The sequence below is a fragment of the Streptococcus oralis genome, from assembly GCF_023109315.1.
Lineage (GTDB): Bacteria > Bacillota > Bacilli > Lactobacillales > Streptococcaceae > Streptococcus > Streptococcus oralis_BS.
Genome location: NZ_JALDUF010000003.1, coordinates 1 through 230686, shown reverse-complemented (window position 1 = coordinate 230686; position 230686 = coordinate 1). Strand labels below are relative to the sequence as shown.

224 protein-coding genes, 2 tRNA genes, 6 pseudogenes and 1 riboswitch (1 of these 233 cut by a window edge) are annotated in these 230686 nt (G+C 39.9%); of the genes and pseudogenes, 137 read left to right on the top strand and 95 right to left on the bottom strand.

Annotated features, from left to right (window positions below):
• The 10 genes from M1F74_RS05745 to M1F74_RS05700 all read left to right on the top strand — a co-directional run.
• Window positions 1-563, top strand: the 3' end of a protein-coding gene (locus tag M1F74_RS05745; protein ID WP_000169103.1) for a peptidase U32 family protein. 724 nt of this gene lie to the left of the window's left edge; only the last 563 of its 1287 coding nucleotides appear in the window; its start codon lies beyond the left edge, outside the window; its stop codon occupies window positions 561-563.
• A gap of 14 nt (window positions 564-577) precedes the next feature.
• Entirely contained in the window at window positions 578-889 is a 312-nt protein-coding gene (locus M1F74_RS05740; RefSeq protein ID WP_080585612.1) for a CHY zinc finger protein, read from the top strand.
• 231 nt (window positions 890-1120) lie between these two features.
• Complete coding sequence (locus M1F74_RS05735) at window positions 1121-1321, top strand: F0F1 ATP synthase subunit C (RefSeq protein ID WP_001054552.1); 201 nt, start codon at window positions 1121-1123, stop codon at window positions 1319-1321.
• Between the two features lie 34 nt (window positions 1322-1355).
• Entirely contained in the window at window positions 1356-2069 is a 714-nt protein-coding gene (gene atpB, locus M1F74_RS05730) for a F0F1 ATP synthase subunit A (RefSeq protein WP_000392856.1), read from the top strand.
• 13 nt (window positions 2070-2082) lie between these two features.
• Window positions 2083-2577 carry a F0F1 ATP synthase subunit B gene (gene atpF, locus M1F74_RS05725; protein WP_000558551.1) on the top strand — a complete coding sequence of 165 codons (495 nt, stop codon included), beginning with the start codon at window positions 2083-2085 and terminating at the stop codon, window positions 2575-2577.
• Window positions 2577-3113: a F0F1 ATP synthase subunit delta gene (locus M1F74_RS05720; protein WP_084940216.1), complete on the top strand. Its 537-nt coding sequence runs from the start codon at window positions 2577-2579 to the stop codon at window positions 3111-3113. Before atpF ends, M1F74_RS05720 begins: the two co-directional genes overlap by 1 nt.
• A 14-nt stretch (window positions 3114-3127) precedes the next feature.
• Window positions 3128-4633: a F0F1 ATP synthase subunit alpha gene (gene atpA, locus M1F74_RS05715; RefSeq protein WP_084854135.1), complete on the top strand. Its 1506-nt coding sequence runs from the start codon at window positions 3128-3130 to the stop codon at window positions 4631-4633.
• 15 nt (window positions 4634-4648) lie between these two features.
• Window positions 4649-5527 carry a F0F1 ATP synthase subunit gamma gene (locus M1F74_RS05710; protein WP_247946553.1) on the top strand — a complete coding sequence of 293 codons (879 nt, stop codon included), beginning with the start codon at window positions 4649-4651 and terminating at the stop codon, window positions 5525-5527.
• 85 nt (window positions 5528-5612) lie between these two features.
• Window positions 5613-7019: a F0F1 ATP synthase subunit beta gene (gene atpD / locus M1F74_RS05705; protein WP_000094371.1), complete on the top strand. Its 1407-nt coding sequence runs from the start codon at window positions 5613-5615 to the stop codon at window positions 7017-7019.
• A 10-nt stretch (window positions 7020-7029) separates the two neighbouring features.
• A complete protein-coding gene (locus M1F74_RS05700; RefSeq protein WP_000940837.1) occupies window positions 7030-7449 on the top strand; it encodes a F0F1 ATP synthase subunit epsilon in 420 nt (139 codons plus the stop codon).
• A gap of 43 nt (window positions 7450-7492) precedes the next feature.
• Here M1F74_RS05700 and M1F74_RS05695 read toward each other — a convergent pair whose 3' ends face one another.
• Window positions 7493-8506 (bottom strand): lactonase family protein, encoded by a 1014-nt coding sequence (locus M1F74_RS05695; protein WP_247946552.1) that lies wholly within the window; start codon window positions 8504-8506, stop codon window positions 7493-7495.
• A 176-nt stretch (window positions 8507-8682) separates the two neighbouring features.
• Between M1F74_RS05695 and M1F74_RS05690 the strand changes: the two genes are divergently transcribed.
• The 6 genes from M1F74_RS05690 to M1F74_RS05665 all read left to right on the top strand — a co-directional run bounded on the left by M1F74_RS05690 (window position 8683) and on the right by M1F74_RS05665 (window position 15485).
• A complete protein-coding gene (locus M1F74_RS05690) occupies window positions 8683-10659 on the top strand; it encodes a peptide ABC transporter substrate-binding protein (protein WP_247946551.1) in 1977 nt (658 codons plus the stop codon).
• A 173-nt stretch (window positions 10660-10832) separates the two neighbouring features.
• Window positions 10833-11999, top strand: coding sequence for an AI-2E family transporter (locus tag M1F74_RS05685; protein ID WP_000400294.1), 1167 nt, complete (start codon window positions 10833-10835; stop codon window positions 11997-11999).
• A complete protein-coding gene (locus M1F74_RS05680; RefSeq protein WP_247946550.1) occupies window positions 11989-13218 on the top strand; it encodes a tetratricopeptide repeat protein in 1230 nt (409 codons plus the stop codon). Before M1F74_RS05685 ends, M1F74_RS05680 begins: the two co-directional genes overlap by 11 nt.
• 136 nt (window positions 13219-13354) lie before the next feature.
• A complete protein-coding gene (locus tag M1F74_RS05675) occupies window positions 13355-13996 on the top strand; it encodes an amino acid ABC transporter permease (protein WP_000121159.1) in 642 nt (213 codons plus the stop codon).
• Between the two features lie 10 nt (window positions 13997-14006).
• On the top strand, window positions 14007-14636 hold the full coding sequence (locus M1F74_RS05670; protein WP_057489050.1) for an amino acid ABC transporter ATP-binding protein: 630 nt from the start codon (window positions 14007-14009) through the stop codon (window positions 14634-14636).
• A gap of 9 nt (window positions 14637-14645) precedes the next feature.
• Window positions 14646-15485 carry an amino acid ABC transporter substrate-binding protein gene (locus M1F74_RS05665; protein ID WP_247946549.1) on the top strand — a complete coding sequence of 280 codons (840 nt, stop codon included), beginning with the start codon at window positions 14646-14648 and terminating at the stop codon, window positions 15483-15485.
• A gap of 100 nt (window positions 15486-15585) precedes the next feature.
• Here the strand turns inward: M1F74_RS05665 and lysS are convergent, their stop codons facing one another.
• The 5 genes from lysS to M1F74_RS05640 all read right to left on the bottom strand — a co-directional run bounded on the left by lysS (window position 15586) and on the right by M1F74_RS05640 (window position 20066).
• Complete coding sequence (gene lysS, locus M1F74_RS05660; RefSeq protein ID WP_070535214.1) at window positions 15586-17076, bottom strand: lysine--tRNA ligase; 1491 nt, start codon at window positions 17074-17076, stop codon at window positions 15586-15588.
• Between the two features lie 137 nt (window positions 17077-17213).
• The gene (locus M1F74_RS05655) at window positions 17214-17837 is read right to left on the bottom strand and encodes a histidine phosphatase family protein (protein ID WP_247946548.1); all 624 of its coding nucleotides are present in this window, start codon (window positions 17835-17837) and stop codon (window positions 17214-17216) included.
• A complete protein-coding gene (locus M1F74_RS05650; RefSeq protein WP_247946547.1) occupies window positions 17837-18319 on the bottom strand; it encodes an aminoacyl-tRNA deacylase in 483 nt (160 codons plus the stop codon). Before M1F74_RS05650 ends, M1F74_RS05655 begins: the two co-directional genes overlap by 1 nt.
• Window positions 18319-19161, bottom strand: a complete 843-nt coding sequence (locus M1F74_RS05645; RefSeq protein ID WP_000493299.1) for a DUF368 domain-containing protein — start codon at window positions 19159-19161, stop codon at window positions 18319-18321. The genes M1F74_RS05650 and M1F74_RS05645 overlap by 1 nt, the downstream gene beginning before the upstream one ends.
• Before the next feature lie 104 nt (window positions 19162-19265).
• Complete coding sequence (locus M1F74_RS05640) at window positions 19266-20066, bottom strand: glycoside hydrolase family 25 protein (RefSeq protein WP_247946546.1); 801 nt, start codon at window positions 20064-20066, stop codon at window positions 19266-19268.
• A gap of 155 nt (window positions 20067-20221) precedes the next feature.
• Between M1F74_RS05640 and glmU the strand changes: the two genes are divergently transcribed.
• The 7 genes from glmU to M1F74_RS05605 all read left to right on the top strand — a co-directional run bounded on the left by glmU (window position 20222) and on the right by M1F74_RS05605 (window position 26206).
• On the top strand, window positions 20222-21601 hold the full coding sequence (gene glmU / locus M1F74_RS05635; protein WP_247946545.1) for a bifunctional UDP-N-acetylglucosamine diphosphorylase/glucosamine-1-phosphate N-acetyltransferase GlmU: 1380 nt from the start codon (window positions 20222-20224) through the stop codon (window positions 21599-21601).
• A 9-nt stretch (window positions 21602-21610) separates the two neighbouring features.
• Complete coding sequence (locus tag M1F74_RS05630) at window positions 21611-22156, top strand: NUDIX hydrolase (protein WP_000393798.1); 546 nt, start codon at window positions 21611-21613, stop codon at window positions 22154-22156.
• Between the two features lie 11 nt (window positions 22157-22167).
• Window positions 22168-22479, top strand: coding sequence for a cell wall synthase accessory phosphoprotein MacP (macP, locus tag M1F74_RS05625; RefSeq protein WP_000517856.1), 312 nt, complete (start codon window positions 22168-22170; stop codon window positions 22477-22479).
• Window positions 22480-22495: 16 nt separating this feature from the next.
• The gene (locus M1F74_RS05620; protein WP_247946544.1) at window positions 22496-23188 is read left to right on the top strand and encodes a 5'-methylthioadenosine/adenosylhomocysteine nucleosidase; all 693 of its coding nucleotides are present in this window, start codon (window positions 22496-22498) and stop codon (window positions 23186-23188) included.
• Between the two features lie 76 nt (window positions 23189-23264).
• Window positions 23265-23759, top strand: a complete 495-nt coding sequence (gene rocS, locus M1F74_RS05615; protein WP_000021250.1) for a chromosome segregation protein RocS — start codon at window positions 23265-23267, stop codon at window positions 23757-23759.
• Window positions 23760-23840: 81 nt separating this feature from the next.
• Window positions 23841-24434: a 3'-5' exonuclease gene (locus M1F74_RS05610; protein ID WP_247946543.1), complete on the top strand. Its 594-nt coding sequence runs from the start codon at window positions 23841-23843 to the stop codon at window positions 24432-24434.
• Between the two features lie 8 nt (window positions 24435-24442).
• On the top strand, window positions 24443-26206 hold the full coding sequence (locus M1F74_RS05605) for a glycerophosphoryl diester phosphodiesterase membrane domain-containing protein (protein WP_247946542.1): 1764 nt from the start codon (window positions 24443-24445) through the stop codon (window positions 26204-26206).
• Window positions 26207-26244: 38 nt separating this feature from the next.
• Here the strand turns inward: M1F74_RS05605 and M1F74_RS05600 are convergent, their stop codons facing one another.
• On the bottom strand, window positions 26245-26544 hold the full coding sequence (locus M1F74_RS05600; protein WP_000981516.1) for a YbaB/EbfC family nucleoid-associated protein: 300 nt from the start codon (window positions 26542-26544) through the stop codon (window positions 26245-26247).
• Between the two features lie 425 nt (window positions 26545-26969).
• On the opposite strand from M1F74_RS05600, the gene M1F74_RS05595 reads away from it, so the two are divergent.
• From M1F74_RS05595 to lacG, 17 genes are all read left to right on the top strand, one after another.
• Entirely contained in the window at window positions 26970-27677 is a 708-nt protein-coding gene (locus tag M1F74_RS05595) for an IspD/TarI family cytidylyltransferase (RefSeq protein ID WP_084867179.1), read from the top strand.
• Between the two features lie 4 nt (window positions 27678-27681).
• Window positions 27682-28704: a ribitol-5-phosphate dehydrogenase gene (locus tag M1F74_RS05590; protein ID WP_247946541.1), complete on the top strand. Its 1023-nt coding sequence runs from the start codon at window positions 27682-27684 to the stop codon at window positions 28702-28704.
• A 16-nt stretch (window positions 28705-28720) separates the two neighbouring features.
• Window positions 28721-29578 (top strand): phosphotransferase, encoded by an 858-nt coding sequence (locus M1F74_RS05585; RefSeq protein ID WP_247946540.1) that lies wholly within the window; start codon window positions 28721-28723, stop codon window positions 29576-29578.
• A gap of 1 nt (window position 29579) precedes the next feature.
• A complete protein-coding gene (locus M1F74_RS05580) occupies window positions 29580-30458 on the top strand; it encodes a DMT family transporter (protein WP_096422316.1) in 879 nt (292 codons plus the stop codon).
• An 11-nt stretch (window positions 30459-30469) separates the two neighbouring features.
• Window positions 30470-31159 carry a sugar phosphate nucleotidyltransferase gene (locus M1F74_RS05575; protein ID WP_000643949.1) on the top strand — a complete coding sequence of 230 codons (690 nt, stop codon included), beginning with the start codon at window positions 30470-30472 and terminating at the stop codon, window positions 31157-31159.
• Window positions 31160-31350: 191 nt separating this feature from the next.
• A complete protein-coding gene (locus M1F74_RS05570; protein ID WP_000521983.1) occupies window positions 31351-31827 on the top strand; it encodes a PTS sugar transporter subunit IIA in 477 nt (158 codons plus the stop codon).
• Window positions 31828-31864: 37 nt separating this feature from the next.
• Entirely contained in the window at window positions 31865-32170 is a 306-nt protein-coding gene (locus M1F74_RS05565) for a PTS sugar transporter subunit IIB (protein ID WP_000590551.1), read from the top strand.
• A 55-nt stretch (window positions 32171-32225) separates the two neighbouring features.
• Window positions 32226-33701: a PTS galactitol transporter subunit IIC gene (locus M1F74_RS05560; RefSeq protein WP_096422314.1), complete on the top strand. Its 1476-nt coding sequence runs from the start codon at window positions 32226-32228 to the stop codon at window positions 33699-33701.
• Between the two features lie 102 nt (window positions 33702-33803).
• Window positions 33804-34700, top strand: coding sequence for an aldose 1-epimerase family protein (locus M1F74_RS05555; protein ID WP_096422312.1), 897 nt, complete (start codon window positions 33804-33806; stop codon window positions 34698-34700).
• A gap of 290 nt (window positions 34701-34990) precedes the next feature.
• Window positions 34991-35416: a galactose-6-phosphate isomerase subunit LacA gene (gene lacA / locus M1F74_RS05550; protein WP_000029281.1), complete on the top strand. Its 426-nt coding sequence runs from the start codon at window positions 34991-34993 to the stop codon at window positions 35414-35416.
• A 30-nt stretch (window positions 35417-35446) separates the two neighbouring features.
• Window positions 35447-35962: a galactose-6-phosphate isomerase subunit LacB gene (lacB, locus tag M1F74_RS05545; RefSeq protein WP_001216920.1), complete on the top strand. Its 516-nt coding sequence runs from the start codon at window positions 35447-35449 to the stop codon at window positions 35960-35962.
• Between the two features lie 10 nt (window positions 35963-35972).
• The gene (locus M1F74_RS05540; protein ID WP_096422310.1) at window positions 35973-36902 is read left to right on the top strand and encodes a tagatose-6-phosphate kinase; all 930 of its coding nucleotides are present in this window, start codon (window positions 35973-35975) and stop codon (window positions 36900-36902) included.
• A gap of 1 nt (window position 36903) precedes the next feature.
• On the top strand, window positions 36904-37884 hold the full coding sequence (lacD, locus tag M1F74_RS05535; protein ID WP_096422308.1) for a tagatose-bisphosphate aldolase: 981 nt from the start codon (window positions 36904-36906) through the stop codon (window positions 37882-37884).
• Between the two features lie 236 nt (window positions 37885-38120).
• Entirely contained in the window at window positions 38121-38957 is an 837-nt protein-coding gene (locus M1F74_RS05530; RefSeq protein ID WP_096422305.1) for a PRD domain-containing protein, read from the top strand.
• A 35-nt stretch (window positions 38958-38992) separates the two neighbouring features.
• Window positions 38993-39310 carry a PTS lactose/cellobiose transporter subunit IIA gene (locus tag M1F74_RS05525; protein WP_001078319.1) on the top strand — a complete coding sequence of 106 codons (318 nt, stop codon included), beginning with the start codon at window positions 38993-38995 and terminating at the stop codon, window positions 39308-39310.
• Complete coding sequence (locus M1F74_RS05520; RefSeq protein WP_096422303.1) at window positions 39310-41004, top strand: lactose-specific PTS transporter subunit EIIC; 1695 nt, start codon at window positions 39310-39312, stop codon at window positions 41002-41004. The genes M1F74_RS05525 and M1F74_RS05520 overlap by 1 nt, the downstream gene beginning before the upstream one ends.
• 84 nt (window positions 41005-41088) lie before the next feature.
• Window positions 41089-42495, top strand: a complete 1407-nt coding sequence (gene lacG, locus M1F74_RS05515) for a 6-phospho-beta-galactosidase (RefSeq protein ID WP_247946539.1) — start codon at window positions 41089-41091, stop codon at window positions 42493-42495.
• 39 nt (window positions 42496-42534) lie between these two features.
• Here lacG and M1F74_RS05510 read toward each other — a convergent pair whose 3' ends face one another.
• The 4 genes from M1F74_RS05510 to nrdH form a co-directional block, all read right to left on the bottom strand.
• Window positions 42535-43302, bottom strand: coding sequence for a DeoR/GlpR family DNA-binding transcription regulator (locus tag M1F74_RS05510; protein WP_247946538.1), 768 nt, complete (start codon window positions 43300-43302; stop codon window positions 42535-42537).
• Between the two features lie 139 nt (window positions 43303-43441).
• Window positions 43442-44404 carry a class 1b ribonucleoside-diphosphate reductase subunit beta gene (gene nrdF / locus M1F74_RS05505; protein ID WP_061409265.1) on the bottom strand — a complete coding sequence of 321 codons (963 nt, stop codon included), beginning with the start codon at window positions 44402-44404 and terminating at the stop codon, window positions 43442-43444.
• A 195-nt stretch (window positions 44405-44599) separates the two neighbouring features.
• A complete protein-coding gene (gene nrdE, locus M1F74_RS05500) occupies window positions 44600-46759 on the bottom strand; it encodes a class 1b ribonucleoside-diphosphate reductase subunit alpha (RefSeq protein WP_247946537.1) in 2160 nt (719 codons plus the stop codon).
• 85 nt (window positions 46760-46844) lie between these two features.
• Window positions 46845-47063 carry a glutaredoxin-like protein NrdH gene (gene nrdH, locus M1F74_RS05495; RefSeq protein WP_000259238.1) on the bottom strand — a complete coding sequence of 73 codons (219 nt, stop codon included), beginning with the start codon at window positions 47061-47063 and terminating at the stop codon, window positions 46845-46847.
• Window positions 47064-47714: 651 nt separating this feature from the next.
• Between nrdH and M1F74_RS05490 the strand changes: the two genes are divergently transcribed.
• The 6 genes from M1F74_RS05490 (at window position 47715) to M1F74_RS05465 (ending at window position 58155) form a co-directional block, all read left to right on the top strand.
• The gene (locus M1F74_RS05490) at window positions 47715-48935 is read left to right on the top strand and encodes an alpha/beta hydrolase family protein (protein ID WP_247946536.1); all 1221 of its coding nucleotides are present in this window, start codon (window positions 47715-47717) and stop codon (window positions 48933-48935) included.
• A 267-nt stretch (window positions 48936-49202) separates the two neighbouring features.
• A complete protein-coding gene (locus M1F74_RS05485) occupies window positions 49203-49466 on the top strand; it encodes a phosphocarrier protein HPr (protein ID WP_000146948.1) in 264 nt (87 codons plus the stop codon).
• A 5-nt stretch (window positions 49467-49471) separates the two neighbouring features.
• Window positions 49472-51205 (top strand): phosphoenolpyruvate--protein phosphotransferase, encoded by a 1734-nt coding sequence (ptsP, locus tag M1F74_RS05480; protein ID WP_025171716.1) that lies wholly within the window; start codon window positions 49472-49474, stop codon window positions 51203-51205.
• Window positions 51206-51462: 257 nt separating this feature from the next.
• Complete coding sequence (locus M1F74_RS05475; protein ID WP_247946535.1) at window positions 51463-53997, top strand: pneumococcal-type histidine triad protein; 2535 nt, start codon at window positions 51463-51465, stop codon at window positions 53995-53997.
• 188 nt (window positions 53998-54185) lie between these two features.
• Window positions 54186-55103 (top strand): metal ABC transporter solute-binding protein, Zn/Mn family, encoded by a 918-nt coding sequence (locus M1F74_RS05470; protein WP_247946534.1) that lies wholly within the window; start codon window positions 54186-54188, stop codon window positions 55101-55103.
• A 13-nt stretch (window positions 55104-55116) separates the two neighbouring features.
• Entirely contained in the window at window positions 55117-58155 is a 3039-nt protein-coding gene (locus M1F74_RS05465) for a pneumococcal-type histidine triad protein (RefSeq protein ID WP_282184746.1), read from the top strand.
• A 45-nt stretch (window positions 58156-58200) separates the two neighbouring features.
• Here the strand turns inward: M1F74_RS05465 and pepT are convergent, their stop codons facing one another.
• Window positions 58201-59424, bottom strand: a complete 1224-nt coding sequence (gene pepT, locus M1F74_RS05460) for a peptidase T (protein ID WP_247946532.1) — start codon at window positions 59422-59424, stop codon at window positions 58201-58203.
• Window positions 59425-59577: 153 nt separating this feature from the next.
• Between pepT and hemH the strand changes: the two genes are divergently transcribed.
• Window positions 59578-60672 (top strand): ferrochelatase, encoded by a 1095-nt coding sequence (gene hemH / locus M1F74_RS05455; RefSeq protein WP_009730111.1) that lies wholly within the window; start codon window positions 59578-59580, stop codon window positions 60670-60672.
• Window positions 60673-60712: 40 nt separating this feature from the next.
• Here the strand turns inward: hemH and mscL are convergent, their stop codons facing one another.
• Both mscL and M1F74_RS05445 read right to left on the bottom strand, forming a co-directional pair.
• On the bottom strand, window positions 60713-61090 hold the full coding sequence (mscL, locus tag M1F74_RS05450; protein WP_009730112.1) for a large conductance mechanosensitive channel protein MscL: 378 nt from the start codon (window positions 61088-61090) through the stop codon (window positions 60713-60715).
• A gap of 63 nt (window positions 61091-61153) precedes the next feature.
• Window positions 61154-61606, bottom strand: coding sequence for a GtrA family protein (locus M1F74_RS05445; RefSeq protein ID WP_009730113.1), 453 nt, complete (start codon window positions 61604-61606; stop codon window positions 61154-61156).
• Window positions 61607-61634: 28 nt separating this feature from the next.
• Window positions 61635-61731: riboswitch (PreQ1 riboswitch) on the top strand.
• Between M1F74_RS05445 and M1F74_RS05440 the strand changes: the two genes are divergently transcribed.
• The 4 genes from M1F74_RS05440 to dapA all read left to right on the top strand — a co-directional run bounded on the left by M1F74_RS05440 (window position 61729) and on the right by dapA (window position 64824).
• Window positions 61729-62238 carry a QueT transporter family protein gene (locus M1F74_RS05440; protein ID WP_000793849.1) on the top strand — a complete coding sequence of 170 codons (510 nt, stop codon included), beginning with the start codon at window positions 61729-61731 and terminating at the stop codon, window positions 62236-62238. (Overlaps the previous riboswitch by 3 nt.)
• 105 nt (window positions 62239-62343) lie before the next feature.
• Window positions 62344-62416 (top strand) — tRNA-Thr (locus tag M1F74_RS05435).
• 339 nt (window positions 62417-62755) lie between these two features.
• Complete coding sequence (locus M1F74_RS05430) at window positions 62756-63832, top strand: aspartate-semialdehyde dehydrogenase (protein WP_009730114.1); 1077 nt, start codon at window positions 62756-62758, stop codon at window positions 63830-63832.
• A 56-nt stretch (window positions 63833-63888) separates the two neighbouring features.
• Window positions 63889-64824, top strand: coding sequence for a 4-hydroxy-tetrahydrodipicolinate synthase (gene dapA / locus M1F74_RS05425; RefSeq protein ID WP_000121604.1), 936 nt, complete (start codon window positions 63889-63891; stop codon window positions 64822-64824).
• 46 nt (window positions 64825-64870) lie between these two features.
• On the opposite strand, the gene mnmE is transcribed toward dapA, so the two are convergent.
• Together mnmE and M1F74_RS05415 are read right to left on the bottom strand one after the other, a co-directional pair.
• Window positions 64871-66244, bottom strand: coding sequence for a tRNA uridine-5-carboxymethylaminomethyl(34) synthesis GTPase MnmE (gene mnmE, locus M1F74_RS05420; protein WP_247946531.1), 1374 nt, complete (start codon window positions 66242-66244; stop codon window positions 64871-64873).
• A gap of 134 nt (window positions 66245-66378) precedes the next feature.
• Entirely contained in the window at window positions 66379-66561 is a 183-nt protein-coding gene (locus M1F74_RS05415) for a 4-oxalocrotonate tautomerase (protein WP_001117394.1), read from the bottom strand.
• A 122-nt stretch (window positions 66562-66683) separates the two neighbouring features.
• On the opposite strand from M1F74_RS05415, the gene M1F74_RS05410 reads away from it, so the two are divergent.
• From M1F74_RS05410 to M1F74_RS05265, 31 genes and pseudogenes are all read left to right on the top strand, one after another.
• Window positions 66684-67274: a thymidine kinase gene (locus M1F74_RS05410; RefSeq protein ID WP_084875245.1), complete on the top strand. Its 591-nt coding sequence runs from the start codon at window positions 66684-66686 to the stop codon at window positions 67272-67274.
• Window positions 67271-68350 (top strand): peptide chain release factor 1, encoded by a 1080-nt coding sequence (prfA, locus tag M1F74_RS05405; protein WP_001028815.1) that lies wholly within the window; start codon window positions 67271-67273, stop codon window positions 68348-68350. The genes M1F74_RS05410 and prfA overlap by 4 nt, the downstream gene beginning before the upstream one ends.
• On the top strand, window positions 68350-69186 hold the full coding sequence (prmC, locus tag M1F74_RS05400; RefSeq protein WP_247946530.1) for a peptide chain release factor N(5)-glutamine methyltransferase: 837 nt from the start codon (window positions 68350-68352) through the stop codon (window positions 69184-69186). Before prfA ends, prmC begins: the two co-directional genes overlap by 1 nt.
• Window positions 69170-69772 carry an L-threonylcarbamoyladenylate synthase gene (locus tag M1F74_RS05395; RefSeq protein ID WP_084873038.1) on the top strand — a complete coding sequence of 201 codons (603 nt, stop codon included), beginning with the start codon at window positions 69170-69172 and terminating at the stop codon, window positions 69770-69772. The genes prmC and M1F74_RS05395 overlap by 17 nt, the downstream gene beginning before the upstream one ends.
• 1 nt (window position 69773) lies before the next feature.
• Window positions 69774-70205 carry a GNAT family N-acetyltransferase gene (locus M1F74_RS05390; protein ID WP_247946529.1) on the top strand — a complete coding sequence of 144 codons (432 nt, stop codon included), beginning with the start codon at window positions 69774-69776 and terminating at the stop codon, window positions 70203-70205.
• 58 nt (window positions 70206-70263) lie between these two features.
• Complete coding sequence (glyA, locus tag M1F74_RS05385; protein ID WP_247946528.1) at window positions 70264-71520, top strand: serine hydroxymethyltransferase; 1257 nt, start codon at window positions 70264-70266, stop codon at window positions 71518-71520.
• Between the two features lie 7 nt (window positions 71521-71527).
• Window positions 71528-72502, top strand: a complete 975-nt coding sequence (locus tag M1F74_RS05380) for a nucleoid-associated protein (protein ID WP_247946527.1) — start codon at window positions 71528-71530, stop codon at window positions 72500-72502.
• Complete coding sequence (locus tag M1F74_RS05375) at window positions 72502-73116, top strand: lysozyme family protein (RefSeq protein WP_247946526.1); 615 nt, start codon at window positions 72502-72504, stop codon at window positions 73114-73116. Before M1F74_RS05380 ends, M1F74_RS05375 begins: the two co-directional genes overlap by 1 nt.
• 74 nt (window positions 73117-73190) lie before the next feature.
• Complete coding sequence (locus M1F74_RS05370) at window positions 73191-74165, top strand: DUF1002 domain-containing protein (protein ID WP_247946525.1); 975 nt, start codon at window positions 73191-73193, stop codon at window positions 74163-74165.
• A 74-nt stretch (window positions 74166-74239) separates the two neighbouring features.
• Entirely contained in the window at window positions 74240-75598 is a 1359-nt protein-coding gene (gene rlmD, locus M1F74_RS05365; RefSeq protein ID WP_247946524.1) for a 23S rRNA (uracil(1939)-C(5))-methyltransferase RlmD, read from the top strand.
• Between the two features lie 320 nt (window positions 75599-75918).
• Entirely contained in the window at window positions 75919-76008 is a 90-nt protein-coding gene (locus M1F74_RS10160) for a recombinase zinc beta ribbon domain-containing protein (protein WP_432654177.1), read from the top strand.
• A gap of 51 nt (window positions 76009-76059) precedes the next feature.
• Window positions 76060-76311, top strand: a complete 252-nt coding sequence (locus M1F74_RS10155; protein ID WP_432654176.1) for a site-specific recombinase resolvase — start codon at window positions 76060-76062, stop codon at window positions 76309-76311.
• Between the two features lie 102 nt (window positions 76312-76413).
• Window positions 76414-77625, top strand: a complete 1212-nt coding sequence (locus M1F74_RS05355) for a hypothetical protein (protein ID WP_247946523.1) — start codon at window positions 76414-76416, stop codon at window positions 77623-77625.
• 165 nt (window positions 77626-77790) lie between these two features.
• Window positions 77791-77979 (top strand): hypothetical protein, encoded by a 189-nt coding sequence (locus tag M1F74_RS05350; protein WP_000179769.1) that lies wholly within the window; start codon window positions 77791-77793, stop codon window positions 77977-77979.
• Window positions 77980-78041: 62 nt separating this feature from the next.
• Window positions 78042-78806, top strand: coding sequence for an ATP-grasp domain-containing protein (locus M1F74_RS05345; RefSeq protein WP_247946522.1), 765 nt, complete (start codon window positions 78042-78044; stop codon window positions 78804-78806).
• Window positions 78807-78938: 132 nt separating this feature from the next.
• A complete protein-coding gene (locus tag M1F74_RS05340; protein ID WP_247946521.1) occupies window positions 78939-79619 on the top strand; it encodes a hypothetical protein in 681 nt (226 codons plus the stop codon).
• Window positions 79620-80290: 671 nt separating this feature from the next.
• Window positions 80291-80677, top strand: a complete 387-nt coding sequence (locus tag M1F74_RS05335; RefSeq protein ID WP_247946520.1) for a hypothetical protein — start codon at window positions 80291-80293, stop codon at window positions 80675-80677.
• Window positions 80667-80999 carry a hypothetical protein gene (locus M1F74_RS05330; protein WP_247946519.1) on the top strand — a complete coding sequence of 111 codons (333 nt, stop codon included), beginning with the start codon at window positions 80667-80669 and terminating at the stop codon, window positions 80997-80999. Before M1F74_RS05335 ends, M1F74_RS05330 begins: the two co-directional genes overlap by 11 nt.
• Window positions 81000-81319: 320 nt before the next feature.
• Window positions 81320-82126: an alpha/beta fold hydrolase gene (locus tag M1F74_RS05325; protein ID WP_247946518.1), complete on the top strand. Its 807-nt coding sequence runs from the start codon at window positions 81320-81322 to the stop codon at window positions 82124-82126.
• An 11-nt stretch (window positions 82127-82137) separates the two neighbouring features.
• Window positions 82138-82266, top strand: a complete 129-nt coding sequence (locus M1F74_RS05320) for an ADP-ribosylglycohydrolase (RefSeq protein ID WP_096407254.1) — start codon at window positions 82138-82140, stop codon at window positions 82264-82266.
• Window positions 82267-82370: 104 nt separating this feature from the next.
• Complete coding sequence (locus tag M1F74_RS05315; RefSeq protein ID WP_247946517.1) at window positions 82371-82988, top strand: SAP domain-containing protein; 618 nt, start codon at window positions 82371-82373, stop codon at window positions 82986-82988.
• A gap of 40 nt (window positions 82989-83028) precedes the next feature.
• Window positions 83029-83883 carry an ADP-ribosylglycohydrolase family protein gene (locus M1F74_RS05310; RefSeq protein WP_109290007.1) on the top strand — a complete coding sequence of 285 codons (855 nt, stop codon included), beginning with the start codon at window positions 83029-83031 and terminating at the stop codon, window positions 83881-83883.
• 603 nt (window positions 83884-84486) lie between these two features.
• Window positions 84487-85053: a hypothetical protein gene (locus tag M1F74_RS05305; RefSeq protein ID WP_247946556.1), complete on the top strand. Its 567-nt coding sequence runs from the start codon at window positions 84487-84489 to the stop codon at window positions 85051-85053.
• A gap of 105 nt (window positions 85054-85158) precedes the next feature.
• On the top strand, window positions 85159-85401 hold the full coding sequence (locus tag M1F74_RS05300) for a hypothetical protein (protein WP_000781504.1): 243 nt from the start codon (window positions 85159-85161) through the stop codon (window positions 85399-85401).
• Between the two features lie 262 nt (window positions 85402-85663).
• Window positions 85664-86050 (top strand): hypothetical protein, encoded by a 387-nt coding sequence (locus M1F74_RS05295; protein WP_247946516.1) that lies wholly within the window; start codon window positions 85664-85666, stop codon window positions 86048-86050.
• A gap of 45 nt (window positions 86051-86095) precedes the next feature.
• Window positions 86096-86977: a diacylglycerol/lipid kinase family protein gene (locus tag M1F74_RS05290; protein WP_247946515.1), complete on the top strand. Its 882-nt coding sequence runs from the start codon at window positions 86096-86098 to the stop codon at window positions 86975-86977.
• Window positions 86978-87016: 39 nt separating this feature from the next.
• A pseudogene (locus M1F74_RS05285) lies at window positions 87017-87537 on the top strand (RDD family protein).
• Window positions 87538-87713: 176 nt separating this feature from the next.
• Window positions 87714-88576 (top strand): annotated as a pseudogene (locus M1F74_RS05280) (DUF4300 family protein).
• 93 nt (window positions 88577-88669) lie between these two features.
• On the top strand, window positions 88670-88990 hold the full coding sequence (locus tag M1F74_RS05275; protein ID WP_084911079.1) for a hypothetical protein: 321 nt from the start codon (window positions 88670-88672) through the stop codon (window positions 88988-88990).
• A 38-nt stretch (window positions 88991-89028) separates the two neighbouring features.
• On the top strand, window positions 89029-89340 hold the full coding sequence (locus M1F74_RS05270) for a hypothetical protein (RefSeq protein WP_000351658.1): 312 nt from the start codon (window positions 89029-89031) through the stop codon (window positions 89338-89340).
• A gap of 48 nt (window positions 89341-89388) precedes the next feature.
• A complete protein-coding gene (locus M1F74_RS05265; protein WP_247946514.1) occupies window positions 89389-90192 on the top strand; it encodes a hypothetical protein in 804 nt (267 codons plus the stop codon).
• Between the two features lie 30 nt (window positions 90193-90222).
• Here M1F74_RS05265 and M1F74_RS05260 read toward each other — a convergent pair whose 3' ends face one another.
• Window positions 90223-91242, bottom strand: a complete 1020-nt coding sequence (locus M1F74_RS05260; RefSeq protein WP_247946513.1) for a hypothetical protein — start codon at window positions 91240-91242, stop codon at window positions 90223-90225.
• Window positions 91243-91361: 119 nt separating this feature from the next.
• On the opposite strand from M1F74_RS05260, the gene M1F74_RS05255 reads away from it, so the two are divergent.
• The 19 genes from M1F74_RS05255 to M1F74_RS05165 all read left to right on the top strand — a co-directional run bounded on the left by M1F74_RS05255 (window position 91362) and on the right by M1F74_RS05165 (window position 107077).
• Window positions 91362-91868 (top strand): YfbM family protein, encoded by a 507-nt coding sequence (locus tag M1F74_RS05255; protein WP_000525326.1) that lies wholly within the window; start codon window positions 91362-91364, stop codon window positions 91866-91868.
• A gap of 48 nt (window positions 91869-91916) precedes the next feature.
• On the top strand, window positions 91917-92321 hold the full coding sequence (locus M1F74_RS05250) for a hypothetical protein (protein ID WP_001030857.1): 405 nt from the start codon (window positions 91917-91919) through the stop codon (window positions 92319-92321).
• A 132-nt stretch (window positions 92322-92453) separates the two neighbouring features.
• Entirely contained in the window at window positions 92454-93305 is an 852-nt protein-coding gene (locus tag M1F74_RS05245; RefSeq protein ID WP_084911082.1) for a CbrC family protein, read from the top strand.
• 18 nt (window positions 93306-93323) lie between these two features.
• Window positions 93324-93797, top strand: coding sequence for a hypothetical protein (locus M1F74_RS05240; RefSeq protein WP_193431810.1), 474 nt, complete (start codon window positions 93324-93326; stop codon window positions 93795-93797).
• A gap of 26 nt (window positions 93798-93823) precedes the next feature.
• The gene (locus M1F74_RS05235) at window positions 93824-94378 is read left to right on the top strand and encodes a hypothetical protein (RefSeq protein ID WP_247946512.1); all 555 of its coding nucleotides are present in this window, start codon (window positions 93824-93826) and stop codon (window positions 94376-94378) included.
• A 10-nt stretch (window positions 94379-94388) separates the two neighbouring features.
• Window positions 94389-94886, top strand: coding sequence for a hypothetical protein (locus M1F74_RS05230; protein ID WP_247946511.1), 498 nt, complete (start codon window positions 94389-94391; stop codon window positions 94884-94886).
• Window positions 94887-94934: 48 nt separating this feature from the next.
• On the top strand, window positions 94935-95195 hold the full coding sequence (locus M1F74_RS10150; protein WP_247946510.1) for a hypothetical protein: 261 nt from the start codon (window positions 94935-94937) through the stop codon (window positions 95193-95195).
• A gap of 186 nt (window positions 95196-95381) precedes the next feature.
• Window positions 95382-95729: a DUF4261 domain-containing protein gene (locus tag M1F74_RS10145; protein WP_247946509.1), complete on the top strand. Its 348-nt coding sequence runs from the start codon at window positions 95382-95384 to the stop codon at window positions 95727-95729.
• Window positions 95730-95772: 43 nt separating this feature from the next.
• A complete protein-coding gene (locus M1F74_RS05215) occupies window positions 95773-96240 on the top strand; it encodes a hypothetical protein (protein WP_000817463.1) in 468 nt (155 codons plus the stop codon).
• Window positions 96233-97249, top strand: coding sequence for a hypothetical protein (locus M1F74_RS05210; RefSeq protein WP_000533840.1), 1017 nt, complete (start codon window positions 96233-96235; stop codon window positions 97247-97249). The genes M1F74_RS05215 and M1F74_RS05210 overlap by 8 nt, the downstream gene beginning before the upstream one ends.
• Window positions 97250-97840: 591 nt before the next feature.
• A complete protein-coding gene (locus M1F74_RS05205; RefSeq protein WP_247946508.1) occupies window positions 97841-99301 on the top strand; it encodes an aminotransferase class I/II-fold pyridoxal phosphate-dependent enzyme in 1461 nt (486 codons plus the stop codon).
• A complete protein-coding gene (gene speE, locus M1F74_RS05200; RefSeq protein ID WP_000366733.1) occupies window positions 99302-100162 on the top strand; it encodes a polyamine aminopropyltransferase in 861 nt (286 codons plus the stop codon). It begins immediately after the preceding gene.
• On the top strand, window positions 100159-101418 hold the full coding sequence (locus tag M1F74_RS05195; RefSeq protein WP_247946507.1) for a saccharopine dehydrogenase family protein: 1260 nt from the start codon (window positions 100159-100161) through the stop codon (window positions 101416-101418). The genes speE and M1F74_RS05195 overlap by 4 nt, the downstream gene beginning before the upstream one ends.
• Window positions 101418-102545 carry a carboxynorspermidine decarboxylase gene (gene nspC / locus M1F74_RS05190; RefSeq protein ID WP_009730146.1) on the top strand — a complete coding sequence of 376 codons (1128 nt, stop codon included), beginning with the start codon at window positions 101418-101420 and terminating at the stop codon, window positions 102543-102545. The genes M1F74_RS05195 and nspC overlap by 1 nt, the downstream gene beginning before the upstream one ends.
• The gene (gene aguA, locus M1F74_RS05185; protein WP_247946506.1) at window positions 102542-103627 is read left to right on the top strand and encodes an agmatine deiminase; all 1086 of its coding nucleotides are present in this window, start codon (window positions 102542-102544) and stop codon (window positions 103625-103627) included. The genes nspC and aguA overlap by 4 nt, the downstream gene beginning before the upstream one ends.
• 9 nt (window positions 103628-103636) lie before the next feature.
• Window positions 103637-104512, top strand: coding sequence for an N-carbamoylputrescine amidase (aguB, locus tag M1F74_RS05180; RefSeq protein WP_247946505.1), 876 nt, complete (start codon window positions 103637-103639; stop codon window positions 104510-104512).
• 144 nt (window positions 104513-104656) lie between these two features.
• Window positions 104657-105394, top strand: a complete 738-nt coding sequence (locus M1F74_RS05175) for a TraX family protein (RefSeq protein ID WP_247946504.1) — start codon at window positions 104657-104659, stop codon at window positions 105392-105394.
• Window positions 105395-105500: 106 nt separating this feature from the next.
• Window positions 105501-106199, top strand: a complete 699-nt coding sequence (locus M1F74_RS05170) for a response regulator transcription factor (RefSeq protein ID WP_247946503.1) — start codon at window positions 105501-105503, stop codon at window positions 106197-106199.
• Window positions 106199-107077 carry a sensor histidine kinase gene (locus M1F74_RS05165; RefSeq protein ID WP_009730151.1) on the top strand — a complete coding sequence of 293 codons (879 nt, stop codon included), beginning with the start codon at window positions 106199-106201 and terminating at the stop codon, window positions 107075-107077. Before M1F74_RS05170 ends, M1F74_RS05165 begins: the two co-directional genes overlap by 1 nt.
• Before the next feature lie 39 nt (window positions 107078-107116).
• On the opposite strand, the gene M1F74_RS05160 is transcribed toward M1F74_RS05165, so the two are convergent.
• The 3 genes from M1F74_RS05160 to M1F74_RS05150 all read right to left on the bottom strand — a co-directional run bounded on the left by M1F74_RS05160 (window position 107117) and on the right by M1F74_RS05150 (window position 109740).
• Window positions 107117-107869, bottom strand: a complete 753-nt coding sequence (locus M1F74_RS05160) for an ABC transporter permease (RefSeq protein WP_247946502.1) — start codon at window positions 107867-107869, stop codon at window positions 107117-107119.
• 10 nt (window positions 107870-107879) lie between these two features.
• A complete protein-coding gene (locus tag M1F74_RS05155) occupies window positions 107880-108788 on the bottom strand; it encodes an ATP-binding cassette domain-containing protein (RefSeq protein WP_247946501.1) in 909 nt (302 codons plus the stop codon).
• A gap of 142 nt (window positions 108789-108930) precedes the next feature.
• Entirely contained in the window at window positions 108931-109740 is an 810-nt protein-coding gene (locus M1F74_RS05150; RefSeq protein ID WP_247946500.1) for a Cof-type HAD-IIB family hydrolase, read from the bottom strand.
• Between the two features lie 146 nt (window positions 109741-109886).
• Between M1F74_RS05150 and M1F74_RS05145 the strand changes: the two genes are divergently transcribed.
• The 5 genes from M1F74_RS05145 to M1F74_RS05125 all read left to right on the top strand — a co-directional run bounded on the left by M1F74_RS05145 (window position 109887) and on the right by M1F74_RS05125 (window position 118985).
• A complete protein-coding gene (locus M1F74_RS05145; RefSeq protein ID WP_000049665.1) occupies window positions 109887-110348 on the top strand; it encodes a MarR family winged helix-turn-helix transcriptional regulator in 462 nt (153 codons plus the stop codon).
• Entirely contained in the window at window positions 110341-110769 is a 429-nt protein-coding gene (locus tag M1F74_RS05140; RefSeq protein WP_247946499.1) for an EVE domain-containing protein, read from the top strand. Before M1F74_RS05145 ends, M1F74_RS05140 begins: the two co-directional genes overlap by 8 nt.
• Before the next feature lie 94 nt (window positions 110770-110863).
• Window positions 110864-114139, top strand: coding sequence for an ATP-dependent nuclease subunit B (rexB, locus tag M1F74_RS05135; RefSeq protein WP_247946498.1), 3276 nt, complete (start codon window positions 110864-110866; stop codon window positions 114137-114139).
• Window positions 114136-117789, top strand: coding sequence for a helicase-exonuclease AddAB subunit AddA (gene addA, locus M1F74_RS05130; protein ID WP_247946497.1), 3654 nt, complete (start codon window positions 114136-114138; stop codon window positions 117787-117789). The genes rexB and addA overlap by 4 nt, the downstream gene beginning before the upstream one ends.
• A gap of 17 nt (window positions 117790-117806) precedes the next feature.
• Window positions 117807-118985 (top strand): hypothetical protein, encoded by a 1179-nt coding sequence (locus M1F74_RS05125; protein WP_247946496.1) that lies wholly within the window; start codon window positions 117807-117809, stop codon window positions 118983-118985.
• A 32-nt stretch (window positions 118986-119017) separates the two neighbouring features.
• Here M1F74_RS05125 and M1F74_RS05120 read toward each other — a convergent pair whose 3' ends face one another.
• Together M1F74_RS05120 and mazE are read right to left on the bottom strand one after the other, a co-directional pair.
• A complete protein-coding gene (locus tag M1F74_RS05120) occupies window positions 119018-119374 on the bottom strand; it encodes a type II toxin-antitoxin system PemK/MazF family toxin (RefSeq protein ID WP_000560798.1) in 357 nt (118 codons plus the stop codon).
• The gene (mazE, locus tag M1F74_RS05115) at window positions 119358-119573 is read right to left on the bottom strand and encodes a type II toxin-antitoxin system PemI/MazE family antitoxin (protein WP_084854267.1); all 216 of its coding nucleotides are present in this window, start codon (window positions 119571-119573) and stop codon (window positions 119358-119360) included. The genes M1F74_RS05120 and mazE overlap by 17 nt, the downstream gene beginning before the upstream one ends.
• Before the next feature lie 215 nt (window positions 119574-119788).
• Here mazE and ylqF point away from each other — a divergent pair, with 215 nt between their 5' ends.
• From ylqF to M1F74_RS05100, 3 genes are read left to right on the top strand one after another with little or no spacing between them, the layout of a single operon-like run.
• Window positions 119789-120640 carry a ribosome biogenesis GTPase YlqF gene (gene ylqF, locus M1F74_RS05110; protein ID WP_084854269.1) on the top strand — a complete coding sequence of 284 codons (852 nt, stop codon included), beginning with the start codon at window positions 119789-119791 and terminating at the stop codon, window positions 120638-120640.
• Entirely contained in the window at window positions 120627-121406 is a 780-nt protein-coding gene (locus M1F74_RS05105) for a ribonuclease HII (protein ID WP_084854270.1), read from the top strand. The genes ylqF and M1F74_RS05105 overlap by 14 nt, the downstream gene beginning before the upstream one ends.
• Before the next feature lie 12 nt (window positions 121407-121418).
• Window positions 121419-122969 carry a ClC family H(+)/Cl(-) exchange transporter gene (locus M1F74_RS05100; protein ID WP_084854272.1) on the top strand — a complete coding sequence of 517 codons (1551 nt, stop codon included), beginning with the start codon at window positions 121419-121421 and terminating at the stop codon, window positions 122967-122969.
• Between the two features lie 739 nt (window positions 122970-123708).
• Here M1F74_RS05100 and M1F74_RS05095 read toward each other — a convergent pair.
• Window positions 123709-124168, bottom strand: a pseudogene (locus M1F74_RS05095) (IS982 family transposase); the annotation flags it as partial.
• A 485-nt stretch (window positions 124169-124653) separates the two neighbouring features.
• Window positions 124654-125676 carry a hypothetical protein gene (locus M1F74_RS05090; RefSeq protein ID WP_084854274.1) on the bottom strand — a complete coding sequence of 341 codons (1023 nt, stop codon included), beginning with the start codon at window positions 125674-125676 and terminating at the stop codon, window positions 124654-124656.
• 253 nt (window positions 125677-125929) lie between these two features.
• On the opposite strand from M1F74_RS05090, the gene M1F74_RS05085 reads away from it, so the two are divergent.
• From M1F74_RS05085 to xerS, 4 genes and pseudogenes are all read left to right on the top strand, one after another.
• Entirely contained in the window at window positions 125930-126427 is a 498-nt protein-coding gene (locus M1F74_RS05085; RefSeq protein ID WP_080619133.1) for a restriction endonuclease subunit S, read from the top strand.
• A 112-nt stretch (window positions 126428-126539) separates the two neighbouring features.
• A pseudogene (locus tag M1F74_RS10120) lies at window positions 126540-126659 on the top strand (zinc-ribbon domain-containing protein); the annotation flags it as partial.
• Complete coding sequence (locus tag M1F74_RS05080) at window positions 126639-126947, top strand: zinc-ribbon domain-containing protein (protein WP_007521954.1); 309 nt, start codon at window positions 126639-126641, stop codon at window positions 126945-126947. The pseudogene M1F74_RS10120 and the gene M1F74_RS05080, both read left to right, overlap by 21 nt.
• 280 nt (window positions 126948-127227) lie before the next feature.
• Window positions 127228-128298 carry a tyrosine recombinase XerS gene (gene xerS / locus M1F74_RS05075; RefSeq protein ID WP_247946495.1) on the top strand — a complete coding sequence of 357 codons (1071 nt, stop codon included), beginning with the start codon at window positions 127228-127230 and terminating at the stop codon, window positions 128296-128298.
• A gap of 65 nt (window positions 128299-128363) precedes the next feature.
• Here xerS and M1F74_RS05070 read toward each other — a convergent pair.
• The 18 genes and pseudogenes from M1F74_RS05070 to eno all read right to left on the bottom strand — a co-directional run bounded on the left by M1F74_RS05070 (window position 128364) and on the right by eno (window position 146334).
• A pseudogene (locus M1F74_RS05070) lies at window positions 128364-129005 on the bottom strand (hypothetical protein).
• A 103-nt stretch (window positions 129006-129108) separates the two neighbouring features.
• Window positions 129109-130098, bottom strand: coding sequence for a lipoate--protein ligase (locus M1F74_RS05065; protein WP_247946494.1), 990 nt, complete (start codon window positions 130096-130098; stop codon window positions 129109-129111).
• Between the two features lie 58 nt (window positions 130099-130156).
• Window positions 130157-131860: a dihydrolipoyl dehydrogenase gene (gene lpdA / locus M1F74_RS05060; protein WP_247946493.1), complete on the bottom strand. Its 1704-nt coding sequence runs from the start codon at window positions 131858-131860 to the stop codon at window positions 130157-130159.
• A gap of 45 nt (window positions 131861-131905) precedes the next feature.
• Window positions 131906-132949, bottom strand: coding sequence for a dihydrolipoamide acetyltransferase (locus M1F74_RS05055; protein WP_247946492.1), 1044 nt, complete (start codon window positions 132947-132949; stop codon window positions 131906-131908).
• Between the two features lie 447 nt (window positions 132950-133396).
• Window positions 133397-134389 (bottom strand): alpha-ketoacid dehydrogenase subunit beta, encoded by a 993-nt coding sequence (locus M1F74_RS05050; RefSeq protein ID WP_000448714.1) that lies wholly within the window; start codon window positions 134387-134389, stop codon window positions 133397-133399.
• 15 nt (window positions 134390-134404) lie between these two features.
• Window positions 134405-135373, bottom strand: a complete 969-nt coding sequence (locus M1F74_RS05045) for a thiamine pyrophosphate-dependent dehydrogenase E1 component subunit alpha (RefSeq protein ID WP_000105343.1) — start codon at window positions 135371-135373, stop codon at window positions 134405-134407.
• A gap of 178 nt (window positions 135374-135551) precedes the next feature.
• Window positions 135552-136892, bottom strand: a complete 1341-nt coding sequence (locus M1F74_RS05040) for an MATE family efflux transporter (RefSeq protein ID WP_247946491.1) — start codon at window positions 136890-136892, stop codon at window positions 135552-135554.
• Window positions 136893-136933: 41 nt separating this feature from the next.
• Complete coding sequence (locus tag M1F74_RS05035; protein ID WP_000924514.1) at window positions 136934-138202, bottom strand: dihydroorotase; 1269 nt, start codon at window positions 138200-138202, stop codon at window positions 136934-136936.
• A 12-nt stretch (window positions 138203-138214) separates the two neighbouring features.
• Window positions 138215-138679 (bottom strand): NUDIX hydrolase, encoded by a 465-nt coding sequence (locus tag M1F74_RS05030; RefSeq protein WP_001135762.1) that lies wholly within the window; start codon window positions 138677-138679, stop codon window positions 138215-138217.
• A 9-nt stretch (window positions 138680-138688) separates the two neighbouring features.
• Window positions 138689-139342 (bottom strand): uracil-DNA glycosylase, encoded by a 654-nt coding sequence (locus M1F74_RS05025; protein WP_001164845.1) that lies wholly within the window; start codon window positions 139340-139342, stop codon window positions 138689-138691.
• A gap of 61 nt (window positions 139343-139403) precedes the next feature.
• Complete coding sequence (locus M1F74_RS05020) at window positions 139404-140096, bottom strand: YjjG family noncanonical pyrimidine nucleotidase (RefSeq protein WP_001146412.1); 693 nt, start codon at window positions 140094-140096, stop codon at window positions 139404-139406.
• Window positions 140097-140126: 30 nt separating this feature from the next.
• Window positions 140127-140680: pseudogene (locus M1F74_RS10115) on the bottom strand (hypothetical protein).
• Window positions 140681-140768: 88 nt separating this feature from the next.
• Window positions 140769-141272, bottom strand: coding sequence for a hypothetical protein (locus M1F74_RS05010; RefSeq protein ID WP_247946489.1), 504 nt, complete (start codon window positions 141270-141272; stop codon window positions 140769-140771).
• Between the two features lie 284 nt (window positions 141273-141556).
• Window positions 141557-142099, bottom strand: coding sequence for a ClbS/DfsB family four-helix bundle protein (locus M1F74_RS05005; protein WP_247946488.1), 543 nt, complete (start codon window positions 142097-142099; stop codon window positions 141557-141559).
• 125 nt (window positions 142100-142224) lie between these two features.
• Window positions 142225-143139, bottom strand: coding sequence for a C39 family peptidase (locus M1F74_RS05000; protein ID WP_247946487.1), 915 nt, complete (start codon window positions 143137-143139; stop codon window positions 142225-142227).
• Between the two features lie 183 nt (window positions 143140-143322).
• Complete coding sequence (locus M1F74_RS04995; protein WP_247946486.1) at window positions 143323-144159, bottom strand: AraC family transcriptional regulator; 837 nt, start codon at window positions 144157-144159, stop codon at window positions 143323-143325.
• 201 nt (window positions 144160-144360) lie between these two features.
• Window positions 144361-144855: a YkgJ family cysteine cluster protein gene (locus tag M1F74_RS04990; RefSeq protein WP_247946485.1), complete on the bottom strand. Its 495-nt coding sequence runs from the start codon at window positions 144853-144855 to the stop codon at window positions 144361-144363.
• Window positions 144856-145029: 174 nt separating this feature from the next.
• Window positions 145030-146334: a surface-displayed alpha-enolase gene (eno, locus tag M1F74_RS04985; RefSeq protein ID WP_000022823.1), complete on the bottom strand. Its 1305-nt coding sequence runs from the start codon at window positions 146332-146334 to the stop codon at window positions 145030-145032.
• A 162-nt stretch (window positions 146335-146496) separates the two neighbouring features.
• Here eno and M1F74_RS04980 point away from each other — a divergent pair, with 162 nt between their 5' ends.
• A complete protein-coding gene (locus tag M1F74_RS04980) occupies window positions 146497-146943 on the top strand; it encodes a DUF1694 domain-containing protein (RefSeq protein WP_247946484.1) in 447 nt (148 codons plus the stop codon).
• On the opposite strand, the gene M1F74_RS04975 is transcribed toward M1F74_RS04980, so the two are convergent.
• From M1F74_RS04975 to M1F74_RS04920, 12 genes are all read right to left on the bottom strand, one after another.
• Window positions 146940-148055 (bottom strand): glycerate kinase, encoded by a 1116-nt coding sequence (locus tag M1F74_RS04975; protein WP_247946483.1) that lies wholly within the window; start codon window positions 148053-148055, stop codon window positions 146940-146942. The two genes, M1F74_RS04980 and M1F74_RS04975, sit on opposite strands and share 4 nt — an antisense overlap.
• Window positions 148056-148064: 9 nt before the next feature.
• A complete protein-coding gene (serB, locus tag M1F74_RS04970) occupies window positions 148065-148709 on the bottom strand; it encodes a phosphoserine phosphatase SerB (RefSeq protein ID WP_247946482.1) in 645 nt (214 codons plus the stop codon).
• Between the two features lie 58 nt (window positions 148710-148767).
• A complete protein-coding gene (gene glgA / locus M1F74_RS04965; RefSeq protein WP_007521986.1) occupies window positions 148768-150201 on the bottom strand; it encodes a glycogen synthase GlgA in 1434 nt (477 codons plus the stop codon).
• Entirely contained in the window at window positions 150198-151337 is a 1140-nt protein-coding gene (gene glgD, locus M1F74_RS04960; RefSeq protein ID WP_247946481.1) for a glucose-1-phosphate adenylyltransferase subunit GlgD, read from the bottom strand. Before glgD ends, glgA begins: the two co-directional genes overlap by 4 nt.
• Entirely contained in the window at window positions 151327-152469 is a 1143-nt protein-coding gene (locus tag M1F74_RS04955) for a glucose-1-phosphate adenylyltransferase (RefSeq protein ID WP_000787255.1), read from the bottom strand. Before M1F74_RS04955 ends, glgD begins: the two co-directional genes overlap by 11 nt.
• On the bottom strand, window positions 152459-154387 hold the full coding sequence (gene glgB, locus M1F74_RS04950) for a 1,4-alpha-glucan branching protein GlgB (RefSeq protein WP_247946480.1): 1929 nt from the start codon (window positions 154385-154387) through the stop codon (window positions 152459-152461). Before glgB ends, M1F74_RS04955 begins: the two co-directional genes overlap by 11 nt.
• Window positions 154388-154658: 271 nt before the next feature.
• Entirely contained in the window at window positions 154659-156083 is a 1425-nt protein-coding gene (locus M1F74_RS04945; RefSeq protein WP_000199365.1) for an NADP-dependent glyceraldehyde-3-phosphate dehydrogenase, read from the bottom strand.
• A gap of 197 nt (window positions 156084-156280) precedes the next feature.
• A complete protein-coding gene (pulA, locus tag M1F74_RS04940; RefSeq protein ID WP_247946479.1) occupies window positions 156281-158566 on the bottom strand; it encodes a type I pullulanase in 2286 nt (761 codons plus the stop codon).
• 158 nt (window positions 158567-158724) lie between these two features.
• A complete protein-coding gene (gene ligA / locus M1F74_RS04935; RefSeq protein ID WP_247946478.1) occupies window positions 158725-160683 on the bottom strand; it encodes an NAD-dependent DNA ligase LigA in 1959 nt (652 codons plus the stop codon).
• A gap of 90 nt (window positions 160684-160773) precedes the next feature.
• Window positions 160774-161952 carry an MFS transporter gene (locus M1F74_RS04930; protein WP_247946477.1) on the bottom strand — a complete coding sequence of 393 codons (1179 nt, stop codon included), beginning with the start codon at window positions 161950-161952 and terminating at the stop codon, window positions 160774-160776.
• Window positions 161953-162031: 79 nt separating this feature from the next.
• Window positions 162032-162895 carry a MutR family transcriptional regulator gene (locus M1F74_RS04925; protein ID WP_247946476.1) on the bottom strand — a complete coding sequence of 288 codons (864 nt, stop codon included), beginning with the start codon at window positions 162893-162895 and terminating at the stop codon, window positions 162032-162034.
• Between the two features lie 3 nt (window positions 162896-162898).
• Window positions 162899-164800, bottom strand: a complete 1902-nt coding sequence (locus M1F74_RS04920) for an ABC-F family ATP-binding cassette domain-containing protein (RefSeq protein ID WP_247946475.1) — start codon at window positions 164798-164800, stop codon at window positions 162899-162901.
• A gap of 228 nt (window positions 164801-165028) precedes the next feature.
• Between M1F74_RS04920 and M1F74_RS04915 the strand changes: the two genes are divergently transcribed.
• Together M1F74_RS04915 and M1F74_RS04910 are read left to right on the top strand one after the other, a co-directional pair.
• On the top strand, window positions 165029-166747 hold the full coding sequence (locus tag M1F74_RS04915) for a phospho-sugar mutase (RefSeq protein ID WP_247946474.1): 1719 nt from the start codon (window positions 165029-165031) through the stop codon (window positions 166745-166747).
• Between the two features lie 111 nt (window positions 166748-166858).
• Window positions 166859-167206: a GxGYxYP domain-containing protein gene (locus M1F74_RS04910; protein WP_247946473.1), complete on the top strand. Its 348-nt coding sequence runs from the start codon at window positions 166859-166861 to the stop codon at window positions 167204-167206.
• Between the two features lie 32 nt (window positions 167207-167238).
• Here the strand turns inward: M1F74_RS04910 and M1F74_RS04905 are convergent, their stop codons facing one another.
• From M1F74_RS04905 to M1F74_RS04870, 8 genes are all read right to left on the bottom strand, one after another.
• A complete protein-coding gene (locus M1F74_RS04905) occupies window positions 167239-168048 on the bottom strand; it encodes an MBL fold metallo-hydrolase (RefSeq protein ID WP_247946472.1) in 810 nt (269 codons plus the stop codon).
• 1 nt (window position 168049) lies between these two features.
• The gene (gene vicK / locus M1F74_RS04900; protein WP_247946471.1) at window positions 168050-169399 is read right to left on the bottom strand and encodes a cell wall metabolism sensor histidine kinase VicK; all 1350 of its coding nucleotides are present in this window, start codon (window positions 169397-169399) and stop codon (window positions 168050-168052) included.
• Complete coding sequence (gene yycF / locus M1F74_RS04895; RefSeq protein WP_000722062.1) at window positions 169392-170099, bottom strand: response regulator YycF; 708 nt, start codon at window positions 170097-170099, stop codon at window positions 169392-169394. Before yycF ends, vicK begins: the two co-directional genes overlap by 8 nt.
• Before the next feature lie 56 nt (window positions 170100-170155).
• Complete coding sequence (gene mutY / locus M1F74_RS04890; RefSeq protein ID WP_247946470.1) at window positions 170156-171334, bottom strand: A/G-specific adenine glycosylase; 1179 nt, start codon at window positions 171332-171334, stop codon at window positions 170156-170158.
• A gap of 82 nt (window positions 171335-171416) precedes the next feature.
• Window positions 171417-172391 (bottom strand): phosphate acetyltransferase, encoded by a 975-nt coding sequence (gene pta, locus M1F74_RS04885; RefSeq protein WP_000451563.1) that lies wholly within the window; start codon window positions 172389-172391, stop codon window positions 171417-171419.
• A 43-nt stretch (window positions 172392-172434) separates the two neighbouring features.
• On the bottom strand, window positions 172435-173331 hold the full coding sequence (locus M1F74_RS04880; RefSeq protein WP_247946469.1) for an RluA family pseudouridine synthase: 897 nt from the start codon (window positions 173329-173331) through the stop codon (window positions 172435-172437).
• Window positions 173328-174146 (bottom strand): NAD kinase, encoded by an 819-nt coding sequence (locus M1F74_RS04875; RefSeq protein WP_247946468.1) that lies wholly within the window; start codon window positions 174144-174146, stop codon window positions 173328-173330. Before M1F74_RS04875 ends, M1F74_RS04880 begins: the two co-directional genes overlap by 4 nt.
• Entirely contained in the window at window positions 174130-174801 is a 672-nt protein-coding gene (locus tag M1F74_RS04870; RefSeq protein ID WP_125840830.1) for a GTP pyrophosphokinase, read from the bottom strand. The genes M1F74_RS04875 and M1F74_RS04870 overlap by 17 nt, the downstream gene beginning before the upstream one ends.
• A gap of 128 nt (window positions 174802-174929) precedes the next feature.
• On the opposite strand from M1F74_RS04870, the gene M1F74_RS04865 reads away from it, so the two are divergent.
• The 7 genes from M1F74_RS04865 (at window position 174930) to M1F74_RS04835 (ending at window position 179701) form a co-directional block, all read left to right on the top strand.
• Window positions 174930-175499: a CYTH domain-containing protein gene (locus tag M1F74_RS04865; RefSeq protein WP_247946467.1), complete on the top strand. Its 570-nt coding sequence runs from the start codon at window positions 174930-174932 to the stop codon at window positions 175497-175499.
• A 111-nt stretch (window positions 175500-175610) separates the two neighbouring features.
• Entirely contained in the window at window positions 175611-176570 is a 960-nt protein-coding gene (locus M1F74_RS04860) for a ribose-phosphate diphosphokinase (RefSeq protein ID WP_001283846.1), read from the top strand.
• A gap of 9 nt (window positions 176571-176579) precedes the next feature.
• The gene (locus tag M1F74_RS04855; RefSeq protein ID WP_247946466.1) at window positions 176580-177695 is read left to right on the top strand and encodes a cysteine desulfurase family protein; all 1116 of its coding nucleotides are present in this window, start codon (window positions 176580-176582) and stop codon (window positions 177693-177695) included.
• A 4-nt stretch (window positions 177696-177699) separates the two neighbouring features.
• The gene (locus tag M1F74_RS04850) at window positions 177700-178047 is read left to right on the top strand and encodes a DUF1831 domain-containing protein (RefSeq protein WP_247946465.1); all 348 of its coding nucleotides are present in this window, start codon (window positions 177700-177702) and stop codon (window positions 178045-178047) included.
• A gap of 6 nt (window positions 178048-178053) precedes the next feature.
• Window positions 178054-178269: a DUF4649 family protein gene (locus M1F74_RS04845; protein WP_247946464.1), complete on the top strand. Its 216-nt coding sequence runs from the start codon at window positions 178054-178056 to the stop codon at window positions 178267-178269.
• Between the two features lie 82 nt (window positions 178270-178351).
• Window positions 178352-178996 (top strand): redox-sensing transcriptional repressor Rex, encoded by a 645-nt coding sequence (locus M1F74_RS04840; protein WP_247946463.1) that lies wholly within the window; start codon window positions 178352-178354, stop codon window positions 178994-178996.
• 15 nt (window positions 178997-179011) lie between these two features.
• Window positions 179012-179701 carry a gamma-glutamyl-gamma-aminobutyrate hydrolase family protein gene (locus M1F74_RS04835; protein ID WP_247946462.1) on the top strand — a complete coding sequence of 230 codons (690 nt, stop codon included), beginning with the start codon at window positions 179012-179014 and terminating at the stop codon, window positions 179699-179701.
• Here M1F74_RS04835 and radC read toward each other — a convergent pair.
• The 3 genes from radC to M1F74_RS04820 form a co-directional block, all read right to left on the bottom strand.
• A complete protein-coding gene (gene radC, locus M1F74_RS04830; RefSeq protein WP_138100359.1) occupies window positions 179698-180378 on the bottom strand; it encodes a RadC family protein in 681 nt (226 codons plus the stop codon). The two genes, M1F74_RS04835 and radC, sit on opposite strands and share 4 nt — an antisense overlap.
• Before the next feature lie 42 nt (window positions 180379-180420).
• Window positions 180421-182712, bottom strand: a complete 2292-nt coding sequence (pcrA, locus tag M1F74_RS04825; RefSeq protein WP_247946461.1) for a DNA helicase PcrA — start codon at window positions 182710-182712, stop codon at window positions 180421-180423.
• A 183-nt stretch (window positions 182713-182895) separates the two neighbouring features.
• On the bottom strand, window positions 182896-184566 hold the full coding sequence (locus tag M1F74_RS04820) for a formate--tetrahydrofolate ligase (RefSeq protein WP_247946460.1): 1671 nt from the start codon (window positions 184564-184566) through the stop codon (window positions 182896-182898).
• 231 nt (window positions 184567-184797) lie between these two features.
• Between M1F74_RS04820 and coaB the strand changes: the two genes are divergently transcribed.
• The 5 genes from coaB to M1F74_RS04795 all read left to right on the top strand — a co-directional run bounded on the left by coaB (window position 184798) and on the right by M1F74_RS04795 (window position 187830).
• Window positions 184798-185487, top strand: a complete 690-nt coding sequence (coaB, locus tag M1F74_RS04815; protein ID WP_247946459.1) for a phosphopantothenate--cysteine ligase — start codon at window positions 184798-184800, stop codon at window positions 185485-185487.
• Between the two features lie 11 nt (window positions 185488-185498).
• On the top strand, window positions 185499-186050 hold the full coding sequence (gene coaC, locus M1F74_RS04810) for a phosphopantothenoylcysteine decarboxylase (RefSeq protein ID WP_247946458.1): 552 nt from the start codon (window positions 185499-185501) through the stop codon (window positions 186048-186050).
• Window positions 186034-186597 (top strand): ECF transporter S component, encoded by a 564-nt coding sequence (locus tag M1F74_RS04805; protein WP_247946457.1) that lies wholly within the window; start codon window positions 186034-186036, stop codon window positions 186595-186597. Before coaC ends, M1F74_RS04805 begins: the two co-directional genes overlap by 17 nt.
• A 178-nt stretch (window positions 186598-186775) precedes the next feature.
• The gene (locus M1F74_RS04800) at window positions 186776-187303 is read left to right on the top strand and encodes a hypothetical protein (RefSeq protein ID WP_247946456.1); all 528 of its coding nucleotides are present in this window, start codon (window positions 186776-186778) and stop codon (window positions 187301-187303) included.
• 11 nt (window positions 187304-187314) lie between these two features.
• On the top strand, window positions 187315-187830 hold the full coding sequence (locus M1F74_RS04795) for a transcription repressor NadR (RefSeq protein WP_000205861.1): 516 nt from the start codon (window positions 187315-187317) through the stop codon (window positions 187828-187830).
• On the opposite strand, the gene M1F74_RS04790 is transcribed toward M1F74_RS04795, so the two are convergent.
• The 4 genes from M1F74_RS04790 to M1F74_RS04775 form a co-directional block, all read right to left on the bottom strand.
• Window positions 187827-188294: an 8-oxo-dGTP diphosphatase gene (locus tag M1F74_RS04790; protein ID WP_247946455.1), complete on the bottom strand. Its 468-nt coding sequence runs from the start codon at window positions 188292-188294 to the stop codon at window positions 187827-187829. The two genes, M1F74_RS04795 and M1F74_RS04790, sit on opposite strands and share 4 nt — an antisense overlap.
• 19 nt (window positions 188295-188313) lie before the next feature.
• Window positions 188314-188748, bottom strand: a complete 435-nt coding sequence (locus M1F74_RS04785; RefSeq protein WP_247946454.1) for a hypothetical protein — start codon at window positions 188746-188748, stop codon at window positions 188314-188316.
• Window positions 188749-189325: 577 nt separating this feature from the next.
• Window positions 189326-191314, bottom strand: coding sequence for an excinuclease ABC subunit UvrB (gene uvrB, locus M1F74_RS04780; protein WP_247946453.1), 1989 nt, complete (start codon window positions 191312-191314; stop codon window positions 189326-189328).
• A gap of 76 nt (window positions 191315-191390) precedes the next feature.
• On the bottom strand, window positions 191391-192344 hold the full coding sequence (locus tag M1F74_RS04775; protein ID WP_247946452.1) for a CPBP family intramembrane glutamic endopeptidase: 954 nt from the start codon (window positions 192342-192344) through the stop codon (window positions 191391-191393).
• A 170-nt stretch (window positions 192345-192514) separates the two neighbouring features.
• On the opposite strand from M1F74_RS04775, the gene M1F74_RS04770 reads away from it, so the two are divergent.
• From M1F74_RS04770 to zwf, 3 genes are all read left to right on the top strand, one after another.
• Window positions 192515-194680, top strand: coding sequence for an ABC transporter substrate-binding protein/permease (locus tag M1F74_RS04770; RefSeq protein WP_247946451.1), 2166 nt, complete (start codon window positions 192515-192517; stop codon window positions 194678-194680).
• Window positions 194680-195420 (top strand): amino acid ABC transporter ATP-binding protein, encoded by a 741-nt coding sequence (locus M1F74_RS04765; RefSeq protein ID WP_007516801.1) that lies wholly within the window; start codon window positions 194680-194682, stop codon window positions 195418-195420. Before M1F74_RS04770 ends, M1F74_RS04765 begins: the two co-directional genes overlap by 1 nt.
• A gap of 148 nt (window positions 195421-195568) precedes the next feature.
• The gene (zwf, locus tag M1F74_RS04760; RefSeq protein WP_247946450.1) at window positions 195569-197056 is read left to right on the top strand and encodes a glucose-6-phosphate dehydrogenase; all 1488 of its coding nucleotides are present in this window, start codon (window positions 195569-195571) and stop codon (window positions 197054-197056) included.
• 44 nt (window positions 197057-197100) lie between these two features.
• On the opposite strand, the gene ftsY is transcribed toward zwf, so the two are convergent.
• The 3 genes from ftsY to M1F74_RS04745 are packed head-to-tail and all read right to left on the bottom strand — an operon-like array spanning window position 197101 to window position 200021.
• Window positions 197101-198408 carry a signal recognition particle-docking protein FtsY gene (gene ftsY / locus M1F74_RS04755; protein ID WP_084911135.1) on the bottom strand — a complete coding sequence of 436 codons (1308 nt, stop codon included), beginning with the start codon at window positions 198406-198408 and terminating at the stop codon, window positions 197101-197103.
• Between the two features lie 3 nt (window positions 198409-198411).
• Window positions 198412-199230, bottom strand: a complete 819-nt coding sequence (locus tag M1F74_RS04750; RefSeq protein WP_247946449.1) for a Cof-type HAD-IIB family hydrolase — start codon at window positions 199228-199230, stop codon at window positions 198412-198414.
• A complete protein-coding gene (locus M1F74_RS04745) occupies window positions 199230-200021 on the bottom strand; it encodes a Cof-type HAD-IIB family hydrolase (protein WP_247946448.1) in 792 nt (263 codons plus the stop codon). The genes M1F74_RS04750 and M1F74_RS04745 overlap by 1 nt, the downstream gene beginning before the upstream one ends.
• 205 nt (window positions 200022-200226) lie before the next feature.
• Here M1F74_RS04745 and M1F74_RS04740 point away from each other — a divergent pair, with 205 nt between their 5' ends.
• A complete protein-coding gene (locus M1F74_RS04740) occupies window positions 200227-200922 on the top strand; it encodes a VIT1/CCC1 transporter family protein (RefSeq protein ID WP_000136040.1) in 696 nt (231 codons plus the stop codon).
• A gap of 40 nt (window positions 200923-200962) precedes the next feature.
• Here M1F74_RS04740 and M1F74_RS04735 read toward each other — a convergent pair whose 3' ends face one another.
• A complete protein-coding gene (locus M1F74_RS04735; protein ID WP_247946447.1) occupies window positions 200963-202951 on the bottom strand; it encodes an FtsX-like permease family protein in 1989 nt (662 codons plus the stop codon).
• A gap of 1 nt (window position 202952) precedes the next feature.
• Window positions 202953-203711: an ABC transporter ATP-binding protein gene (locus M1F74_RS04730; RefSeq protein WP_247946446.1), complete on the bottom strand. Its 759-nt coding sequence runs from the start codon at window positions 203709-203711 to the stop codon at window positions 202953-202955.
• 443 nt (window positions 203712-204154) lie between these two features.
• Between M1F74_RS04730 and M1F74_RS04725 the strand changes: the two genes are divergently transcribed.
• Both M1F74_RS04725 and M1F74_RS04720 read left to right on the top strand, forming a co-directional pair.
• Window positions 204155-206149, top strand: coding sequence for a DUF1430 domain-containing protein (locus M1F74_RS04725; protein ID WP_247946445.1), 1995 nt, complete (start codon window positions 204155-204157; stop codon window positions 206147-206149).
• A gap of 1 nt (window position 206150) precedes the next feature.
• A complete protein-coding gene (locus M1F74_RS04720) occupies window positions 206151-206801 on the top strand; it encodes an ABC transporter ATP-binding protein (RefSeq protein WP_247946444.1) in 651 nt (216 codons plus the stop codon).
• A 104-nt stretch (window positions 206802-206905) separates the two neighbouring features.
• Here M1F74_RS04720 and M1F74_RS04715 read toward each other — a convergent pair whose 3' ends face one another.
• Genes M1F74_RS04715 through M1F74_RS04705 form a run of 3 tightly spaced genes read right to left on the bottom strand, consistent with a single transcriptional unit; the run spans window position 206906 to window position 209803 of the window.
• Window positions 206906-207178: a PspC domain-containing protein gene (locus M1F74_RS04715; RefSeq protein ID WP_247946443.1), complete on the bottom strand. Its 273-nt coding sequence runs from the start codon at window positions 207176-207178 to the stop codon at window positions 206906-206908.
• Between the two features lie 59 nt (window positions 207179-207237).
• Window positions 207238-207687, bottom strand: coding sequence for a SprT family protein (locus M1F74_RS04710; protein ID WP_247946555.1), 450 nt, complete (start codon window positions 207685-207687; stop codon window positions 207238-207240).
• Complete coding sequence (locus tag M1F74_RS04705) at window positions 207674-209803, bottom strand: Tex family protein (RefSeq protein WP_247946442.1); 2130 nt, start codon at window positions 209801-209803, stop codon at window positions 207674-207676. Before M1F74_RS04705 ends, M1F74_RS04710 begins: the two co-directional genes overlap by 14 nt.
• Window positions 209804-209939: 136 nt before the next feature.
• Between M1F74_RS04705 and M1F74_RS10080 the strand changes: the two genes are divergently transcribed.
• From M1F74_RS10080 to M1F74_RS04695, 3 genes are read left to right on the top strand one after another with little or no spacing between them, the layout of a single operon-like run.
• Window positions 209940-210071: an SPJ_0845 family protein gene (locus M1F74_RS10080; protein ID WP_000268696.1), complete on the top strand. Its 132-nt coding sequence runs from the start codon at window positions 209940-209942 to the stop codon at window positions 210069-210071.
• A complete protein-coding gene (locus M1F74_RS04700) occupies window positions 210072-210977 on the top strand; it encodes a permease (protein ID WP_247946441.1) in 906 nt (301 codons plus the stop codon).
• Window positions 210974-211789, top strand: coding sequence for a TIGR03943 family putative permease subunit (locus tag M1F74_RS04695; protein WP_084920744.1), 816 nt, complete (start codon window positions 210974-210976; stop codon window positions 211787-211789). Before M1F74_RS04700 ends, M1F74_RS04695 begins: the two co-directional genes overlap by 4 nt.
• A gap of 91 nt (window positions 211790-211880) precedes the next feature.
• Here the strand turns inward: M1F74_RS04695 and M1F74_RS04690 are convergent, their stop codons facing one another.
• From M1F74_RS04690 to M1F74_RS04605, 18 genes are all read right to left on the bottom strand, one after another.
• Window positions 211881-212294, bottom strand: coding sequence for a type II toxin-antitoxin system death-on-curing family toxin (locus M1F74_RS04690; protein WP_000219494.1), 414 nt, complete (start codon window positions 212292-212294; stop codon window positions 211881-211883).
• Window positions 212291-212527, bottom strand: coding sequence for an AbrB family transcriptional regulator (locus M1F74_RS04685; protein WP_000260599.1), 237 nt, complete (start codon window positions 212525-212527; stop codon window positions 212291-212293). Before M1F74_RS04685 ends, M1F74_RS04690 begins: the two co-directional genes overlap by 4 nt.
• 357 nt (window positions 212528-212884) lie before the next feature.
• Window positions 212885-213811, bottom strand: a complete 927-nt coding sequence (locus M1F74_RS04680) for a bifunctional riboflavin kinase/FAD synthetase (protein ID WP_247946440.1) — start codon at window positions 213809-213811, stop codon at window positions 212885-212887.
• Window positions 213812-213954: 143 nt separating this feature from the next.
• Complete coding sequence (gene smc / locus M1F74_RS04675) at window positions 213955-217494, bottom strand: chromosome segregation protein SMC (protein ID WP_247946439.1); 3540 nt, start codon at window positions 217492-217494, stop codon at window positions 213955-213957.
• A complete protein-coding gene (gene rnc, locus M1F74_RS04670; protein ID WP_247946438.1) occupies window positions 217485-218183 on the bottom strand; it encodes a ribonuclease III in 699 nt (232 codons plus the stop codon). Before rnc ends, smc begins: the two co-directional genes overlap by 10 nt.
• 182 nt (window positions 218184-218365) lie before the next feature.
• Window positions 218366-218437, bottom strand: a tRNA-Arg gene (locus M1F74_RS04665).
• A 67-nt stretch (window positions 218438-218504) separates the two neighbouring features.
• Entirely contained in the window at window positions 218505-219491 is a 987-nt protein-coding gene (locus tag M1F74_RS04660; RefSeq protein WP_000931191.1) for a GMP reductase, read from the bottom strand.
• A 175-nt stretch (window positions 219492-219666) separates the two neighbouring features.
• On the bottom strand, window positions 219667-220986 hold the full coding sequence (locus tag M1F74_RS04655; protein WP_247946437.1) for an McrC family protein: 1320 nt from the start codon (window positions 220984-220986) through the stop codon (window positions 219667-219669).
• A complete protein-coding gene (locus M1F74_RS04650) occupies window positions 220970-222598 on the bottom strand; it encodes an AAA family ATPase (protein WP_033606326.1) in 1629 nt (542 codons plus the stop codon). Before M1F74_RS04650 ends, M1F74_RS04655 begins: the two co-directional genes overlap by 17 nt.
• Window positions 222599-222759: 161 nt before the next feature.
• A complete protein-coding gene (locus tag M1F74_RS04645; RefSeq protein WP_000160503.1) occupies window positions 222760-223539 on the bottom strand; it encodes an L-threonylcarbamoyladenylate synthase in 780 nt (259 codons plus the stop codon).
• 25 nt (window positions 223540-223564) lie between these two features.
• Entirely contained in the window at window positions 223565-224158 is a 594-nt protein-coding gene (leuD, locus tag M1F74_RS04640; RefSeq protein ID WP_000410623.1) for a 3-isopropylmalate dehydratase small subunit, read from the bottom strand.
• A 9-nt stretch (window positions 224159-224167) separates the two neighbouring features.
• On the bottom strand, window positions 224168-225550 hold the full coding sequence (gene leuC / locus M1F74_RS04635; RefSeq protein ID WP_247946436.1) for a 3-isopropylmalate dehydratase large subunit: 1383 nt from the start codon (window positions 225548-225550) through the stop codon (window positions 224168-224170).
• A gap of 3 nt (window positions 225551-225553) precedes the next feature.
• Window positions 225554-225823: a DUF1294 domain-containing protein gene (locus M1F74_RS04630; protein ID WP_000762442.1), complete on the bottom strand. Its 270-nt coding sequence runs from the start codon at window positions 225821-225823 to the stop codon at window positions 225554-225556.
• Window positions 225820-226857, bottom strand: coding sequence for a 3-isopropylmalate dehydrogenase (gene leuB / locus M1F74_RS04625; protein ID WP_247946435.1), 1038 nt, complete (start codon window positions 226855-226857; stop codon window positions 225820-225822). The genes M1F74_RS04630 and leuB overlap by 4 nt, the downstream gene beginning before the upstream one ends.
• A gap of 11 nt (window positions 226858-226868) precedes the next feature.
• A complete protein-coding gene (locus M1F74_RS04620) occupies window positions 226869-228431 on the bottom strand; it encodes a 2-isopropylmalate synthase (protein WP_247946434.1) in 1563 nt (520 codons plus the stop codon).
• Between the two features lie 313 nt (window positions 228432-228744).
• Entirely contained in the window at window positions 228745-229401 is a 657-nt protein-coding gene (locus M1F74_RS04615) for an MmcQ/YjbR family DNA-binding protein (RefSeq protein WP_247946433.1), read from the bottom strand.
• Between the two features lie 43 nt (window positions 229402-229444).
• On the bottom strand, window positions 229445-230077 hold the full coding sequence (locus M1F74_RS04610; RefSeq protein ID WP_247946432.1) for a copper homeostasis protein CutC: 633 nt from the start codon (window positions 230075-230077) through the stop codon (window positions 229445-229447).
• A 92-nt stretch (window positions 230078-230169) separates the two neighbouring features.
• Complete coding sequence (locus M1F74_RS04605; protein WP_247946431.1) at window positions 230170-230529, bottom strand: YbaN family protein; 360 nt, start codon at window positions 230527-230529, stop codon at window positions 230170-230172.
• Between the last annotated feature and the right edge of the window lie 157 nt (window positions 230530-230686).

Here is a 230686-nt window from a genome sequence, read left to right as displayed (position 1 = left end):
TGATTGAAAATGGTGTAGATAGTCTCAAGATTGAAGGTCGAATGAAGTCTATTCACTATGTTTCAACAGTAACAAACTGCTACAAGGCGGCTGTGGATGCTTACCTTGAAAGCCCAGAAAAATTTGAAGCTATTAAACAAGACCTGGTAGATGAGATGTGGAAAGTTGCCCAGCGTGAATTGGCAACAGGTTTCTACTATAGCACACCTACAGAAAATGAACAGTTGTTTGGTGCACGTCGTAAAATCCCTGAATACAAGTTTGTCGCTGAGGTGGTTTCTTATGATGATGCAACCCAGACAGCAACCATTCGTCAACGGAATGTTATCAATGAAGGAGATCAAGTTGAGTTTTATGGACCAGGTTTCCGTCATTTTGAAACCTATATCGAAAATCTTCACGATTCTAAAGGCAATAAAATCGACCGTGCTCCAAATCCAATGGAACTCTTGACCATTAAGGTTCCTCAACCTGTGCAAGCTGGGGATATGGTTCGAGCTCTCAAAGAAGGTCTTATCAATCTCTATAAGGAAGACGGGACAAGTGTCACAGTTCGTGCCTAGATAAGGAAAAGTGAATGATTCAAGTGCAAGGATTGTTGGTAGATAATGAAGGCAGATGTATTCATTACCATGGCGAAAAGGACATCGTTTCCCTCCAGTGTTATGAGTGTAAAAAATACTATGCTTGCTATCAGTGCCACGATGCTATAGAAACGCATTTGTTTTCACCTTACCCCTTGACGCTTACCGAGGATCGACCGATTTTATGTGGGGCTTGTAAGAGGACAATAACATTTCAAGAATACCAAAAACAAATAGCCTGCCCTTATTGCAAATCTCCATTTAATCCAGGGTGTAAACAACACTATTCCTACTATTTCAAATAAAATGAATCTATCCAAGTTCTAAACTTGGATTTTTCAATTTATTTCAGAAAATATAGAAAAAGTGGAAACACATTTCATCATAAAATGATAAACTTATCTATACAGTGGTATAAAAATAGCAAAAATAGAAATAAATCATCTGAAACGCTTCCAACGTAAGTAAAAAGTTGACAAAAACAAATTTTAGGACTAAACTAAGTAAGTAAATTTTAAATAAAAGGAGAATTCATCATGAATTTAACATTTTTCGGTCTATGTCTTGCCTGTATGGGTGTATCTCTTGCAGAAGGATTTTTGATGAACGGTTTGTTCAAGTCTGCAGCACGCCAACCAGATATCATCCCACAATTGCGTAGTTTGATGATCATGGGGATTGCGTTTATCGAAGGAACATTCTTTGTAACTCTCGTATTTTCATTTATCATCAAATAAAGAGAAGTATAAAATGGAAAAGGGAGGATTCTAGATGGAAGAAAGTATCAATCCAACCATCAATATTGGTCCTGTTACCTTTGATTTAACCTTGACAGCATTGACTTTGTTGTCTGTGGCACTGATTTTTGGCTTTATCTATTGGGCAAGTCGTAATATGACTGTGAAACCCAAAGGAAAGCAAAATGTACTAGAGTATCTCTATGACTTTGTAGTCGGATTTACAGAACCCAACGTAGGTTCTCGGTACATGAAAGATTACTCACTCTTTTACTTGTGTTTATTTCTTTTTATGGTTATCGCAAACAATCTTGGTTTGATGGCGAAACTTCAAACTACAGATGGGACAAACCTTTGGACATCGCCAACTGCAAATCTCCAGTTTGACTTGGCTTTGTCATTTGGAATTATCCTGATGACCCATATAGAAGGAATTCGTCGCCGTGGTGTTAAAAAGTATCTGAAAGGCTTTGTTACCCCAGGTTTTATGACACCGATGAATCTCCTTGAAGAAGTCACGAATTTCCTATCACTTGCTTTGCGGGTGTTCGGGAATATCTTTGCCGGAGAAGTGATGGCAAGCTTGCTTATTACTCTTTCTCATCAGGCTCTTTATTGGTATCCAGTCGCATTTGTTACCAATCTTGTCTGGACGGCATTCTCTGTGTTTATTTCCTGTGTTCAGGCCTATGTATTCACAGTCTTGTCTTCAATGTATCTAGGAAATAAAATTAATGATGAAGAGTAGAAAGGAGTAAATGATGCACGTAACAGTAGGTGAATTGATTGGTAACTTTATTTTAATCGCTGGCTCTTTTATCCTTTTGGTCGTCTTAGTCAAAAAATACGCGTGGTCAAACTTGACAAGTATCTTTGAAGAACGAGCTGAAAAGATTGCTGCTGATATTGATGGCGCTGAACAAGCTCGTCAAAAAGCAGAGACTCTTGCTCAAAAGCGCGAAGATGAATTAGCAGGTAGTCGTAGTGAAGCTAAAACTATCATTGAAAATGCTAAAGAGACAGCTGAAAAGAGTAAATCAGATATTTTGGCTGAAGCTAAGCTAGAAGCTGGTCGCTTGAAAGAAAAAGCTAACCAAGAAATTGCGCAAAACAAAGCTGAGGCTTTACAAAGTGTTAAGGGCGAGGTGGCAGATTTGACAGTTAGTCTAGCTGGAAAAATCATCTCACAAAACCTTGACAGTCATGCCCATAAGGAACTCATTGATCAGTATATCGATCAGCTAGGAGAAGCCTAATGGACAAGAAAACAGCAAAGGTAATTGAAAAATACAGCATGCCTTTTGTCCAATTAGTGATTGAAAAAGGAGAAGAGGACCGGATTTTTTCAGACTTGGATCAAATCAAGCAAGTCGCAGAAGAAACGGGCTTACCTTCTTTTTTAGCTCAGGTGGCAGTTGATGAGTCAGATAAGGAAAAAACAGTTCGTTTCTTTCAAGACTCTGTGTCACCTTTAATGCAAAACTTTATTCAGGTTCTGGTTTACAATCACAGAGCAAATCTTTTTTATGATATCATTGTTGATTGTTTGAATCGCCTTGAAAAAGAGACCAATCGTTTTGTAGTCACGATTTCTTCAGCCCATCCTTTAACAGATGAACAGAAGGAACGTCTGCTCCCATTGATAGAGAAAAAAATGTCTCTGAAAGTGCGGAGCGTCAAAGAACAAATTGATGAAGGACTCATTGGTGGTTTTGTCATTTTTGCTAATCACAAGACAATTGATGTGAGTATTAAACAACAACTTCGAGTTGTTAAAGAAAATTTGAAATAGAAAGTGGTGTTCTTTTGGCAATTAACGCACAAGAAATCAGCGCTTTAATTAAGCAACAAATTGAAAATTTCAAACCCAATTTTGATGTATCGGAAACAGGTGTTGTAACCTATATCGGGGACGGAATTGCGCGTGCTCACGGACTTGAAAATGCCATGAGTGGAGAGCTGTTGATTTTTGAAAATGGCTCTTATGGGATGGCGCAAAACTTGGAGTCTACAGACGTAGGGATTATCATCCTAGGTGACTTTACAGATATCCGTGAAGGCGATACAATCCGTCGTACAGGTAAAATCATGGAAGTTCCTGTTGGTGAGGGCCTTATTGGACGTGTTGTGGATCCACTTGGTCGTCCAGTTGACGGTCTTGGAGAAATCCATACTGATAAGTCTCGTCCAGTAGAAGCGCCGGCTCCTGGCGTTATGCAACGTAAGTCTGTATCAGAACCATTGCAAACAGGTTTGAAAGCTATTGATGCCCTTGTTCCGATTGGTCGTGGTCAACGTGAGTTGATTATCGGTGACCGTCAGACAGGGAAAACAACCATCGCTATTGATGCTATTTTGAACCAAAAAGGTCAAGATATGATCTGTATCTATGTAGCGATTGGACAAAAAGAGTCAACTGTTCGTACGCAAGTTGAAACACTTCGTCAGTACGGTGCCTTGGACTACACAATCGTTGTGACAGCTTCTGCTTCACAACCTTCTCCATTGCTCTTCCTAGCTCCTTATGCTGGGGTTGCTATGGCAGAAGAGTTTATGTACCAAGGGAAGCATGTTTTGATCGTTTATGATGATCTTTCAAAACAAGCGGTCGCTTATCGTGAACTTTCCCTCTTGCTTCGTCGTCCACCAGGTCGTGAAGCCTTCCCTGGGGATGTTTTCTACCTTCATAGCCGTTTGCTTGAGCGTTCAGCTAAGGTTTCTGATGAACTTGGTGGTGGCTCAATCACAGCTCTACCATTTATCGAGACACAAGCAGGAGATATCTCTGCTTATATCGCAACTAACGTGATTTCAATCACAGATGGTCAAATCTTCCTTGGTGATGGTCTCTTCAATGCGGGTATTCGTCCAGCTATCGATGCGGGTTCATCTGTATCTCGTGTAGGTGGTTCTGCACAAATCAAAGCTATGAAGAAGGTTGCTGGTACACTTCGTATCGACCTTGCTTCATATCGTGAGTTGGAAGCCTTCACTAAGTTTGGTTCTGATCTGGATGCGGCTACTCAAGCTAAGTTAAATCGTGGACGTCGTACCGTTGAAGTTCTGAAACAACCAGTTCACAAACCATTGCCTGTTGAGAAACAAGTAACCATTCTCTATGCTTTGACACATGGTTTCTTGGATACGATTCCTGTAGATGACATTGTTCGTTTTGAGGAAGAGTTTCATGATTTCTTTGATGCACAACATCCAGAGATTTTGGAAACTATTCGTGAAACAAAAGACTTGCCAGAAGAAGCAGTCTTGGATGCTGCGATTACAGAGTTTCTCAAACAATCCAGCTTCCAATAAGAATAGAGGTGTCAGATGGCAGTATCTCTAAATGATATTAAAACAAAAATCGCCTCAACAAAAAATACTAGTCAAATCACTAATGCCATGCAAATGGTATCGGCTGCTAAACTAGGTCGCTCTGAAGAAGCAGCGCGCAACTTCCAAGTTTACGCCCAGAAAGTTCGTAAGCTTTTGACGGATATTCTGCATGGTAACGGATCTGGTGGTTCTACCAATCCGATGCTCATTAGTCGTCCAGTTAAGAAAACAGGCTATATCGTTATCACTTCAGACCGTGGCTTGGTTGGAGGTTATAATGCTTCCATCCTTAAAGCTGTTATGGAGTTGAAAGAAGAATACCATCCAGATGGTAAAGGTTTTGAGATCATTTGTATCGGTGGGATGGGAGCTGATTTCTTTAAGGCTCGTGGTATTCAGCCACTCTATGAACTACGTGGCTTGGCAGATCAACCTAGTTTTGATGAAGTTCGTAAAATTATTTCAAAAACGATTGAGATGTACCAAAACGAACTTTTTGATGAATTATACGTCTGCTACAATCATCATGTCAATACTCTCACAAGTCAAATGCGTGTAGAACAAATGCTCCCAATCGTTGACTTAGATCCAAATGAAGCAGATGAAGAGTATAGCTTGACCTTTGAGTTGGAAACGAGTCGTGATGAGATTCTAGAGCAGTTGTTACCTCAGTTTGCAGAAAGTATGATATACGGGGCTATCATCGATGCCAAGACAGCTGAGAATGCTGCAGGTATGACAGCCATGCAAACGGCGACTGATAATGCCAAGAAAGTCATCAATGATTTGACAATCCAGTATAACCGTGCCAGACAGGCGGCGATTACACAAGAAATTACAGAAATTGTAGCGGGGGCTAGTGCCTTAGAATAAGGCTTTGCCTCCCTCGTATCAAAATGAACTTAGGACCTAGGTGAACTAGGAACCGACAGTATCTTATATAGAATAGGAGAAGGAGATGAGTTCAGGTAAAATTGCTCAGGTTATTGGACCCGTTGTCGACGTCTTGTTCGCAGCAGGTGAAACACTTCCTGAGATTAATAATGCACTTGTCGTCTACAAAAATGACGAAAGAAAAACAAAAATCGTCCTTGAAGTAGCCTTGGAGTTGGGTGATGGTATGGTTCGTACTATCGCCATGGAATCAACAGATGGTTTGACTCGTGGAATGGAAGTTTTGGACACGGGCCGTCCAATCTCTGTGCCAGTAGGTAAAGAAACTTTGGGACGTGTCTTCAACGTTTTGGGAGATACCATTGACTTGGATGCTCCTTTCGCTGAAGACGCTGAGCGTCAGCCAATTCATAAGAAAGCTCCAACTTTTGATGAATTGTCTACCTCATCTGAAATCTTGGAAACAGGGATCAAGGTTATCGACCTTCTTGCCCCTTACCTTAAAGGTGGGAAAGTTGGACTCTTCGGTGGTGCCGGAGTTGGTAAAACTGTCTTGATCCAAGAATTGATTCACAACATTGCCCAAGAACACGGTGGTATTTCAGTATTTACTGGTGTTGGGGAACGTACTCGTGAAGGGAACGACCTTTACTGGGAAATGAAAGAATCAGGCGTTATCGAGAAAACAGCCATGGTATTTGGTCAGATGAATGAACCACCTGGAGCACGTATGCGTGTTGCCCTTACTGGTTTGACAATTGCTGAATACTTCCGTGATGTAGAAGGCCAAGATGTGCTTCTCTTTATCGATAATATCTTCCGTTTCACTCAAGCTGGTTCAGAAGTATCTGCCCTTTTGGGTCGTATGCCTTCAGCCGTTGGTTACCAACCAACACTTGCTACGGAAATGGGTCAATTGCAAGAACGTATCACATCAACCAAGAAGGGATCTGTAACCTCTATCCAGGCTATCTATGTGCCAGCGGATGACTATACTGACCCTGCGCCAGCAACAGCCTTCGCTCACTTGGATTCAACAACAAACTTGGAACGTAAGTTGGTACAGTTGGGTATCTACCCAGCCGTTGATCCACTGGCTTCAAGCTCTCGTGCCTTGGCACCTGAGATTGTTGGTGAGGAGCACTATGCAGTTGCTGCTGAGGTCAAACGTGTCCTTCAACGTTACCATGAATTGCAAGATATCATTGCTATCCTTGGTATGGATGAACTCTCTGATGAAGAAAAGACTTTGGTTGCTCGTGCCCGTCGTATCCAGTTCTTCTTGTCTCAAAACTTTAACGTTGCCGAACAATTTACTGGCCAACCTGGTTCTTATGTACCAGTGGCGGAAACAGTTCGCGGCTTTAAGGAAATCCTTGAAGGAAAACATGACCATCTACCAGAAGATGCCTTCCGTGGTGTCGGTTCAATCGAAGATGTGATTGCAAAAGCTGAGAAAATGGGATTTTAAGAGGTGATCTATGGCTCATTTAACTGTCCAGATCGTGACACCAGATGGCCTCGTCTATGATCACCATGCCAGCTTTGTATCGGTACGAACTCTGGATGGTGAGATGGGGATCTTGCCACGACATGAAAATATGATTGCGGTTTTAGCGGTTGATGAAGTAAAGGTAAAACGAATCGATGACGATACTCATGTGAACTGGATTGCAGTGAACGGAGGAATTATCGAGATTGCCAATGACATCATTACTATTGTAGCAGACTCAGCAGAACGTGCTCGTGATATCGATATCAGCCGTGCCCAACGTGCTAAACTTCGTGCTGAACGTGAGATTGAAGAAGCACAAGATAAACACTTGATTGACCAAGAACGGCGAGCTAAGGTTGCTTTACAACGTGCCATTAACCGTATCAATGTCGGAAATAAACTGTAAAATAAAAATGAACTTGCTTAAGCAAGTTCATTTTTATTTTACATTAATGTTTAAATGTGATGCAAACGGCTTCGGGAACTCGGAAATCGTTAGAAAGCTCAGCTAATCGACCAGTTTCGGGATTACGTTTAAAGACGGTTGCATTATCTGAATCTTGGTGAACAGCAATGAGAAATTCTTGGTCAGGAGTAAGATTGAAATCGCGCGGATTTTGTCCATGGCTGGGCACAATTTCTAATAATTCCAGACTACCATCAGCTAGGATGCTAAATACAGCAATGGAATCATGACCTCGGTTTGATGCATAGAGATATTTGCCGTCTTTTGAAAGACGAATGGCGGCAGTAGCATTAAATCCCTCATATCCATCTGGCAAAGTCGAAATGACTTGCATGCGTTCAAATTCACCAACACCATCGTAAATCAAGACTTCAATGGTACTGTTGAGTTCACAGATGAGGTAGGCAATCTTATAATGATGATGGAAAACGATGTGGCGAGCCCCTGCTCCAGCTTGGCTATGATAAGTATAGAGTTTACTTAGTTTTCCTTCTGGGCTAACATCGTAGGTCGTTACTTCATCCGTTCCTAGATCACATGTGACGAGATACTGGTCAGGTGTTAGATCTGTAAAGTGGACATGAGGAGAAATTTGATTTTCATGAGGGCCTTGTCCACTATGCTGATCCAGATCCGTTTGGATGAGGCTACCATCCGTTTGACGTTTATAAACCAGAACTTGACCCTTATGATAGTTGGCTCCATAAACGAGACCACGCTTTTCATCCACTGCCACATAACAATGGGGAGCGCCTTCTTCCACCACATGATTTAGCAAAGCGCCATCTGTCTTGTAAGCAGCGATTCCACCTAAACCATCCTGGCTCCCTACGGTGTATAAATGTTGCTGTTGGTCAAAGGCAAGGTAGGTCGGACTTGGTTCAGCAGCAAAGAGTTCAAGATTTGCAAGCTGGCCTGTTTCTGTATTAAAATCTGCCTTGTAAATCCCTTTAGATAAGCGACGAGTGTAAGTTCCAAAATAAACAGTTTCTTTCATGTCCATACCTCTTAATAATGATAAATTTATTATACCACAAAATGAAATTCTTAACTGACTTTCATCATTTTTTGAAAATTACAGAAAACATCTTAGGGAGATTTATTTAGTTTTTACCTTGCTTTCAAAAATCAAAGTGATATAATAATCATATATTGGATTTAAAGGAGTGTTTTATGAAAAAACGTATTTTTCTAACGGCTGCAGTAGCAGTGTTGTCATCAGCACTACTAGCAGCTTGTTCGTCTGGTGGTAAAAATGCCAACCAACCTGTGACTTATACTTATGTCTTCTCATCGGATCCCGCAACTTTGGACTACACAGTTTCTGGAAATTCCAGTACTAAACAGGTGACTGGGAATGTCATCGATGGTTTGCTTGAGAATGACCAATATGGAAATCTTGTACCGTCTGTAGCAGAGGACTGGAGTGTTTCTAAAGATGGTTTGACTTACACCTATAAAATCCGGAAAGGGATTAAGTGGTACACTAATGAAGGCGAAGAATATGGTGAAGTAAAGGCTCAGGATTTCGTGACAGGTTTGAAACATGCTGTCGCTAAGAAATCACAAGCCCTCTATCTCGTACAGGATTCAATCAAAGGGTTGGATGATTATATTAACGGGAAAACAAATGATTTTTCTACTGTTGGAATTAAGGCGACAGATGATTATACACTCGTTTATACGCTTAATAATCCTGAATCTTTCTGGAATTCCAAGACAACGATGGGTGTTTTAGCACCAATCAATGAAGACTTTTTAGCCTCTAAAGGGGATGATTTTGGTAAACCTACTGATGTTACAAGTATTCTATACAATGGTCCTTACCTTCTGAAAGGTCTCACATCGAAATCTTCAATTGAGATGACAAAAAACCAAAACTATTGGGATAAAGGAAATGTCTTCATTGATGATATAAAATTGACCTTCTTTGATGGTCAAGATGCAGACTCTCTTGGTCGTGGTTTTGATGAAGGTCACTACCCAGCAGCTCCCCTCTTTAAGAATTCTGCAAACTATGAGCGATTCAAAGAAAAATACAAAGACAACATTGTGTATGGTCAACAAAGAGGAGGTAGCTACTACATTTCAACTAATATTGACCGTGTAGCCTATAACCATACTTCTAAAACAACGGACGAAGAAAAGACATCTACTAAGAAAGCTTTGTTGAACAAAGATTTCCGCCAAGCCTTGGCTTTTGGAGCAGATCGTAAGGCTGCTGTCTCTCAAGTATTTGGTGATGAAGTTGCCCCTCGTAAATTACGTACTAGCTTTACACCTCCAACGTTTGTTCAAATTGGAGATCAATCTTTTGGTCAAGTAACAAAAGCAGAACTTGACAAGTTGGATACTGCTTGGAGCGATGTTAGCTTGGATGATGCACAAGATTCACTTCATAATGTAGATAAAGCTAAAACTAAACTTGAAGCGGCTAAGAAAACTCTTCAAGCCGACGGTGTTCAGTTCCCTATTCATTTGGACTTGCCAGTATCCTCTACTCAAACGGATTTTGTACGTCAAGCTCAATCGTATAAACAATCAATAGAGGAAGCTCTTGGAGCTGAAAATGTAGTGGTTGATATCCAACAAGTTTCTGATGATGAATTGGGAAGTATGACCGTTCTTGCAACTTCAAAAGACAATATCGACTGGGATATCAATCCAAACAGTGGATGGAGCCCAGACTATGCAGATCCATCAACCTATCTTGATGCATTTGATCCAACATCTGGACCAACTCTTCTTGGAGCACTTGGTATTGCACCAGGATCAGATAGTTCAGCCATTAAGGCAGTAGGATTGGATAAATACAAAGAATTACTTGATGATGCTAACAGTGAGAAAACAGATCTCGAAAAACGCTATTCAAAATATGCTAAAGCTCAAGCATGGTTGACAGACAGTGCTTTGATCATCCCTGTTAACTCTGATGGTGCCCAAATGCTTGTTACAAAGAAAGTTCCAGGAACAGGAGCAGATGGTTGGGTCGGCGATAAAACAGGCGAAAACAGTTATAAATATCTGAAGATTCAAGATAAGATTGTGACAAGTAAAGAAATGGAAGAATTCCGCAAGAAATTTGCTGAAGAAAAAGCAAAATCAAACGAAGAATACCAAAAACAACTATCAAGTCATATTAAAGATTAAATAAATCTCCTCAATTTGATTTGCACCCTAAAAGTTAGACAGAAAAATCTAACTTTTGGGGTGCAGTTCAATAGAGGAGATTTTTCTTTTTGTCTATTCATGTAAGCACTTTAAAAAAGAGTTATTTTAGTCTAAAAATGGTATAATGAGAGGATGACAGAAAGGATGTATTTATGGAACATAAAGAGAAACATTTTAGCCTATCTTGGTTCTTCAAGTGGTTTTTGGATAATAAAGCCATCACTGTATTTTTAGTAACCTTGTTACTGGGGCTAAACATTTTTATTCTAAGTAAGATTAGTTTTATCTTTTTACCAGTTTTGGATTTTCTAGGAGTTGTCATGTTGCCAGTTATTTTATCTGGTTTACTTTATTACCTCCTCAATCCGATTGTGGACTGGATGGAGAAGCACAAGATCAATCGTGTCCTTGCCATTAGTATTGTTTTTGTTATTATTGGACTCTTTATCATTTGGGGGCTGGCAGTCGCAATTCCTAATCTGCAACGTCAAGTCTTAAATTTTGCGAAGAATGTGCCGACATACCTGGAAGATGCTGATAAGGTGATCAATGACCTTGTAACCAAACGCTTGCCAGATGATTTTAGACCACAGTTGGAGCAGGTTCTTTCCAATGTTTCTAGTGAGGCGACCATGTGGGCCAGCAAAATCTCTTCTCAAGCTGTTAACTGGGTTAGCGCCTTTATCAGTAGCGTTTCCCAGGTCATTGTTGCGGTTATTATCGTACCCTTCATGCTCTTTTATCTTTTGAGAGATGGGAAAGGCTTGCGAGATTACCTGACTAAATTCATCCCAAACAAGTTAAAAGAACCTGTCGGACAAGTTTTGTCAGATGTTAATAAACAGTTGTCAAACTATGTTAGAGGGCAGGTTACAGTTGCTATTATCGTGGCAATTATGTTTATTATCTTCTTTAAGATTATTGGTCTCAGATATGCTGTGACTCTAGGGATCACGGCTGGTATCCTTAATCTAGTACCTTATCTAGGTAGTTTTCTAGCGATGTTGCCTGCTTTGGTTTTGGGCTTGATAGCAGGACCTGTGATGCTTTTGAAAGTAATTATTGTCTTTATTGTTGAACAAACGATTGAAGGTCGCTTCGTTTCTCCGCTTATTTTAGGTAGTCAGTTAAACATCCATCCGATAAATGTCCTATTTGTTCTCCTAACTTCAGGTTCTATGTTTGGTATTTGGGGAGTCTTGCTGGGAATTCCTGTCTATGCTTCTGCCAAGGTCGTTATCTCAGCTATCTTTAACTGGTATAAAAAAGTCAGCGGTCTGTATGAAGAAGAAGGGGAGGAAATCAAGAGTGAACAATAGTCAACGCATGCTCCAGGCTTTGGATGAACAGGATTTAACCAAAGCGGATCAGTATTTTCACAAAGCCCTCGAAACAGATTCAAGTGAAGTTCTCTATGAACTAGCAAGCTATCTAGAGGGAATTGGCTTTTATCCTCAAGCAAAAGAAATTTACCAACATATCGTTTCAGAATTTCCAGAAGTGAATCTGAATTTAGCAAGCATTACTAGTGAGGATGGCAATGTTGAGGAAGCCTTTGCTTACCTTGAGGAAATCACACCCGAAAGTGACTGGTACGTGTCGGCTTTGGCCTTGAAGGCTGACCTCTATCAGTTGGAAGGATTGACAGATGTAGCGCGTGAAAAGTTACTGGAAGCCTTAAATTACTCAGATGATGCCTTATTAGTTTTTGGTTTGGCTGAGTTGGATAGCGAGTTAGGGAATTATCAGGAAGCTATTCAGGGCTATGCTCAATTAGACAATCGCTCCATCTATGAGCAAACGGGTGTCTCAACCTATCAACGAATTGGTTACGCTTATGCCCAGTTAGGCAAGTTTGAAGCCGCAACTGAATTCTTAGAAAAAGCTTTAGAATTGGAATACGATGACCAAACTGCCTTTGAACTGGCTAGCCTTTACTTTGACCAAGAAGAGTATCAAAAATCTGTTCTTTACTTTAAGCAGATTGATACCATTTCACCTGATTTTGAAGGATATGAATATGGTTATAGTCAAGCATTGCACAAGGAACATCAGGTGGAAGAGGCCCTTCGTATCGTTAAACAAGGTTTGGAGAAAAATCCATTTGAAACTCGGCTCTTACTGGCTGCTTCTCAGTTTTCGTATGAATTGCATGATCCTAGTGGTGCTGAGCAGTTTCTCCTTACTGCTAAAGAAGATGCAGAGGATACAGAAGAAATTTTTCTTCGCCTCGCAACCATTTATATGGAACAAGAGCGGTATGAAGATATCATCGCTCTCCAAAGTCAAGAACCTGAAAATCTTTTGACCAAGTGGATGATTGCACGCTCTTACCAGGAAATCGAGGATTTAGATAAGGCCCATGAGCTCTATCAGGAACTATCGCCTGACCTCAAGGATAATCCCGAGTTTTTGGAGCAGTATACTTATCTTTTGCGTGAATTGGGATATTTTGAAGAAGCAAAGGTACAAGCTGAAGCCTATTTAAAACTCGTTCCAGATGATGTTCAGATACAAGAACTCTTAGAAACACTTTAAAAGTTATCTCTCTAAAAATGTATCCGTCAATTTGGCAGATACGTTTTTTTGGAAGAAATAGAATTTTTTTTCAATTACTCTTGCTAAATTGTTTATTTATGCTATAATAGGAACAATTATTTTTAGGAGGTGCAGTATGTCTTATATGTTTGAGATATTACCAAGTTTGTTAAACGGTGCAAGTATGACACTTCAGGTCTTTGCTCTGGTTTTAATTTTTTCAATTCCCTTAGGTATTGTCGTTGCCTTTGCTTTACAAGTCCGCTGGAAACCCCTCCATTATCTCATTGACCTTTATATTTGGGTAATGCGAGGGACTCCTTTGCTCTTGCAATTAATCTTTATTTACTATGTTCTTCCTAGCATTGGGATACGTTTAGATCGTTTGCCTGCTGCTGTGATCGCTTTTGTATTGAACTATGCAGCCTACTTTGCAGAAATCTTTCGTGGTGGGATTGAAACCATTCCCAAAGGGCAGTATGAAGCCGCAAAAGTGTTAAAATTTAGCTCCTTTGATACAGTTCGCTATATCATCCTTCCTCAGGTTACAAAGATTGTCTTACCGAGTGTCTTTAATGAAATTATGAGTTTGGTCAAAGATACTTCTTTGGTCTATGCTTTGGGGATTTCAGATTTGATTTTGGCTAGTAGGACTGCAGCCAATCGAGATGCTAGTCTTGTTCCTATGTTTTTAGCTGGAGCGATTTATTTGATCATGATTGGTCTTGTAACCATTGTAGCGAAAAAACTTGAGAAGAAGTACAGTTATTACAGATAGGAGGATTGCTATGTTAGAATTACGAAACATCAACAAGGCCTTTGGTGGCAAACAAATCTTAACCAATTTCAGCCTATCAATTCCTGAAAAGCAAATCCTCGCAATCGTAGGTCCATCAGGAGGCGGAAAGACAACCCTATTACGTATGCTAGCTGGACTGGAAACCATCGATTCTGGGGAAATCTACTATAACGGCGAATCGCTAGCTATAGACGAACTAGAAAAGCGCAACCTACTAGGATTTGTCTTCCAAGATTTTCAACTCTTTCCGCATTTGTCAGTTTTAGATAACTTAACTCTGTCGCCTATAAAAACAATGAATATGGAGAAGGAAATTGCTGAGAAGAAGGCGCGTGGTTTGTTAGAACAACTTGGATTAGCTGGGCATGCAGATGCCTTCCCTTTCTCACTTTCAGGTGGGCAAAAACAACGGGTGGCCTTAGCACGCGCCATGATGATAAACCCAGAAATTATTGGATATGATGAGCCTACATCAGCCTTAGACCCAGAATTGCGATTAGAAGTAGAAAAACTCATCCTTCAAAATAAAGAGCGTGGGATGACTCAGATTGTTGTTACCCACGACCTTCAGTTTGCAGAAAACATTGCTGATCAGATCCTTAAGGTTGATCCAAAGTAGGAGGTGCCTATGAAGAGAAAGAAAATTGCCCTTGTACTTGCTCTGTTCTTTAGCTTCTTCCTGACAGCTTGTACTCAGAAGGCAAGTGATCCAAATCAGGATAATTGGGCCAAATATCAAAAACAGGGTAGCATTACCATTGGCTTTGACAATACCTTTGTTCCCATGGGATTTGAGGAAAAGAATGGCCAGTACGCGGGCTTTGATATTGACCTAGCCCAAGCTGCCTCTGAAAAGCTAGGAATTCAGATTAAATTTCAACCCATCGACTGGGATATGAAAGAAACTGAATTACAAAATGGTACTATTGATGCCATCTGGAATGGCTATACAGCTACAGATGAACGGAAAGAGAAGGTCGCTTTTACCATTCCTTACATGGAAAATCAACAAGTTTTGGTCTCTAAAAAGTCTAAAAATATCCACTCAATTCAGGATATGACAGACAAAGTTTTAGGGGCTCAGGCTGGATCTTCTGGTTATTTGGATTTTGAAGCCCAGCCAGACTTATTGAAAAATCGTGTCAAAGACCAGAAGGCCAACCAATACCAAAGTTTTAATGAAGCCTTGATTGATTTGAAAAATGACCGAATTGAAGCCTTGTTGATTGACCGGGTATATGCCAATTATTATCTCCAGTCTGAAGGAATATTAAATGACTACAATGTCTTTTCAGCTGGATTTGAAAGTGAAGCTTTTGCTGTGGGTGTTAGACCTGCTGATAAAATCTTGCTAGCTGCTCTGAATCAAGCCTTTGTATCACTATACCAAGAAGGAAAATTCCAGGAAATCAGCCAGAAATGGTTTGGGGAAGATGTAGCCACCAGTCAAGTTAAAAATCAAGAATAAGAAAAGAGATTGAGTTTTTCCTCAGTCTCTTTTTGTATCGATAAATCCTCTGGCAAGTACCAGAGGATAAGAGCTTATACTCAATGAAAATCAAAGAGTATTATTTCATTGTTGGGAAGAGCAATACATCACGAATAGTGGTTGTATCAGTGAGGAGCATGCAAAGACGGTCGATACCGATACCCAAACCACCAGTTGGTGGCATACCGTATTCAAGAGCCTCGATGTAGTCGTAGTCGATACCTGTTGCTTCATCATCACCAAGTTCTTTAGCTTTTGCTTGGGCTTCAAAGCGACTAAGTTGGTCGATTGGGTCATTCAACTCAGTAAAGGCATTACCGTATTCCTTAGTCATGATAAAGAGCTCGAAACGGTCAGTAAAGCGTTCATCTTCAGGATTTTTCTTAGCGAGTGGAGAGACAGCTACTGGATGACCGTAGACAAAGGTTGGTTGAATCAAGGTTTCTTCGACAAATTCTTCAAAGAAAGCATTGATAATGTGACCAACTTCAGTGTAGTGTTTCTCAACTGGAACTTTCTTCTCAGCAGCGATAGCTTTGGCTTCCTCGAAAGTCATATCTTGCCAGAAATCTACACCAGTAATTTCTTTGATAGCATCCACCATGTGAACACGTTTAAATGGTTCGTTGATTTTGATTTCAGTTCCTTGGTAGTTGACTGGGCCGTCTCCTTTAACAGCTTTAGCAGCATGTTGGATAATGCCTTCAGTCAAGTCCATGATGTCTTGGAAGTCTGCATAAGCTTGGTAAACTTCGATAGAAGTGAACTCAGGGTTATGTGTAGCATCCATTCCTTCGTTACGGAAGATACGGCCAATTTCATAAACACGTTCCATACCACCAACAATAAGGCGTTTCAAGTGAAGCTCAGTCGCGATACGAAGGACCATATCAATATTTTGGGCATTATGGTGAGTGATAAATGGACGGGCAGCAGCACCACCGGCTTCATTATGAAGAACAGGTGTTTCCACTTCAAGGAAACCTTTTTGGTCAAGGTAACGACGGATTTCAGAAATGATTTTTGAACGAGTGACAAAACGTTCGAAGCTTTCACGGTTAGAAATCAAGTCAAGGTAACGTTTACGGTAAATTGTTTCAACGTCAGTCAAACCGTGGAATTTCTCTGGAAGTGGGCGAAGTGCTTTAGACAAGTGTGTAATGTGAGTTGCCTTGATAGAGAGCTCTCCCATATCTGTACGCATGACTTCACCTTCGACACCGAGGAAGTCTCCTAGGTCAGCCTTCTTAAAGATTTCATAGTTTTCTTCACCAACAGCATCTTTACGAACGTAGATTTGGATTTGACCTTCTCGGTCTTGAAGATGGGCGAAGCCGACTTTTCCTTTACCACGTTTACTAACTAAACGTCCAGCGATAGTAGCAGTTTCGTTTAATTCATGTAATTGTTCTTTATCGAGTTCTGCAAATTTGTCTTTTAGTTCTTGAGAGTTAGCAGTACGTTCAAAACGTTTTCCGAAAGGATCAATTCCTTGTTCACGGAGCGCAGCCATTTTTTCACGGCGAACGATCTGCTGGTCATTTAGTTCTTCCATATGTTCTGTAGACATGAAATCCTCCTAATTTTACTCAAAATTTGATACGATGAGTCTTTTTTGCGGTACTCTCATTTTATCATAAATAGTCAAGAAATTCACGGATATTCTTTGAAAACTAAAAAGAACTTGACCATTAAGATCAAGTTCCATTATTTTCCCTGATAGGAAGTGTCATTCCACCTTTCCAGAGTGAAGGTTTCAAAATCCTCGGTTTCTAAAATTGTTAGACTAGCATTTGCTAAACCACCATCTTTTCGAAGAAGGGGCTCTTTATAACCTAGAAGGGTACGAAGACTAGCAGTGAGATTTGCACCATGACCAACGATTAGAACTCTCTTAGCCTGACTCCCCTTCAGAGATTTGATAAATTGAATGGTGCGTTGAGTTGTAGAGTAGAGGGATTCCGCTTCAAACATTCTTGTATCGAACTTAGCTAAGTTTGTACGAAAAGCCTTGATTTGTTGTGGGTAGATGGCCTCTAATGTTGCAATTTTTAATCCCTCTAGTTTTCCGAGATGCCATTCACGCAGGTCAGGAATAGCCTTTAAAGGACATTGTATCTGGAGTTGACTTTGGATAATTTCAGCAGATTTGATCGCCCTTGGTAAATCACTTGAATAAATCTCATCGAAAGGGATATTGCTGAGATATTGACCGAGCGCCTTTAAGGTATCAATAGACTCAGGAAGAAGAGGTGAGTCCCCTCCAGCACCTTGGAAACGTCCTTCAAGATTCCAGATAGTTCGGCCGTGACGCACAAAATAGAGTTTCATCAGTTGTTTTCCTCCAAGATATCTGCAAAATCTGCTTTCACAAAGCTAGCCAAGTCTTGTGGAGCAATAATGATACTATGCCCGACTTCCCCAGCAGAGACGATTATTTTGTCTAAATCTAGAGCTGTTTTATCAATAAAAATAGGATAGTTGTGTTTTTGGCGAATGCCGACGGGATTATTTGCCCCATGAATATAGCCTGTCGTTTTTTCTAGGTCTTTTTGTGGAATCATACTCACCTTTTTATTATCAGAAACCTTTGCTAGTTTTTTCTCAGCGAGGTGTTCTGTTATGGGGACGATTCCGATAATTGGGCCTGTCTTGTCCCCCAGCAGAGCCAAGGTTTTAAAGATATGTGTTCGATCATATTCCGAAGGAAGTTCACCCTCAAGCGCATTGATTTGAATCCCTGTGTGCTCAATTCCTGCCTTGGTCAAGATTTGTTCGACCAAGGTTTTCTTAATCTTAACTTTCTTTGCCATTATTTATACTTATCCTCCAATTGACTCATCCAGATACCAAGCCAAATGCCAAGTGCAAAGAAGAAGGCGATGAGAACATAGCTTACGATGGAAAGTCCAGTGTATTGGATACTTTCAGCACTTCCAGCATTTGGAATCAAAATCAAGAGGGTGCTTGATAGCACAATTCCAATAATAAAGTGATAAACACGGGAGTGGTAGTTGTTCAAGGCATGGTCCATTAATTTTGAAAAGATAATAAGAGTTGCTCCTGCACCAATCCCGATAGGAAGGAAGGTACCAAATAAATCGAAGGTCTTAAAGCCAGTTAGCATTGGAGCGTACAGTCCTAAAATCAAGAGTAGATTTGATGGACTTAAACCAGGTACCAAGACACCTAGAGCTAAAAGAACACCTGCCAAGATGAAACTAGCGAAACTGGCGCTGAGAGAACCAACAACAAAGTTTAGCGCGTAGAGCCCTAGTCCTGAAAGGATAAAGGTAGTCCAGAACCAGACTAGATCAATCTTATCACGATCAGATTCTCGAGTAGATTCTTTAAGGAGACTAGGAACTGTACCGATGATAGCTCCGGCAAAGCTCCACAAAACATAGACTTGGTAATTTTCTAGCAAATACTCGATCGGATAGGAAAACAAACCAATGCCTAGCAGCATCCCGATAGCTACTGGGATAAAGTAAAGGACATTCTCTTTAAAATCCTTAAAGGGATGAGCAAGAAAGCCAATCATTCGCTCGTAGATCCCCAAAATCGCTGCTAGAACACCACCAGAAATTCCAGGTAGGATAAATCCTAAGGCGATGACGATTCCTTTAATAACTCTTGCAATCCATGAAAACATATTAGACTCCTCAATTTCATAAATTATTTCTCTGTCTTATCAATTATAACACAGACGGCAAAAAAATGAAAAAGCAAGTGAAAAAGTTGCGATTTTCACTTGCTTTATGGTCTTAAAAATAGCTTTCGGAAGGTTTCTTCTTTTTCCTTATCAGTAGAAATGAGATTGATGTCTAGGTGATGTTCAAATCCTGCAATTTTTCCTTTGGAAGTATACTGATGGAGGTCATAGTCTAAATCAGTATTGGGTGTGGACTCAAAGTAGCCTGAGTCTGTCCCATAAGAAGGAATCCAAACAGCGGAGAAATTTTCCGTATTGATGCTATGTTCTTGCATGAAATAAACCCCAACGTAGATCCCGATGTTTTTAGCGCCCAGCGATTCAAGCTTAGCTCGAAAAGCTTCGACTCCGTCATTCATATCTTCCATTGTTTTTTTCTCAACGTCAAGCCAGTAATAACTAGGGTTGTATGGAGAAGCAGAATTGTAGAAAACTTCAGCCGCTTTTTCCATTTCTTCTTTGTTCGTACCAGCTAGATAAGCATAGACGGCTACGGGAACATTGCGCTTTTGAAATTCTAAAATGTGATTTTTATAGGCTTTATCGACTCCGTTGATAAAGGCTGCATCATTTGCTTCCGTGTGTTGAGTACCACTGTGTACGCGAACAATAGCTCCAGAAATATTTTGAGATAAAATATCGTAGTTTATCTCCTCTGGTCTTTGCCAACCAGAAATGTCAATAATGGGTTTATCAAGATTATGCAAGGCCTGATTTTCAACTTGGACAGTGTTGCTTTTTGACTTGACCGAATGGTCTTCATAAGCTGGTTTATTAAAGATTAAAATAGCTATAACAATGGTGAATAGACTAAAAATAATAGCTGGATGAATCTCTTTTCTCATATCTAATTAGTTTAACGTAAATAGATAAAAAAATCAAAGAAAACGTTGAAAAGATGAATGAACTAGCATGTTTTCCCCTATTTCTCTGTTTGTTTACTCCTAAGGAAGTAAATTATGGTATAATATAAGGGAATTTTTACAGAAAAGAGAATAGTATGTCAAATTATGCCATTATCTTAGCAGCGGGTAAAGGTACTCGCATGAAATCAGATCTTCCAAAGGTACTTCATAAAGTAGCAGGAATTTCGATGTTGGAGCATGTTTTTCGTAGTGTTGATGCTATTCAACCTGAAAAAACAGTCACTGTTGTGGGACACAAGGCGGAGTTAGTTGAGCAAGTATTGGCTGGTCAGACAGACTTTGTCACTCAATCGGAACAACTAGGAACTGGGCATGCCGTTATGATGGCAGAGCCCATTCTCCAAAATCGCTCTGGGCACACCTTGGTTATCGCTGGAGATACTCCTCTGATTACAGGTGAAAGCTTGAAAAATCTCTTGGATTTCCATATCAATCACAAAAATGTGGCGACTATTTTAACGGCTGAAGCAGCAGATCCTTTTGGGTATGGTCGTATCGTCCGTAACGATAATGCTGAAGTTCTTCGCATTGTGGAGCAGAAAGATGCCACAGACTTTGAAAAGCAAATTAAGGAAATCAATACGGGAACGTATGTATTTGACAATGAACGTCTTTTTGAGGCCCTTAAAAACATCAACACCAACAATGCCCAAGGTGAATACTATATTACTGATGTGATTGGTATTTTCCGTAATGCAGGTGAGAAGGTTGGCGCCTATACTCTCAAGGATTTTGATGAAAGTCTTGGGGTAAACGACCGTGTGGCTCTTGCCACTGCGGAAGCAGTGATGCGCCGCCGTATCAACCAAAAGCACATGGTTAATGGTGTTAGCTTTGTCAATCCAGAAGCAACTTATATTGACGTTGATGTCGAGATTGCACCTGAAGTTCAAATCGAAGCCAACGTTACCTTGAAAGGTCAAACGAAGATTGGGGCGGAAACTGTTTTAACAAATGGAACTTATATCGTGGATAGCGCTATCGGAGCTGGAGCTGTGATTACGAATTCAATGATTGAGGAAAGTACAGTTGCAGATGGTGTGACAGTCGGTCCGTATGCTCATATTCGTCCAGGCTCAAGTCTAGCTTCCCAAGTTCACATTGGAAACTTTGTTGAAGTAAAAGGATCTTCAATCGGTGAAAATACCAAGGCAGGTCATTTGACCTATATCGGAAACTGTGAGGTAGGTAGCCATGTTAACTTTGGCGCAGGTACGATTACAGTTAACTACGACGGGAAGAATAAGTACAAGACTGTCATTGGCAATAATGTCTTTGTTGGATCAAACTCAACCATCATTGCTCCAGTGGAACTTGGTGATAATTCACTAGTTGGAGCTGGTTCAACGATTACAAAAGATGTTCCAGCTGACGCCATTGCTATTGGACGTGGACGTCAAGTTAATAAAGATGAATATGCACTACGTTTGCCTCATCATCCTAAGAATCAGTAGGAGTCTATAATGGAATTTGAAGAAAAAACGATTAGCCGGAAGGAAATCTACCAAGGTCCTATTTTTAAGCTAGTGCAAGATCAGGTGGAACTACCAGAAGGGAAGGGAACTGCCCAACGTGATCTGATTTTTCACAATGGAGGCGTATGTGTTCTAGCTGTAACAGCTGAGGACAAAATCGTCCTTGTTAAGCAATACAGAAAAGCTATTGAAGCTATCTCTTATGAAATTCCTGCTGGTAAACTGGAAATTGGTGAAAATGCAGATCCCATGTCGGCGGCCCTTCGTGAATTGGAGGAGGAGGTTGCCTATACAGGTAAGTTAGAACTTCTATATGATTTCTACTCTGCTATTGGTTTTTGTAACGAAAAATTAAAACTCTACCTCGCAAGAGATTTAACTAAGGTGGAAAATCCTCGTCCGCAAGATGATGATGAAACCTTGGAAGTTCTAGAGGTCAGCCTTGAAGAAGCAAAAAACTTAATTCAGTCTGGCCATATCTGTGATGCCAAGACGATTATGGCAATCCAGTACTGGGAATTGCAAAAGAAATAGAGGAGTAGCCCATGGGAAAACCTTTGTTAACAGATGAAATAATCGAACGTGCCAATCGTGGGGAGAAAATCTCTGGGCCACCTCTTCAAGATGACGAGGAAACTAAAATTTTATCAACTTCTTCACAAAACTTTGGTTATTCACGTTCTAGAGACTATAATTCTATTCAAGATACTTTAACAATCGAAGTAGAGCCAACGATTCATAAGAGCCGTCGCATTGAGAATACCAAGAGAAATGTTTTTAACTCAAAATTAAACAGAATCTTATTTACAGTCATCCTACTCTTGATTTTACTTGTGTTGGCGATGAAACTTTTGTAATAGAAAAGGAAATAAAATGAAAATTGGAATCATTGCAGCAATGCCAGAAGAGCTCGTACACTTGACTCAGAATTTAGATCGAGCACAAGAAGTCCAAGTCCTCGGAAATACTTACTATACTGGCACTGTTGGCAAGACAGAAGTTGTTCTAGTTCAGAGTGGGATTGGAAAGGTCATGTCAGCTATGAGTGTAGCGGTGTTAGCTGACCATTTCCAAGTAGATGCCGTTATCAATACAGGATCGGCAGGTGCAGTTGCAGAAGGTATTGCTGTTGGAGATGTTGTGATTGCGGATAAATTGGCTTACCATGATGTGGATGTAACTGCTTTTGGCTATGCTTATGGCCAAATGGCTGGTCAACCTCTTTACTTTGAATCCGATAAGAAGTTCATCGCTAGGATTAAAGAAAACTTATCTCAATTAGAGCAGATATGGCACCTAGGCTTGATTGCTACAGGGGACAGTTTTATAGCTGGGGAGGATAAGATTGCTAGTATTAAGTCCCACTTCCCAGAAGTTTTAGCAGTTGAAATGGAAGGGGCAGCAATTGCACAGGCGGCTCAGGCTCTTGGCCTACCTTTCTTGGTCATTCGTGCCATGAGCGACAATGCTAATCACGAAGCTTCTATCTCTTTTGATGAGTTTATCATTGAAGCTGGACGTCGTTCTGCTCAAGTTTTACTGGCCTTTTTAAAGGCTATGGATTAAGCGGAAATTTGACAGTTTATCTAGCTTATGATAAGATTTAAGTAAAGAAAAGCTAGAAAACGTTTCAGAGGATATTATGAGTATTGAAATGACCGTCAGTGAGATTGCAGAGGTCTTAGGACTTTCTCGTCAAGCAATCAACAATCGTGTCAAAGAACTTCCTGAAGAGGACACGAAAAAAAATGACAAAGGTGTAACTGTAGTTACTCGAAGTGGCTTGATTAAGCTAGAAGAAATCTACAAAAAAACGATTTTTGAAGATGAACCAGTCAGTGATGATGTCAAACAACGCGAACTGATGGAAATCTTGGTCGATGAGAAGAATGCTGAAATTCTTCGATTGTACGAGCAACTCAAGGCCAAGGACCAGCAGTTGACAGAAAAAGATGAGCAGATGCGCATCAAAGACCGCCAGATTGCTGAAAAGGACAAACAGTTGGACCAACAGCAACAATTAACTCTTCAAGCCATGAAGGATCAAGAAACCTTGAAACTAGAGTTGGACCAAGCAAAAGAAGAAGTTCAAGCTACCAAAAAAGGCTTTTTTGCTCGCTTATTTGGAGGAAAATAAAGAAGCTGTTTGGGTTATTCACTAACCTGATAGCTTCTTTTATTATTTATGGTTTAAATCGAGTCGGAACTGAGGTAAAAAATGGAAAAATTAAGAGATTATATTGCCTTTGATTTGGAGTTCAATCAATACGAAGGGGTTACCCATTTAATTCAAGTATCAGCAGTTCGCTTTCAAAATGGTCAAGAAATAAGTGCCTTTGATTCTTATGTTCATACTACAGCACCTTTGAAGAGTTTTATCAATGGCTTAACTGGAATCACAGCTGAAACCTTGAAAGATGCGCCAATGGTGGAACAAGTTTTAAGAGATTTTCAGACCTTTGCTGGTAATTTACCTATGGTTGGTTACAATGCGACCAAGAGTGATTTGCCCATTCTCTTGGAGCACGGTATCGATTATCGTGACCAGTATAAGGTTGATCTATATGATGAGGCTTTTGAACGGCGTAGTTCTGACCTACACGGCATAGCAAATCTCAAATTGCAAACTGTCGCGAATTTTTTAGGTTTTCACGGGAGGTCTCATAACAGTTTAGAGGATGCCCGCATGACGGCGCGTGTTTACGAAGCCTTTTTAGAATCGGATGAAGGAAAGCTATTAATAGAAGACCAGAGTAGTTTTTCTCTGAATAATCCTTTCGGTGGCTTAGATTTATCTCAATTTTTAGACTAGGAGTGCCTATGAAACCTGAAAAACCTAAAAAGCTAGGTTTTAGGAAGATATACTATAACCTAGATAAAATACTATTTCTATTTTTCTTGATTTTCATGATGGTAGAGTTTGTTTGGTTGCCATTGAATTCATGGATAGCTGGCATACTTCTAAGACAAACAGGTTACTTGTTTATCTCCTACAATAACTTTTGGGCGATTATACAAGGCTCGCCTTTTGTCAGTTTAGCCTTTCTCATTTTAATAGTAATCAATCTTTTAGTGGCTTATTTTCAAATCTGTCTTTTGTTCATTGGGGCGCGTCACCTTCTCTACCATGAAAAGAGAACCCTGATTGAATATAGTCGAAAAGTCTTTCACCAGAGTTTTCTATTTGTCAAACGATTGAGCTTTTGTAAGATGGCCTTTGTCTTCTTTTATGTAGCTCTGCTTTTTCCTTTTATTAGGAAAATTTTAAAAATCTACTATCTCAATAAGATTATTATCCCTGATTTTATCGTTACATACCTAGAAGATAAGAACTGGCTGGTAGGGCTGTTGATCATAGCATCCGCTTGGATCTTTCTCTACATTTCTGTTCGCTTCATGTTTGCCCTTCCTAAGATTCTCTTTGAAAGAAAGACAGTAAGAGAAAGTGTGAAATATAGTCTCCAAAAGACGAAGAAAAACGTCCTTTTCTTCTCTTGGCATCTTCTACTCATTATCATTAAAACCTATCTCTTCTTCTTTGTTTTGTTAATTCCCTTGCTCTTTGCTCAGGCGGTAATGGATAATTTTACTCAAAAAGAATCCTTGATTCTTGGTGTGATTAATTTTATCTTGATTAAAAACCTCCATTACATGACTCTGACTTATTTCCTAGTGAAGTTTGTTTCCTTCCTGACGGGAGAAGAGTTGGAGATCATGCCAAGGCGAAAGAAAGACCATTTGATGAGGTGGGGAGTCATGGGGTGTGCAAGTATCTTCTTTGCTTTAGAAGGTTACATCTATTTGGAGTCTCCGGATACCAATACACCTTTAGTGATTTCGCACAGAGGAGTAAGTAATAAAAATGGTGTTCAAAATACTGTGCAGTCTTTGGAAAAAACAGCTCAACTAAAACCAGATCTCATTGAAATAGATGTTCAGGAAACGAAAGACGGTCAGTTCGTGATGATGCACGATGCTAACCTTAAATCGCTAGCAAGAATTAATGCTACACCGCAAGACTTAACTCTGGATGAATTAACAAATACAGATATTTACGAGAATGGTTATCAAACAAAGATTTCAAGTTTTGATGCCTATTTAGAGCGAGCAAATGCTTTAAACCAAAAATTGTTGATTGAGATTAAAACCAGTAAAAAAGATAGCCCACAAATGATGGACCATTTCCTTGAAAAGTATGGAACGACGATCAAGAAATATGGCCACCAGATGCAGTCACTAGACTATCATGTGATTGATAAGGTCTTGGCTTACGATCCTGAAATTCCAGTGTACTTCATCCTGCCATATAATAGTGTGTTTCCGAGAACCAAGGCGACTGGTTATACCATGGAATATTCAACTTTGGATGAATACTTTGTCAATAAACTTTGGACAACAGATCAGAAACTATATGTTTGGACTGTGAATAGTTCTGAGTCCTTTGATAAGGCAGTCAGACTTGGAGCAGATGGCATGATAACGGATGATCTTGAAATGGTCCAGTCACAAGTCACAATGGCTCAAGATGATCCGGAATACACGGAATTACTCTTAAAGAAAGCAATGGAATTCTTTGATTTCTAAGAAAAAAAGAGAAACAGATGTTTCTCTTTTTTTGTGGATTAGAAAGGCAATTTTCCAGCGAAAGCACCTAGTTTTTTCTTAGTCGTTTCATCAATTTGTTCAAGAGCAGCGTTAATCGCTTGAACAGTCATGTCAGAAAGGGTTTCGAGATCTTCTGGATCTACAACTGCTGGGTTAAAGTCAATGCTGACCACTTTCTTATCACCAGTTAGAGTTGCTTGGACAAGGTCTTGAGCCGATTTTCCAACAAATTCCATGGCAGCGAGTTCTGCTTGACTTTGTTCCATTTGTTTTTGAAGTTTTTGTGCTTGGCGCATCATGTTCTGCATGTTCATCATAGCGGTTTATAGTTTCCTTTTTCTATTATTTTCTTTTTTATTTTACCAATTTTAGGAGCAAAAGTCTAACAATAGTTTAAAACATCGTAGAGATTGCTTTCTTAAATTTACAAAAATGGATGCCATAATTTTCCTAGCTTTTTCTTGTATTTCTAAAAATATGTTTAAGTTTTCTTTAAGGTTTCTATTATATTCTAAAGAACTCTATATTAACCGAACGTTAAATGGATAATATAGAAGATAACCTAATTTTATTTCTTAATTTGTTATGGTCTTTCCAGATTTAGTAAGACATTGTTCACTTTTCACATTAAATGGTGTGTTGATTAGACTAAATGATGCTCTGTCTTTTCTTCATGATGGGGGCAGATTGTGATATAATAGATGGTAATGAGTTTTTTAGAATAAACTAAAGGAGAATATAAATGATCTATGCAGGAATCCTAGCCGGAGGAACTGGCACACGCATGGGAATCAGTAATTTACCAAAACAATTCTTGGAGTTGGGTGATCGACCTATTTTGATCCACACAATTGAAAAATTTGTTTTGGAACCAAGTATTGAAAAAATTGTAGTTGGAGTCCATGGAGATTGGGTATCACACGCTGAGGACTTGGTTGACAAGTATCTTTCTCTTCACAAGGATCGTATCATCATTACTAAGGGTGGTGCTGATCGCAATACCAGTATAGAGAAGATTATAGAAGCTATTGATGCCTATCGTCCAATCACTCCAGAAGATATCGTGATTACCCACGACTCTGTTCGTCCCTTTATCACACTTCGCATGATCCAGGACAACATCAAACTGGCTCAAGATCATGATGCAGTTGACACAGTAGTAGAAGCGGTTGATACCATTGTTGAAAGTACCAATGGTCAGTTTATCACGGATATTCCAAATCGTGCTCACCTCTATCAAGGTCAAACGCCTCAGACTTTCCGTTGCAAGGATTTCATGGATTTGTATGGTTCCCTATCTGATCAAGAAAAGGAAATCCTGACGGATGCATGTAAGATTTTTGTTATCAAAGGTAAAGATGTTGCTCTAGCTAAAGGCGAATATTCAAACCTTAAAATCACAACTGTAACAGATTTGAAAATCGCGAAAAGCATGATTGAGAAAGACTAAGGATATGATTAATCAAATTTATCAACTGACAAAACCAAAGTTTATCAATGTAAAATACCAAGAAGAGGACATTGATCAGGAGAATCATATCCTTATTCGTCCAAATTATATGGCGGTTTGTCATGCATATCAACGTTATTATCAAGGGAAACGCGATCCAAATATATTGGCTAAAAAGCTTCCTATGGCTATGATTCACGAGTCTTGTGGAACTGTTATTTCAGATCCAACTGGGACTTATGAAGTCGGTCAAAAGGTAGTTATGATTCCAAATCAACCGCCTATGCAGAGTGACAAGGAATTCTACGAGAACTACATGACAGGGACCTACTTCCTATCTAGTGGTTATGATGGCTTTATGCGAGAATTTGTCTCTCTTCCCAAAGACCGAGTTGTTTCTTATAATGACATTGAGGACACAGTTGCAGCCATTACCGAGTTTGTAAGTGTTGGTATGCATGCTATGGATCGTTTCTTGCATCTCGCTCATAGCAAGCGAGAACGCATCGCTGTTATCGGAGATGGTAGTTTGGCCTTTGTGGTTGCAAATATTATCAATTATACTTTGCCAGAAGCAGAGATTATTGTCATTGGTCGCCATTGGGAAAAATTGGAGCTTTTCTCTTTTGCAAAAGAGTGCTATATCACGGATAATATCCCAGAGGATTTGACCTTTGATCATGGATTTGAGTGTTGTGGTGGTGATGGTACAGGTCCAGCTATCAATGACTTGATTCGCTATATTCGTCCACAGGGAACGATTCTCATGATGGGAGTGAGTGAATACAAGGTTAATATCAATACACGAGATGCTTTGGAAAAAGGATTGTTATTAGTAGGTTCATCTCGCTCAGGACGCGTCGATTTTGAGAAGGCCATTCAAATGATGGAAGTTAAAAAGTTTGCAAATCGACTGAAGAATATCCTTTATGTTGAAGAACCTGTGAGAGAAATCAAGGACATTCACCGTGTCTTTGCTACAGACCTGAATACTGCTTTTAAAACAGTATTCAAGTGGGAAGTGTAGAAGATGGAGGTTAATTGTGAAGAAACTCATCAAAGAAAAAATTTCTTCTTTACTATCTAATGAAGAGGAAGTACTCAGTGTTGAACAGCTGGGAGGCATGACCAACCAAAACTATTTGGTTAAAACAACCAACAAACAGTATATTGTGAAATTTTTTGGTAAAGGGACTGAAAAACTCATCAATCGTCAAAATGAAAAGTACAATCTTGAACTTTTAGAGGATTTAGATTTAGATGTCAAAAATTATCTCTTTGATATTGAGTCAGGGATCAAAGTAAATGAGTACATCGAATCAGCAGTAACTCTTGATTTAACATCAATCAAGTCCAAGTTTGAAAAGATTGCACCAATTTTACAAACCATCCACGCTTCAGGGAAAGAATTAAGAGGAGAATTTGCTCCTTTTGAGGAAATCAGCAAATATGAATCCTTGATTGAGGGACCTATCCCTTATGAAAACTATGAAACTGTAAGAAAAGATGTATTTTCACTAGAAAAGAGATTGGCTGATTTGGGTGTTGATAGAAAGTCCTGTCACATCGATTTGGTACCAGAAAACTTTATCGAGTCACCACAAGGTCGTTTGTATTTGATTGACTGGGAATACTCTTCTATGAATGACCCGATGTGGGATTTGGCAGCTCTTTTCTTAGAGTCTGAATTTACAAAGCAAGAGGAAGATGATTTCCTTTCCTACTATGAAAGTGATAAAACGCCTGTATCACGTGAGAAGATTCGTATCTATAAAATCTTACAAGATACTATCTGGAGTTTGTGGACAGTGTATAAAGAAGCTCAAGGAGCTGATTTTGGAGATTATGGTATCAACCGTTACCAAAGAGCTGTCGAAGGTTTGACTTATTATGGAGGTTAGGATGAAGAATAAAAATGGTGTTTCCTTTGGTCTGCTCTCTGGTATCTTCTGGGGATTAGGTCTAACGATTAGTGCTTATATCTTTTCAATTTTTACAAATCTTTCGCCTTTTGTGGTGGCTGCTGCTCATGATTTCTTGAGTATCTTTATCTTGTTAGCTTTTCTTTTGGTAAAAGAAGGAAAAGTTCGCTTCTCGATTTTCTTAAATATTCGAAATGTAAGTGTAATTATCGGAGCTTTACTAGCAGGACCAATAGGCATGCAGGCCAATCTTTATGCGGTTAAATATATCGGTAGTTCTCTAGCTTCATCTGTATCGGCTATTTACCCAGCAATTTCAGTTTTGCTCGCCTTCTTCATTTTGAAACACAAGGTTTCAAAGAATACAGTATTCGGTGTTTTCTTGATTATTGCAGCGATCATTGCTCAGACTTACAAGGTTGAACAAGTAAACTCGTTTTACATTGGGATTCTTTGTGCCCTTATCTGTGCCATTGCCTGGGGGAGTGAAAGTGTTCTTAGTTCCTACGCCATGGAAAGTGAATTAAGTGAAATTGAAGCCTTGTTAATCCGACAAGTAACCTCATTCTTGTCCTATCTTGTGATTGTGCTCTTTTCTCACCATTCATTTGCAGAAGTGGCAGATGGGCAATTATTCGGCCTCTTGATTGTCTTTGCGGCCTTTGATATGATTTCCTACTTAGCTTATTATATCGCTATTAATCGTTTGCAACCTGCGAAAGCGACAGGTTTGAATGTGAGCTATGTAGTTTGGACTGTCTTATTTGCAGCTATTTTCTTAGGTGCACCGCTAGATATGCTGACAATTATCACTTCACTTATTGTTATGGCTGGTGTTTATATTATTATTAAAGAATAAAGGAGATTCATGTGAAAGCGATTATTTTAGCAGCGGGATTAGGAACTCGTCTGCGCCCTATGACTGAAAATACCCCAAAAGCTTTGGTTAAGGTTAATCAAAAACCTTTGGTAGAATACCAAATCGAGTTTTTGAAAGAGAGAGGAATTGATGAGATTATCATAGTTGTCGGTTACCTAAAAGAACAATTTGACTACCTAAAAGAGAAATATGGTGTCCGTTTAGTCTTTAACGACAAGTATGCTGATTACAATAACTTTTACTCACTTTATCTAGTAAAAGAAGATTTGGCTAACAGCTACGTCATCGATGCAGATAACTATCTTTTCAAAAATATGTTTAGAAACGATCTCAAACGTTCTACCTATTTCAGCGTTTATCGTGAAGACTGTACGAACGAGTGGTTCTTGGTTTATGGTGATGACTATAAGGTTCAAGACATCATTGTTGACAGCAAAGCTGGTCGAATTTTGAGTGGGGTTTCATTCTGGGATGCTCCAACTGCAGAGAAGATTGTTGGCTTTATTGACAAAGCATATGCAAGTGGTGAATTTGTAGATCTCTACTGGGACAACATGGTTAAGGATAATATCAAAGAATTAGATGTGTATGTTGAAGAATTAGAAGACAATAGCATTTATGAAATTGATAGTGTAAAAGATTACCATAAGTTAGAAGAGATTTTATCTACTATTGAGTAAGGAAAGAGAAGAAGGCTTGAGCCTTCTTTTTTTGTAGATTTTAAAATAGAAATGTTTGATATTGATTATATTCTTGAAACAAAACAAAAATTACAAAAAAATGAACAAAATGAAACAAAAAAATATTGACAACGATTTCATATAGTGTTATACTTATACCATAAAAGATAATTGAAAGAAGGGAAAAGGTTATGGGGTTAGATCATTTCTTTGACAAAAACCTAGTGTTTTGCTTAGAAGCGGATAATCAAGAACAACTTTTTAATCAGGTGGCAACCTTATTGGAAGAACGAGAAATCGTTACTCCAACTTATCGTGAAGCCTTGATCGCGCGTGAGAAGTCATTTCCAACTGGCTTAGATATGGAATTTCTAGGAAAGGATTTGCCAAATGTAGCGATTCCTCATACAGATATTGTTCATAATCTAGCTGAGAAAGTAGTGGTTGTTCGATTAGAAAAACCAGTAACTTTTCACAATATGATTGCTCCTGATAGAGAGGTTGAAGTTTCACTGCTCTTCTTTATCATTAACAATTCAAGTTCAAGTCAAACGAATATTCTGGCTCAGTTGATGGATTTCTTTACAGGGAAGGATCATCTAGAAGATCTATCAAAAATTTCTGAACCAGAAAAACTTTATGCTTATATTGCTGAAGCAACAGCTTAATCTTGTCTATTAAAATCTAAAATCGGAGGAAATCCAAATGATTAAAATCCTTGCTGCCTGCGGTGCAGGTGTTAACTCAAGTCACCAAATTAAAAGTGCTCTAGAAGAAGAACTATCAAATCGTGGTTATGACGTTCACTGTGATGCAGTCATGGTGAAAGATGTAAACGAAGACCTTATCAAGGGATACGATATCTTCACGCCAATCGCTGCAACTGACCTTGGTTTTGAACCAGGAATTCCAGTAATTGAAGCTGGACCAATCTTGTTCCGTATTCCAGCGATGAGTGCTCCAGTATTTGACAATATTGAAGCAGCTATCAAAGAACATGGACTAAGCTAATTTATCCTTTATCTTGTTAACATTCATATAACTTAGAAAAACGGGAGGAACTATTATGGATGTCATTATCAATCTGGCCAACGATATCTTCAAACCTATCTTGGCTATGGGTGGCCCTATCATCATGCTGATCATTTTGACAGTATTGGCCCTACTTTTTGGAGTGAAATTCTCCAAAGCGCTTGAAGGTGGTATCAAACTTGCCATCGCCCTTACTGGTATCGGTGCTATTATCGGTATGCTCAACGGAGCTTTCTCAGCATCACTTGCAAAATTCGTTGAAAACACTGGTATTCAATTGAACATCACTGACGTTGGTTGGGCACCACTTGCTACCATCACTTGGGGTTCTGCCTGGACACTTTACTTCTTGCTTGTGATGTTGATTGTCAACGTTGTGATGCTTGCAATGAAGAAAACAGACACACTTGACGTTGATATCTTCGATATCTGGCACTTGTCAATCACTGGTCTTTTGATCAAATGGTATGCAGACAACAATGGAGTTAGCCAAGGGGTTTCCCTTTTCATCGCAACTGCAGCAGTTGTCCTTGTAGGTATTTTGAAAATCATCAACTCTGACTTGATGAAACCAACATTCGACGACCTTCTTAATGCACCAAGTTCATCACCAATGACTTCAACTCACATGAACTACATGATGAACCCAGTTATCATGGTCTTGGATAAGATTTTTGATAAAGTATTGCCAGGTCTAGATAAATATGACTTTGATGCTGCAAAATTGAACAAGAAAATCGGTTTCTGGGGATCTAAATTCTTCATCGGTTTCATTCTTGGTATCGTTATTGGTTTAATGGGAACTCCACATCCAGTTGCTGGAGTAGAAGATGCATCTTCTTGGGAACTTGTAATTAAAGGTTGGTTGAGCCTTGGTTTGACTGCTGGTGTATCTTTGGAACTCTTCTCACTTATCGGATCTTGGTTCATCGCAGCCGTGGAACCACTTTCACAAGGTATTACAAACGTTGCTACTAAACGTCTTCAAGGACGTAAATTTAACATCGGTCTTGACTGGCCTTTCATCGCTGGTCGTGCTGAAATCTGGGCTTGTGCCAACGTACTTGCTCCAATCATGCTAGTAGAAGCTGTACTTCTTTCTAAAGTCGGAAATGGTATCTTGCCACTTGCGGGTATCATCGCAATGGGTGTAACTCCAGCTCTCTTGGTTGTTACTCGTGGTAAATTGCTCCGTATGATCATCTTCGGAACTCTCTTGTTGCCACTCTTCCTTCTTTCAGGTACACTTATTGCACCATTTGCAACTGAACTTGCTAAAGGTGTGGGTGCCTTCCCAGAAGGTGTGAGTCAAACTCAATTGATTACTCATTCAACTCTTGAAGGACCAATCGAAAAACTTCTTGGTTGGGCAATTGGTAATGCCACAACAGGTGATATTAAAGCAATCCTTGGCGCAGTAGTCTTCCTTGTATTCTATGTAGGTATCTTTGCTTGGTATAGAAAACAAATGATTAAACGTAATGAAGAATACGCAGCAAATGCTAAATAATTCGCTCCTATAAAATGTAAATTGTGAAAACTAGGTTGTCAGTTTCCTAATGGGGAGTGACAGCCTAGTTTTTTATAAACTATCAAGAAATCGGAGAAAATAATGGTAATTGAAATAAAATCAGAGCAATTGACGGTCCAATTTAAAACTTTTGGTGGTGCCTTGTCGTCTATTAAGGATCGGGATTGCGTTGAGTACTTGTGGCAAGGAGATGCCACCTATTGGAGTGGGCAAGCTCCAGTACTTTTTCCAATCTGTGGCTCTTTAAGAGAGGATACAGCCTTCTACAGTCACGGAGATGGAACGGAGACGAAAGGAACTATTCCTCGACATGGTTTGGTTCGCAAAAAAGAATTTGAATTAGTTGATCAAACTGAAAACAGTGTAACCTTCGCTATCGAAGATGATGAGAATACTTATCAAAACTATCCTTATCATTTTCGACTTGAAATCACTTATAGGGTTACTGGCAAGACCGTTCGTACCCAATACAAAGTCTTTAATAAAGAAACTAGCAAAGTTATGCCATACTTTATCGGAGGCCATCCGGGATTTAATTGTCCTCTATTTGATGATGAAGTCTATGAAGATTACTATTTAGAGTTTGAGAAAGAAGAGACTTGCTCTGTCCCACGTCCTTTCCCAGAAACGGGTATGCTAGATTTTCAAGATAGAAGTCCATGGCTAGAGGGGCAAAAAGAAATAGATCTTAGTTATGATCTTTTCAGCACAGATGCAGTCACCTTGGATGAATTGCAATCTAGAACAATTGCCCTTCGTTCTCGTAAACATGATAAGGGATTGAAAGTCCACTTTGCAGAGTTCTCAAATCTCATCATTTGGTCAACTTTGAATAAGGGACCATTCATTGCGTTTGAACCTTGGTCTGGATTATCTACATCTCTTGAAGAAGGAGATCATTTAGAAGATAAGAAAAACGTTCGTCTCTTAGAACCTGGTCAAGTGGATCAAATTGGCTTTGATATTGAAGTCTTTTAGATAAAAAATAAAACACAAAAACAAACATTTACTGTTGACTTTTTATAAAAATAGGAGTATATTATGTTTGTAAGCAACAAATGATGTTTGTAACAAACAAATAACCACTTGTTATATTCTCTTTCGAGGAGAAAGTTTGTTTCTAGGAACTTGATTTCCTGGACTTGGATAAGGTGATATTCATCTCATTCAATCAAATTTGTCACTAAACTGCTAGAAAACCTTTTGTAGGTAAACTGCTAACTATAAAAGTCTTTACTAGCCTAGAAAAATAAAAAGGAGTATACAATATGTCTATTGTTATCGGTGCAGATGCTGCAGGTTTGAGATTGAAAGAAGTTGTGAAAGACTTCTTGGAAAAAGAAAACTTCCACGTTGTGGATGTTACAGCTGAAGGTCAAGATTTTGTTGATGTGACTCTTGCTGTTGCTTCAGAAGTAAACAAAGAAGAACAAAACCTTGGTATCGTGATTGATGCTTATGGTGCTGGTCCATTCATGGTCGCAACTAAAATCAAAGGAATGGTTGCTGCAGAAGTTTCAGATGAACGTTCAGCTTATATGACTCGTGGACACAACAACTCACGTATGATCACTATGGGTGCACAACTTGTTGGTGATGAATTGGCTAAAAATATTGCTAAAGGATTTGTTAACGGTAAATATGACGGTGGTCGTCACCAAATTCGTGTGGATATGTTGAACAAAATGTGCTAATTAGATTACAGTAAGAAAGGTAAGTTAAAAATGAGAATTGCAATTGGATGTGACCACATCGTAACAGATGAAAAAATGGCGGTTTCAGAATTTTTGAAATCAAAAGGATATGAAGTTATCGACTTTGGTACCTATGACCACACACGTACTCACTACCCAATCTTTGGTAAAAAAGTTGGTGAAGCTGTAACTAGCGGTCAAGCTGATCTTGGGGTATGTATCTGTGGTACTGGTGTTGGTATCAACAACGCTGTAAATAAAGTTCCAGGAGTTCGTTCTGCCTTGGTTCGTGATATGACAACAGCTCTTTATGCAAAAGAACAATTGAATGCCAACGTTATTGGTTTTGGTGGTAAAATCACTGGTGAATTGCTTATGTGCGATATCATTGAAGCTTTCATCAAAGCTGAATACAAACCATCAGAAGAAAACAAAAAATTGATTGCGAAAATTGAGCACGTTGAAACTCACAATGCTCATCAAGCAGATGCAAACTTCTTTACAGAATTCCTTGAAAAATGGGATCGCGGTGAATACCACGACTAAGAGGTGACGCATGATTTTAACAGTCACAATGAATCCATCCATTGATATTTCTTATCCTTTGGATGAATTAAAAATTGACACTGTCAACCGTGTGGTGGACGTGACCAAGACAGCTGGTGGTAAAGGTCTCAATGTTACGCGAGTTCTTTCAGAATTTGGTGATTCTGTTGTAGCTACTGGTTTAGTTGGTGGTAAACTTGGTGAATTTTTGGTAGAACATATCGATGATAAAGTAACGAAAGATTTCTTCTCAATTCAAGGAGAGACTCGTAACTGTATCGCTATTCTACATGGTGAAAATCAAACAGAAATTCTTGAGAAAGGGCCTGAAGTTCTAGAACAAGAAGGGCAAGATTTCTTGGCTCATTTCAAAAATCTTCTTGACACTGTGGAAGTAGTAACCATCTCAGGTAGTCTTCCAGCTGGTCTTCCAGTTGACTATTATGCAAACTTGGTGAAGCTTGCTAATCAAGCAGAGAAACCAGTTGTTCTAGACTGCTCAGGTGCAGCTCTTCAGGCTGTCCTTGAATCACCACATAAACCAACAGTAATTAAACCAAATAACGAAGAATTGTCTCAGCTTCTTGGGAAAGAAGTTTCTGAGGATCTGGATGAATTAAAAGAAGTTCTTCAGGAGCCTCTATTTGCAGGGATTGAGTGGATTATCGTGTCACTTGGTGCAAATGGTGCTTTTGCAAAACAAGGGGATACTTTCTATAAAGTAGATATTCCAAGAATTCAGGTAGTTAATCCTGTCGGATCTGGAGATTCTACTGTAGCAGGGATTTCATCAGGACTTCTTCATAAGGAATCTGATCAAGAACTCCTCATCAAGGCCAATGTCCTTGGTATGCTCAATGCTCAAGAAAAGATAACAGGTCATGTGAATATGGCCAACTATCAAGCTCTATATGATCAATTAATAGTAAAAGAGGTATAAAATGGCTTTAACAGAACAAAAACGTGCACGCTTAGAAAAACTTTCAGATGAAAATGGAATCATCTCAGCCCTTGCCTTTGACCAACGTGGTGCTTTGAAACGCCTCATGGCTCAATACCAAACAGAAGAGCCAACAGTGGCTCAAATGGAAGAACTCAAAGTCTTGGTAGCAGATGAATTGACAAAATACGCATCCTCTATGCTTCTCGACCCTGAGTATGGACTTCCAGCTACAAAAGCGCTTGCTCCAAATGCTGGTCTTCTCCTTGCTTATGAGAAAACTGGTTACGACACAACAAGCACCAAACGCTTGCCTGACTGCTTGGATGTTTGGTCTGCAAAACGCATTAAAGAACAAGGTGCGGATGCAGTCAAATTCTTGCTTTACTATGACGTAGACAGCTCTGACGAACTCAACCAACAAAAACAAGCCTACATCGAACGCATCGGTTCTGAATGTGTGGCGGAAGACATTCCATTCTTCCTTGAAATCCTCGCTTACGATGAAAAGATTGCTGACGCAGGTTCTGCAGAATACGCCAAAGTAAAACCACACAAGGTTATCGGTGCTATGAAGGTCTTCTCAGACCCACGCTTTAACATCGATGTCTTGAAAGTGGAGGTTCCAGTCAACGTCAAATACGTTGAAGGATTTAGTGATGGTGAAATCGTGCATACACGTGAAGAAGCAGCAGCCTTCTTCAAAGCTCAAGATGAAGCAACAAATCTTCCATACATCTACTTGAGTGCTGGTGTATCAGCTAAACTCTTCCAAGATACTCTTGTATTTGCCCATGAATCAGGTGCAAACTTCAACGGCGTTCTTTGTGGCCGTGCTACATGGGCTGGATCAGTTGAAGCTTACATCAAAGTTGGTGAAGCAGCAGCTCGCGAATGGCTTCGCACAACTGGTTTTGAAAACATTGACGAACTCAACAAGGTTCTTCAAACAACAGCGACTTCATGGAAAGAACGCGTGTAAAATCTTCCTCCTAGTTTAGGAACATGAATCTAAAAAAATTTTAAAAAAAAAGTTACATGTAAAGGTTTACAAAAAAACTTACTTGTGCTATACTTAAATCACAAGTTAATACAAGGTGAGTGTTACTAAGTAATATTAGGCATGATCACAGGTGAATTAGAAATCAAAAGATTTTCTAGTTCATTTGTGGTCATTTTTTATACTCATATACCATTAAGAGATAAAAGGAGGTTGACATGTATCGAATTCTAAATCCAATGAATCACAATGTTTCACTTGTCAGAAATGATAAAGGAGAAGAGGTGATTGTAATTGGTAAAGGGATTGCATTTGGAAAGAAGAAAGGGGATTTGATTGCTGAAGAACAAGTTGAGAAAATCTTTCGGATGAAGACAGAAGAGTCTAGGGAAAACTTTATGGCTCTGCTCAAAGATGTCCCGCTTGATTTTATCACAGTGACCTATGAGATTATTGATAAGCTTTCTAAGAAATATCATTATCCGATTCAAGAGTATCTCTACGTAACCTTGACAGATCATATTTACTGTTCTTACCAAGCTCTAGCACAAGGAAGGTACAAGGATAGTAATCTGCCAGATATTTCTGCCAAGTATCCTGTAGCTTTTCAAATCGCAAAGGAAGCCTTTGAAATCTATCGTCAGAAGTTGACAGATCATTTCCCTGAGGATGAAATTATTCGGATCGCTTATCATTTCATTAATGCCGAAGGTGAGAACGAAGTTCAAGTGGTTGAGTCGATAGATAAGAGGAAAGAAATTCTCAGGAATGTTGAAGAAGTGCTGAAGAGTTACGCTATTCAACGAACCAAAGAGAATAACCATTTCTATGATCGTTTTATGATTCATTTGAATTATTTCTTGGATTATTTAGACAGATCTAGAGATGATAATCAATCTCTTCTAGATATGGAAGACCATATCAAACAATCCTATCCAAAGGCATTTGAGGTCGGCTCCAAGATCTATGATGTGATTACGCAACATACGGGTCTTGATTTGTATAAAAGTGAACGAGTTTATCTAGTTCTACATATCCAACGTTTATTGTCATAAAAATTTAATTAAAAATACATAAGGAGGATTCTATCATGAATAGAGAAGAAGTAACATTGTTAGGTTTTGAAATCGTAGCCTATGCTGGCGATGCTCGTTCAAAACTATTGGAAGCCTTGAAGGCTGCTGAAGCTGGCGATTTTGCGAAAGCAGATAGCTTAGTTGAGGAAGCTGGTGGCTGTATCGCCGAGGCTCATCACGCGCAAACAAGTCTATTGACCAAGGAAGCAGCTGGTGAAGATTTGGCCTATAGTGTGACCATGATGCATGGCCAAGACCACTTGATGACAACTATCTTGTTAAAAGATTTGATGCACCATTTAATCGAACTCTACAAGAGAGGAGTTAAGTAATGAACAAACTAATTGCATTTATTGAGAAAGGAAAGCCTTTCTTTGAAAAACTGTCTCGTAATATCTACCTTCGTGCTATTCGTGATGGTTTCATTGCTGGTATGCCAGTCATTCTCTTCTCAAGTATCTTTATCTTGATTGCCTTTGTTCCTAACTCATGGGGCTTTAAATGGTCTGATGATGTTGTTAATCTCCTCATGAAACCTTATAGCTATTCAATGGGGATTCTAGCTCTCTTGGTAGCTGGTACAACAGCTAAGTCATTGACTGACTCAGTAAACCGTAGCATGGAGAAAACCAATCAAATCAACTATATGTCAACATTGTTGGCAGCAATTGTTGGTTTGTTGATGTTGGCAGCTGATCCTATCGAAAATGGCCTAGCTACTGGATTCTTGGGGACAAAAGGTTTGCTTTCAGCCTTCCTTGCTGCCTTTGTTACTGTAGCCATCTATAAGGTTTGTGTTAAGAACAACGTCACTATTCGCATGCCTGACGAAGTTCCACCAAATATCTCACAAGTATTTAAAGATGTGATTCCATTCACTCTATCAGTGGTTTCTCTTTATGCTCTTGATTTACTAGCTCGTCATTTTGTTGGTGCAAGCGTAGCTGAATCAATCGGTAAATTCTTTGCACCATTATTCTCTGCTGCTGATGGTTATCTAGGTATTACCATTATCTTTGGGGCCTTTGCCTTCTTCTGGTTTGTGGGTATCCACGGTCCTTCCATCGTCGAACCTGCAATCGCAGCGATTACCTATGCAAATGCTGAAGTCAATTTGAACCTTCTCCAACAAGGTATGCACGCTGACAAGATTCTTACTTCTGGTACACAAATGTTTATCGTTACCATGGGTGGTACTGGTGCGACACTGGTTGTTCCATTCATGTTCATGTGGTTGACCAAATCAAAACGAAACCGTGCAATCGGTCGTGCGTCAGTAGTACCAACTTTCTTCGGTGTAAACGAACCAATCCTGTTTGGTGCACCACTTGTCTTGAATCCAATCTTCTTTATTCCCTTTATCTTTGCGCCAATCGCAAACGTCTGGATTTTCAAATTCTTTATCGAAACGCTTGGCATGAACTCATTCACTGCCAACCTTCCTTGGACAACACCAGGTCCGCTCGGTATTGTTCTCGGAACAAACTTCCAATTTTTATCATTTGTACTTGCTGCTTTGTTAATCCTTGTAGACGTAGCCATCTACTATCCATTCCTCAAGGTTTATGATGAACAAATACTTGAAGAAGAACGTTCAGGTAAAGCCAATGATGAATTGAAAGAAAAAGTAGCTTCAAACTTCAATACTGCTAAAGCAGATGCGATTCTTGAAAAAGCAGGTGTAGGAGCAGCGCAAAACACAATTACAGAAGAAACAAATGTTCTCGTTCTCTGTGCAGGCGGAGGAACAAGTGGTCTCCTTGCAAATGCTCTAAACAAGGCAGCTGCGGAGTACAAGGTTCCTGTTAAAGCAGCAGCTGGTGGCTATGGAGCTCACCGTGAAATGTTGCCTGAGTTTGATCTGGTTATCCTTGCTCCTCAAGTAGCTTCAAACTTTGAAGACATGAAGGCCGAAACCGACAAACTGGGTATCAAACTTGCTAAGACAGAAGGTGGCCAATACATTAAACTGACTCGCGATGGAAAAGGCGCTCTTGCCTTTGTTCAAGCGCAGTTCGAAGATTAAAATGTAAATAGCGAAGAAGTGAGATGGAGGAACTCCTCCCAACTATATCTCCATCTCATTTCTATTTCTTGAAAGGTGAATCAAATGTCAAAAACATTACCAAAAGACTTTATTTTTGGCGGAGCAACAGCAGCCTACCAAGCAGAAGGTGCAACCAATACTGATGGTAAAGGGCCAGTTGCCTGGGATAAATATCTTAAGGACAACTACTGGTACACTGCTGAGCCAGCCAGTGATTTCTATCACAAATACCCAGTTGACCTCAAACTTGCAGAAGAATATGGTGTCAATGGTATCCGTATTTCAATCGCTTGGTCACGTATCTTTCCAACTGGTTACGGGAAAGTCAATGCCAAGGGAGTTGAGTTCTATCACAAGTTGTTTGCAGAATGTCACAAACGGCATGTTGAGCCCTTCGTGACTCTCCATCACTTTGACACGCCAGAAGCACTTCATTCAAACGGAGATTTCCTGAATAGAGAAAACATTAATCACTTTGTGGATTATGCGGCCTTCTGTTTTGGAGAATTTCCTGAAGTTAACTTTTGGACAACCTTTAATGAAATTGGGCCGATAGGGGATGGCCAGTATTTGGTTGGGAAATTCCCTCCAGGTATTCAGTACGACCTTGCCAAAGTCTTCCAATCTCATCACAATATGATGGTGTCGCATGCGCGTGCAGTAAAACTTTTCAAGGATAAGGGATATAAGGGTGAAATTGGTGTGGTTCATGCCCTGCCTACTAAGTATCCTCTGGATCCAGATAATCCAGCAGATGTTCGTGCAGCCGAGTTAGAAGATATCATTCACAATAAATTTATTTTGGATGCGACTTATCTAGGACGATATTCCGAAGAAACCATGGAAGGTGTCAACCATATCTTAGCAGTCAATGGTGGAAGTTTAGATCTGCGTGAAGAAGACTTCGCTGTGCTAGAAGCTGCAAAAGACCTGAATGACTTCCTTGGAATTAACTACTACATGAGTGATTGGATGCAAGCCTTTGATGGAGAAACAGAAATCATTCATAACGGTAAGGGTGAAAAAGGAAGCTCTAAGTATCAGATTAAGGGAGTTGGACGCCGAGTGGCGCCTGACTATGTCCCACGTACGGACTGGGACTGGATTATCTATCCTCAAGGTTTGTATGATCAAATCATGCGCGTGAAGAAAGATTACCCAAATTACAAGAAAATCTACATCACAGAGAATGGTCTCGGATACAAAGATGAGTTTGTGGATGGGACAGTCTACGATGATGGACGGATTGATTATGTTAAGAAACATATGGAAGTGATTGCAGATGCAATCTCTGATGGAGCCAATGTCAAAGGCTACTTTATCTGGTCTCTGATGGATGTCTTTTCTTGGTCAAATGGTTACGAAAAGCGTTACGGCCTCTTCTATGTTGATTTTGAAACCCAGGAGCGCTATCCAAAGAAATCGGCTCATTGGTACAAGAAACTAGCTGAGACACAACTTATTGATTAAAATTCAACAAAAATTCCCCGCCAAAAGGCAGGGGAATTTTTATGGTTTTGATAAAAGAATGGTTGTTTGTTTCGACAGATCTTCAAATGTCTCCTGACTCAGTTTGGAATCTGAAACGATGGTATCAATCTCTGAGATATTGTAGAAAGTGTAAAAATCAAACTTATTAAACTTACTGTGGTCTGCCAGTAAGTATTTTTTATTGGCATTGTTCAAGGCGATTCGTTGTACCTCACCCTCTTCCTCACTGAAAGTAGCAATAGACTTATCCTTAATACCATTACAGCTAACAAATGCCTTAGAGAACTGAAGATTGGTCAAATCCTGCAAGGTAAGTGTCCCTACAAAAGCACCAGTGATAGAGCGATAATTTCCGCCAATCAAGATCAAATCTGTTAGTTTTCGTTCGTTTAGGATGAGAAAAACAGGAAGACTGTTTGTTACAACACGAATGTTATCGATAGGGAGCTCACGAGCAAAACATTCTAAGGTTGTTCCTGGTCCGATAAAAATGGTTTCACCTTCGTCAATCAAATGACCGACAAAACGGCTAATTTCTTGTTTTTCAGCAATCTGCAAGCCTTGTTTTTCGACGTTTGAGCGTTCGTTGTTTAATAGAGAACCTGTACGAAGTTTTTCAGCACCACCATGCACACGAACCAGCAAATCCTTATCTGCCAATTCTTGTAAGTAGCGACGAGCTGTCATATCTGACACATCAAGACTCTCCATAATCTCTTTTACAGTAATAGTGCCTTTTGTGTTTACTGCTTCTAGAATACTATCTAGTTTTTCTTGCTTTAGCATCCTTATCACCTCGATTTCTACTATTATTATCTTACCATAAAACGCTCAATCAATCAAATAGAAAAAAACAAAATAAAACAAAAACAAAAATATCATGGTTGTTTTAAACAAACCATGATATTTTGAATGATCGGCCAAATTAGTCTAAACCGTAGTTGTAATCATCGTCTTGCATGGCTTCAACTTCACCAAGGAGGTAACCATTTCCGACTTGAGAGAAGAAGTCGTGGTTGGAAGTTCCTGTTGAAATACCGTTCATAACGATTGGGTTGACATCATCTGCTGAATCTGGGAAGAGTGGATCTTGTCCTAGGTTCATAAGAGCCTTATTGGCATTGTAGCGAAGGAAGGTCTTGACTTCTTCCGTCCATCCAACACCGTCATAGAGGCTCTCTGTATAACCTTCTTCGTTCTCGTAGAGAGTGTAGAGCAGGTCGTACATCCATTCTTTGAGTTTTTCTTGCTCTTCTTCAGGCAATTCATTGAAACCGAGTTGGAATTTATATCCGATGTAGGTTCCGTGAACAGATTCATCACGAATGATCAGTTTGATGATTTCCGCAACATTGGCCAGTTTGTTGTTACCGAGATAGTAGAGCGGTGTGAAGAAACCAGAGTAGAAGAGGAAGGTTTCAAGGAAGACGCTGGCAACCTTCTTTTCAAGAGGCGTACCATTGAGGTAGATTTCGTTGATAATTTCAGCTTTTCTTTGTAGGTAAGGGTTGGTGTTGGTCCATTCAAAGATTTCTTCAATTTCAGCCTTGGTATTCAAGGTTGAAAAGATAGAAGAGTAAGATTTTGCGTGGACAGATTCCATAAACTGGATGTTGTTGAAAACAGCTTCCTCATGCGGTGTACGGATGTCAGAACGAAGAGCCTGAACCCCTGTTTCAGATTGCATGGTATCAAGAAGCGTTAAACCACCAAAGACTTTTCCTACCAAGTCTTTTTCCTTGTTTGATAGTTTTCTCCAGTCGTCAAGGTCATTTGACAAGGGGATACGAGTGTCGAGCCAGAATTGCTCCGTCAGCTTTTCCCAAGTTGATTTGTCGATGACATCTTCGATGGCATTCCAGTTAATGGCTTTGTAGTAAGTTTCCATTTTGAAATCTCTTTCTGTATGTAATAATGCGATTGTCGAATCCTCTCTGTTTTATCATAGTCTGAGAAGAGTATCGCACAAAAAGTCGGAAGACCGACTTTTCATTTTTCCTAGTATTTTAGATACTTGTCAAGTTTTTTTCTGGTGGGTAACTTAATCAGTAGTCTGAGAAAATGTGGTTGCCTCAGATAAAAATTAAATCACACAGCTTTCACATTGGTTAGCACCAACTTCTCCACCATCATCAGTAAAGGTACGGACGTAGTAGATAGACTTGATGCCCTTGTTAAAGGCATAGTTACGAAGGATAGATAGGTCACGTGTCGTTTGTTTATTTTCCTTCTTCCATTCGTAAAGACCTTTTGGAATGTCGCTACGCATGAAGAGGGTGAGTGAAAGTCCTTGGTCCACGTGCTCTGTTGCAGCAGCGTAAACATCAATCACCTTACGCATATCCATATCGTAAGCAGAAGTGTAGTAAGGGATAGTATCTGTTGACAAACCTGCAGCTGGGTAGTAGATCTTACCGATTTTCTTTTCTTGACGTTCTTCAATGCGTTGCGTAATCGGGTGGATAGAAGCAGAAACATCGTTGATGTAGCTGATAGAACCATTTGGCGCTACAGCAAGGCGGTTTTGGTGATAAAGTCCATCTGCTTGAACCTTTTCTCGAAGTTCAGCCCAGTCAGCAGCACTTGGGATAAAGACGTCTTTGAAGAGTTCTTTGACACGGTCTGATTTTGGAACAAATTCACCAGTTACATACTTGTCGAAGTAGCTTCCGTTAGCATAGTCTGATTTTTCAAAGTTGTGGAAGGTGATACCACGTTCACGAGCGATGTTATTAGATTCTACCAAGGTCCAGTAGTTCATAAGCATAAAGTAGATGCTTGTAAATTCAATTGACTCAGGTGATCCGTACTCAATCAGTTGTTGGGCAAGGTAACTATGAAGTCCCATGGCACCAAGACCAAAGGTGTGAGCCAAACTATTTCCGTGATCGATAGTAGGAACAGCTACGATGTGTGAACTATCTGTAACGAAAGTAAGGGCACGAACCATAGCGCGGATAGAACGACCAAAGTCAGGTGAAGTCATCATGTTGACGACGTTTGTTGATCCAAGGTTACATGAAACGTCTGTTCCCATTTGAAGGAATTCTTGAGCATCGTTGATCAAACTTGGTTCTTGAACTTGAAGAATCTCAGAACACAAGTTACTCATGATAATCTTACCCTCAACTGGATTTGCACGGTTAGCTGTATCAATGTTGACTACATAAGGATAGCCAGATTCTTGTTGCAATTTGGAAATTTCAGTTTCCAAATCACGCGCCTTGATTTTTGTCTTGCGGATGTTTGGATTTGCTACTAATTCATCGTATTTCTCAGTGATGTCGATATAGTTGAATGGCACACCGTATTCAAGTTCTACAGAGTATGGGCTAAAGAGATACATTTCTTCATTTTTACGGGCCAATTCGTAGAATTTATCGGGTACTACAACACCGAGTGAAAGCGTCTTAACACGAACTTTTTCATCGGCATTTTCTTTCTTAGTGGAAAGGAAAGCGATGATATCTGGGTGAAAGACGTTGAGGTAGACAACCCCAGCACCTTGACGCTGACCAAGTTGGTTTGAGTAAGAGAAGCTGTCTTCAAAAAGCTTCATAACTGGTACGACACCAGAAGCAGCACCTTCATAACCTTTGATAGGAGCTCCAGCTTCACGAAGGTTGCTGAGGGAAATTCCCACACCACCACCGATACGTGAAAGTTGAAGGGCTGAGTTGATAGAACGTCCGATAGAGTTCATATCATCAGTTACTTGAATCAGGAAACAAGATACCAACTCCCCACGACGAGCACGACCTGCGTTCAAAAAGGAAGGAGTAGCTGGTTGGTAGCGTTGGTGGATGATTTCATTGGCAATATCAATTGCAATCGCTTCATCCCCGTCAGCAAAATAAAGTGCATTAAAGAAGACACGGTCTTCCATGCTTTCAAGGTAATATTCACCGTCATTAGTCTTCAAGGCATATTGATTGTAAAACTTATAGGCTGCCATAAACGACTTGAATTGGAAGTTTTGGTCCTTGATAAATTGATGCAATTCTTCCAAAAACTCTGGACGGTACTTCTTGAGAAATGCAGTTTCAATGTAGTTGTGTTCAATGAGGTAGTTGATTTTATCAGTGATTGAATCAAAAACCATAGTGTTTGGAACTACATTTTCTTTAAAGAAAGCATCCAAGGCTTCCTTATCTTTATGAAGCATGATTTGTCCATTAACAGGACGGTTGATTTCGTTATTGAGACGGAAGTAAGTCACGTCTTCAAGATGTTTTAATCCCATAAAATTTTCCTTATCTAACCTGATTACAAAAGAAAGGCCTCTAAGTTAGCCCTAGAAGCAATTTCTTCTGGATGATGCACTAAAATTATGCTAACTGTTTTAGTTTTCCTGGTTGGAAACCTGAAAAGATTTCAGTTGGTGTTTGGATGACAGGAGCAGCGCTGAAACCGAGCTCTTTAACTTGATCGATATACTCAGGTTGCTCGTCAAGATTGATCTCACGATAAGCGATATTATTACTGTCCAAGAAACGCTTGGTCATCTTACATTGGACACAGTTATTTTTAGAATAAACGGTTACCATTTTCGTAACTCCTCTTTCAAAATAGATTACTTTCTTAGTATATCAAAAAAAAAAACTTTGTCAAACTTTTTAAACTAAATCTTGTGCTAAAAAGTTACAGTTTTGAAATTAAAACACAAGATATAGTGTTTTTGAAAACATAAATTTTGATTTCCGTTGAACTGTCAAACTTTCTCAAAATAAAAAAACTACATACTGTGTATTGGCAATATAAATAGAAGATTTTCAGCAAGTTATCAGAAAGGAAAACGAAGAAAATAGCAAAAATCGTAAGAAAAGTAATAAGTATAGCTGAGATAATACTTTAACAAAATAGAAACTGTAATATTTACGAAAAAAGAAATTTTCTACACAAGATGTTCCAATATTTGTATTAGAATATCTAAAATATAACCAAAGTGGAAATGACAGATTATGATGTATTCATAAAAATGGATCATTGGTTAATTTTATATAGGATACTTATGAGTTTCGTATCCTTTCATAAGGAGTATATAAATACAATGTTTGAAAAAGTTCATTTTATGTGATACACTATCTGTGATTATAAGATTAAAAAATGGATATCTGGATACTTTTGTTTGATAGAGAATGTTATCGGATTATAATTAGATTAAATGAATGAAAGAATACAGAATTAGGAGGCGCGTGGTGAAAGAAAATGATGTTATTTTAAAACGGCAATCGACTCAAATATTTTTTAAGAATGGTGATACGGATTTTTTCTTCAATTGGTTGTTAGGAATCGGTGAAATTTTTGGTTTCTCTCATGGAGAGCTTTATTATCTTGCTCAAAGATTGGGGAACTCACCAAAGCCTGATGACTGGAAAAATGTATTTTTATCGCATGTAAACTACCTTGAACAAGAAGCAAGTAATTCAGGGTTGAGTGAACAAACAAAGGCGCAGTATTATCTTGCACAGACCTACTCACTTCGCTCGGCAATCCAATTTACCGATCCATTTTCTGAAGAGTATTTACCGACCGTTCGTCAAATGGAGAAGGTGTTTTCTAGTGCAATTCATTCACTAGGTGCACCGATTGAAAAATTAACTATTACCTATCAGGGTTCTTACTTGCCTGGTTATTATCTTCATAGCGGCGATAATTGCCCAACGCTAATCATGATTGGTGGAGGTGATACTTATCGCGAAGATTTATTTTACTTTGCAGGATATCCTGGATGGATACGAAATTATAATGTTTTAATGGTTGACCTTCCTGGTCAAGGGAGCAATCCTAGTAGAGGGCTGGTCTTTGATGTGGATGCCTCTATTCCAATTTCATTATGCATAGACTGGTTGGAAAATAGAAATCCTAAACTAAATTATTTAGCCATTTATGGTGTCAGCGGAGGGGGATATTTTACCGCACAAGCTGTTGAAAAGGATCCAAGAATTCATGCTTGGATTGCTAGTACCCCTATTTACGACGTTGCAGAACTTTTCAGAAAAGAATTTGGATCAAGTTTGAAAGCACCTAGTTGGTTAATAAATGCCATTTTAAAATTATCTGGAAATTTGAATGAATCAGCAAATTTGAATCTTAAAAAGTATGCATGGCAGTTTGGTACTTCTGATTTTAAGAGTGCTATTGATGATGTATTTAACCACGCAAAGATTGTAGATTATCAAAAAATTCAATGTCCTTGCCTGTTTATAATGGGAAAGGGAGAAGGTACTGAGCTGCAACGACAAACTAAGGTAATTTATGAAGCGCTTAAATCTAAAAATCCGCAAACTAAACTTCAGGTTTTTGAGTCCGAAAGCGGTGCAGATGCTCATTGTCAAGTCAATAATTTAAGACTCGCCCATAATATCGTTTTTGATTGGTTGGACACTTTATTTGAATGGAATAGATTGAATTTTTAGCCACGCTTACACTACTTAAGTATATCTATTTTAATGTGAGACATCAAAAGATTATTTTACGTTAAGTGGCTAACTAGATAATTCTATACTATTAATAATTAGTGCCCAAATTTCCCATAGTACCTGTATGATAGAAAAAGAAGCAAGTTCATTTTCAGTAAAAGTCCATAAAATACTTGAAAAATTATCTAGAAGGTGATATAATACAATCTTGTAAGGGTTATCACATATAATCCAAATAAGAAACAATTAAAGGAGAGTCAAACTATGGCTTCTAAAGATTTCCACGTAGTGGCAGAAACAGGTATCCACGCACGTCCAGCAACATTGTTGGTTCAAACAGCTAGCAAATTTGCTTCAGATATCACTCTTGAATACAAAGGTAAATCAGTAAACCTTAAATCTATCATGGGTGTTATGAGTCTTGGTGTTGGCCAAGGTGCTGACGTTACAATTTCAGCTGAAGGTGCAGATGCTGACGATGCAATCGCTGCAATCACTGAAACTATGGAAAAAGAAGGATTGGCATAAGGAAAATGACAGAAATGCTTAAAGGAATCGCAGCATCAGACGGTGTTGCAGTTGCAAAAGCATATCTACTCGTTCAACCGGATTTGTCATTTGAGACTATTACAGTCGAAGATACAAACGCAGAAGAAGCTCGCCTTGATGCCGCTCTAAAAGCATCACAAGACGAGCTTTCTGTTATTCGTGAGAAAGCAGTAGGTACGCTCGGTGAAGAAGCTGCTCAAGTTTTTGACGCTCACTTAATGGTTCTTGCTGACCCAGAAATGATCAGCCAAATCAAGGAAACAATCCGTGCGAAGAAAGTGAATGCAGAAGCAGGTCTGAAGGAAGTGACAGACATGTTCATCACTATCTTTGAAGGCATGGAAGACAACCCATACATGCAAGAACGTGCAGCGGATATCCGCGACGTGACAAAACGTGTATTGGCAAATCTCCTTGGTAAAAAATTGCCGAACCCAGCTTCTATCAATGAAGAAGTGATCGTGATTGCGCATGACTTGACTCCTTCAGATACAGCTCAATTGGACAAAAACTTTGTAAAAGCTTTTGTAACCAACATTGGTGGACGTACAAGCCACTCAGCTATCATGGCTCGTACACTTGAAATCGCGGCAGTACTAGGTACAAACAACATCACTGAAATTGTTAAAGATGGTGATATCCTTGCTGTTAACGGTATCACTGGTGAAGTGATTATCAACCCAACTGATGAGCAAGCGGCAGAATTCAAGGCTGCTGGTGAAGCTTATGCGAAGCAAAAAGCTGAATGGGCACTTTTGAAAGACGCTCAAACAGTGACTGCTGATGGTAAACACTTTGAATTGGCTGCTAATATCGGTACTCCAAAAGATGTTGAAGGTGTCAATGCCAACGGTGCTGAAGCTGTTGGACTTTACCGTACAGAGTTCTTGTACATGGATTCTCAAGACTTCCCAACAGAAGACGAGCAGTACGAAGCATACAAAGCTGTTCTTGAAGGAATGAACGGTAAACCAGTTGTCGTTCGTACAATGGATATCGGTGGAGATAAGGAACTTCCTTACTTTGATATGCCTCATGAAATGAACCCATTCCTTGGATTCCGTGCCCTTCGTATCTCTATTTCTGAGACTGGAGATGCTATGTTCCGCACACAAATCCGTGCTCTTCTTCGTGCGTCTGTACACGGTCAATTGCGTATCATGTTCCCAATGGTTGCGCTTTTGAAAGAATTCCGTGCAGCGAAAGCAGTCTTTGACGAAGAAAAAGCAAACCTTCTTGCTGAAGGTGTTGCAGTTGCGGACAACATCCAAGTTGGTATCATGATCGAGATTCCTGCAGCGGCTATGCTTGCAGACCAATTTGCAAAAGAAGTTGACTTCTTCTCAATTGGTACAAACGACTTGATCCAATACACAATGGCGGCAGACCGTATGAACGAGCAAGTTTCATACCTTTACCAACCATACAACCCATCAATCCTACGTTTGATTAACAACGTTATCAAAGCAGCTCACGCTGAAGGTAAATGGGCAGGTATGTGTGGTGAGATGGCTGGTGACCAAAAGGCTGTTCCACTTCTTGTCGGAATGGGCTTGGATGAGTTCTCTATGTCAGCAACATCTGTCCTTCGTACACGTAGCCTGATGAAAAAACTCGATACAGCTAAGATGGAAGAGTACGCAAACCGTGCCCTTACAGAATGCTCAACAATGGAAGAAGTTCTTGAACTTCAAAAAGAATACGTTGACTTTGATTAATTGAAAGGTCCTTGCAACTCAGTTGCAGGGATTTTTTGCTTTAAAAATTTGGTGATTGATTTTCAATATAGGATTCTTAAATCAGACTGTTCAGATAGAAGGTAGTGTAGAAAACAAAAAATTGTTAACTGGTTCATAAAATTCTTGACAAGTTGAAAATTTAGGAGTAAACTATTAACCAGTTAACTTTTAGAGAGGAGTTTCTGCAATTTAGGAATGAATTGCAACTAGAAATATCAAAAAGAAAGAGAGTTTCGATGAAAATTAATAAAAAATATCTAGCTGGTTCTGCGGCTGCCTTGATTTTAAGTGTTTGTTCTTATGAGTTGGGATTGTATCAAGCTAGAACAGTCAAGGAAAATAATCGTGTGTCTTACGTTGATGGTAAACAAGCAGCACAAAAAACGGAGGATCTAACTCCTGATGAGGTCAGTAAAAAAGAAGGCATCAATGCCGAACAAATCGTCATCAAGATAACAGACCAGGGCTATGTCACTTCACATGGCGACCACTATCATTATTACAATGGCAAGGTTCCTTATGACGCTATCATCAGTGAAGAGTTGCTCATGAAGGATCCAAACTACCAGCTCAAGGAAGAGGATATTGTCAGTGAAATCAAGGGTGGTTATGTTATCAAGGTAGATGGAAAATACTATGTCTACCTTAAGGATGCAGACCATGCAGATAATGTCCGTACGAAAGAAGAAATTAATCGACAAAAACAAGAGCATAGTCAGCATCGTGAAGGAGGAACTTCAGCAAACGATGGTGCGGTAGCCTTGGCACGTTCACAAGGACGCTATACCACAGATGATGGCTACATCTTTAATGCTTCTGATATCATTGAAGATACTGGTGATGCTTATATCGTTCCTCACGGCGACCATTACCATTATATTCCTAAGAGTGAGTTATCAGCCAGCGAATTGGCTGCCGCAGAAGCCTTCCTATCTGGTAGAAGTGGTCAATCAAATACGCCTACATATCGCCGTACCAATAACAACAGTGCTAGCAGTGATATAGATAGATGGACCCCATCCTATAATAATCAAGGTAGTGGCTATACGAACACAAACACGGCTAACAACAGTAACAGTAGCGACGATAGTCAAGCGAGTCAAAGTGATGAGGATATTGATGGCCTTCTGAAACAACTTTATGGCTTGCCACTCAGCCAACGACACGTAGAATCTGATGGCCTTGTCTTTGATCCAGCACAAATCACAAGTCGAACAGCTAGAGGTGTTGCAGTACCTCATGGGGACCATTACCATTTTATCCCTTATTCACAGATGTCTGAATTGGAAGAACGAATCGCTCGCATCATCCCGCTTCGCTATCGTTCGAACCATTGGGTGCCGGATTCAAGACCAGAACAACCAAGTCCACAACCGACTCCGGAACTTAGTCCAAGCCCGCAACCTGCACCAAATCCTCAACCAGCTCCAAGCAATCCAATTGACGAAAAATTGGTTAGACAAGCGGTTCGAAAAGTAGCTGATGGCTATGTCTTTGAGGAAAATGGAACCTCACGTTATATTCCTGCTAAGGAACTTTCAGCAGAAACTGCTGCAGCCATTGATAGCAAACTAGCCAAGCAAGAAAGTTTGTCTCATAAGCTAGGAGCTAAGAAAACCAACCTCCCATCTAGTGATCGAGATTTTTACAATAAGGCTTATGACTTACTAGCAAGCATTCATCAAGATTTAATTTCCAATAAAGGGCGTCAAGCTGAATTTGACGCTTTGGATAAACTCTTGGAACGTCTCAATAATGTCTCAAGTGATAAAGTCAAGTTAGTGGATGATATTCTTGCCTTCTTAGCACCGATTCGTCATCCAGAACGTTTAGGAAAACCGAATGCGCAAATAGCTTACACAGATGATGAGATTCAAGTAGCCAAGTTGGCAGGTAAGTATACAACAGAAGACGGTTATATCTTTGATCCACGAGATATCACCAGTGATGAGGGGGATGCCTATGTAACTCCGCATATGACCCACAGTCATTGGATTAAGAAAGATAGTTTGTCTGAAGCTGAAAGAGCGGCAGCCCAGGCTTATGCTAAAGAGAAAGGTTTGACACCTCCTTCGAATGACCATCAGGATTCAGGAAATACTGAGGCTAAGGGAGCAGAAGCTATCTACAAGCGCGTGAAAGCAGCTAAGAAGGTACCGCTTGATCGTATGCCTTACAATCTCCAACATACTGTGGAAGTCAAAAACGGAAGCTTGATTATTCCTCATTATGACCATTACCATAACATCAAATTTGAGTGGTTTGACGAAGGTCTTTATGAGGCACCTAAGGGCTATACTTTAGAGGATCTCTTTGCGACTGTGAAGTACTATGTTGAACATCCAAACGAACGTCCTCATTCAGATAGTGGATGGGGCAATGCAAGTGACCATGTTCAAAGAAACCAAAATGGTCAAGCTGATAACAATCAATCGGAAAAACCATCAGCGGAGAAACCTCGTACAGAAAAACCTGAGGAAGAAAAACCTCGCGAAGAGAAACCTCAGAGTGAGAAACCAGAGTCTCCAAAACCGACTGAGGAGCCAGAAGAAGAGTCGCCAGAGGAACCTCAGGTTGAAACTGAAAAGGTTGAAGCGAAGTTAAGAGAGGCTGAAGAGCTACTTGCAAAAATCCAAGACCCCGTCATCAAGTTCAACGCTAACGAAACTCTTACTGGATTAAAGAATAATCTATTGTTTGGCGCTCAGGACAACAATACTATTATGGCAGAAGCTGAAAAACTATTGGCTTTGTTAAAGGAAAGTAAGTAAAGGTAACAGCATTTTCTAACTCCTAAAAACAGGATAGGAGAACGGGAAAACGAAAAATGAGAGCAGAATGTGAGTTCTAGTTCTCATTTTTTTCATGAAAATGTACAAAATATCTTGACAGATAGTGTAAATAAAGATAAACTATTTACTAGTTAATTAAATGGTTAAATACTAGTTAAGGAGTAATGATGAAAAAAAGAACAATCCTATTATTGATGGCCAGTTTATTGGCTCTTGTCTTAGGAGCATGTGGTCAAAAAGAAAAACAAGAAGCAAAAGGGATGAAGATTGTCACAAGTTTTTACCCAATCTATGCCATGGTAAAAGAGGTATCAGGGGACTTGAATGATGTACGGATGATTCAGTCAAGTAGTGGGATTCACTCATATGAACCTTCAGCGAATGACATTGCTGCTATCTATGACGCGGATGTTTTTGTCTACCACTCGCATACACTGGAGTCTTGGGCGGGAAGTCTAGATCCTAACTTGAAAAAATCAAAAGTTAAGGTTTTAGAGGCCTCTGAAGGAATGACATTGGACCGTGTACCGGGTTTAGAAGATGTAGAAGCTGGTGACGGTATTGATGAAAAAACACTCTACGACCCTCACACTTGGTTAGATCCAGAAAAAGCAGGTGAAGAAGCTCAGATTATTGCGGACAAACTTTCGGAGATTGACAGTGCCAATAAGGAAGCGTATCAAAAGAATGCCAAAAACTTTATCGCTAAAGCCCAAGAATTGACTAAGAAGTACCAGCCTATTTTTGAAAAAGCGAGTCAAAAGACTTTTGTTACGCAACATACAGCCTTTTCTTACCTCGCTAAACGATTTGGATTGAAACAGCTTGGTATAGCGGGGATTTCCCCTGAACAAGAGCCAAGTCCGAGACAACTAACAGAAATTCAGGAATTCGTTAAAACCTATAAGGTTAAAACTATCTTTACTGAGAGCAATGCTTCTTCTAAAGTCGCTGAGACCTTGGTCAAATCAACAGGAGTTAATCTAAAAACACTCAATCCTTTGGAAGCAGACCCTGAAAACGACAAAACGTACTTAGAAAATCTAGAAGAAAATATGAAAGTTCTTGCAGAAGAATTAAAATGAGGAGATTATGAAAATGAAGAAAAAGTATCTTGCGGTGGGATCGGCTTTAGTCCTTTCCCTGAGTCTTTGCATCTATGCACTGAACCAACACCAGCTAGAAGACAAAAAAGATACAAATCGTGTATCTTATGTTGATGGGAAACAAGACTCTCAAAAAACAGAGACTCAGACACCAGATCAAGTTAGCAAAAAAGAAGATATTCAGGCTGAGCAAATTGTCGTGAAAATTACCGATCAAGGTTATGTTACATCACACGGTGATCATTTCCATTATTACAATGGGAAAGTCCCTTTTGATGCGATTTTCAGCGAAGAGCTTTTGATGAAAGATGCCAATTATCAACTGAAAGACGCTGATATTGTCAATGAAATCAAAGGTGGCTACATTATCAAGGTGGATGGTAAGTATTATGTTTACCTTAAGGATGTGGCGCATGCAGATAACGTTCGTACGAAGGACGAAATTGAACGCCAAAAACAAGGCCATACTCACGATGCACCAACTTCTAACAGTGCAGTGACACTTGCACGATCACAAGGACGCTATACTACCGATGATGGATACATCTTTAATCCATCTGATATTATAGAAGATACTGGTGATGCTTATATCGTTCCTCACGGTGGACATTACCACTACATTCCAAAGAGTTCCTTATCTGCTAGCGAATTAGCAGCTGCTCAAGCCTACCTATCTGGAACTAGAAAACAACCGAGTGTGACTGACTATCGTCCAAGTCAAAATGGAACCAGTCAAACCACTAATCCTAGTCAACAAACTGAAACACCAAGCAATCCAGAAGAGAGCTTACAGAGTCTATTGCAGCAACTCTATGCACTTCCAAGTAATCAACGTTATGCAGAATCTGATGGCTTGATTTTTGACCCTGCTAAGATTTCAAGCAGAACGCCAAGTGGCGTAGCGATTCCTCATGGAAATCACTATCATTTCATCCCATATACAAAGCTTTCTGCCTTGGAAGAAAAGATTGCGCGAATGATTCCTTTATCTAGCGACAGTGGGAAACCAACACCTTTGGAAAATCCAAGCAAACCAGCAGAGCATCCAGCTCAATCGGATCATCATCATGACCAAGACGGTGACCATGGAAGTCAGGATACCAACCATGAAGATCATGACCATGATGGAGAGGAGCATGACCACCATCACGGTGAAGAACATGATCATGGTTTTGCAGCTGACCGTGTCATCAGTGAGGATGAGCAAGGGTTTGTAGTTTCTCATGGAGATCACGCTCATTATTTCTTTAAGAAAGACTTGACTGCAGCTCAAATCAAAACTGCCCAAGATCACTTGAAAGAAAATCATCAGTCTGAGCCGGTTCAACCACTTGCAAAGACTGTGGAAAGTTTCTCAAGAGATGCTAGTGATGAAGAAAAAATCAAGTATATCTCACAGACCTATGGGGTTCCGCTCGAAGCGATTCGTATTTCAAATGGATTCTTTGTCTTTGGAAATCCGGATCAAGCCTATGATCCAACCCATATCCATCCCTATGCTGTTCGAAAAGAACATGTTCGTATTCCTCTCCAAACTGGGAATCCAGAACTGGATTTCCTAAATGAACTTTATACGACTGCCCTACGTGATGGGGTGTCTCCTTATAGTTTACAGGTAGAAAGTGGTAGTTTTGTGATTCCTCACGGAGACCACAATCACTACATCAAGGTTCAAACTAAGGGCTATGAAGTAGCTTTGAAAAACAAGATTCCAGCCCTACAATCGACCTATCAACCTGGAGCATTTGATGAACAAACTGTTCTATCTAAAGTGGATCAACTTTTAGCAGATAGCAGAAGTCTCTACAAAGACCAGCCAATCATGCAGAGACGTGTTGAACTTGCTTTGGGGCAGTTCACCGAAAATATGAAAAAATTGGCAACAAACTCAACTGCTGGATACCTAGCAGCCTTGGATCTCTTTGATAAGCAGTATATCCATGTGGATCAAAGTGTGGCACCAGTTGAAACTTCACCTTTAGATAAGAAGTACCAAGCCCTTGTAGATAAGATCAATACACTGGATACGGACACTTATGGCTTGTCTAAGAAAGATCTTTTGGTACATTTGCAGGAAGCAAAACTAGCACAAGATGAGACAGAGTTGGCTGCCATTGAAGCGAAACTTCAGGCCTTGCAAGATTTCCGTGATCGGACAGGGGTTACAACAGTAGAGTACATCAAGTATTTCTATGAACATGTATCTGATGGTCGTTTGAGAGAAGAACTTCGGAACCGTGTTGCCAAGTTGACATGGGAACTTTACCAGTCACAATCTTTCCTCAAAGCAACCGACTTGAACAAGCTATTCCCAACTATTTACCAAACTAAGCTAGAAGTAGAAGAAGCTCTCAAAGAAGAACCCGTTTCTACAAAAGCTGGTAAGACTATTCTAGATACGGAAAAAGTAGATAGTCAAACCGCTAAGACAGCCATCTATGAATTCCTAAAAGAACTCTACGGTGATTTTATGCCAGAAGAGCGGGTTAGCCATGTTAAGAAGGAAGAAGTGGATGCTCTCCTAACTAAAGTTGCCCAACTCCTAGCACGTGTTAAAGAGGATGGTGTCAAACAATCCCTAGCTGAAGAAGCTGCTAATATCAAAGCGGCTACTGAAAAGGAAAATGCAGACCTTGACGAAGCTAAAACACAACTTGAGGATCTTTTAAATCGTATTGCAGCGACTATCCAACGAGAGGAAAAACAGGCGGAGCAAGATCCACAAACTGTGATCATCTACCAAAAACTCTATAATGTCTTGCTCTCTCTTCACAAGTACTTAGAGGATAACAAAGGATCCGATGCTGACTTTGAACGTGTTGATGCCCTATTTGATCAACTTGCAGCCAAAAGCAGTGATAAAGAAGGTCTCCTCACTCTAGCTAAAGAAATCATTAGATTGAACCAGGAACTCCGTTCAAAAGCAAGTGAAACTGATAGCCAATCTAAGTCTGAGAAAGACAGTGAAACAGTTGCTTCTCAACCAACAGAAAAGCAAGCGCAAAGTGAATCTGAGCTAAGTGCTCAATAAAATGAATAAAAAGAAAGGCGAAGTAGCTGAGCTACCTCGTCTTTTTTAGTCTTTATAAGCTACAATACCAATGATGGTATCCACCGCACGCTCCATAGTCTGAAGGCTGACGTATTCAAAACGTCCATGCATGTTTTCACCACCTGCAAAGATATTCGGTGTTGGAATACCCATGAAGGAAATCTTAGAGCCATCTGTTCCACCACGAATCGGTTCAATGATTGGCGTGATTCCAAGATCTTCCATAACGGCTTTGGCAATGGTAACGGGTGTCATGTCTTTCTCGATGACTTCTTTCATATTGTAGTACTGGTCTGTCAGAGTCAAGGTCACTCGATTATTTCCAAGCTCTTGATTCATTTTGTCAGCAATGTCCTGCATGGCTTTCTTACGAGCTTCAAAGGCATCTTTTTCAAAGTCGCGAATGATATAGCTTGCACGCGCCTCCTCGACACTACCTGAAACATCCATAAGATGATAGAAACCTTGGTAACCATCTGTCAGCTCTGGCCGGTCATTCTCAGGAAGTTGATTATGAAAATCAATCGCCAGCTGAAGGGAATTGACCATCTGTCCTTTAGCAGTACCAGGGTGGACATTGCGTCCTTGGAAATGAAGCTCAGCACCAGCTGCTGAAAAAGTCTCGTACTGCAGTTCCCCTAGTGGTCCTCCATCAACGGTGTAGGCAAAGTCAACATCAAAGTCATCTGCATCAAACTTATTAGCACCGACACCGATTTCTTCATCTGGTCCAAAACCAACACGAATTTCACAATGCTTGATTTCAGGATGAGCAGTCAAGTATTCGATAGCTGTCATAATCTCAGCAATACCTGATTTGTCATCAGCACCCAGCAAAGTTATTCCATCAGTTGTGATGAGCGTTTGTCCTGGATATTTCTCAAGACTCTTGAAGTCAGCTGGATCGAGTTTGAAACCAGAATTCCCTAGTTCAATCACACCACCATCGTAGTTTTCAATCACCTGAGGATTGACTCCTTCGGCATTAAAGTCAGCAGTATCCATGTGAGATATAAAGCCAATCTTTCGTGTTAAAGCTGAATCATTGGCTGGCAAGGTCCCAATTGCAAAACCATTTGGTAGATAATAAACATTTTGTAAACCAACACGTTTCATTTCAGGAATAAGAACATTGGTTGCGAAGTCAACCTGACTCTGCGTACTTGGAGTAGTAGTTGAGTGTTCATCAGAGCGCGTGTTGACCTTAACGTAGGTTAAGAAACGGTCTAAGAGATTTGGGTACGGCATAAAAAACTCCTTTTGAATTCATTTTTTCCATTGTATCATAGAAAAAAGAGAAAAACAAAAGACAGAAGTTAGGGGAATTTACTATGTTATCGTTTACTTATCAGTGGATAAATGATAAAATAAGCTTGATAAAAAAATCACAAGGATAAAGTTATGAAAAAAGCAATTTTAATGATGACCTTTGGTTCGCCAGAAGAGATTACCTTTGAAGGTGTAGCTGATTTTTTCACAAATATTCGTCGTGGAGTGAGACCTCAAGACCACGAGATTCAAACTCTCTATGATAATTATGTACGAATTGGAGGCACGCCTCTGCAAAAAATTACCCGTGAAGAGGTTGCCTTGGTAGAAGCTAGGATGGGGAATGAATATAGTGTTTATTTTGCTAATAAGTTTTCTAGACCCTTTATCCCAGATGTGATTGGTCAGATGGAAGCGGACGGAATCGAGCAGTGTATTTGTTTGATTTTGGAGCCTCATTATTCTTTTTACTCTGTCATGGGCTATGAGAAATTTTTAGAAAGCAAGCAAATTCAATTTTTAGTTATTAAGGACTGGTATCAAGAAGAAGCGCTCTTAAACTATTGGGCAGATGAAATTGCTAAGATTGTAAAAGAAGAAGTGAAGCAAGATAGCTTTAAAGTCATCTTTTCAGCCCATAGTGTGCCCATTTTTGCCTTGGATTTTGGTGACCCTTATATCGACCAAATTTTTGAAAATAGCAAGTTAGTTGCTGAAAAACTAGGTTTGAGTTCCGAGCAATATACCAACACTTGGCAGAGTGAGAGTGATATCGGGATTCCTTGGATTAAGCCAGATGTATTAGAATATCTCAGAGAACAGACAGAACAGCCAGATCATTATATTTTTGTACCTATTAGTTTTATTAGTGAGCACATTGAAGTCTTGTTTGACAACGATGTGGAATGTTATGAGTTATGTCAGGAATTGGGTGTAAACTATCATCGTCCACCAATGCCAAATACGGATTCTCGTTTGATTAATGCCTTAGTCAATACCATCAGAGTCAATGAACATCAAGAATTTAAGAAATTTCTCCCAGAAGAAGAAACCTTTGATGAGTTAGTTCCTTCAGACGATACTAAAAACATTTTGACCGAATCTCAAGATTTACAAATGCCTGAATTTGTGAAAAAATTGATTGAGAAAAAAGGTCGGGAAAATGTTAAGATGCCTTATCTTATCAAGAGAATGCTTGAAAAAGCAGGTAAGTTACCAAAAGAGTAAAGAAAAAGGATTTAGCTTTGTGCTAGATCCTTTTAATCGATTATTTTTTCTCAAGAAGAGCTTTGATTTCTTGAAGTACTTCAAGTTCAGTTGGCTTTTTCTCTTCTTCTTTTTCCTCTTCTTTCTTAGTAAGACTTTGTGCTTTTTCCATACCTTTAATAACGAAGAATAGAACAGTACCAACTACAAGGAAGTTGATAACAGCACTCAAGAAGTTACCGTACGCAACACCGTTCCATGAAAGTTCAGCAATACGTTCGATTTTTGCTGCTTTCAAAGCAGGATTCAATAGAAGTGGAGTGATGATATCATTAACAAATGAAGTAACGATTGCACCAAAAGCAGAGGCAATAATCACACCGACAGCAAGGTCAACAACATTACCACGAAGCAAAAATGCTTTAAGATCCTTTAACATTTTCATAAATTCCTTTCCAAAATTTCATTCTTATTATATCCTAAAACCGAACGAATTGCGAGATTAATGTTTTAGAGATGAATAGCCCTTTTTAAAAATGTAGATTTTGCTGATAATATAGTTTAAGATAATGATTAATATCTGCGCCAAGATAGTCTCAATAGTATTAATCCTATCTAAATTCTGTTCGACAAACTGACCAATAATATTAGGATAAGATGTAACGAAGATATAAGTTAAAAGTACGTCCAGCCCAAGGGTAGAGAGACGAGCTAAGAAAAATTTAGCCAAACGGATTGCCCAATTCTTTCTTTCTTGTTTAAATACAAAAGTATCATTAGTGATAAAGGCAAAAAGAATACCGATAATATTAGCTAGAGCCGTAGCTAGAAGCTCTTGATGAGTTATTTGATAGATAGCTAAACGTGATAGGATTGAGACTAAAGTAGTGGCTCCTCCAAAGAAGAGATAAGCTAGAATCTCATTGTCAAAAAAATTTTGAATCAATTTTCTCATGGTTTTAGTATAGCATAAAGTCATATATTGTGCTATACTGGTAAGGTTGATTCAATCAACCCTTGGTGCTTAGCTTCTTTCACCAAGCATATTTTACGCGGGAAACCGCCAAAGGAGAAAACATGAAAAATTTAACTGTTCGTGACATGGCAGATATTGCTATTGTTGCTGCTATCTATGTGGTTTTGACCATTACTCCACCACTAAATGCTATTAGCTACGGTGCTTACCAGTTCCGTATTTCTGAGATGATGAATTTTCTAGCCTTTTACAACCCTAAATACATCATTGGTGTGACGATTGGCTGTATGATTGCAAATTTCTTTAGCTTTGGTCTGATAGATGTCTTTGTTGGAGGGGGATCTACCCTAGTCTTTTTAAGTTTAGGTGTCTGGCTCCTTAGCAAGTACAAAAAGGACTTTTTGTTTAATGGCTTGATTCGAAAAGATCATTTCTTCTTTTCAATCCTATTCTCTATTTCAATGATTACCATTGCAGCAGAACTTCATATCGTTGCTGAAGCTCCATTCTTCTTTACTTGGTTTACTACAGGGATTGGAGAGTTTGCTTCGCTTATCGTTGGTGCAATCCTAATCGGAAAACTGGGACAGCGAATCGACCTTACAAAATAAGAAGTTTATAAGCTAGATTCTTGCTAGATCTAGCTTTTTTCATTCTAGAAAATTAAAAGAGAGCGCTTGACAAGAGCATAGAACTATAGTATACTTTTTAGGTAAGCTGATTTAGCTCAGTTGGCAGAGCGCATCCATGGTAAGGATGAGGTCGCCGGTTCAATCCCGGCAATTAGCATTAGATAGACAGGAAAACTCTTGATATTCAAGAGTTTTTTATATTTACCTCGCGTAAGCCTTGACAAAGTCAGCAAAGCATCGTAGAATAAAACCTGCGATGAGTCGATAGGTAGTCTTCGGACTACTATTGAGCATAAGGAGGTCATAACGCAGGAGCGGACCTTGGTGAGTTGTGTGAACCAGCTCATCACATGAAGATGCCTCTTAGTCCCTAGTCAATGGCTAGGGATTTTTAATTTTCAGAAAATAGAACCCAAAAATACTTTTCAATTTTTAGAAAAAGTAGTATAATACTTCTATTATAGAAATTTTTAGAAAATTCCGAAAGAGGTTATTTATGGGATATACAGTTGCTGTAGTCGGCGCGACAGGTGCTGTCGGAGCTCAGATGATAAAAATGTTGGAAGAATCAACACTTCCAATCGATAAAATTCGTTATCTTGCTTCTGCACGTTCAGCAGGCAAAACTTTGAAATTTAAAAACCAAGATATTACGATTGAAGAAACAACTGAGACAGCTTTTGAGGGTGTTGATATTGCACTCTTCTCAGCAGGTGGTTCGACATCTGCCAAGTATGCACCATACGCAGTGAAAGCTGGAGCAGTAGTAGTTGATAATACATCTTACTTCCGTCAAAATCCAGATGTACCCTTGGTTGTGCCAGAAGTAAACGCTCATGCACTTGATGCTCACAACGGAATTATTGCCTGCCCTAACTGTTCAACGATCCAAATGATGGTGGCTCTTGAGCCTGTTCGTCAAAAATGGGGCTTGGATCGTATCATTGTTTCAACTTACCAAGCCGTTTCAGGTGCTGGTATGGGAGCGATTCTTGAGACACAACGTGAACTTCGTGAAGTCTTGAATGATGGTGTGAACCCACGTGATTTACATGCCGAAATCTTGCCTTCAGGTGGTGACAAGAAACATTATCCTATCGCCTTCAATGCTCTTCCACAAATCGATGTCTTCACTGACAATGATTACACTTACGAAGAGATGAAGATGACCAAGGAAACCAAGAAAATCATGGAAGATGATAGCATCGCAGTGTCTGCAACCTGTGTGCGTATTCCAGTCTTGTCAGCTCACTCTGAGTCTGTTTACATCGAAACAAAAGAAGTGGCTCCAATCGAAGAAGTGAAAGCAGCTATTGCAGCCTTCCCAGGTGCCGTTCTTGAAGATGATGTAGCGCACCAAATCTATCCTCAAGCCGTCAACGCAGTTGGTTCACGAGATACCTTTGTTGGTCGTATCCGTAAAGACTTGGATGCTGAAAAAGGAATTCACATGTGGGTTGTTTCAGACAACCTTCTTAAAGGTGCTGCTTGGAACTCTGTACAGATCGCAGAAACGCTTCACGAACGTGGCTTGGTTCGTCCAACAGCGGAGTTGAAATTTGAATTAAAATAGTCATATCGTTTAGGAGTTCAGATGAACTCCTTCTTTGAAATAGAGAGGTGTTTCTCATGTCTTATCAAGATTTAAAAGAGTGTAAAATCATCACAGCCTTTATTACCCCTTTTCATGAGGATGGTTCCATCAACTTTGACGCCATTCCAGCCTTGATTGAGCATTTATTGGCCCATCACACAGACGGCATTCTTCTAGCTGGAACGACTGCTGAGAGTCCGACCTTGACCCACGATGAGGAGTTGGAACTCTTTGCCGCTGTACAAAAGATTGTTAATGGACGTGTTCCTTTGATTGCGGGTGTAGGTACCAATGATACGCGTGACTCGATCGAGTTTGTCAAAGAAGTAGCAGACTTTGGTGGCTTCGCTGCTGGACTTGCTATCGTACCATACTACAACAAACCTTCTCAAGAAGGCATGTATCAGCACTTTAAAGCTATTGCAGATGCTTCTGACTTGCCTATTATCATCTATAACATTCCAGGGCGTGTAGTTGTGGAATTAACTCCAGAAACCATGCTTCGTTTGGCTGATCATCCAAATATTATCGGTGTCAAAGAATGTACGAGCTTGGCCAATATGGCTTACTTGATTGAGCACAAACCAGAAGAGTTCTTGGTCTATACTGGTGAGGATGGAGATGCTTTCCATGCTATGAACCTTGGTGCAGATGGGGTTATTTCTGTTGCCTCTCATACAAATGGAGATGAAATGCACGAGATGTTGACTGCTATTGCAGAAAGCGATATGAAGAAAGCTGCAGCTATTCAACGTAAATTCATTCCTAAAGTCAATGCCCTCTTCTCTTATCCAAGTCCTGCTCCAGTTAAGGCTGTTCTTAACTATATGGGATTTGAAGCTGGACCAACTCGATTACCTCTAGTTCCAGCACCAGAAGAAGATGCCAAACGCATTATCAAAGTTGTCGTAGATGGCGACTACGAAGCAACTAAGGCAACCGTAACAGGCGTCCTTAGACCAGATTACTAATAAAGACAATAAAATCCATGACCGCAAGAACGATCATGGATTTTTATTATTTTCCTAAACAGAATTGGCTAAAGAGTTGGGTGATGAGTTCATCAGGTGCGGCATCTCCGGTAATTTCACCGAGGATTTCCCAAGTACGGGTCAAGTCAACTTGAAGCAAATCAACTGGCATCCCCAGTTCCAGACCTTGGTTAACAGCTTGTAGGCTTTCAACGGCCTTTTCAATCAAGGAAATATGACGGGCGTTAGATAAGTAAGTAGCATCTTGCTCAACCAAACCAGCATTTTCAAAGAAGAGATCGTTAATACGCTCTTCAATCTTATCAATATTTTGGTTTTTAAGAACTGAAATACGAATGATATCTTCAGGGAGTTCTGAAGTTTCAATCGCTTCTGGCAGATCAGTTTTGTTAAGCAGAATAATGCGATTAGTATCTTGGCTGATTTCTAAGAGTTGTCTGTCTTGTGTTGTTAGTGGTTCACTAGCATTTAGCACTAGTAGTACCAAGTCAGCTTCCTTGAGGGCTTTTCTCGAACGCTCAACACCGATTTGTTCAACGATATCATCTGTTTCCCGGATACCAGCTGTATCAATCAATTTGAGAGGTACACCATTGATGTTGACGTATTCTTCGATGACATCACGGGTGGTACCAGCGATATCCGTTACAATAGCCTTATCTTCACGCAGGAGATTATTGAGAAGACTGGATTTCCCAACGTTGGGGCGTCCGATGATAGCAGTGGAAATTCCTTCGCGAAGGATCTTACCGCGACGAGCTGTTCGAAGGAGATTGGTTAGCAATTGTTCAAACTCCATAGTCTTCTCGCGGATAACAGCAGTAGTAGCTTCCTCAACATCATCATACTCAGGATAGTCGATATTGACTTCAACTTGGGCAAGTGTATTGAGGATTTCTTGGCGAGTATTATTAATGAGGTCAGAAAGAGAACCGTCCAATTGTTTGACTGCAATATTCATAGCTTTGTCTGTCTTGGCACGGATGATGTCCATCACTGCTTCGGCTTGTGTCAAGTCCACACGACCGTTTAGAAAGGCACGTTTGGTAAATTCACCAGGTTCTGCCAACCGAGCTCCTTCACGGATAGCCAGTTGGAGAATTTCATTGGTCACCGCAATCCCACCGTGGGTGTTAATCTCGATAATATCCTCACGAGTGAAGGTCTTTGGAGATTTCATAGCTCCAACCATAACCTCATCCATGACCTTACCAGTTTGAGGGTCAACGATGTGACCGTAGTTGAGGGTATGGCTTGCAACCTTGCTCAAGTCTTTTCCTTTAAAAATCTTTTGCGCAATGGCAAAACTGTCAGTTCCGCTCAAACGGACAATACCAATGGCCCCTTCACCTAGTGGAGTAGAGATAGCAGCGATGGTATCAAATTCACGTGTAATCATACTAATTCCTTTTGTAATTCTTTTCTTAGGATATGTATCCAAACATCTCTTCAAATTGTAACAAATTTAGGTTATTTCTTCAATGGATGCTACTTGGAGATTGAAAAAGCCTAAGCAATTCTGCTTAAGCTAGCTTATTTGGTGCGCATTTCCCCTTGTGGGAAGTAAGTTCCTTCTGGCATGTCGTTGATGATGACATGAACGGCTGATTGAGGTGCTCCAGTATTACGGACAACAGCTTCCGTAACTTCCTTAGCAAGAGCTTTCTTTTGATCAAGCGTGCGTCCTTCAAATAAATCGATGCGTACAAATGGCATAATAGCTTCCTCCAGTAGTTTTTGATTTCTTCTATTTTACCACATTTTGCCGTTTAAAGCTTCAGAAAATTATGATATACTAGAATGTAGCAAAAATTTAGAAATGGACGTGAAATAGAAGCATGGCACAGTTGTATTATCGTTATGGGACCATGAACTCTGGTAAGACGATTGAGATTCTCAAGGTGGCCTATAACTACGAGGAGCAAGGAAAGGGAGTTGTGATTATGACTTCGGCTCTGGATACGCGTGACGGTGTTGGCTATGTGTCGAGTCGAATCGGCATGAAACGCCCAGCTATTGCGATTGAGGAAACGACGGATATCTTTGGTTATATCCGAGACTTACCTGAAAAACCTTACTGTGTGTTGGTCGATGAGGCCCAGTTTCTCAAGCGTCACCACGTTTACGATCTAGCTCGTGTTGTTGATGAGCTAGATATACCTGTCATGGCTTTTGGTTTGAAAAATGACTTTCGCAATGACTTGTTCGAAGGTTCAAAATACCTCTTGCTCTTAGCAGACAAGATTGAAGAAATCAAGACCATCTGTCAGTACTGTAAGAAAAAGGCGACTATGGTGTTGCGTACGCACGATGGTGTGCCAGTCTATGATGGCGAACAAATTCAAATTGGTGGCAATGAAACCTATATCTCAGTATGCCGTAAACATTATTTTGCCCCTGAAATCAATAAGGAGAATAAAGAAAAATGAACATCTATGATCAACTACAAGCTGTAGAAGACCGTTATGAAGAATTAGGAGAATTGCTGAGTGACCCTGATGTCGTTTCAGACACCAAACGTTTCATGGAGCTTTCAAAAGAAGAGGCTTCAACTCGTGACACAGTAACAGCCTACCGTGAGTACAAACAAGTCCTTCAAAACATCGTTGATGCTGAGGAGATGATTAAGGAATCAGGCGGAGATGCGGACTTGGAAGAAATGGCCAAGCAGGAACTCAAAGATGCTAAGGCAGAAAAAGAAGAATACGAAGAAAAACTAAAAATCTTGCTCCTTCCAAAGGATCCAAATGACGACAAGAATATTATCCTTGAAATTCGGGGAGCAGCGGGTGGTGACGAAGCGGCGCTTTTCGCTGGAGATTTGCTAACCATGTACCAAAAGTATGCTGAAGCCCAAGGTTGGCGCTTTGAAGTCATGGAAGCTTCTATGAACGGTGTCGGTGGTTTCAAAGAAGTGGTTGCTATGGTTTCTGGTCAGTCTGTATACTCTAAACTCAAGTATGAGTCTGGAGCCCACCGTGTTCAACGTGTCCCTGTGACAGAAAGTCAAGGCCGTGTTCATACCTCGACAGCGACAGTTCTAGTCATGCCTGAAGTGGAAGAAGTAGAGTACGATATTGATCCAAAAGACCTTCGTGTTGATATCTACCACGCATCAGGTGCTGGTGGACAGAACGTCAATAAGGTTGCGACTGCCGTTCGTATCGTTCACTTGCCAACCAATATCAAGGTTGAGATGCAGGAAGAACGTACCCAGCAGAAAAACCGTGAGAAAGCCATGAAGATCATCCGTGCCCGTGTTGCTGACCATTTTGCTCAGATTGCTCAAGATGAACAAGACGCTGAACGTAAGTCTACTATCGGTACTGGTGACCGTTCTGAACGTATCCGTACTTATAACTTCCCACAAAACCGTGTCACAGACCACCGTATTGGCTTGACTCTCCAAAAACTAGATACCATTTTGTCTGGTAAATTGGATGAAGTTGTGGATGCCTTGGTTCTTTATGACCAAACACAAAAATTAGAAGAATTAAACAAATAATGAAATTAGCTCAATTATTTTCAGATTTTGAAGAAGAGTTGATAAGACAAGGAGAGGAAGCAGAAAGCCTCTCTTTTGTCTATCGTAGCCTGAAAAATCTCTCGTTTACAGATTTCGTTTTTGCTCTGCAACAGGAAGTAACGGAAGAGGAAGAAGTATTTGTAGAAGAAATTTTCCAGCAGTTAGCGGCCCACAAACCGGCACAGTACATCATTGGTCACGCAGATTTTTTTGGAATGCAGTTAAAAGTAGATGAGCGGGTTTTGATTCCTCGTCCAGAAACAGAAGAGTTGGTGGAACTCATCCTAGCCGAAAATCTTGAGACGAACCTTTCAGTTCTTGATATCGGAACAGGTAGTGGCGCCATAGCTCTTGGATTAGCAAAAAACAGACCAGATTGGTCAGTGACAGCAGCAGATATTTCCCAAGATGCCTTAGAGGTTGCATCAGAGAATGCTAGAAATCAAAATCTTAATATATTTTTTAAAAAATCTGATTGTTTTGCAGAAATTTCTGAAAAATATGATATAATTGTATCCAATCCACCCTATATCTCTCGTGAAGATGAGTCAGAGGTTGGTTTGAATGTTTTACATTCGGAGCCTCATCTAGCTCTCTTTGCAGATGAGAATGGCCTAGCTATTTACCGTAGAATTGCGGAAGATGCAAAAGACTATCTCACAGATGGTGGTAAGATTTACCTTGAAATTGGATACAGGCAAGGTCAAAGTGTTCCTGCGCTTTTTAAGAAACATTTTCCTGAAAAACGAGCACGAATACTCAAGGACCAATTTGGTCAAGATAGGATGGTTGTAGTTGATGATGGACAGGATTAGACAAGAGTTAGAAAAGGGCGGAGCTGTTGTTCTACCAACTGAGACAGTTTATGGCCTCTTTGCTAAGGCCTTAGACGAAAAAGCTGTCGACCATGTTTACCAACTCAAACGTCGTCCCAGAGATAAGGCACTCAATCTTAATGTCGCTTCTCTAGAGGACATCTTACACTTTTCAAAGAATCAGCCAACTTATCTAGAAAAACTTGTAGAGACCTTTTTACCAGGTCCCTTGACCATTATCCTCGAAGCCAATGACCGAGTTCCCTATTGGGTCAATTCTGGTCTTGCAACGGTGGGATTTCGGATGCCGAGTCACCCCATTACACTTGATTTGATTCGAGAGACAGGACCCTTGATTGGGCCGTCTGCCAATATCTCGGGTCAGGCGAGTGGAGTGACCTTTGCTCAAATTCTAGAGGATTTTGATCAAGAGGTTCTGGGTCTGGAGGACGACGCTTTTCTAACTGGACAGGATTCGACTATTTTGGATTTGTCTGGAGACAAGGTGAAAATCTTACGCCAGGGGGCGATTAAACGAGAAGATATTCTTGCTCGGTTGCCAGAGATTTCTTTTGAGGAGGAATGAGATGCTCAGAGATTTGCAAGAAACAGATGTGAATGCTATATGTGAGATTAACAAAGAGGCTTTGGGCTACTCTTTTAGTCCAGAGGACACAGCTAGTCAACTAGCTAGACTGTCTCAGGATTCCCATCATTTCCTACTTGGTTATGAGGATGCAGCTAGTCATATCTTGCTTGGATATGTCCATGCTGAAGTTTATGAATCCCTCTATTCCAAAGCAGGATTTAATATCTTAGGCTTAGCAGTTTCGCCTCAAGTACAAGGGCAAGGTATCGGTAAAAGCTTACTGCAAGGGTTGGAGGAAGAAGCAAAAAGACGTGGCTATGAGTTTATCCGCTTAAACTCTGCTGATCATCGTCTGGGAGCTCATGCATTTTATGAAAAAGTTGGCTATACTTGTGATAAAGTGCAGAAACGGTTTATTCGCATCTTTTAGTTTATTTTCTTATTGGAAACAAACTAAAGGACCAGTTACACTATAAAGGAGAAGACCTATGATTTTTGACAAAGATGATTTTAAAGCATATGATGCTGATCTCTGGAATGCTATTGCCAAAGAAGAAGAACGCCAACAAAACAACATTGAGTTGATTGCTTCGGAAAACGTAGTTTCCAAGGCTGTTATGGCAGCTCAAGGGTCTATCTTGACGAATAAATACGCCGAAGGCTACCCAGGACGTCGTTACTATGGTGGAACTGATGTAGTAGACGTGGTAGAAACTCTAGCTCTTGAACGTGCAAAAGAGATTTTCGGTGCTAAATTCGCCAATGTTCAACCTCACTCAGGAAGCCAAGCTAACTGTGCGGCTTATATGGCCTTGATCGAGCCAGGTGATACCGTTATGGGGATGGATTTGGCAGCAGGTGGACACTTGACCCACGGGGCTCCTGTAAGCTTCTCTGGTCAAACCTACAACTTTGTTTCTTATAGTGTGGATCCTGAAACAGAACTCTTGGACTTTGATGCTATCTTGAAACAAGCTCAAGAAGTAAAACCAAAACTAATCGTAGCAGGTGCTTCAGCCTATTCTCAAATTATCGACTTTTCAAAATTCCGTGAAATCGCAGACGCTGTTGGGGCTAAGCTCATGGTGGACATGGCTCATATCGCTGGTTTGGTTGCAGCTGGTCTACATCCGAGTCCAGTGCCAGACGCTCATATCACGACAACAACGACCCACAAAACTCTTCGTGGACCTCGTGGTGGCTTGATCTTGACAAATGATGAGGATCTAGCTAAGAAAATCAACTCAGCTATTTTCCCTGGTATTCAAGGTGGTCCTTTGGAGCATGTTGTGGCGGCTAAGGCGGTTTCCTTCAAAGAAGTTTTGGATCCAGCCTTCAAGGAATATGCTGCTAATGTCATCAAAAACAGCAAAGCTATGGTTGAAGTCTTCTTGCAAGACCCTGATTTTCGTATCATTTCTGGTGGTACTGAAAATCACCTCTTCCTAGTGGATGTCACTAAGGTTGTTGAAAACGGAAAAGTTGCTCAAAACTTGCTGGATGAAGTCAATATTACCCTAAATAAAAACTCAATTCCATACGAAACCTTGTCACCATTCAAGACAAGTGGGATTCGTATCGGATCTGCAGCCATCACTGCACGTGGATTTGGTGAAGAAGAAAGCCGTAAAGTGGCTGAACTCATCATTAAAACTCTTAAAAATGCAGAAAATGAGGCTGTCTTAGAAGAAGTGAGAAGCGCAGTCAAAGAATTGACAGATGCCTTCCCATTATATGAGGACTAATACTTTTATGGACATTTATATTAAGAAAGCCATTATCCATCAGTTCAGCCCGGATGATACCGAGCTGTTTCTAGCGGATAAGTTTCTCAATATCACTCCAAAAATCGAAGAATACCTACGTAAAAAAATCGAACGTGTGTATTCAGATGAAGCCAAGACTGGGATTTTCGAAGAAGAAAATCCCTTCTTCAATCACATCACAGATGATTTGTTGGAGACATCAGTAACACTGGCTAATCTCTGGAAAGAGGAGTTTAGCATTTCTGAAAATCTCAAGACCAATGACTTGGTTTTTGTTCAGTTTTCTAAAGAAGGCGTTGAACATTTCGCTTTCTTGCGAATTGCTCTACGTGAGACCTTGACCCACCTCGGTGGAGAAGTTGATAACCCAATCAAGCTGACTCAGAATAACCTGCCTGGATTTGGAACAGGAGCTGACGAGGCCTTGGTGGTTAATCTTCAAAGTCGCAAGTACCATCTCATCGAAAAACGCATCAAGTACAATGGGACTTTTTTGAACTATTTTTCAGAAAATCTTCTTGCTGTCGCTCCTAAGATTTCTCCCAAGAAATCCATCAAGGAATTAGAAAAAACAGCCCAGAGAATTGCAGAGTCCTTTAACACGGATGATTTTCAGTTTCAATCCAAGGTCAAATCAGCTATTTTCAACAATCTGGAAGAAAGCAATGAGTTGTCGCCTGAAAAATTGGCTAACGACCTTTTTGATAACAACCTGACAGCTCGTCTAAGTTTTATCGACCAAGTCAAGGAAGTTGTTCCAGAACCAGTCCAGTTTGATGAAATTGATGCCAGTCGTCAGCTCAAGAAATTTGAAAATCAAAAACTTTCCTTGTCAAACGGAATCGAACTCATCGTTCCCAATAACGTCTATCAAGATGCGGAGTCTGTTGAGTTTATTCAAAATGACAATGGAACCTATTCTATCTTAATCAAAAATATTGAGGATATTCAAAGTAAATAATGTTTAAATTTATACGAAGAATGCTAGTGCTAGCAGTCTTCCTTTTTGCTGGTTATAAAGTTTACCGAGTTCACCAAGACGTCAAGCAAGTCATGACTTATCAACCTATGGTTCGAGAAATCTTGAGTGAAAAAGATACTCCAGCCAATGAAGAGCTTGTGCTCGCCATGATTTATACCGAAACGAAGGGAAAAGAGCGGGACGTCATGCAGTCTAGTGAGTCTGCTAGTGGTACAACCAATACCATTGATGATAATGCCTCTAGTATTCGACAAGGAATTCAAACTCTTACAGATAACCTTTATCTTGCTCAAAACAAAGGAGTGGATGTCTGGACAGCCGTTCAAGCCTATAATTTTGGACCTGCCTATATCGATTTTATCGCTCAAAATGGCAAGGAAAACACCCTAGCACTGGCCAAACAGTACTCTCGTGATACTGTTGCTCCCTTGCTTGGTAATACCACTGGAAAGACCTATAGTTATATTCACCCTATTTCTATCTTTCACGGAGCTGAACTCTATGTAAATGGTGGAAACTATTACTATTCTAGACAGGTACAACTAAACCTTTATATCATCAAATGTTTCACTTTCTTTTCAACATCTGGCTAGACCAGGTGTTTTTTGCTATAAGTTTTCTTTAAGATTGTTTTATTACCCTAGAAAGGTAAAGGAGGGAATATCCCATGAGAAAGAAATTCTTTCTAACAAGTGCTGCAGTTTTGTGGGCCGCAACAGCTATGACGAGCGTCCACGCAGCAACCGATGTTCAAAAAGTAATCGATGAAACCTATGTACAACCTGAATATGTGCTTGGTTCTTCACTAACTGAAAACCAAAAAAATCAAACTCTTAGCAAGCTTGGCTATGACGCATCCAAAGACACCAAAGATATCAAAACAATGACACCTGATATCTATTCGAAAATCATGAATGTGGCTAATGATGCCAGTCTACAACTCTATTCGTCGGCCAAGATTCAAAAGCTGGGGGACAAATCACCTCTAGAGGTCAAGATTGAAACGCCTGAAAATATCACCAAGGTGACGCAGGATATGTACCGTAATGCAGCAGTGACCTTGGGAGTTGAGCATGCCAAAATCACAGTTGCAGCTCCTATACCAGTTACAGGTGAGAGCGCCCTAGCTGGGATTTACTACTCGTTAGAGGCCAATGGTGCTAAAGTACCGCAAGCCAATAAAGACTTGGCCCAAGAGGAGCTAAAAGCCTTGTCCGATATCAATGCTGAAAGCAAGGACAAGTCAGGTTATGATGCTAATAAGCTCAATGCGGCTATGACAGATATCAAGGCAGGACTAGCCAAAGCTAAAGAAAGCAAGGGAAATCTGACAGAAGAAGATGTTCGCAAAATCGTTGAAGACACGCTAAAAAACTACAAACTCGATCAGGTTATAACAGGAAACCAGGTCAATATCATCATCAATTTTGCGCTCAATCTCTCAAAGAGTGACATTTTGAACAATGCTGATTTCACCAAAACCCTAAATGATCTCAAACAAAGCATCGTTTCCCAAGCTGGAGATAGTTTTAAAAATATCAATCTCAACTTTGATGCCAATAAAGCGCTAGAAGAGGGGGGCAACTTCTTTAGCTCTCTTTGGCAAGCCATTGTCAACTTCTTCAAGAGTTTTGGTGCTTAGGTCATTTCATGATATAATAGATGGTAACAGAAATGTTGCCGTCTTTTTTTGTCGGCCGATAGAAAGTGAAAAATATGCTAAAGAAAAATGATATTGTAGAAGTTGAAATTGTTGATTTGACCCATGAAGGGGCAGGAGTTGCCAAGGTAGATGGTTTGGTTTTCTTTGTAGAGAATGCTCTACCAACTGAAAAAATCCTCATGCGTGTCCTTAAAGTCACTAAAAAGATTGGCTTTGGAAAGGTTGAAGAATACCTTATTCAGTCACCTCATCGTAATCAAGACCTCGACCTAGCTTATCTACGATCAGGTATCGCTGACTTGGGGCATCTTGCCTACCCAGAGCAGCTCAAGTTTAAAACCAAGCAAGTCAAAAATAGTCTCTATAAGATTGCTGGTATTACAGATGTAGAGATCGCTGAAACGCTGGGTATGGAAAATCCAGTCAAGTATCGAAATAAGGCGCAAGTTCCAGTTCGTCGTGTCAATGGCGTCTTGGAAACTGGCTTTTTCCGTAAGAATTCCCATAATCTCATGCCACTAGAAGATTTCTTTATCCAAGATCCGGTGATCGATCAAGTTGTAGTAGCTCTACGAGACCTGCTCCGTCGTTATGATTTGAAACCTTATGATGAAAAGGAACAGTCTGGCTTGATTCGCAATCTCGTTGTCCGTCGTGGTCATTACTCAGGACAAATCATGGTTATTTTGGTAACCACTCGTCCGAAAGTTTTCCGTGTTGAGCAATTGATTGGACAACTAATCAAGCAATTCCCAGAGATTGTCTCTGTCATGCAAAATATCAACGACCAAAATACCAATGCTATTTTCGGCAAGAACTGGCGTACTCTTTATGGTCAAGACTACATTACCGACCAAATGTTGGGAAATGACTTTCAAATATCTGGACCAGCCTTCTATCAGGTTAATACTGAAATGGCAGAGAAACTCTACCAGACAGCCATTAACTTTGCAGAATTAAAAGAAGATGATGTGGTTATCGATGCCTACTCAGGAATTGGAACCATTGGATTATCAGTCGCTAAGCATGTCAAAGAAGTCTACGGTGTTGAAGTTATTCCTGAAGCGGTTGAGAATAGCAAAAAGAATGCGGCAATCAACGGGATTGCCAACGCCCACTATGTATGTGACACAGCTGAAAATGCCATGAAGAATTGGCTCAAGGAAGGAATCCAGCCAAGTCTTATCCTAGTGGATCCACCAAGAAAAGGCCTCACCGAGAGCTTTATCAAGGCAAGCAGTCAAACAGGAGCAGACCGCATTGCTTATATCTCCTGCAATGTTGCAACTATGGCGCGTGATATCAAACTCTACCAAGAATTGGGATACGAGTTGAAGAAAGTCCAGCCGGTGGATCTTTTTCCGCAAACGCACCATGTTGAGTGTGTAAGTTTGCTAGAGAAACGTAACTAATCCTTAAAAGGTTCCCCGAACCTTTTGAGTTCCTCAGACGCATCATGTTGAGTGTGTAGCTTCGCTTGTAAAAGAGTAAAAACCTTGTAACGAAAGGGGTTAAGAAAAGCCTTGCTATCAAGGTTTTTTGTTATAAAAGGGGTAAGTATCAGAGTGAAAGAATTTTTAGTGTGAGTAGAAGTGATAGCTAGAAATTATCTAATCCTATTTTTATTTACCCTGTGAGTACGTGTTTGTTTTCATTGAAAAGGGGTTTTAGGGGAAAGAAACATAACTAGCGTCCATGAATAAATTATTGAAATGCTTCTTTTACTACCAATATTTTCTGTTCCGAATGTGGTTCAGCATTTGGTAGGAAAAATTGGACTACAAGTCGAGGTAAACGTAAGGTATGGCAGTGTAATAATTGATATAGGATTAAAGGGCAGATTGGATATTTAAACAACCATATCGATGAGGAAATGCTCGAGAAAGCTTTTATAAAAGCAGTTGGACTGCTTCAAGAACATAGATCTGATGTGGTAGCTAAGTGGCAAAAGCTAGAGCAAGAAGCAAATTTTCTCCTTAAGCACTATGCCAAGCAGATGTATCAGATACTAGATTTAGATAAATTTGATGGAGTTATCATGAATCAAGTTCTCGACCACATCAGTATTTCAGAAGTTAGACAAATTGTAATAACTTTCCTTGAAGGAACTGTGGTAGATTTATAAGAGACCGCGACTGGGAAGTTTCAGTCTTTTTCGGGTTTTAGTGGTATAATAAACATAAGATAATTTCATTTTTTATAAATGATAATTAAGATGGAGGATTTTATGCTAAAATTTTTTCAGGATGAGTCGTTTCATGATTTGAAAATAAAACAAAAAGAAGGAGAACTGAACTTTGAAATACTTGATGCTTCACCATATTTTATAAATATTTTTTTAGGTTTTAGTGAACAGACTTATCAAAATATTGAAGAATTATATTTAATGTGGGAGGAAACTAATAAGAAATTCTTAGGAATAGTAAATGGTGCGGAATTTAAAGGTGAATCTATTAAGGCCAAAAACTATAAATTTGGCCTGGCATCCATGGATTTGAAGTATATCAAATTTTATAATTATCTATTCAGTTTACTTATTAACTACGACATGGTTCTTCAAATATCAACAACAAATAAATTAGAATTAATTATAGTCAACGTTTTTAAGCATATTATTTCTGAATTTGAAATTAGAAATGGTAATTATGAGTTGCAGAAGTTTCTCTATTCTTTTATAAAAATTTTAGATAGACATAGAACAACTAAGTTAGTTAAACTAATATTTGCTCCTGAAACCGATAGTGCTAATATACTATCTGAAATTCAATCAATATTAAATAATATTATTAAAGAGGGAAAAGATGTACCACATCTATTTCTTGAGGTAAAGACTGCGGAACAGCTCAAATTAATTCTAGAGGAGTTTTCTTTTTCTATCACAACTTTTGAAAGCTACAATTGGGATTATAGTTGGTCATTTGATGGACTAAGGAGATTGTTGGATGAAATACATATCCCAGATGAAGATATTGTATTATTTTTAGATGGGAAGAGTTGGAGAACGGAGGGAATGTTCAAGGCAGCAATAGAAAGATTTTGTTTTGCTGAAACACTTCGAGAAGAATCGGAAAATCATGTTGGGATTAGGATTGCTGATTTTTTATCAAATTTTATAGGTCGTATAATTAGAAATCTTGATTTAGATATTAGGACAGCTGATATTACAAAATTGACTTATATTGATGAAGAGTGGTTCAACGTAAGAAAAGAAGGATTTGAATGTTATAAATTATTAGGTAGTGTACTTAGGACACGCCAGAATATATATTGGACAACTCAAGTTGGTATCTATTTCGATACTGCAATTTTATTTTATAAATTTATAGATTATTTTTGTGATTTCAAAGATTATGAATCATATCGACATATTTCTAATAGAGAACATACAGAAACACTGAACGAGATAGTAAAGTATGCTTTATCAAGTCGCTTAAATTAAGTGCTATGCTTTTTACTTCTTAAAAACTATAGTTGGGATTTTTAATTATCAAAGATTTAAAGTTAATGTGATAAAAAGCCACCGCTTTTTTAAACTAATGTAATATAAAAAAATCAATTGACATTAGTGTTACACCTGTGATAGAATTAACTTGAGGTGAAGAAAATGGCAACTGATAAAAATAGAATAATGATTAGCTTGGATGATAAAAATCTAGAGAAACTTGAAAATTTAGTAGAAGATGCTAGAGATAGAAGAGGAATGCGACTAACAAAGTCCCAGGTTATTGAATTACTCCTAAATACCGTTGATTATTTCGATGATATTATGGGAGCTATTTACTCAAAAAAATAACAGCAAAAATGCTATTATTTTTTTACAAATTGGTGCAACACTAGTGATATAGGAGTGATAAAATGGTTGTTTATATTAGACAAAGTAAATTACCAAGTGAGGTTTCAATTAATAAATACAATGCTCAAGTAGGTGCCTACTTACAAGGAGAAGAGGTTATTTTATATCAATCTTTTTCTGAAATAAAACAGTTAACAAGTGAAGATATAGTTGTAGATTATGTAACGGGGACTAGAGCATTACTAAAAATGATGGGATTAAACGTTCCGGTTTATGACTATCCTATTGAGCTTAAAGAGTTTTATGGTCGAAAGATTTATGAAGGTGTTTTGGGAGAGATTGTAAATATACCTGATAATTGGGGAAAATTTATTAAGCCTAAAGCTGGTTCAAAAGTCTTTACTGGAAGAGTTGTTAACGGAACCCGTGATTTGATAGGTATTGGTTTACCTTTTGACTATCCTATATGGATTAGTGAGGTTGTAGCATTCATAGCAGAATGGCGTTGTTTTGTGTTAGATGGTCGCGTATTAGATGTTCGCCCCTACACAGGTGATTATCATGCACAATTTGATCCTAGTGTAATTGATGAAGCCATATCATGTTGGAAAGATGCTCCAATAGCTTATGGACTAGATATTGGTGTTACTAGTGATGGGAGGACACTTGTTGTTGAAGTAAATGATGGTTATGCATTGGGAAATTATGGCCTACCTCCTTTAAACTCAATCAATTTTCATAAAGCTAGATGGAAAGAAATGGTAAAACCTTATTTTGAAAAAAACTATGTTTTTACTATGCCTGAAAATGAAAATATAAGTTTCTAAAAGGAACAGAAGTAAACCTATGATTAACTGCAACTAGTAAGTTGCAGTTTTTTATTTTGAATAATGATATAATAGGATAAGAAAATAATGAAAACGCTATACATTTTAAAGTTGATTAGGAAAGTAGAAAGTATGAAAACAATTGATATGATTATTAAATCATCAACTGAATTTTATAACGATTTAAAAGCTGATGAACATGATAGATATCGTTCATGGGAGCATTGTTATTCACATTTTATGACAGCTCGAAATGAGAATGATGTAAATCTTGATTACCTGAGTTTACAACTTGCATTTTATTTAGCAAGTTGGGGGATGTATCGAGGTTCTTCATTCTTATTACAAAAGGATTATAGAGTACATATACCTGTAGTAAGAGAAATCTTAAGCAATAAATATGATTCTCTAGCAGGAATAGAATGTAAAGATTTTAAAAATGAAACTAACCAAAAATTGCTAAAGGAAATAAATGAATTTATTGCTAATTATTATGATGTAATCAGGCGTGAAGTGAGAGGTTCCGCACTAAAAAATAACTTATCAGATACACTAATCACAAAGATACTGATGGGCACACTTGGTTGTGTTCCGGCATATGATAGATATTTTGTTACTGGAATAAGATCACAAAAGATTGCAAGTGGAACCTATAACATTAAATCTATTTTACAATTAGTAGATTTTTATGAGAAAAACATAGAACAATTAGATTCAGTTCAAAAAAAATTTATTGTTGCTGATATGCTATATCCTCAAATGAAAATACTTGATATGGGATTTTGGCAGATTGGTTTTGATTTAGATAATTAAACTTAGATAATAAATATTTTTTCAAGCTATGTAAATTTAAAAGCCATAAAAACATAAAAAAGAATCAAACTTTCAGTGTTATATCGGTAGAAGAATATAGCCTTTAATCATATTATAGCACTACGTCAAAAAGCTTGTACCTAATTGTGTATCTGCCTATTTTATAACTGTTATACCATCTTTCTTGATATTTTTTAGCTAAAGTAAATTTAGGATTTTTTAAAAAAGATATAGTGAAAATTTTATGAATTCAACAAAACAGCTCATTGATATGGATTCTAATGAACTCTTAGGAATCGCTATGAAGAAAGAGTTTAAAGATTATTTTATACAATTCTTTACTTCCATTTATAATTTTGATTTGTATATTCGATGATTGCACATTAGAGATATATTAGATTTTTTCGTGAAAAAGGTTTTACTTTGGAAAACTTTTATATGACTTTGAAAAATCAAAATTACGATTCCAATCCTATAGTACTATATGACAAAAAATTATCACTTGAAAAAAATTTCTAATTTTCATATTTTACTAATGCAATTTTACGAGCATCAGCATATTAGTACCTTGAATAGTGATAGCTTGATCAATCAATAAAAACCTAATTATGGTTACAGCCTAGTTGCATATTTGTGGTATAATCATTTAAGAATAATAGATGAGGGCGTGTGTGAAAATGATAGATCAAAGAGAAGTTGTTTTTCAGACTACTGGTCACGGTGCTAGAGATATCAAGAAAAATAATGTAACTAGTAAAGAAATTGAGAAGATTATTTCTTTTTGTATACAAAAATCAGTTGGCAAACTTAGTAAGTTATCGATGCCAAACATAGAAAAATATGGACTAGATACAACTTTGTACCTAGTTAAGGTTGATCAGGTTGCAAGAGCAATCGTTTCTATTGATGATGATGCTCTTTTTAATCAAGAGATTATTACGTTATATGCTTTTTCGAGAGACCATGATATTAAAAAAATGATAAGAAATACATCAGAATCATTTTTCCAAGAGATAAAATCATACTTGGAAAGTGAGGTGAATCGATATGCAGATTAAGAAACTTGCGGATGATTATGGAGTAATTGCTGAATGTAGTAGAATTTTACCCAAAGAATATCATTCTGCTTTAATTGAAGCCATAGCAGAATTGGAAGATAATAATAATTACATTGCTAAAGATTTTCCTAAAACTAGATTACATAAAGTAACTGGTATTAAGTGGAATGTATATAGGGCAGATATTGATAAAATTTCAGGATGGAGACTTCATGTTAAATTTGGTCAAGATGATCAAAGGATTCATCTATGTCAAGTTGTTGAAGGGCAAAATCATGATGAGGTTGTTAAAGTAATTAAAAGGCAAAAGGAGCGGTTTTAAAAAAAAGATCTGTAAATATTGCCTAGCTATTTGAGTAGTAAATAGTTGCGTTCAATAATACAATCCCAAAGCCTAATTAAACTCTTCCGTTCTATAATATAGATGCTTGCTAGCACCGCATGTCGAGTGTGCTAGCTTGTTAGAGAAACATAGTTAATCCTTCATTTTAGGGTGAGAGGCTTCAAAGCTCCAGTGGAGCTTTGAACTCCCAGAACCTTTTGAGTTCTACAGACGCATCATGTTAAGGCGGTATCACTGCTTGTACGAGCTGATTAAACATGGGTGTAGCTAGTGAAAGTCCTACAGTAAGGAGTTTAAACATGAAATTCCATGAATTTGGTGATAAGAATTTGCCTCCTATTTTACTGATACATGGTGGTGGAAGTTCTTGGTGGAATTATCTTCGTCAAGCACGAATCTTGTCAGAAGAATATCGTATAATTCTACCCACTTTGAATGGCCACGGCGAGGAATATCAACTTGATTATGTTTCTACTGAAGATTCTGCTTTGGAGATTCTAGACTATATCAAAGCAAACTGTGATGGGAAATTGTTTGCAATCGGTGGTGTTTCACTTGGTGGTCAAATTGCCATGGAGCTTTTGTCTTTAGACAGTGAAATTGCTAAGAAGGCCATCATAGACGGAAGCCTCTGTATTCCTCAACCAAGGTTAGCTAAAATCAGCATCTTTCTAGTGTCTCTATTTGGTAAGTTGATGTTCAATAAATTCTCTTGCAAACTTCAGTTAAGCATGATGAACAAACTCTATCCTAAACTGACTTATCCAGAGGAAATAAAAGCTTATTATTTGGAAGATTTGCCAAGGACGCCTGTCAAAACATTGGTGACAATTTACAAAAACTATATGGGATGTTACAAGCTGAAAGATATGATTTCTGCTAGCAAGGCTCAGGTTCTGTATATCTATGGTGAAAAAGAATTGAACTGTGTGAAAGAATCAGCGAAATTATTTCATCAGCTACATTCAAATACAATTTTGTATGAAGCAAAGGGGTATAACCACGGTTATTTATCAGCTTACCTGCCTTATGAGTGGATTGATTTGGTGGTGCCATTTTTAAAGAGTGATTCATTAGAAATGTGTAACGAATCTGAAATGCCATAAGGAGGAAACGGATGCTAGGAGCAATTATTGGAGATATTGTAGGTTCAGTTTACGAATGGAACAATATCAAAACGAAGGATTTTCCTTTATTTCGTGAGGATTGTTTTTTCACGGATGATACGGTAAGTCCGAACCGCTGAGTGTGTGAGTTTGTTAGTGAAACGTTGCTAATCCTCAAAATAAAGAAGCCAAAATTCCATTATTTTGAGATGAAAACCTAAACTGTTTTTAAGGAGGTGTTATATTGATAGAGAGTAGACCTGGGTTTGATAAAATCACATCCTTTGATGAATTTAATAAATACTATTGGTATCGTGATGAACTCTCACAGATATGCAAGTCATTAGGACTTGAAAATAGAGGTACAAAACAAGAACTCAATCATATTATTGAGCAGTACTTTAAGGGCAATTTGATTAAAAAATCATCAGTAAAAAGGAAAAAGAAACGAGTAGAAGTCGTTACCTTAGATACGCCCTTGCTTGAATGCGGGTTCTCCTTTAACGCACACTTTAGAGAATATTTCTCAACTTTAACAGGTGTTTCCCCCTTTAAATTTACTGCTGATATGGCCACTGCTTGGAGAAAAGTAAAAAGAGAACATGATTTAAGTTTTACCATTCAAGATATGTTAAAAGTTTATTATGGAAATTCAGATTATGCCAAGTATGATCATTCGGTTTGTCAATGGAATCAGTTTTTAAAGGATTTCTGTGCAGACGAAAATAGTGGTAACTACTCGAATAAACTAAAAGTAGCTTCTATTCTTTGGAAAGAAGTTCGAGACTCAAAGAAAGAAAAAGTTTATTCAAAAAAACTTTTGACTGAATATGCTGATAGAATAGACGAGTATGAAAAGTAGAAATGTCAGTCTCAACCAATAGTTTGTAAGGAGGAATACCATGCTAGGAGCAATTGTTGGAGACATTGTCGGTTCGGTTTACGAATGGGACAATATTAAAACGAAAGACTTTCCATTATTTCGTGAGAATTGTTTTTTCACTGATGATACGGTTATGACCTGTGCTGTTGCAGAAGCCATTATGAATGGCGGTCAGAAGGATGACTTTATTGACGCCATGAAAAAATATGGTAGGATGTATCCCGATGCAGGTTACGGTGCAAGATTTGGGAATTGGGTTGATGGCGACGATCGAGAACCTTATAATAGCTTTGGAAATGGCTCAGCAATGCGTGTTTCTCCATGTGCCTGGACCATGGATTGTAGTTTCTGTGCACGAACGGGAGTCTGGCCGTCCAGAAGAGCAGTTGCACGACTTTCTGCAGAGGTGACTCATAACCATCCAGAGGGTGTCAAAGGAGCTATGGCGACGTCTGATACTATATTTATGTGTCGTTATTACTTCGGAGGTTACAGTGGTGACTATGGAAAACCGATCAACGATAATCCTACAGAGTGTAAGAGACTTATCAAGGAGCATATAGAACAAGAGTATGGATATAATCTTTCTCAAACACTAGATGAAATTCGTCCTACTTATCGTTTCAATGAAACTTGCCAGAATACGGTACCTCAAGCTATCATTGCCTTTCTTGAAAGTACAGACTTTGAGGACGCTATCAGAAATGCTATCTCTATTGGTGGGGATAGTGATACTCTTGCTGCCATCACAGGAAGTATTGCAGAAGCTGCTTATGGTATACCTGATTGGATTAAAGACAAAGCCTATACCTATCTAGATGAGCCTTTAAAAGATGTGCTCAGACGATGGGAGAAAGAAGTTTCGATATCATAACGGATACTAATTAGTCAGTATTAAACTCTGAAAAATAAGATTAAGGAAGTTGAGCAAATACTAGGGTAAAGAGTTATCACCTTTTGAGAAGAAAAGGCAGAAACAAACTTAACCAAGTCATGAGCTTGACCACTGAAAAACAGCAAAGCGACAAGATAACAAATAAACTCGTCACTTTTTTCTTTTAAATTAATGGTGTAATTAATCCATTTTGCTTTATTCAGCTATTTACTCAGATTTTTGTTTATTCATTAGTAAAATGCATGTTATTACTGCTATACAAGTTAGCAGAATCAAATACCATAGATTTGCAAGTCGAAGCCCTTTATCTAACATCAAGAAGAATCTCATAAAAAATATAGACTTGATGAATTGGTGAGCTTGTTTTCTATTTCAAAAGGTTATTTGGTCCAATAATAAATATCTGATATGTAAGTGGAAACGTGTTATAATTGAGGATGAGATAAGAGGAGGTAAGCTGGTGAAATTTTTAGCAATCAATCCTATCTGGTAAAAAAGAATGCTTGAATCTCTATCCTCACGTGTTAAATATATTAGTTTGCTAAAAAACTATCATCTATCCAAATATTGGAAGGATTAATGATGTATCTATTAGAATTGTACCAAAACAATTATTCAAAGGATTTAGTCTCATTTGAGACTTTAGAAGAAGGACGGGAATTTGTAACTCAAATCCCTGGGTATACATTAGAAAACGAAGATGGTTTTGAAGTGGAATATTTTAATTCAAAAAATCTACCGGATTATATGGAGATTGTCTTTAACGGAAATATTGTCCCTTTATCTAGGTTTTCGTTTAATTCTGAGGAAAATGTGGACATTATTTGGAAAGAGGTTTCGAATCTATCCTTTAAAAACGATAAAGTGATCGAAGGAGCTACAAAAGTAGACGCGTATGTCGTTAACAACGATGAAGTGAAAGCTTATGTCGAAGCCAGAGAAGCAAACTTTCGCAAGGCAAAAGCTTTCTTAGAAAGCAAAGGGTACGAAGTCGACAGAAGCTTTTTCGGAAGTGAAGACGGTGAAGCGATTGTCTACAGAAAACGCGACACCGAAGATTGGCACTTCCTATGTCACTTAGACCCGTTGTTTGTAGAGATTGAAGATGTCGAAGGATATGTGAAAGAAGCGATGGAAGATATTCAATAGTCAAACAAAGTTCTTTGTGAGTGTATGCCACTGCTTTAGTAGACGGATTGAGCAGTAAAGAGAAACATCTAGCACTATCTAGCTTCTTAAGGAGAAATATCTATCATGAAAATGGAAATCGGGAAAACCTATCTTGTAAAAAAAGATATTTTTGGTTTAACAAAAGATGAACTTTGGACCTTAGTTGACAAGGGTTATCAGGCTTATTTTGGTGAACATAATTTCGTATTTGTCAATGATGATAAAGTGAAGGTATTTGCAGTTTTGAAAGATGGTTCAGAAGAAGATATGCAAATCTACCATCATCTGGATGACTATTTTGAAGAAGTTAATCGTGAGAATTTCTAAAGAATGTGAGATGAAAGTTGTATCTGTGAGTTTTAAACTTTGCTTAGCCCCAATCTATCACTACCAAGTACAGGGAATTAATTTTGGGATAGACGTCCTTACAGAGGTTTTTCCGATTATCAAAAAGATCTAGACTGAGACAAAGGTAAGGGCCCGCTGGTTAGGTCTTTTTTTCTGTTTATGTAGTATAATAAAAGGTGTAGGGATTCAATTTTTTAATAGGATTATTCTAAGAACGAAAACATCTAGAAAGAGAAAAAATATGAAGCAATCACTTGAATTTTTAAGAGAAAGAATCACCGATAAGATGCCCTTAGAGGAAATAGTAGCAATCTTTGAAGACTTGTGTCGTCAGCCTATTGAGGATGAGATGATTTTATTTGAAACGGGGACATTTACAGCTATATCTGATAAGCCAATGTTTCAACTATCCTTAGTAAGACAAGCCTCAAATGAAGATGAAGAGTTTTATCAGGTTCACCTCGATATTTTCTATGAAGCATGTCAAGAGAATGAAATATTTCATGAATCGATCTGGGATGAAGATTTAGAGGAAAATATCTTTGATTACATTAGAGCTTCAGAGGTGTTTGCCTATGCTAAAGAGCAGGAATACCAAGCGATCAAAATTTATATGGACCAAACTTGAGATGGTTAGTTAAAGTAAGAAAATCTAATGACAGGAGAACAATAAATGAATAAAATTATGGTGATTATTAATCCAACATCTGGAGGTGAAAAAGCTCTGGATTATAAGGTGAAGCTGGAGAATAAAGCTAGAGACTACTTTGATGATGTAGAGATTAAAATTACGGAAAAAGCGCAAGATGCAACAAACTTTGCAGAAGAAGCTGCTCGAGAGCAGTATGATGCAGTTCTTGTTTTTGGTGGAGATGGGACTGTCAATGAAGTAATTTCTGGTATCGCTGAAAAAGACTATATTCCTAAACTGGCGATTATCCCAGGAGGAACTGGAAATCTCATTACGAAACTATTAGAAATCTCTCAGGATATTGATAGTGCTATTGACGAGCTTGATTTCAGTTCTACAAACAAGATTGATATTGGAAAATCAAATGGAAATTATTTTGGTTATATCTTTAGTATTGGCTCTTTGCCAGAAGCTATCCACAACGTTGGGATAGAAGATAAAACAAAGTTTGGTATGCTCGCCTATGCGATTAATACCATGAAGTCTGTGGTTACAGATCAAGCATTTAACATTAAAGTTGAGACTGATAATGCTAATTACATTGGCCCAGCCAGTCATGTTTTAGTTCTCCTCACAAATTATTTCGCTGACAAAAAAATCTTTGATGAAGACAAGGATGGTTATGCTAATATTTTGATTCTAAAAGATGCGTCAATTCTTACTAAATTGTCAGTTATCCCTGATTTATTAAAAGGGGATGTTGTCGTAAATGACAATATCGAGTATCTGAAAGCTCGACATATAAAAATCTCTTCAGATAGTGAATTGGAAACGGATGTTGATGGTGACAAATCCGATAATCTACCTGTAGAAATCAAGGTACTAGGTCAGCATATCGAAGTATATTCTCAACCGAAAGAATAAAACTTTTGAAAAGAATAGTAGATAACAAAGGAGGAGATGATGAGGAAGATTTTAGCAATTAATTCTATTTCGTTTAAAAAAAGAATGATTGAATTACTATTTGATTATCTTTTCATTCTAGCTTATTTAGCACTTCTGTTTTTGGGTTCTATGCTTTTTTACACTATTTTTTTAATGGTATTCCAGAGTTTACAGAAATTCAGTCGCAGTGTCTTGTATTTTTTACCTCTGTTTTGCCAATCATTCTACTTTTTACATTCTTAGATTATACAAAAAATGGGAGTTTCGGGAAGGCGAAAGCAGGACTTCAATTGGTTTACAAGAAAAAAACAGTGCAAGCTAGCTTGCTTAGAAACACCATTAAATTTTTTCCTTGGCAAATAGGTCATATGGGCACGATACATGGTTTCTATAGTGAGTTTGATTCCTTATCTATTATTCTCTCGTTTTTAGCTACTCTCCTCGCAGTTGCCCTACTTGTAATGATGGTTTTCAGGAAGGATAAGCGACATCTAGGTGACCTTATAGCACATACACAGGTACAGCTAAAAGGTGACTAAAATTAAAGATTTCATAGATATTTCACTTATTAGGGAGCGTGCTGTGTGCCAGCTTCCTTTTTAATGATTTAAAATCTACTTTATTCAGCAAAATGCTTGGACTTAAAATAAATTTGAACTATAATATAAGAGAAGCTAATCGACCTGAAAAATCTTAGTAAATAAGGAAATATTTTATGAAAGTATCTAAAAAAATCAGATTAATGAGCTGCTGTGGTTTAGCTTTCTTTACTTTAGCTGCCTGTGGTACAAACCAAAACCAATCTACGGAAAAACAGAATAGTTCAACTACTAAGGTGGTTAAGGAACCTATAGCAACCTCAATAGCAAGGAAAGTTCAGAAGAAGTTCGAAAAGCCTTGGCTGCACATTTGGATAAAGATAGTGTCGATGCATTTTTCAACCTTGTCAATGATTACAACGCGACTGTCGGTTCAGTAGGCTTAACTGGAGATTTTTCTACATTTACCAAAACAGACTATGATGTTGAAAAGATAAGCAATCTTTGGACGCCTAAAAAGGGTGATTTTGTCGGTACCAACTGTCGTATTAACAGTTATTGTTTATTAAAAAATTCTATCGAAATTCCTAAATTAGAGAAAGATGATTCTCTCTTGTTTGTCGATAATGATGCCATTGACAAAGGTAAGGTCTTTGATGCAGAAGACAAGGATGCTTTTGATATTTTATTCTCAAGAGTCAAGACCGAAGCAACGACAGATGTTAAGGTGCATGCTGCAAAGATGGAACAATTCCTTTCTCAATTCAAGTTTAATGAAAATGCTCGAGTGCTGTCTGTTGTAGTTCATGATGACTTGGATGGTCAATCTCTCTTTATCGGTCATGTCGGCATATTTGTGCCAAGCGAGGACGGTTATCTCTTTGTCGAAAAGTTAACCTTTGAGGAGCCTTATCAAGCTATCAAATTTGCAACCAAGGAAGATTGCTACAAATATCTAGATACAAAATACGAAAACTATACAGGTGAAGATCTAGCGAAGTCCTTTATTATGGATAATGATAAGTGGGTTCAACTCTAAAAATAGTATTTTGGGGATGATTTGCCTAAAGAGTGGGATAAGAAGTTACCAACCGAATGATAGTTAAATTGATATGATTAGAGGACAGCAAGCATGGATGAATATACATTAAGAGTTGTAAAAATTGATAAGGAAGCTATTTTTGAGTTTATCTACGAAACTTTTATATCGCAAGAGCAAGAACTACTGGATCTGTCGCCGGTGGATGTTATCAATGATTGTGCTATGGATTGGGAAAAGGGAGAGTTTATCTTTGCAGCACATCTTCAGGAAAATAGTCTGGGAGAATTTAATCCTCTTCCCAATGATATTGATATCCAAGATTTGCTGGAAAAACTACCTGTTACAACAGATTCCGTTCTTGGGCAAGAGAGGATTTATAGAGATTTTTCATTCGACCAATTAAAAAAATAGTATAATAGTAGTAAATAATATAGTTATAAGGAGACACAATGGATATTAAAGATTTTACAGAAAAAGAACAAGAAATGATTAAAAAGGGACTCACTTTTTCTAAACTGAACGATAAGGAAACAGCCGATAAGATTATCGCCTTAATTCCTCAAGATATGATTAAACGGATTCCATTTTTTGTTAGAAAACATGCTATTACACGTACCGTTAAGAGAATCTCGCTCGAGTATCCAGAGTTGTACGCTGTAGCTGAACAAGAAGGCCAACTTCCTGAAAAGGAAGCTCAAGAATTGCGACAAATTCTTACAGATATTTTCCAAGAGAAAATGAACAAGCATAAGATTAAATAAGTTTTGAGATTTATCAATAAGATGTTGATTGAGCATTAGGAGTTGAGTATGGCTATTGATGGCGTTAAAATTATTGACAGTGATCAAGGTTATGACATTTACAATGAGGTAGTTGGTCGCTATAGAGATGGTGAACATGTAGCAAATATTATCAAGGATATTCTCGATGCGGAAAAAGATTACTGTCAAACAGACTTTTTTACAGAAATTTATTGGACAGCTCTTGCCTACTCACTGTGGAAGATTGGTCACCTGACAGACGACATCAGAGATAAAACATTAGAGCTTATCAAAAAAGGGGCTGATCCATTTTGGTTGGAAATAGATCCAAAGGCTTTGAAGCAAAGGCAGAAGGTCTTGGAAAAACTTGCAGTTCAGTTGCAAACTGAAAATCCTAGACCTCTAAAGGTCCCTAAAACCAAAACTAAACGCAAACCTTATTTTGAAGAAGGGGATATCCTTGCTGTTAAGTTCCAAGATGAGTATGGTCTTGTCTTTGTATCTATGGTTGATCAGAGTCCCAGAAAGCTTGAGTACCATCTGGCTTGCACGCGCCTCTTACAAACAAAACGGCCCACCATCGATGATTTTTTGACCAGTCATATCTCCTATAAGATGGACAATACAAAGTTTGCTCTCGTTACAGATTGCTGGTTCAATCACAAAGATTTAGGGCAATTATTAGATAATATTGAAAAAATTGGACAGGTGAAACTTAGACCTTTTAGTCTTTGGATGCTAGCACCAGCCCAAAATTTAGAAGATATTTATGAAGAAATCACTAGAGATATGGGCTCTTCTGGCCTTCGCATCGAAACCTATAAACTTGTCGATGATGTTTTTTCAGTTTAATGCTTATGTGATAAAGGGGAAAATGGTCAATCATTCCCACATACTGTGTTGAGCTCTAACACCATAACTATCTATGGAACCATCTGAATTGAACTTGGCTTCAATCCTGTATCTTTTCCAGAGGTCGTAATCTGCCGTTTGAATGGTTAGGATGTAGTTTGAGTCAGTCTCAGCGACATTGTAATCAGCAGGATTGAATTCAAAGATATCGATTAATTTTCTTGTTTGAAAATCTTGGAGCTTGAGATTTGCTAAACTGACATGATTGATAGAAATTCCCTGCAATTGATGGGCATCCTTAGGCGTTCTATAGTAGGTAATGACACAGTTTTTGAGTTGATCAGTATCTTTGCCAGTAGGAGTAAGGATCATAAAACCATAGGACTGATCTTCACGCTTGATTTCGAGAAGCTGGCCGTAGTAGAAATGGTCGTTTTTTGGATTGGTGATAGGACTATTTGCACCTTTATCTTCGAAGGTGAAACCTTGCTCTAAAAGCTCGGAAGCCTTGCTCTCCCCGATAATGACAGTGGTATCTTGAATGGTTACTGGAACAGGTTGAGCTGGAAGACCACTCATCATCATGCAAAACATAAAAACATAACTCGTTAAAAAGGCTGTCCCGACAAAAGCGTTGATTGATGCATAAGCATGACTGTTATGAAAGTTTTTTCTTATAGCTAGTACAATAAATTTACCAATACTTTTTAAAACCATACTAACAAGTACGATAAAAAATTGTTTTTTCAAACATTCATAAATTGCTTGCGGAAGGCTATTGCCATGATAGTAGAAGCCAGCCAATACCAGTAGATTTACGATTAAATAGATCAGCAAGAACCAATGAATCTCTTTAAGGGCATTAGCATCTGTGATTTCTTCATAGTCAACGTGAATTCTACCTTGAATGGCATGGCCGAGTTTATAGATCCATTTTGGGACATCTTTCCCTTGTCTGACCGCAACTACAAGTCTGATATAGAGATAGATAGTAAAGGACAAGGATAGAAAGAAAAGAGCATAAAAACCCAAAACAATACTAGTGAACATTACTATTTCCCCCTATTTAACATTCAATAAAACAATTTCTTAGCTCCATTATAGCATTTTCTAGGGAAATAGAGCTAGAAAGATCCGTATAATACTAACTGATTCAAAGGAGCAAAATCATGGGAATGATTGCCAATTATCAATATTTACCAGACGATGAATTAGATCAAATAAAAGGTCTTTCCAATCAAGAAGATGACTTGTTAGATTTTGCAGAGGATTCCGCTGATAGTCATGATATCTTACTAGATATTGACAAAATGTGGGATGCCTTGGTCTTTGTCTTGACAGGATTTAGTAGTTCAGAATTTTTGGATGACAATCCCTTGAGAGAAGCGGTTTTAGGAGTGACTCCTTTAGAAGAAGTGTCTGAGTACATAGCCTATACTGAAAAAAATAAGATAGCCGAAATCATAGAAGCTCTAGAAAGTTTTGACATGCACAGAGCCTTGGAAGACTTTAGTATGGAAGCCTGCAAGAAAGCCGACTTGTATCCTGATATTTGGGATTATCTTGAGGAAGAGGAAGAAATCAAGGATGAAATTCGAATCAGTTTTGTAAATATGAAAGAGTTTTACAAAAAGATTCTGGAGCTCAATGGAAATGTCCTGGTCACTATTTGTTAGAAAGTTTATTAAACATTCCTAAAAGAATAAAACTGCTTGAGGTAATAAATGAACAAAGAAGATTTATTGGCATTATGGAAGGGAATAAGCTGGGAAAAACATGATTCGGGGATCTATTTTCTAGGGCGATATCTAAATAAAGACATAAATATTTATTTTACAGGTTACTGTGAACAGGATTTGGTCTTATTATCAGATGATTTGATGACTAGTTTATATAGAAACTTGGAACACCTTGATAAAAAAGCTCAAAAGGTTATCCATGATAATTGGCCTGATAAAGCAGTTACAGAACTGGAATTAAGGGAGTTAATCTTGGATAAAAGTAGTTCTTATGGCGAATTTGCTCTAGGTTATGATGCCGGTGTCTCTCCAGCTGGATCCCTTTATCTTTTAGTGAAATTCGACAAATATTTTCAAGTTGATAGAGAGCTTGTGTATGAAATTTACTAACTGTCTGACAATAAGAGGTTAAAATCAGGTGATGAAATGAAAGATTTATATAAAGCAATGTTAGGCTTAAATGGTATTGTCCTCGTCACCATTTGTTAATCAGAATTTATCCATGTAAGAAAAGGTAGTCAGATGAATCCATATTTACAAGAATATATCACCCGGACAAGGGAATACCATGCTAAAGATGGAAAGCCTTCAAGTGTTGCGGCACTCTATGATTTGGCTGATGAATTAGCTAAATCTGATGATTTAGAAGCGAAGAAAGTCTTAGTTGACCTCTATGAACAATTGGGTCTCTACACTAGTGCCTATAGCTTATTTACCGAAATCTTAGATAAACCAGATCGAAAACAGAAAAAGAAACTGAGCCGTTTACAAGAAATGAATCAGAGTCATGGTGATCGTTATGCCCTTCCTCGTCCCCTAAGAAAAGAAGATAAAAAGCAGAGTCAGGAGTTATTACAGTCTTTGCCACATTTTCTCTATCATCCAGATCCCTTAGCTACAGGTTCATTTGTTGAAGGAGAAGCCAAGCTTTGTCCATCTTGTGGGAAAGAAAGCAATATTTATTATGACTTGATCCCTTATTGTATTGACAACATAGAGAACCTTTGTCCATTTTGTATTGCAAATGGTCAAGCAGCTAAAAAATTCGATGCAGAATTTATCCAAGATGCCGAGTGGCAGGGTGAATTGGATCCAGAAAAGAATCAGCTGCTTTTTTGTCAGACCCCAGGCTACTCTAGTTGGCAGGGAGAATATTGGCTTTCTTGTTGCCAAGATTATTGTGCTTACTTGGGTACAGTTGGAACTCAAGAATTGAAGGATATGGGAATCGCTGAGCAAGTCTTGGAAGACTATGAAGCGCGTGAAGAATATCAAGAGGTAGAAGACTACTTGGTCAAAGACGGGCCTATCTGTGGTTATTTGTTTAGATGTCTACATTGTCAAAAATACCATATCTGGGTTGATGCAGATTAAATCGAAATGTGATTAGCTATGAAAATTAAAGAGAAGACTATGGAAGAACTAGAATTATTCGAAGCTGCCTCCAAAGATTTATTTGATACTATGCAGGGATTTAAAGACAATCTATCTGTTCAATTTCCCCTATTAGATAGTGATAACTGGCAGTATGATAAGGGATCCATAAAAGTTTGTAAGGCTGATGAGTCAGGATTCAAAAAAAGATGTAGAGTCGGAATCAGCTACAATTTGAAAGTCCCCCTATTAAACGAAGATGCCGAGCAAATCTGGCTACTGTTTAAAGACTGGTTCAATACTAGCAGATTGAGTCAAGTTGAAAGAAATCTTAATAATGAGGATTTGGGAAGATATGTCTTCTCAGCAAGTTCCCCTCTAGGTGATCAGGTAGATTGTTCCATTTATTTGCCTAATGAGTGGAATATCCCTCAGATTAGCTTTTCAGGCTATCTAACAGCTCGTTATAGGGCTTGTGATCTTGATAAATAGAAAAAATAAGATGGTGGTTTTTAGAGATGAAAAAGATTAATTGGGACAAGATAAAGACTCGCTTAGATGCCTTGCTGGTTATTGATGAGTATCTAACAGATCCGAGTGAGGATTGGATTAGACTCGTGATTAAGACTGAGGAAGACTATGGAGTCCGATATTTTATTGACAATGGCTCAGGTGATTCTTTAGATGTGATTTTGACTGATAAAATGATCCTCATGAAAGGCTTTGATCATGAAAGTAGTTTAAGCCAGTTTGCTGCTGACGAGTGGAATCAAGACGTCATTGATGGTTTTTATAAAGGACTGGATGAAAAGTATCTTTCACTTTATTCAAAAGACCAAAAGGATGAAACAACCTTCTTTATCTGGTATGACGGTCACGCGCATCAACAGACTTACCAAGATCAGGATGGCGGAGAATGGTTGCTTTCTTACCTTTTTGATAGCTTTGAAAGATTTTATGATTTTGTGACGGATTATTATGAAATTACCGTAGATAAAGATTTACTTAGGAAACTCTACATGGATGGACAACTTTCAGACATAGAAGTAAAGCAATTAATCCAGGAGTGTTAAGAGAGGAATCATGAGAGTGAACTATAAAAATACCCCTGAAAACTATCGAGCTATGGCGGAAATAATCATCCCACCCTTGCTTGATTTACTCAAAAGTTTAACCTTGTTAGAAGAGGAAATTTTTGAGCGTAACAGAGCACTGGATAAGGAAAAAGAAGGCCTTGGCATCCCAGCAAATCAACTTCATCCCAATTGGAATGAACTTATGGATGACTATTTTCAGAGGCAAATGCAACTTCTAACTGGACGAGTGACTCAAAATTACTTGGAAGGAGGAGTTCGAATTTCTTATAGCTCCCCAAGTGAGTATAACTATGTTAAAAGGAATGATTTTTCTGTAGATTTCATCATGACAAAGGCTGAAGAAGCAAGAGTCATCACCCATTATCAAGAAGCTTTAGAAATGAAGCATCAGTTTGTACTTAGATTGGTGGATGGAAATTGGCTACTTGATGAGAAATTTTACGGTTTTGAGGATGAGGAAACTTGGTATGGCGACTTACTTTGAGTAAGAGAGCTTTGCTTTCCAACTGATATGAGAAAAAGGAGAAGTCCTGTGAATTTTTTAAAAAAACTATTTACAAGTAAGAAAGAAAAGTCAGAGAAGAAAAAACAACTGAACTTGTCCATGCCTCTCTTCAAAGGCAAGCAGGCCTATTCTTTAGACCAGGTCGTTCAGGAATTGAAATCTCACTGGGCGCTTGAAATTTCTGAAGTTTCTGGGGATGATTCTAGTGCAACATTTGTGATTGATGGTGCTCTCGTTGCGCTGGCTCTAATGGATTTGCCTATCCCAAGTCAAGAATTTGAAGAATAGTATGCCTATTCTTACCTCTGGCAGGATGTTGAGAAGGATACACAGGAGCACACACAACACGCCATTGTTTCTATCCTGTCTGACAATCTTTCGCCAGTAGAAACTTATTCCCTATTAACTAAAGTCAATGCCTCTATCTTAAAAACTAGTCAATCAGCTATTGGTATTTATCAGGGTTCTACCACCTTGCTCTTACCCAAAGATCTTTATCTAGACCTGACTGACCTTTTGAAAGAAGAAATGCTTCCCCTTCAACTCTGGATTTATATGGGAATTATCAACCAGGGAGATAAAACTAGTATTTACACTTATGGTTTGAAAGAGTTTGGAAGAACTGAGATTGAAATTATCGAGTCTCCTATGAATAGCGATGACTTATATTATTTCCTCCTGTCTATTCTTCAGTATGTTTTAGGCAGTGATGTCACCTTAAAGGACGGTGAAACCATTGGCTTTTCAGAAGATCAAAAAATCAAAATCACTGAGTCAAAAGCCGTCTATTTGGAAGGAAATTCCTTGAAATTAGATGTTTAAACCATGATTTATAATTGAGTGTCTTTCCTAGATTGGGGGTTTTATGAAGCGTGATATAAAAAAATATTATCTCTACCGATTTCTGGACCATAGATTTGAAAAACTCTCTTGTAAGAATCCAAGTCTCAAGGAAATAAAACCAGAGAAGAGAGAAAAAATCGTTCTAGAGGCTACTCGAACTAGTCAAAAGATTATTCTAGTCCTTGGAATTCTTTATGTTTTGCTATATTCTGCTATGTTCATTTACCTAAGGCTCAATGATTTTCAAAATCCCTTATTGACTTGGTTTACTGATTACATCGACTATTTAGGGGCACTGATAAACGGAGAATGGGGCAGTAGTTGGCGTCAAAAGAAAGCTAGTTTTTTGATGATTGCTCTAGTGGCTTTACCCATTGTGCTGATAGAAGGCGGCCCCTTCTTCTTGCTGGTTTTATTGATTGGGAATTGGGTACTAAAGAGTAAGATAAGATTTGAGAGAGAACATAAAGGAGTAGAGAGCCATGGGTAGAACAGTGATTATAGGTACTTTAATTGCTTTTGCAATCTTTAATCTGCTGCTAGGTCTGGGTTTCTATCTCTTTCTAAAAAAGAGGAAAGAGAATGGACAGTCATTGTACGAAACTCCTGTAAATCAACAAACTCGAACAGAAAAACTGGGTCTAGGCGAGATTTTGGTCTACCTGACACTGATTGCCATCGCAGGGATCTTTGCCTTTCAGACCTTAAATAGAGGCGGTGTTGGGAATTCTATTTTAGCCAAAATGATCCTCCTACCTGCTCTAATGGCCCTTTTCAATGCAAGAAAACGAACTGGGAAGTCTATGCTTGCCCTCCTTATAACTTTGATGGTCTTTCTAGTAGGAGTCACGTTTAATCTCACGATTGGTTTGCCACCTCAAGCACCGATTTTACAAATTAATGAAAGTAAAATCATTTTAGCTGAAACTAAATCCAGTGAGCTGATGGACGCTGGATTTGACCTCTATGTAAGACAGGGCGATGGTGGTAGCGATTATGAAGACCTCCTGACAAGTAACAGTTTCCAAAAGTATCCTGGAGATAAAACAGTTACCATCGAAAAAGGCTTCAGGCTTGATAGCAATGCTGTTCCTTACGCTCCCTATCTCCTAGCAAAAGATGGCATAGTACTGGGCAGTATTTCCTTTTACGGTGCTGAGGACCATGATGTGGCTATAGAAGATTCTAAGGTTATTCAGGTTCGATTTAACAAGGACAGTATTGAGGCAGCGAAAAAACATTCTATTACTTTCAAATTAAATGAACTTGACTTGACTACACGACTGGATGTTTCGCTTGTTCAAGAAACTTTCAAGAAGCATCTATGGTCAATTCCACCATCAAATACAAGTGATGTCACTCAACTATGGTATGGATTAAAGTGGTCCAGCAACAGCGATTCGCTATTTTGGAATGAGTACTATGGTCTCATCCGCCTAGATGAAAATTATATGATGACTGATTTTGAACTAGCTGTTCAAGTAGCACGAGATAAGTAGATAAGATTTTGAATAACTGACTATACTTACGATTCAACAAAGGAACTAATCGATTTAGTTCCTGTTTTTGTTTTTTGATTTCAATTTAAAACGATTTCTTTTTATTGTTGAGTAATATTTCACGAACAAAAAAAGAAATTGTTTAAAAAACTTTCATAAAATACTTTACAAGCTCTTGTAAACATGGTATAGTTATAAGGCTTAGAAAATGAGATGATGTTTTCTAGCAAATATAAACCCGAGTAAAAAATGCCTACGGACAGGCAGGGTTGAATGCCGAAGCGTGGTTGAAAAGCCGCATTATTGATAGGGTTAAAAGCCTACTTTTATAAGTTGATGTTAGGACGCTTGTCCTAATTCATAAATTTTAGTGTGGTGAAAGCACACGTCATATTGTGAAACGATCAATAAAGTACGTAATATTTGCTACTAGAGAGTTAGGAAACATCAGGAACAGACATACTCAACAGAAACCAAAATACACACGTCAGAAGATTGCAGAGCAGGTGAAAACCTGCTCTTTTTTCATAAGTCAACCTTTAGTCGCCTTTATCTTCTTGAGGTGCTAAAAATACGGTAAAGGAGTATGTCTTGAAGAAGTTAGATCAAAACCAAGCCCCAATTTACGAGGCCTTGGTCAAGCTACGTAAGAAAAGGATTGTCCCCTTTGATGTGCCAGGTCACAAGCGTGGACGAGGAAATCCAGAACTTGTCGAACTGTTAGGAGAAAAATGTGTTGGCATTGATGTCAATTCTATGAAACCCTTGGATAATCTTGGTCATCCCATTTCGATTATTCGGGATGCGGAGGAATTGGCTGCAGATGCTTTTGGAGCAGCCCATGCCTTTCTCATGATTGGTGGAACAACTTCATCTGTGCAGACTATGATTCTTTCCACCTGCAAGGCGGGAGATAAGATTATTCTGCCACGGAACGTTCACAAATCTGCTATCAATGCGCTGGTTCTATGTGGTGCCATTCCCATCTATATTGAGATGAGTGTGGATCCTAAAATTGGCATCGCTTTAGGACTCGAAAATGACCGTGTTGCACAGGCCATTAAGGAACATCCAGATGCCAAGGCCATTTTGATTAACAATCCTACTTACTATGGAATTTGTTCAGACCTCAAGGGTTTAACGGAAATGGCTCATGAAGCTGGCATGCTGGTTTTAGTAGATGAAGCCCATGGAGCTCATTTGCATTTTACAGATAAACTTCCAATTTCTGCTATGGATGCAGGTGCTGATATGGCGGCGGTCTCTATGCATAAGTCTGGTGGGAGTTTGACCCAAAGCTCCATCCTGCTTATCGGGGAGCATATGAATCCTGAATATGTTCGACAGATCATTAACCTTACCCAGTCTACATCTGCCTCTTACTTGTTGATGGCAAGTCTTGATATTTCACGTCGTAATCTAGCTCTTCGTGGTAAAGAGTCTTTTGAGAAGGTTATTGAACTATCCGAGTATGCTCGTCGTGAAATCAATGCTATCGGTGGTTACTATGCCTACTCAAAAGAGTTAATAGACGGTGTGTCGGTCTGTGATTTTGACGTGACCAAGCTGTCAGTCTACACTCAGGGTATTGGCTTAACAGGTATCGAAGTTTATGACCTCCTGCGAGACGAATATGATATTCAGATTGAGTTTGGGGATATTGGCAATATCTTGGCCTATATTTCCATTGGTGACCGCATTCAAGACATAGAGCGTCTGGTCGGTGCTTTGGCGGATATCAAGAGACTCTACTCAAGAGATGGCAAAGATTTGATTGCTGGAGAATATATCCAGCCTGAGTTGGTACTGTCTCCTCAAGAAGCCTTTTATTCAGAGAGAAGAAGTTTAACCTTGGACGAATCTGTTGGACGAGTCTGCGGAGAATTTGTCATGTGCTATCCTCCAGGAATTCCAATCCTAGCACCAGGTGAACGCATTACACGAGAAATTGTAGACTATATCCAATTTGCCAAGGAACGTGGTTGCTCCCTCCAAGGGACGGAAGATCCAGAGGTCAATCACATCAACGTCATTAAGAGAAAGGAGAACTAGATGGATTTATGGTTTTCTGAAGTTCATACTCCAGATGTGAAATTGTCCTTGAGAACTGCCAAGCAACTCTATGCTGGAAAAAGTGAATGGCAGGATATCGAAGTTTTGGATACGCCAGCTTTTGGGAAAATACTGATTTTAAATGGGCACGTCTTGTTTTCAGATGCAGATGATTTTGTTTACAATGAAATGACCGTCCACGTTCCCATGGCTGTCCACCCAAATCCCAAGAAAGTCTTGGTTATTGGAGGTGGCGACGGTGGTGTTTCCCAAGTTTTGACACTGTATCCAGAATTGGAACAAATCGATATTGTGGAACCAGATGAGATGTTGGTTGAGGTCTGTCGTGAGTATTTTCCAGACTTTGCTGCAGGGCTAGATGATCCTCGTGTTACCATATACTACCAAAATGGGCTACGCTTTTTACGAAACTGTGAAGATGACTACGATATTATCATCAACGATGCGACAGATCCATTTGGACATACGGAAGGGCTCTTTACCAAGGAATTTTACGGTAACAGTTACAGAGCCTTGAAAGAAGACGGCATCATGATTTACCAGCATGGGAGTCCCTTCTTTGACGAGGATGAGTCAGCATGCCGAAGCATGCACCGCAAGGTCAATCAAGCATTTCCAATCAGTCGGGTTTATCAGGCCCATATCCCAACCAGTCCAGCGGGCTATTGGTTGTTTGGATTTGCATCGAAAAAATACCACCCTGTCAAAGATTTTGACAAGGAAGGCTGGAAAAAACGCCAGCTTTTCACAGAATACTACACTGCAAACTTACACGTGGGTGCCTTTATGTTGCCTAAGTATGTAGAAGATATTTTAGAAGAAGAGGAAGGGAAAAAATGAGTCGTTTATTAGTTATTGGATGTGGGGGCGTTGCCCAAGTTGCTATTTCAAAGATTTGTCAAGATAGCGAAACATTTACAGAAATTATGATTGCTAGCCGTACCAAGTCAAAATGCGATGACTTGAAGGCTAAATTAGAAGACAAAACAAGTACAAAGATTGAGACAGCTGCTCTTGATGCTGACAAGGTAGAAGAAGTCACTGCCTTGATCGAAAGCTACAAACCAGAAGCTGTTTTGAACGTAGCTTTGCCTTATCAAGACTTGACCATCATGGATGCTTGTTTGGCTACAGGTGTCCACTATATCGATACAGCCAACTATGAGGCTGAGGATACAGAAGACCCTGAATGGCGTGCTATTTATGAGAAACGTTGTAAGGAACTTGGATTTACTGCCTACTTTGACTACTCATGGCAATGGGCTTACCAAGAGAAATTCAAAGAAGCAGGTCTGACTGCCTTGCTTGGTTCTGGTTTTGACCCAGGTGTGACCAGCGTCTTTTCTGCTTACGCCCTTAAACACTATTTTGATGAAATCCATTATATCGACATTTTAGACTGTAATGGCGGTGACCACGGTTATCCATTTGCGACAAACTTTAACCCAGAAATCAATCTCCGCGAGGTTTCTGCGCCAGGTTCTTACTGGGAAGATGGAAAATGGGTCGAAGTCGAAGCTATGTCTATCAAGCGAGAGTATGATTTCCCACAAGTTGGACAAAAAGACATGTATCTCCTTCACCATGAAGAAATTGAATCATTGGCGAAAAACATTCCTGGTGTCAAACGGATTCGTTTCTTTATGACCTTTGGGCAATCTTACCTAACACACATGAAATGCTTGGAAAATGTCGGACTCCTTCGTACGGATACCATTAACTTTAACGGTCAAGAAATTGTACCAATCCAATTCTTGAAAGCCTTACTTCCAGACCCAGCCAGCCTTGGACCACGCACTGTTGGTAAAACCAATATCGGTTGTATCTTTACAGGTGTCAAAGATGGCGTTGAAAAGACCATCTATATCTACAATGTTTGCGACCATCAGGAATGTTACGCAGAAGTTGGTTCACAGGCAATTTCATACACAACAGGTGTTCCTGCCATGATTGGGACCAAATTAGTGATGAATGGTACTTGGAAACAACCTGGGATTTACAACCTTGAAGAGTTGGATCCAGATCCATTCATGGAAGCTTTGAATGAGTACGGATTGCCTTGGGTTGTGGTAGAAAATCCACAAATGGTGGACTAATGAAGTTAGAACAAGTACCAACACCTTCTTATATCATTGACTTAGGAAAATTAGAAGAGAATTGTCGCATTCTTCAACAAGTTCAGGAAGAAGCCGGTTGCAAGGTTTTACTGGCCCAGAAGGCTTATTCACTCTACAAAACCTATCCCTTGATCAGCCAGTATCTGTCTGGTACGACGGCTAGTGGTCTCTATGAAGCTAAGCTCGCTAGAGAAGAATTTCCGAGGGAAGTCCATGTCTTTGCGCCAGCTTTCAAGGATACGGACTTGGAGGAATTGCTGGAGATAACGGACCATATCGTTTTTAACTCTGAGAGACAGTTGCGTAAACATGGTGCTCGTTGTCGAGCGGCTGGTATCAGTGTCGGTTTGCGCATCAATCCTCAATGTTCAACGCAGGGTGACCACGCGCTCTACGATCCTTGTGCACCTGGCTCCCGTTTTGGAGTTACCCTAGACAAGATACCGAGTGATTTGCTGGACTTGGTAGACGGCCTTCATTTTCATACCCTTTGTGAGCAAGGGGCAGATGATTTAGAGACAACTTTGAAAGCTGTAGAAGCGCAGTTTGGTCCTTATTTACATGAGGTCAAATGGCTCAATATGGGTGGCGGCCACCACATTACAAGAGAAGACTATGATATCGATTTGCTGATTTCTGAAATCAAGCGTATCCGAGAAACTTACGATCTTGAAGTCTATATCGAGCCTGGTGAAGCTATTGCGCTCAATGCGGGTTATCTAGCAACTGAAGTATTGGATATTGTAGAAAACGATATAGAGATCTTGGTTTTAGATGCCTCCGCGACCTGCCATATGCCAGATGTACTTGAAATGCCCTATCGTCCACCTTTGAGAAATGGATTTGAACCGCAGGAAAAAGCCCATACCTATAGACTTTCTTCCAATACCTGTCTGACGGGTGATGTGATTGGTGATTATAGTTTTGAAAATCCAGTCCAAATCGGTGATAGACTTTACTTTGAAGACATGGCAATCTACTCCTTTGTCAAAAATAATACCTTTAATGGTATTGGATTGCCAAGTCTCTATCTTATGGACGAGCAAGGTGACTGCAGCTTAGTCAAATCCTTTGGCTATCAAGATTTTAAAGGGAGATTATCATGATGGACAGTCCCAAAAAATTAGGCTATCGCATGCCAGCAGAATACGAGCCCCATCATGGCACCCTCATGATATGGCCAACTCGACCAGGTTCATGGCCCTTTCAAGGAAAGGCTGCCAAAAGAGCATTTAGCCAAATTATAAAAAACATAGCAGAAGGGGAAAGAGTCTATCTTTTGGTGGAGCAAGACTATCTATCTGAAGCCCAATCCTATCTTGGAGACAAGGTCGTTTATTTAGACATTCCCACCAATGATGCCTGGGCGCGTGATACAGGTCCGACTATTCTCGTCAATGATAAAAGAGAAAAGTTGGCAGTCGATTGGTCTTTCAATGCCTGGGGTGGTACAGTCGATGGTCTTTATCAAGATTATGAAGAGGATAACCAAGTAGCTAGTCGTTTTGCTGAGGCCTTGGAGATGCCTATTTACGATGCCAAACCTTTTGTACTGGAAGGGGGAGCCATACACAGCGATGGTCAAGGAACCATTCTTGTGACTGAAAGTTGCTTACTCAGTCCTGGACGCAATCCCCACCTGTCTAAAGAGGAAATCGAAAACACCTTATTAGAGTGCCTGAGCGCTGAAAAAGTTATCTGGCTGCCTTATGGTATTTATCAGGACGAAACCAATGAACACGTTGACAATGTTGCAGCTTTCGTTGGTCCTGCTGAACTTGTCTTGGCTTGGACAGATGATCAAAATGATCCTCAGTATGCCATGTCTGCAGCTGACCTTGAGCTTTTAGAAAAAGAAACAGATGCAAAAGGTCGTCACTTCACCATTCATAAATTGCCAATCCCAGCGCTTCATCAAGTTGTAACCGAAGAGGATTTGCCAGGCTACATCTATGAAGAAGGGGAAGAAGAGCGTTATGCAGGTGAACGTCTTGCGGCTTCCTATGTCAATTTTTATATTGCCAACAAGTCTGTCTTAGTGCCACAGTTTCAGGATGTAAACGACCAAGTGGCCCTAGATATCCTCAGCAAGTGTTTTCCAGACCGTAAGGTCGTAGGAATACCAGCCAGAGATATTCTCTTAGGTGGTGGCAATATCCACTGTATCACCCAACAAATCCCAGAATAGGAGAAAAAGATGAGAAATGTTAGAGTTGCAGCGATCCAGATGCAATGTGCCAAGGATGTGGCAACAAATATTCAAACAGCGGAACGTCTAGTACGTCAGGCTACAGAACAAGGCGCGCAAATCATTCTCTTGCCTGAATTATTTGAACGTCCCTATTTCTGTCAGGAACGCCAGTATGACTACTACCAGTATGCCCAGTCGGTGACAGAAAATACAGCCATTCAGCATTTTAAAGTGATTGCTAAGGAACTAAATGCAGTTTTACCGATTAGTTTCTTCGAAAAAGATAGCAACGTCTTGTATAACTCAATCGCCGTCATTGATGCTGATGGGGAAGTGCTGGGCGTTTATCGGAAAACCCACATACCAGATGACCATTATTATCAAGAAAAGTTTTACTTTACGCCTGGAAACACCGGTTTCAAAGTCTGGGATACGCGCTACGCCAAAATTGGGATCGGCATCTGTTGGGATCAATGGTTCCCTGAAACAGCGCGCTGTCTTGCTCTGAATGGTGCTGAATTGCTCTTCTATCCTACAGCCATTGGTTCAGAACCAATTTTGGATACAGACAGTTGTGGTCACTGGCAACGTACTATGCAAGGGCACGCAGCAGCTAATATTGTCCCAGTCATTGCAGCCAATCGTTACGGTTTGGAAGAAGTCACTCCTAGTGAGGAAAATGGTGGACAGAGTTCCAGTCTTGACTTCTACGGTTCATCCTTTATGACGGATGAAACAGGAGCTATTCTAGAGCGAGCTGAAAGGCAAGGTGAGGCTGTTCTGATTGCAACTTATGACCTTGACAAGGGAGCAAGTGAACGCCTCAACTGGGGACTGTTTCGAGATAGAAGACCAGAAATGTACCAACGAATTACGGACTAGAAGGTAACTTTCATAATAAATTTTTGATATTCACGCCTGTCTTACAAAAATGTAAGATAGGCTTTTTAAATGTAAGATGGGTGTACGATTATACGTGGAAATGTATGCTATACTCTATGTAGATCAAAAAGAAAGAGGTTTATTATGAAAAAATGGAATGCGACGCAGTTGAAGTATCTGATGGTGGCAGTAATGGTTCTAGACCATATCCCGCATATTACCGGAATCGTTTCTCCTTTGTGGGAAGGTATCTTTCACGCCTTGACCCGTTGTGTGGGAGTTTGGTTTGCCTATATGGCTATGGAAGGCTTCATCCATACTCGAAATTTGAAAAACTACCTCATCCGTCTTTGGTCTTGGGCGCTTATCATGTTTGCTGGAAATAGCCTACTCAACGCCCTATTTGCATCCAAAGGGGTAATGGTCAATAATAATATTTTCTTGACTTTGGCCATCGGTGTCACCATGCTTTGGATTGGTTTTCCCAGAAAAGAGCTGGATAAAAAAGAGAAGTTGTGGCGTCGGATTGGGCTTGCTAGTCTCTTGATTTTCGGTTGTCTTTTTACTGAGGGTGGTATCACCATGCTACCATTTCTCTTGATTAGTTACTCTTGCCGAAATCGTAAGGGATTGCGAAATCTCCTTTATGCCTTTCTGTGGGCCTTTCTGTTAGTGACTTCCATCCAAATATACGACACTTGGCACCAAACACTGGAAATGATGCTTTTCAATTCTGACTGGCTCTTTATCACCGTCTTTCCTTTTATGGCCTTGTATAATGGACAGCGAGGAAAAGAAACCAGCTGGAGCAAATATTTCTTTTATATTTTCTATCCAGCTCATCTATGGATTATAACTCTGATTGCTTATTTGCTTAAGTAGATTCAATATTCATTAGCTCCTTCTTGCTTAAAATGTGAGAGGAGCTTTTCTGTATCTGGAATTCCTAACAAAACATGTTATAATAGTTTTAGAAAGGACGAGGTTTATGGCGAGCATACTTGTAATTGAAGATAATAATGAAATCCAGGAAATCTTAAGAATCCTTCTTGCAGAGGAGCACGAGGTGATTCAAGCATTTTCTGGGACAGAAGGTATAATGCAATTTGACAAAGGTGGCATCGATCTCGTCTTGCTAGATATCATGCTCCCTGGGAAAAATGGCGACCAAGTCTTGCAAGCTATTCGACAAACTAGTCAGACTCCGGTCATCATGCTTACTGCTTTAGGTGATAAAAAGCTCATCAGCCAATATCTACTAGACGGCGCCAATGATTATGTAGTGAAACCTTTTGATTTGGACGAAGTCTTTGCCAGAGTCACCGTGCAATTACGCCAAAGTGGTGAACATCAGTCAGTAGATCGAAGAGAAATTGGTAACCTCGTACAAAACTTTAAAAATATCCAGTTCGATGCGGATAGTTTTGAAATAAGCAACTCTACTGAAACCATTCGCCTTGCAAAGAAAGAGTGTCAGATTCTCCAAATGTTGCTCCAGCATCCTAAAAAGATCTTCACCAAAGAAGAACTCTATGAATTTATTTGGGAAGAAAGTTACCTGCCTGGAGACAATACGCTCAACACCCATCTAAGCAATCTCCGTAAAAAACTGTATCAACTGGACCCGAATCACGAATACATCGAAACAATTTGGGGAGTTGGTGTTCGATTAAAAGGAGACAAATAATGAATTACATTTTGATATCAATATTACTCCTTACTAACATTATTTTGTCGATTTCTTTGATTCGCTATCATATAGCAATTAGAGATTTAAGCAGACAAATTGAAGAAAAGATTCGCTCTGGTAGCATGAAGAGGATCGGGGTAAATTTCTTTTCAAAGACCATTTTGCGTCTACATAACCAAATTGAGAATCTATTTCAAGAAGTGGAGCAAAATCAGCTAATCATGAAGCGTGAAAAACGCACCCTAGATATGGCAATCAGTAACATCGCTCATGATATTCGGACACCTTTGACAATCGCTTCAGGATATACTCAGCAACTAATAAAACACCCCGATAATAGTCAGGAAACTTTAAGCAAAATAGCCCATCATCAGGATTTGGTTTCCAAACGTTTGGAAGCTCTTCTTGAATATCGTCATTTGATGGAAGGAGCAGTCAAACCGAAACTGGAAGAGCTTGATTTATCAACTTTTATAACGAAAAAGACTTTAGCCTATTACGACGTTTTTCAATCTTCACGTATTGTTCTTGATTTTAACGTCGAACCAGGATTGAAAACGACGACTGATGAGGACTTGCTTGATCGAATTATACAAAACCTCCTTGGAAATGTTCTCAAGCACGGCAAGGAGAAGGCTCGACTTTCTTTGAAAAAGGAAGAAAAAGGACTTGTTTTGGAAATAGATAATCTAGTCAAAAAACCTATCAAGAATATAGACAATCTCAGCAATCGTTTTTATTCTGAAAATATGTCGGATACAGAAGAATCCTCTGGTTTAGGTCTTTATATTACTGAGGAATTAGTTCATCTTCTTGGAGCGGATATGAAGCTAGCCACTGATGGTGAATGGTTTTCAGTCTTTATTTATTTTTAACAGAAGAAACCTCCTCTATAAGTTTAGAGGAGGTCCTTTTTATAAGCTTTTCTTCTTGAAAACAGTCAGTCCACTGAAAGAGAAGAAAAGTATGACCGTTACGCAAATCGTGATGGTATAGAGAATAGCTTGACTATTAGTAGTCATAGCATAGGCAAAATTTAAGCTCAGATATCGTAAAATTGCGATATTTGGAAAGATAAGCATTGGCACAGAAAGGATGATAGAGCTGACCAGATAGCCGATAAATACGGCAAGATAGGAGTGAGTCAGGTAGAGAATAAAGGAAACAATCGAAAGCCAAGCGAGGAGGCAGAGAAATTGAAGGAAAATCGTTAAGAGAAGGTTTGTAATAAAACCATCAGGCATCGTACCAAGTCCGTTTAGTAGAGTTGAAGGAACAAAAGCAATCACAAGGCTGGCGATGAGCTGCAAGAGAGCGGTACTTGCTAGTACAAAGGATTTAGCAAGGAAAAATTCTGTACGAGAAACGCCGACTGTCAAACTATTTTTATAAAGCTTACCGATTAGATCAACTCCGAGAACGAGACATGCTAGAACAATGCAGAGAAAAACGAGGTTTGAACCATTGCTAGACGTGTTGATAAGAGCTTGAACGCCGTCCCAACCATGGGTTGGAGTCTCTGGTGGTGTTGTATCTACTGCCATTAGATGTCCTGTAGCACCAATAGTAGCACCCATTAACATAAGTATAAAGAGAATGAATTCTGTAATCCAGAATCCTTTGGAGCGGAAAAGACGGTAAAAATCTGCTTGAATGGTGTGTATCATGATTTTTCTCCTATTCTACCAATTGGGTGAAGTATTCTTCTAGGTTTTGACGGGCAAAGTATATCTCATCAATAGCAACATCGGACAAAGTTAGTTGCTTAAGAATCTGTTTGACATCTTGTTCATTACCAAAGATATGGATTTCATTTTCAGGGTTTACAACCTTAAACTGGAGCTGGATTTGTTCTTTCAATACCTGACAAGCTCTTTCTTTGTCGCTTGTTTTAAGCACAATATAATCCTCACTTAGTGTTTCAAACTCAGCTTTACTGATTTCACGGATAATCTTACCTTGATCCAGAATACCAAAGCGACTAGCTAAGAGATAGAGTTCTGACAAGATATGGCTAGAGATGAGGATAGTTATGCCTTTGTCTTGATTGAGTCGCTGGATCATGAGGCGAAATTCTTTGATTCCAATTGGGTCAAGTCCGTTAATAGGCTCATCTAAGATAAGGAAGTCTGGTTTGGATAGAAGGGCAATGGCGATACCAAGTCTTTGTTTCATTCCTAGTGAGAAATCACGAAAGACTTTTTTTCCTGTATCTGACAAACCAACATAGTCCAAGGTCTCCTGAATCACCTTATCAGCATTTGGAATATGGCGAATCATACAATAATATTTAAGGTTTTGATAAGCTGTTAAGTGATTATGGGCTACAGGTGATTCGATAACAGAACCCACTTGAGATAATGCCTTGGTCCACTCATTTTGTCCTTGACTAGAAAAGAGGGAAACTGTACCTTTGTCAGCAAACAATAATTGTGTAATGATTTTAATAAGAGTAGTTTTCCCTGCTCCATTTTTTCCGATTAGTCCATAAATATCTCCCTCTTTTATGGTTAGACTAAGATCTTGAAGAATAGCTTGTTGGCCGAATTGTTTGGTCAGTCCATGAATTTCGAGTACTGTTTTCATGATTTTCTCCTTTTGATTTATTTTTCTAACTTTAGTATAAGGTATAGAAATCAAAGAAACATCAAGTAATTCTAAAGAGTTTCTAAAGTTTTGTAATTCTTAAAAGAAACAAAACCCAGTTGATATGAACTGGGCTTCTCAATTATAAAATATACTTCTCAATGGCACGCGCAACGCCTTCTTCTTCATTGCTGGCTGTAACGTCATTAGCAAGGGATTTGACATGGTCACTGGCATTTCCCATTGCAATGCCAAGTCCTGCAAACTGAAGCATTTCGATATCGTTATTGGCATCGCCCATGGCCATAATTTCTGAGGGCTCGATCTTCAAAATCGCTGCTAGTCGAGAAAGAGCAGTAGCCTTTGTTGTTCCAAGTGGCATAGCTTCATAAATGACAGGCTGCGAACGAACACCGCTGAACCGTTGGCATAGTTCTGTCGCAAAACGCTGCTCAAAATCGTCTGTTTGCTCTTTGGTGCCTAAAAACATACCCTGAAACATACGGTACTTACCACTGGTGGCTTCCTCAAGGGAGATTTCAGTCAGGTCTGAAAAGACGAGCTTGGCATCATTTTGAACAATTTGATTAGGCTTGCCATCGAGAACAAAATAATGTTTCTCATCAAAAAGAGTCAACTGGACGTCGCTTTTTTCAGCTAGGTCATAGAGGTATTCAATGTCAGCTGGACTGAGTTCCTGCCAATCAACTAGACTCCAGTCACTGGTCTGGTGGGTTGAACAACCGTTATTGACGATGACATACTCATTCTGGAGGTCTAGTCCCAGTTTTTTGTAGTAAGGGAGAACACCGAAAAGCGGGCGACCTGTACAGAGAACCAGTTTGACACCTTTTTCAATGGCTTGGTGAATAGCAGTAATGTGAGCTTGTGGGATTTCCTTGGCTTCATTGAGGAGGGTTCCGTCCATATCCAAGGCTAGTAGTTTAATCATAAGACTTCCTTTTCTAGGTGTTTTGCTTTTATTATAGCATATAGACTATGAAATGTCTGACAGAATAGTAACATTCGACTTTCCTTTTCTTGAAAAAGAAAATAAAATCTTATATAATATGTATACTTAATATTTAAGGAGAAATAATGTCAAAGTATCACTTTAATTCAATTTACAAAAATGATGAAACAGAGTCTACAGGTCTTCTTTTCATCAAAGTCTACAACAAGTGGGAAAGCAACTTAAAAAGAGTTTTGAAATCAGTTGGCCTCACTTTGCCCCAATTTATCGTTTTAACCTCTCTCTTGTTTCTGTCTAATAGAGAGGAATATGTAACGCAAGTTGATATTGCTCGGTTCACTGGAATGGATGTCATGACGGTTTCCCAGATTGTTAGGCTACTGGAGAAGAAAGACTACATTGGACGAGATCAACATCCAAAGGATAGTCGGGCAAAACTGGTCTCAGTGACGAATTCTGGCGCGGAGAAGGTCAATCAAGCTTTGCCTTTAGTAGAAGGTGTTGATGAAGAATTTTTTGAAAAACTATCTAACGATAGAGAAGTTTTTAATCGCTTTTTAGTAGAGTTGGAGGATAAAAATGCCTAGATATTGGGTCGGAGTTGTTTCAAAGAACCATGTTTTAAGAGGAGTTGAAGGGAATTTTTGTCAGGTCTGTCATGGAAAGGGCGGCCCCTTAAACCGTATGAAAAAAGGAGACTACCTTTTATACTATAGTCCGAAATACGATATGAATGGTCAAGATAAGTTACAGGCTTTTGTGGCCGTAGGTAAAATTATAGACGACAAGGCCTATCAAGTAGAGCAGTTTGAAGGATTCTTTCCCTTTAGACGAAATGTCGAGTATTATCAACCAGTCAAAGATTGTTCCATAGAAATAGCCAGACAACATCCTGAATGGAAAGACTATACTTCTCGCCTCCGCTATTGGCATTTTGAAGTTTCCAAAGACTTTTTCCTCTATATCTTTCAGCATATGAAAGTGGATGATGGAGGATTGATTTCCTAGTTAAATGATTGTCAACTAGAATTTTGGATTTGGACTGTGAAGCGAACTTTGCTATAATAGAGTAAGAAACTTTGATAAACCAAACGAGGCTGAGATGAAATTACTTTATACTGATATTCGGACTTCTTTGACTGAAATTTTAACGAGAGAGGCAGAAGAGCTAGTTGCTGCAGGCAAGCGGGTTTTCTACATCGCCCCCAACTCTCTTTCATTTGAAAAAGAACGCGCCGTGCTGGAATGCTTGTCCCAGCAGGCTTCTTTTGTGATTACCGTCACGCGCTTTGCTCAAATGGCTCGTTACCTGGTTTTGAATGATTTGCCAACTAAGACGACTCTAGATGACATCGGACTTGGGATGGCTTTTTATAAGTGTCTTGCGGAACTCGATCCCAAGGACTTGCGAGTTTATGGTGCTATTAAGCAGGATCCTCAATTTATCCAGCAGTTGATGGAACTTTATCATGAGATGACGACTGCTCAGATGAGTTTTTTGGACTTGGAAAGTTTGACTGATGAGGACAAGAGAGCAGATTTACTCTTGATTTTTGAGAAAGTGACTGCCTATCTTAATCAAGGTCAGTTGGTTCAGGGAAGTCAGTTGTCCCATTTGATTGAGGCTATTGAGAATGACAAGGTAAGTAGTGATTTCAGTCAACTTGCCTTAGTCATTGACGGATTTACCCGTTTTTCTGCTGAGGAAGAGCATGTAGTGGATCTGCTTCATCGAAAAGGTGTCGAGATTGTCATTGGTGCCTATGCAAGCAAGAAGGCCTATACCAGTCCGTTCACTGAAGGCAATCTCTACCAAGCCAGTGTGGAATTCCTCCATCATTTGGGGGCAAAATACCAAACCCCTGCTCAAGACCGTTCTCAGACGCATGAGAAGATGGATAGCTTTGACAAGGCCTCTCGTTTGCTGGAGTCTTCTTATGACTTTTCAGAACTCACTTTAGATGTCGATGAGAAGGACCGTGAAAATTTGCAAATCTGGTCTTGCTTGACACAAAAGGAAGAGTTGGAGTTGGTGGCTCGCGCTATTCGTCAGAAATTACATGACTATCCAGAACTGAGTTACAAGCATTTTCGTATTTTGCTGGGGGATGTGGCATCTTACCAGCTATCGCTGAAAACTATTTTTGACCAGTACCAGATACCGTTCTATCTTGGTAGAAGCGAATCCATGGCTCACCATCCCTTAACCCAGTATGTCGAATCTATTTTGAGTTTGAAACGCTACCGTTTCCGTCAGGAGGATTTGATTAACCTCCTGAGAACTGGCTTGTATACCGATCTTAGTCAAGATGATATTGATGCTTTTGAGCAATATCTCCGCTATCTTGGCATCAATGGTTTGCCATCCTTTCAGCAAACCTTCACCAAATCCCACCATGGAAAATTCGATTTGGAACGTTTGAACGCTATTCGTCTGCGAGTTTTGACGCCACTTGAAACCTTATTAGCCAGTCGAAAACAGAAGGCTGAAAATCTCTTGCAAAAGTGGAATGCTTTTCTAAAAAATGCTGCCTTAAGCAAGCAGATGCAAGAATTGACAGCTACTATGGAAACTCTAGAACAGGAAAGACAAGCTGAAGTTTGGAAAGCCTTCTGCCATGTTTTAGAACAATTTGCGACGGTTTTTGCTGGTTCACAAGTAAGTCTGGAGGACTTCTTAGCCTTGCTCCATTCAGGGATGAGTTTGTCCCAGTATCGCACCATTCCAGCAACAGTGGACACCGTTCTGGTGCAGAGTTACGATTTGATTGCACCTCTGACTGCTGACTTTGTCTATGCCATTGGACTCACTCAGGATCATTTACCAAAAATCGCTCAAAATACCAGCCTTTTGACAGACGAAGAGAGAGAGACCTTAAACCAAGCGACAGAAGAGGGGGCTCAACTGCTGATTGCAAGCAGTGAAAATCTCAAAAAAAATCGCTATACCATGCTTTCTTTAGTCAATGCTGCTCGTAAGCAGTTGATTTTGTCAGCACCAAGTCTTCTAAATGAAAACGAGAGCAAGGAATCTGCCTATCTTCATGAACTGGTGAATTTTGGATTTAGCCGAAGAGAAAAGAGGATGAACCACAAAAATCTTAGCAAAGAAGATATAGGTTCTTATCACAGTCTCTTGTCTAGCTTAGTTGCCTATCACCAGCAGGGCGAGACGAGTGATACTGAGCAAGATTTGACCTTTGTCAAGGTTCTAGCGCGTGTGATGGGGAAAAAACTTGATCAGAAAGGTCTTACAAATCCTGCACTCCCAACTAGCCCAAGTAGCAAGCCATTAGAGAAAGAGACCTTGCAGGCTCTCTATCCCGCTGACAAGGAGTTTTACCTGTCTACGTCTGGTTTGACGGAGTTTTACCGCAATGAATACAGTTATTTCCTCCGTTATGTCTTAGGTTTGCAGGAAGAGTTGCGCCTGCGCCCAGACGCTCGCAGTCACGGAAATTTCTTGCATCGTATTTTTGAACGTGCCTTGAAACTGCCTGCTGAAAATTCCTTTGACCAACGTTTGGAACAAGCTATTGAAGAAACCAGCCAAGAACGAGAATTTGAGGCTATTTATCAGGAAAGTTTGGAAGCCCAGTTTACAAAAGAAATTCTACTTGATGTTGCGCGAACTACGGGCCACATCCTTCGTCATAATCCAGCCATTGAAACCATCCAAGAGGAGGCAACATTTGGTGGCAAGGATCAAGCCTTTATTCAATTGGATAATGGTCGCAGTGTCCATGTGCGAGGCAAGGTTGACCGTATTGACCGCCTGAAAGCTGATGGAGCGTTAGGAGTGGTAGACTACAAGTCTAGTTTAACTCAGTTCCAGTTTCCGAATTTCTTCAATGGGCTTAATTCCCAACTGCCAACCTATCTTGCTGCCCTAAAAAGAGAAGGGGAGCAGAACTTTTTCGGTGCCATGTACTTGGAAATGGCTGAGCCTGTCCAATCTTTATTAGCTGTTAAAAGTCTGGCAGGAGCAGTAGCAGAAGTCAGCAAGTCTATGAAATACCAGGGACTCTTTTTAGAGAAAGAAAGCAGTCACTTGGGAGAGTTTTATAACAAAAACAAGGCCAATCAGCTGACAGACGAGGAATTCCAGCTCCTACTAGACTATAATGCCCATCTGTACAAGAAGGCAGCTGAGAAGATTTTAGAAGGCCAGTTTGCCATCAATCCATATACAGAAAACGGCAGAAGTATTGCTCCATACGTCCAGCAACACCAAGCCATCACAGGTTTTGAAGCAAATTACCACTTGGGACAAGCCCGTTTCCTTGAGAAATTAGAGTTGTCTGACGGCAAACGTCTGGTCGGAGAAAAACTCAAGCAAGCTTGGTTTGAAAAAATAAGAGAGGAGTTGAATCGATGAAGCCCATTTCCTTTTTAACTGAGGAAGAAATTCAAAAACTGCAAAAAGCAGAAGCAAGTTCGAGCAAGGAACAGAAGAAAACAGCCGAGCAAATCGAAGCCATTTATACCGCAGGGCAAAATATCCTTGTTTCAGCGTCTGCTGGTTCAGGGAAAACCTTTGTTATGGCAGAGCGCATTCTGGACCAATTAGCCCGTGGTGTCGAAATTTCTCAACTCTTTATCTCGACCTTTACCGTCAAGGCTGCCACTGAACTAAAAGAACGTTTGGAGAAAAAAATCAGCCAACAAATTCAAGAAACAGATGATGTTGATCTCAAACAACACTTGGGACGTCAGTTGGCAGATCTGCCAAACGCGGCCATCGGAACTATGGACTCCTTCACACAAAAGTTCCTCGGCAAACATGGTTATCTGATTGATATCGCACCGAACTTCCGTATTCTACAAAATGAAAGTGAACAGTTAATCTTAAAAAATGAGGTTTTTCATCAGGTTTTTGAAGATCATTACCAAGGTGAAAATAAAGAGAGCTTTAGTCGATTGGTCAAGAACTTTGCTGGACGTGGCAAGGATGAACGAGGTCTGCGCCAGCAAGTCTACAAAATCTATGATTTCCTCCAATCCACCAGTAGCCCCAAAAAATGGTTGAGTAACTCTTTCCTCAAAGGGTTTGAAGAAGCTGACTTTGTAATTGAAAAAGACAAATTAACTGAGCAAATCAAACAGGCGCTATGGGATTTGGAAAGTTTCCTCCGTTATCATCTGGATAACGATGCCAAGGAGTTTCCAAAAGCTACCTATTTAGAAAATGTGCTGTTGGTTCTGGATGAAATTGGTTCCTTAAATCAAGAGTCCGATAGCCAGGCTTATCAAGCAGTGCTTACGCGTGTTGTCGCCATCTCGAAAGAAAAAAATGGTAGAGCTCTAGCTAATTCTAGTCGTAAAGCCGATTTGAAACCACTGGCTGATGCCTACAACGAAGAAAGAAAGGCTCAGTTTGCTAAACTTGGACAACTAGCAGACCAGATAACCATTCTCGACTATCAAGAACGTTATCATGGAGACACCTGGGAGTTATCTAAAACTTTCCAAACATTTATGAGTGATTTTGTGGAGGCTTATCGAGAACGTAAACGCCAGGAAAATGCTTTTGAATTCGCTGATATCAGTCATTATACCATTGAGATTTTAGAGAATTTCCCACAAGTCCGCGAGGCTTATCAGGAACGATTCCACGAAGTCATGGTCGATGAGTATCAGGATACCAACCACATTCAAGAACGGATGCTGGAATTGCTGTCGAATGGTCACAATCGCTTTATGGTGGGGGATATCAAGCAGTCCATCTACCGTTTTCGTCAGGCGGATCCGCAGATTTTCAATGAAAAATTCCAACGCTATGCGCATAATCCTCAAGAAGGCAAGTTGATTCTCCTCAAGGAAAATTTTCGTAGTAGTTCGGAAGTGCTATCGGCAACCAACGATGTCTTTGAACGACTCATGGACCGAGAGATTGGAGAAATCAACTATGACAGCATGCACCAGCTTGTTTTTGCCAATACCAAACTAACTCCTAATCCAGACAACAAGGCAGAATTTCTCCTCTACGATAAGGACGACAGTGGGCAAGAGCAAGAAGAGAGCCAATTAGAAACAAAACTAACAGGGGAAATGCGCTTAGTCATCAAAGAAATCCTGAAGCTTCATCAGGAGAATGGTGTAGCCTTTAAGGATATTGCCCTTTTGACTTCCAGTCGCAGTCGTAATGACCAGATTCTCCTCGCCCTGTCTGAGTACGGAATTCCAGTTAAAACCGACGGTGAGCAAAACAACTACCTCCAATCCCTAGAAGTACAAGTCATGCTGGACACCCTGCGCGTCATTCACAATCCCCTGCAAGACTATGCCTTGGTAGCACTTATGAAGTCTCCTATGTTTAGCTTTGATGAGGACGAGTTGGCACGCTTGTCCCTTCAGAAAGCAGAAGATAAAGTCCAAGAGAATCTTTTTGAGAAACTGGTCAATGTTCATAAACAAGCAGCTAGCCAGAAAGAGTTAATTCACACAGAACTAGCTGAAAAACTAAGTCAGTTCATGGATATCTTGGATTCTTGGCGCTTGTATGCCAAAACCCACTCTCTCTATGATTTGATTTGGAAGATTTATAATGACCGTTTTTATTATGACTATGTTGGGGCTTTGCCAAACGGACCTGCTAGACAGGCCAATCTCTATGCCCTAGCTCTACGAGCTGACCAGTTTGAAAAGAGTAATTTCAAGGGCTTGTCTCGTTTTATCCGTATGATTGACCAAGTCCTAGAAGCTCAGCACGACCTTGCAAGTGTCGCTGTCGCACCACCCAAGGATGCTGTTGAACTCATGACCATTCACAAGAGCAAAGGACTGGAGTTTCCTTACGTCTTTATCCTCAACATGGATCAGGACTTCAACAAACAAGACTCGATGTCAGACGTTATTCTCAGTCGTCAAAATGGGCTTGGTGTCAAATACATTGCCAAGGTGGAAACAGGAGCAGCGGAAGCACACTATCCTAAAACTATCAAACTCTCCATTCCTAGCGTAACTTATACGCAGAATGAGAAAGAACTGCAACTGGCTAGCTATTCAGAGCAGATGCGTCTGCTGTATGTTGCCATGACGAGGGCGGAGAGAAAACTTTATCTTGTCGGTAAGGGGTCTCGTGAAAAGCTAGAAGCCAAGGAATACCCAGCAGCAAACAATGGAAAATTAGATAGCAATACCAGACTGCAAGCAAGAAATTTTCAAGATTGGGTCTGGGCTATCAGTAAAGTATTTACCAAGGAAGATCTCAACTTTAGCTATCGTTTTATTGGTGAAGACCAGTTGACTAGAGAAGCTATCGGAGAATTGGAAAACAAGAGCCCTCTCCAAGATATCTCTCAAGCAGACAATCGCCAGTCAGAAACTATCAAAGAAGCTTTGGAAATGCTGAAAGAGGTGGAAGTTTATAATAGTCTCCACCGTGCAGCCATTGAGCTTCCTAGTGTCCAAACCCCAAGCCAAATCAAGAAATTCTACGAACCCGTTATGGATATGGAAGGGGTAGAAATTACTAACCAAACTCAATCATCGGAAAAGAAAATCAGCTTTGATTTACCAGATTTTTCAACTAAAGAAAAGGTAACAGGAGCTGAGATTGGTAGTGCAACCCACGAACTCATGCAGAGAATTGACCTCAGCCAGCGACCAACGCTTGCTAGCCTGACAGAAACTCTCAAACAAGTTCAAACTAGTCCAGCTGTTAGGGAAAAGATCAATCTTTCTAAAATCCTAGCTTTCTTTGATACAGCACTTGGTCAGGAAATTCTCGCTAATACCGACCATCTCTATCGCGAGCAACCTTTCTCCATGCTCAAACTAGACCAAAAGAGTCAGGAAGACTTCGTTGTCCGTGGGATCTTGGATGGCTATCTGCTTTATGAGAATCGTATCGTTCTTTTCGACTACAAGACAGACCGCTACGATGAGCCAAGTCAACTAATAGACCGCTATCGTGGTCAGTTAGCCCTCTATGAAGAAGCCTTATCTCGTGCCTATTCAATTGAAAACATAGAAAAATACTTGATTTTGCTCGGCAAAGATGAGGTTCAAGTTGTAAAAATATAATCTAGAAAGGAGACCTCATGACACTTCCAGTTAGAAAATCCCTGCACGATGCGGTTTTACAGGCTTCAAAAGCTAATACTTGGGAACAAGCTACCAAGGAATGGAATGAAGTTTCCTTGATTTTTAACGGTATCGGCCGTAGCAATTGTGTCTGTGGAAATGCCATCAAGTACGCCTACGAACTCTTTAACGGTGTCACAGGTCAACGCCTCTTTCCGATTGGTAGCGACTGCGTCAGACACTTTCATCGATTGACCCTTGACCAGCAATTGGAGGAGGAAGAAAAACTACTCAGAAAGGTTGAAAATCTGACCAGAAAAGCCCAGAAAAAGGAAAAAATCAAGGTCAATAAGAGTGACTTTGACGAGCGTCTTCTGAAGTGGCTCTGGGAAAAAGGTGTTTTTAAACCCAATCGTGGCAATCAATTTACACCTGAGAGAGACTACCAGCTTTTCCTAGAAGTCTTTCAAGGAGGAAGTTGGACCAAGGCAGAGCCCAAGAAAAAGGCTCGTATGGAAGAAGTCCTTGAAAAGTGTATCAAACCCTTTTTACTTGGAAAATCAGATGACCAACTCTACCTTGTCAAGCTAGGAAAGGAAAAAATCGACTACGAACAAGAACTACGTATCCAGGCAGAGAAGGAGCGTAAGAAAAGAGATAAAATCGCCAAGCAATATGCAGACAATCTGGTCCTAGCCATGGGACCAGCAGAGCGTGCTTATCAGGATTACTTTGGCTTTACAGAAACCTTGACCCAAGAAGAACGAAAATGGGAAAAAATCCTCTTTGGTAAGAATAGAGACGAACGGGCTGTCAAGGCTAAACAAAACCAAAAGGAGTTGGAAAAGGATCAGCGAATTGCAAATCAAGATCCGATTGAACGAAAGCAGAAGCAGACTTGGCTTCTTAATTCCTATTTTCGGGATTTGCCTGATGAAAAATCCAGATTTTCTCGGCTCCTATCAGAATATCGAAAAAGTGGAGAAGTACCCTTTTCAGATGAATACTTATCTGAGCATCTCATCGACTTTTTTTACAAGATGAAAGCCTTTGAGTTTGAAATTGCACCAGAACAAGTCCGCGATTTTCTAAAAGAATGCCTTCAGGCAGAACATTTATCATCAGCACAAGAAAGCTGGATTAAAGGGATTTTGACAAACTGCCTTCACCCGTTTTTAGATAGATTGCTCATATAAAAAAATCCTACCTTGTTTATGCATGGTAGGATTTAAGTATCACCAAAGATGTACTGGTAAAGTTGGACGACTTTCTGAAAACACTGCGTGTCCATTCTTGTTATTTTTTGAGCATTACGCATCCGAAAATCAAAGGTATACAGTTGAAATGGATTGACAGCGCCATCTACCTTGTCCGACGAGACAGGAACGAGCAAGCCTTTTTCTGCCAAACGTTGTTGGCCATGAGTGATAGGACAGACAGCTACAAAACCAGTTTGCAAGGCATATTCTCTCCTAGAAACGACCAAGGCAGGTCGCCGTTTCTGGATTTCTCGACCGACTGATGGATCAAAGTCCAGCCAAATGATATCCTGCTTTTCAGGAATATAGTCAGATTTCGCTATCAAGTGGCCTTACCCCTTCAAAATCGTTTGTCATTCTCAAATCAGTAATCCCATCAAAAGGATCTTTCAGTTTTGGAGCTAAGACAATGACTCCGTCAATCCCTTTGTAGACAACCATTTCTTGACCTTCTGTCATCCCCAAATTTTTAGGAATAGTCACAGTGAGAGAATTCCCTACCTTCCGAGTCTTTACTGTATTCATCACTCTACCTCCACGAAATTGTATACACTAAGTATATACCTGTTAGCAAAAAAAGTCAAGTAAATCCTGACTGGCATCAAGGATGTGTCGGACCTATACTATTTGTCATTTATTGTGGTCAAAGCCTGTGCAAAAGTTCCTCATTTATGATAGAATAGGTAGTAAGAAAGAAAACGTTTTTACTACGTTTTTTTTAGTCGGAAGGGGAAAATATTATGGCTACTATTCAATGGTTTCCGGGCCACATGTCTAAGGCTCGGCGACAAGTTCAGGAGAATTTAAAATTTATTGATTTTGTGACGATTTTGGTGGATGCTCGACTACCTTTATCTAGTCAAAATCCTATGTTAACCAAGATTGTGGGTGATAAACCTAAACTCTTGATTTTGAACAAGGCTGACCTAGCAGACCCAGCAATGACCAAAGAATGGCGTCAGTATTTTGAATCACAGGGAATCCAAACTCTGGCTATCAACTCCAAAGAGCAAGTAACTGTAAAAGTTGTGACAGATGCGGCTAAAAAGCTCATGGCTGATAAGATTGCACGCCAGAAAGAACGCGGTATCAAGATTGAAACCTTGCGGACCATGATTATCGGAATTCCAAATGCCGGTAAGTCAACTCTCATGAACCGTTTGGCTGGGAAAAAGATTGCGGTTGTCGGCAATAAACCAGGTGTTACCAAAGGACAACAATGGCTCAAAACCAATAAAGACCTTGAAATATTAGACACGCCAGGGATTCTATGGCCTAAATTTGAAGACGAAACCGTTGCTTTGAAACTAGCCTTGACTGGAGCAATTAAAGATCAACTACTCCCAATGGATGAAGTGACCATTTTTGGTCTCAATTATTTCAAAAAACATTATCCAGAAAAGCTAGCTGAACGCTTCAAACAAATGAAGATAGAAGAAGAAGCACCTGTTATCATCATGGATATGACACGTGCCCTTGGTTTCCGAGACGACTATGACCGCTTTTACAGCCTCTTCGTCAAGGAAGTCCGTGATGGAAAACTCGGTAACTACACCTTAGATACATTGGACGACATCGATGACGACGATTAAAGAAATCAAAGAACTTCTGGCCACTGTCAAAGAATTAGACAATCCCCTTTTTCTTGAACTGGAAAAGGATAGTCGCTCTGGAGTTCAAAAAGAAATTAACAAGCGTAAAAAAGCCATTCAGGCTGAACTGGATGAGGACCTACGTTTGGAATCCATGCTTTCCTATGAAAAAGAACTCTATAAGCAAGGATTGACCTTAGTAGCAGGTGTTGACGAGGTCGGCCGTGGTCCTCTTGCTGGCCCTGTAGTTGCTGCAGCTGTTATTTTACCTAAAAATTGTAAGATTAAAGGCCTCAACGATAGCAAAAAAATCCCTAAAAAGAAACATCTGGAAATTTATCAAGCCGTTCAAGACCAAGCTTTATCAATCGGGATTGGTATCATGGATAATCAAGTCATTGACCAAGTCAATATCTATGAAGCTACCAAACTAGCTATGAAGGAAGCAATCTCCCAGCTCAGTCCGCAACCTGAGCACCTCTTGATAGATGCCATGAAACTGGAGTTACCAATTTCACAAACCTCCATTATCAAAGGAGATGCCAACTCCCTCTCCATCGCAGCTGCATCTATAGTGGCCAAGGTGACACGGGATGAATTGATGATGGAATACGATCAGCAATATCCTGGCTATGATTTCACGGCTAATGCAGGTTATGGAACAGCTAAACATCTAGAAGGACTAGAAAAACTAGGTGTCACCCCGATTCACCGAACCAGTTTTGAACCAGTCAAAACACTGATTTCAACTAAGAAAGACAAGTAAGAGGAAATGATTATGGAGGAACAGTCAGAAACACTCAGTTCCAAGAAAGAATTTGCCTTTGCCTCAAGCACCATATTATCCCAAGTTGGACGAGGAATCATTGTTGGTCTCGTCGTCGGACTAATCGTCGGATCCTTTCGGTTTTCAATCGAAAAAGGCTTCCACCTGATACAAGGATTCTATCAAGATCAAGCGCACCTAGTGCGCAATCTTTTTATCATTGGTTTATTTTATTTAATTGTTAGCTGGCTCAGTGCGAAATTAACTCGATCGGAAAAAGATATCAAGGGTTCTGGAATCCCTCAAGTCGAAGCCGAACTAAAAGGTCTCATGTCTCTCAACTGGTGGGGCATTCTCTGGAAAAAATATATTTTAGGTATTCTTGCTATTGCCAGTGGCCTTATGCTAGGGCGTGAAGGGCCAAGTATTCAACTTGGAGCAGTTGGTGGAAAAGGTATTGCCAAGTGGCTCAAATCTAGCCCTGTTGAGGAACGCTCCTTGATTGCCAGTGGTGCTGCAGCAGGGCTAGCAGCTGCCTTTAATGCACCAATCGCAGGTCTTCTCTTTGTTATAGAAGAAGTTTACCACCATTTTTCACGCTTTTTCTGGGTCTCAACTCTAGCAGCCAGTCTCGTAGCAAACTTTGTTTCTTTGCTCATATTTGGCCTAACACCCGTACTGGATATGCCGGATAACATTCCTCTCATGACCCTAGACCAGTATTGGATTTACCTCCTTATGGGAGTTTTTCTCGGGCTCTCTGCTTTTCTCTATGAGAAAGCTGTACTCAATGTTGGTCGAGTTTATGACTGGGTTGGTCAAAAAATCCATTTGGATAAAGCTTATTATCCAATCCTAGCCTTTATCCTTATCATACCAGTCGGGATCTTCTTGCCACAAATTCTTGGTGGTGGAAATCAGGTCGTTCTTTCTTTGACTGAGCTAGATTTTAGTTTTCAGGTTCTATTAGCTTACTTTTTGATTCGCTTTGTTTGGAGCATGATTAGTTATGGAAGTGGTCTCCCAGGAGGAATCTTCCTTCCCATTCTGGCGCTTGGTTCCTTACTTGGTGCCCTAGTCGGTGTCATTTGTATGAATTTTGGACTTGTCAGTCAGGAGCAATTTCCTATATTTGTTATTCTTGGAATGAGTGGCTACTTTGGGGCAATATCCAAGGCTCCCTTAACCGCTATGATCCTCGTAACTGAGATGGTAGGGGACATTCGCAATCTTATGCCACTTGGCTTAGTGACCTTAGTCGCCTACATCGTCATGGATCTGCTCAAAGGTGCTCCAGTCTATGAGGCCATGCTAGAAAAAATGCTGCCAGAAGAAGCAACAGACGAAGGAGAAGTCACCCTCATTGAAATCCCTGTATCAGATAAGATCGCTGGAAAACAAGTACACGAACTCAACTTGCCACATAACGTACTCATCACTACCCAAGTCCATAATGGCAAGAGCCAAACAGTTAACGGCTCAACTAGAATGTATCTGGGTGATATGATTCACTTGGTGATTCCAAAAAGTGAAATTGGAAAAGTCAAAGATTTGTTGTTATAAGTTTTTGTTTACATAATTTATATTATGCAACAAAAATATTTCTTAATTAAATACATTTGAAAACCGATTCTCTGCAATGAGATCGGTTATTTCTTACTGATAAGGTATTTCAACATACAAGTAATTGAACTTTGTAAAAAATAAGACTATAATTAAGTTAGGAATGATAAAGCTAGAAAGGAGTTTACTGTATCAAATCTGTACAGTAAGATTAAAAATCATGAAAAAGAAAACAATAGCAATTATACAATGTATTTTGTATCTCATAGCTCCTTATATAGCTCTTCAGTTATGTAGAATGAACAGAAGTATCGTTACTGATAATCTCTTTTTTATTTTCCTTATTCTGCTGACTATTTCATTCTGGTTTAGTATTTGGAAACTAGAAAAAGCACTAGATAATGATTCACAATAGAAAAAAGATTTAGTTCTGTATTTCATAGATCTAAGAAAACTAAAATTTTATGTACAATTGACTAAACTAGAGCTAAACCATTGATACAACTGAATTAGAAGCATAAAGTACATTCTTTAAAAAGTGTACTTTATTTTTGTTTTGTACATTATTTTGGAGTGGTATTTTGTATATTTTCTAGTACATCACATCATCTGATTTAAGGAATTGATTTGTACATTTTTTACTCTAGTAACAGTAGAAGGAGTGGTGGTTCAATTGTACATTTTTTGCTACTCATTTAAGGTCTTATTGATAGTAAGATATAGATTTTTACTCGTGGTGCTAGTTAATCTCAAAGTATCTCAGATTATAAGTCAGTACAATTTGCTCCATTCTCAACTGCAATCCTGTTAAGCCTCTAGCTAGTGTTTGTTCGACATCAAAAAAAGCACAAAGTTCTGAAAATCGAGTTTCAATAGTCCGTCTCATAGCCATTAGTTTCTAATGATTATGTTGTTTAGCTCTGTTTCAACTGTTCTCTGAGTTCATAGCTAAGATAAGCTAAATCAGCTAAAACATAGGGTTGAGAACAATTTTCTAGTAAGTCATCAACTGCCCTAATATCATGTACTGAGGCAGGCGTTACAACATAATTCAGAATATAGCCTGATAGGGTGACCAGCATATGTACTTTGAATCCATAGACCCAAAGGTGCTTAGAGGAATTGTAACCAATGTCGGCTAGTTCATTAAAAACATGTGCTCTATGGTTACGGACTGGTTGACAAACCGAATCAATCAAGAAGGAGCATCCTGAGGTTCCGGCATTTGAAGAATATGATGAGCTGCTTGCAGAAATTAAAAAATCCCTATAATAAGGCATGAGATGACCCTCAAAGTCAGACTTTTATCCCAGTGTTTTTCGATGGAATTTTTTAATTGCTATAATACCTTGTGCAAAATAGTCGTATATATCAAAATCAGAGTCACGTTACCTACTATTAGTCCGAAAGTCGCAAGTATTGTCTTTGATGTACCTGGCTTAAAATCTGCGCTAATTGAATATGGCCAAAAGCATATCATTGGGAAAACGGCTATTAACACGCATACATAGGTAGGAAAGTTTGTCCAAAGAAAGCGTGTCGTCTCTAACCAGTGCCCCCATGAAGGTATCATTATTTTGCTTATAGTGAAAAGTATGCATATAAGGTGGACCATCAGAAGATAAATAGCATACTTTGTCTTGCTCAGTACTTTTTTCTTTTTCATTTTATCTAACTATCCTTGCTAATTATTCTCTCGTTCACCTGCAATATGAACTTTAAAACTAAAATTAACTATATTATTATTCGAATCAATGTCCAAATTCATAAAGTATTGATTCCAAAAGAATTCATTGTTACCTGTTCCCCACTGCACACCGTAATGTCCCAAATATTCACCTCTCGGATTGCTTGGAGTCAGCCATATTTTTTTACCAAATACTTCCTTAAACTTATTTTCATCAAGCTTCTCTAGCAAACCTATACCATCTATATTATATGAAATTCCATATTTTTTAGCAGCAGCTGTGCATTCAGAATCGAAGCAAACCTGCGTAACTACACAGTCCTTCAGTTCCTCATACCTCTTTTTATGCCCGTAAACACCTATGCAGCCAACTACTACATTCTTCTTTACAAGAAGATAAGTCGATCGTGTGACTGCAGAGTCATATGACTTAAATCCGCTTGGCACTGTTACACCGGAACCTTGGTATTTATAATAGCTTCCCGATGTCAAAAGCTCATCATACTCGGAGTAGTTCTGTTTACCATTTGATACATATATATCATACCCCTTATCCATCAAATCCGACACCTTCGTCTCAGATAACTTTATCTCCGTATTACTAATCATCAAAGCTGGCGCCTTGTCAGGTAAACCTATCAGTATGTATGCGAACATCAAAAATACAAATACCATAAGCACTGCAACGATACCTATCCAAGATTTCCCGGTTCTCCTTCGTGCATTGAAAAGCGCCATTATAGAAGGCGTGATTATAGCAGCACCAATTGGCGCCGCCCCATGACGGAACATGCCCATGACCTTAAAGGCAATTACAGCGCTAATTAGTATTAAAACTATATGCACTGCATACTCTCCTACGCTTAGCTTACTCGTCCTAGTCTGATTATTTGCTGGGGCATCGTACACTGGAACACCGTTCTCAAAGGTGTTCTTCATTCTAAAACGCAGCCAAAACAATATTCCAATAAACACAACTGCCAAGAACACTAGCATTCCGATAAAAACTAATTTTTCCATATGTAACCTTTTTTCTGACCTAATTATCGTCCATCAAAATTCATATCTAGTCTACCACATTTTGAAATTGTTTTACAATATTTACACACTTGTGCACGAATCAATAATGTATACAAGCTTTTCAGATTATTTTTTCTTTACACCTCTTTAAAATTGTATAGAGTTTAATACTTGTTTTATTCTAAACGTGCGCATCATTTTAGCGCAAAAAACAAATTTAATTCCGTTGTTTCTGTAGTTAACTTTTTTTGATATCATACCTACTAAGAAGAAGATAAATGCGAATATTGTTACTTTTAACGGTGAATTCTCATATGTTGCTAGAGGAGAAGGTGAAAATGGAATCAGAGGATATATTGATTTTGATGAAAAATTTTTAAATCCCTCCAATACTATTTCTTTCGGTCAAGATACTGTAACTATGTATTATCAACCAAATGCCTACTTTACAGGAGATAAGATTCAAATATTTAAGTTAAATAAAAAATATGGGAAATTAACAGAAAATATTGCTTTGTATTTAATTAGTTCGATGAAAAAAGCTTTTACAAATTTTTCTTGGGGTCAATCTTCTTTTGCTCTTGATGTTATTTCAAATATTGATATTGAACTTCCAGTGACAAAAAGTGGTACTATTGATTTTGAATACATGGAAAAATATATTCAAGTAATAAAGAAACAGCTTATTGAGGACGTTGTTGAATATAAAGATGAATACATCAGCAAGAGCAAATCAACTGTTTTTAAATAAGGTTATATGGTATCTTTTTGGTAGCTAAACAGACAAAAGGAAAGGATTTAACGACCTTTCAACCACTCATCCAAGGTTAATTAAATAGTGGTCAGACTTAAATCAAAAAAGTTCTTGCTCAATAATGTGTTGTAATTCGACTTATAGAGCGTGGTGGAAATGCAATGTATGTAAAGGAGAATATCAACAAACTGTTAAGAAAAAGATTCTAATGAAAGAATCTTGTTGTCCATATTGTCAAAATAATGAGGTGTTAAAAGGATTTAACGACCTAGAAACGACTCATAAACATTTAATGAACGAATGGGACTATCTTAATAATATTCTTTTAGCAGACCCGACTGCAATCAATGAGAAATATCAACAAACTGTATGGTGGATATGTAAAGAAAACTCAAATCATCGATACAAACTAAAAATTAATGAAAAAATTAAGTATGAGAAGCGCTCATTAATAAGCTGCTCAATTTGCAAAGGTTTAAGAAGAAAACAGGAGCATTTCGTTAGATTAAAGATGTAATAAAATATTAAAATCAAACAAGCTAAAAACACTCTAAAGATCATTAAATTGATATTGGAGTGTTTTTTATTGTCAAAATGTACATTTGAAAAATTTTTAGTTTTTACTTAAATAAAGTACATAATTGAATATAATTGGCTTAAAAAATTTTTTTGGTTATTTTTTTATTTTTTGCACTTTAAAAAAACTCATGTAACATCTTTCCGAAAAACTATAATTTTCTTGAAAAATATATAAGTCTATGCTATACTACTAGTAGACTTACTTATGGAGAAAATACATGAAACGTGAGATTTTACTGGAACGAATCGACAAACTAAAACAAATCATGCCCTGGTATGTTTTGGAATACTACCAATCAAAGCTTGCTGTTCCCTACAGTTTTACAACTCTGTACGAATACCTCAAGGAATACGATCGATTTTTCAGCTGGGTTTTGGAATCTGGTATTTCAAATGTTGATAAAATGTCTGACATTCCTTTATCAGTCTTGGAAAATATGTCTAAAAAAGACATGGAAGCCTTTATTCTTTATCTACGTGAACGACCTTTGCTGAATGCCAATACAACCAAGCAAGGTGTCTCTCAGACAACCATCAATCGCACATTGTCAGCACTTTCCAGTCTTTATAAGTATCTAACCGAGGAAGTCGAGAATGATCAGGGTGAACCTTATTTCTATCGTAATGTAATGAAGAAAGTTTCAACCAAGAAAAAGAAAGAAACACTTGCTGCCAGAGCTGAAAACATCAAGCAAAAACTCTTTCTAGGTGATGAAACAGAAGGTTTTCTAACCTATATCGACCAGGAGTATCCACAACAGCTCTCAAATCGTGCCCTCTCGTCATTCAATAAAAATAAAGAACGTGATTTAGCCATTATTGCCCTTCTCTTGGCGTCTGGTGTCCGCTTATCTGAAGCTGTTAATTTGGATCTAAGAGACCTTAATCTCAAAATGATGGTTATCGATGTTACTCGAAAAGGTGGCAAACGTGACTCGGTCAATGTCGCTGCTTTTGCTAAGCCTTACCTAGAGAATTATCTAGCCATTCGAAATCAACGCTATAAGACGAAAAAGACAGATACAGCTCTCTTTCTGACCTTATATCGTGGCGTTCCCAATCGTATCGATGCTTCTAGTGTTGAAAAGATGGTTGCTAAGTACTCTGAGGACTTCAAAGTCCGTGTAACTCCCCACAAACTCCGCCATACCTTAGCAACCAGACTCTATGATGCAACTAAATCGCAAGTTTTGGTCAGCCATCAGCTAGGACACGCCAGTACACAAGTCACTGACCTCTATACCCATATCGTCAACGATGAACAAAAGAATGCTTTAGATAGTTTGTGATTTACATAAAATAAATTATGTAAATCAACTATCGCTAAAAAGCGAAATTATCTTTCGTTTTTTAGTTATTTAAACTCAATCCAGTAGTTACGGTGTGGCTCTATAATTACTGGTTTACCCCAAAAGGCTTGTAGATAGGCTAGATTTGCTGGGCTTACAGGTTTTTTTGAATCATTGTACTGCTCAGCACTCTATTTAGTTAGAAAACATTTTACTGCTTCATAAGAAGTTCCATCAGCTGATTCTCTTTCGATTCCCATATAAGAAATTTCGTCACCTTTTTTAAGACTGTCAGTCAACAGTTTACCAATAAAATACACTGTCTTATCCTTCATCAGTTCATAAGCTTTACCATTTTCCAGTCGGTTATTTGCGGCAGCGTACATAATACAAAAACTATCAACAATATCTTTCAAAGGCATTAAGTCCTCTTTCTTTACTTTGATTTCATCGGGAAGAAGACCGCCAATTATAAGATTTTGGAAATGGGCTTGCTGGATTATATTATCTAAGGCCATTCCTAAAGGTATTTGAACAGCTTGGTATCCTAAAGGCTGCAGCTCTTTATTTTTCTTATCATAATGTTCTTGTGTGATACTTATATTTAAACTTTCTGTTTGGGAAATTTCTTCATTTCTATAAAAAGCAACAACATTGCGGTCTAACTGTTCAAATAGATTAAGACTTTCTACTGGAATTTCTAACATTAATGAATAACTCCTTTTCATTTTTCCTCTCTATTATACTCTAATCAGCTTGATTATCAAGTCTAAACGTAATAAAAGAATCCATCTTAAATGGATTCTTTTATTATCCTACTACTGCTTCAGCAATTTCTTCACGGCTAATTCCAGCAAAGTAGCGTGTGATATCAATAGTTTCTAAGGCATTAAGAACATCTTCGCGTTCGTATTTCACTCCACGAAGGACATCTTCTACAGCTGCAACGTCTTCAATACCAAAGAAGTCACCATAGATCTTGATGTCTTGGATTTTTGATTCAAGGACGTTGGCAAAAACTTCAACCTTACCACTGGTAAATTTTGTTCCACGACGAACGTTAAATTCAGGTGATTTACCGTAGTTCCAGTCCCAAGTTCCAAACTTGGTATCCTTGATACGCTTAATTTCAGCCAATTCTTGTTCAGAAAAAACATATTCAGTCATTTCTGGGTACTCTTTTTTCATGTATTCCAGTAGCAAGTCTCGGAATTCTTCAACTGTGATTTTTTCTGGTAATTCATTGACAATATTGGTTACACGGGCACGGACGGATTTCACACCTTTTGATTCGAATTTGTCTTTTGAAACCTTGAGGGCGTTAGCAAGGACTGATAAATCAACGTCAAAGAGCAAGCAACCATGGTGCATAATACGGCCATTGATATAGGCTTGGGCATTGCCACAGAATTTCTTGCCATCAATCTCTAGGTCATTGCGGCCTGTGAATTCAGCCTTAACACCTAGTTGAGCCAAGGTATTGATAACTGGAGTTGAGAAGCTCTTGAAGTCAAAGGCCTTGTTTTCATCTTCTTTTGAAATGATGGTGTAGTTGAGGTTGTTTAAATCGTGATAAACAGCTCCACCACCACTGATACGGCGAACTACCTCAATCCCATTTTCTCGAACATAATCACGATTGATTTCTTCGATAGTGTTCTGGTGACGTCCAACAATGATAGATGGTTTGTTAATCCAAAGAAGGAAGATTTGATCCTCATCTAGTAAGTGTTTAAAGGCATATTCTTCCAAGGCAATATTAAAGGCGGTGTCGTTTGAATGATTGATAATGTATTTCATGATATCCCTTTATACGATAGAGACTGGAAAATATCTTCCAGTCTAATCTATCTTCGTTTTATTTTTTCTTAGGTGAATGGATAGCCATTCCTAGAACATCCGCAAATGCTTCGTACATCACTTCAGAGTAGGTTGGGTGTCCATGAATAGTCTTCAACATTTCTTCAACAGTGATTTCCATTTCGATAATGCTTGACGCTTCGTTAATCAATTCTGCAGCTGCAGGACCAATGATGTGCACACCAAGGATTTCTCCATATTTCTTATCTGCAATGACTTTTACGAAACCTTGAGCAGCGTCCGATGCAATAGCACGACCATTAGCTGCAAAGTTGAATTTACCGATGGCTACATCGTATTTCTCACGAGCTTGTTCTTCAGTTAGACCTACTGCTGCTACTTCAGGAAGAGTGTAGATAGCTGCAGGAGTCAAGTTAAGTTTGGCAACAGCATGATTTCCTTTAAGGGCATTTTCAGCGGCAACTTCACCCATACGGAAGGCTGCGTGCGCTAACATCTTAGTACCATTAATATCACCTGGTGCGTAGATACCTGGAACAGAAGTTTCCATGTATTCGTTGACCTTGATACGTCCACGATCCAATTCAAACTCAACATCACCAATACCTTCAAGGTCTGGCACACGACCGATTGAAAGGAGCGCTTTGCTTGCGATGATATCATCTTTTCCCTCAACCTTGATACGAAGTTGACCATTTTCTTCGATGATTTCTTGCAATTTTGTACCTGTCAAGATGGTCATACCTTTACGCTCAAGAATCAAGCGGAGATTCTTAGACACTTCCGCATCCATAGCTGGAACGATACGGTCCATCATTTCGATAACAGTTACTTTTGAACCAAACGTCATGAAGGCTTGACCGAGTTCGATACCGACAACGCCACCGCCGATGATAACAAGGCTTTCTGGAACTTCGTTCATTTCAAGAATGTCATCACTGGTCATTACAAGTGATGATTCCATACCAGGAACGTTAATCTTGCTGACTTTTGAACCACCAGCAAGGATGATTTTCTTGGTTTCAAGCAATTCTGAACCATTAACTAAGACATTCTTGTCTTTAGTGATGGTACCAATTCCTTTATGAACAGTAACTCCGTAGCTACGAAGAAGACCTGCAACTCCACCTACCAAGGTATTGACAACTTTAGATTTAGTTTCTAAAAGTTTGTCCATATCAACAGTGAAGTTTGGATTTTCAATGACGATACCACGGTTTGCTGCATGATCGATGTTTTCGATGATTTCAGCATTGTGAAGGTAGGTCTTTGTTGGGATACAGCCACGGTTCAAGCACGTTCCACCAAGTTCAGATTTTTCAACAAGGGCAACCTTACCACCGAGTTGGGCAGCTTTAATCGCTGCAACATAACCAGCAGGGCCTCCACCAATTACAACGATATCAAATGCATCATCGCTCTTACCATCGTCGTTTGAGGAACTAGCTGCAGGTGCAGGTTTTGATTCTGGCGCAGCTGCTCCAGCTGTTGGGATGTTTTCCCCTTCTTCGCCAAGGTAACCGATAACTTCAGTTACTGGAACGGTTTCACCATCTCCTTTAAGGATGGCAATCAAGTATCCATCTTCTTCAGCTTCCAATTCCATGCTGACTTTGTCAGTCATGATTTCCAAAAGGATTTCTCCTTCTTTTACAAATTCACCGACTTTTTTATTCCATTGGACGATTTGTCCTTCTGTCATATCTACGCCGGCTTTTGGCATAATTACTTCTAAGGCCATGTCTTACTTCCTTTATCTAAATCTCTAAAAAAAACAATAGCTGACTTAAACCAACATTGAGATCGGATTCTCAATCAAGGCTTTCAAGTCTTTCATAAACTTAGCACCAGCCATACCATCTACGACACGGTGGTCAATAGTTAATCCTAGACTCATGATTGGTCGGATAACAATCTCACCATTGACAACTACAGGTTTTTCAACTGTTGAGCTCACCCCGAGGATTGCTGAGTTTGGTTGGTTAATAATCGGACCAAAGGACTGAACACCAAACATTCCCAAGTTACTGATAGTAAATGTTGAATTTTGAAGTTCACTAGGAGCTAATTTACCATCCAAGGTACGACCAATAACGTCTTTAAATGCAACTACCAACTCTGACAGACTTAGTTTCTCAGCATTGTAAACAACAGGTGTCATCAATCCATTATCCATTCCAACCGCCATCGCAAGGTTGACATAATTATGAGTAATAATAGTCTTGCCGTCTTCGGTCAATGAAGCGTTGATGTAAGGGTGTTTCATCAATGTCTTAACAACAGCGAGTGAAAGAAGATCAGTAACCGTAATTTTCTTACCAGTTGCTTCCATGATTGGTTCAAGAACTTTCTTACGAAGAGCCAGCATTTCAGACATATCAACATCGTAGTTGAGCGTGAAGGTTGGCGCAGTCAGGTAGGATTCGACCATACGTTGGGCGATAATCTTACGCATTGGTGTCATTGGAATACGCTCAATCTCACCATAAGGAGTGATAGTATCTGGAACTTCTTCCACTTTTTCGATTTGAGCAGGAGACTTGATGGTGTCGTTTTCGATATTTTCAGGAAGTAAGGCTAAAACGTCCTTCTTCATGATTTTACCACGGTGACCCGTTCCTTGGATTTCCTGCCAAGCAATGTTATGTTCGAGGGCAATTCGTTTTGCAAGTGGCGAAATGCGAACCACGTTTGTGTCTTTATAAGTTTCCACGTCTTCTTTGTGGACACGACCGTTTGCACCTGAGCCAGAAACGTCGTAGAGATTGATCCCTAGATCATCCGCTAACTTTCTAGCCGCAGGAGTCGCTCTTAGCTTGTCATCAGCCATGACCTCTCCAATTCTATACTAAGATATTAAGTACGAAGAGGGCAATGAAAAAATAGGAGATTGACGATGTGTTCGATGAACACAAGGAAATCTATCTTTTTTTCACAGACCTCCGTCCGAATTCAATTACATGATATAAAGGGCGTCAAAAGCGACTGAAAAATAGGAAATCGACGCTGGCTTCGATGAAGCCAAGGAGATTTATCTTTTTTCCGAGCTTTTAGCCCGTGTTCAACTCTACAAGTAACTTGGACACGAAACGCGTCTCAAGTTACTACGGTTGCCGCTATTAGGCGGTCAACCTAGTAGACTTACTAAGTTTTTTGTCGAATATGATCGATTCGTCAAAAAACTGTCGCAACTTTATATACAACTTGGATACAAAACATACCTCAAGTTACTAAAGTTAAAATCTCTAAAAATTTACGTAATTTAATTTATGCAATATTATTCTTTGTTATAAGTCTTACGGATTGCATCTTTGATGCTTTCAACTGTTGGAATCATTGCATTTTCAAGGTTTTGCGCGTAAGGCATTGGCACATCTTCTCCGGCGCAACGGCGGATTGGTGCGTCTAGATAATCAAATGCTTCTGATTCTGAAATAATAGCTGAAATCTCTCCGATATAGCCACTTGTTTTGTGAGCATCGTTGACAAGTACCACCTTACCAGTCTTCTTCACTGAGTTAATGATGATATCCTTATCAAGCGGAACGAGGGTACGTGGGTCCACAATTTCAACTGAAATTCCCTCTTCTGCTAATTCTTCAGCAGCTTGAACCACACGACGTAGCATTTTACCGTAAGTAACGACTGTTACATCCGTTCCTTCGCGTTTGATTTCCCCAACCCCAAGTGGGATTGTGTAGTCTGGATCAACTGGCACTTCCCCTTTTTGGTTAAATTCTGACTTGTATTCAAGGATGATAACAGGGTTGTTATCACGGATAGAAGACTTGAGCAGTCCTTTCATATCCGCAGGTGTACCTGGAGCTACAACCTTGAGACCAGGGATGTGTGTAAACCAAGACTCTAGGGATTGCGAGTGCTGTGCTGCAGAACCAACTCCGTTACCAGCTGCACAACGGACAGTCATTGGAACTTGACCTTTACCACCAAACATATAACGTGTTTTAGCAGCTTGGTTAACGATATTGTCCATGGCTATAACCGAGAAATCCATAAAGGTCATATCAACGATTGGGCGAAGTCCTGTCATAGCTGCTCCTGCTGCTGCTCCCGAGATAGCAGCTTCAGAAATAGGACAGTCACGGACACGTTCTGGACCAAATTCTTCGAGCATTCCAACAGAAGTACCGAAGTCTCCTCCGAAGACACCGACGTCTTCTCCCATCAAGAACACATTTTCATCGCGACGCATTTCCTCAGACATAGCAAGGATAATGGTGTCACGGAACGACATTGTTTTTGTTTCCATTTTATCTCTTTCTCCTTAGTCTGCGTAAATATCTTCAAATGCTGATTCTAGTGGTGGGAATGGGCTTTCTTCCGCAAATTTAACAGAAGCTTCTACTGCTTCCTTGACTTGCGCTTGGATTTCTTCCAATTCTTCTGCACTTGCAATATTGTTTTCAATGAGGTATTTGCGAAGATTTTCGATTGGGTCTTTTTGTTTCCACAATTCCACTTCTTCACGAGTACGATATTTACCAGGGTCAGATGATGAGTGACCAAGCCAGCGATAAGTGATACTTTCGATCAAAACTGGTCCATTGCCACCACGAACATGGTCTACGGCTTTCTTAAATCCTTCATAGACATTGATGACATTGTTTCCATCTTCGATAAACATTCCAGGGATTCCATAAGCAGCACTACGTTGATGGATATGCTCCACATTCGTCATTTTCTTGATATCCGCAGAGATCCCATAACCGTTGTTAATGCAATAGAAAATGACTGGCAGGTTCCAGATAGAAGCCATGTTTACTGCTTCGTGAAAGACACCTTCGTTGGTCGCACCATCTCCAAAGAAGCAAACAACGATTTTACCGGTATTTTTCATTTGCTGACTGAGGGCTGCGCCAACAGCGATTCCCATACCACCACCTACGATACCATTGGCACCAAGGTTACCAGCATCCAGGTCAGCGATGTGCATAGAACCACCTTTACCTTTACAAGTTCCAGTGTATTTGCCAAGGATTTCAGCCATCATTCCATTGAGGTCAATTCCTTTGGCAATAGCTTGTCCGTGACCACGGTGGTTTGAGGTAATTAGATCATCTGGATTGAGAGCCAACATAGCACCCACGTTAGCTGCCTCTTCTCCAACAGAAAAGTGCGTCATTCCTGGCACTTTCCCTTTCTTTACTAATTGCGCAATTTTTAAGTCCATACGACGGATTTCTTCCATCTTACGGAACATCTCTAGCAAAAGATTTATATCTAAAGTTGACATCTTCTTGCCTTTCTAACTTTGTACTTACTTTACTATTTTACCGTTTTTAGAAAACACTGTCAAAGTATATGACCGTTAAAATTTCACAAGGTAAAAAAATAAATCCCCGTTTTAACAGGGATTTTCTTTAGTTAGAGTATTTTTTCACAAACTTGTTTTTCGGGATGTTTTCCAAAAATTAGCCCAATCTTTTCATTATGGATTTCAAACGCCATTGATACAAACAGCCAGAAACAATCAAGCTGGCAATCAACCCAATCCAGTAGGCAAATGCCCCCAAGTCAGTTGCTTGATCTAATAGATATCCTAGAGGTATCGCTACTCCCCAATATCCGATTAGGCCAAGATAGAAAGGAACGATAGTGTCCTTATAGCCTCTTAGAATCCCCTGGAGCGGAGCCGCAAAGGTATCAGCTAGCTGGAAGAAGAGACTGTAAGTCAGAAATACAGCCGTTGTTTCAATGAACTGAGAGTCATTCCCATATAGACTTGCTACACGATCTCTAAAAATGTAGAGAAAGGACAGGGTAAAACCAGCAAAAATGAGGGCTGTTATTCTCCCCAAACGAGCATAGATTTTAGAATCCTCAAAACGTTTAGCCCCCACCTCATACGACACAACAATCGCCATAGCAGAGGAAATACTCATGGGAAAAGCGTACATGAGACTCGAAAAATTCATAGCTGACTGGTGACTGGCGATGATGAGCGATGAAAACTTAGCCATGATTAGTCCCACCACGGAGAAAATAGCCACTTCCGCAAATACGGTTCCTCCGATTGGTAGACCTAATCGAACACCTTCCTTGATTTTATCTATATTGAGTGGAATAGGTTTTTCAAGATGTAACGCTTTTAATCTTTCCTGTTTGAACAAAACAAGCAGGGAAATTCCCAGTAAAACCCAATAGGCTAGAGAAGTTCCTAGACCTGCTCCTGCGCCACCAAGCTCTGGAAAACCAAGGGCTCCATATATCAAGAGATAGTTAAAACCACTATTTAGCGGAAGTAATAGGAGCATCAGATACATAGATAGCTTGGTCAATCCAAGAGAATCTAACAATGATCGAATGACACTAAAAAGCAACAAGGGAATAATTCCAATAGACAGGTACCAAAGATAGGAAACTGCAACTGCCGCTACTTGAGCTTCTAGTCCGATATGATTTAAGACAAGAGGTGCCAAGAAAAGTACCAGTCCCAGTAAGACCACAGATAGACCCAAGGCCAAATAGATGAACTGGTAAAAATCTGACGCAACTTCTTCCTTTTTGCCTCGTCCCAGATGATGGCCTATGATGGGAACCATGGCCGAAACAATCCCTGTTAAAAAAGTAAAGAAAGGATTCCATAGACTCGTTGCAGTTGATACACCAGCCAAGTCCATGGTATTGTACTGCCCAGTCATTGTTGTATCAACAAAAGAGGCAGAATAATTGGCAAATTGATAAATCAGGATAGGGAAAAATATCTCAAGAAATAAAACAAACTTGTCTTTAAATTGATGGGTTGGGTACATATACGCTCTCTATTCTTATAGTTTATAGAGCAGAGTCCCATCTAGTTTTGATAGACGATTTGTCCCTTACAGATAGTATATTTGACCTGCCCTTTTAAAGTTTCCCCGATAAATGGAGAATTGGCTGATTTTGAAGCGAAGTTTGGACCAACAGTCCGATCAGCCTTGTCATCAAAGACAGTGATGTCCGCTGGACCATTTTCAGCCAAGTAGCCTGCTTCAAAGTTGTAAAGTTGGGCTGGATTGACAGTCATTTTTTCTAGTAATTCCATCAAGCTTAGTTCACCAGCTTCCACCAAATAAGTCAAACCAAGAGAAAGAGAGGTTTCCAAACCAGTCATACCAGATGGCGCTTTGGTGATATCTTCTACATTTTTCTCATCTGCATGGTGAGGCGCGTGGTCTGTCGCGATAACTGTGATAACACCTGACTTGAGACCTTCGATAACGGCACGACGGTCTGATTCCAAACGAAGCGGAGGGTTCATTTTGGCATTGCTACCTTGAGTTAAAAGAAGAGTTTCTGTCTTAGAAAAATGTTGTGGTGCCACTTCTGCTGTGACTTGGGCCCCCAAACCTTGAGCAAACTCTACTACTTTGACACTTTCCTCCTTAGACAAATGCTGGATATGAACGTGGGCCTTAGTTGCATGGGCAATCATGACATCACGCGCAATCATAGCGTATTCTGCTACACCTGTCGCACCACAGATCTTGAAGTGGTCTTTAGCGATGTTTTCGTTGAAACCAAGAATTCCATTCAAACCAGGATCTTCCTCGTGAAGACAAACAAAGGTACCTAGTTTCTTGGCGTTTTCCAAGGCTTCTTTGAGAACCTTGCTACTTTCAAGCGGGATACCGTCATCTGAGAAACCAACTGCTCCAGCTTCCAAAAGTGCCTTAAAGTCAGTTAAGTCTTGGCCATTAAAATTCTTAGTAATGGTCGCAACCGTCTTAACATTGATTTTCTCTTTAGCAGCTGACTGAAGAACTTCTTGCAAAGTCTCCACGTCTGAGATGGTTGGATTGGTATTAGCCATCATGACGACCGTTGTAAAACCACCTGCAGCGGCTGCTAGAGCACCAGTATGGATATCCTCCTTGTGGGTCTGACCAGGTTCACGAAAATGAACATGAATATCCACGAGTCCAGGCGCAACTACAAGCCCAGTAGCATCAATCAGTTCTGCTCCTTCTTCCTTAATTTCAGGCGCAATTTTGACAATTTTCCCATCTTGGACCAAAACATCACACACTTGATCCAAACCAGACTTGGGATCCATTACACGACCATTTTTGATTAGTAACATCTGCTTTCTCCTTTATTCATAGAAATCAACTTGAGTATCCAACAATTTATCCCCATCATAAACAAACTTAGCTGAAAAGAAGGGTTTGTCCTCTAAAAGCCACTCAACAAAGGTGTGATCACCCTCCCAAGTCGGCTTGCTCAAAACTTCATCATAGGGAACCCATTCCAGCGTCCCCTCATTGCAGTCAATCAAGTCCCCCTCAAACTCCGTTACCTTAAAAACATAGGTGTACCAGTCTAAATCAGGCGTGAACTCAGGAAAAGTGATAACGCCTTTTAGCACAGGCTTACCTTTCAAACCTGTTTCTTCGAAGATTTCACGCGCTGCGCATTCTTGAGGTGTCTCCCCTCGCTCTAACTTACCACCCACACCAATCCATTTGCCTTCATGGACATCATTCGGCTTCTTATTGCGATGCAGCATGAGCAGTTCTTTTCCGTTATCAATGTAGCAAATCGTCGCTAACTGAGGCATATTCTCTCCTTATCTAAGCCAATCAATTGGCACTTGTCCTGTCTCTTTTAAAAATGCATTAGCCTTAGAAAAAGGCTTGGAACCCCAAAATCCTCTGAAAACAGATAAAGGACTGGGATGGGCTGATTCGATAATCAAGTGGTGAGGATTGGTAACCAAGGACTTCTTCTTGCGTGCATAAGCGCCCCAGAGTACAAAGACCACTGGCCTATCCAGACTATTGACAACCCGAATCACAGCATCTGTAAAGGGCTCCCATATCTGCCCAGCATGACCATTGGCCTGCCCAGCAGGAACGGTCAAGCAAGCATTGAGAAGTAAGACTCCTTGCTCAGCCCAAGCCGTCAAATCATGAGATTTCTTAACTCCGATGTCATCTGCTAATTCTTTCAAGATATTTTGCAAGGACGGCGGAGCTGGGATAGAGTCAGGTACAGAAAAACTCAAGCCCTGAGCTTGACCTGGCCCGTGATAGGGGTCTTGCCCTAGAATCACCACCTTAACTTCTTCAAGCGGTGTAGTCAATAGAGCCTGAAAAATCTTTTCCTTAGGTGGATAAACAGTTCCCTGAGCATAGACCTGATCCATAAACTGATTGATTTTCCCGAAATACCCCTCAGGTAATTGCTCCTTAATCAAAGCATGCCAAGATGAGTGTTGCATCGCCAACTCCTTCGTTTTTACTGCTTCTATTATAGCAAAAAGTGGCTATTGAAACCACTTTTTACAGTTTATCTAAACAATCCAGCAAGTCTTGATAAGAATGAACTTCATAGGTTGGCTGGGCTTGTGTGTGATTTTCGAGGTGATGAGGATTATACCAGATAGTATCGATACCAGCATTATTGCCACCTTGGATGTCAGCTGTCAGGGAATCTCCAATCATCAGCGTCTTTTCTTTGCTGAAACTTTCAATCTGCTGACCGATTTTTTCATAGAATAGTGCATCAGGCTTTTGTGTTTGCAGTTGCTCGGAGATAAAGACTTGGTTGAAATAGGAAGCCAGACCTGATTGAGCCAAACGTCCTGTCTGAATGGTAGTAATCCCATTTGTCGCAGCGTATAGCTCATAATCTCTCTCGATGAGGCTGTCCAAGAGTTCATGAGCACCCGAAAGAGTTTGCCCCTGCTGAGCGAGATAAAATTGGTAACGCTGGGCAAGTAACATGCCGTCTTTTTCCTGTCCGAAATAGGCAAATAAACGAGAAAAGCGCGTGTTGACCAGCTCTTGTTTACTAATTTTCTTTTGCTCCAAGTCCTTCCAGAGAGCCTTGTTCATCGGAACGTAATAGTCTTTATAGGCTTGAATGTCCGCAACTCCTTCTTTCTTTAGAAGTTGCGTCAAAGCCACATCCTCAGCAACATCAAAATCAAGCAAGGTGTGATCAAGGTCGAAGAGTAGAAATTTGTAGGGCAATTTGATTTTTCCTTTCTAAGTGAAAATAAGTTACTTGTATTTATTAGGGAAATATTCTTTTCCCAACTGCCATAAGTACTGATCAATTTCTTTAAGATTAAATTCTTCTAATCCGTAGTATCCTCTAAAAGCAATAATTATATTTTTAAATTTTTGATAATCTTTTAGGTCTGAATTCTTAAATTTAGAAAATTTATCTGTTTTTCTAAAGTATTTCAATACCTTTTCTACGTAGCTATCATAAATAGGGTATTCTTTAGGATTGTGATGCGAACAGTATTTAGTTGAAAAAGAATAGAACTTTCTAGTGACTCCATTGATAGTAACATTTTGAATTTCATTGACTAAAGTTACATCACCTTGTCTCAACCTCTCGTCAATTTTAAGACTCAGTATATGTTCTGCAACTGGATAAACTGAAAAAATATTGGTAAAAGCTCAAAAAATAATTTATCTAAAGCATCTTCTTGCAACTTATAATTTTTAAGATTTTTCCACGATTTCAAGTATTTTTCTACTTCACTGGCTGACGGTTTAGAAATAACAATAGCTGATTTCTGTTTTCTACTGTAGTTTATTTGCATACTTATCTCACTTTAAGTAGTTATTTAAAAAATTTGATAGCTTAATTATAGCATATTGTAAAATGAATTACTAAACTCTTCATTCCCCCTACCCCAACTCCTTAGCTATTCTGCTTTTTTCAAGTTTACCCTTGGTAATTCGTCTCCATAAAACAAGTGGGTTCAAACTATAAGATAGGCGTAGGAGGTAATAATTGATCCATTCGATAAGAGCAAAAAGCTGTATCAACGTGGCTAAAATAGCCACTTGAACACTCTGTGTGTTCAAGAAAATAAAAGGAAAGCCTGAAATAAGTAAAATAAGGTCTAGTATTCTGAGCCCACCATATATTCTAGGGACATTTCCATTTCCGAACTGAGGATTTGACAGTCTTCTAATCAAAATCGCCCAATAGATTGAACCTTGAAGTAAAATAAATGTCAGTAAAGACAAAGGATAGAGAATGGTGACTAGACTCCTCCAATCACCAAGCCGATTTTTCAAAAGGAAAAAACAAAACCAAAAGGATAGGACGGCTGTGAACTCTCCCAAACAAAGGGACCCCAACTCTTTTCTAACGTTCTCTTTTTGTATGTTCATCATCTCACCCATCTATCTATCATCCTATATCAGAAAAACTCCATTCTAACCAGTTTATAGTCAACATTTCACAGAATCAAGGTATTCTAAGCGTCGAACACTCCAATTCCTTTAATATAAATGCAATTCTAAGTTTAGAATTGCATTTATATATATGTTTTAGATCTATTCTAAGTCTATGACAGCTTTAAATTTTAATTTTTGAAGGATTCTAAAGCTAGAAGAGCTCAAAATTCACGAGAACTAAGCTATTCGAAGCTTAGAAGAACCTTTGATGAATTTCAATAGCACTTCAACTAGCTATTCTTACAATTTTTCTGATGAGCTTTGAGTTTTTTCAGAGCCCAATCATAGTGACTGGAGGTGCTACTGACAAAGTAGGAGCCTAGACTTGTTCCTCCCGTCCACTTATAGACACCTTTTGTGAACAATTCGTCATTGCTAAAGTCTTCCAACAACTCTAAAACCTCCTTATGCGATTGCTCTAGTAGCCTAGTCGCTTCTTCTAAGGTCGTTCTCTGGTGCTTCTTCCAAAAAGAGACATTCATTTTCCCATAAGTTTTCCAATTATAAGGTTCGGGGAGAAAAGGTCTTTCATGACCCTTTTGATTGGAATGTACCCAGGTCAAAAGCAGCTGATGCCATTCATAGAGATGGATCAGGACATCCCGCAGATTTTTATCTCTATTCCAGTGGGCTTCTTTTTTCTTTTGGTCTTTTGAAAAATCAAAAGGAGTCTGTAGTTCCTCTTCACTTAATTTAGAAATAAAGTGATTGAGCTTTTCATAGTTTTCCTTAGAGGCTAGCACTAGCTCATCTTTTGTTCTTGGTCTTGGCATAGGCGTTCTCCCTTCATTTTCTAGTAGGTTAAGGTGTTTTCTTACTTCATTATACCATAATTAAAAAGCAGTTCTTCATTTTACGAAAAACCGCTTTTACGAACTATTTTTTATGCTTATTATCACTACTTTACATATAAATCTCTAAATCGACCATCCACTTCTGCTATCTGATAGAGCAAGTTGGATAGTTCTTGGTAGTCTTCTTTCAAACATGAAAGGTGGGCTTGGCCAAATAGAGTAGCCAATTCTTCTTTTAACCTTGCCCCTTCTGGATCATGGTTTTTTAAGAACTTACTGAGATAGAGATTTCGGACAGCTGCAAGTTTAAAGCTGAAATACTGATGCAATTGTTTTTGCTCCGTATTTAAGCCGTTTTCAGCAACTGCTTTTGCATAGCATTCCAACACACCGTTTTGGCCATTCAGATATCGACGCCTCATAATCCTTGCTGTTTCCTGATAGATTTCAGTCTGACTAGGATTCTTGACCTTCTTAAAATTTCCCCACATGGAGTAGGCCCCACTCTTATAGTCAATAGCCTCTGCCTTCCAAGCTTCTAATATGTCTTTAAAAGCAACCTTCATACAGGCAAAACCAGCTGGATCATGCAAATAGAGATACTGATTATCAATGTCATACACGGTTACGAAGTGATCCACACCATAAAGGATTGTGTGATTGGGATTGTAAGTCAGATGCCCCATATCAAGAGGTCCCAGAACGACAGGTCCATTGGACAGAAAGGTTTCCAACTTTCTTTTAATCTCTTCCAAATCTACTTCCGATCCATCCTTTAGATAGAAGTCCTCATAGTCAAATCCAAGTATTTTTAAAGAATGAGAGATAGAAATATCTGGCATTCCATTATCAAAAAATACTAGAGGGTGCTGGTCATCTTCCTTTACGATACTAGCGCCATTTCCCATCGCCATGATTGCCTCTAAGAACTCTGCTTTAAAGTCATAACCATAGGCATCCAGCGCCATTGCCAATGAATAGCTATAGCAAAGTGACACATCTCCAAAATACATCTGCATATTTATGCCTCCTTATCTTCTATGGGACTATTATACCGAGAAAACTATTCGCATGCCCCATAAAATCCAAACAAAAATTATGGTATGTTTGATTTATAGACATGAATTTCCACAATAAAAAACTCTGTAGAGATTCTTTCTACAGAGTTGTTTTTGCATCTTTATAAAATGTCAGAAAATGATCTAGTTCTTAATCACTGGTATCCAGAGTTCCATTTGATAGTCTGGTGACGACATATCACCTTTGGAATAAACTTCAAAGTCTGGCGCTCCTGAGTGGCGACATCCTGTTTCAGGGAAAAAGACCTCCAAGACATATTTCCAAGCATTGTGAATGCTAGCTGGTATAGGGCCTTTGACTGGTACGATAGCATATTCAGCCACTGGGATATCTTTGATTGATAGACCTAGCTCTTCTGCTTTGACTTTATCCGTCACATCATAAGCAGCCATATAGTTGATGATTTCACCCTCTTTGACATCAGAGCAGAGGCCAAAGGATTGGCCACTACCCAGACTTTCTAGGCTTTCAAAGCTGTGATGGGCATAGAGATGCTCCCAAGCAGACGGGCATTTGCTATTGTCAATAGCTTCCAATAGGACGCCTGCCACGGTAAAAGCAGGTTTCTTTTGAATTTTGATATCCATATTCTTTCCTCCTGTAATCTTTAAGGATAATTGAAGTCTAGGAAAAACCCGATAAGGTTTTCCATTTCGAACTTCTGAGGGGGTTGAACCATGGAATTTCTTAAAGGCTGCGCTGAAGGCATCCGGAGACTCATAGCCGTATTTCATCGCTATGTCAATGACCTTCTCAGAGCCTTCCCGCAAGTCTGTCACAGCTTCTGACAGCCTGCGATTGCGCAAGTATTCTGCTAAAGTCATATCTGCCAAGATAGAAAATAGCCTGCTAAAGAGAGGGTGAGAATAGCCCGATAGCTGCTGAAATCTTTTCATATCCACTTCTCCAGTCAGTTGCTGCTCCAAATAATCCATGGTTTGATTGAATTGATGCATCATATTCTTCTTTTCTTACCTCCACAAGATACAAAGGTCGTTAAAAGCAAAGTGAAAATAGGAAAATTAACGCTGGTTCTTCTGATTCTAGGTAATTTTTTCTTTTTTACATAGCTTTATGCCATGTTCAATTCTATCTATATTCTAACAAATACAGGATACTTCCACCCTAGAATCTTTGTACAAGATTTAAAGGTGTAAATTCTATAACTTATCTTTTAATTTCTCAACAAAGAGATAGGCTGCTGGGCAGGTCAAGGTATTTTTGATTGTCAGATGATTAATCTGATGAATCTTCTTGCGATCTGTATGGGGGAATTCGCGACAGGCCTTGGGACGAACATCATAGATAGAGCAGAGATTATCTCCTCCTAGAAAGGGGCAGGGCATGGATTTGAAAACCTTGTCCCCATCTTCATCTATCTGCAGAAACTCCTCTTCAAAAGCTGGCAGCTTCATCTTGAAATACTTGGCAATGCGGACAATGTCGGCTTCCTTAAAGTCTGGTCCCAAAGTCTTGCAACAGTTGGCACAGGCAGTACAATCAATCTCAGCAAAGACTTCTTGGTGAATCTGCTGAGCAATCTTATCTAAGTTCTTAGGAGGTTTTTTCTTTAGATTAGCTAAAACTTTGCGATGTTCCTTCTGCTTTTGCAAGGCTAGCTGGTGGTAATATTTAATATCAATCTCTTTAGACATAATTTCTTCCTAATACAAGTGTTTTTGTCCATTATACCATAAACTATTTTCTATTTTTTGCCTTTATATACAAAAAGCCCTTCGGATAAAATCCGAGGGGCCAAAAACGTTGTTAAATCAACGACCGAACTTTTGAATTTCAAGATTCGGGATAAAATAGTTCACTGGACTATTTTATTTTTTCAAGTTGTAGAATGATTTCAATCCACGGTATTCAGCTACTTCACCAAGTTGGTCTTCGATACGAAGCAATTGGTTGTATTTAGCGATACGGTCTGTACGTGAAAGTGAACCAGTCTTGATTTGTCCTGCGTTAGTTGCAACTGCGATATCAGCGATTGTTGAATCTTCAGTTTCACCTGAACGGTGTGATACAACTGCAGTGTAACCAGCTTCTTTCGCCATTTCGATAGCGTCGAATGTTTCAGTAAGAGTACCGATTTGGTTAACTTTGATAAGGATTGAGTTAGCAGCGCCTTCTGCAATACCTTTTTCAAGGTAAGAAGTGTTTGTTACGAAGAAGTCGTCACCAACCAATTGAACTTTACCACCAAGACGTTCAGTAAGAGCTTTCCAACCGTCCCAGTCGTTTTCATCCATACCATCTTCGATAGTGATGATTGGGTATTTGTTTACCAATTCTTCAAGGTAGTCGATTTGTTCTGCAGCAGTACGTACAGCAGCGCCTTCACCTTCAAATTTAGTGTAGTCGTAAACTTTACGTTCTTCATCATAGAATTCTGATGATGCACAGTCAAATCCGATAAAGACATCTTTACCTGGAACATAACCAGCAGCTTCGATAGCAGCAAGGATAGTTTCAACACCGTCTTCAGTTCCTTCGAAACGAGGAGCGAATCCACCTTCGTCACCTACGGCTGTTTCAAGACCACGAGATTTAAGGATTTTCTTAAGAGCGTGGAAGATTTCAGCACCCCAACGAAGAGCTTCTTTGAATGTAGGTGCACCAGCAGGTACAATCATGAATTCTTGGAAAGCGATTGGAGCGTCAGAGTGAGAACCACCGTTGATGATGTTCATCATTGGAGTTGGAAGAACTTTAGTGTTGAATCCACCAAGGTAGCTGTAAAGTGGGATTTCAAGGTAGTCAGCAGCAGCACGAGCTACAGCGATAGACACACCAAGGATTGCGTTTGCACCCAATTTACCTTTGTTAGGAGTACCGTCAAGTGCGATCATAGCACGGTCGATAGCTTGTTGGTCACGTACATCGTAGCCGATGATAGCTTCAGCGATGATGTTGTTTACGTTGTCAACAGCTTTTTGTGTACCAAGACCACCGTAACGAGATTTGTCACCGTCGCGAAGTTCAACTGCTTCGTGTTCACCAGTAGAAGCTCCTGATGGAACCATACCACGTCCGAAAGCACCTGATTCAGTATAAACTTCTACTTCAAGTGTTGGGTTACCGCGTGAGTCTAGGACTTCGCGAGCGTAAACATCAGTAATAATTGACATTTTTTACTCTCCTTTGAGTTAAATTTTTTACACCTCTATGATACCTTAAAAATAAGCGTTTTTCAAGAAAAAACGTTATCTTTGTGCAAATTTTCCTTAACTTTATAAAGTAATCGCTTTCTTTTATCTGTTTTCATGCGATTTTTGTGATATACTGTTTTTATGACAGATTTATCAAAACAACTACTTGAAAAAGCTCATGGTGGGTCGAAATTAAATCCTGACGAACAACGCCGCTATCTCGGCACTTTCGAGGAAAGGGTTCTTGGCTATGCGGATGTTGAGACGGCCAATAGCCTTCAACTCCAAAAAGGATTTTTAACGATTTTGGAAAACTTTCAAGAAAAGACAGAGAGTCTTTTTGTGAAGATTTCGCCAAATATCGAGTTTGACAAACAAGTCTTTTACTTAAAACAAGCAAAGGAAAGCAACTGCCAGGCGACTATTGTTTCAGACGATCATATCACCTCTCCTTTTGGTCTAGTTATTCACACGAATGAACCTGTTCAAGTAGATGAAAAGGACCTTAGACTTGCATTCTCGAATCTCTGGGAGAAGGAAAAGACAGAAACTCCGAAAAAATCCATCTGGAAAAAATGGTTGGGTTAATTCTTCCTCAACTTTAATAAACGACCAATATTAGCAGCTGTGTGCTCCAAATAGAGGCTTTCTTTTTTCAGACTATCTTCTAGTGGTTCACTTTTCTCTAAAATAGAAAAGGCTGCCTGTATATTTTCGAATGGTAGGGGAGGCAAATCGTCAGCAAGACTACCGCAAATAGCGATAACAGGAACTCCGTTAGGGGTTCTTTTTGCTACACCGATAGGAGCTTTTCCAGCAAAGCTTTGACAGTCCAGTCTGCCCTCTCCGACAATAACCAAGTCAGCACCTGCAACTTTCTTATCAAAGTCAATCAAATCCAAACAGGTGTCAATCCCAGATACGATACTAGCCTGAGCAAAGGCACAGAGACCAGCAGCAATACCCCCACCTGCTCCTGCTCCTTTCAGAGGTAGGGTGGAAGGTGAGAATTTTTCATAGAACCGCCACATAGCCAAATCTACCGTCTCAAACAAAGCAGGATCCAAGCCCTTTTGTTTTCCAAATGTATAGGTTGCCCCTTGATGACCACATAAAGGGCTCACGACATCTGCTAAAATGCGGATTTTCACATCTTCAGGTATCCTATACAACTCGCTGTCTGAAACTGACTCAAACTCAAGCAAAGTCTGACCGCAAGCTGGCAATTCTTTTCCATTCTTATCATAAAAACGATAACCCAGACCAGCAGCAATGCCTATTCCGCCATCATTACTCGCTGTACCACCTACACCGATATAGATTTCTTTCATTCCTTGATCAATGAGATGGCGAATCAACTCCCCGATACCTCTGGTTTGGATGTGGAGAGGGTTTCGTTTCTCATTCGGAATCTTTCCAAGACCAACCAAGTCAGCAACTTCGAAGAGCGCTATTTGATCTTTTTGAAAGTAGCGCATTGATTCTTTTAGCCCAAAAGGCCCCGTCACCTCTTGCCATTTTTCTTCGAGTTCAAGAGAATGGCGAATAGCATCTACAGTTCCTTCCCCACCATCACCAACAGGACAGAGCAGACATTCTACATCCGCTATTGACTGTTCAAAGCCTTTTTTTATAGCTTGAGCGACCTCTTCTGCTGTCAAACTTTCTTTAAAAGAATCAGGTGCAATTACAATTTTCATAGTTCCCTCTCATTCTAAGAAATCAATCAAAGGTAGAACTTCCAAAAAATCCCTCGTATCTACATGACAAGCTATCTCTGTTTTTACGACCTCTTTGGCACAAAATGCAATACCACGTCCTGCTGACTTTAACATCAAGAGGTCATTGGCACCATCACCGATAGCAATCGTTCTTTCTTTGGGTAGTTCTAATTCCTTTCTCCATTTCTCAAGAGTAGCATTTTTTACTTGACCTGTCACAATTTCACCAACTAATTTTCCTGTTAAAAATCCGTCTTTGACTTCTAACTGGTTGGCGGAGAAATAGGAAATACCAAGGGATTTTGCTAATCTCTCAACTATTGGTGCAAATCCACCAGACACTAGACCGACTAGAATACCCTTCTTTTGAAGGATGTAGATAAATTCTTGAGCATTCTTGGACAGATGAATGGATTTGAAGACAGTATCAAAGACCGAAACCGGAAGGCCTTTTAACAAAGCTACCCTCGCTCGTAAACTTGTTTCAAAGTCCAGTTCACCTCGCATTGCCTGTCTTGTAATCTGCGAAATTTCTTCTTCGCAACCTGCTTCTCTTCCTAAAAGATCAATCACTTCCTCTGCTATCAGGGTTCCGTCAACGTCCATGACACAGAGCCCCATTACTTGAGACATAAACTTTCCTTTCTAAACAGCCCAAAAATCGTATGAAGTTATCATACGATTTTATCTATTAGTTGACTAGACTATTGTACAAGTCAAGATAAGACTTGCAAGCTGTATCCCATGAGAAATCACATTCCATAGCTTGTTTTTGTAGATTTCTCCAAACGTCTGGCTGATTCTTATAAACATCCAAGGCTGTTTGGAAACTCCAGTTAAGCCAGTATGGTGTTAAATTATCGAAGCTAAATCCAGTACCAGTACCTTCAATCGGATTGAAGGATTGAACTGTATCTCTTAGTCCGCCCACTTCATGAACCAATGGTAGTGTTCCATAACGCATAGCCATCATTTGAGACAAGCCACATGGTTCAAAACGGCTTGGCATGAGGAAGAGGTCGCAAGCTGCGTAGATTTCTTGAGCCAGTTTGACGTCAAAAGTGATATTTGCTGATAGCTTGTCAGGATAGACTTGAGCAAACCAAGAGAAGGAATGTTCAAAAGCTGGGTCACCTGTTCCTAAAAGGACTATTTGAACATCCTCCTGTAAGAAACGATGCAAGCTTTCTACAACGACATCAAAGCCTTTTTGGCGTGTCAAACGAGAGACAATCCCAACTAGAGGAACATCTGATCGCACAGGTAGACCAACTCTCTCTTGCAATTTTGCTTTGTTTTGAGCTTTTCCAGACAAATCATCTTTACCAAAATGATAATCTAAAAGTGGGTCTGTCTCAGGATTATAAAGATCTGCATCAATTCCATTGACAATACCCGAAACCTTGCCTGACTCCATGCGAAGAATCTGGTCCAAACCGCAACCGAATTGACTGGTCATAATCTCATGTGCATAGCTAGGAGATACGGTCGAGACACGATCCGCGTAGAGAATACCTGCTTTCATCCAGTTGAGACAATCATTCCAGCGAAGGGTGCCATCAGCATAGCGCTCAAAGCCAACTCCAAACAAATCCCACAACATTCCTTCAGAAAACTGTCCTTGGAATTCCAAATTGTGAATGGTTAGAACAGTTTTAATTCCTTGATAGGCCTGAATCCAATGGTACTTTTCTTTTAACAAGAAGGGAATCATGGCTGTGTGGTAATCATGAACATGGAGAAGGTCAGGGATAAAGCCGATGCGCTCCATGGCTTCAAGAGCAGCCAGTTGGAAAAAGGCAAAGCGTTCACCATCGTCAAAATCACCGTACACATGACCACGGAAGAAATAATATTGATTATCAATGAAGTAGAAGGTAACCCCATTCAAGACCGTTTTCTTAATACCACAGTACTGTCTACGCCATCCTACACTAACTTCAAAGTGGAGAACATCCTCTATCTGGTCACCAAACTTAGCTTCTACCATATCATAGTAAGGCAAGAAAACTGCAACTTCGTGCCCTGCTTTTACAAGTGATTTAGGAAGTGCACCAATAACGTCTCCCAAACCACCTGTTTTTGAAAAGGGTGCTCCTTCTGCCGCTACAAATAAAATTTTCATGAATAAATGTCCTCTGTTACTGTTTCGCCCTTCTTAACTACAACTGGATGTTCTGCTGTTCCTCGAATGACAACATCGTCCGCAACTTCAACTCCTTTGTCTAGAATGGCATATTCAACCTGGGCTCCTTGACCAATCACAACACGAGGGAATAAAATGCTGTCCTTCACCACACTATCTTTGTGAACATAAATATTACGAGATAGGACTGACTGAACTACCTCACCCTCAATGATACTACCAGAAGCGAACTGAGAAGTACTTACTTTTGAAGTATTCGCATAGTAGGTTGGTTCTTCATTCTTAACTTTTGTATAAATCTTTTGATTTGGTGAGAAGAGTGAGTAGAACTTTTTAGATTCAAGCATATCAATATTTGCTTGATAATAGGACTGGACAGAATGAATGTTTGCTAAGTAGCCTGTGTATTCGTAAGCAAAAGCTCCTTCTTTTACAGCTAAATCGCGGAGAACATAGCGCAACTTTTCAGGATATTCTTTTTGAACTTCTTCTTCAAGTCGTTCAATCAACCACGGAGTATCAACGACGAATATATCTGTAGACATGTTGAAAAGTTCATCTGTTGATTTGGCATCAAAAAGTTTATGAGAAAGAACATGGTCTGTTTCATCCACTTCCAAGATGGCATTAACATCTGAAATATCCTTTTTAGGTAATTTCTTATAAACAACTGTAATCGGACGACCGGCAGTAGTATGTAAATGGAATACTTGATTGAGGTCAATATTCACCACGATATCACAGTTAAGTGCAACCGTCTGATTTGATCCTGAACGTTTCAAATAAGTGAGAAGCTGTTGGTAATATTCTTTCCCAACTGTGCTACTTTCAACACTCGTATTATAAATACCTAGATAGTAGTGACTGAGAAGGGTAGATAAGCCCCACTCACGTCCTGAACGAATATGGTCAAAGACTGAACTGATATTGTCTTGTTGGAAAATTCCAAAGACACTACGAACACCAGCATTTGCAAGGCTAGAAAGAGGGAAATCAATTAAACGATATTTTGCTCCAAATGGCAAGCTAGCCACCGGACGGTGTTCTGTTAACGTTGACATATCATGAAAACCAACGGTGTTTCCTAAAATGGCTGAATATTTATCAATCTTCATCTGATGCTACCCCCACTACTTCATTGTATCCTACTACTTGTACTTCGTCTGTTCCATCAATTTCGACACCTTCAGAAATAACAGCACCCTCACCAATAATGGCACGTTTAATTTTTGCACCTTTTCCGATAATGGCACCACTCATGATTACAGAGTCTACTACTTCAGCACCCTCACGTACTTGCGCTTCTGTTGAGAGAATGGAATGCTTAACAGTTCCATCCACGAGACAGCCATCCACAACTAAAGAATCTTCTACATGAGCGTGTTTTCCAATAAAGTTTGGTGGTGAAATCAAGTTCCGTGAGTAGATTTTCCACTGACGATCACGACTATCCAAAGCGTTGTTTGGATCAATGTATTCCATATTGGCTTCCCATAGAGACTCGATAGTACCAACGTCTTTCCAGTAACCCTTGAATTCATAAGCATAGACACTTTCACCAGACTCAAGGTAATTTGGAATAACGTTTTTGCCAAAGTCTGACATATCTACCTTGTTCTTTTCAGCAGCAACAAGCATATTGCGGAGACGTTTCCAATCAAAAATATAAATCCCCATTGAAGCCTTTGTAGACTTAGGTTCTGCTGGTTTTTCTTCGAATTCGACGATACGATTGTTTGCGTCAGTATTCATGATACCAAAACGGCTAGCTTCTTTGAGGGGTACATCCAAGACAGCTACTGTCAAACTGGCATTGTTGTCCTTGTGAGATTGGAGCATATCATCGTAGTCCATCTTGTAGATGTGGTCACCAGAAAGGATCAAAACATATTCTGGATTGATACTGTCGATGTAGTCAATGTTTTGGTAGATAGCGTGGCTAGTTCCTTCAAACCAACGATTTCCCTCGCTTGCAGAGTAGGGTTGAAGGATGGAAACACCTGTGTTAATACCATCTAGTCCCCAGCTCGAACCATTTCCGATATGGTTGTTCAAGGCAAGAGGTTGATACTGCGTAATAACACCGACGTTGTGAATCCCAGAGTTAGCACAGTTTGAAAGAGCAAAGTCAATGATACGGTAGCGCCCACCGAATTGCACTGCTGGTTTGGCAATGCTTTGAGTGAGTTTTCCGAGACGTGTTCCTTGCCCACCGGCAAGGATCAAAGCTAGCATTTCATTCTTCATTTTCTACTCCTTTTTGGGTTTTATTTGTGACAGTTTTAGTTGGTTTCAAGCGACGTTTAATCTTCCAGATACTTGCTCCCATAGCTGGCAGGGTAAAAGTCAAGGTCTGCTCATAATCCTTCCATAATCCTTCTTGAGTTTGAACCGTTTGGTTGTATTCTTTCCAGACACCACCCCATTGTTCCAATTCTGTATTCCAAACTTCTTCATAAACTCCTGCGACAGGAAGTCCGATTGTAAAGTCTTTTCGTTCAACAGGCGCCATATTAAAGACACAGACTAGCATTTCACCCTTTTTACTCTTACGAATAAAGGAAAGGACACTCTGATCTCTATTATCCGCATCGATAATTTCGATGCCATCGTAGCTGGTGTCAATTTCCCAAAGGCAACGGTGCTCTTTATAGAATTGATTGAGTTGAGAAGTGAAGTACTTCATCTTAGCATTCATTGGATCTTCCAAGTTAGACCATTCTAGCTGTTCCTCAGACTTCCACTCTAAGAACTGACCATATTCGCTTCCCATGAACAAGAGTTTCTTACCTGGATGACAAATTTGATAAGTGTAGAGATTTCGCAAACCTGCAAATTGATTGTATCGATCTCCCCACATCTTGTGCATCATGCTTTTCTTACCATGTACGACTTCATCATGCGAGAATGGTAAGAGGTAGTTTTCATTGAAAACATACATAAAGCTGAAGGTCACAAGATTAAAATCATACTTGCGATAAATTGGATCTTCCTCGTAGAAACGGAGAATATCGTTCATCCAGCCCATATTCCATTTATAGTCAAAGCCAAGACCACCCATTTCTTTCATGCCAGTAATCTTTGTTGCTGATGAACTTTCTTCTGCAATCATCATGATATCTGGATGAGCTAACTTAATCACTGTGTTTAAACGTTGAAGGAAATAATAACCCTCGTAGTTAAGATTCCCACCATCCTTATTTGGGGTCCAAGGAGCATTATCATAATCTAGGTACAGCATATTGCTAACAGCATCTACCCGAATGCCATCTAAGTGGTAAAAATCAATCCAAAATTTAATACTTGAAATCAGGAAAGACTGGACCTCATTTTTCCCAAGGTCAAAATTCAGCGCACCCCATCCATAGTTATGAGCCTTATTGTGGTCTTGGTATTCAAAAGTTGGTGTACCGTCATAATATGCCAAGGCATCATCATTAATAGTGAAATGGCCTGGTACCCAGTCTACGATAACACCGATATTATTTATATGACACTCTTCAACGAAATCTTGGAATTCCTCAGGTGTACCGTAGGAATGTTCAAAAGCAAAGTAACCCATAAGCTGATAGCCCCAACTCAATCCAAGCGGGTGAGCCATTAAAGGCATAAACTCAATATGTGTATAGTTCATTTCAACCAAATAAGGAATCAACTCTTCCTTCAGCTGTGAAAAACTATAGGGACTGCCATCTGGATTTCTCTTCCAAGATCCTGCATGGGCCTCGTATATATTAACTGGTCTCTCGAAAAATCCCAGACGTTTGCGACGTGCTAGCCAAAGTCCATCTTTCCATTTCTTTTCACGGATATTGGTCAAAACAGCTCCTGTACCCGGTCTAGCTTCAAAATAAACTGCCAAAGGATCAATCTTCATAATCTGGTGACCATTTGCACGAGTGATATGGTATTTATAGATTTGTCCTTCTTGAGCTAGGCTAGTAAAAACTTCCCAAACTCCCGACTCATTCCGTACCATAGGAATCTGGTGCTCTGTCCAGTTAGTGAAATCACCAACTAAGTGCACAGCCTGAGCGTTAGGTGCCCAAACACGGAAAGTAAAACCAATTTCTCCGTTTTTCTCCTCTCTATGTGCTCCTAAATAATGCTGGAGGTGAAAGTTTTCACCTGTAGTAAAGGTTCTTAATGCTTCTTGATTATTCATTCGATCCCCTCTCTTTTGTAAGCGTTTTCTATAATTCTATTATACACTCTTTTAAGATAACTTTCAAGTAATTTACGAAGAAAATCATATTTTTTTATGAAAGTCTTCAAAAAATTACCGAGCATTTTAAAAAATATATCCCGAAAATAGAATACGAAACAATTTCCATATATTTTTTTATTATAATACCAAAATATTCGTTTTTTCTCAATTTTTAAGTAATTTTTTTGAAAAAAATAAAACCAGGAAAAAGATTTCCTGATTTTATAGATTATTTCACATCAAAAACAATGGATTTAACATTTGTCATCGCTTCGATACTATATTTAATTCCTTGCACTCCTGCACCAGAACCTTTTACACCAAGGAATGGGAAATTATCTGGTCCACGTTGTGTTTTATTATTAATATGAACGGTTCCCACTTCAAGTTTCTCAGCGATTTCAAATGCCTTCTTAAAGTCATTTGTAAAGACAGAGGATTGAAGACCAAACTCAGATTCATTGGCAATTGCTACTGCTTCATTCGCATCTGCGACACGGATAATTGGGAGAACAGGTCCAAACGGTTCTTCCCAGGCTACTTTCATATCTCTTGTAACTTGGTCAAAAAGCACTGGCCAGAGAAGATTGCCTTCACGCTTGATTGGTGTAAGAGCCTTAGCACCTTTTTCTTGTGCATCTTCGATCAATCCCCAGATGAAATCAGCTGAAGCATTATCAATAACAGGTGTGATATCAGCATTGTCAAATGGATCACCGACTGTTAGCTTAGCGACTTTGGCCTGGAGCAATTCGGCTAACTTGTCTGCTACGCTTTCTACAACTAAGACACGTTTAATAGCGGTACAACGCTGACCAGAGTAGCTAAATGCACCACCTACGATTTGATTGGCTGCATTCTCTAAATCTGCATCTTCTAAAACGATTGCTGCATCTTTCCCGCCAAGCTCCAGCATAATTGGGCGCATACCAGCTAAACGACCGATACGCTCCCCAATCGGTGTTGATCCTGTAAAGTTAATGAAGTTGACTTCCTTGTGTTCAATGATATAATCCCCAATTTCAGAACCTCGTCCAGTGATGGTATTGAAGACACCTGCTGGGATTCCGGCTTCGTCAAATGCTTTAGCCAGCAAGAGACCAGAAATAGATCCTTGCGTTGGTGGCTTAAACATAACGACATTTCCTGCAATCAGAGCCGGAGCAATCTTAGATCCAGAAAGATTGACTGGGTAGTTAAATGGCGCGATAGCTAAGACAACTCCAACTGGCTCACGACGAACAACGGCTAGTTTGTTCTTACTTGCAGCTTCAAAACCGCCACCTTCCATTGCTTGTCCAGTAATACGGAGACCTTCTTCAGCAGCAAAACGAATCAAATCTGCTGTACGTACTACTTCTCCAATGGCTGCTTTAATCCCTTTTGCAACCTCTTTGGCAAGAATTGTACCAATTTTTTCTTTATCACGTTCTAAAATATCTGCTGTCTTATGCAAATAGGCTGCACGCTCAACTGGTGCTAAATCACGCCATGCTGGGAGAGCTGCACGCGCAGCTTTCATAGCCTCATCTACTTCAGACTGGCTCATAGCGGGTACTGTACCTAATTTTTCTTGATTGATTGGTGAATAAATCGTAATTTCCTTTTCAGATGATTTCCATTCTCCATTTACTAAATTCTGATATCTTGTCAAATTCTCGTCCTCCTGAAAATGATTAAAACTTATTTTATCAAATTTTCAGAAAATTACAACCCTTTTTGTGAAAATATTGATATTTTTTTCACAAACTTGATTCTTCAAATTATTTGAATTTTATTCCTATTAGATATTGGTTTTTCAATAAAAATCAAAAAAGGTCTAGTGAATCTAAACCTTTTCAGAACATTAATTTACGAGAGTACTTTTAAGACTACGACACTGGTATCATCAATCACATTTGATTCTTTAGAACGACTATTAGACACCAGCATTTCAAGATTTCCTGCATTCTCAAAGTAGAAGGAAGTCCCTTTCGCATTAAAGACTACCAATAAGTGCTCTGGTCCACCGTGAATTTCGTAAACAATCCACCCACTATTTTCAGCAGCTGTATGGACGAAGACATGGCGATAGACTTCTTCGTATGTAGGATAGGAGAAGGCACTGGTCTGTGTTTTTAGGCGAATAATCTGACGGATAAAGTCAATGCTCTCTTTTCTCTCATTGATTAAATCCCAGTTGACCTGGTTGACACTATCTGGAGCATTGTAGCTGTTCATAGCCCGTTCTCTATCTGCCGCAGTCAGCTCCCCGTTTTCACCAGTAGCAAGGAGTTTAGTGCGGCCAAATTCTTGCCCCAACTCTATAAAGGACATCCCTTGCATGAGAATGCTCATCGCTGTTGCTGTCTCAACCTGGCGCATAATCTTATCTGAACTGTGATTTGGATGAAGGGTCACCAATAAATCATGCAAGTTGTAATTATCATGGGCCTCCACATAGTTAAGGACTTGGTTTGGGCTAAGATATGAGCCCAACTCTCGACTACCAAGAATAGCTTTGGCTACGATTGGTTCTGTAGCTGCACCACTAACAAACCCTGCCTTGATTGAACCATAAACTTCTCCTCCTTTGATGGCATCTCGCTGATCATCATTGAAGAATCCAATATTTGGCATCTGATAGGCGTTGTCCTTCTTGGCCTTATCATAAGGTGCAAGACCTGTCCCCATATCCCAACCTTCTCCATAAGTGAGAATACGTGGATCAACTTCATCAAGTGCCCAACGAATTGCCTGCATGGTTTTAACATCGTGAATTCCCATCAAGTCAAAACGGAAACCGTCAATATTGTATTCTTTCACCCAATAAAGGAGTGAGTCAATCATATACTTGCGGAACATTTCGTGTTCACTCGCGGTTTCATTTCCTACTCCTGTGCCGTTTTGGAAGGTTCCATCTGGATTCATACGATAGTAATAATCAGGAACAGTTGTTTGAAAAGGAGCATCAACCGTTGAGAAGGTATGGTTGTAAACGACATCCATAATGACACCGATTCCTGCATCATGATAAGCCTGAATCATGGTTTTGAGATCTCGAATAACCTGTCCAGGATCATCTGGATTACTAGAGAAACTTGTTTCTGGTGCGTTGTAGTTTTGAGGGTCATAACCCCAGTTATAGGTTACATTTCCATCCTCATCATATTCCTTATGGCGATCAAAGATTGGTTGAAGTTGAACATAATTACAACCGAGCGCTTTGATATAGTCAAAGGCAGTTGTTTGACCATACTGGTTAACCGTTCCAGTCTGGGCAGCCCCAAGGAAGGTCCCTCGAAGGTTTTCTGGAACTCCAGATGTCGGTGATTTTGTAAAATCACGAATATGCATTTCACAGATAACTGCTTTACATGGATTTTCCAAACGCCAAGGAGCATCTGTCCCATGTTTAACTTCGAATCCTTCTACCTGTCTATCTTGCTGAGAGAGAATGACGGAACGTTTTCCATCAGGACTTGTTGCAGTTGTATAAGGATCTCGTGTCAAAGTCTGGTGGTGCGGAAACTCAACCTGGTACTGATAAGCTTTACCTGCAAGATTTTCATCTAGATCTACACTCCAAAGACCAATAGTATTGTACTTATGACTGTATGAATAGCTATTCCCACGCTCTAGATTAAAGGTTTTCCAAACCGGCGCATCGTTGCTGGTATTTTCATAGACAACCACTTGAACCGCTGTAGCTGTAGGAGCCCAAAGTTTAAAGCTTGTCTGGTAGTCTGAGATATTATACCCCAACTCTCCTTGGTATCCCCAATGATGATCAAAACTTTCACTGTGAAAGGCTTTATCAAAAGCAAAAGGGTTTTGATCTTTATAGAAAGGACTTGCAATAGCTGGATTTTCAGAATAATAAACTGTCTCATCACCATCTAAGATCCAAACCTCAGTCAACAGTGGATAATGGTTAAACCGTAGGAGATAGTCTTTTGCCTTTCCATCTATTTCGACAGAAAAGGTCAGAGTATCGAGCCTTTCTGCACTTATGACGGTAAAGGAGAATTTGGCTCCAAAATAGTCATTTTCATAATACAAATTTTCTTTAATATCTGCCTGTTTTCTACTGAATGAACAGGCATCATAATCTCCATTTTTTCGGTGAAAATGGATGACTACTGGGTATCTATACATTTCTTTTCCTAATTCCTAATTCCTAATTTCAATTTTTTTATGTGGTGCTGAAGAATTTAGCGGGAATTTCAGCACAATAGAGAATAGCCTTAATAGATATAAAAATACATCAGGAGAGATAGTTTCAGACTATCTAACATCTAGTTTTCAACTATTCTTTACAAACTTTCTAGCCAAGCTTCATCTCGAACTTCGATACCAAGTTCTTGTGCTTTTTGGAGCTTGCTTCCTGCATCTGCTCCTGCTACGACAAGATTCGTTTTCTTAGATACACTGCCTGTGACTTTGGCACCAAGACTTTCGAGTTTATTTTTGGCTTCAGAACGTGTGAGACGTTCCAATTTTCCAGTTAATACAACGGTCAAACCTGACAAGACCGCATCCGCTACTAGTGTCTGTCCTTTGTAGTCCAGATTAACTCCAGCTTCTTTCAACTCGTCTAGGAGAATCTTCGATCCTTCTGTAGCAAAATAAGTCTGAAGGCTTTGAGCAATCACACTACCCAAGCTCTCGATACTTGCTACTTCCTCTGGGTCTGCTTGGGCTAGATTTTCAATAGAGTGAAAGTGTTGGAGCAAGAGTTGGCTAGCCTTGCTTCCGACATGGCGAATTCCCAAACCGAATAAAAGCTTTTCAGCAGAGTTTTCCTTGGATGCTTGAATGGCCTGATACAGTTTAGAAGCAGACTTTTCCTTGACGCCTTCTAAAAGGAGGAAATCTTCTTCTTTCAAACGGTAGATATCCGCCACATCTTTGACTAAATTGGCAGCAAAAAGCTTTTCAACGATAGATGGACCAAGTCCTGTAATATTCATGGCATCTCGAGAGGCAAAGTGAATCAAACCTTCCATGATTTGGGCAGGGCAGCGAGGATTGATACAACGTAGAGCAACCTCATCTTCAAAATGAAGTAACTGACAGTCACAGCTTGGACAGTTAGTCGGAATATCTAGTTTTTCTTCAGAAACACGCTTGGACTCTACCACACGCAAAACAGCAGGAATGATGTCTCCAGCCTTATAAACGATAACCGTATCATCTTTGCGGATATCCTTTTCAGCAATATAATCTACGTTGTGGAGAGTTGCACGACTGACGGTTGTCCCAGCAAGCTGAACTGGTGTCAGATTGGCAGTTGGCGTGACAACTCCAGTACGGCCAACTGTCCAATCAACTGAAAGGAGTTGGGCTTCTTTTTCTTCAGCAGGAAATTTATAGGCAACTGCCCACTTGGGCGCTTTAACGGTAAAGCCAAGCTCTTCTTGACCTGCAAGGTCATTGACCTTGATTACCACTCCATCAATGTCATAAGGTAAATTATCCCGTTCTTGTCCAACTTCTTGGATGAAATTCCATATCTCATCCATGCTTTCAGCCAGAATTCGCTTAGAATTAACCACAAATCCAAGCTGTTCAAGATGCTTCAAGACCTTTTCTTGGCTATCACGAGTAGAAGGGCTTACTTCTTGATAGAGGAAAGTCGCAAGATTACGCTTGGCCACTACTGCGGTATCCAACTGACGGAGGGTTCCTGCAGCTGCGTTACGAGGATTAGCAAATTCAGGCTCTCCATTTTCTTGGCGAGCTTGGTTGACTTGATCAAATGAAGTGCGTGGCATGTAACACTCTCCACGGACAGTGATATCAAGTTCTTCTGGCAAGGTCAAAGGAATGTCCTTGACGCGCTTGAGATTTTCGGTGATATTTTCACCAACAGAACCATCCCCACGTGTGGCACCAACAACCAAAATCCCCTTTTCATACGTAAGCGATATAGACAAACCATCGATTTTCAATTCACAGATATAGGTCGGTTGGGGTAATTCCTTTCGAACACGCGCATCAAAAGCTTCTAACTCTTCACGTGAAAAAGCATCCTGCAAACTATAAAGAGGATACTGATGACTGTATTTTTCAAAACCGTCTAAAACCTTACCACCAACACGATGGGTCGGACTGTCCGCTAAAACTTGATCTGGATAGGCAGCTTCCAACTCGACTAACTCTCGGTAGAGGCGATCATACTCGCTATCTGAAACCGAGGGGTTATCACTTGTATAGTACTCGGTTGCATAGCGATTGAGTAAGGCAACTAACTCATTCATTCTTTCATTCATAATATTATTTTACCACAAATGAAGCCCTCCTCACAATAGAGAAGGGCTGAAAAATGGTTCGTAGTGAAATATTTTCTAAAAAAATAGAAATTAGGACTCTTTTTCAAAATGACTTCGTACATAAATAAGGGATAGACAAGACAGGATAACAACTCCACTTCCGATTATCAGGAAAGAAGAGAGATGTACGCTTGGCAGCACCGTCATAAAGCCTTTTGCAATCGGCATAAATAGAATGGCTAAAGTAAAAATTGTACTTAATACTCTACCCAAATATTCACTTTCAACCTTGGTTTGAACCTGAGTAAAAAAGTGAATATTAAAAATCGTCATAAACAGTTCACAGACTAAATTTCCAGAAAAGGAAAGAAAAGTTGGCAGTGGTAACCCCATCACAAAAACTCCAACTCCAGTCAAAACCAATAGAATCAAAAGATTATAAACACTTGCCTTTATTTTACTAGCTAGAAGAGCTCCGATAATCGAACCAATTGCCCCCATAGTCAAAATACTTGCATAAGCTCCTTCTGCCCCGTAAAGCCGATTTGAAAAGGGGAGGAGAAATTCAAAAGCTGCAAAAAAGAAATTAACACTGGAAGCTACTAACAAAAGGAAAAAGATCTCTTGCTGGCGCCAGATATAGCCAAGTCCTTCTTTCATATCAGTAAAAATATTTTTCCAGCTGAAAGTCTTTTTCTCTTGTTCCTGAGTCTCTTTTTTGGGGAGAAAAGCTACTAATGTAAATGCGATGAAAAAACTAATGGCATCTAAAACGAGCGTCATATGGAGACTGGCAAATTGTAAAACGATGAAAGAAAGTACAGGGGAGCTAACGCCTACAACCTGCAAAACGAGCTCTAAGCGAGCATTATAGGTCACAATCTCGTCTTGCTCTACAACCTCAGTTATAATAGCTTTATTGGCTGTACGAGAAAATGCAAAGGCAACCGCCTGAACAATATTTGCGAAGATCAGAGCAGCAATCATCAAGCTATCATTTCTGATGAAAGAAATAGCTAAACAGAGAATACCACAAACCAAGTCTGTCGTCATCAAAATTTTGCGACGCGAAAAGCGGTCTGAAATCACTCCGCCAAAGGGATTGACTAGAATCGATGTAACCAACTCAGAAATTTGATAAATCCCAAGAACAGTCTGTCCTATCGTCCCCATTGATGCCAACCAAACACTATTTCCATAGTCATAGAGCATATTCCCTATCTTATTAATAGCCCCACGACTAATCAACTGTACTGCATGTCGATTCATATAAAAACTCCTCTCAAATTTTGAAACTATTGTATCAAAACTGAAAGGAGTCTCTTTATTTTTCCCTTATTTGGGAAATTTAAGCATTTACAAATTTCTCATAATGTTCCTGATAGTAAGCCACTTGCTCTGGAAGTCCAAGCACATCAAAAATATGCATAGCCTCCTGGATCTGACTACAACCCTCTTCTTTCAAGTCTCTCTGGTAGAGGGCGAAACCTTTGAGATAATGGAAGATATTGCGCTCATAAAGCTTGATACCATTTCCAATCAACTTCTCCACATAGCCCTCAAAATATTCCGCATCCGCAAAGGAACGGTTTTCCAAACAATGCTGGTAACAGTTAAGAGCTAAAATCAAAACAAGTTTTCGATGCCGACCAATTTCTTTGTAGTAGTCTTCTCGCTCCATGACTTCTCTGCCAATCCGAGCCACATAGTCCACATTGTAGAAAGTATAGAGATTTCCGAAAAGAATCAACTCATACATAGTCCACTCTTCTGTTTGAAAAAGATAATCTGCTACCTTTTCCAAATCACTCTGCCTCATCGTGTAATAAGCATCTCTTTGACAAATCAGTCCTTGTAGCAGAATCCAATTCAGCTCAAAATAGAGGGGATTAGTCGAACTCTTTGCTTTCTCAAGCTGTTCCTTTTGAAGCTGTTGAAAACCAGCAATATCATTCGAGTAGTAAAGCGGAATAATCTGTGCCATCAAGGCAACATGTTCATGATTTTGAAAATCCCTAGCCTTGTCCATGAAATTTTCAATAGTCACATGAATATTATCCAGTATCTCAAAGAAACGAGAAACTGCTAGATCAGACTCCCCAAGCTCGAAGCGAGATAATTGAGAGATTGAACATGATTCACCTGCCGCCTCTTTTAAGGAATACTTTCCACTTGTTCGAAATTCACGAAATACCTTTCCAAGATGTTCCATTTCTTACACCTGCTCCGACAACTCTTCCCACTCTAGCATAGCTTCTTCTTGACGATGGCTGATTTTGTCCAGTTCAGCCTGCAATTCCATGAGCTTTTCGGCATCGTTGGTTTCCAGCATTTGTTCAGAAATGGCTTGACTTTGAGTTTCTAACTTTTCGATTTCAGCCTCTAGACTTTCGATTTGTCGCATGAGTTTGCGAATCTCTTTCTGACTTTCTTTCTGAGCTTGGTAGTCATTAACTGGGCTTGCTTCTTTTGCTTGATTACTAGTTGAAACTTCTTCTGTCTGGCTCGCTTCTACTTCTGCTTTCTTCTCAACATAGTAGTCATAATCTCCTAGATAGAGGGTCGAACCATTCTCAGACAATTCCAAAACATGAGTGGCGACACGGTTGATAAAATAACGGTCATGGCTGACGAAAAGAAGGGTTCCATCGAAGTCAATCAGGGCATTTTCCAAAACTTCCTTGCTATCAATGTCCAAGTGGTTGGTCGGTTCGTCAAGAATCAGGAAGTTATTGTTTTCCATTGAAAGTTTTGCAAGAAGCAAACGAGCTTTCTCGCCACCTGACAGCATCCCGACTGACTTTTTAACATCATCTCCTGAGAAAAGGAAGGCACCAAGGCGGTTGCGGATCTCAACTTCTGGAGTCAGTTTAAAATCATTCCAGAGTTCATCCAGAACAGTATTACTTGATGTTAGCTTACTTTGAGTCTGATCATAGTAGCCAACCTCAACATTGGCACCAAAATGCTTCTCTCCTTTTATAAAAGGAATCTGGTCCACGATAGACTTGATAAAGGTTGATTTGCCAATACCATTTGGTCCGACAATCGCAACAGCATTCATCTTACGAAGGTCAAGGTTGATAGGTTCTGACAATATTTCCCCATCATAGCCAATAGCCGCATTTTCAACAGTCAAAACAACATTTCCCGACGTTTTTTCAGACTGGAAGGTCATATTGGCTGATTTCTTGCCAGCTTCAGGCTTGTCTAAGCGATCCATTTTTTCCAGTTGTTTACGGCGAGATTGAGCACGTTTGGTCGTTGAAGCTCGGACTAGATTGCGATTGACAAAGTCTTCTAGAGCCGCGATTTCCTTCTGTTGCTTTTCATAGTTTTTTGCCTCAGTAACTAGCTTTTGCTCCTTTAATTCGACAAAACGAGAATAATTGCCCACATAGCGATCTAAAGAATGCTTGGTCAAATCGAGTGTAACCGTCGCAACCTTGTCCAAAAAGTAACGGTCGTGGCTGACAATAATGAGCGCACCGCTATAGTTCACCAAGTAATTCTCTAGCCAGGCAATGGTTTCGATATCCAAGTGGTTGGTTGGCTCATCCAAGACCAAAAGATTTGGTTTTTCAAGGAGCATTTTAGCCAGTGCTAGACGAGTATTTTGACCACCTGAAAGCTCGGCAATTTTCATCTGCCACATAGATTCATCAAACTTGAAACCATTCAAAATCGCTCGAATATCAGCTTCGTAGGTAAAGCCACCAGCCTGTCGAAAATTCTCTGATAAACGATCATAATCTGCCATCAATTTATCCAAATCTTCACCAGACTTTTCACCCATCTCCAACTCCATCTGACGCAGTTGTGTCTCTGTCCGACACAAGTCATCAAAGACGTGAAGCATTTCATCATAGATGGTATTTTCAGACTTAAAACGGCTATCTTGGGCTAGGTAAGACAGAGAGATATCTTTTTTCTTATTGATTTCTCCACTGGTTGGCTCCTCTTCTCCAACCAAAATCTTCAAAAGAGTGGACTTACCTGCTCCATTTCTCCCAACAAGAGCAATTCGGTCTCGTTCATCAACTTGCAGATTGATATTATCAAAAAGAACCTCTCCAGCAAAAGATCGTTCAATTTTATTAGCTTGTAAAATAATCATACATCCATTTTACTATCTTTTTCTCTTTTGCACAATTGCAATGAAAAAAGTTCGAGTCGTAAACCTAAATTATTCATCTTCTTTTTCATTAGAAAGCGTATTGGGCTATTCTTCTACAATGAAATAAAAGTAAATTTCCTACATTTTAAGTTATGCTAACGTTTTACTAAAATATCAAATCGTGATATAATGAAAGCGATTAAAGTAAATAAACAAAGGAGATGCTCTATGACTTACCAAGAAAATTATCAAAAATGGGTCGATTTTGCCGGCCTTCCCGACTATCTTCGTCAAGATTTAGAAAACATGGACGAAAAAACAAAAGAAGATGCTTTCTACACCAATCTTGAATTTGGTACTGCAGGTATGCGCGGCTTGATCGGTGCAGGTACAAACCGCATCAACATCTATGTTGTTCGTCAAGCAACTGAAGGATTGGCTCGTTTGATTGAGTCAAAAGGTGGAAATGAAAAAGAACGTGGTGTGGCAATTGCCTACGATAGCCGTCACTTCTCACCTGAGTTTGCCTTTGAATCTGCTGCAGTTCTTGCTAAACACGGTATCAAATCTTACGTATTTGAAAGCCTCCGTCCAACTCCAGAACTCTCATTCGCTGTTCGTCACCTCAACTGTTTTGCAGGTATCATGATTACTGCCAGCCATAACCCTGCTCCATTTAACGGTTACAAGGTTTATGGAGAAGATGGTGGACAAATGCCTCCACACGACGCGGATGCTTTGACAACTTACATCCGTGCAATCGAAAATCCATTCGCTGTTGAAGTTGCTGATGTAGAAGCTGAAAAAGCTTCTGGCTTGATTGAAGTCATCGGTGAAGCTGTCGATGTAGAATACCTTAAAGAAGTCAAAGATGTTAACATCAACCCGGCCTTGATCGAAGAATTTGGTAAAGACATGAAGATTGTCTACACACCACTTCATGGTACTGGTGAAATGTTGGCTCGTCGTGCTCTTGCTCAAGCAGGATTTGACTCTGTTCAAGTTGTTGAAGCACAAGCAACTCCAGACCCAGACTTCTCAACTGTTAAATCTCCAAATCCCGAAAATCAAGCGGCCTTCGCCCTTGCTGAAGAACTCGGCCGTCAAGTTGGTGCTGATGTTCTTGTGGCGACTGACCCTGATGCTGACCGTGTTGGTGTTGAAGTGCTTCAAAAAGATGGGAGCTACCTCAACCTTTCAGGTAACCAAATCGGTGCTATCATGGCTAAATACATCTTGGAAGCTCATAAGAGTGCTGGAACTCTTCCTGAAAATGCTGCTCTCTGCAAGTCTATCGTATCAACTGACTTGGTAACCAAGATTGCTGAAAGCTACGGCGCAACTATGTTCAACGTGTTGACAGGTTTCAAATTTATCGCTGAAAAAATCCAAGAATTCGAAGAAAAACACAATCACACTTATATGATGGGATTTGAAGAAAGCTTCGGTTACTTGATTAAACCATTCGTGCGTGATAAAGACGCTATCCAAGCTGTTCTTGTCGTTGCTGAACTTGCTGCCTACTACCGTTCACGTGGTTTGACACTTGCTGATGGTATCGAAGAAATCTACAAAGAATACGGCTACTACGCTGAAAAGACCATCTCTGTTACCCTTTCTGGTGTCGATGGTGCAGAACAAATCAAAGCCATCATGGCTAAATTCCGTAACAATGCTCCAAAAGAATGGAACGCAACAGCTATCACTGTTGTAGAAGACTTCAAAGCACAAACTTCTACTGCTACAGATGGTACTGTGACAACTTTGACTACTCCTCCAAGCGACGTCTTAAAATACACACTTGCTGACGGTTCATGGATTGCTGTCCGCCCTTCAGGTACTGAACCAAAAATCAAGTTCTACATCGCCGTTGTGGGTGAAAGTAACGAAGATTCACAAGCTAAGATTGCTAACATCGAAACGGAAATCAATGCGTTTGTGAAATAGGAAACTATAAAAGATGAGACCAACCAATCTCATCTTTTTTTCGTATCAAATCTAAGCAATTTTAGGAACTTTGTGGCATACTAGTTTTATCAAAAAAAGAGAGGTATTCTTATGAATCAGTTTTTAGAAGATATTAAAGACCTTGAAGTGACTACTGTTGCCCGTGCTCAAGAAGCACTTGATAATAAAGAAACTGCGACTTTCTTCATCGGTCGTAAAACTTGCCCTTACTGCCGTAAATTTGCTGTCACTTTGGCTGGTGTCGTAGCTGAAACCAAAGCGCACATCTACTTTATCAACAGTGAAGAACCAAGCCAACTCAATGAATTGCAAGAATTCCGCTCACGCTATGGAATTCCAACCGTACCAGGCTTTGTTCACATTGCAGATGGACAAATCAAGGTCCGTTGCGACTCTTCAATGTCCGCACAAGAAATCAAAGAATTTGTTGGATTGTAAAAGATATAAAAAAGAAGGCTCTCGCCTTCTTTTTATATATCTGTCAGTGGTGTTGCTGTATCTGGGGAAGTGTCGTAAACCTTAAAGTCAACTCCGACTCCCAGATCAGCTTGCGCTAGCTGGTTGACCATGGTCATATGAGCCAGCTCCTTGATATTGTTCTCTTTTGACAAATGCCCGAGGTAGATTTTCTTGGTTCGATTTCCCATTGCACGAATCATGGCCTCAGCACCATCCTCGTTAGAGAGGTGACCGAGATCCGATAAGATTCGCTGTTTGAGACGCCAAGCGTAAGATCCTGCTCGCAAAATCTCTACATCGTGGTTGGACTCAATGAGATAACCGTCCGCATTCTCGACAATTCCTGCCATACGGTCACTGACATAACCTGTATCGGTTAGTATGACAAAGCTCTTGTTGTCTTTCATAAAGCGGTAAAACTGGGGTGCTACCGCATCATGGCTAACCCCAAAACTCTCAATATCAATATCGCCAAAGGTTTTGATTTTTCCCATTTCAAAAATGTGCTTCTGCGATGAATCCACTTTACCGAGGTACTTGCTATTTTCCATAGCCTGCCAGGTTTTTTCATTGGCATAAAGGTCCATGCCATATTTACGAGCTAGGACACCCACTCCATGGATATGATCCGAGTGTTCATGAGTAATCAAAATCGCATCCAAATCTTCAGGCTTGCGGTTGATTTCACTCAAAAGACTGGTAATTTTCTTACCAGACAAGCCTGCATCCACTAAAATTTTCTTTTTTGGCGTTTCCAGATAAAAGGAATTTCCACTGGAACCTGATGCTAAAATACTGTATTTAAAGCCTATTTCATTCATTCTAGTCTTCTACTTCATCCTCCCAGACTTCTTCTTTCACGGCATCCTTATCATAAGGGAGCACGATGGTAAAGGTTGAGCCCTTACCGTATTCACTTTTGGCCCAAATAAAGCCATTGTGTTGTTTGATGATTTCTTTGGCGATGGCTAGACCTAGCCCAGTTCCACCTTGAGCACGACTTCTTGCGCGATCCACACGGTAGAAGCGGTCAAAAATCCTAGGTAAATCTTGTTTTGGAATCCCAAGACCCTGGTCAGAAATTGATAAAATCATCTGGTCATCCGTAGTTTTCATGCTGACCGTAATCTTCCCACCATCTGGTGAGTACTTGATGGCATTGTTAAGAATATTATCAATCACCTGGGTCATCTTATCCGTATCAATCTCGATCCAAACTGAATTGATTGGGTAATCTCGAACCAACTCATACTTTTTCTCTTCATCCTGGCTCCTCATCTTATCGAAACGGTTGAGGATAAAGGTGATGAAGGCTGTAAAGTTAATCAACTCCACATCCAACTGAGTGGTCGCATTATCAATACGAGAAAGATGCAAGAGATCTGTCACCATCCGCATCATACGGTTGGTTTCATCGAGTGAAACCTTGATAAAATCAGGAGCAACAGGATCATACAGGGCTCCCTCGTCTAAAGCTTCGAGATAAGATTTAACACTGGTCAAAGGAGTACGCAACTCATGACTGACGTTCGAAACAAAGAGTCTCCGCTCACGCTCTTCCTTCTCCTGCTCGGTCGTATCATGCAAAACGGCAACCAAACCAGAGATGAACCCAGACTCGCGGCGGACAAGGGCAAAACGTACACGAAGGCTCAAATATTCACCATTAGCATCCTGAGAATCAATCGTTAACTCAGGAATCTGTGTAATCAAATCACGCAGCTCATACTCATCTTCTATCTTAAGCAATTCGAGGATGCTTTTATTCAGAACATCTTCTTTCTGCACACCGAGCTGTTTCTTTGCCATATCATTGATCATAGTGATCTGGCCACGGCGATTGGTCGCAAGAACGCCATCTGTCATGTAAGAAAGAATACTATGCAACCTTTTACTCTCTTGTTCCAGATTTTCTTGGGTCAAACGAATAACTTCTGACAAATCATTCAAGTTATTGGTGATGTTGGTGATCTCTGTACTACCTTGCAAGTCCAAAACTTGAGAATAATCACCTGCAATTAAATCCTTGACCTTCTGATTTATCTCTTTTAACCGGATGTTATCCCGACGGTTTTCCAGCAAGAGCAAGGTCACCACTAGGATAAAGCCAAGTAAAATCAGGATAAAGATAAAATCACTGGTCAGAATAGTTTGTCTAATATCTTCAATCATTATTTTTCATATAGTAGCCAACACCACGACGTGTGAGGATATACTCTGGACGGCTTGGTGTGTCTTCAATTTTTTCACGCAAGCGTCGGATAGTCACGTCCACTGTACGAACATCGCCAAAATAGTCATACCCCCAAACAGTCTCAAGCAGATGTTCACGCGTAATCACTTGTCCAATATGAGATGCCAAGTGATACAAGAGTTCAAACTCACGGTGGGTCAAATCTAACTCCTCACCGTATTTCTTAGCCACGTAAGCATCTGGAACGATTTCCAAATCACCGATTTGTAAAGGCTGCGTCTTCTTCTCATCAGATTCTTGGCTATCTACTGAAGCAAGATCTGTACGACGAAGCAGAGCCTTGACACGTGCTTGCAACTCACGATTTGAGAAAGGTTTTGTAACATAATCATCTGCACCTAACTCCAAACCGATAACCTTGTCAAACTCGCTATCCTTAGCTGAGAGCATGATAATCGGCACACTGCTAGTCTTACGAATAGCTTTAGCAACTTCTAAACCATCAATTTCAGGGAGCATCAAGTCTAGAATAATAATATCTGGTTGCTCTGCTTCAAATAGCTCAATTGCTTCACGACCATTGAAGGCTGTAACAACTTCATAACCTTCCTTGGTCATATTAAACTTAATAATATCCGAGATTGGTTTCTCATCATCTACAATTAATATTTTTTTCATTTTATCACCTTTTCTCTATCTATTATAACAAAAAAATACAAAGAAGGCACAAATGGCTACTGTAAGTCTTCATCCTCAAGAGCTGTTTTATAAGCCTGCCAAATCTTTTGTTGAGGTTTAGCAAGTGGATAATCAGAAAACTCCTGAGGAGAAACCCAGCGAATTTCTCTGTCAGAAAACTGTTTTGTTTCCGTCACTTGACCTGCTAGGATTTGAATATGCCATTTCCGATGACTAAATACATGCTTGACCTGGTCAAATACTTGCTGGGACCAATTCACTTCTAAATCATAATCCTGCTCAAAGTTTTCTTGGGGACTTGGTCCAAAAGCTCTGCTTTCCTCTTTGACTTGTGAAAAGAGGTCTAGTTGATTATCATCGCTAGAGAAATCATCAACTTCAATCAGTGGGAAATGCCAAAAACCAGCTAGTAGTTTCTCGCTTTCGTTTTTCTCAAGTAGATATTGACCACGGTCATTGCGTACAACTAAAGCCTTGAGATAAATTGGCAGGGGCTTTTTCTTGGGTTCTTTAATCGGATATACATCCATAGTTCCGTTCTGATAGGCTGCGCTAAAGTCCTTAACAGGGCTTTCTTCTGGTCGAGGGTTAACTGGAGCCTCTATGTCAGAGCCTAAATCCATCAGAGCTTGGTTAAAGTCACCCGGTCGTTTCGGGTCAATCAATATTTCCATCATGGCTTGGAAAATCTTTCGATTGCTGGGAACTCCGATATCATGATTAACCTCAAATAAGCGTGCCAAAACCCGCATGACATTGCCATCAACCGCTGGCTCAGGCAAATTAAAAGCGATACTGGATATGGCTCCTGCCGTGTAAGGGCCAATTCCTTTCAGGCTAGAAATTCCTTCATAAGTGTTTGGGAATTGCCCCCCAAAGTCAGCCATAATCTGCTGGGCTGCAGCCTGCATATTGCGCACTCGAGAATAATAGCCTAATCCCTCCCAAGCCTTCAACAAACGCTCTTCAGGGGCATTCGCCAAACTTTCTACTGTTGAAAACCAGTCCAAGAATCGTTCGTAGTATGGAATAACTGTATCCACTCTGGTCTGCTGGAGCATGATTTCAGATACCCAGATGTGATAAGGATTTTTACTTCTCCGCCAAGGTAAATCTCGCTTGTTTTCATCATACCAGTTGAGGAGTTTTTCACGAAAAGAAACGATCTTCTCCTCTGGCCACATGACGATACCGTATTCTTTCAAATCTAACATATATCTAGTATAACATAGAAGCTTCTAACTGTCCTTTTCTTAGCGCTAAAAAGCCTCTTCCCAAAGGAAAGAGGACTATTTTTTATTGATGAACTGCTTGAGCTGCTGTGATAAGGGTCAACTTGTACACATCATCTGCATTACATCCACGAGAAAGGTCGTTTACTGGTTTATTCAAACCTTGCAATACAGGACCTACAGCCGCGAAGCCACCAAGACGTTCTGCAATCTTATAGCCAATATTCCCCGCTTCGATACCAGGGAAGATAAAGACAGTTGCTTGCCCAGCAACGTTACTTCCTGGAGCTTTCAATGCTGCAGTTTCAGGGTGGAAGGCCGCATCAAATTGCAATTCTCCATCGATTTCAAGGTCAGGACGCAAATCGTGTGCAATTTTTGTTGCTTCAACAACTTTATCAACACTATCACCAAAACCTGAGCCTTTAGTAGAGTAGCTCAACATTGCAATTTTAGGTTCGATGCCAAACATTTTAGCTGTGATTGCTGAATTGATCGCAATTTCAGCCAAGGCTTCTGCATCTGGATTGATATTAATGGCACAGTCACCAAATAGGTAACGTTCCGTACCACGAACCATGAGGAAGGCACCTGACGTACGAGTAACGTTTGGACGAGTTTTAATGATTTGTAGGGCTGGGCGAACTGTTGAGGCAGTTGAGTGAATCGCACCAGATACCATACCGTCAACCAAGCCCAAGTATACCAACATAACACCAAAGTAGTTGACATCTTCAACCAAAACTTTGCGCGCTTCTTCTTCAGTCATTTTACCCTTACGACGCTCTACTAAGGCAGCAACCATTTCTTCGAATTGAGGATAATGTTGGGGATCAATCACTTCATAACCATCCATGATCCCTTCGATTTCGAGATAAATTTTAATTTTTTCTGGGTTCCCAAGCAAAACAGGAACAACTTCTGTTTCTTTTACCAAGCGTTTTGTTGCCTGAAGAATACGAGGTTCTTCCCCTTCAGGGAGAACAATACGAGCATTTTTGCCAACTAGGTTGGCTTTGAGATTTTCAAAAACTTCCATGAGTTTTCTCCTTTAAGAAAATAAATTATACTCCAAATAGTTTTTAAAGAGTATTAGTTGATAACTGAGTAATAAGATTGCTGAAATCATCCGGTAAGGGGCTTTCTAGCTGCAAATCGTGCTCTAGAAAGGGATGATAAAAAGATAAATAATGACAATGCAAGGCCTGGCGTTGAATCCCATCGTCTAGGCTGCCTCCATAGAGATCGTCTCCCAACAAAGGAAAACCAATATGAGAAAAATGCACTCGGATCTGATGAGTTCGTCCAGTATGCAGTTGAATATCGACCAAGTGAATATTTTCGTAAGAAGCTACAACTTTATATGATGTATGGGCGTATTTCCCACCCTTGGCAACTCGTCTTGTGATAATGGAGTCCACATCACGCGCAATCGGGGCAATAATCTCCCCTTCAGGCTCCAAAACACCAGCTCCTTTAACCAAAGCAAAGTAGCGTTTCTCTATAGACTTTCGCTGCAGTTGCTTGTCTAAACGTGCATGAGCGTAGCCGTGCTTGGCAAAAAGCATCAAACCAGATGTATCTCTATCAAGCCTAGTCACGATGTGAACTTGCTGGTTTTCATAGTTTTGCTTGACATAGTAGCCCTTGATAAAATTGGCAATGGTATTGGAGTGATTGACACTGGGGATGGAAGCCACTCCATAAGGCTTATTCAAAACCAGAAAATGGTCATCCTCATAGAGAATATCCAGTGGACGCTCAATTGCTTCCAACGTTTCAAAGCCTTCCTCTGCTGGAATGTCAATAGTCACCCTGTCTCCAATATCTAAGAGATAAGTCGCATTTTGAGGTTGGTCATTGACCAAAATAGCCCCGCCTCGAAACTTAATCTTAGCCAAAAGTCCCTTAGAAACCTCATGTTTCTTGAGGAAAGTTTTGACTTTGACGTGCTCATCTGCGGTAAATTCGAACCTCATTCATCCACCTCGCCGATGAAGGCATCTTTAACACGATTCCAGAAACTAGTGTGGCTTGGTGTCGCTACGAAGTGAATCTTGTGATGGTCGATTTGATACTCAATCCGTTCGATATTACGGAATGAATAGACGCTGTTATCGACTGATATCGTATGGTAATCATTGCGTGTCGGTAAGAGTTCAATCTTATCTTTTTTGGGAATAATGATCGATGATCCCAAAGTGCGATAGACTCGGTTGTTAAGACTCGCTATCTCCGTCAACTGCAAGGCTTCAATAGTCGGATGCAAGACAGCTCCACCCAAGGACTTGTTGTAGGCAGTACTTCCCGTCGGCGTTGAAACAGTCACTCCATCTCCACGAAAGCGCTCGAATGGAACGTGGTTAATGATGATATCTGCAACCATGGTGCGGTCTGACCGACGGATGCTCGCTTCATTTAGAGCACGGAAGATTTTCACTTCTCCATTTTCAAGCGTTACCTTAACATTCAGGACTGGATAAGAAACCTTGGCTCCAGAATCCAGTTGGAGATTGGCAACCAACTGGTCCAACTCGAAGTCACGATAATCCGTGTAAAATCCCAAGTGTCCTGTATGTACACCTACAAATCGAACCTTGTCTAACTGGTTCTCGTACTTATGAAAAGCAGACAAAAGCATCCCGTCGCCACCAATAGAAATAACGATGTCGGGATTGGTATCGTTCAGTATAAAATGTTGTTTCTTTAGTTTTTCCCTCAGTTCATGCAAAACCTTCTGACTCTGAGGTTTTCTATTTGCTATGAGGTCAACTCGTTTACCTGTATTCTTCATCTGTATCGTCACTATTTCCTACACCATCGTTTAATTTTCTGCTCAATGGATCAAAGAGAGCCTGCGCTTCCTGGATGTCATCTCGAATCTTACCCATTTCTTCATCTAGCTGATGAGCAATTTTGGCAGTGATTTCCAGTCTTTTCCTGATTTCTTCTGGAAAATCGCCCTGATATTTATAATTGAGCGAGTGTTCAATCGTAGCCCAGAAATTCATGGCCAAAGTCCGTATTTGAATTTCCGCCAAAATCGTCTTAGCTCCGTTGATCGTATCAACCGTGTACTCGACAACCACGTGATAAGAACGATAACCTGAAGCCTTACGATGAGTGATATAGTCTCGTTCCTGAACGATTCTCATATCTTGGCGTTTACGTAGAATCTCAACTACTTCTTTAACGTCATCAACAAACTGAACCATGACACGTAAACCAGCAATATCTTGCAGATCATGTTCTAGATTTGCATAAGTAATTCCTCGACGAGCCATCTTTTCTTTGATACTTTCAATCGGCTTCACACGTCCAGTAACAAACTCAATCGGAGAATGCTTGTTTTGCTTACGATACTGTTTGCGAATTCCTCGAAGTTTTATCTTCAATTCACCAACAGCCTGAATGTAAGGATCTAAAAATTCTTCCCATTCTATGGTCATACTTTCTCCCTTTTAGTATGAGATTGTGCTGTTAAAAATTTTTGATTTTTTCACTACAATCTTATACAATAAATACATTGTCCATTATACCATAAATCGCTTTCAAAGATATAGAAAAGGTTGAAAAAATGAAACATTTAGAAATAGAATTGAAAACACTTCTGAAAAAAGAGGAATATGATCATCTAAAAAAACAGTTTTCCCATATCCAACCCGTCCTTCAGAAAAACTACTACATTGACACACCTGATTTTCAATTGCTTGAAAAGAAGGTTGCCATGCGCATTCGCACTTTTGTAGATTGGGCGGAATTGACCTTAAAAGTGCCTCAAACTGTAGGAAATATGGAATACAACCAGAAACTAACTCTTCCAGAAGCTGAATCGTGCCTAGAAAAACAAAAACTACCTCAAGGGCTCGTTCTAGAAAAGCTCGCTAAGATTGGTATTGAAAGTCATGACTGGCTTGTTTTAGGCTGCCTTTCGACTCTTCGTTATGAAACGAAAACAGAAATTGGCTTAATGGCGTTAGATGAAAGTCACTACTTTGACCAAACGGACTATGAACTCGAGCTTGAAGTCACAGACCATGAAAAAGGGAAAGCCGATTTTCGGAAATTTTTAGATGAAAATCACATAACTTATCAGAAAGCTCCTTCAAAATTAATTCGTTTTATTAAAAGCATGAAAAAAAGCTGAAATAATCTCCTTTTTTTGGTAAAATAGAAAAGATAAAAATAAAAGAATCTTGCTTTGAAAAACAGAACTTTCTCAAAGGAGATTCACAAAGTTTACAGAGGACGGTCTATAATGTCAGATAGAAACAACATGAAACTTTTCACCCTAAACTCTAACCCAGAAATTGCTCAAAAGATTGCGGATACAGTTGGTGTACCTCTCGGGAAATTATCCTCTCGACAATTTTCTGACGGCGAAATCCAGGTTAACATTGAAGAAAGTGTCCGTGGTTACGATGTCTACATCATCCAGTCAACCAGCTACCCTGTTAGCAACCACTTGATGGAGTTGTTGATCATGGTTGACGCTTGTGTTCGTGCAAGTGCTCATAGTATCAACGTTGTCCTTCCTTACTTTGGTTATGCGCGTCAGGATCGTATTGCTTCTTCTCGCGAACCCCTCACTGCAAAATTGGTTGCCAATATGCTTGTCAAGGCTGGTGTAAGCCGTGTTCTAACGCTTGACCTCCACGCTGTTCAGGTCCAAGGTTTCTTTGACATTCCTGTAGACAATCTTTATACTGTTCCTCTATTTGCTAAGCACTACTGTGATAAAGGACTTCTTGGCTCTGATGTTGTTGTTGTCAGCCCAAAGAACTCTGGTGTTAAACGTGCTCGTAGTTTGGCTGAATACCTTGATGCCCCTATCGCTATCATTGACTACGCCCAAGACGATTCTGATCGTAACGAAGGCTATATCATTGGGGATGTCGAAGGCAAGAAGGCTATCTTGATTGACGATATCCTAAATACTGGTCGTACTTTCTCTGAAGCAGCCAAAATCGTTGAACGTGAAGGTGCAACTGAGATTTATGCAGTATCTAGTCACGGTTTATTTGTTGAAGGTGCAGCAGACCTCCTTGATGCTACAAACATCAAGGAAATCCTTGTGACAGACTCAGTAGCAACCAAAGAAAGAACTCCAGAAAATGTATGTTACATTACTGCTAGCGAGTTAATCGGAGATGCTATCGTCCGCATCCATGAAAGAAAACCAGTCAGCCCACTCTTTGCTTACAACAAAAAGAAATAAGGTGATTCTTTGATTTATTTGGACAATGCTGCAACGACTCCTATGTCAGCAGTTGCTATTTCAGAAATGACCAAGGTCATGCAAGAAACCCATGGTAATCCTTCTAGTATTCATAGTCATGGTCGACAGGCTGGCAAGCTCTTACGAGAAGCCCGTCAAGAACTAGCCCAGTTATTGGGGACAAAATCTCAACATATCTTTTTCACGTCTGGCGGGACAGAGAGTAACAATACAGCTATTATCGGCTATTGTCTCCGCCATCAAGAGCGTGGAAAACACATCATCACCACAGCTATTGAACACCATTCTGTCCTTGGAACCATTGATTATCTGATTCAACATTTTGGCTTTGAAGCTACCATCATCCAACCAGTAAATCAAGAAATCACTTCCCAACAGATTCAAGAGGCCTTACGTGACGATACCATTCTCGTTTCCACTATGTATGCTAATAATGAGACGGGTAGTCTCTTACCTATCGCTGAGATTGGACGTGTTTTAAAAGAACATCCTGCTGCTTATCATGTTGATGCTGTTCAAGCTATCGGAAAAATCCCTATCCATCCAGAAGAATTAGGAATTGATTTTCTCAGTGCTTCTGCCCACAAATTCCATGGGCCAAAGGGAATCGGCTTTCTTTATGCTTCTTCCGCGGACTTTGATTCCTATCTTCACGGTGGAGACCAAGAACAAAAGAAACGGGCTGGAACAGAAAACCTCGCTGCCATTGTAGGCATGGTCGCTGCTCTCAAAGAGGATTTAGAGCAACAAGCTGAACATTACCAAAAACTAGAGGGATTAAAATCTGCTTTTCTAGATGAGATTGCAGATTTAGAATACTATCTCAACGAAAGCCAACACCAGCTTCCTTATGTTGCCAACATTGGCTTTCCTGGTCAAAAAAATGATTTGCTCTTGCTACGGTTAGACCTTGAAGGAATTTCAATTTCTACCGGTTCGGCTTGTACTGCTGGTGTCGTGCAAACCAGTCATGTGCTTGAAGCATTTTATGGACCAGATTCGCATCGTTTGAAAGAATCTGTCCGTATCAGTCTTTCTCCTCTTAACACTGAGGAAGAACTAAAACAACTCGCACAAACCTTAAAAAATATTATTGGAGATTAATCTAATGGCATTCGAAAAAACCATTAAACTACAAAACTGCCGCTACAATTACACACTTAGCCCATCTGTCAAAAGATTCACGCTCAAAGACAATACTTTCTTTGAAACAAAAGTTGGAAACTTCGAACTGACTCGTCTGCTTGAGAAAGTACCTAACAGCGGTGAAGGTTTCAAACTAAAAATTATCATCAACAAAGACCTTTCAGGTGTTAAACTCAACATCACTGATAAATCTGGCCTTCGTTTGGTTAATATCTTTAAATCAGAAGACCATCATATCCACCAAGAGAAATTCTACTTCCTCATGGACAGCCTTGTAGAACGCGGGATTTTCACTAAAGAGGAAAGATAAGACCTCATGTATCGTCTCACCTACCTAGATAGTTACCAAATTGAGCGCATACTTGAATATACCGACTACGATGAGCTCATGTTATCCTTATCAGGATGCGTGACCCTACCAGATACATTTCTGGTCACCTCATTAACCTTTGATGATAAAGTTATCTATCAAGGATTGGTCGGCGATCTCTACCGTTTTCTATCACAAGTTCATTTTTTAGATAAAAACTAAGAATTTTCTTAGTTTTTTCTTATTTTTGTTGATTTTTTCACAAACTTTCTATAAAATAGAAGCATAGAAAGGTTGTGATTTTGTGAAAGATAAACCGTCTGCTGCTATTCCAAAAGCAACAGCAAAACGACTCTCTCTTTATTATCGCATTTTCAAACGATTTAACTCAGAAAAAATCGAAAGAGCTAATTCTAAACAAATTGCTGAAGCTATCGGTGTGGATTCTGCCACTGTTCGACGTGATTTTTCTTATTTTGGTGAGCTTGGAAGACGTGGATTTGGCTATGATGTCAAAAAACTCATGACATTTTTTGCTGATTTACTCAATGATAATTCTATTACAAACGTTATGCTTGTCGGAATTGGGAATATGGGGCATGCCCTTCTCCACTATCGCTTCCATGAGCGCAATAAGATGAAGATTGTCATGGCATTTGACCTAGATGACCATCCAGAAGTCGGAACCCAGACACCTGATGGAATTCCAATCTATGGTATCTCTCAGATTAAAGAAAAAATCAAAGAAGCAGATGTTAAAACTGCTATCCTAACTGTTCCAAGTGTTAAATCACAAGAAGTCGCCAATCTTTTGGTCGATGCAGGTATAAAAGGTATTCTCAGTTTTTCCCCTGTTCATCTCCACCTTCCAAAAGATGTGGTCGTTCAGTATGTCGATTTGACAAGCGAACTCCAAACTCTCCTCTATTTTATGCGTAAAGAGGATTAGAAAGCGAAAGCATTTATGAAAAAACCAGTTATTGGGATTACAGGAAATGAAAAAGCTCATCCAGATGACGACATCATGATGAGCTATGCAGCGAAAGGCTTTGTTGAAGGAGTTAAGGACGCTGGCGGAATTCCGATCATCCTACCGATTGGTGATCAAGAAATGGCTGCCCATTACATCAGTATCATTGATAAGCTCATCCTAACGGGTGGGCAAAATGTTGATCCAAAATACTATGGTGAGCCGAAAACAATTGACAGCGATGACTACCATCTTCAAAGAGACCAGTTCGAATTAGCTCTGATCAGGGAAGCAATCAAGCAGAAAAAACCAATTTTTTCTGTTTGTCGTGGTACTCAGCTTTTTAACGTTGCCATGGGAGGCACGCTTCACCAAGATATCGAGGATCATTGGCAGGACTGTTCAGCCGAATACACGACCCAACGCCTCGTAACGGAACCTGATACCATTCTCCGAGAAATCTATGGAGAAATCTCTCATATCAACTCCTTCCACCACCAGAGTATTAAAGATTTAGCTCCTAATCTTAAGGTTGTAGCACATGATCCTAAAGATGGAATAATTGAGGCTGTGACAACTACGGACGGTTTTCCTTATCTTGGTGTTCAATGGCATCCTGAATTTCTATTTGAAAATCGCCCCAAAGATAAAACATTGTTTGACTATGTTGTTAACGAACTCTAAATCAGATCCGTCTTTTCACGGTAACTAAAGTAATCCGAGTGCGAGACAATCAGATGATCCAGAAACACCAGTCCCATCAGTTCACAGGCTTCCTTGACTAACTTGGTTACATGATCATCATTTCGGCTAGGTGCTACTGCGCCTGATGGATGATTGTGGACTAAAATAACAGAAGTCGCCATATGCTTAATAGCATAGTGAAGGATTTCCCTCGGTTCAGCAATACTACGTGTCGCAGATCCGATAAAGATGGTTTGCTGATGAATGATTTGATTTTGAGTATTGAGATAGAGCGCCACTAGGTGCTCTTGTTTTTTATCACCAAGTTCCTGTTGCATTTTTTTAGCTAGCTTTTGACTACTGAGAATACTTTCCATCTCAAGGGTTTCATGTTTATGAATACGATGTCCCAGTTCAATCACCGCCTGTAGTTCAATGGCTTTAATGCGTCCAATACCAGACAGACTCTGCAATTCCTGCAGGGTCATTTTTTTCAAATCAGTTAGACTGGTCAAACTGTTCAAGACTTTCTGGGAAATTTCAAAAACATTTGCCTGACGCGTTCCGGTTCTGAGTAGTATAGCTAGCAATTCTTGATTGCTCAATGCCTCTACTCCTTCTTTAACTAGTCTTTCTCTAGGCAAGAGTGAATCTTCTTGGAATGAAATACTGTACATAAAAATCCTCCTCACTATATTATTCGTGAGAAGGATGAAAAATTAGATTTTTTTCTCAATTGGGGCTACGCTAGCTAAGAGTTTTTTCAGACCCACTTCTGGGAAATTGATTTTCAATTCCTGAGCATCACCGCTACCCGACACTTCAAGAACTGTTCCCTCACCCCACTTCTTGTGAAGAGCAATGTCCCCAATAGACCAGTTTGTATCGCTGGTATCATTTTTATTTCCACCTGTAAATTGACCAAACGGGAGACCACTTGACTGGATAGAGCTTGGTGCAGCCTTGCGTTTACGGTCTTGAAGGGCCTGAGCTAGGCTCATACCTTGACCAAAAGCAATCCCACCACTGCTATAAGATGCCTTAAAGCTAGTATTCGCTGGTCGAGCCAAGCCCTGATACTCAAGCAGGTCCGAACTAATTTCATTGATAAAACGAGTCGGACGATTGTAGTTGGTACGCCCAAAAAGCAAGCGTGAGTTGGCATTGGTCAGATAGAGAATCTTTTCTGCGCGTGTGATACCGACATATGCCAAACGGCGTTCTTCTTCTAGCTCATCTGGATCTTCAGCCGCACGGCTAAGCGGAAATACATTTTCCTCCATCCCGATGATAAAGACAACTGGGAACTCAAGTCCCTTAGCAGCGTGCAAGGTCATCAAGGTCACTTCAGATGTCTCCTGACTGCCTGTATCCGTATCTGCAATCAAAGCCAAGTCATTCAAGAAACGACTGAGTTTATCCAAACCTGTTTCTTCTTCCCGACTATCAGGATTGTCATCAAAGTTCTTGGTAACAGATAGGAACTCTTCGATATTTTCAACCCGAGCCTTGCTCTCTAAGGTCGCTTGAGCATTGAGAATATCGATATAACCTGTTTTTTCTAGAACAGCCTCAACCAACTCTGTAATGGTTAATTGGTCCAGTTGCTCCCGTAAATCCAAAATCATATTGGCGAACTCCCAGATAGACTGAGCTGCCTTACCCTTGATTCCTGATAACATGATATTTGCTGAAGCATCCAGCATAGACATATCTTGCAAACTAGCAAAGTCACGGATTTTCTCAACAGTACCTGGCCCAATTCCACGTTTAGGCTCGTTGATAATACGCTCAAAACTGATATTGTCACTCAAATTAGCAATAAGATTAAGGTAGGCAATAATATCGCGAATTTCCTTACGGCTGTAGAACTTGGTTCCGCCGACCATAGTATAAGGAATATTGGACTTGAGCAGGGCTTCCTCAATAGTACGGGATTGCGCGTTGGTACGGTATAGAACTGCAAAATCTTTATGAAGGAAGTTTTGGCTGCGACCAAGTTCATCAATAGTTTTTGCTACAAAAACAGCTTCGTCTTGTTCGTCATTTGCACGATAATAAACAATTTGCTCCCCATCGGCATTCTGGGTCCAGAGATTCTTGGGGCGGCGATTTTTATTGTTTTTGATGACGTCGTTTGCGGCTTGGAGAATGGTTTTGGTTGAACGGTAATTTTCTTCTAATAAAACCACCTTGGCGTTAGGGTAATCTTTCTCAAAATCCAAGATATTCTGCATATCAGCCCCACGCCAACCGTAGATAGACTGGTCCGCATCTCCAACTACGCAGATATTTTTAAAGCGTGAAGCCAAGAGTTTGACTAGTTGGTACTGGGCATGGTTGGTATCTTGGTACTCATCAACATGAATGTACTGGAATTTCTGCTGATAGTAGGTCAAGACGTCAGGATTCTGATCAAAGAGACGCAAGGTCAGCATAATCAAATCATCAAAGTCAACAGACTCAGACTGGCGAAGCTCCTTCTGATAAACTGTATAACACTGAGCCACGATTTGTGTGTACATATCACCAGCTTGGGCAGCATAAGCCACATCATCAATCAGGTCATTCTTAGCATTGGAAATACTTCCCAAAATAGTCCGTTCATTCCATTTTTTAGGATCCAAGTTTAATTGCTTGAGAATGCGTTTCATGAGAGTTCGTTGCTCTCCTGGATCTACAATGGTGAAGTTCCGATTGTAGCCAATATGATCCGCATCACGACGTAAGATACGAACACACATGGAGTGAAAGGTCGCAATCAGACAGTCCTGAGTAGCTGGATTAAGGCTATAGGCACGCTCCTTCATCTCACGTGCAGCCTTATTGGTAAAGGTAATGGCTAAGATATTCCAAGGATTAACCATCTTTTCATCAATCAAGTAGGCGATTCTGTGAGTTAAAACACGAGTCTTTCCAGAACCAGCCCCCGCCATGATCAATAATGGACCTTCTGTCGTTTTTACCGCCTCAGCCTGACGGTCATTCATTCCATTCAATAATGCGTTCATTTTCTCTTCCTTACTCTTGAAGTCAATGTTTCTATTATATCAGAATTCAGGGAAAATATCTTTACATAGACTGGTTGCGTGTAGTAAACAACTCTCTCATCAACTGAAGATAACTACTTATATCTATATAGAAAATGAGCTTGGTTAGTATTTCCAAACTCATTTTAATTCAATTACAATATACTAGAACAAACCTAGAACAGTTCCATCACTTTCCACATCCATATTGAGAGCTGCTGGACGTTTTGGAAGACCTGGCATGGTCATGACATCACCTGTTAAGGCAACGATGAAGCCTGCACCCAATTTTGGTACCAATTCACGAATGGTAATTTCAAAGTTTTCTGGGGCTCCAAGTGCATTTGGATTGTCTGAGAAACTATATTGCGTTTTAGCCATACAGATTGGCAATTTGTCCCAACCATTCTGAACGATTTGAGCGATTTGTGTTTGAGCTTTCTTCTCAAAGTTCACTTTGCTACCACGGTAGATTTCAGTAACAATCTTTTCAATCTTTTCTTGAACAGAAAGGTCATTGTCATACAAACGTTTATAGTTAGCTGGGTTTTCAGAGATAGTCTTAACAACCGTTTCAGCAAGCGCTACTCCTCCTTCTGCGCCATCAGCCCAGACACTTGCTAGTTCAACTGGCACATCAATAGAAGCACAGAGTTCTTTCAAGGCTGCGATTTCAGCTTCAGTATCAGAAACAAATTCGTTAATCGCAACAACTGCAGGAATACCAAACTTACGGATATTTTCAACGTGGCGTTTCAAGTTAGCAAAACCTTCACGAACTGCCTCCACATTTTCCTCTGTGAGAGCGTCTTTAGCTACGCCACCATTCATCTTAAGGGCACGAAGGGTTGCGACGATGACAACTGCATCTGGAGATGTTGGCAAGTTTGGCGTCTTGATATCAAGGAATTTCTCAGCTCCAAGGTCCGCACCAAAACCAGCTTCAGTAACTGTATAATCAGCCAAGCGAAGGGCTGTGCTTGTTGCCAAGACAGAGTTACATCCATGAGCAATGTTGGCAAATGGACCACCATGTACAAAGGCAGGTGTACCATAAATTGTCTGAACCAAGTTCGGTTTAATGGCATCTTTCAAGATCAAAGCCAAGGCACCTTCAACCTTCAAATCACCTACAGAAACAGGGGAACGGTCGTAGCGATAGCCGATAACGATATTAGCCAAACGGCGTTTCAAGTCCTCGATATCCGTCGCCAAGCACAAAATCGCCATGATTTCAGAAGCGACGGTAATATCAAAACCATCCTCACGTGGAATACCATTTAGAGGACCGCCAAGACCAACAGTCACATGGCGAAGAGCACGGTCGTTCAAGTCCACAACACGCTTCCAAATAATACGACGTTGGTCAATTCCCAGCTCATTTCCTTGGTGCAAGTGGTTGTCAATCAGAGCAGAAAGGGCATTATTAGCAGTTGTAATAGCATGCATGTCCCCAGTAAAATGGAGATTGATGTCTTCCATTGGAAGAACTTGGGCATAACCACCACCAGCAGCACCACCCTTGATCCCCATTACTGGACCAAGAGACGGTTCGCGGATAGCAATCATCGTTTTCTTACCAATTTTGTTCAAGGCGTCTGCCAGACCGATGGTAATGGTTGACTTCCCTTCACCTGCAGGCGTTGGGTTAATGGCAGTAACCAAGATCAATTTCCCAACTGGATTATTCTCAACCGCACGAATTTTATCAAAGCTGAGCTTAGCCTTGTACTTTCCGTACAACTCCAAATCATCGTAAGAAATCCCAAGTTTCTCTACAACATCCACGATTGGCTTTAACTCAATGCTCTGTGCGATTTCAATATCTGTTTTCATAGCAAACTCCTCTAACCTCTAATATGATAACTCATTATAACACAAAAAAAGTTTTTTCACATACAAAAAGCTTAGTAAAGTTTATAAACATAAAGTTTTAAGGCCAATTTTAGTCGTCTTTTTTACTTTTTATAAGTTTTTATAGCCAAAAACTATAATCTTGCTGGAAAATTAGAAAAAAAAACAAACGCTTTCTTTTGATTCTATTTTATTTTTTGGTACAATAGTCCTATGAAAATTTTAGTTACATCGGGTGGTACCAGTGAAGCTATCGATAGCGTCCGCTCTATCACTAATCACTCGACTGGTCGCTTGGGGAAAATCATCACCGAAGCCCTACTTGCTGCTGGTCATGAGGTTTGTTTGATTACTACTCCTAGTGCTATTAAGCCAGAACCTCATCCCAACCTAAGCATTCGAGAAATTAAGAACACCAATGATCTCCTTTTTGAGATGAAAGAGCGAGTTCCAAATTACCGGGTCTTGATTCATTCAATGGCTGTATCTGACTACACACCTGTTTATATGACGGGGCTTGAGGAGGTTCAGGCTAGCTCTAATTTGGAAGATTTTTTAAACAAGCAGAATCATCAAGCTAAGATTTCTTCAACTGACGAGGTTCAGGTTTTATTCCTGAAAAAAACACCCAAAATCATCTCTCTAGTCAAAGAATGGAATCCTGCCATTCATTTGATTGGTTTCAAACTGTTGGTTGATGTCTCTGAAGATTATCTCATAGAAATTGCTAGAAAAAGCCTTATCAAGAACCAAGCAGACTTAATCATTGCAAATGACCTCACTCAAATTTCAGCAAATCAGCATCGCGCCATCTTTGTTGAGAATGATCATCTTCAAACGGTTCAAACCAAAAAGGAAATAGCAAACCTCCTCCTTGAAAAAATTCAAGCATACGATTCATAGAAAGAAAAGCCATGGCAAATATTTTGATCGCAGTGACTGGTTCCATTGCCTCCTATAAAGCAGCTGACCTCGTCAGTTCCTTGAAAAAACAAGGCCATGATGTCACTGTCTTAATGACTGAGGCGGCAAGAGAGTTTATCCAGCCTTTGACACTACAGGTACTCTCACAGAATCCAGTTCACCTTGATGTCATGCAGGAACCCTACCCTGATCAAGTCAATCATATCGAACTAGGTAAAAGAACTGATTTTTTTATCGTTGCACCCGCTACTGCTAATACCATTGCCAAACTTGCGCACGGTTTTGCGGATAACATGGTGACCAGTACGGCTCTTGCCCTACCAAGTCACATCCCTAAACTCTTAGCGCCAGCCATGAATACAAAAATGTATGACCATCCGGCGACTCAGGCTAATCTAAAAACATTAGAGACCTATGGTTATCAGATTATCTCTCCAAAGGAATCTCTACTAGCCTGTGGCGATCACGGCAAAGGCGCCCTAGCTGACCTGAATACTATTTTAGAAAGAATAAAGGAAACCCTCAATGAAAAAACGCTCTAATATTGCTCCAATTGCTATCTTTTTTGCAGTTATGCTCGTTATCCACTTTTTGAGTTCTCTCCTATTTAACCTTTTCCCATTTCCAATTAAACCAACTATCGTTCATATTCCGGTCATTATTGCCAGCATTATTTATGGTCCTCGAGTTGGAGTTACACTTGGTTTTCTTATGGGGCTATTGAGCTTAACGGTAAATACGATTACAATCCTTCCAACCAGCTACCTCTTCTCTCCATTCGTACCGAACGGAAACATCTATTCTGCGATTATCGCTATTGTCCCTCGCGTTTTGATTGGTCTGACACCTTACTTAGTTTATAAATTATTAAAAAACAGAACGGGTCTCATCTTTGCTGGTGCTCTCGGTTCCCTTACCAACACCGTCTTTGTCCTTGGGGGAATCTTCTTCCTTTTTGGAAATGTCTTCGACGGCAATATCCAAAAACTCCTGGCAACAGTTATTTCTACAAACTCAATTGCCGAGCTTGTCATCTCTGCCGTTCTAACAGTAGCAATTGTCCCACGTCTCGAAACCTTGAAGAAATAAAAAAAACAACTCCACTTTCGTCCTGAAGGTGGAGTTTAGTAGTTAAAACGTAAGAATTAAGTTCCCAGTATTCTTTACCACATTTAATCAAATATTCCTTAAAAACGCTAATGCTTCTTGACTTAACTGATTATTTATTGTACTATACTTGTGTATATACAGATAAATGGAGGTTCTTATGGATATACGGAAAAAAACGCAGTTTATGACCATGACTGCCCTACTCACTGCAATCGCGATTTTAATTCCAATTATTATGCCTTTTAAAATCGTTATCCCACCGGCTTCTTACACCTTGGGAAGTCATATCCCCATCTTTATCGCCATGTTTCTTTCGCCTTTGATGGCTGCTTTTGTGATTATTGCTTCTAGTCTTGGTTTCCTGATGGCAGGTTATCCCATGGTTATCGTCCTGCGCGCCTTCTCTCACATCGTTTTTGGTACTTTGGGGGCTTTGTACTTAAAGAAATTCCCTGAAACCTTGGATAAACCAAAGACATCTTGGATTTTTAACTTTGTTTTGGGTGTTGTTCATGCTATCGCTGAAGTACTAGCTTGTATCATCTTTTATGCTACTTCAGGGACAAACGTTGAAAATATGTTTTATGTTCTCTTCGTCCTAGTTGGTTTTGGAACAATTGTCCATAGTATGGTAGACTATACATTAGCACTAGCTGTCTTTAAAGTGCTTCGAAAACGTCGCTAAAAGGAAAAACTATGACAACGGATCGCAAACAAGCTCTTCTCAAACTATTAAAAGAGGCACCAAAAGCTCTCAATGGGCAAACCTTGGCTGAACACTTTCATGTTACGCGCCAAGTCATTGTACAGGATATCGCTATTCTCCGAGCAGATGGGGCTCCTATCCTATCCACCAATCGTGGCTATATCTACAAAGAAAATGATGCTAGCCCCTACGTGCACAAACTCTTTAAAGTCAAACATGAACTGGAAGAAATTGGTCAGGAACTTCTAGCTATTGTAGATAATGGCGGACGCGTTCAAAATATCTTAATCGATCATCCCGTTTATGGCGAAATTGAAACCCATCTCAAACTCACTTGCCGCCGAGATGTCCAGCACTTTCTGGAACAAGTCGAGAATTCAGACTTTAGACCCCTTTCTGAATTGACAGACGGCATCCATTACCACCTTGTTGAAGCCGAGACACAACAAGACCTCCACTATATAGAGGAGGCCTTGGATAAACTTGGTTATTTAGTAAAAGACTAGAAGGTTTCTTTCTCCCATCCGTCCTCTGTACGATGACGGTAGAAAAATTCAGACTTGTCAGGTGCTTCCATCATTTCCATCAAAGGCAACATATCATAGGCCAGATCCAAGTTTGGAATCTGGTCTTTTTGCACCCAAGATACCTCTCCTTCCTCTGAGGATTGGAGATTTCCAGTAAACTCTGTCGCTTTATAGCAAACGACGATGTAGCGTCCACCTGTATCTAAGGGCCAATTTTTAATGCCGACTAGTTGGGGATTCTGAATGGTCAAACCAGTTTCTTCGTATATTTCACGAATGACAGACTCTGCGAAAGATTCGCCATTTTCTACATGGCCTCCTGGAAAGGCATAACCAGACCAGCGATTGTTTTCAGGAGAGCGATATTGCATGACTACTCGCTGCTTTTCAAGATCTTCAATCAGACAAATATTAGTTAAAATGGTTAATTGTGCTCGAGACATAGGACTCACTTTCTAAAATTTAATTTTCTATCTTGTACTTAACTTTAGACTTCATAATCAAAGGATTAACCAAGTCGTGATATTCATGAGTTTCATGGAGCAAGGATCCTCGGATGATTCTAATTTCATTTTTTTCCTTATTCACATAGTAGTCTAAATTGATAGGCATGGATGAGTCTGGAACCATAGATAAAATAAAGAAAATCACAAACCAGATAAGGAGAGCAAAAAATCCGCTGAGAGCTTGAAAAATCAGATGATGCCATTGAAAGATTCTCGTTTTATAGAAGATAGTCCATGGATGGATAAATAAGGTCAAACAGAGACCAAAGAACCAAATATTCCACAAAAATGGTGTAAAAGCTAAACCAAACAAGCCTAAGATAAAATGAATCAGGACAAATACCAAGAACAGAAGGTAAATAACCCTAAATATAGTTAGATGTTTTAGCATGATTAACTCCTTTTCTTTTCAATATTCTTGGAAATTAAAATGGTTAAAGTAGCCACTAGGAAGAAGAACACATAAGTAAGAATAGGGAACCAAATATAGCGATGATCTAGGGATAAGAGAGAAGGCAGGAGGCCCTTACTATTTTTCCCACCAACTCCTAAAAATAGATGAACTAGTAAACCGATACTATTAAGATAGATAAATAAATCCGCATACCTTTTTATTGTCATCCTTCTCCTAGACAAGTCTAGGAACCAATAGTCAAAGAATTGATATACCAGGCAAAAAAGATTTATATATATTGGAAAACTATAGTTGATATCTCTGTATGGTGAAGGAATAGGAAGGCTTTCGAAAATTAGAGTAACACCTAAGCCTATTCCTAAGATTAGACCAAGGACTAGGAAGAAACCTATAATTTTATGAGAATTTAGCCAATGCTGAAAACTTTCTTTCCTTGGTAGATTCTTTTTTGTATTTGAATTTCTTTTATTCATTTTCACCGTTTTCTTCATATCTAGACTACTGAAATAAGGACATAGCAATTTGGCTAATTAAATTTGACTTAAGGGCCTCTCTACCCCATCGCCTTGACTTCCAGCATCATATCACGTATCTGAGCTGCCAATTCAAAGTCAAGCACTTCGACGGCTTCTTGCATTTGTTTCTCTAGTTTCTTGACGAGTTCTTTGCGCTCTTGTTTGTTGAGACTGTTGATATCGACTTCCTTGTCCTCCTCCTTAGCAACTGCCTTGGTTACAGCAATCAGGTCACGGATTTCTTTCTTAATGGTTTGTGGAACAATACCATGCTCTTCATTATAGTCCATCTGGATTTTCCGACGACGGGCCGTTTCATCAATGGCTTTTTGCATAGACTGGGTAACTGTGTCAGCATACATGATGACATGGCCCTCACTATTACGAGCAGCACGTCCAATGGTCTGAATCAATCCACGTTCGTTACGTAGGAAGCCTTCCTTGTCAGCATCGAGAATGGCTACCAAGCTTACCTCAGGAACGTCAATCCCTTCACGAAGGAGATTGATTCCGACCAAGACATCAAAGACACCCAAGCGCAGGTCACGGATAATCTCCGTCCGTTCCAAGGTCTTAATATCCGAGTGCATATATTTGACCTTGATACCCATTTCCTTGAAGTAGTCGGTTAAGTCCTCTGCCATTTTCTTGGTCAAGGTGGTGATAAAGGTCCGTTCATTCTTTTCAACACGGGCATTGATTTCACCCAATAGGTCATCAATCTGTCCCATAGTCGGACGGACTTCCACCTCTGGATCTAGAAGTCCTGTTGGACGAATGATTTGCTCAATCACGGTCTCGGTCTGTTCGTTTTCATAGTCACCAGGTGTCGCTGAAACGTAAACAATCTGGTGCACATGACTTTCAAATTCTTCCCGACGGAGAGGACGATTGTCCAAGGCGGACGGTAAACGGAAACCATAATTTACTAACATTTCCTTACGCGAACGGTCTCCATTGTACATTCCCTTGATTTGCCCCATGGTCATGTGACTTTCATCAATCATGATCAAGAAATCATCAGGGAAGAAGTCGAGAAGCGTATAAGGAGGCTCTCCTTCGCTACGACCATCCATATGACGAGAGTAGTTTTCGACGCCGTTGGTATAACCCATCTCACGTAGCATCTCGATATCATACTCTGTCCGCTGTTTCAAACGTTGGGCTTCCAGCAGTTTGCCTTCCTTCTCAAAGACAGCTAACTGCTCCTCCAACTCTGCCTGAATCTTGGCAATCGCAACCTCCATATGGTCATCATTGGTCACAAAGTGAGTGGCAGGGAAAATCGCCAAATGATCCACTTCTCCCAATACCTGACCTGTCAAAGCCTCTACTTCACGGATACGGTCAATCTCATCCCCGAAAAACTCTACTCGAAAAGCGTGTTCATCACGGGAAGCTGGGAAAATCTCCACCACATCCCCACGAACGCGAAATCTTCCCCGTTGGAAATCAATATCATTGCGTTCAAACTGTATATCGACCAAGTCATTCAAGAGTTTGTCACGAGAAATCTCAAGACCTGGACGGAGACTAACGACGCTATCAGCATATTCCTTGGGTGAACCTAAACCATAAATACAAGAGACAGAAGCCACAACGATGACATCATTACGCTCCAGAAGGGCTGAAGTCGCTGAGTGGCGGAGCTTGTCAATCTCATCATTAACAGAACTGTCTTTTTCAATGTAGGTATCGCTAGAAGGGACATAGGCCTCGGGTTGGTAATAATCATAGTAAGATACAAAATACTCAACAGCATTTTCAGGGAAAAATTCCTTAAATTCCCCATAGAGCTGACCAGCTAGGGTTTTGTTGTGGGCAATGACTAGGGTTGGTTTATTGACTTTGGAAATGACCTGACTCATGGTATAAGTCTTCCCTGTACCCGTCGCCCCCATCAGAATCTGAGCTTTTTCTCCACCCTCGATATTATCAACCAACTGCTCAATCGCTTGTGGTTGATCACCTGAAGGTTCGTATTTTGATACTAGTTTAAATTTATTATCTGTAATCCGATTGATCATAAGAATCCTCTCTCCATGTGCTATTCCTATTTTAGCATACTTATAGCATTTTCACGAAGAAAAGGACGGACCTAAGTCACATCCTTTCATTTTCTTTCTTTAATTGATTAGCGAGATAGACAATCAGAAGTAACAAGACTAAACTTGTCATGATAGAACCTTCAATCCCAAAAGAGCCTCCTGATAGCCAAACTTGATTGCCTTGTGGTGAAAAGGTCATCAGAGACGTTCCTGACGGTTGACCGCTAACTAAAATGCCAAAAAGATTGCCCTGAGCAAAATTCCAAGCTCCATGAATACCTGCAACACCCCAAACTATATCAGTTTTGAGAAGGTAAAGAGCCATGGCAACTCCGAATAAGAAGAGATTCACTAGAGATAGAGGTGTTAGACCAGAATTTCCCACATGAAGCAGGGTAAAGAATATGCTAGATATGACAACAGCAAGTTTTAGATTGGTTCTTGAGGCCAATTGTGGAAGAAGCCAAGCACGGGACACCACTTCTTCTGCTGTCCCCTGTAAAATCCAAAATGGGATTGTAAAGACGACAAAAGTAAGCGAATAAGGATTCAAGCGAATGGATTCCAAACGATATTGCCCCAAGACCACCAAACCTAACAAGGTCAGAAGAAAAAGTGCCAAACCTAGGCCAAATCCTTTCAGAAGACTGCTAAGGAAATTTCCTCTATAAAATCCCAAGGTTCTAATAGATCTTTTCTCAACTTTTTTAGTCCATCTGAACACAGTGTTGAGAATAAAACCAAAGGACAGCAATGCTAAAATTAAACGAAAGTCACTTGTTTTATCCGTCAAGCTCTGCTGCAAGGTTTGCAAGTAAGTTGCAAGATTTTGACCAGCCTCTCCAAAATTTCTAGCAAGTCCGATGAGAGCTAACAAGCTAATACCATACAAAGTATATGCAACAAACTCTCCTATAAAGACAAAAACAAAGGCTAACAAAGGACTTGTGTAAATATTTAAACTCATTTGGGAAGATTGGAAGTCTTTAAATATTCTTTTATTCTTCATGTTCCTGCCCTCATTTCTTCTATTACATACTATTATTATATCATTTTATAGTAGCAATTCAAGAAGGAAAAAAATATAGATGTTATATTTTCTGACACAAAAATATGAAAATTTGCCTTTTCATTCATTTTCTGATATAATGGGAAAATATTCGGAAAAGGAGACTAAAAATGAAGAAAAAAATACTAGCATGTTTGCTCATTTTATTTCCCATTTTCTCACTAGGTATGGCAAAAGCTGATACTGTTAAGATTGTGTCTGATACAGCTTACGCACCTTTTGAGTTTAAAGATTCAGATCAAACCTATAAAGGGATTGATGTTGATATTATCAATAAAGTCGCAGAAATCAAAGGATGGAACATCCAAATGTCTTATCCTGGCTTTGATGCAGCTGTAAATGCAGTGCAGTCAGGTCAAGCAGATGCCATTATGGCAGGTATGACAAAAACAAAAGAACGTGAAAATGTCTTTACCATGTCTGATACCTATTATGATACAAAAGTTGTCATTGCTACCACAAAGGCAAATAAAATCACCAAATATGAGGAACTCAGCGGGAAAACAGTTGGTGTTAAGAACGGAACTGCCGCTCAACGTTTTCTCGAAAGTGTCAAAGATAAGTACGGCTTCTCTATTAAAACCTTTGATACAAGTGATTTGATGAATAACAGTCTAAGTGCTGGTGCTGTGAATGCCATCATGGATGACAAACCTGTTATTGAGTATGCGATTAACCAAGGACAAGATCTCAGCATCAATATGGATGGTGAGGCTGTTGGAAGCTTTGCTTTTGGCGTCAAGAAAGGGAGCAAGTATGAACACTTGGTTACCGAGTTTAATGAAGCCCTAGCACAAATGAAGAAGAATGGTAGCTTGGAGCAAATCATCCGAAAATGGACCGCTTCTACAACTACGACAAGCCCAACGACAACTACTGCTGCTGGACAAAAAGCTACTCCCGTGAAAAGCAAGTACATTATTGCCAGCGACTCATCTTTCGCCCCATTCGTCTTTCAAAATTCAAGCAATCAATACACCGGTATTGATATGGACCTCATCAAGGCCATTGCCAAAGACCAAGGTTTTGAAATTGAAATTACCAACCCAGGATTTGACGCAGCCATTAGTGCTGTTCAAGCAGGACAAGCAGATGGTATCATTGCTGGTATGTCTGTAACAGATGCTCGTAAGGAAACCTTCGACTTCTCAGAATCATACTACACAGCAAATACGATTCTCGGTGTGAAAGAATCAAGCACAATTGCTTCTTATGAAGACCTCAAGGATAAAACTGTCGGTGTTAAAAACGGGACTGCTTCTCAAACCTTCCTTACTGAAAATCAAAGCAAGTACGGCTATAAGATTAAAACCTTCGCAGATGGCGCATCTATGTATGACAGTCTGAATACTGGCTCTATCGATGCCGTGATGGATGATGAGCCTGTTCTCAAATATTCGATCAGCCAAGGTCAAAAATTGAAAACTCCGATCGCTGGAACTCCAATCGGTGAAACAGCCTTTGCAGTCAAGAAAGGCAGCAATCCAGAATTAATCCAGATGTTCAATAACGGACTTGCGAACCTCAAAGCTAACGGAGAATTCCAAAAGATTCTTGACAAGTACCTAGCTAGCGAATCTTCATCTGACTCTACAAGTACAGTTGACGAAACAACTATCTGGGGCTTACTACAAAACAACTACAAACAACTCCTTAGCGGACTTGGAATCACCCTTGCTCTAGCTCTTATCTCATTTGCAATTGCCATTGTCATCGGGATTATCTTCGGTATGTTTAGCGTTAGCCCATACAAATCTCTTCGTCTGATCTCCGAGATTTTCGTTGACGTTATTCGAGGTATTCCCTTGATGATTCTTGCAGCCTTCATCTTCTGGGGGATTCCAAACTTCATCGAGTCCATTACAGGCCATCAAAGTCCAATTAACGACTTTGTAGCTGGTACCATAGCCCTCTCACTCAATGCAGCTGCTTATATCGCTGAAATCGTTCGTGGTGGGATTCAAGCTGTTCCAGTTGGGCAAATGGAAGCCAGCCGCAGTCTTGGTATCTCTTATGGAAAAACCATGCGTAAGATTATCTTGCCACAAGCGACTAAATTGATGTTGCCAAACTTTGTCAACCAATTCGTTATCGCTCTTAAAGATACAACCATTGTATCTGCTATCGGTTTGGTGGAACTTTTCCAAACTGGTAAGATTATCATCGCCCGTAACTACCAAAGTTTCAAGATGTATGCAATCCTTGCTATCTTCTATCTTGTAATTATCACGCTTTTGACTAGACTAGCGAAACGCTTAGAAAAGAGGATTCGTTAATGGCAAAACTAAAAATTGATGTAAATGATTTGCATAAGTATTATGGAAAAAATGAAGTTTTAAAAGGCATTACTACTAAATTCTATGAAGGAGATGTTGTCTGTATCATCGGTCCTTCTGGTTCTGGTAAATCCACTTTCCTCCGTAGCCTTAACCTTCTCGAGGAGGTAACGAGTGGTCACATCACTGTGAATGGTTATGATTTGACTGACAAATCAACCAATGTCGACCATGTTCGCGAAAACGTTGGAATGGTCTTCCAACATTTCAATCTCTTCCCTCACATGTCCGTTCTAGAGAATATCACTTTTGCTCCGATTGAACACAAACGAATGACCAAAGAAGAAGCTGAGAAATTGGGGATGGAGTTGCTTGAAAAGGTTGGACTAGCAGATAAAGCTAATGCCAATCCAGATAGTCTTTCAGGTGGTCAGAAACAACGTGTAGCTATCGCTCGTGGACTTGCCATGAATCCTGATATCATGCTCTTTGATGAGCCAACTTCCGCTCTTGACCCTGAGATGGTCGGAGATGTACTGAATGTTATGAAGGAATTAGCAGAGCAAGGCATGACTATGATTATCGTAACCCATGAGATGGGATTTGCTCGTCAGGTGGCTAACCGTGTGATCTTTACGGCTGATGGTGAATTCCTGGAAGATGGGACACCAGATCAAATCTTCGATAACCCGCAACACCCTCGTCTAAAAGAATTTTTGGACAAGGTCTTAAACGTATAAAACGAAAGTGTGAGGTTCTCCTTACACTTTTTTAATTGCGTATTGGATTTTTGATTTTTTTGAAAATTATGATAAAATAAAAGCTATGACAATGAGAAAATCTCATCCCTAGTCCAACTAGGAAAAAATATAGAAATTAGGTAGCTAGATGTCATCAAAGGTTATTGTTACAATTTTCGGTGCGAGTGGAGATTTAGCCAAACGCAAACTCTACCCTTCCCTTTTCAGACTCTATAAATCAGGCAATCTCTCTGAACATTTTGCAGTTATCGGAACAGCTCGTAGACCATGGAGTAAGGAATATTTTGAATCTGTAGTTGTCGAGTCCATCCTTGATTTGGCAGATAGTACCGAGCAAGCCCAAGAATTTGCTAGCCACTTCTACTATCAAAGCCATGATGTGAATGATACGGAACATTACATTGCTTTGCGTCAATTACAAGCCGAACTTAACGAAAAATACCAAGCTGAACACAACAAGCTCTTCTTCTTGTCTATGGCACCCCAGTTCTTTGGAACCATTGCCAAGCACCTCAAATCTGAAAACATTGTTGATGGCAAAGGTTTTGAGCGCTTGATCGTTGAGAAACCATTTGGTACAGACTACGAAACAGCTAGCAAACTCAATGAAGATCTCCTTGCGGCCTTTGATGAGGAGCAAATCTACCGTATTGACCATTACCTAGGTAAAGAGATGATCCAAAGTATCTTTGCTGTTCGTTTTGCCAACATGATCTTTGAGAATGTTTGGAATCGCGAACACATTGATAATGTGCAGATTACCTTTGCAGAACGCTTGGGTGTTGAAGAACGCGGTGGCTACTATGATCAATCTGGTGCTCTTCGTGATATGGTGCAAAACCATACTCTCCAACTCCTCTCTCTTCTAGCCATGGACAAACCAGCTAGCTTTACAAAGAATGAGATTCGTGCTGAAAAGATAAAGGTCTTTAAAAACCTCTATCATCCAACTGAGGAAGAATTGAAAGAACAGTTTATTCGTGGTCAGTATCGCTCTGGTAAAATCGATGGCATGAAATACATTTCTTATCGTAGCGAACCAAATGTCGACCCAGAATCTACAACAGAAACCTTTGCATCTGGCGCCTTCTTTGTAGACAGCAATCGCTTCCGTGGTGTTCCCTTCTTCTTCCGTACAGGGAAACGCCTGACGGAAAAAGGAACTCATGTCAATATCGTCTTTAAGCAAATGGACTCTATCTTCGGAGAGCCATTGGCACCAAATATCTTGACCATCTATATCCAACCAACTGAAGGATTCTCTCTCAGTCTCAATGGTAAACAAGTCGGTGAAGAATTTAACCTAGCACCAAGCTCTTTGGATTACCGTACAGATGCTACTGCTACTGGGGCCTCACCAGATCCTTACGAGAAATTAATCTACGATGTCTTGAATAACAACTCAACCAACTTTAGCCACTGGGATGAGGTAAGTGCTTCTTGGAAATTGATTGACCGTATCGAAGAGCTCTGGGCTGAAAATGGTGCCCCACTTCATGACTATAAAGCTGGAAGCATGGGACCACAAGCTAGCTTTGACTTACTTGAGAAGTATGGAGCCAAATGGACCTGGCAACCAGATATCGCCTATCGTGAAGATGGCCGTTTAGAATAGCAAAAATATCCTGCAAGATTGACTTGCAGGATATTTATTTTGTATTAAATCAAGCCTTCTAAGAGACCCTTCATAAAGTTTTCTGAGTTAAATTCCCCTATATCATCGATTTTTTCACCGAAACCGATCAATTTTACAGGGATATTGAGTTCTTCTCGAATTGCCAGTACGACACCACCTCGAGCAGTTCCATCAATCTTGGTCAGTACAATTCCTGTCACAGGGGTAATTTTAGAAAATTCCTTAGCTTGTACCAGGGCATTCTGTCCAGTTGAAGCATCGAGTGCCAGGAAGGTTTCATGGGGTGCTTCTGGAACGACACGCTTGATAATACGACCAATCTTTTCCAACTCGGCCATGAGGTTGTCCTTGTTTTGCAGACGACCTGCTGTATCAATCATGAGAATATCAATTCCTTCTGCTACAGCACGTTCCATCCCATCAAAGACCACACTTGCTGGATCAGCTTTTTCAGGCCCCGTCACAACAGGAACATCAACACGACGGCCCCACTCTGCTAGCTGGGCAACGGCTCCAGCACGGAAGGTATCCGCAGCAACCAGCATGACTTTCTTGCCAGCTTGCTTGTAACGATGAGCTAATTTCCCAATAGAAGTTGTCTTCCCAACACCGTTAACACCAACAAAGAGCATAACTGTCAAACCATCTTGGAAATGGATTTGTTCATCGAAATTGCCATCCTTTTCGTAGAGGTCAACCAATTTCTCGATAATGACACGGCGGAGTGCGTCAGGTTTCTTAGCATTTTCTAATTTGGCTTCATAGCGGAGCTCTTCTGTTAGATTCGAAGCGACCTGCACACCGACGTCACTCATGATGAGCAATTCTTCCAATTCTTCGAAAAAGTCTTCATCGACAGAGCGGAAGTTGGCAAAGAAGGCATTCAAGCGTGCACCGAATCCTGTCCGCGTTTTCTTAAGACTGCGGTCGTATTTTTCTTGAACCGTTTCTTCAACTCGAGGATATTCTTCTATTACTTCAAAAGCTTGCTCTTCTCCAGTTTCTAGAGATTCTTGGCTCTCTTCTTCGAAAAATTCTTCAGGCTCTTGGCTTTGCTCCATCTCATCAGATTCTAACTCAACCTCTTCTTGCACCGTTTCCTCAACTGCTTCTGGTTCAATCACTTCTTCTGTCATGGACTGTGGAAGTTCTTCTTGAGCAAGAGTTGCTTCCACTTTGTCCCTTCCTATCTCTTCCTGACCTGTTTCTTCGATAGCCGTTTGATTTTCTTCAACCTCTTCTGACAAATCAATATTTTCCAGAGCTTCTTTTACAATATCTTCGATTTTCGGCTCTTCTTTTTTCCCGAATAAACGATCAAATAATCCCATATTCTAATTCTCCTTTAGCACGTATTCTTCAATAGCCCAAGCAACGGCTTCCTCGTCGTTGGTCATCGGGGTAATCACATTTGCAACTGCCTTAACTGCTGGAACTGCATTTTGCATAGCAACTCCCAAACCTGCCCACTCAATCATGGAAAGGTCATTGGCCTCGTCCCCACAAGCCATGACTTGACTTTGATTGATTCCTAAGTGTTTAATTAATTTCGCTAAACCTGTTGCCTTGTGGACGTTTTTCGGTGACCATTCCAATAAGAGTTCACGCGATTTGAAGATTTCATATTGGTCAAACAATTCTGGAGAAATCTGTTGAATCGCTGCATCCAAAGGTTCTTGGGCAAAGGCAGTCACACATTTATTATATGTCATCTGACTAGATAAATCTTCAAAAGCGACAGGCACAAAAGTCAGGGCTGGGTTGAACTTGGCATAGAGACTTTCTTGATCCGACTGGATTTGATAGACTGTTCCTTCTGAAATAGCATCTAACGGTAGTCCGAGTTTTTCAGTTTCCTCGTACAAGCGTGCCACATCGTCGATTGAAAAAACCGTTTTATCGAGAATCTCTCCTGTATTTTTCTGTACCAGACCACCATTAAAGGTGATGGTGTACTCATCCTCCTGACCATCTGTTCCCAACTCCTTGAGAAAGAAATCCATAGCCTTCAGAGGACGCCCCGTTGTCAGTACGACCTTGATGCCACGGTCACGCGCAGCTTTGAGGACCGCCTTGGTACGATCTGTCAGCTTTTTATCCGTTGTCAGCAAAGTACCGTCCAAATCAAGTGCAATCAATTTAATATCTGCCATTATAAGCCCTCCATATAAGCCATCACTGACTGGTCCTTATGGTGGCCAATCACTGCTTCTGCTAATTCTAAAATCTCTGGTCGCGCATTTTCAGGAGCGATTGGGTGTCCCACAACCTGCATCATGTGAAGGTCATTGAGATTATCTCCAAACGCCATAACCTGATCCATGGTTAGACCAAGTTTTTTGGATAACTCAACAACAGCCACACCCTTATCAACGTAGTCCAAGACAATATCAATGGATTCAAAACCAGTTGTCATGGCTTTCACACCAGGAACATTTTCGTTGACCCAGGACTCTCCAGCCTCTATCGTTTCTTCAGTAAAGTTCGTGGTAAATTTAAAAATCTCATCCGTGATATCTTCCAAACTCGCTACTTTTTGAATGTTTTCATTGTAGTGACGGCTAAACATGAGATAGATCTCATCCACTGTATCCAATACATAACAAGCTTTTTTCCCAGTCAGGAGCATTTTTCTTTCATCAAAATAGGGTGATTTCTTTAAAGATTCAAAAGTGCTCAAGTAAAAGTCCCGAGACATAGTAGCCTCGTACAGATCCTCTCCATGAAACTCAACGTAGCTCCCATTTTCAGCTATAAAAATCACTTCATCACGCACATCCGCAAACAACTTTTTCAGAGACAGAATACCACGACCTGAAGCCACAGCAAAATAAATTCCCTTTTCCTTGTAGGATACAAGCAAGTTTTTGAGGCGTTCCATATCAAACCGACCCTCTCCGTCTAGAAAGGTTCCATCCATATCGGTTGCTACAAGTTTAATCATAAAATCCTTCATACTCCAATTGATAAATCTACCTTCTATTATACCATAGATAAGTTTAAAAAGGTCCAGTACAGTAGGATAGCACTACTTTTTCGGAGAAACTTCAAAAGGCCTAAAAATTAGAATCGTAGAACTTTTTTCAGATAGTTTAAAAAGTTTGTATTCCCCTTCTCTTTTCTCTATAATGGAGAGAAAGGAGATGACTATGACAGAAATAAAACACGAAATTGATGCAAACTTTGCAGGACGACTCAATATCCTACGAGCGGGAGTTCTCGGTGCCAATGATGGGATTATTTCCATTGCTGGAGTGGTAATCGGGGTTGCTAGTGCGACAAGCAATATCTGGATAATCTTTTTATCTGGACTAGCCGCTATCCTCGCTGGTGCTTTTTCAATGGCCGGTGGCGAATATGTCTCTGTATCCACTCAGAAAGACACGGAAGAAGCCGCTGTTGCCAGAGAACAATTACTCTTGGATAAGGACATCGAATCTGCAAAACAATCCCTCTACGCAGCTTACCTACAAAATGGTGAGTGTGAAACGTCCGCCCAACTCTTGACCAACAAGGCCTTTTTAAAAAATCCCCTCAAAGCCTTGGTCGAAGAAAAGTATGGAATCGAGTACGAAGAGTTTACCAACCCTTGGCATGCTGCTATCTCTAGCTTTATCGCCTTTGTACTGGGAAGTCTTCCTCCTATGCTTTCCATCACCGTCTTTCCAAGTGACTATCGTATTCCAGCAACTGTTCTTATCGTGGCCCTTTCCCTTCTCGTTACTGGCTATACCAGTGCTAAACTAGGCAAGGCTCCTACGAAAACAGCTATGATCCGCAACCTCTGTATCGGACTTCTCACCATGGGAGTAACCTTCCTCTTAGGACAACTCTTTAGTATCTAAGATAAAAGAAATACCTCGATAAATATCGAGGTATCTTTTTTTACATTTGCACAATCTTGCGATAGCTTCTTGAGGTAATCATAAAGATTAAAACATAGACGATGAGGAAGATGGCACAGATAGACAGAGTGACAGTCAACATCATGGTCGCATCTAGTACCCCAATGACTTTTAGGATGAGGCTAAGCATATGATAGGCAAAGGCAAGATGTAGGAAAGCAAAGAGCAATGGGAGGAAGAAAACAGTTAGGACCTGTTTATTTATGGTTTGCTTGATTTGCTTTTGATCGAGACCGACTTTTTGCAAAATGATGAAGCGTTCACGGTCTTCATAACCTTCAGAGATTTGTTTGTAGTAGATGACAAGAACAGTTCCCACCATAAAGATGATAGAGAGGAAAATACCGATAAAGAAAACTCCACCAAAGAGAGCACTCACCTGCGCACTGCTATCAGCCAGATTACTTCCGTAAACATAGCTTCCTTCTTTGCTTAATTCTCTATTAAAATCATCAAGGAATTTTGAATAGTCGTTGGCGAGTTTGAGTTGCTCTTCCTCACTATCTGTTACATTCATACCACCGTAGTATTGATTAAAGATAGAAGAATTAGGATACTGATCAAGAAAGGCTTTCAAGTCAGGAACAACCAGATAATTATAGTCCGAAGTTAGAATATTGTACTGATTTGGGACATGTTCAAGAATAAAATCTTTTTTGATTTCTTCCTTTATTGTATAGGTCTGGTCATTTAGAGTCAGTTCTTTCTGTCCTTGAAGTTCTTTGTTTTTAGTAAACAATCCGACTTCCTTACCTGAAAGTGCAAGTTTTTGCCCCGTCATATTCTCATAGTCTTTTTGATCAAAGACCATAAAAATAGTTTTCGGTTGAACACGATTTTGACCTTTCTCAAAGATTGTCAATTTCGTACCTTCTTGTTTTGCCACACCAAAGTTACTGTATGTAAGGACTTCTTTCTTTGTGACAGTCAATCCTTTATAGCTAGCATACTGGTCTAGGAGTTTATTTATGTCTTCTTTTTCAACATTCTGTCCTGTAATTCCAAAATCATGTGGATTCATGACTTTCTTGAAAGTTTCAGAGCCTTTAAAGATACTCGTTGCAGCAGACATAGTCACCAAGACCATGGTTGAGAGAATAGCAATCGTCGCTAGACCAACAGCATTTTTCTTCATACGAAAAATGAGATTGGATACGGAAATCATGTTGTTAGGTTGGTAATAGTAACGCTTGTTTTTCTTCAAGATTTGTAGGAAAACTGTGATTCCTGCATTGAAGAGAAGATAAGTTCCCAAAATTACCAACAAGACTGCTACAAAGAAAATCAGAACAGCAGAAAGTGGATTTTCAACTGTCACTGCTAGATAATAACCAGCTCCCAAACTGATTAGACCTAGGATGGTTTGGAGACCTAAGAAACGTCCTTTTTTCTCACCACTGGCTTTCTCACGGGAGAGCTGAAGAGCATTCATGCGGGCGATACGAAAGGCATTGATAAAAATTAGACCTAGGAAGATAGCTCCAAAGACGATGAGAACTAGGATAAAGACAATTGGTTGGAAGGTTGAAACGAGCTCCACCTTCATTTTCATCAACTTCAGAAGAAGGGCAAAGATTAGCTTATCAAAGAGAGCTCCTAGGCCGAGACCAGCTGTCAGCGTTAAGGAACCAAAAATAAGAAGCTCCTTAAAAACCATACTGATCAAATGGCGCTTTTCAAGACCCAGCATACCATATATACCCAGCTCTTTGGAGCGGTTCTTCATGACAAAACTATTGGCATAAAGGACAATAATTCCAGAAGCGATGGTAACAACCACCATGCCGAGAGCCAGGGTCATAGAGATAGTTTCTCCCCCTCGGATCTTGCCAATGTTAGGATTAAGTGACAAAGAGTAAAAAAGATAGGTGATGGTCACTGCTAAGAGAACAGCAAGGGCAAAGGGATAGTAGAGTTTGCGGTTTTTAATCAAGTTAGATACCGCTAACTTATTGGTTAATCGGAACATACTAATTCACCTCGCTTGCCATAACGGTCAAAGTATCAGAGATTTCTTGGAACATCTGACGCTCTGTCTTATCTCCACGGTAGATTTGGTTGTAAAGAATGCCGTCCTTGATAAAGAGAACGCGCTTGGCCCTGCTGGCTGCTGCGGTTGAGTGAGTTACCATGAGAATGGTTTGCCCGCGCTCATTGATTTCATCAAAAACATCCAAAAGAGCTGCAGATGACTTGGAGTCAAGGGCTCCTGTTGGCTCATCCGCAAGGAGAATTTCAGGTTCAGTGATGATAGCGCGTGCTACTGCTACCCGCTGCTTTTGACCTCCTGAGATCTCGTAAGGATACTTCTCTTGCAATTGGTTGATGCCTAAATTTTCAGCTGTTACCACCAATTTCTTCATCATCTCTATGATGGGTTTTCGTGATAACACTAACGGAAGCAAGATATTATCCTTAACAGACAAGGTATCTAGCAAGTTAAAGTCTTGGAAGACAAATCCTAACTTCTCACGACGGAAGCTGGAAGCCCGTGAGTTTTTAATAGTTGCTGTATCTACTCCGTTCAAGTAAACTTGACCACGAGTTGGTTTATCCAGCATAGCTAGGATGTTGAGCAGAGTTGACTTTCCTGAACCAGACTCCCCCATGATGGCAACATAGTCACCCTTCTCTACGGTAAAGTGAATATCTTTGAGGGCTTCTACTTGGTTGCCTTGAAAACGAGTTTTATAGATTTTTTGAACGTGTTTTACATCTAAAAGTGTCATGATTTTCTCCTTCTTAATATCCCATCATTTGAAACTGTGCTTGCATCATAGCGCATCCCAGTTGAACACGCTCGATATCTTTTTGACTTGGTTTTCTTGTTTTCTTTTGTAAAATTCTTTTCATGGTTTTGCTCCTTTATTCTTTATGAGTCTAGTTTATCGCAAAAAAAGGTGGCTTGCCATAACCTAACCTTACAAAAGAGACTTTAATCTTACATTTTTGTAAGATTGAGGAATAATTTTGAAAATTGCTACTATAAAAAGCTATGGTATTGCTTGTTTTATCCTTAAAATAATAGTAAAATTAAATTATGAAAAGGCTTTCTTTGACATCTTGTAAAAGAATTAGCTTTCTGATAATTATTTTTAAAAGTGCTAAACTATCATTCGTATCACTGCTATAAGGAGGGAGGTTCAGCCCCTCTTTTTAGAAAGAGGTTCCTATGAAACGTATATTTCTCTTCATCAGCAATCTTCTTTTAACTTTCTTTCTCATTGCCACTCTGTCCTTTTGGAAAGACTCTCTTCCACAAATCCTGTTCCCGGGTGCAGCAGTATTAAGTGGGCAAGCAGATTATTCTACCGTTAAAGAAGAATTAAATAGTCTTGCTAAAGAACATAATAGTCTTATCGCAAGAACCATTTGGGAAGTAGATAGTGATGGAAAATCACAAACTTACTACGAAGTTTTTGGAGATGGGAAACTCCCAGACTGGATGCCTCCAGCAAGTCAAGAAAGCATTCACAAGAGCGATCTTCTCAACAACTACAATATTATCAGCGGATCCCTAACTAGTCAAGAATTGGCCACTCATCTGAAAGAACTTGGACTAGAAAAAGCGAATGCATTTGAAAATGACAGAGTATCCTTTGTACTTGCCCTCTTTACCCAACCTGATCAGCTCATCAGTATGTTAATCTTTTTGCTGACTTTCTTAGCTTTAATTGTTATCGGTCAGATTCAATCTCTCTCTCAATCAGGAATAAGACTGATTAATGGAGAACATCTCAGAAATCTCTTCTTTCGTTCTATCATAAGAGACGGACTTGATATCCTTCTTTTTGGCTTGCCTGCTTTCCTAATAGTTAGTGTTTTAGTAATTTACCTAGGCTATCCTTATGAAATTCAGACTTTTTTAGGAATACTTTTTATTCTTTACAATAGCCTACTTCTCTTGCTAAGTCTTTTCATCGCTTTTCTTTTTACTATTTCTTTGAAAAGAGTTCATCTTCTCTCTATCATTAAAGGAAAATTACCAATTAAGTCAATTTTACGTATTCTTTACTTTGGTCAAGCTCTTTCTATCTTATTAGTTATTGTAGGATTTGGACGTATGTCTACTTACTATCATATACTTGAGAAAAATGAGGCTGGACAAGCTACTTGGGAACAACGCTCCAATGTTGTTACTCTTCAAACAGGGCGTTCCAGTCAGATAAAAAATTTAGATGAACTGCAGACAAATGCTGATAAATGGTTTGACTTTATTCAATATTCTTTAGAAAATGGAAATGCCTTTCTAGTCAAACATAATCTCGCTATTCAAGCTATAAAACATTCTCTTTCAAGTCATAATGATTCTGAACAAAATCCCTATGACTTGGAAGGGAAAAATATTCTCTATGTAACACCTGACTACTTCAAAAAAGAAGGTATAGAGTTAACATCAGAAACCTTTAAAAAAATCAATAATCTAAAAGATGGACAGGTTCTTGTAATACTACCTCAAGAACAAAAGAAAAATGAGGAACAAATAAAACAAAACATACAAGAAGATTTAACTAATCAATTATACAGTAGTGATACAAAGCATAGAGTCGAAGTTAGTATAACTTATACTGATCAAAAAAAAGATGTATTCATTTATAATACCACCCATATCGCTTATGATCAATGGTTATCAAATCCCATCTTTCTTGTGCTTTCTCCTAAAGCACTTGGTAAGGCTTCCTCCATCTTCTGGTTTACAAATCTAGAATATCTCTATTTTACAGACCTCCACCAGACACAAGAACTTTTGAAACACTATCAACTTGATCAAATGGTCTCAGGGCAATCGTCTGCTAGGGAAACCTATCTCCAGTTAAATCAAAAAATTAAAATCGAAATTTTTAGTAACTTAGCGAGTGCTATGTTTGCTATTTTGACTTCACTTTTGCTGTTTACAAGTTTAAATCTACTCTATTTTGAAGCCTTTCGCAAAACCATATTCTTGAAAAAAATAGCAGGTTATTATTTCTTTGAATTACACAGTAGATATATCACTTCTCAAATAACAGCTCTCTTTCTCGGAAGTAGTCTGGCTTTCATTATTTCTAAGAATATCTGGATTACCCTGATTCTATTTCTCAACTTTTCAAGTTTAGCTGTTCTTCTATTAAAAATCTGTGATAAAAAGGAAAGCAAAACCTATGCTAGCATTATCAAAGGAGGATAGTATGATTGAATTACAACATATTTGGAAACAATTTGGTTCTCGTATTATTTTTTCAGACTTGAATCTGAATTTTCAAAGTGGTATGGTGTATGCTTTGATAGGAGACAGTGGTTGTGGAAAAACCACTTTGCTCAATATGCTTGCAAAACTAGAGACTTTCGACAAAGGAGAAATCGTTTACAAAGAAAAGTCTTTGACTTCACTAAAAAATGAGGAATTCTATCGTAACGAGCTAGGTTATCTCTTCCAGAATTTTGGACTATTAGAAAGTCAGACCATTCGAGAAAACCTTGAGCTGGGACTGATTGGTAAAAAACAGAACAAGAAACAAGAAAAAGAGAGACTTCTTTTTCAAGCACTACAAGCTGTCAGACTAGATTATCTAAGTCTCAACCAAAAAATCTATGAATTATCTGGTGGTGAAGCTCAACGCGTAGCGCTTGCTAAGATTATCCTGAAAGATCCTCCTTTAATTTTAGCCGATGAGCCTACCGCCTCGCTAGATCCAAAAAATTCCAAGGAAATTATGGAAATTCTCCTTGAACTTCGTAATGCTAATAGAACAATTATCATCGCAACTCACAATCCTAGTATTTGGAAAATGGCTGATCAGGTAATTCATCTCTCTCAAGATGGAAAAGAATATACTTAAATATCAAAATCCCTTGTGGCTAAATAACCACAAGGGATTTTCGGTCATTTATGCTACTTCTTTTAAGTAACATAGTGCAAATAATAAATTTTCCCTGTTAAATCTCACCAAAACCAGCCATCATTATCTTCAATGGCTTGGGCTTCCTTGCGTTTGCGTGGTCCTGTTCCGTACATTTCGGCTTCGATTTCTTCCTTAGTTGGCAGGATGGAGGCGAGGATAATGTAAATAATCACACCAACTCCAAAATTTGATATGGTAAAAATGGCGAAGAGAAAGCGGACTAGGGTTACATCAAAATTCCACTTGTCTGATAGCCCAGCTAAAACTCCTGACACCATACGATTTCGTCTCATTTTATAAAATTTTGTATTCATGATTGTTTCCTCTTTCGGTATTCTTACAAGTAGTATAGCATGAATCAGAACTATCAACATCAGTCCTTAGGCCGATTTATGATGACGAGTTTACCTCGACAAACTCCACAGCGATAGCGTTTGGTATCAATTCTTCTCTTACGCTGATAACTTTGCTGGCAAGATTGGCACTGATAGACTAGGTAGGCACTTTGAGATTGTGTTTTCATGGGTGGTACATAGCGCAGTCCATCCACTTCTTTCAAAAGTTCCTTAAAATCTCGGTCCTTATGGCGATAACCCTTTTTCTGAAAATAAAGGTGATAGTGACAGAGTTCATGGCGCACGATTTTGCGAAAGACTTCCAAACCTAGTTCCTGATAAACCTTGGGATTAAAGTCCAAATGCCCATCCTTTGGGAAAAATCGTCCACCTGTCGTTCGCAGACGAGAATTCCACTGGGCTTGGTGGGTAAAAGGTCTACCAAAGTCTTCGAGGGAAACAGACTGAACGTACTCAGTCAGTTTCATCTGGAGCGAGGAGCGACAGATTAACTTTTTCACGTTCAGTATCGATTTTTTTAACCCAAACCGTTACCAAATCTCCAACTGACACCACTTGGCTGGGATGTTTGATAAATTTACGACTCATATGGGAAATATGAATCAAGCCGTCCTCGTGAATCCCAATATCAACGAATGCACCGAAATCAACAACATTACGCACCACACCTTCTAGCTTCTGGCCGACTTTTAAGTCCTTGATATCCAGTACATCTTGACGGAGAACAGGTGCATCAAAAGAATCACGGAAATCTCGACCTGGTTTGAGAAGGTCGGCAATGATATCTTTAAGGGTTTCTGTACCAAGATCTAGTTCTTGCGCCATCTCCTTGACTGAAAGGGACTTAAGCTTATTTTGTGCTTCTTCATTCAAGTCCTTGATATCCAAGCGTTTGAAGAGCTCCTTAACGGCAACATAGTTTTCTGGGTGAACTCCTGTATTATCAAGGATATTGCTACTTTCTGGGATACGGAGGAAACCAGCAGCTTGCTCAAAGGCTTTGGCACCGAGACGAGGAACCTTCTTGATTTGAGCGCGTGAAGTGATTTTTCCTTCTTCCTCTCGGTATTTGACAATATTTTCAGAGATGGTTTTATTGAGTCCAGCTACGTGGGAAAGAAGAGCTGGGCTGGCTGTATTGACATTGACACCAACTTGGTTGACTACGGTATCGACGACAAAGTCCAGACTTTCAGACAGTTTCTTCTGACTGACATCGTGCTGGTATTGACCAACACCGATTGACTTGGGATCGATTTTTACCAATTCAGCAAGGGGATCTTGCAAACGACGGGCGATAGAGATAGCCGATCGTTTTTCAACGGTTAATTCTGGAAATTCCTGACGGGCAAGTTCGCTGGCAGAATAGACAGAAGCGCCACTTTCATTGACAATGACATAGCTCACTTCTGGAAAATCTTTCAGAACTTCCGCCACAAAGGCTTCACTTTCACGACTGGCCGTCCCATTTCCGATAGCAATAATTTCTACGCTGTATTGACCAATCAAGTCTGCCAAATCTTTCTTGGCTTCTTCGATTTGACGAGCTGAGGCTGGTTTGACAGGATAAATGAGCTGAGTCGTCAGCATTTTCCCTGTTGCATCTACGACAGCTAACTTGGCCCCTGTACGAAAGGCAGGGTCGAATCCTAAAACCACGCGCCCTTTCAGCGGAGCAACCAAGAGGAGATTGCGCAGATTGTCTGAAAAGAGTTGGATAGCCCCTTCTTCTGCTTTCTCAGTCAATTCTGTCCGAATACGGCGCTCGATAGCAGGCAAGACCTTTTTCTTAACAGATTGCTGGACAACTTCATCAATATAGGCATTTTTCACCTTGAAACGAGCAGCAAAGAAAGATAGGATACGGTCCGTAGCATGTTCAAAACCAACCTTTAAGACACCTAGTTTCTCACCACGATTGAGAGCTAAGGTACGATAGCCCTGCATGTTGCCAACTGTTTCTGAAAAATCGTAATAAATCTGAAAAACTTGTTTTTCATCGAGACTTTCATCCTTGACTTGCGAGGTGATTTTAGAATGTCTCAGTACTTCCTGATAGGTCATAGCACGTAGATTGACATCTTCAGATAAGGCTTCTACCAAGATATCAACTGCACCAGCCAAGGTTTCTTGACCAGTCGCAAATCCTTCACAGACAAACTTCTCAGCCTCTTTCTCTAAGTCAGCTACGTTTTGCAAAATCAAGCGAGCAAGAGGGAAGAGCCCAGCTTCACGGGCAATGGTTGCCTTGGTTCGACGCTTTTCCTTGTAAGGAAGATAGAGTTCTTCTACGTCTGCTAATTTTTCGGCAGCTAAGATAGCTGCTTCCAAGTCCTTTGTTAGCTTACCTTGTTCTTGAATCTTAGCCAAGACAGCTTCCTTGCGATCATTGAGATTAGTCAGGCTTTTATCCAAGTCGATAATAGCCTTAATCGCCACTTCATCCAGACTACCAGTCATGTCCTTCCGATAACGCGCGATGAAGGGAATGGTCGCCCCTTCGGCTGTCAAACTTAGAACGGTATCGATTTGCTTTAACGTTACACCCAAATCTTGGGAAATTTTTTCATATTTTTTATCCATAAACCTATTATACCATAAGGAACAGCCCTTGTTTCACCTTACCTGTTTTTACCTCTTTGATTATCAAAATAAAAATAATCCCTTTTCCGAAAAATAATAGTATAATAGAGGTAGAATTTAGAAACGAGGTAGGCCCATGGCTGTTAAATTTACAAAAACTGATGACTTGGACAAGATGTTTGAAGAGTTTGCCAAACTTCCTGACTTAACACAAGTCACTTTCCCAGATGACAAAGACAAAAAAGAAAAAGTTGAGAAGAAAAAATAGATGACGATTTTCCAATCTCTTCCTCCTAGCATCTTACAAGCAGGGGCTATTTTTCTCTCTATCATGATTGAAGCCCTTCCTTTTGTCTTGATTGGGAGTCTAATTTCGGGGTGGATTGAGGTCTATATCACGCCTGATAAAGTTTATGAGTTTCTTCCTCGCAATCGTTGGGGGAGGATCTTTTTTGGTACCTTCATTGGTTTTCTCTTTCCTTCTTGTGAGTGTGGAATCGTCCCGATTATCAATCGTTTTTTGGAAAAAAAGGTGCCCAGCTATACAGCAGTTCCCTTTCTGGTGACTGCTCCCATCATCAATCCTATCGTTCTTTTCGCTACCTATTCTGCCTTTGGCAATTCAATAAAACTTGCCTTCTTGCGAGCGCTGGGAGCCATTGTGATTGCTTTGGTTATGGGGATTTTCCTAGTATTTTTCTGGAAGGAACCCATTCAAAAAGAGAATCCTATCGCTTGCCATGAACATGATTTTTCGCACTTGAGTCCTGCTAGAAAAGTCTTTCAGGTCTTTATACAGGCCATTGATGAGTTTTTCGATATGGGGCGTTACTTGGTCTTTGGCTGTCTCTTTGCTGCTATCGTGCAGGTCTATGTCCCGACTCGGATCCTGACCTCTATCAGTGCTAGTCCAGTCCTTGCGATTCTCTTGCTCATGTTTCTAGCCTTTCTCCTCTCTCTTTGTAGCGAGGCGGACGCCTTTATCGGAGCTTCTCTCCTCTCGAGCTTCGGCCTAGCGCCAATCCTTGCTTTTCTAGTCATTGGCCCCATGCTTGATATCAAAAATCTCCTCATGATGAAACACTATCTCAAAGCGCGCTTCATCTGGCAATTCACGGGCATCGTGACTCTGCTTGTCTTACTTTATTCTTACATGATGGGGGTGATGTTATGATTCGATTTATCATTCTATTGGGCTATTTTGCTCTGACCCTTTATCTACAGCTATCTGGCAAGCTTAACCACTACATTAACCTCCACTATTCCTATCTAATCTATATTTCTATGGTCCTTTCTCTTCTGTTGGCTCTGGTCCAATTCTATATCTGGATCAAGAAAATCAACTCTCACAGCCATTTGGAAAGCCGTCGAGCTAGACGAATCAGCATCCTTTTACTGTCTCTACCTCTCTTGATTGGAATTGCCTTTCCCACAGTAAGTTTGGACTCAAGAACCGTATCTGCCAAAGGCTATCATTTCCCACTCGCTGAGGGGATCGATACTGCTATTCAGGCAAGCGAAGGCACATCCAGTCAATACCTCAAACCCGATACCAGTAGCTATTTTTCCAAGTCTGCTTATGAAAAGGAAATGAGGACTACAGCTAATAAATACCTCGCCCAGCCAACCATTCAAGTCACAGATGAAAACTATATGGAGGTCATGGAAGTTCTCTATGACTATCCACAAGAGTTTGAAGGAAAGCAAATCGAGTTTACAGGCTTTGTCTATAACGATCCTAGTCATCCAGATAGCCAGTTCCTCTTTCGCTTTGGTATTATTCACTGTATCGCAGACTCTGGTGTATATGGGCTCTTGACCAAGGGAAACTCACGCCAGTATCCTGACAATACCTGGATTACCGCTAGGGGAACCCTGACACTCCACTACCATAAAGAACTCAAACAAAAACTCCCAACACTGGAAGTTGAGAGTTTCACCAAAGTAGACAAACCAGAAAATCCTTATGTCTATCGTGTGTTTTAATAAAAAGAGACAATATTAGAGTTTCTGCATTACAGAATTCTAATATTGTCTTTTCATTTTTTCTTATGCTCTTTCAATCCAGCATACTATCTTACTTTTTGACCTTTTCTCTGACAGAATGTTCAGAAACCCATTTAGAATAGCTTATCATTTTTTCATCAGTTAAAGCTTCTACCGCTATAGTCACGCACATATCAACCGCTTCTTCCACGGAAACAGAAAGGTGATAACCATTTAATTGTAAAAACTTCACCAAAACAAAGAAGGCTGTTCGTTTATTGGCGTTTGCAAAAACATGCTTCTTTATCAATTGGACAAATAATATTGTTGCTTTATCAAAAATTGTTGGATAAAGAGGTTTGCCAAAAACAAATTGTTCTGGTAAGTTCACAATCATATTTAACGCTGAAGGACTAACTGTTTGAATTTGCTCATTTGGAGAATACCGTTGAATTGCTAAAGAATTGATTTTTTCAATTTGCTTTTCTGATAGATAGACCGTCATTTTTCCACCAAAGCTTTGAAAACATCGTCGTATTCATCAAAAATTGTATCCAATTTTAAGTCAAAGGCATCATCAGAAACATAAGAAACCTGATGATCCAATTCTTCAGGAGTAAAGATAATTTCGCCACTTGGTAACAATTTCGCTTCGTATTTTACACCACTTGGAATATTGAATTCACTAGGAATGGTAATGGTGATTGAATTTCCTTGTTTTCTTGTTTTTACGACCATCTGATTTCCTCCTTTGAAGTATTATAACAAATAATTACCGTAATTACAATGATAGTGTAAAACTGCTATCTCCTCTCAAAGCTTATCCAAATATTCCTGCATAAGTGATTTTTTCAAAGTTTCTAATTCTTCCAGAGGTTTTTGAATTGCAAATTGTGATTTTGCTCGTTCTATCATAGGTTCAGTATTTATTAGAGGATTTTCGTTTCCTCTAGTCTCTTTTCTTTGGTTTTTAAAGTTATGAATATCACTATTTTAACAGATTTTCAATCAAGCTTCAATTATGTTTCTCTCTATAAAAATTTCTTTCAAAAATAAAAAAGCAAACGCAAAATATGGTTCACTTTTTTAACTCTTCTATTCTCCATCCTTCCAGTTCCGAGCAATCTCTTCGTCTTTCTGGAGTTGGTCTACGAGCTCTTCGATGGAGTCAAATTTGACCATATCACGGACACGGTCTAGCCAGTAGACCATGACTGTCTCACCGTAAATATCATCTGAAAAGTCAAAAATATTGACTTCAAAACGTGGTTCTTCGCCATCAAAGGTGACATTTTTGCCAACGCTCGCCATGCCACGATATTTTTGACGTTGCACCTCGACTTCGACTACGTAAACACCGTCTGCTGGCATATAGGTTCGATCTCTGAGGACCAAATTGGCTGTTGGATAACCGATAGTCCGCCCACGAGCATTTCCATGAACGACCATGCCACGAGATGGGAGCGGAGTGCCGAGAAGATGATTGACTTCCCTGACATCTCCATCAAGAATAGCTTGGCGAATCCGTGTGGAACTGATCTTGCCCTTTTCGTCCTCGACCGGAGGAACAATGATAATCTCTCCATCAAAATAATCCTTCAGGTCATCCGCAGTTTTCTTATCTGAACCAAACGTGTAATCAAATCCCGCTACGATAATGGCTGGTTTTAAAGCTCTAACATAAGTATCAAAGAATTCTTGACCCGTTAAACTAGCAAATTTGCTACTAAAGTCAAGTAAGAAGAGAGCCTCTACTCCGTGCCACTTCATCTTGTGCTCCCGTTCCTCGTGATTGACGATGTGAAGCATGAGCTCAGGTTGATAAGGTTGTAAGGCAAGTTTTGGCGACTCTGTAAAGGTCATCACGACAACTGGCAGATAGTCTTTCATCGAAGCCTTGCTGGCCACTTCAAAAAGTTTCTGATGCCCCTTGTGGATACCATCAAAATAACCTAGTACAAGGACTGTTTTTCCCGGTACTGCAATGTCTTTTTCGTTCTTAATAGGTACTGTTGTAATCATGAAACTATTATATCATAGAGCAAGTCTTTTCGCTAAGAGGAAATCCCAAATGTCGTTTTTTGCGTCTGAACTGACCTTGATAGACAATTCAAGTTATGAGTTTTAAAAAATAGCACCTCCTAAGAGATGCTATCGTTTAGTAACTAGTCTACTGTCTCTTCCAAGTCTTTTAACTTAACTGAAACAATCTTAGACACACCTGATTCTTGCATGGTAACTCCATAGATAGAATCCGCTGCCGCCATCGTTCCCTTACGGTGGGTCACTACGATAAACTGGCTATCCTTGTCAAATCGATTGAGGTAATCCCCAAAACGTTTAACATTGGCTTCATCAAGTGCCGCCTCTACCTCGTCCAAGATAACAAAAGGAATAGTTTTGACTCGGATAATTGAGAAGAGCAAAGCCAGAGCCGATAGGGCTTTTTCACCACCACTCATGAGGTTGAGAGATTGGATTTTCTTACCTGGTGGTTGGACAGAAATCTCCACACCAGCTGTTAAAAGATCGCCCTCAGTTAATATCAAGTCTGCCTGACCTCCACCAAACATCTGTCTAAAGGTCACTTTAAAGGACTCACGGATAGCCTCAAAGGTTGATTTGAATCGTTCCTTAACCTCATCATTCATCTCTGTGATGGTCTCAAGGAGTAGGTTTTTCGCAGACAAAATATCATCTCGTTGGCTATTGAGGAAATCCAGACGGTTGTGAACTTCTTCGTACTGGTCAATAGCGTCCAAGTTGACAGGACCCAGCGAGCGAATAGCCTTCTCTAAATCCTTAACCTCTTGCTCCGCCAGATTTAGATTTTCCAGTTCATGAGCCTTTTCTAGCGCCTCTGTGTAGCTGATCTGGTACTGGTCTGTTAATTGAGCTTGTAGGTAGCGCAAGCGTTCGCTGACTTTTTCCTTCTTAGCTTCAGCACGTGTTTGTTTGCGAATCCACTCCTCATTCTGCTGACGAGCCTGATCCAAATGACTGTCAATATCATCTAGTTGACCTTCGATATCATCCAATTCAAACTGCTTGCGAATCAGACCTTGTTGAAGATTGGTTTTCTGAGTTTTGGCCTCTTCCACCTGCTGGCTTAGTAAATCCGTATCCACTTTCTCAAGATTATCAACTTTTTCTTGGAGGAGACGCTGGATTTCCTCTTGCTCGATATCCAGATTATCCAGTTCCTTGCCTAGGCGTTCAATATCAGTAACTTCGTACCGCTTCTGTCCTTGCAGTTCAGACTTAAGCAAGCGCGCTTGAGAAATCTGTTCCTGCAAGTTTTGATAGCGTTCTTGAATAGCGTTTTTGTTAGACTTAATCTCTTCAATCTCAGCTTCCAGATTTTGCTTTTCACTGGAAATGGTGGTAAGGCGCTCTTGGCATTTTTCCTTGTCTGCTTGCCAATCTCCTTCAGTAAGGCGATTTAATTCCTCTTCTTGAAGTTTCCAAAGCGTTTCCAGTTCTTCGACCTGCTGATTGGTTTGTTGATAAGCAAGATACAAACCTTGCTCCTGAATACGAGCTTGCTCACCTTGAGATTTGATAGCTTCTAATCTTTCTGCCAATACCGCCATCTCATCTTGCAAGGTCTTCAAACTCGCTTCTTCTGACCGCAAGTCAGCTTCTTCTTCAGCAATTTCTTTTTGTAATTGCTCTAGCTCTGGCTTGATGAAGATACTGTTGTTTTGACGATTGGCACCCCCCGCGTAGGAACCACCTGTACGCAACTCTGTCCCATCCAGTGTCACCATACGAACCTGATAACGAACTTGGCGAGCTGCGGCACGCGCATGTTCTACAGTATCAAAGATAGCCGTCGTAGCAAGCAAGTTTTTGAAAATGGCTTCTAATCTCTTGTCAAACGACACCAACTCATCTGCCATACCCAGAAAGCCTGGACTCGATGCGATAGCATCCTGATTCTGACTAGAAATTGTACGCGCCTTGATAGTCGTCAATGGAAGGAAGGTCGCACGACCCGCTCTATTGCGTTTGAGTAAATCAATAGCCTTGGTTGCCGCTTGCTCATCTTCTACAATGATATGCTGACTGCTGGCTCCAAGCGCAATTTCTAGGGCGGTTTGATAATGAACATCAAAGGTCAGATGCTCACTAACTGCACCAATGATCCCACCAAGACGGTCTTTTTCTTGGAGAACACTCTTAACACCCGCATAAAAATTACTATGATTTCTTAGGATGTTTTCCAAACTTTGAGCTCTAGCCTGCTTGTTTTTGAGACTGTCCAGACGATCAAAGAGTTGACTCTGCTGGGCTTGGTAAGAAACTTTCTGTTCCTCTTGTTCCTTGGCAATAGCTTGGTAGTCTGCCAATAATGTCTGAACCTGCTCCTTAGCAGCCTCAAGCTCGGCCTTTTGTTGACTCGCTTTCTCTTTAGCTGTAGCCAGTTGCTCTTTTAATTTCTCCAACTGATCTTCTTGTTTTTGAGATAGTTGACGGCTGTTTTCCAACTCATTCTCGATGCGGGTCAGTTGGTTTGAGACATCCGCTTCTTCTTGTAAAAGGGCTACAAAACGTTCACGCAAGAGCTCAATCATTTGGTCAGGATCATCTGAAAATGCCAACAATTCTGCTTCTAGGCGATTGAGTTCCTTGTTGTTTTCAGCTAAACTTTCCTCTAACTGTTCCAAGTTCGCTTCTTTTTCAGCCTTCTCTTTACTTAGAGCCTTTTTCTTATCTTCCAAAGCAGTCAAACGGGCTTGTGCTTCTTGTTGATTAAGGGCAACTTGCTCGGACTCCAATTTTGAAAGGGCTAATTTTCTCTCTAAATCACTTATCAGATTCGTCAGATCCATCAAGCTTCCTTGGTCTTTGGACATTTGAGCTTGGAGATCTTGGCGTTTCTTTTTAAGAGTTTGATTTTCTTCTTCTAACTCTTCACGTTTTTGGTAATAGCTAGTCAAAAGCTCCTGAACCTGAGTTAGTTCTTCTTCTGTCAACTCAAGTTCAGCCTTGTTTTCCTTGATTTGGGCAACCAGTACATCCAAGTAAATAGCCTTACGTTGACCATCCAGGTCCAGAAACTTACGAGCATTCTCAGCTTGTTTGGCAAGAGGCTTGATTTGATTGTCCAACTCATAGATAATATCCTCTAAACGGTCTAGATTGTCTTGAGTTTGCTGTAGTTTGCTTTCTGTTTCTTTTCTACGAGTCTTGTACTTTAAAACTCCAGCAGCTTCTTCAAAAATAGCTCGACGCTCTTCAGGCTTGGAGTTAAAAATCTCCTCTACCTTCCCTTGGGAAATGATGGAGAAGGAATCCCGTCCCAAACCTGTATCCAAGAAAAGGTCATGTATATCACGCAAACGGACTTTCTTGCCATCAATTCGATACTCGCTATCTCCACTACGGTAGATATGGCGTTCTACCTTAATAACTTGCCCCGCATCCTTGATAAAACCATCTTCATTGTCCAAGGTCACAACAACAGAGGCATAATTGAGCGGTTTACGACTTTCAGTTCCAGCAAAGATTACGTCGGGCATCTTACCGCCACGAAGGCTCTTGACACTAGACTCCCCCAAGGCCCATCGTAGACTTTCTGTGATATTTGACTTCCCAGAACCATTTGGCCCAACAACTGCCGTCACACCTTGGTCAAAGACGACTTTGGTCTTATCAGCAAAGGACTTGAATCCCTGGATCTCAATTTCCTTTAAATACATGAATCCAGCCCTTTCTCCACTGCATTTTTTGCAGCTTCTTGCTCTGCCAATTTTTTAGAACGCCCTTGGCCTTTTCCGATACTCTTGCCCTCAACCAGAACTTCTACATCAAAAACCTTATCATGAGCAGGTCCCGTTTCAGAGGTCACCTGGTAGCGAATGTCCACATCTCCATTAACTTGGAGCAACTCTTGCAGGTGTGTCTTGTAATCCTTAATCATTTCAAAGTCACCTACTTCAACCTTGGGAATCATGACCTGATAGATAAACTCTTTTACCCTAGCAACATCCTTGTCTAAAAGCAACGCTCCCAGAAAGGCTTCAAAGGCATCACCAAGAATGGTGTCACGATTGCGCCCACCAGATTTTTCTTCTCCTTTTCCTAGCTTGATAAACTGATCAAACCGGCAATCACGCGCAAAACCAGCCAAACTCTCCTCTCGTACAATCATGGCACGAAGTTTTGACAAATCTCCCTCTGGTTTCTTAGGATATTTCTTATATAGATACTCCGAAATCAATAATTGCAGAACAGCGTCTCCTAAAAATTCCAAGCGCTCATTGTGTGAAATTTTTAAGAGGCGGTGCTCATTGGCATAACTCGTATGAGTAAAAGCCGTTTCCAATAAATTCTTGTCTGCAAATTCGATTGCAAAACGCTTCTTTAGTACAGTTTGTAATTCTTTCATACCAACCTCTTTCTAACTGATAACAGTCTTTCTTATTATATCAAAAAAAGCCCCCTGAGTCACTTTAAAACGGGACTAGAGGGGATTTGAGCATTTTTTAGAATAAAATTTCCAATTTTAGGGGCAAATTTAGGTCGAGATAAAGAAAAAGCCTTATTTAAGGCTTTCATAGGCTTTTTACATCCACCCTGAGGGAATCGAACCCCCATCTCAAGAACCGGAATCTTACGTGATATCCATTACACTAAGGGTGGAAACTTGTTTTATTATAACAGAAATTTGCTCTAATAACAAGTTTTTTATGGGTGGGTTAAGCGTCCATTAGTGGGAAGCATCCCCGTTCCAGATAGAGTTTTTCACGATAACATAATCAACGTGCTTGAGGTCAGCAACCTTGCGTCCACCTGCATAAGAGATAGCACTTTGCAAATCCTGCTCCATCTCAGTAAGGGTGTCTTGCAAGTGTCCTTTGGCAGGAAGTAAGATGCGTTTTCCTTCTACATTTTTATAAGCTCCTTTTTGGTATTGAGAAGCCGAACCATAGTATTCTTTGAACTGTTCGCCATCGACTTCAATCGTTTTCCCTGGGCTTTCGATGTGTCCCGCAAAAAGGGAACCAATCATGACCATGCTAGCACCGAAACGGATAGACTTGGCAATGTCACCGTGTGTACGAATCCCACCATCAGCAATAATCGGTTTGCGAGCAGCTTTTGCACACCAGCGAAGAGCAGCCAACTGCCAACCACCTGTCCCAAAACCAGTCTTGACCTTGGTGATACAAACCTTACCAGGACCGATTCCAACCTTAGTAGCATCGGCACCAGCATTTTCCAATTCACGCACAGCTTCTGGTGTCCCTACATTACCAGCAATGACAAAAGTATCTGGTAATTCCTTCTTGATGTGTTGAATCATAGAAATCACGCTATCCGCATGACCATGAGCAATGTCAATCGTGATGTATTCCGGAGCATCAGCCTTGAGCTGGCTAACAAAGTCATACTCGTAATCCTTAACACCAACAGAAATGGAAGCAATGAGCCCTTGATCGTGCATACGTTTGATAAAAGGAATGCGTCCCGCTTCATCAAAACGATGCATAATGTAGAAGTAACCGCCTTTAGCAAGTTGCTCTGCTACGTTCTCATCCAAAATCGTCTGCATATTTGCTGGCACAACAGGTAGTTTAAAAGTGTGTTTTCCAAACGTAATACTTGTATCCGCTTCTGAACGGCTTTTAATCACACATTTATTAGGGATCAACTGAATATCTTCGTAATCAAAAATTGGAAATTCATTTAACATATCGATGTCTCGTTTCTTTTATAATGACCTACCTATGCTTGCGCATCCCTACGCCTTTTCCCGACGTTTCCTTGATTTATTATAAACCAAAGTACAGTTTTTGTCAAATATTTTCAATAATCAAATTATATTGTTCGGAAATTACTTGTGTAAATGGTAAGAGAAAGAGGAGAGATTAGATTCTCCCCACTTCTTCATCAATAATCGCTTTAAAATTTTCTTCTGAATTTTCCATCATTTTACAAAATTCATTGTAAGATGAAGCATTCTGAGGGATTTGTATAGACAATTTCTTCAACAAAGCTCCATAACCTGCTAGCTTTCCTATCTCATTATCAACAACCTTTTGCTTGCTCGGAAAAACAAGACCAGCTTTCTCAACTTTTAAAATATAAGAATAGGAAATCAGCTGGAATAAGTCCTCACGGTTGATTCCTTTTTCAGTGAACTCCAGTTCTTTATATTTAGCATCTAAAACTATTTTTAACTCTTTATGATAAAAATCTGGAAATACTTTTCTTTCACGGTCAGAAAATACTGAAATTCCGTCCGTCTTATCCTTATTTCGTGGATGGATGAAAACTTTTGGCAACAAGGTATAAACATACTCTTCCCAAAGCCAGGAAACATCAAAAAGAATACCATGGATTTTTTGCTCTTGATATCCTAACCCATGTTTCTCTCTATTTAGAATCATCAGGCAAAGCTCTTGCAACTTTCTGTACTCGTGAAAGTATGCATGACGTATAGGTTTAGATTGATTTCCCCGAATAATCTTAGCACGATCAGCTAGTTTATAATATGGTGTTACTCGCACGATTTCTGCCACATTTTCACGACTAGTTAAGAGATTATCAAGGAGCCCTTGCCCAATGATTTTCTGATTCTTAATGTACTCAATCGTATGCCGAATCAATTGCATGAGTGAATTATCATAGGTAAACTCTCTCGTTGTGTAGGCGATATTTCCCATAAAAGGAACATTCCTCTTAAGATGATTTCCTACATCTATCACTCCCTTTACATGACTGTCGTTATGAGAAAATCTCTGGTATTCCTTATAAAGACCTTTTCGGAGAGCCGCTTGCAGATATTTTGGAAAGAGGTAAATCAAAAGTTGATAGAGTCTATCCTCTTGAGATAGACCGACATCCAAACTATTCAGATTGATATTGAGAACCTTTTGTAAAAGATAATGTAAAAAATGGTCGTTACTTTCATCAGAAAAACGAGAGGAAATCGTTAATCTTTCCTGACCGCATCCCAGAAAACCAATCACATTGCCTGTCTTGATTTCCTGATTAACTGTTTCCAAAATCTTTTGGTCCTTGTCTAAATCAGGAGAATTCATCAAATCATTTGGAAAAATAAAAATATTGTCCTCTTGAGATAGGTTATCTAGTGTTCTATCAAGGAGCGCTTGACTTAGGTTGGGAAATTCTGCGACAAAGTCTTCTCTAGCAATTCTATGCTGATTATCAGTTATCCGCATCATTATCACCAGTATCTTGCTGATCTGTTTGCTCTTTATTTGTCAGATCAAATGCTTTTTTCAATGTATCCAGAGTTTCGGCCTCCTCATAAGAACCACGTAAGTAATCTTCCAATAGAGGTTTGAGGTAATCAGACCAGAGTAACTCATAGTCAAAATCCACTTCTTCCAACTTAAGGAAATAACTTGGTCCGATATGATAATGACTGTTTAACTCCTGAACGTTTTTGATAGCAGCGTTCAAGTTTCTTAAACGTTTTTTCGCTTCTTCCTCATGTCCATCTAGTTTCTTATCTAGAATGTATAACTGGCTTTCAGCAGTAACTTCAACAAAACGGAAACGACGACGCATAGCAAAATCAAAGGTATCTACTGAACGGTCAATATCATTCATTGTTCCGATGATGTAGACATTTTCAGGGATATAAAATTTCTCATCCGTCTCATGTAAATTAGCATACTGGGTGGAAACACTCCCCCTTTCGCCACGATATTCAGGATCAATAGAGAAAAAGAGTTCCCCAAAAATCTTAGAAATCTCCCCACGGTTGATTTCATCGATGATGAAAACGAATTTCTTGTCTGTGTCAATCGTTGGAGATACATAATCACATAATCCATAACTTTCTTTCATGTGATCCAAAACAATTTTTTGATAAGTTTCGTACTTTAAATTAGTCTCTTCACCCTTGTACAAAAGATACACTTTTTCTTTGGTAGCAACAGGAGAATCAAACTTCACATTCCCTTGACTGTTTAGACTGGCTGGAACAGAACTACGAGGAAAGAAGTATTGTCCTTGCTTTTCATTGATAGCATCCGTTAGCCTAGTCCACGTTTCCTCAAAATTATCTTGGCCTCCAGTTTTTTGAGCTTCTTTAGCCTTCTGACAAAACTTCTTAAAAATGCCGTCCTGCAAGCCAAAGTTAATCTGTCCATCATTTACCAGGATTGGTCTCAACCCCTCTACAAAATCCGTATAATCATAGGAAGGGTGAAACTGTACAAATTCGATTTGGTCTTCGTTGCCACCCGTTAATTCTTTGGCAATTTCTTTAGCAAGATAAGTTTTTCCTGTGCCAGGAGCACCACGGAGGATGAGGTTTTTGGATTTTTTTAATTTATCTAAATAATCGTTAATATTTTTATACATAACAATTTTCTCTATATTTTTTCTGTATGTACCATTTATAATAGATTTATATAAATTGATACGTTCTGAATTTCTATCCCAGTTGATGGTTTGTCTTGTACCTTTTTTACCTTGGTATTCCCATCCACCATCTACTTTCAACCATTTAACACCAATACAATGTTTAAATGTTTTTTTAGATTCGTCAAAATAATAAGGTTTCACACATTGACCAATTCCTAAAATTTCCTTAACCCCTGTGGTAGCTATTATGTAATCATCTTTTTTTATGTCATGAGCAAATTTCCAAATAAATTTATCTCTCTGTTTTCCCTGTTTCAATTCTTGAGGATTTTTATAATCTAGAATACTAGACAAATTAGAATCAAAATCTATACAAGCTATATTCTCTTCTTTAAATAGGGACCAAACTTTTCCACCTCCTCCTGCAACTATCATCCAATAATTTAATTTTTCTTCCATTTTGTAGCTCCATTTTCATATATAGACTAGTCAGTATTTAATATTTCAAAATCCTATTTCATATATAGAATATCATATCCTATAAAAAAAGAAAAGAATTTCTAAAGAAAAGTCCAGTGTAGAGACTTTATTCCCTCTCAACACTAGACTTCTTTTCAATATTAATAATACTCCCCTTGACGATAATCCCATGAGTTAAAGGTATCTGACAGGTGCATCATAATCTTATCAATGTCAAGCCCTTTACGGATCACAACTGGAGCTGGTGAGATTGAGCGAGCTCCTCCTTGTTCTGGGATGAGTTTACCATCTTTATCAACCATAGAAACCATCACCCCTTGTTCGTAGCGAGTTTCAATCGTTTTGTCAGGCTGGATTGATGCCACGTAGTCGTCTGCTTCAATGACAAGGTCCACTGCTCCTTCGATACGTTCTCCGATACCTTCCACCTTACCACGATTTCCTTTTCCAGATGGGTTAGCTGATGATGCGTATACCATTTTACCTTCTTCCCAAAGTTTAGCAGCCAACTGTTCACCAGCTTTACCAAACTTGATGACAAAACAGCTAGTACCACGCACGTCTGTCATGAGTTCTTCACGACCATCACCGTATGCTTTCAATTTTTCAAAGGCTTCTGGTTTCCAAGGAAGGATACAACCGAGGAGAATGTCTTCGTCCCAATGTTTTTGGTAGAAGGCTTCAATTTCTGGATTGAGTTGTGCTAAAGCGCGAAGCTCGTCCATGCTACCACAGAGAACAACCCCTGGTTTGTTACGGTTACGCTCTTTGGCTTCAAACTTGCGTTCAAGTCCTGCCTTATCGCTAGTCATGATGATATAACCAACCTTGGTAGGACAAACGATACATCCGCCCTCACCTTTTAAAATGTCATAGCCTTCTTGTGAAAGTGTTCCGTTCCATTGAATGTGTTTTGTCATAGTTCTATTTCCTTTTCTATTTTTTCTAATCCTGCCAGTAGGCTGGGCGTTGTTTTTCATAAGCAGCAATCAAATCTTCATACTGCAAGGTAATACCGATATCATCCAAACCATTTAAGAGCTTGTGTTTCCATTCGCTATCGATTTCGAAAGTGAAGACTCCAACTGGTGAGATGATTTTCTGTTGTTCCAAGTCCACGGTTATCTGATCGCTTGGTTGTAACTGGGCTAGTTTCTCTCTAACCTCTCTGGGTTGGACAATAGGTAACATACCATTATTGAGTTCATTATTGTAATGAATATCACCGAAAGACCCTGCAATCACGACCTTAAAACCATAGTCAGCTAATGCCCAAGCTGCGTGTTCCCTAGACGATCCTGCGCCAAAGTTATCCCCTGAGATGAGAATACTAGCTTTACGGTATTCTGGTCGGTTAAAGACAAAGTCTGGGTCCTCAGTATACTTGTCGTCCAGATAACGCCAAGCGTACATAAGGTACTTACCAAAACCTTTCTTATCAATTAACTTGAGAAACTGCTTGGGAAGGATTTGGTCAGTATCAATGTTATCATTCATAAGAGGAACGGTAGTTCCCGTATAAACTGTAAATTTCTCCATATCCTCTCCTTACTGGGCTTCTGGCATCTGTCGAACATCTACGAAACGCCCTGCGATAGCTGCCGCAGCTGCCATGGCTGGACTGCAGAGATGGGTCTTAGCACCAAAACCTTGTCTGTCCTCAAAGTTACGGTTGCTAGTTGAAGCGCAGTGGACACCATCTGGAACCTTGTCAGGATTCATCCCTAGACACATAGAACAACCTGGATCTCTCCACTCAAAACCAGCATCTAAGAATACTTTATCCAAGCCCAACTTCTCAGCAGCTCGTTTCACAGGACGAGAGCCCGGGACTACGATAGCCGTTAAGTTAGGAGCAATTTTCTTCCCTTTGACAAATCGCGCAGCCAGTTGTAAATCGCTGAGACGAGCATTGGTACAAGATCCAATAAAGATATAGCCTAGTTCAATATCTGCTGGCTTTTGACCAGGCTCCAAGTTCATGTAATTGTAGGCTCGCTCATCATTTATATCCTTAATTTCTGGGAAGCTACTGTCAAAGTCAACACCCATAGCAGGATTGGTTCCCCAAGTCACCATAGGAGCCAAGTCTGAGACATCCATCTGGATAACCTTATCATAGACAGCATCATCATCACTAACCAGTCTTTTCCAATCGTCTACTGCCACATCAAAATCCTTGGGAACACACTCGCGACCCTTTAAATAGTCATAAGTCTTCTGATCTGGATTCATGATTCCCATCTTAGAGCCAAACTCGATGGACATATTGCAGATGGTCATCCTCTCTTCCATGGTCAGTGCATCAATCGCTTGCCCACGATATTCAACTACATAGCCAACACCACAGGCAACGCCGTACTTGGCAATCAAGGCGAGAATGTAATCCTTGGAATAGACTCCTTTTTGAGGAACACCAGTGAATTCTACTAACATTTTCTTGGGTTTAACTTGCCAGAGTGTCTGAGTAGCGAAGACATGCTCGACCTCACTGGTTCCAATCCCAAAGGCGATAGCTCCGAAGGCTCCGTGAGTTGCTGTATGGCTGTCTCCACAGACGATGAATTTTCCTGGTTGAGTCCGTCCTGTTTCTGGACCAACCATATGAACGATTCCTTGTTTTTCAGAGCCGTGGGCCGCATGTTCGATCCCAAACTCCTCAACATTTTCAGCAAGCTTATCGATTTGCGCTTTCGAAATGACATCTCGAATATCGTAGATATTGACAGTCGGGACATTGTGGTCAAAGGTTCCAAATGTCAAGTCTGGTCGTCTCAATCTTCGACCTGCATCTCGCAATCCTTGAAAAGCTTGGGGACTGGTCACCTCGTGGATATAGTGCTGATCCACATACATGAGTTGGGGCTGCCCTTCTTCTCCAGTGATGACATGACGGTCCCATAATTTATCAAAAATCGATTTTCCTGCCATCCGTTACCTCCAAATAAAATATAAGGCTACTAGTGTAGTTACCATCCCGAGAAACCAAACTGTTTTAAAGTACCATTTTCTAGTTTTATGGTGAAAGGTGATTCCTGCCAACCAAGCACCAAAACCACCGCAGACAAGTGCTAAAGTCAATAATATTTTCTCTGGGATGCGCCAAGCACCTCTTCTTGCCTTGGATTTGTCAATGCCGTAAATCAAGAAAACCATGACATTCCAAATCAAAAGGACTAGAGTAATTTTTTCATCTAACTTCATAACCTTGCAATAATAGCTTCCGTCATTTCCTTGGTCGAAGCCTGACCTCCTATATCTTGCGTTAAAATTCCTGCTGCCAAACTGGCTTCTACTGCATGTTCGATACGCTCCGCATCCTCAAAACGTCCAAAACTATCTCTCAGCATCATGGCCACTGATAAAATCATGGAAATAGGATTGGCAATTCCTTGACCTGCAATATCAGGTGCTGAACCGTGAATGGGTTCATAGAGACTTGGGCCATTTTCAGAATGACTGGCTGATGGCATAACCCCAAGTGTGCCAGATAGAACGCTTGATTCATCAGATAAGATATCTCCGAAAAGATTTTCTGTCACGATGACATCAAACTTAGCAGGATTGGTAATCATGAGCATGGCAGCTGAGTCCACCAACTGGTGTTCCAAGATCACATCTGGAAAATCCTGTGCGACTTCCTCCGCCACTCTGCGCCAGAGTTTTGATGTGGCTAGAACATTTTGCTTATCGATACTAGTAACGATTTTTCTGCGACTTCTTGCGATTTCAAATGCCTTGCGAAGAATTCGCTCCTCTTCCTCATAGCTGTAGTCGTTGATATCACGCGCTTTTCGCTCTTCAAGGATATGATCCCCAAAGTAGATACCACCTGTCAACTCACGCACCACGACAAAGTCTACACCAGCAATTCGTTCCGGTTTGAGAGGTGACAAATGCTTGAGACTGTCAAAGATTTTTACGGGGCGAATATTAGCATAGAGATTGAGTTCCTTACGAAGCGCCAGCAGTCCTTGTTCAGGCCGAATCGCTGCCCCATCATACTGGGGACTACCGATAGCCGCCAGAAGGATAGCATCTGCTTCCCTACATGCCTTGAGGGTTTTATCAGGTAGGGGATGCCCCGTAGCATCAATCCCAGCACCACCAAAAGGTCGCCTTTCTATCTCATAGTCAAAGCCTGTTTTTTCAGCTAGGGCCTCCAAAACTTCCAAACCAGCTTCCATGATTTCTGGACCGATTCCATCCCCTGCTAGAGCTACTATTTTCTTTGTCATAGCCTTCTCCTTTACACACTAGGCATATCGCGGTAGGAAACACTATGCCCCATCTCACCAGCATTCTCCTTTTGAACAAAGGTATTGGCATTGATGTAGGCAATAGCCGAAGCCTTCAGTACATCGAAATCAAGCCCTGCTGCGTTAAAGATGGTCTCTGTATCTCTGTTTTCAACAGTGACCAAGACCCGAGCCTGGGCATCGATCCCATCTGTTACCGCATCAATGGTATAGGACACCAAGCGGACAGATTGGTTAAAGAACTTATCGATAGCGTTAAAGATCGCTTCAACGGAACCTTGTCCTGTCGCATTGAATTCGACCTTCTCACCATCCATATTAGCTAAGCTAACAAGTGCTTCAATGTCATTTTCCGCATGGGTTTGAAGTTGTAAATCATCAAAGTGGAATCCTTCTGGATTTTCAACCATGGTTCCAGCTACCAGAGCTCGAATATCTGCATCTGTGATTTCTTGCTTTTTGTCGGCTAGTGCCTTGAACTTAGCGAAGAGTGGTTTGATATCCTCTTCTGTAAAGTCTAGAGCCAATTCTCTTAGTTTCTCAACAAAGGCATGGCGACCAGACAATTTACCAAGCGGAAGACTATTGCTCTTAACACCGACCAATTCAGGTGTGATGATCTCATAAGTGAGAGGATTTTTAAGGACTCCATCTTGGTGAATACCAGACTCGTGAGAGAAGGCATTACCACCAACCACGGCCTTGTTTTTAGGAACTGGAATACCAGAGAAGCGAGAAACCATTTCTGACGTATTGATTGTCTCGTTTAGAATAATGCTTGTCTCGACTTGGTAGTAATCTTGGCGAATATTGAGAGCCACTGCAATTTCTTCAAGCGCAGCATTCCCAGCTCGCTCCCCAATACCATTGATAGTCCCTTCGACACGTCCTGCACCGTTCTTGACAGCAGAAAGGCTGTTAGCCACTGCCATTCCAAGGTCGTCATGACAGTGAGGTGAATAGATAATCTGACGATCGGTCTTGATATTCTCAATCAAATGTTTGAAAATAGCGCCGTACTCCTCTGGCGTGGTAAATCCTACTGTGTCAGGGATATTGATATAAGACGCCCCTGCATCGACCGCTGTTTGAACGACTTGCAAGAGGAAATCCAACTCTGTTCTAGTCGCATCTTCAGGAGAAAATTCGACGATTTCAAACTTAGAACGTGCATAAGAAACATGCTCCTTAATAGCTTCTAAAATCTCTTCCTTGCTCTTATTTAGCTTATACTTGCGGTGAATCGGACTGGTAGCGATAAAGACATGGACCTGTGGATACTTGGCATCCTTTAGCGCCTCGTAACAAGCATCAATATCAGACTTGACCGAACGTGCTAGACCAGTCACCGCTGTTTTTTTCAAGACTTTAGCAATCTCCTGAACTGCCTTAAATGAGTCTGGACTAGCAGCTGGAAAACCAGCTTCGATGGCTGAAATGCCCCACTTCTCCAGCTGCCTTGCAATGGCAATTTTTTCCTTGATTGAAAAGTTAACGCCAGGTGTCTGCTCTCCATCTCGAAGGCTGGTATCTAGAAATTCAACTGTTCGCATAAGATTTCCCCTTTTCCAAATATGGTTTAAAAAAACATCTCGCTCAGAAACCCAAGCGAGATGTTGATTTACTCCCGCTTGGTAAGCCAAACAGGACTAATGCTTTTGCACTAGCCCGAGTACCTCAACAACAAAGCAAATTGATTAAACTTAGCTGTTTTCATGTTTGACTTTCTCCTTCGTTTGATATCTTGTTTAGTATTCTAGCATAGGAAAAATCTCTTGTCAAGAAAAAATCCATTATTTTCTGAAAATTTCTTCAGTAAAGAATATTTTGCTAATTGAAAGTATTTAAAATCTCAAGTAAATTTCCCTATTTTTTCACGGTTAGGTTCCAACTTCTTTCTATCAATTTCAGTACCATTTCATCTGACAAAGTATCATCAAGTGCCATACTAATCCAGTAACGTTTGTTCATATGAAAGGCTGGGTAAATTCCCTTTTGCGAAAGCAAGTCAGCCACTTGGTCGTGTTTGAGGTTGACTGCTTCCACTAGCCCTTCTCTCCCCTTATCTAACTTATCCCATGGAATTCTCATCAAAACGGCATACCACTTTTGATTGTCTTCATGGCGCAATACAGCTGTATCAGGAGACTTTTCCCACAGATACTCCAACTGATTACCATACTTTTCCTGAACCTTATCCATGATACGCTTAGTCTGAGGACAGATAAAATCCTGCACATCAAAACAAGCCTTCCGAATCTGGTAGAGAATCTCCAAACAAGCCTCACGGACACTTCCGACAAAACTTCCCCGCATACTTTCCATATGTACTTGAGGATAGAGATCTCCCGTTTCCTGGTCAAAGACAAGAAAACTCACATTATCAGGAGTGATAGAGACTGTCATGAAAAAGTCACCCTGCAAAATCTGACAACTATAAGTCCAGACTTCCCCCATTTCTACAAAACCATAGGCATTAGCTTTTTCTTGATTAAACTGATAGGATTTAAAAATTTCAAACATAAGTGAAAACTGCTACCAAAAGCTAGCAGTTCCTTTCTATTTTTTAAAAGACAACCTTAGTTCCATGTAATTGTGTCACACCTAGCTGGTCGATAAAGGTTTGACGGTTGTCAAGGTCAATCCCTCCACCTGGTAAGATTTCAATTTTACCAGCTGCATGTTCCAAAATTCTGTGATAGTGAGCAAAACGTTCTTCTAGCGAGTCTCCAGACACACCAGCACGAGTTAATATACGAGTGAGACCAGCTTGGCTGAGCCAGTCAATGGCATCCAACTGGTCTTCATCACTTAATTCATCAAAGGCCATGTGGAAGACAATTTCCATTCCTTTAGATGCGGCAATCAGCTTCTCAAGATTAGCCTTATCCAACTTCTTATCAGCAGTTAATGCTCCAAATACAACACCTTGACTTCCAGCCTGAGCAGTCAAACGAATGTCTTCTAGCATGATCGCTATTTCAAGATCAGTATAGACAAAGTCGCCACCACGGGGACGAATCATGGTCATGATGGTGGTGTCGTAGTTAGCTGCCAGTTCAACCGCTGCCTTGGTCACTCCATAACTAGGTGTTGTTCCACCAACCGCTAGATTATCACAAAGTTCGATTCGACGAGCTCCAGCCTGTATCGCTTTTTCAAGCAAGGTCACATTTTCAGCACAAAATTCGTAAATCATTTGATTCTCCTTGATGTTTTCTTTAAATTTATTATATCATATTATTTTAAATATGCTTTCATTTTTATCAAGGCAAATTACTACTATTTTAACTATTCTTTGTCAGGAATGACTTTAAAAAGATAGTAGGTGATAAAGACAGTCAAGGCTCCCAGACCAATTTTGACTGCTAAAAGAGGGGCAAAATAAATAGAAATCCCCATCAAGATATAGATAGATACGATGATTTTTTTCTTTCGTTCTCGCGCGATTGACTTGGTTTCCCGAAAGTCAGCTACATAAGTCTGATAAAGCTTTGTATGATAAAGCCAGTCTTCAAAACGCTTAGAAGATTTTGAAAAGCAAGCGATAGCTAACAAAAGAAAGGGAGTTGTTGGTAAAAGTGGTAGGACAACTCCAATAACAGCTAAAGCCAGTGAAATAAAGCCAATACTGAGGTAAATGATACGCATGATTTCTCCTAGATAAATTACTCTTCCTCTAGTTTCGCATACAAGGAGGAAATTTGTCAAGCATCAACAAAAAAGAGCCTGAAATGAACTGCACCCCAAAAGTTAGACAGAAAGAATCTAACTTTTGGGGTGTTTTATTATGAAATTGAGTTATGAA

Coding starts and splice junctions, on each gene's coding strand:
- M1F74_RS05740 (WP_080585612.1), top strand. CDS start 578: ATGATTCAAGTGCAAGGATTGTTGGTAGATAATGAAGGCAGATGTATT.
- M1F74_RS05735 (WP_001054552.1), top strand. CDS start 1,121: ATGAATTTAACATTTTTCGGTCTATGTCTTGCCTGTATGGGTGTATCT.
- atpB (WP_000392856.1), top strand. CDS start 1,356: ATGGAAGAAAGTATCAATCCAACCATCAATATTGGTCCTGTTACCTTT.
- atpF (WP_000558551.1), top strand. CDS start 2,083: ATGCACGTAACAGTAGGTGAATTGATTGGTAACTTTATTTTAATCGCT.
- M1F74_RS05720 (WP_084940216.1), top strand. CDS start 2,577: ATGGACAAGAAAACAGCAAAGGTAATTGAAAAATACAGCATGCCTTTT.
- M1F74_RS05710 (WP_247946553.1), top strand. CDS start 4,649: ATGGCAGTATCTCTAAATGATATTAAAACAAAAATCGCCTCAACAAAA.
- atpD (WP_000094371.1), top strand. CDS start 5,613: ATGAGTTCAGGTAAAATTGCTCAGGTTATTGGACCCGTTGTCGACGTC.
- M1F74_RS05700 (WP_000940837.1), top strand. CDS start 7,030: ATGGCTCATTTAACTGTCCAGATCGTGACACCAGATGGCCTCGTCTAT.
- M1F74_RS05695 (WP_247946552.1), bottom strand. CDS start 8,506: ATGAAAGAAACTGTTTATTTTGGAACTTACACTCGTCGCTTATCTAAA.
- M1F74_RS05690 (WP_247946551.1), top strand. CDS start 8,683: ATGAAAAAACGTATTTTTCTAACGGCTGCAGTAGCAGTGTTGTCATCA.
- M1F74_RS05685 (WP_000400294.1), top strand. CDS start 10,833: ATGGAACATAAAGAGAAACATTTTAGCCTATCTTGGTTCTTCAAGTGG.
- M1F74_RS05675 (WP_000121159.1), top strand. CDS start 13,355: ATGTCTTATATGTTTGAGATATTACCAAGTTTGTTAAACGGTGCAAGT.
- M1F74_RS05670 (WP_057489050.1), top strand. CDS start 14,007: ATGTTAGAATTACGAAACATCAACAAGGCCTTTGGTGGCAAACAAATC.
- M1F74_RS05665 (WP_247946549.1), top strand. CDS start 14,646: ATGAAGAGAAAGAAAATTGCCCTTGTACTTGCTCTGTTCTTTAGCTTC.
- lysS (WP_070535214.1), bottom strand. CDS start 17,076: ATGTCTACAGAACATATGGAAGAACTAAATGACCAGCAGATCGTTCGC.
- M1F74_RS05655 (WP_247946548.1), bottom strand. CDS start 17,837: ATGAAACTCTATTTTGTGCGTCACGGCCGAACTATCTGGAATCTTGAA.
- M1F74_RS05650 (WP_247946547.1), bottom strand. CDS start 18,319: ATGGCAAAGAAAGTTAAGATTAAGAAAACCTTGGTCGAACAAATCTTG.
- M1F74_RS05645 (WP_000493299.1), bottom strand. CDS start 19,161: ATGTTTTCATGGATTGCAAGAGTTATTAAAGGAATCGTCATCGCCTTA.
- M1F74_RS05640 (WP_247946546.1), bottom strand. CDS start 20,066: ATGAGAAAAGAGATTCATCCAGCTATTATTTTTAGTCTATTCACCATT.
- glmU (WP_247946545.1), top strand. CDS start 20,222: ATGTCAAATTATGCCATTATCTTAGCAGCGGGTAAAGGTACTCGCATG.
- M1F74_RS05630 (WP_000393798.1), top strand. CDS start 21,611: ATGGAATTTGAAGAAAAAACGATTAGCCGGAAGGAAATCTACCAAGGT.
- macP (WP_000517856.1), top strand. CDS start 22,168: ATGGGAAAACCTTTGTTAACAGATGAAATAATCGAACGTGCCAATCGT.
- M1F74_RS05620 (WP_247946544.1), top strand. CDS start 22,496: ATGAAAATTGGAATCATTGCAGCAATGCCAGAAGAGCTCGTACACTTG.
- rocS (WP_000021250.1), top strand. CDS start 23,265: ATGAGTATTGAAATGACCGTCAGTGAGATTGCAGAGGTCTTAGGACTT.
- M1F74_RS05610 (WP_247946543.1), top strand. CDS start 23,841: ATGGAAAAATTAAGAGATTATATTGCCTTTGATTTGGAGTTCAATCAA.
- M1F74_RS05605 (WP_247946542.1), top strand. CDS start 24,443: ATGAAACCTGAAAAACCTAAAAAGCTAGGTTTTAGGAAGATATACTAT.
- M1F74_RS05600 (WP_000981516.1), bottom strand. CDS start 26,544: ATGATGAACATGCAGAACATGATGCGCCAAGCACAAAAACTTCAAAAA.
- M1F74_RS05595 (WP_084867179.1), top strand. CDS start 26,970: ATGATCTATGCAGGAATCCTAGCCGGAGGAACTGGCACACGCATGGGA.
- M1F74_RS05590 (WP_247946541.1), top strand. CDS start 27,682: ATGATTAATCAAATTTATCAACTGACAAAACCAAAGTTTATCAATGTA.
- M1F74_RS05580 (WP_096422316.1), top strand. CDS start 29,580: ATGAAGAATAAAAATGGTGTTTCCTTTGGTCTGCTCTCTGGTATCTTC.
- M1F74_RS05570 (WP_000521983.1), top strand. CDS start 31,351: ATGGGGTTAGATCATTTCTTTGACAAAAACCTAGTGTTTTGCTTAGAA.
- M1F74_RS05565 (WP_000590551.1), top strand. CDS start 31,865: ATGATTAAAATCCTTGCTGCCTGCGGTGCAGGTGTTAACTCAAGTCAC.
- M1F74_RS05560 (WP_096422314.1), top strand. CDS start 32,226: ATGGATGTCATTATCAATCTGGCCAACGATATCTTCAAACCTATCTTG.
- M1F74_RS05555 (WP_096422312.1), top strand. CDS start 33,804: ATGGTAATTGAAATAAAATCAGAGCAATTGACGGTCCAATTTAAAACT.
- lacA (WP_000029281.1), top strand. CDS start 34,991: ATGTCTATTGTTATCGGTGCAGATGCTGCAGGTTTGAGATTGAAAGAA.
- lacB (WP_001216920.1), top strand. CDS start 35,447: ATGAGAATTGCAATTGGATGTGACCACATCGTAACAGATGAAAAAATG.
- M1F74_RS05540 (WP_096422310.1), top strand. CDS start 35,973: ATGATTTTAACAGTCACAATGAATCCATCCATTGATATTTCTTATCCT.
- lacD (WP_096422308.1), top strand. CDS start 36,904: ATGGCTTTAACAGAACAAAAACGTGCACGCTTAGAAAAACTTTCAGAT.
- M1F74_RS05530 (WP_096422305.1), top strand. CDS start 38,121: ATGTATCGAATTCTAAATCCAATGAATCACAATGTTTCACTTGTCAGA.
- M1F74_RS05525 (WP_001078319.1), top strand. CDS start 38,993: ATGAATAGAGAAGAAGTAACATTGTTAGGTTTTGAAATCGTAGCCTAT.
- M1F74_RS05520 (WP_096422303.1), top strand. CDS start 39,310: ATGAACAAACTAATTGCATTTATTGAGAAAGGAAAGCCTTTCTTTGAA.
- lacG (WP_247946539.1), top strand. CDS start 41,089: ATGTCAAAAACATTACCAAAAGACTTTATTTTTGGCGGAGCAACAGCA.
- M1F74_RS05510 (WP_247946538.1), bottom strand. CDS start 43,302: ATGCTAAAGCAAGAAAAACTAGATAGTATTCTAGAAGCAGTAAACACA.
- nrdF (WP_061409265.1), bottom strand. CDS start 44,404: ATGGAAACTTACTACAAAGCCATTAACTGGAATGCCATCGAAGATGTC.
- nrdE (WP_247946537.1), bottom strand. CDS start 46,759: ATGGGATTAAAACATCTTGAAGACGTGACTTACTTCCGTCTCAATAAC.
- nrdH (WP_000259238.1), bottom strand. CDS start 47,063: ATGGTAACCGTTTATTCTAAAAATAACTGTGTCCAATGTAAGATGACC.
- M1F74_RS05485 (WP_000146948.1), top strand. CDS start 49,203: ATGGCTTCTAAAGATTTCCACGTAGTGGCAGAAACAGGTATCCACGCA.
- ptsP (WP_025171716.1), top strand. CDS start 49,472: ATGACAGAAATGCTTAAAGGAATCGCAGCATCAGACGGTGTTGCAGTT.
- M1F74_RS05475 (WP_247946535.1), top strand. CDS start 51,463: ATGAAAATTAATAAAAAATATCTAGCTGGTTCTGCGGCTGCCTTGATT.
- M1F74_RS05470 (WP_247946534.1), top strand. CDS start 54,186: ATGAAAAAAAGAACAATCCTATTATTGATGGCCAGTTTATTGGCTCTT.
- M1F74_RS05465 (WP_282184746.1), top strand. CDS start 55,117: ATGAAGAAAAAGTATCTTGCGGTGGGATCGGCTTTAGTCCTTTCCCTG.
- pepT (WP_247946532.1), bottom strand. CDS start 59,424: ATGCCGTACCCAAATCTCTTAGACCGTTTCTTAACCTACGTTAAGGTC.
- hemH (WP_009730111.1), top strand. CDS start 59,578: ATGAAAAAAGCAATTTTAATGATGACCTTTGGTTCGCCAGAAGAGATT.
- mscL (WP_009730112.1), bottom strand. CDS start 61,090: ATGTTAAAGGATCTTAAAGCATTTTTGCTTCGTGGTAATGTTGTTGAC.
- M1F74_RS05445 (WP_009730113.1), bottom strand. CDS start 61,606: ATGAGAAAATTGATTCAAAATTTTTTTGACAATGAGATTCTAGCTTAT.
- M1F74_RS05440 (WP_000793849.1), top strand. CDS start 61,729: ATGAAAAATTTAACTGTTCGTGACATGGCAGATATTGCTATTGTTGCT.
- M1F74_RS05430 (WP_009730114.1), top strand. CDS start 62,756: ATGGGATATACAGTTGCTGTAGTCGGCGCGACAGGTGCTGTCGGAGCT.
- dapA (WP_000121604.1), top strand. CDS start 63,889: ATGTCTTATCAAGATTTAAAAGAGTGTAAAATCATCACAGCCTTTATT.
- mnmE (WP_247946531.1), bottom strand. CDS start 66,244: ATGATTACACGTGAATTTGATACCATCGCTGCTATCTCTACTCCACTA.
- M1F74_RS05415 (WP_001117394.1), bottom strand. CDS start 66,561: ATGCCATTTGTACGCATCGATTTATTTGAAGGACGCACGCTTGATCAA.
- M1F74_RS05410 (WP_084875245.1), top strand. CDS start 66,684: ATGGCACAGTTGTATTATCGTTATGGGACCATGAACTCTGGTAAGACG.
- prfA (WP_001028815.1), top strand. CDS start 67,271: ATGAACATCTATGATCAACTACAAGCTGTAGAAGACCGTTATGAAGAA.
- prmC (WP_247946530.1), top strand. CDS start 68,350: ATGAAATTAGCTCAATTATTTTCAGATTTTGAAGAAGAGTTGATAAGA.
- M1F74_RS05395 (WP_084873038.1), top strand. CDS start 69,170: ATGATGGACAGGATTAGACAAGAGTTAGAAAAGGGCGGAGCTGTTGTT.
- M1F74_RS05390 (WP_247946529.1), top strand. CDS start 69,774: ATGCTCAGAGATTTGCAAGAAACAGATGTGAATGCTATATGTGAGATT.
- glyA (WP_247946528.1), top strand. CDS start 70,264: ATGATTTTTGACAAAGATGATTTTAAAGCATATGATGCTGATCTCTGG.
- M1F74_RS05380 (WP_247946527.1), top strand. CDS start 71,528: ATGGACATTTATATTAAGAAAGCCATTATCCATCAGTTCAGCCCGGAT.
- M1F74_RS05375 (WP_247946526.1), top strand. CDS start 72,502: ATGTTTAAATTTATACGAAGAATGCTAGTGCTAGCAGTCTTCCTTTTT.
- M1F74_RS05370 (WP_247946525.1), top strand. CDS start 73,191: ATGAGAAAGAAATTCTTTCTAACAAGTGCTGCAGTTTTGTGGGCCGCA.
- rlmD (WP_247946524.1), top strand. CDS start 74,240: ATGCTAAAGAAAAATGATATTGTAGAAGTTGAAATTGTTGATTTGACC.
- M1F74_RS10155 (WP_432654176.1), top strand. CDS start 76,060: ATGCTCGAGAAAGCTTTTATAAAAGCAGTTGGACTGCTTCAAGAACAT.
- M1F74_RS05355 (WP_247946523.1), top strand. CDS start 76,414: ATGCTAAAATTTTTTCAGGATGAGTCGTTTCATGATTTGAAAATAAAA.
- M1F74_RS05350 (WP_000179769.1), top strand. CDS start 77,791: ATGGCAACTGATAAAAATAGAATAATGATTAGCTTGGATGATAAAAAT.
- M1F74_RS05345 (WP_247946522.1), top strand. CDS start 78,042: ATGGTTGTTTATATTAGACAAAGTAAATTACCAAGTGAGGTTTCAATT.
- M1F74_RS05340 (WP_247946521.1), top strand. CDS start 78,939: ATGAAAACAATTGATATGATTATTAAATCATCAACTGAATTTTATAAC.
- M1F74_RS05330 (WP_247946519.1), top strand. CDS start 80,667: ATGCAGATTAAGAAACTTGCGGATGATTATGGAGTAATTGCTGAATGT.
- M1F74_RS05325 (WP_247946518.1), top strand. CDS start 81,320: ATGAAATTCCATGAATTTGGTGATAAGAATTTGCCTCCTATTTTACTG.
- M1F74_RS05320 (WP_096407254.1), top strand. CDS start 82,138: ATGCTAGGAGCAATTATTGGAGATATTGTAGGTTCAGTTTACGAATGG.
- M1F74_RS05310 (WP_109290007.1), top strand. CDS start 83,029: ATGCTAGGAGCAATTGTTGGAGACATTGTCGGTTCGGTTTACGAATGG.
- M1F74_RS05305 (WP_247946556.1), top strand. CDS start 84,487: ATGTATCTATTAGAATTGTACCAAAACAATTATTCAAAGGATTTAGTC.
- M1F74_RS05300 (WP_000781504.1), top strand. CDS start 85,159: ATGAAAATGGAAATCGGGAAAACCTATCTTGTAAAAAAAGATATTTTT.
- M1F74_RS05295 (WP_247946516.1), top strand. CDS start 85,664: ATGAAGCAATCACTTGAATTTTTAAGAGAAAGAATCACCGATAAGATG.
- M1F74_RS05290 (WP_247946515.1), top strand. CDS start 86,096: ATGAATAAAATTATGGTGATTATTAATCCAACATCTGGAGGTGAAAAA.
- M1F74_RS05275 (WP_084911079.1), top strand. CDS start 88,670: ATGGATGAATATACATTAAGAGTTGTAAAAATTGATAAGGAAGCTATT.
- M1F74_RS05270 (WP_000351658.1), top strand. CDS start 89,029: ATGGATATTAAAGATTTTACAGAAAAAGAACAAGAAATGATTAAAAAG.
- M1F74_RS05265 (WP_247946514.1), top strand. CDS start 89,389: ATGGCTATTGATGGCGTTAAAATTATTGACAGTGATCAAGGTTATGAC.
- M1F74_RS05260 (WP_247946513.1), bottom strand. CDS start 91,242: ATGTTCACTAGTATTGTTTTGGGTTTTTATGCTCTTTTCTTTCTATCC.
- M1F74_RS05255 (WP_000525326.1), top strand. CDS start 91,362: ATGGGAATGATTGCCAATTATCAATATTTACCAGACGATGAATTAGAT.
- M1F74_RS05250 (WP_001030857.1), top strand. CDS start 91,917: ATGAACAAAGAAGATTTATTGGCATTATGGAAGGGAATAAGCTGGGAA.
- M1F74_RS05245 (WP_084911082.1), top strand. CDS start 92,454: ATGAATCCATATTTACAAGAATATATCACCCGGACAAGGGAATACCAT.
- M1F74_RS05240 (WP_193431810.1), top strand. CDS start 93,324: ATGAAAATTAAAGAGAAGACTATGGAAGAACTAGAATTATTCGAAGCT.
- M1F74_RS05235 (WP_247946512.1), top strand. CDS start 93,824: ATGAAAAAGATTAATTGGGACAAGATAAAGACTCGCTTAGATGCCTTG.
- M1F74_RS05230 (WP_247946511.1), top strand. CDS start 94,389: ATGAGAGTGAACTATAAAAATACCCCTGAAAACTATCGAGCTATGGCG.
- M1F74_RS05215 (WP_000817463.1), top strand. CDS start 95,773: ATGAAGCGTGATATAAAAAAATATTATCTCTACCGATTTCTGGACCAT.
- M1F74_RS05210 (WP_000533840.1), top strand. CDS start 96,233: ATGGGTAGAACAGTGATTATAGGTACTTTAATTGCTTTTGCAATCTTT.
- speE (WP_000366733.1), top strand. CDS start 99,302: ATGGATTTATGGTTTTCTGAAGTTCATACTCCAGATGTGAAATTGTCC.
- M1F74_RS05195 (WP_247946507.1), top strand. CDS start 100,159: ATGAGTCGTTTATTAGTTATTGGATGTGGGGGCGTTGCCCAAGTTGCT.
- nspC (WP_009730146.1), top strand. CDS start 101,418: ATGAAGTTAGAACAAGTACCAACACCTTCTTATATCATTGACTTAGGA.
- aguA (WP_247946506.1), top strand. CDS start 102,542: ATGATGGACAGTCCCAAAAAATTAGGCTATCGCATGCCAGCAGAATAC.
- aguB (WP_247946505.1), top strand. CDS start 103,637: ATGAGAAATGTTAGAGTTGCAGCGATCCAGATGCAATGTGCCAAGGAT.
- M1F74_RS05175 (WP_247946504.1), top strand. CDS start 104,657: ATGAAAAAATGGAATGCGACGCAGTTGAAGTATCTGATGGTGGCAGTA.
- M1F74_RS05170 (WP_247946503.1), top strand. CDS start 105,501: ATGGCGAGCATACTTGTAATTGAAGATAATAATGAAATCCAGGAAATC.
- M1F74_RS05165 (WP_009730151.1), top strand. CDS start 106,199: ATGAATTACATTTTGATATCAATATTACTCCTTACTAACATTATTTTG.
- M1F74_RS05160 (WP_247946502.1), bottom strand. CDS start 107,869: ATGATACACACCATTCAAGCAGATTTTTACCGTCTTTTCCGCTCCAAA.
- M1F74_RS05155 (WP_247946501.1), bottom strand. CDS start 108,788: ATGAAAACAGTACTCGAAATTCATGGACTGACCAAACAATTCGGCCAA.
- M1F74_RS05150 (WP_247946500.1), bottom strand. CDS start 109,740: ATGATTAAACTACTAGCCTTGGATATGGACGGAACCCTCCTCAATGAA.
- M1F74_RS05145 (WP_000049665.1), top strand. CDS start 109,887: ATGTCAAAGTATCACTTTAATTCAATTTACAAAAATGATGAAACAGAG.
- M1F74_RS05140 (WP_247946499.1), top strand. CDS start 110,341: ATGCCTAGATATTGGGTCGGAGTTGTTTCAAAGAACCATGTTTTAAGA.
- rexB (WP_247946498.1), top strand. CDS start 110,864: ATGAAATTACTTTATACTGATATTCGGACTTCTTTGACTGAAATTTTA.
- addA (WP_247946497.1), top strand. CDS start 114,136: ATGAAGCCCATTTCCTTTTTAACTGAGGAAGAAATTCAAAAACTGCAA.
- M1F74_RS05125 (WP_247946496.1), top strand. CDS start 117,807: ATGACACTTCCAGTTAGAAAATCCCTGCACGATGCGGTTTTACAGGCT.
- mazE (WP_084854267.1), bottom strand. CDS start 119,573: ATGAATACAGTAAAGACTCGGAAGGTAGGGAATTCTCTCACTGTGACT.
- ylqF (WP_084854269.1), top strand. CDS start 119,789: ATGGCTACTATTCAATGGTTTCCGGGCCACATGTCTAAGGCTCGGCGA.
- M1F74_RS05105 (WP_084854270.1), top strand. CDS start 120,627: ATGACGACGATTAAAGAAATCAAAGAACTTCTGGCCACTGTCAAAGAA.
- M1F74_RS05100 (WP_084854272.1), top strand. CDS start 121,419: ATGGAGGAACAGTCAGAAACACTCAGTTCCAAGAAAGAATTTGCCTTT.
- M1F74_RS05090 (WP_084854274.1), bottom strand. CDS start 125,676: ATGGAAAAATTAGTTTTTATCGGAATGCTAGTGTTCTTGGCAGTTGTG.
- M1F74_RS05080 (WP_007521954.1), top strand. CDS start 126,639: ATGAAAGAATCTTGTTGTCCATATTGTCAAAATAATGAGGTGTTAAAA.
- xerS (WP_247946495.1), top strand. CDS start 127,228: ATGAAACGTGAGATTTTACTGGAACGAATCGACAAACTAAAACAAATC.
- M1F74_RS05065 (WP_247946494.1), bottom strand. CDS start 130,098: ATGAAATACATTATCAATCATTCAAACGACACCGCCTTTAATATTGCC.
- lpdA (WP_247946493.1), bottom strand. CDS start 131,860: ATGGCCTTAGAAGTAATTATGCCAAAAGCCGGCGTAGATATGACAGAA.
- M1F74_RS05055 (WP_247946492.1), bottom strand. CDS start 132,949: ATGGCTGATGACAAGCTAAGAGCGACTCCTGCGGCTAGAAAGTTAGCG.
- M1F74_RS05050 (WP_000448714.1), bottom strand. CDS start 134,389: ATGGAAACAAAAACAATGTCGTTCCGTGACACCATTATCCTTGCTATG.
- M1F74_RS05045 (WP_000105343.1), bottom strand. CDS start 135,373: ATGTCAACTTTAGATATAAATCTTTTGCTAGAGATGTTCCGTAAGATG.
- M1F74_RS05040 (WP_247946491.1), bottom strand. CDS start 136,892: ATGTACCCAACCCATCAATTTAAAGACAAGTTTGTTTTATTTCTTGAG.
- M1F74_RS05035 (WP_000924514.1), bottom strand. CDS start 138,202: ATGTTACTAATCAAAAATGGTCGTGTAATGGATCCCAAGTCTGGTTTG.
- M1F74_RS05030 (WP_001135762.1), bottom strand. CDS start 138,679: ATGCCTCAGTTAGCGACGATTTGCTACATTGATAACGGAAAAGAACTG.
- M1F74_RS05025 (WP_001164845.1), bottom strand. CDS start 139,342: ATGCAACACTCATCTTGGCATGCTTTGATTAAGGAGCAATTACCTGAG.
- M1F74_RS05010 (WP_247946489.1), bottom strand. CDS start 141,272: ATGGGTGAGATGATGAACATACAAAAAGAGAACGTTAGAAAAGAGTTG.
- M1F74_RS05005 (WP_247946488.1), bottom strand. CDS start 142,099: ATGCCAAGACCAAGAACAAAAGATGAGCTAGTGCTAGCCTCTAAGGAA.
- M1F74_RS05000 (WP_247946487.1), bottom strand. CDS start 143,139: ATGCAGATGTATTTTGGAGATGTGTCACTTTGCTATAGCTATTCATTG.
- M1F74_RS04995 (WP_247946486.1), bottom strand. CDS start 144,159: ATGATGCATCAATTCAATCAAACCATGGATTATTTGGAGCAGCAACTG.
- M1F74_RS04990 (WP_247946485.1), bottom strand. CDS start 144,855: ATGTCTAAAGAGATTGATATTAAATATTACCACCAGCTAGCCTTGCAA.
- eno (WP_000022823.1), bottom strand. CDS start 146,334: ATGTCAATTATTACTGATGTTTACGCTCGCGAAGTCCTAGACTCACGC.
- M1F74_RS04980 (WP_247946484.1), top strand. CDS start 146,497: ATGACAGATTTATCAAAACAACTACTTGAAAAAGCTCATGGTGGGTCG.
- M1F74_RS04975 (WP_247946483.1), bottom strand. CDS start 148,055: ATGAAAATTGTAATTGCACCTGATTCTTTTAAAGAAAGTTTGACAGCA.
- serB (WP_247946482.1), bottom strand. CDS start 148,709: ATGTCTCAAGTAATGGGGCTCTGTGTCATGGACGTTGACGGAACCCTG.
- glgA (WP_007521986.1), bottom strand. CDS start 150,201: ATGAAAATTTTATTTGTAGCGGCAGAAGGAGCACCCTTTTCAAAAACA.
- glgD (WP_247946481.1), bottom strand. CDS start 151,337: ATGAAGATTGATAAATATTCAGCCATTTTAGGAAACACCGTTGGTTTT.
- M1F74_RS04955 (WP_000787255.1), bottom strand. CDS start 152,469: ATGAAGAATGAAATGCTAGCTTTGATCCTTGCCGGTGGGCAAGGAACA.
- glgB (WP_247946480.1), bottom strand. CDS start 154,387: ATGAATAATCAAGAAGCATTAAGAACCTTTACTACAGGTGAAAACTTT.
- pulA (WP_247946479.1), bottom strand. CDS start 158,566: ATGTATAGATACCCAGTAGTCATCCATTTTCACCGAAAAAATGGAGAT.
- ligA (WP_247946478.1), bottom strand. CDS start 160,683: ATGAATGAAAGAATGAATGAGTTAGTTGCCTTACTCAATCGCTATGCA.
- M1F74_RS04930 (WP_247946477.1), bottom strand. CDS start 161,952: ATGAATCGACATGCAGTACAGTTGATTAGTCGTGGGGCTATTAATAAG.
- M1F74_RS04925 (WP_247946476.1), bottom strand. CDS start 162,895: ATGGAACATCTTGGAAAGGTATTTCGTGAATTTCGAACAAGTGGAAAG.
- M1F74_RS04920 (WP_247946475.1), bottom strand. CDS start 164,800: ATGATTATTTTACAAGCTAATAAAATTGAACGATCTTTTGCTGGAGAG.
- M1F74_RS04915 (WP_247946474.1), top strand. CDS start 165,029: ATGACTTACCAAGAAAATTATCAAAAATGGGTCGATTTTGCCGGCCTT.
- M1F74_RS04910 (WP_247946473.1), top strand. CDS start 166,859: ATGAATCAGTTTTTAGAAGATATTAAAGACCTTGAAGTGACTACTGTT.
- M1F74_RS04905 (WP_247946472.1), bottom strand. CDS start 168,048: ATGAATGAAATAGGCTTTAAATACAGTATTTTAGCATCAGGTTCCAGT.
- vicK (WP_247946471.1), bottom strand. CDS start 169,399: ATGATTGAAGATATTAGACAAACTATTCTGACCAGTGATTTTATCTTT.
- yycF (WP_000722062.1), bottom strand. CDS start 170,099: ATGAAAAAAATATTAATTGTAGATGATGAGAAACCAATCTCGGATATT.
- mutY (WP_247946470.1), bottom strand. CDS start 171,334: ATGTTAGATTTGAAAGAATACGGTATCGTCATGTGGCCAGAGGAGAAG.
- pta (WP_000451563.1), bottom strand. CDS start 172,391: ATGGAAGTTTTTGAAAATCTCAAAGCCAACCTAGTTGGCAAAAATGCT.
- M1F74_RS04880 (WP_247946469.1), bottom strand. CDS start 173,331: ATGAGGTTCGAATTTACCGCAGATGAGCACGTCAAAGTCAAAACTTTC.
- M1F74_RS04875 (WP_247946468.1), bottom strand. CDS start 174,146: ATGAAGAATACAGGTAAACGAGTTGACCTCATAGCAAATAGAAAACCT.
- M1F74_RS04870 (WP_125840830.1), bottom strand. CDS start 174,801: ATGACCATAGAATGGGAAGAATTTTTAGATCCTTACATTCAGGCTGTT.
- M1F74_RS04865 (WP_247946467.1), top strand. CDS start 174,930: ATGAAACATTTAGAAATAGAATTGAAAACACTTCTGAAAAAAGAGGAA.
- M1F74_RS04860 (WP_001283846.1), top strand. CDS start 175,611: ATGTCAGATAGAAACAACATGAAACTTTTCACCCTAAACTCTAACCCA.
- M1F74_RS04850 (WP_247946465.1), top strand. CDS start 177,700: ATGGCATTCGAAAAAACCATTAAACTACAAAACTGCCGCTACAATTAC.
- M1F74_RS04845 (WP_247946464.1), top strand. CDS start 178,054: ATGTATCGTCTCACCTACCTAGATAGTTACCAAATTGAGCGCATACTT.
- M1F74_RS04835 (WP_247946462.1), top strand. CDS start 179,012: ATGAAAAAACCAGTTATTGGGATTACAGGAAATGAAAAAGCTCATCCA.
- radC (WP_138100359.1), bottom strand. CDS start 180,378: ATGTACAGTATTTCATTCCAAGAAGATTCACTCTTGCCTAGAGAAAGA.
- pcrA (WP_247946461.1), bottom strand. CDS start 182,712: ATGAACGCATTATTGAATGGAATGAATGACCGTCAGGCTGAGGCGGTA.
- M1F74_RS04820 (WP_247946460.1), bottom strand. CDS start 184,566: ATGAAAACAGATATTGAAATCGCACAGAGCATTGAGTTAAAGCCAATC.
- coaB (WP_247946459.1), top strand. CDS start 184,798: ATGAAAATTTTAGTTACATCGGGTGGTACCAGTGAAGCTATCGATAGC.
- coaC (WP_247946458.1), top strand. CDS start 185,499: ATGGCAAATATTTTGATCGCAGTGACTGGTTCCATTGCCTCCTATAAA.
- M1F74_RS04805 (WP_247946457.1), top strand. CDS start 186,034: ATGAAAAAACGCTCTAATATTGCTCCAATTGCTATCTTTTTTGCAGTT.
- M1F74_RS04800 (WP_247946456.1), top strand. CDS start 186,776: ATGGATATACGGAAAAAAACGCAGTTTATGACCATGACTGCCCTACTC.
- M1F74_RS04795 (WP_000205861.1), top strand. CDS start 187,315: ATGACAACGGATCGCAAACAAGCTCTTCTCAAACTATTAAAAGAGGCA.
- M1F74_RS04790 (WP_247946455.1), bottom strand. CDS start 188,294: ATGTCTCGAGCACAATTAACCATTTTAACTAATATTTGTCTGATTGAA.
- M1F74_RS04785 (WP_247946454.1), bottom strand. CDS start 188,748: ATGCTAAAACATCTAACTATATTTAGGGTTATTTACCTTCTGTTCTTG.
- uvrB (WP_247946453.1), bottom strand. CDS start 191,314: ATGATCAATCGGATTACAGATAATAAATTTAAACTAGTATCAAAATAC.
- M1F74_RS04775 (WP_247946452.1), bottom strand. CDS start 192,344: ATGAAGAATAAAAGAATATTTAAAGACTTCCAATCTTCCCAAATGAGT.
- M1F74_RS04770 (WP_247946451.1), top strand. CDS start 192,515: ATGAAGAAAAAAATACTAGCATGTTTGCTCATTTTATTTCCCATTTTC.
- M1F74_RS04765 (WP_007516801.1), top strand. CDS start 194,680: ATGGCAAAACTAAAAATTGATGTAAATGATTTGCATAAGTATTATGGA.
- zwf (WP_247946450.1), top strand. CDS start 195,569: ATGTCATCAAAGGTTATTGTTACAATTTTCGGTGCGAGTGGAGATTTA.
- ftsY (WP_084911135.1), bottom strand. CDS start 198,408: ATGGGATTATTTGATCGTTTATTCGGGAAAAAAGAAGAGCCGAAAATC.
- M1F74_RS04750 (WP_247946449.1), bottom strand. CDS start 199,230: ATGGCAGATATTAAATTGATTGCACTTGATTTGGACGGTACTTTGCTG.
- M1F74_RS04745 (WP_247946448.1), bottom strand. CDS start 200,021: ATGATTAAACTTGTAGCAACCGATATGGATGGAACCTTTCTAGACGGA.
- M1F74_RS04740 (WP_000136040.1), top strand. CDS start 200,227: ATGACAGAAATAAAACACGAAATTGATGCAAACTTTGCAGGACGACTC.
- M1F74_RS04735 (WP_247946447.1), bottom strand. CDS start 202,951: ATGTTCCGATTAACCAATAAGTTAGCGGTATCTAACTTGATTAAAAAC.
- M1F74_RS04730 (WP_247946446.1), bottom strand. CDS start 203,711: ATGACACTTTTAGATGTAAAACACGTTCAAAAAATCTATAAAACTCGT.
- M1F74_RS04725 (WP_247946445.1), top strand. CDS start 204,155: ATGAAACGTATATTTCTCTTCATCAGCAATCTTCTTTTAACTTTCTTT.
- M1F74_RS04720 (WP_247946444.1), top strand. CDS start 206,151: ATGATTGAATTACAACATATTTGGAAACAATTTGGTTCTCGTATTATT.
- M1F74_RS04715 (WP_247946443.1), bottom strand. CDS start 207,178: ATGAATACAAAATTTTATAAAATGAGACGAAATCGTATGGTGTCAGGA.
- M1F74_RS04710 (WP_247946555.1), bottom strand. CDS start 207,687: ATGAAACTGACTGAGTACGTTCAGTCTGTTTCCCTCGAAGACTTTGGT.
- M1F74_RS04705 (WP_247946442.1), bottom strand. CDS start 209,803: ATGGATAAAAAATATGAAAAAATTTCCCAAGATTTGGGTGTAACGTTA.
- M1F74_RS10080 (WP_000268696.1), top strand. CDS start 209,940: ATGGCTGTTAAATTTACAAAAACTGATGACTTGGACAAGATGTTTGAA.
- M1F74_RS04700 (WP_247946441.1), top strand. CDS start 210,072: ATGACGATTTTCCAATCTCTTCCTCCTAGCATCTTACAAGCAGGGGCT.
- M1F74_RS04695 (WP_084920744.1), top strand. CDS start 210,974: ATGATTCGATTTATCATTCTATTGGGCTATTTTGCTCTGACCCTTTAT.
- M1F74_RS04690 (WP_000219494.1), bottom strand. CDS start 212,294: ATGACGGTCTATCTATCAGAAAAGCAAATTGAAAAAATCAATTCTTTA.
- M1F74_RS04685 (WP_000260599.1), bottom strand. CDS start 212,527: ATGGTCGTAAAAACAAGAAAACAAGGAAATTCAATCACCATTACCATT.
- M1F74_RS04680 (WP_247946440.1), bottom strand. CDS start 213,811: ATGATTACAACAGTACCTATTAAGAACGAAAAAGACATTGCAGTACCG.
- smc (WP_247946439.1), bottom strand. CDS start 217,494: ATGTATTTAAAGGAAATTGAGATCCAGGGATTCAAGTCCTTTGCTGAT.
- rnc (WP_247946438.1), bottom strand. CDS start 218,183: ATGAAAGAATTACAAACTGTACTAAAGAAGCGTTTTGCAATCGAATTT.
- M1F74_RS04660 (WP_000931191.1), bottom strand. CDS start 219,491: ATGTTAAATGAATTTCCAATTTTTGATTACGAAGATATTCAGTTGATC.
- M1F74_RS04655 (WP_247946437.1), bottom strand. CDS start 220,986: ATGATGCGGATAACTGATAATCAGCATAGAATTGCTAGAGAAGACTTT.
- M1F74_RS04650 (WP_033606326.1), bottom strand. CDS start 222,598: ATGGAAGAAAAATTAAATTATTGGATGATAGTTGCAGGAGGAGGTGGA.
- M1F74_RS04645 (WP_000160503.1), bottom strand. CDS start 223,539: ATGACAAAACACATTCAATGGAACGGAACACTTTCACAAGAAGGCTAT.
- leuD (WP_000410623.1), bottom strand. CDS start 224,158: ATGGAGAAATTTACAGTTTATACGGGAACTACCGTTCCTCTTATGAAT.
- leuC (WP_247946436.1), bottom strand. CDS start 225,550: ATGGCAGGAAAATCGATTTTTGATAAATTATGGGACCGTCATGTCATC.
- M1F74_RS04630 (WP_000762442.1), bottom strand. CDS start 225,823: ATGAAGTTAGATGAAAAAATTACTCTAGTCCTTTTGATTTGGAATGTC.
- leuB (WP_247946435.1), bottom strand. CDS start 226,857: ATGACAAAGAAAATAGTAGCTCTAGCAGGGGATGGAATCGGTCCAGAA.
- M1F74_RS04620 (WP_247946434.1), bottom strand. CDS start 228,431: ATGCGAACAGTTGAATTTCTAGATACCAGCCTTCGAGATGGAGAGCAG.
- M1F74_RS04615 (WP_247946433.1), bottom strand. CDS start 229,401: ATGTTTGAAATTTTTAAATCCTATCAGTTTAATCAAGAAAAAGCTAAT.
- M1F74_RS04610 (WP_247946432.1), bottom strand. CDS start 230,077: ATGATTTACGAATTTTGTGCTGAAAATGTGACCTTGCTTGAAAAAGCG.
- M1F74_RS04605 (WP_247946431.1), bottom strand. CDS start 230,529: ATGCGTATCATTTACCTCAGTATTGGCTTTATTTCACTGGCTTTAGCT.